Genomic DNA, 230,686 nt, shown 5'->3' with positions numbered 1-230,686 from the left:
CCTCAAGGACGACCGGGCGATTCCGGGGGCGGCCACCAAGGGCACCGCCACGGGCACCGCGAAGGGTGTCGTGAACGCCTCCTGAGCCCCGTACGCGGGCTCTGAGCGGCCCGTACAGATGCCCGGGAATAGATAATCCATCCCCCCGGTTTTGGGGGATGCGCCCAGTCCTGGCAGACTGGTACGTCGGCTCCGGTTCACGCTCCCGCATCCCGCGGCGGCGACCCGGCGCCCTCCCGAAACTAGGAGACACCTTGAAGCGCGAGATCCACCCCGAGTACGTCGAGACCCAGGTCAGCTGCACCTGCGGTGCGTCGTTCACCACCCGTAGCACGATCGACTCCGGCACCATCCGTGCCGAGGTCTGCTCCGAGTGCCACCCGTTCTACACGGGCAAGCAGAAGATCCTCGACACCGGTGGCCGCGTGGCCCGCTTCGAGGCCCGCTTCGGCAAGGCTGTCGCTGCCAAGAAGTAGCGAGCCCTCAGCGCCGGTCTCCGGCGTCCCCGGCACGGGGGCGCCGGGACCGGCGCTTTGCGGTGCAGCCCCTTCCCTCGGCGTCCAGACCTCGTCCGGACCGGGGGGACCCCCACGCCGTACCTACGTCCCCGAGCCCGTCACGGAGCGGGGGACAGCCCATTGGAGCCGGAGATGTTCGAGGCGGTCGAGGAACTCATCGGTGAACACGCCGATCTGGAGAAGAAGCTCGCTGACCCGTCGGTCCACGCCGACCAGGCCAACGCGCGCAAGCTGAACAAGCGCTACGCCGAGCTGACCCCGATCGTCGCGACGTACCGCTCCTGGAAGCAGACCGGGGACGACATCGGGACCGCGAAGGAGTTCGCGGCCGACGACCCCGACTTCGCCGCCGAGGTCAAGGAGCTGGAGAAGCAGCGCGGGGAGCTCACCGAGAAGCTCCGGCTGCTGCTGGTCCCGCGCGACCCCAGCGACGACAAGGACGTCATCCTGGAGATCAAGGCGGGCGCCGGCGGCGACGAGTCCGCCCTCTTCGCCGGCGACCTGCTGCGCATGTACCTGCGCTACGCGGAGCGCGTCGGCTGGAAGACCGAGATCATCGACGCCACCGAGTCCGAGCTCGGCGGCTACAAGGACGTCCAGGTCGCGGTGAAGACCAAGGGCGGCCAGGGCGCCACCGAGCCGGGACAGGGCGTCTGGGCGCGCCTGAAGTACGAGGGAGGCGTGCACCGCGTGCAGCGCGTGCCGTCCACCGAGTCGCAGGGCCGCATCCACACCTCCGCGGCCGGCGTGCTGGTCACGCCGGAGGCCGAGGAGGTCGACGTCGAGATCCACGCGAACGATCTGCGCATCGACGTCTACCGCTCCTCCGGGCCCGGCGGCCAGTCCGTGAACACGACCGACTCCGCGGTGCGCATCACGCACATTCCCACCGGAGTCGTCGCCTCCTGCCAGAACGAGAAGAGCCAGCTGCAGAACAAGGAGCAGGCGATGCGTATCCTGCGCTCCAGGCTCCTCGCGGCGGCGCAGGAGGAAGCGGAACGGGAGGCCGCGGACGCCCGCCGCAGCCAGGTTCGTACCGTCGACCGCTCCGAGAAGATCCGTACGTACAACTTCCCGGAGAACCGCATCTCGGACCACCGCGTCGGATTCAAGGCGTACAACTTGGACCAGGTCCTCGACGGCGACCTCGACGCGATGATCCAGGCCTGCGTCGACGCGGACTCGGCGGCCAAACTCGCCGCCGCGTAAGAAGCTCACGACAACAGCCCAGCCCCGGAGGACCAGCGTGCAGCAACATCTTGGGGGGCGACCCCCAAACCCCCGCGGCGTGCTGCTCGCGGAAGTGGCCCAGGCCACCCAGCGGCTGGCCGACGCCGGCGTGCCCTCACCGCGCAACGACGCGGAGGAGCTCGCCGCCTTCGTGCACGGCGTGAAACGGGGCGAGCTGCACACCGTCAAGGACGCGGACTTCGACGCCCGCTACTGGGAGGTGATCGCGCGCCGGGAGGCCCGCGAGCCGCTCCAGCACATCACCGGGCACGCCTATTTCCGCTATCTGGAGCTCCAGGTCGGCCCCGGCGTCTTCGTGCCCCGTCCGGAGACCGAGTCCGTGGTCGGCTGGGCGATAGACGCCGTCCGCGCGATGGACGTCGTCGAACCGCTGATCGTCGACCTGTGCACCGGCTCGGGCGCCATCGCGCTCGCCCTCGCGCAGGAGGTCCCGCGCTCGCGCGTGCACGCCGTGGAGCTGTCCGAGGACGCCCTGCGGTGGACGCGCAAGAACGTCGAGGGGTCCAGGGTCGACCTGCGCCAGGGAGACGCCCTGGAGGCCTTCCGCGACCTCGACGGGCAGGTGGACCTGGTGATCTCCAACCCGCCGTACATCCCCCTCACCGAGTGGGAGTACGTGGCGCCGGAGGCCCGGGACCACGATCCCGAGCTCGCCCTGTTCTCCGGTGAGGACGGACTCGACCTCATCCGCGGCATCGAACGCACCGCGCACCGGCTGCTGCGCCCCGGCGGCGTCGTCGTCGTCGAGCACGCCGACACCCAGGGCGGACAGGTGCCGTGGATCTTCACCGAGGAGCGGGGCTGGGCCGACGCGGCCGACCACCCGGACCTCAACAACCGGCCGCGGTTCGCGACCGCCCGCAAGGCGATGCCGTGATGACGCGCATCCCGTTCCCCAGCCAGCAGTACGTGTACGAGGAGGCCCGCTAAATGGCACGGCGATACGACACCAACGACGCGACCGACCGCACGACCGGTCTGCGTGAGGCCGCGTCCGCCGTCCGCCGTGGCGAGCTGGTGGTCCTCCCGACGGACACGGTGTACGGCATCGGTGCCGACGCGTTCACCTCGGAGGCCGTCGCCGATCTGCTCGACGCCAAGGGCCGTGGCCGCAACATGCCCACCCCTGTCCTCATCGGCTCCCCGAACACCCTGCACGGGCTCGTCACGGACTTCTCCGAGATGGCCTGGGAGCTCGTCGACGCGTTCTGGCCGGGCGCCCTGACGCTCGTCGCCAGGCACCAGCCGTCCCTGCAGTGGGACCTGGGGGACACCCGGGGCACGGTGGCCGTGCGCATGCCGCTGCACCCGGTCGCCATCGAACTGCTCACGGAGGTCGGCCCGATGGCCGTCTCCTCCGCGAACCTCACCGGCCACCCGGCGCCGGAGGACTGCGACGCCGCGCAGGAGATGCTCGGGGACTCCGTCTCCGTCTACCTGGACGGCGGTCCGACCCCCGGCAACGTGCCCTCCTCGATCGTGGACGTCACCGGCAAGGTGCCCGTGCTGCTGCGCGCCGGGGCGCTGTCGGCGGAGGAGCTGCGGAAGGTCGTACCCGACCTCGAGGTGGCGAATTGACAGCCCCTGACGCCTCCAGGCTCCCGGTCCCCCTCGACCAGGGGGCACCCCCATGCGTGGCATAGGCACGGGGAGCGCGGGGTCCAACGGTTCTCCCGGGGGGTCCTTCCGCATCCTCCACGTCAGCACCGGCAACGTGTGCCGCTCGCCGATCACCGAGCGGCTGACCCGTCATGCCCTCGCGGACCGGCTCCGCGACCCCCTGTGGGGCGGCCTGATCGTGGAGAGCGCGGGCACCTGGGGACACGAGGGCGCGCCCATGGAGGCCAACGCCGAGACCGTCCTCGCGGACTTCGGCGCGGACGCCACGGGCTTCGTCGGCCGCGAGCTCCTCGACGACCACGTCATCAGGGCCGACCTGGTCCTGACGGCCACCCGCGACCACCGCGCCCAGGTCATCTCCATGGGCCACTCGGCGGGTCTGCGCACCTTCACGCTGAAGGAGTTCACGCGCCTCGTACGGGCCATAGACACGGCGACGCTGCCGCCGCTGGAGGACGGCGTGGTCGAACGCGCCCGAGCCCTGGTGCGGGCCGCGGCGGCGCTGCGCGGGTGGCTGCTGGCCCCGACGGCCGAGGCGGACGAGGTGTACGACCCCTACGGTGCGCCGCTGCCGTTCTTCCGGTCCATCGGGGACGAGATCAACGAGGCGCTGGACCCGGTCGTGACGGCGCTGACGGGCGTGCGGGCGAGCGCCTGACACGGGCGCGGCCGTGTCAGGCGGGGGCCCGCGCACGGGCGTGGGACGAGGGCGCCGGGCCGGTCCGGGCGGCACCGACGGGGGCCGGGGCCGGGCGAGACCGGGCGCCCGCGGGGTCGCGGTTCTACATTGGACGTAGCGCATCTCGCCGCCCAGGACGTGGCGCACCCCCCGCCGAGGTCCGGAGACCACCATGCCGGTCACACACACGCTGGAAGCGGATGTCCTGCGCCGACAGGACCCGGAGCTCGCCGAGATCCTGCTCGGGGAGCTGGTGCGGCAGTCGACGACACTGCAGCTGATCGCGGCCGAGAACTTCACCTCGCCGGCCGTGCTGGCAGCCCTCGGATCGCCGCTCGCCAACAAGTACGCCGAGGGCTACCCCGGCGCCCGTCACCACGGCGGCTGCGAGATCGTCGACGTCGCCGAGCGGGTGGCCGTGGAACGTGCCAGGGCCCTTTTCGGCGCCGATCACGCGAATGTGCAGTCCCACTCCGGATCTTCGGCCGTGCTGGCCGCGTACGCCGCACTGCTGCGCCCCGGCGACACCGTGCTCGCCATGGGCCTGCCCTTCGGCGGTCACCTCACGCACGGGTCGCCGGCGAACTTCTCGGGCCGCTGGTTCGACTTCGTCGGCTACGGCGTGGAGCCGGAGACCGGGCGGATCGACTACGAGCAGGTGCGGGCGCTGGCCCGGACGCACCGACCGAAGGCCATCGTCTGCGGCTCCATCTCCTATCCCCGGCACATCGACTACGCGCTCTTCCGGGAGATCGCCGACGAGGCCGGCGCCTATCTCATCGCCGACGCCGCCCACCCCATCGGGCTGGTCGCGGGGGGAGCGGCGCCCAGCCCGGTGCCGTACGCGGACGTGGTCTGCGCGACGACCCACAAGGTGCTGCGCGGGCCACGCGGCGGCATGATCCTGTGCGGCGCGGAACTGGCCGAGCGCGTCGACCGCGCCGTCTTCCCGTTCACCCAGGGCGGTGCGCAGATGCACACGATCGCCGCCAAGGCCGTCGCGTTCGGTGAGGCGGAGACCCCCGCGTTCACGGCGTACGCGCATCAGGTGGTCGCCAACGCGCGGGCGCTGGGTGAGCGGCTGGCCGCGGAGGGGCTCGTCCTGACCACGGGCGGTACCGACACTCACATGCTGACCGCCGACCCGGCGCCGTTCGGCCTCGACGGAGGCACCGCGCGCGGCCGGCTCGCCGCCGCCGGAATGGTCCTCGACACCTGTGCGCTGCCGCACGGGGAGACGCGGGGCCTGCGGCTGGGCACCGCGGCGATGACCACCCAGCGCATGGGCGAGAGGGAGATGGTGCAGGTCGCGGCGGTGTTCGCGGCGGTGCTGCGAGGCGGGAAGGACAGCAGGACCGCACGTGAAGAAGTGCGGGAGCTCACTGGAAGATTTCCGCCCTATCCGGACCTCTGAGGGGTACACGCACTCGTGTGCACAGCCACTCGTGCAACCATCGTCGCTACCCGGAAGTCCTCAACCGTATGCGTGCATCGCTAGGGTGTGGGGCTCAGATGGCCAGCGAGACCTGTGGGGAAGCCCGTGCGTGAATATCTGCTGACGCTCTGTGTCACGGCCGCGGTGACGTATCTGCTCACCGGGCCGGTACGGAAGTTCGCGATCGTGGCCGGAGCCATGCCGCAGATCCGGGCACGGGACGTGCACCGGGAACCCACACCGCGCCTCGGCGGCATCGCGATGTTCTTCGGTCTGTGCGCCGGACTGCTGGTCGCCGACCATCTGACGAACCTCAACGCGGTCTTCTCCAACTCCAACGAGCCGCGCGCGCTGCTCTCCGGGGCGGCACTGATCTGGCTGATCGGCGTGCTGGACGACAAGTTCGAGATCGACGCCCTGATCAAGCTGGGCGGTCAGATGATCGCCGCGGGTGTGATGGTCATGCAGGGTCTGACGATCCTGTGGCTGCCGATCCCCGGTGTCGGCCTGGTGGCCCTCACCCAGTGGCAGGGCACGCTGCTGACGGTGGCGCTGGTGGTCATCACGATCAACGCCGTGAACTTCGTCGACGGGCTCGACGGGCTCGCCGCCGGCGTGGTGTGCATCGCCTCCGCCGCGTTCTTCCTGTACGCCTACCGCATCTGGTACAGCTACGGCATCGAGGCCGCCGCCCCGGCGACGCTGTTCGCGGCGATCCTGATGGGCATGTGCCTGGGCTTCCTGCCGCACAACATGCACCCGGCGCGGATCTTCATGGGGGACTCCGGCTCGATGCTGATCGGGCTGGTGCTGGCGGCCGGCGCGATCTCCATCACGGGGCAGATCGACCCCGACGTGATGAACCTGTTCACCGGTTCCCCGCGCAACACCGTGCACCAGACGGTGCCCGTGTTCATCCCGCTGCTGCTGCCGCTGACGATCATCGCCATCCCGGCCGCCGACCTCGTGCTCGCCATCGTGCGGCGCACCTGGCGCGGACAGTCGCCGTTCGCCGCCGACCGCGGGCATCTGCACCACCGTCTGCTGGAGGTCGGCCACTCGCACAGCAGGGCGGTGCTGATCATGTACTTCTGGTCGGCGCTCATCGCCTTCGGCGCCCTCGCCTACTCGGTGAACTCGGGAGCCATGTGGAGCGTGCTCGGTATCGCGGCGCTCAGCGCGGTCGGTCTCGTACTGCTCCTGCTGCCGCGCTTCACCCCGCGCGCTCCGCGCTGGGCCGAGCACCTCGTGCCGCCGCGCTACCGGCGTCGCCGCGCCGCCGCCCCGGCGCTCCCGGACGACGGCGGCGAACAGGCGTCCGCGCAGGGCGCCGAAGCCGCGCCGGAGCGGGAGGACATCGACGACGAACAGCGTGCCCCGGTGGTTGTCGGAGTCTCAGGAGTCAACGGGGCGACGGCAATCGGCACCCGTGCGCGCGTCCTGGACCGGCGCGGAGCCGAAAGTTCACGCTGACGCAAAGTAAGAATTTCGCAAGAGGCCCCAGTGGCAAACCGCTCCAATACCAGACAAGTTGCCCGCTGTTTTGCACAAACGCGCAGGTTCACTCTCATGTGTGACAGCGAGCACACCATCTAGGTAAAGACCGCATCAAATAGTTTGTGATACGGTTCACGAGAACCCGGGGTGGAGCCGAAGGACCGTCGTGAGACGGCCCCTTGGCGTGAGGATCTCTCTCGACCCGGGACTACGCTCGTCCATGACGACACCCTGCCCCCCTTAGCAAGCGGAGTTGCCGCCATGCCGTCCAATGACGCCCGGATTCTCCTTCAGGCCGCCGTGCCCACAGCTGCCGTCGGCGCGATCGCCGCCGTGGTCAGCGGTGTGGTCGCGGGTGGCAAGGGAGCGCTCGGGGCGGTCGTCGCGACGCTGGTCGTGATCCTGTTCATGGGCATCGGGCTCTACGTTCTGCAGCGCACCGCCGCATCGCTTCCGCACCTGTTCCAGGCGATGGGCCTCCTGCTCTACACGGCGCAGATTCTTCTGCTGTTCATCTTCGTCGCCGCGTTCAAGAACACGACGCTGTTCAACCCCAAAGCCTTCGCGATCACCCTGGTCGCCACCACGCTCGCGTGGATCGGCGCACAGGCGCGTGCCCACATGAACGCCAAAATCCTTTATGTCGAGCCCGACTCCGTGAAGGGCGACAAGCCCGAAAAAACGGGGCACTCGTCGTGAGGGGTAGGGCCGGGATAAGTGCCTGTAGGAGATCCTGCTATCGTCCGGTGCCAACTGCGGCATCGCGGGCGCGGGCATCTGAGCTGACGCCTGCTCAATCGCGAGGCTTGATGCCCCACAGCCGCCCTCCCATCCGTAACACCAGTCCAGTGCCGAACCGCGGCTGCGCGCCGCGCCGACACAACGAGGTTGCCGTACCTATGCGCCACGCTGAAGGAGCCCGCGGTGAGTGCTGACCCGACGCAGGTGCTCGCCTTCGAGACCGACTGCCACATCTTCGACGGCTGTGGCTTCCCGGCTCCCGGCCTGCACTCGTTCCTGTTCAAGCCCCTCTTGGGCGACGGGGACAGCAACTTGTACTTCAACAAGACGATGCTGCTGGCGTTGCTCGGCTCGATCATCATCGTCGGCTTCTTCTGGGCGGCCTTCCGCAAGCCGAAGGTCGTCCCGGGCAAGCTCCAGATGGTCGCCGAGACGGGTTACGACTTCGTCCGGCGCGGCATCGTCTACGAGACCATCGGCAAGAAGGAAGGCGAGAAGTACGTACCGCTCGTCGTCTCGCTCTTCTTCTTCGTCTGGATGATGAACCTCTGGTCGATCGTGCCGCTCGCCCAGTTCCCGGTCACGTCGATCATCTCGTACCCCTTGGTGCTCGCCCTGATCGTCTATGTCCTGTGGGTCTCGCTGACCTTCAAGCGTCATGGCTTCGTCGGCGCCCTCAAGAACTTCACGGGATACGACAAGTCGCTCGGCCCCGTGCTGCCGCTGGCCATGCTCATCGAGTTCTTCTCGAACCTGATCGTCAGGCCCTTCACGCACGCGGTGCGACTCTTCGCGAACATGTTCGCCGGCCACACCCTGCTGCTGCTCTTCACGATCGCCAGCTGGTACCTGCTGAACGGCATCGGGATCGCCTACGCGGGCGTCTCGTTCATCATGGTCCTCGTCATGACGGCCTTCGAGCTGTTCATCCAGGCCCTGCAGGCGTATGTGTTCGTGCTGCTGACCTGCTCCTTCATCCAGGGCGCGCTGGCCGAGCACCACTGAGCGCCCGCTTCTCGACCCCGCAGTCGTCCGGTGGCCAACCCCCACCGGTCCGTAAAGAAAAGGAAGAACTGGCATGTCCCAGACCCTTGCCGCTGTCTCCGGCTCGCTCGGCTCGATCGGTTACGGCCTCGCGGCCATCGGCCCCGGCGTCGGCGTCGGCATCATCTTCGGTAACGGCACCCAGGCGCTCGCCCGTCAGCCTGAGGCCGCCGGTCTGATCCGCGCCAACCAGATTCTCGGCTTCGCCTTCTGTGAGGCGCTCGCCCTCATCGGTCTGGTCATGCCGTTCGTCTACGGCGTGTGACGTCGGATCGACGACAGCCCCCTAGACGAAAGGCACTGATATGAGCCAGCTGCTCATTCTGGCGGCCGAGCAGGAGAACCCGCTCGTCCCGCCGATCCCTGAGCTCGTCATCGGCCTGATCGCCTTCGTCATCGTCTTCGGCTTCCTCGCCAAGAAGCTCCTCCCGAACATCAACAAGGTTCTGGACGAGCGTCGCGAGGCCATCGAGGGCGGTATCGAGAAGGCCGAGGCCGCTCAGACCGAGGCCCAGAGCGTGCTGGAGCAGTACAAGGCCCAGCTCGCCGAAGCCCGGCACGAGGCCGCGCGGCTGCGCCAGGAGGCGCAGGAGCAGGGCGCCACGCTCATCGCCGAGATGCGCGCGGAAGGCCAGCGGCAGCGTGAGGAGATCATCGCCGCCGGCCACTCGCAGATCGAGGCCGACCGCAAGGCCGCTTCGCAGGCACTGCGTCAGGACGTGGGCAAGCTCGCCACCGACCTGGCCGGCAAGCTCGTCGGTGAGTCCCTCGAGGACCACGCCCGGCAGAGCCGCGTCATCGACCGCTTCCTCGACGGACTCGACGAGGCCGCCACGAAGGCCGAGGCGACTCGATGACAGCGCACGGAGCGAGCCGCGAGGCCTTCGCTGCAGCCCGTGAGCGTCTCGACGCGCTGACGGACTCGACGTCCGTGGACGCGGCCCGGCTCGGCGACGAGCTGGCCGCCGTCACCGCGCTGCTCGACCGCGAGGTGTCCCTGCGTCGGGTCCTGACCGACCCGGCGCAGCCCGGTGAGGCCAAGGCCGAGCTGGCCCAGCGCCTGCTGGGCGGCCAGGTCGGCGGTCCGGCCGCGGACCTGGTGGCCGGTCTGGTGCGCTCGCGCTGGTCGCAGTCGCGCAACCTGGTGGACACGCTGGAGGAGCTGGCGAACATCGCCGACCTCACGGCCGCCCAGCGGGCGAACACGCTCGACGACGTCGAGGACGAGCTGTTCCGGTTCGGCCGGATCGTCTCCTCGAACACGGAGCTGCGTGCCGCGCTGACCGACCGCGCCGCCTCGAAGGCGGCCAAGAGCGAGCTGCTGCGCAGCCTGCTCGGCGGCCGTGCCAACGCGACCACCGAGCGTCTGGTGACGCGCCTGGTGACCGCGCCGCGTGGACGTAGCCTGGAGGCGGGACTCGAGTCCCTGTCCAAGCTCGCCGCCGAGCGCCGGGACCGCATGGTCGCCGTCGTCACCTCGGCGGTCCCGCTGAGCGACGGCCAGAAGCAGCGCCTCGGCGCCGCCCTGGCGAAGCTCTACGGCCGCTCGATGCACCTCAACCTCGACGTGGACCCCGAGGTCCTCGGCGGGATCCGGGTGCAGGTCGGTGACGAGGTCATCAACGGCGCCATCGCGGACCGGCTCGACGACGCCGGCCGCCGCATGGCCGCCTAGCAGCAACTCAATACGCGTAACACGTTGTACTTACGGCCCTCGTTGGGCCGTGCAGAGGATTCCTGGGGGCTGACCCCAGACCCCCAAGAACACTTCGGGCCCAACAAGGAGAGCAGGGAACCCAGATGGCGGAGCTCACGATCCGGCCGGAGGAGATCCGGGACGCGCTGGAGAACTTTGTCCAGTCGTACCAGCCGGACGCGGCCTCGCGCGAGGAGGTCGGTACGGTCACCGTCGCCGGCGACGGTATTGCCAAGATCGAGGGTCTTCCCTCGGCGATGGCGAACGAGCTGCTGAAGTTCGAGGACGGGACCCTCGGTCTCGCGCTGAACCTGGAAGAGCGCGAGATCGGTGCGGTCGTCCTCGGCGAATTCAGCGGCATCGAGGAGGGCCAGCCGGTGCACCGCACCGGTGAGGTGCTGTCCGTCGCCGTGGGCGAGGGCTACCTCGGCCGCGTCGTCGACCCGCTCGGCAACCCGATCGACGGCCTCGGCGAGATCGAGACGTCCGGCCGCCGCGCCCTCGAGCTGCAGGCCCCGGGCGTCATGGTCCGCAAGTCGGTGCACGAGCCGATGGAGACCGGTTACAAGGCCGTCGACGCGATGACCCCGGTCGGCCGTGGCCAGCGTCAGCTGATCATCGGTGACCGTCAGACCGGCAAGACCGCGCTGGCCGTCGACACGATCATCAACCAGCGCGACAACTGGCGCTCGGGCGACCCGAAGAAGCAGGTCCGCTGCATCTACGTCGCCATCGGTCAGAAGGGCTCCACCATCGCCTCCGTGCGAGGTGCCCTGGAAGAGGCCGGCGCGCTCGAGTACACGACCATCGTCGCCGCCCCGGCGTCCGACCCGGCCGGCTTCAAGTACCTGGCGCCGTACACCGGTTCGGCCATCGGCCAGCACTGGATGTACGACGGCAAGCACGTCCTCATCATCTTCGACGACCTCTCGAAGCAGGCCGACGCCTACCGCGCCGTGTCCCTGCTGCTGCGCCGTCCGCCGGGGCGCGAGGCCTACCCCGGTGACGTCTTCTACCTGCACTCCCGTCTGCTGGAGCGCTGCGCGAAGCTCTCCGACGACATGGGCGCGGGTTCGATGACGGGTCTGCCGATCGTCGAGACCAAGGCGAACGACGTGTCGGCGTTCATCCCGACCAACGTCATCTCCATCACCGACGGCCAGTGCTTCCTGGAGTCCGACCTGTTCAACGCCGGCCAGCGTCCGGCCCTGAACGTCGGTATCTCGGTCTCCCGCGTCGGTGGCTCCGCCCAGCACAAGGCGATGAAGCAGGTCTCCGGCCGGCTCCGTCTCGACCTCGCCCAGTACCGCGAGCTGGAGGCGTTCGCCGCCTTCGGTTCCGACCTGGACGCCGCGTCGAAGTCGCAGCTGGAGCGCGGTCAGCGACTGGTCGAGCTGCTCAAGCAGTCTCAGTACCAGCCGATGTCGACCGAGGACCAGGTCGTCTCCGTCTGGGCCGGTACCACCGGCAAGATGGACGACGTACCGGTCTCCGACGTCCGCCGCTTCGAGAAGGAGCTCCTGGAGTACCTGCACCGCAAGGAGCAGGGCCTCATGACCTCCATCAAGGAGGGCGGCAAGATGTCGGACGACACCCTCACCGCCGTCGCGGACTCCATCGCGGACTTCAAGAAGCAGTTCGAGACCTCGGACGGGAAGCTTCTCGGCGAGGACGCTCCGGCCGCCGCCAAGTGACGTAAGGAAGGGACCTGACTCATGGGAGCCCAGCTCCGGGTCTACAAGCGTCGCATCCGATCCGTCACCGCGACCAAGAAGATCACCAAGGCGATGGAGATGATCGCCGCCTCGCGTGTCGTCAAGGCGCAGCGCAAGGTGGCGGCCTCCGCGCCGTACGCGACCGAGCTCACCCGCGCGGTCACGGCGGTCGGTACCGGGTCGAACACCAAGCACCCGCTGACCACGGAGGCGGAGACGGCGACGCGTTCCGCGGTGCTGCTCCTCACGAGCGACCGCGGACTGGCCGGCGCCTTCAACTCCAACGCCATCAAGGCGGCGGAGCTGCTGACCGCCCGTCTCGCGGCCGAGGGCAAGGAGGTCGACACGTACGTCGTCGGCCGCCGCGGTCTGGCCCACTACAACTTCCGCGAGCGCAAGGTCGCGGAGTCGTGGTCGGGCTTCACCGACGAGCCCACCTACGCGGACGCGAAGATGGTCGCGGGTCCGCTCATCGAGGCCATCGAGAAGGAGACGGCGGACGGCGGCGTGGATGAACTCCACATCGTCTACACCGAGTTCGTCTCGATGATGACGCAGACGGCGATCGACAGCCGACTGCTTCCGCTGCGCCTCGAAGAGGTTGCGGAGGAGACGTCCAGCACGGGCGAGATCCTTCCGCTGTACGAGTTCGAGCCATCGGCGGAGGACGTCCTCGACGCCCTGCTGCCGCGCTACGTCGAGAGCCGTATCTACAACGCGCTGCTCCAGTCGGCTGCCTCCAAGCACGCCGCCACGCGCCGCGCGATGAAGTCGGCGACCGACAACGCGGGAGACCTGATCACCACGCTCTCCCGCCTTGCCAATGCGGCCCGCCAGGCCGAAATCACCCAGGAAATCAGCGAGATCGTCGGCGGCTCCGCAGCCCTTGCCGACGCGACCGCGGGGAGTGACAAGTAATGACGACGACTTCTGAGACGGCCGTTGCCACGGGCCGCGTCGCCCGGGTCATCGGCCCGGTCGTCGACGTGGAGTTCCCCGTCGACGCGATGCCGGACATCTACAACGCCCTTCACGTCGAGGTGGCCGACCCGGCCAACGCCGGCGAGAAGAAGACGCTGACCCTGGAGGTCGCCCAGCACCTGGGTGACGGCCTGGTCCGCACGATCTCCATGCAGCCCACCGACGGTCTGGTCCGCCAGGCCGCGGTCACCGACACGGGCGCGGGCATCACCGTCCCGGTCGGCGACTTCACCAAGGGCAAGGTGTTCAACACCCTCGGTGAGGTGCTGAACTCCGACGAGAAGTACTCGGGCGAGCGCTGGTCCATCCACCGCAAGGCCCCGCGCTTCGACGAGCTCGAGTCGAAGACCGAGATGTTCGAGACCGGCGTCAAGGTCATCGACCTTCTCACCCCGTACGTCAAGGGTGGAAAGATCGGTCTGTTCGGTGGTGCCGGTGTCGGCAAGACGGTGCTCATCCAGGAGATGATCTACCGCGTCGCCAACAACCACGACGGTGTCTCCGTGTTCGCCGGTGTCGGCGAGCGCACCCGTGAGGGCAACGACCTCATCGAGGAGATGTCGGACTCGGGCGTCATCGACAAGACCGCCCTTGTCTTCGGCCAGATGGACGAGCCCCCGGGCACCCGTCTGCGCGTGGCCCTCGCGGGTCTGACCATGGCGGAGTACTTCCGCGATGTGCAGAAGCAGGACGTGCTGTTCTTCATCGACAACATCTTCCGCTTCACGCAGGCCGGCTCCGAGGTCTCGACCCTGCTCGGCCGGATGCCCTCCGCGGTGGGCTACCAGCCGAACCTGGCCGACGAGATGGGTCTCCTCCAGGAGCGCATCACCTCGACCCGTGGTCACTCGATCACCTCGATGCAGGCGATCTACGTCCCCGCGGACGACCTGACCGACCCGGCCCCGGCCACCACGTTCGCCCACCTCGACGCGACGACGGTGCTCTCCCGTCCGATCTCCGAGAAGGGCATCTACCCGGCCGTGGACCCGCTGGACTCCACGTCCCGCATCCTGGACCCGCGGTACATCGCCGCGGAGCACTACGCGACCGCGATGCGCGTCAAGTCGGTTCTTCAGAAGTACAAGGACCTTCAGGACATCATCGCGATCCTCGGTATCGACGAGCTGGGCGAGGAGGACAAGCTCACCGTCCACCGTGCCCGTCGCGTGGAGCGCTTCCTGTCGCAGAACACCCACGTCGCCAAGCAGTTCACCGGCGTCGACGGGTCGGACGTCCCGCTGGACGAGTCGATCGTGGCCTTCAACGCGATCATCGACGGCGAGTACGACCACTTCCCGGAGCAGGCGTTCTTCCTGTGCGGTGGCATTGAGGACCTCAAGGCCAACGCCAAGGAGCTCGGCGTCTCCTGAACCTCGTGTTCATGAGTGAGGGGGGCGGGGCCGCACCTCGCGGGGTGCGTCCCGTCCCCCTCCTCACGCCCATTAGACTTTGACCCAACACCCGGCGGCAACGGCCGGGTGGTGACCCGAGGAGCCCACCTTGGCTGCTGAGCTGCATGTCGAGCTCGTCGCCGCGGACCGCAGTGTCTGGTCCGGCGAGGCCACCCTGGTCGTCGCGCGTACCACGTCCGGCGACATCGGCGTCATGCCCGGTCACCAGCCGCTTCTCGGTGTGCTGGAGTCGGGCCCGGTGACCATTCGTACGAGTGATGGTGGAACGGTCGTCGCCGCTGTGCACGGCGGTTTCATCTCGTTCGCGGACAACAAGCTGTCGCTGCTGGCCGAGATCGCCGAGCTGTCGGACGAGATCGACGTCCAGCGCGTGGAGCGGGAGCTCGAGCGCGCCAAGGCGGAGGGCGATGCCTCCGCCGAGCGTCGGGCGGATGTCCGACTCCGGGCGGTGTCGGCGCGCTGATCCGGGGGCACCTCCCAGACCCTTAGGGTACTGGGGGAGTGCCGAGTGATGCTTTGCCTCAGCCGCGGCTGGGACCGGATGATTCCGGCCCCGGCCGCGGCTGAGGCGAATGCGGAGGTTTTTTCTTTTCCGTTACCTAGGAGACGAGGAGGTCGGTGTCGATGGTCCTCGCTCTGACTGTGTGCGGATTGGTAGTGGCTCTCGTGGTGGTGGGGCTGTTCGTCTTCGGCCTCCGCCGCCGGCTCATCCAGCGTTCCGGCGGCACGTTCGACTGCAGCCTGCGCTGGGACGTGCCCGAGAAGAGCGACACCAGCGGCAAGGGCTGGGGCTACGGCGTCGCCCGCTACAACGGTGACCGCATCGAGTGGTACCGCGTCTTCTCGTACTCCCCCCGCCCGCGCCGTGTGCTGGAGCGCTCGGCGATCGAGGTGGCCGGCCGGCGCGCCCCGGACGGTGAGGAGGAGCTCGCGCTGCTCTCCGACGCGATCATCCTGACCTGTGTCCACCGGGGCACGCGGCTGGAGCTGGCGATGAGCGAGGACGCGCTGACCGGTTTCCTCGCGTGGCTGGAGGCGGCCCCGCCCGGACAGCGTGTGAACGTCGCCTGACCCTCGCCCGCCGGCGCCCGTGATCCGGGAAGACCGCCGCGGACGGACCCGGAGGTCCGCCCGCGGCGGCTGTGCGAGGTGGTGCCGGGTGGTGCGGGGTCAGCTCAGGCCGGTGTTGACGGCACTGACCAGTTCACCGTTGCTGGTGTCGCCGCTGAAGTCCCAGAAGAACGCGCCGCCCAGACCCTGGGTCCTGGCCCACGCCATCTTCGTGCCGATGGTGGCGGGGGTGTCGTAGCTCCACCAGTTGCTGCCGCAGTGCGCGTACGCGGTTCCGGCGACCGTGCCGGTGGCCGGGCAGGACGTCTTGAGGACCTTGTAGTCCTCGATGCCCTGCTCGTACGTGCCCGGCGCGGGTCCGGTCGCGGTGCCGCCCGGGGCGTCCTGGGTGACGCCCGTCCAGCCTCGGCCGTAGAAGCCGATGCCGATCAGCAGCTTGCTCGCGGGCACGCCCTTCGACTTGAACTTGGCGATCGCGTCGGCCGTGGTGAAGCCGGGCGTCGGGATGCCGTTGTACGAGGTGAGCGGGGAGTGCGGGGCGGTCGGGCCCTGTGCGGCGAACGCGCCGAAGAAGTCGTACGTCATCACGTTGTACCAGTCGACGTAACTCGAGGCGCCCGCGTAGTCGGCGGCGTCGATCTTGCCGCCGGAGGTGCCGTCGGCCGTGGTGGCCGCGGTGACCAGGTTGCCCGTGCCGAACTTGGCGCGCAGGGCCTGCATCAGGTTCTTGTAGGCCGCGGCGCCGCTGGTGTCACAGGACAGACCGCAGGCGTTCGGGTACTCCCAGTCGATGTCGATGCCGTCGAAGACGTCGGCCCAGCGCGGGTCCTCGACGAGGTTGTAGCAGGACTGCGCGAAGGCGGCCGGGTTGGCGGCGGCCTGGGCGAAGCCGCCGGACCAGGTCCAGCCGCCGAAGGACCAGAGGATCTTGATGTTCGGGTACTTGGCCTTCAGCTCGCGCAGCTGGTTGAAGTTGCCGCGCAGTGGCTGGTCCCAGGTGTCGGCGACGCCGCTGACCGACTGGTCGGCGGTGAAGGCCTTGTCGTAGTCGGCGTAGGAGTCGCCGATCGCGCACTGGCCGTTGGTGACGTTGCCGAAGGCGTAGTTGATGTGCGTGATCTTGGCGGCCGAGCCCGACGTCACCAGGTTCTTGACGTTGTAGTTGCGGCCGTAGATGCCCCACTCGGTGAAGTAGCCGAGCTTGACGGCCTTGCCGGTGGGCGGCGGGGTGGTGGTGCCGCCGGTGGTGTGCACCGAGACCGCGCCGCTGGCCGGACCGGTCTGGTCGGCGGTGTCACGGGCCTGGACGGTGTACGAGTAGTCGGTGCCGGCACTCAGGCCGGTGTCCGTGTAGGTCGTACCGGTCACGGTGGCGACCTTGGTGCCGCCGCGCAGGACGTCGTAGTTCTTGACGCCCTTGTCGTCGGTGGCCGCGCTCCAGGAGAGCTTCACCGAGGTGTCGGTGAGGGACGAGGAGGTGGGAGTGCCGGGCGCGGAGGGCGGGTTGTCACCGGGGACGGTGGTTCCGCCGTCGCAACTGCCGCCGTTCAGGAAGCAGTTGGAGGGGGAGCCGGAGCCGGCGCCGTTGAAGCCGAAGGAGACGGAGGCGCCCGCGGCGAGGGTGCCGTTGTAGGACTTGTTCTTGGCGGTCCAGTGGGTGCCGGAGTTGGTGACGTCCGCGTCCCAGGCCGAGGTGACGGAGGTGCCGGTGGGGAAGTCCCACTGGATCGTCCAGGAGCTGATGGCGGAGGTGCCGGTGTTCTTGACGGTCCACTGCCCGCCGAAGCCCGTACCCCAGTCCTGGGTCTTGGTGTAGGTGGCGGTGGCCGAGGCGGCCGCATGGGCGGGGCTCGCGAGGCCGACGAGGGCGGCGAGGGGGAGGAGCAGGGTGGTGAGACCTGCCACGGTTTTCTGTCGGGCTCTGTGCCGGAAGCGCATGATGCCTCTCCTCGGGGGTGTCGTGGGCATGACTGAGCGCAGTGCGGTGAGAATAGAAAGGTCTGGACCATAGGTCAATAGGTCTGGACCAGTGAACGCAGCACTGTTTCGAAGCCCCAACTCCCGCGCCGGAACGGCGGCTTGGGCCCGGCGATCAGCCGCCGGGCCCGTCCGCTCCCCGTCCGCTGCGGATCAGCGCTCCCCGCCGGGCACCCACAGGACGTCGCCGGTCGCCTTGTTCGCCGTCCGCGCCAGGATGAAGAGCAGGTCGGAGAGGCGGTTGAGGTAGGTGGCGGTCAGCGGGTTCATGAGGTCCCCGTGCGCCTCGAGAGCGGCCCACGTCGAGCGTTCGGCCCGCCGTACCACCGTGCACGCCTGGTGCAGCAGCGCCGCGCCGGGTGTGCCGCCGGGCAGGATGAAGGAGCGGAGCTTCTCCAGTTCGTCGTTGAAGCGGTCGCAGTCCGCCTCCAGCCGGTCGATGTAGAACTGCTCGACGCGCAGCGGCGGGTACGCGGGGTTCTCGGCCACGGGGGTCGACAGGTCGGCCCCCACGTCGAACAGGTCGTTCTGCACACGGGTGAGGACGGTGACGACGTCCTCGTCGAGCCCGCCCAGCGCGATCGCCGTACCGAGCACCGCGTTCGCCTCGTTGGCGTCCGCGTACGCCGAGATCCGCAGATCGGTCTTGGAGACCCGGCTCATGTCCCCGAGGGCGGTGCTGCCCTGGTCGCCGGTCCTGGTGTAGATGCGCGTCAGATTGACCATGGGGTCAGCGTAGTTACGCCCCGGCCTTCCGGCGCGCACGTGTGCCCACCGTCACGGCGGGCGCCGCGGGGCCGGCCGCAAACCGGACGAAGTGTCACGCGAGGTGCCTGTCCTCCTCGGCGGGGCACGGGACCTGTTGGGCAGGGAGGCGCTCAACTACGGGGTGCGCGACGCGGGGTGAGCCATCCGGTGTGATGTCCGTCAGATGAGACGTGACGCGCATTACTTACCGGTCACACGGGACCTCGCGAGCGCTAGTGTCCGCCCGAGAGGCAGACATATACAGCGCGTCAGGGGAGTCGCACAGTGGCACGGAAGCTCGCCGTCATCGGAGCCGGCCTGATGGGGTCCGGCATCGCCCAGGTGTCCGCGCAGGCGGGCTGGGACGTCGTCCTGCGCGACGTCACCGACGAGGCGCTGAAGCGTGGCACGGACGGTATCAAGGCCTCCTACGACAGGTTCGTGAGCAAGGGCAGGCTGGAGGCGCACGACGCCGACGCCGCGCTCGGCCGGATCACCGCGACCACCGACCTCGACGCCGCCGCGGACGCGGACGTCGTGGTCGAGGCGGTGTTCGAGAAGCTCGAGGTCAAGCACGAGATCTTCCGGACCCTGGACAGGATCGTCCGTCCCGACGCCGTACTCGCCTCCAACACCTCCGCGATCCCGATCACCAAGATCGCGGCGGCCACCGAGCACCCGGAGCGGGTCGTCGGTGTCCACTTCTTCTCGCCGGTGCCGATGATGCAGCTGTGCGAACTGGTGCGCGGATACAAGACGAGCGACGAGACCCTCGCCACCGCGAAGGAGTTCGCCGAGTCCGTCGGCAAGACCTGCATCGTCGTCAACCGTGACGTGGCCGGCTTCGTGACGACCCGTCTCATCTCGGCTCTCGTCGTCGAGGCCACCAAGCTGTACGAGTCCGGCGTGGCGAGCGCCGAGGACATCGACCTCGCCTGCAAGCTGGGCTTCGGACACGCCATGGGACCGCTCGCCACGGCCGACCTGACCGGCGTCGACATCCTGCTGCACGCCACCGGCAACATCTACACCGAGACCCAGGACGAGAAGTTCGCCCCGCCGGAACTGATGCGCCGGATGGTTGACGCCGGTGACATCGGGCGCAAGAGCGGGCAGGGCTTCTACAAGCACTGACATCGCGTGCGCCTCTGGAGCATCACCCCATGAGGTGAATTCGGTATCGGTTCGCTTACAGACGGCAACCTCTGGGCCCTCAGGGCAGTCAGACGGTGCACACGGAAGACGCAGGCTGACGCAGCGTACGAGACGCACTCCCGGGGAGCGCATATGTACATCAGGGGCGACCACGCCGAGGTGGTCGTCGGGGGCCGCCTCGACGTACGCAGCGCGGCGGACGCCCGTACGGTCCTGCACTCGGCCGTCGACGACGGAGCCGGCGACCTGGTGCTGGACCTGTCCGAGCTGGACTCCTGGGACGCCACCGGACTCGGTGTCATCATGGGCGCCCACCGACGGGCCGGGCGGTGCGGCCGGCGGCTCGTGCTGCGCGATGTGCCCCCGCAGATGCAGCGTCTGCTGGTGGCCACCCGGCTGCACCGGATCCTCGCGATCGAGGGCGGCATCGGGGTCGAGTCGCTGCCCCGTGTGTGACCCGGTCGCGGTCCCTCACGCGGAGCCGGCCGGGTGCGCCCCGGCGTACGCGCCCTGAGCGACGTACCACCTGAGCGGCGTACGAAACGTACGACGCGCACAATCCTCATGAAGCTGTGACGTCTCGGGCGGCGCGGTACCCCGGCTGTTCCTAGATACTGTGCGAAGGTTTAGGGTTCGGCTGCCCGCCGCCCGAAACCCTGAGAGCGGGCACCGGACCAGAAGCGACAGCGCGGTGTGCAGCCAGGCCGGGAGGGGCTCGGCACACGACGCTTTTGGGGGGCTTGGAACATGGACCCGAACAACCGGGGACCGGAAGAGTACGTCCATGACGACGACGGTCAGGCGCCTCGCCCGCGCCCGCCACGCGATCCGCTCACCGCGGACCTGGGGCAGCACACGCCCGCACTGGCCCGTACGGTCCAGCTGGTCTCGGGCGACTTCCTGCTCACCGTCAATCCCGTCGACGGCAGCGAGATAAAGACCTGCCCGCCGGACGAGCGTCCGCAGCGGCCGGTGAAGTTCACCGCCCTGGAGCGCGCCGAACTGAACCGCGCCTCCCAGCCGCCCGTACCGGCGGGACCGGCCCAGCCCAGGCTGCCGCTCCTTGAGCGCCAGGAGGAGCGCGAGAAGCTGGTCCGCCTGCTGGCGCGCGGGCGCTCCGTACGCCTCACCGGCCCGGCCGGCTCCGGCCGCACCAGCCTGCTCGAGGCCGTCGCCGAGGACTGCGCGGACCTCGCGCCCGACGGCGTCGTCCGTCTCTCCGGCTACCGGCGCGGCGCGAACGACCTCCTGCACGACCTCTTCGCCGCGGTGTACCGCGCGCCCCTGCACCGGCCGGAACGGGACGAGCTGAGCGACCTCGTCCACGCGATCGGCGCGGTCGTCGTCCTCGACGACGCGGAGATCGGGGGCGCCGCGCTGGACGAGCTCCTCGAGGCAACCCCCGAGTGCGCCTTCCTCGTCGCCGCGACCCCCGACGTCCCCGCGCCCTCCGCGGGCTCCCTCCTCGAAGACGTGCACCTCGGCGGCCTCGGGCGGGCCGGCGGCCTCGAACTGCTGGAGCGGGCCGTCGGACGCGAGCTGACCGAGGAGGAGTCGAACTGGGCGGGCGACCTCTGGTTCGAGTCCGAGGGACTTCCCCTGCGCTTCATGCAGGCAGGCGCCCTGCTGCGGCAGCGCGACCGGCTGAGCGCCGACCCGAGCGCCTTCGACGCCTACGGCTACCTCGAGGACGCCCCGGTGGACGCGCCCCTGGACGACGGCGAGGGCACCGCGATACCGCTGCCCTCGCTCGCCGAGGGCGCCGCACCCGCCTCGCTGCTCGCGTCCCGGCTCAGCGAGTCGGCCCGCTCCACCCTGCGGTTCGCCGTCGCCCTGGGCGGCGAGGTGCCGCACCAGGCGCATCTGCCCGCCCTCATGGGCGACACCCACGCCGACGCGGCGCTCGCCGAACTGGCGAGCTGCTCGCTGGTCTCCCCGGTCGGCTCCCGCTACCGGCTGGCGGCCGGTGTGCAGGCCCAGCTGGAGACCGCCGGGTACGCCGACGACATCGAGGAGCAGGCCCGCGCCGCGGCCCAGCACTACACCTGGTGGGCCGGACATCCCTCGGTCACCCAGGAGCGGGTCTGCGCGGAGGCCGACGCGGTGCTCGCCGCGCTCGGGGTGCTGGTCCCGCTCAGCACGGCCCCGGCCGACGAGCAGGACGAGAACCCCGCCGTGCTGCTGGCGCGCACGGCCGCGCCCGCGTTCGCCGCCGGGCTGCACTGGAGCGCCTGGGAGCGGGCCCTGCGGGCCGGCGCCGAGGCCTCCCAACTCGCCGGAGAGGTCGCCGAACAGGCCTACTTCCACCATGAGTTGGGCATTCTCGCGCTCTGCGGCGGCCAGCTGGACCGGGCCCGCGCCGAGCTGGAGGCCTCCATCGGGCTGCGCGGCGCCCTCGCCGACAAGCGGGGCACCGTGGCGGGCCGCCGCGCCCTCGCGCTGGTCGCCGACCGTTCCGGCGAGGTCCTGCCCGGCGCTCTCGCGACGGCCGGCGAGGAGGTGCCCGACGCGCGGCACGAGGAGTCGGCCTCGCCGCCCGGTGGCGTACCGGCCGCGTTCCCCGCGGTGGCGCTGTCCGACCCGTACGGCGAGACCTCGACGCTGATCACCCATCGGTCGCAGCCGGGTCCGGACAAGCGCGTCGGGGTCGCCGGGCGCCTGGTCAGCGGTACCCGGCGCAATCTGGTCGCGGCGGGCGCGGGCGCGCTCCTGGTGGCCGTGCTGGGCACCGTGGTGACGCTCGGCGCGACCTCGAACAACAGCGGCGACACCCCGTCCGAGCGGGTCGGCGTCAACCCGTCGGCGAGCCAGGGCTCCGACGACGACAGTCTCGGCGCGGACAAGCCGAAGAAGGGCGGGGACGACGGAGGGAGCGGCGGGGGCGTGGTGAGCACGCCGACCGATCCCGGCCCCGACGGCACGTACGGGACCTCGGACGACCCGACGCCGCCGGCCGACGGGAAGCCGTCGGACGATCCGAGCGGTACGCACGGGTCGGGCGCCGGGCCGTCGAAGTCGCCGTCCAAGCCGACCTCGAAGCCGCCGACCACCAAGCCGTCGTCGTCCCCGTCGAGGCCGTCGACGAGCCCTTCCTCGCCGAAGCCGTCGACGAGTTCCTCAGCGTCGCCGTCGCCGTCCGACTCCCCCAGTCCGTCGACGGAGCCGTCCACCACCGACACCGCGAGCGGCCCCGGCGCACCGGCGAGCAGCGCCACCCTCGGCGCTCCGGAGAGCAGTGCCGCGGGCGTTCCGGCGAGCGGCGGCGCCGGGTCCCCGAGCGGCGCGGTGATCTGAGACCGGGCACGGCGAAGAGGGCCGGTTCCGTCCGCGGAACCGGCCCTCTTCTGTGCGTTCGTGCGCGTCGGCGCTGTCGGAGGTCTCGGCGGTGTGCGTCAGAACAGGCGCAGTTTGTCGTCCTCGATGCCGCGCAGCGCGTTGTAGTCCAGGACCGTGCAGCCGATGCCGCGGTCGGTGGCGAGGACGCGGGCCTGGGGCTTGATCTCCTGGGCGGCGAAGATGCCGCGGACCGGCGCCAGGTGCGGGTCGCGGTTGAGGAGTTCGAGGTAGCGGGTGAGCTGCTCCACACCGTCGATCTCGCCGCGCCGCTTGATCTCGATGGCGACGGTCCCGCCCTCGGCGTCGCGGCACAGGATGTCGACGGGCCCGATGGCCGTCATGTACTCGCGGCGGATGAGCGTGTAGCCCGCGCCGAGCGTGTCGATGCGGTCCGCGAGGAGCTCCTGGAGGTGCGCTTCCACGCCGTCCTTGATCAGGCCGGGATCCACGCCGAGTTCGTGCGAGGAGTCGTGCAGGATCTCCTCCATCGTGATGATGAGTTTCTCGCCCGCCTTGTTGATGACGGTCCAGACGCCCTCCTCCTCGCCCGCGCCCTCCTTCAGGGTGCACGGCGGCGACATCCAGTTGAGGGGCTTGTAGGCGCGGTCGTCCGCGTGGATCGAGACGCTGCCGTCCGCCTTCACCAGGATGAGGCGGGGGGCCGACGGGAGATGGGCGGTGAGCCGGCCCGCGTAGTCAACGGAGCAGCGGGCAATGACGAGACGCATGGTCGGCAACGCTACTCGACGGGCGCAGGTCGACGCGATTCGCCCTGGAAGACGCCTGTTCGGTGGTGGCTGATTGTGTGCCTAGTGGGAGTTCACTATGTGCGCATTCTCCTGGTGCCGTCACGGTCCGTTGCTTACCGTATAAACGGGAGGTCGCGATGCGTGTACTCAGCGTGTTGGAGATCGCGAGTTCCCTCATCTGTCCGGCAACCCCCGCGCTCTGGGGGTGCGAGAGGAGAACCCATGTCGCTCGACGTCTCACCGGCCCTACTCGAAAAGGCCGAGCGAGGCGAGGTCGACGAAGCTGAATTCGTCGACTGCGTCCGGACCTCCCTGCCCTACGCATGGGAGATGATCAGCTCCCTGGTGGCTCAGCTGAAGGTGGACGGCGGCAACTTCGCCGACAACCAGACGCCTCCGCCGGACGAGCAGGCACGTGGCCAGCTGCTGCGTGCGCTCGCGAGTGACGCGATACGCGGCGCGCTGCAGCGGCACTTCGGTGTGCGGCTGGCTTTCCAGAACTGCCACCGGGTGGCGGTGTTCCCACTGGACGCATCGGTGGACGACACGCTGGCACGCTTCACCTCGGTGCGCAGTCAGTTGCTGAACCAGTCGCCGGAGTTCCGCGACTGCTGACGCCTTGATGCCGCACTGCTTGCCGCTCCGTACGCGGGAGGTGCATCTGTACCGGGGCGGCAAGCTTCCCGCGTGCGGGGTTCAGCCGAGGTGGGGGAGCACCTCGGCGCCGAGCCTGCGCACGTTCTCCTCCGTCGCCGCCAGATCGCCCGAGCCCTCGACGAGCAGGGCGAAGCGGGAGATGCCGGTCCGCTCCGAGGTCGCCGCGAGCCGGTCCGCGCACAGCCGGGGGGTGCCCACCGGGTGCAGTCCGCAGAGCAGTTCGGTGTACGCGTGCGGGTCCCGCATCGAGCGCGCGCGGCCGTCGACCGTGACATGCGCGTCCAGCCCCTGCCTCAACCAGCCGGGCATCGCCTTGAGGAGCGTCTCCACGGCGTCGGTACGGCGGTCCGCGATCTGGCAGACGCCGGCGGACACATGGGCCGCGGCGCGGATCTCGTCCGCGGGGCGGCCCGCCACCCGCGCGTACTGCCGCCACAGGGCCACCATTTCGGCCTTCTCCTCGTCACCGACGTGCATGCCGAGGAGCATCGGCAGTCCGCGCTCGGCGGCCAGCCGCACACTCGCCGGCGAGGTGCAGGCGACCACGACCTCGGGACCGGGGGAGCCGCTCAGTGACTCCGAGGGCCTGGGGACGACGGGGACCTCGCGGAAGGTGAACCGCTCGCCGCGGGCCTCCACGGACGGTTCGCGCAGCCAGCGCATCAGCAGGTCGAGTGATTCGGGGAACCCCTTCTCGTACGCCTCCAGGCCCGAGCCGAAGACCTCCAGGTCGACCCAGGGGCCGCCGCGCCCCACGCCCAGCGAGAAGCGGCCGCCGGAGGTCACGTGCAGCAGCGCGGCCTGCTCTCCGAGTGCCACCGGGTGGACGGTGGGCAGTACGCTCACGGCGGTGCCGACGCGGATGCGGCTGGTGCGGCCGAGCAGCAGGGCGGCGAGGGTCACGGCCGACGGGCACGTCCCGTACGGCACGAAGTGGTGCTCCGCCAGCCATACCGCGTCCAGCCCGGCCGCCTCGGCGACCTCGGCCGTCCGTACCGCCCGGTGCAGCGCCTCTCCCTGGCCCTGTCCGGGGAACTGGGCCGCCAGTACAAAACTTCCCACGTGCATGGTGCTTCCTGCTTCCTCGGCTCCGACGCGGAGCTCCCCCGACCGGCATAACCGTCCGACACGTGCCGAAGACACGGGTTGTCGGAGGGATTTCCGGATTGTCTGCAGAATGCGCCGACAGGAGGGCGATCCGAGCGGGTCGCGAGGTACGCCTACCCCTGTGGGTGCCGCGTAGGCTGGACGAGGCCCCTGCCCCCTGTACAGCTCCGTGAGGTGTCCTGTGTCCCCGCGTCGCAACCGTTCCAAGGGTTCCGACTCCTCCGGCCGGAGCGCGGAGGACGACCGCTCCGGGCGGTACGGCGGCTGGCAGTCCACGGAGGACTGGCAGGGCGAGGAGTGGAGTGTGCGTCATGTGGCGGGAGCCGGCGCGCAGGGCAAGACCTACCGCTGCCCGGGGTGCGACCAGATGATCCCCGCCGGTCTCCCGCACGTGGTGGCCTGGCCGGAGCACTCGGGCGTCGACGAGCGCCGTCACTGGCACAAGGCCTGCTGGAACGCGAAGGACCGCCGCACCACGCGGGTGCAGCGGTCCCGTAACGGGCCCAGGTTCTAGGGCACTTCACACGTCACGGCGCTCCAGCAGGACGAAGGCGCCGACGATCGCCGCCGCCGTCACCCCGACGAGCAGGCCGAGCTGCGCGCCGCCGGTGCCGTTCTCGCTGTCCAGCGCGAAGATCTTGGCGAGGGCGTTGGGAGCGTTGTACTCCTGCATCTTCTCGCCGATCGTGCGCATGCTCTGGGACATCATCAGGAACGCGGGCATGATCGCGGGGACCAGGACGACGCCGAGCATCGTGGTGATCGCGCCCGCCGAGTGCCGCAGCATCGAGCCCACCGCGAGCGCGAGGACGCCGAGCAGCGAGACGTAGAGCGCGCCCTTGAGGACCGAACCGCCCCAGGAGACGTGCGAGGCGCCACTGTGCATCCCCGAGGTGACCAGGCCGACCAGGCCGATCGCGAAGGCGGAGACGACGAACGCGACCACGAAGAAGATGATCAGCTTGGCGGCGAGCACCCGGTAGCGCTGCGGCGAGGCCGTGAAGGTGGTCCGGATCATCCCCGTGCCGTACTCGGAGGAGACGACCAGGACGCCGAGCGTGATCAGGCAGATCTGACCGAGGATCAGCCCGAAGAAGGCCGGGATCGTGTACGGCACGTCGCCGAAGTCGGTGTCCTGGGTCTGCGCGGCGACCAGGAACCCGATGCCGATCACCAGGAGCAGGAAGATGCCGAGCGTCCACAGCGTGGAGCGCACCGACCTGATCTTCGTCCACTCGGAGGTGAGCGCGTGCCCGAGGTGGGTGCGGGTGATCGGGATCGGCGAGGTGTACGACGTGCCGGGCGCCCCCTGCCAGTGGGGGGCAGCGGCGGTCGGCTGCGGCATCGGCGGCTGGGGCGTGCTCATCGGGCGTCCTCGGGCTTGGTGAGGTCGGGGGCGGCGGGCGCCGCGGGCGGCTGCGCGGCGGCCTGCGGCGCGGGCTGGGCGTACGGGTTGGCGTCAGCGGCGCCGGGAGCGGGCGGAGCGCCGTAGGGACCCTGCCCGGCGGCCGGGGCGCCCGGGGCGCCGTACGGGCCCGTCCGGGGCGCTCCCTGCGGCATCGCGAACGGCTGCCCGCCCTGCTGGGGCGGCGGCGGTGCGTACCAGCCGGACTGGCCCTGCCCCGGCACCGGTATCTGCGGCGGCGGCATCGCGCCGGGCGGCAGCTCCTGCTGGAGCCCGGCCCGCAGGTCGATCGTCGAGCGGTAGTCGACGGCGCCCTGCGTCATCCGCATGTACGCCTCCTCCAGCGAGGCCTGGTGCGGCGACAGCTCCCACAGGCGTACGTCGGCGCCGTGCGCGAGGTCGCTGATGCGGGACAGCGGCAGCCCGGTGACCCGGAGGCCGCCGTCCTGCTCGGGCAGTACCTGGCCGCCCGCCTCGGTCAGCGCGGCCGTCAGCTTCTCGCGCTGCTGGGGCTCCGTGTCCGGGGTACGGACCCGGGCGAAGTCGGCCGAGTTGTGCGAGATGAAGTCCTTGATGTTCTGGTCGGCGAGCAGCTGGCCGCGGCCGATCACGATCAGATGGTCGGCGGTCAGCGCCATCTCGCTCATCAGGTGCGAGGAGACGAAGACCGTACGGCCCTCCGCCGCGAGCGCCTTCATGAGGTTGCGGACCCAGAGGATGCCCTCGGGGTCGAGGCCGTTGACCGGCTCGTCGAAGAGCAGCACCTGCGGGTCGCCGAGCAGCGCGGCGGCGATGCCGAGCCGCTGGCCCATGCCGAGCGAGAAGCCCTTGGAGCGCTTCTTGGCCACGTCCTGCAGACCGACCACACCGAGCACCTCGTCCACCCGGCGGGCCGGGATGCCCGACAGCTGGGCGAGGCAGAGCAGGTGGTTGCGGGCGTGCCGGCCGCCGTGCACGGCCTTGGCGTCGAGGAGCGCGCCGACCTGGCGGGGCGCGTTGGGCAGCTTGCGGTACGGGAAGCCGCCGATCGTCACCTGGCCCGAGGAGGGGTTGTCGAGGCCGAGGATCATCCGCATCGTCGTCGACTTGCCGGAGCCGTTGGGCCCGAGGAAGCCGGTGACGGCGCCCGGCCGCACCTGGAAGGAAAGGTTGTACACGGCCGTCTTGGCGCCATAGCGCTTCGTCAGGCCGACTGCCTCGATCATGCTCCGCACCCATCGAAAGGTTCAGGACGTCGGGGCGCACGCCCCCGTAAGGCTTAGGAGGATATCGGGGCGCTGACGGTTCCGCTCAAGAGAAAGTAAAATCGTGCAGGTCACGTGGGGGGAGAGGCGTGGGAGGGATCGACGGCGAGGGCCCGTCCCGGGCTTCGGCCCTTGTCAGGTACCGGTCGTCCCAGGTCAGGCCGGAAGGGGAACCCGGGAGCCGGCCGCGCGCACCTCGGCTCCGCCGCGTTCTCAGCCCCGCCGCGTTCTCAGCCCCGCGGCGGCAGTGAGTCGTCCAGGGGCGGCAGGTCGTCGTACAGCCGCAGTTCGGCCGCGTCGTCGACGTACGGCAGGAAGTCCGTCTGCGGCAGCACCCAGCCCTCCTCACCGAAGAGGAGCGTGCCCCGCTCACGCAGCGCGCGGTCGGCCCCGGCCCGCCGCACCCAGGTCGCCGGATCGGGCCCGAGCAGCTCCCGCAGCCGATCGGAGCCGGCGAGCAGCGCGGCGAGCAGCTCCGCCTGGTCACCGCCGCCCGGCCGCGGCCGTCCGGTGGCCGGGTCCGCCAGCACCCCGTGCGCGCTGAAGTAGATGTACGCGCCGCCGAGCCGCTCCCCGGACGGCATCGTCATCTCGAAGGCGTCGCCGGGCAGTATCGCCCGCCGGTAGTCCGGGAACTCGGTGTCGTCGACGGCCTTCAGCTGCGTCGGGTCCAGCCAGGTGACGACCAGCGTGGTCGCGGCGCCCCGGTCGACGTACGGCGTCCCCGCCACGTAACCCGCCGGACTGATGTGCCCCGAGCACCCCACCCCGATGCCGTGCACCCGCACCGGCACCATCGGCACGGTCGCCGGGATGCCGAGCCGGGTGAGCTTGTGGGCGACCTGGCCCGGGGAGGCGTTCGAACCGACCGCGATCACCGGGTGGCGGTTGCCGGTGCCGGCCTGGCCGAGGTCGGCCAGCGCCTCGTCCAGCCGCTGCTGTGCCTGGCGCTCCTCCACGTACCACTCGCCGAGCCGCAGCGGCCGTACATCGAGCTGGAGCAGCTCGCCGCCGGTCAGCAGGGAGGGCTCGGGGGTGGGCCGGCCCGGATAGGTGAGCGGCTGCTTGGCGGGCACGTCGTCCAGGCCCAGCGCCTGGAGGCTTCGGTCCTTCGTCGTCACGGTGACGCCCTTCGGGGGTGGTCGCGCGATACGGGCACAGCCTTTCACGCGAGATGTACCCGGAGCGGGGCCCGCTCTCGCCCGCCGCGGCAGGGTTGGCCGGAACGGACACCGGGAATCATGCCGTCCCATTCTACGAGTGGGAGCGAAGTCGGTTACGGGGGAAGCAAGTTGAGACGCACGAGACATGGGACGGATGCCGGGGGAGCGGCGGGGCGGGGCCGGACGCATCCGCGCTTCCGTACGTCCGTTCGCTGGTGGATCGCCGGACGCACCGTCCACGCGTTGCTGCTGATGACGCTGGGCGCGCTGGCCGGGCTCTCCGTCGTCATCGCGACGGCCTGGACGCTGACCGAGCACTCCGCGCGGTCGATGGCGGAGCGGTTCTCGAACGGGGAGCGGCTGCTCGACCTCAGCCTCGCGGTGCTGCGGGCCAGCGTCGGCACGGACAGTCTGGCGCCCGAACCGGACAGCACCGCGCACCAGCTGCTCGCCACGGTCGCCTCCGTCACCGGCGCCCTGGTGCCCGCGGTGCTGCTGGGCATCGTGCTGATCAAGATGTTCGCGCTGCGGCCGTTCGTCTGGCGGCAGCGGGCCAGCATCTCGCACGCCTGGACCGCCGACTTCCCGGGGTACTCGCGGCAGCACGCGAACAGCGAGGACGCGATCATCGCCGTCCGCTTCTACAACCGCTTCGACAACCTGTCCGTCGTGGATCTGCGCGCCCGTGTCCATCTGCGCTATCTGGAGCGCTCCCCGCACGACGGCAGCCTGGTCATCTACAAGCAGTGGCTGAAGGTCCTGGACGCCCAGGGGGAGCCGGCCGACGAGCGGTACTGGCTCGCCGTCGAGCGCGGGGCGCCGTTCACGGTCTGGATACCGGTCCAGGCGCCGGTGGCCGAGCTGCCGTTCCGGCAGATCCAGGGCAAGGACCTCGCCGGTTCGTACGGGGTGAAGCTGCTGGTGCGGCTGACGGCGCGGACCGTGGGCCTGGGCACCGAGGTCGCGGACGAGCGCTGGTTCGACCTGGAGGCCGGCGACTTCGAACTCGGCCGTTTCGTGCCGCTGCAGCCCGACCTCCACCGGGACGTGTGGCGCTGGGAGGGCTGGACGGACTTCGACGGGCTGATCCAGGGGCCGCCGCCGTCCGACGACGGCGACGCCACGCGTCCCGTTCCCTGAGCCCGCGCACGCCTCTCGGCCGGCCGCCCCCGGCTCGCGCGTTCTCTAGGCGTCCCGCCTCTTGAGCAGCGCATAGCCGCCCAGGAGTGCCGCGACCACCCACAGCACCATGATCGCGAGGCCGCCCCAGGGTCCGTACGGCGTGTCGTCGCCGACCGGGGTCACCACCCGCATGATCTTGCTGCCGGCCTGGTCGGGCAGATAGCGGCCGATCTTCTTGGTCGCGGAGACCGCGCCGAGGATGTTGGAGATCAGGAAGAAGAACGGCATCAGGATGCCGAGCGAGAGCATCGGACTGCGCAGCATCGTCGCCACACCCATCGAGAACACCGCGATGAGCGTCATGTACAGGCCGCCGCCGATCACCGCGCGCAGCACCCCGTGGTCGCCGATCGACGCCCGGTGCGTGCCGAGCGTCGCCTGCCCCAGGAAGAACGCGACGAAGCTGGTGATGATGCCGACCACGAAGGCGAGCCCGGTCGCCACCGCGACCTTGCTGAAGAGGAACGTGGCACGCTGCGGGACCGCGGCGAGCGAGGTGCGGATCATGCCGGTGCTGTACTCGTTGCCGACCACGAGCACCCCGAACACGATCATCGCGAGCTGACCGAGACTCATTCCGGCGAAGCTGATGTACGTCGGGTCGAAGGAGAGCCGGTCCTTCGTGTCCAGCTTGTCGAACTCGTTCTTGGACAGCAGTGAGATCAGGATGCCGAGCGCGATCGTGACGACGGCGGCGAGGCCGAGTGTCCAGACCGTGGAGGCAACGGACCGGATCTTGGTCCACTCGGACCTGAGGACCTGGGAGGCCGCCATGCTCAGGAATCCTTCCGCCAGTCGCCGCCCCACTCGCGGGGCGGGGTGTCGGAGTGCGCGTGGTATTCCACCGACTCCGCGGTCAGCTGCATGAAGGCCTCCTCCAGGGAGGCCTGCTGGGGACTCAGCTCGTGCAGCACGAGCTGGTGACGCGCGGCCAGCTCACCGATCTGCTCGGACTTGCCGCCGTCCACCTCCAGGGCGCCGCTGCCGCTCTCGACGACGGTGATCCCGGCCTCGTGCAGCACGTCGAGGAGCCGTTCGCGCTGCGGGGTGCGGATACGGACGTACGACCGGGAGTTGCGCTCGATGAAGTCGGACATCGAGGTGTCGGCGAGCAGCCGGCCCTGTCCGATGACGACGAGGTGGTCGGCGGTCAGCGCCATCTCGCTCATGAGGTGACTGGACACGAACACGGTCCGCCCCTGCGAGGCCAGCGACTTCATCAGGTTGCGGATCCAGTGGATGCCCTCGGGGTCGAGCCCGTTGACCGGCTCGTCGAACATCAGGATCCGCGGGTCGCCGAGCAGCGCGCCCGCGATGCCGAGCCGTTGGCCCATGCCCAGCGAGAAGCCCTTGGCCTTCTTCCGCGCGACCGCGGTGAGTCCCACCGTGTCGAGGACCTCGTCCACCCTGGCCCTCGGGATGCCGTTGCTCTGGGCGAGGCAGAGAAGGTGGTTGAAGGCGCTGCGGCCACCGTGCATGGCCTTGGCGTCCAGCAGGGCGCCGATGTACTTCAGCGGGTCCTTGAGGTGGTCGTAGTGCTGTCCGTCGATCCGGACGTCGCCCGCGGTGGGCCGGTCGAGCCCGAGCATCATCCGCATGGTGGTGGACTTGCCGGCGCCGTTGGGCCCGAGGAACCCCGTCACGATTCCGGGTCTGACGGCGAAGGACAGCTGATCGACCGCCACCTTCTCGCCGTACCGCTTGGTCAGCCCCTCGAGCTCGATCATGCGGCCACGGTAGGGCGCACCCCAGGGCCGCGCTACTTGGGCGAACGGGTCTTTGCCGCTTGTTCACCGGGGTTCACGAGCGCGCCGCCGGGGCTTGTCGCGCGGTTCCCCGTGCCCCTCTCGCTGCCCACGGCTGCGGCCCGCACCCGAGGAGGGTGCGGGCCGCAGCCGAGGACAGGAAACGGTTACCGGGACTGCTGGGCCGGAACCCCACGCGAGATGGGCTCGTCCTCGGCCGGCGTGCTCGTGGCGGCCACCGCGGCACCCGTGAGCGTCGCGAGCATCTCGCGGACGTTCGTGAGCTGGGCGTTGATGGAGTCGCGACGGTTCGTCAGCGCCGCCAGCTCGCGCTCGGACTCCGAGCGGATGCGGTCGGCCTTGGCGTTCGCGTCGGCCACGATGTCCTCGGCCTGGCGCTGGGCCGTCTCCACCGTCTGGCGGGCGCGGCGCTCGGCGTCCGTGCGCAGCTTCTCGGCCTCCAGGCGGAGCTGCTCCGCGCGGTGCTCGATCTCCGCGAGGCGCTTCTCGGCCTTGGCCTGACGCGAAGCCAGGTCACGCTCGGACTGCTCGCGGCGCTTGGCGAGGTTCGTCTCGAAGTCGGCGGCGGCCTGCGCGGCCTTGGCGCGGGTCTCCTCGAAGAGGGCGTCCGCCTCCTCGCGCTTGGACTGGGCGTCCTTCTGTGCCTCCTGGCGCAGCTGGGAGGAGTCGCTCTTGGCCTTCTCGACGATCCGGACGCCCTCGTCCTCCGCCTTGGACTTGCGGTCGGACGCGAACGATTCTGCATCGTTGCGGACCTGCTGCGCGGCGGACTCGGCGAGCTCACGGTGCTGCTCGGACGCGCGACGGGCCTCGTCGCGCAGATCCTTCGCCTCCTCCTCGGCGAGGCGGAGGATCTTCTCGACCCGGGCGCCGAGACCCGCGTACGACGGTTCGGCATCGGAGACCTGGGCCTGGGCGTTCTGCGTTTCGAGGTGGAGCTCCTCGATGCGCTTCTCGAGAGCAGTGATACGGGCCAGAGCGCTGTCACGGTCGGAGACGAGCTTCGAAATGCGTTCGTCCACCTGAGCGCGGTCGTACCCACGCCGCACAAGCTCGAAGCCGTAGGGGGAAGTGTCGCTCATGGGGTTCCTGTCGAATGAGACCGGTGAGGTGATAGGGGGAATCCTAGGGGCCAAAGCGGTGTGTCATCGAGCGGATACGTGTTTGATCTGGAGAATGACACTCCTTTTGGGTGGCTGGCTGTCAGAGTGCTTGCCAGATTCCGCACCAAAGGTCCGGAAAGGGGCGGAACGGGAGCTTCTGGCTAGCCCTCTGACGACTTGCCCCCCGAACGGGTCGCGCCGGCGGCGGCGCCCGCCTTGACCCCACCGTCCTTGTTGCCCGACGGGGCCTCAAAGGATTCCAACGCCTCCAGGACGTCCTGGACACGGGAGATCTCGGCGTTGATGTCCTCGCGGCGGCGGACCAGCACCTCCAGCTCGTGCTTGCCCTCCTCGACCGCGCGCCGTGCCTCGCGGATCGCCTCGGCCTTGATCTCCGTCGCCTCGGCGACGAGCGAGGCCTTTTTCTGCTCGGCCTCCTTGAGGAGCCCCTCGGCCTTCTTGACCGCGGCGATGCGCACCTTGCTCGCCTCGGAGTTGGCCTCCGCGACCAGGTCCTTCGCCTTCGCCTCGGCCTCGGCGAGCTGGTCCTCGGCCGCCTTCACGAGCGCGTCGCAGCGCTCGCCGGCGTTCTTCATCGTCTCGGCCGACTCGCGGCGGGCCCGCTCGTGCAGCTCCTCGATCTCCGAGGTGACGCGGTCGCGCAGCTCCTCCGCCCGCTCCCTTATGGCGGTGGCGTCCCGGCGCGCGCCGACCAGCAGCTCGTCCGCGTCCGTACGGGACCGCTCCACCAGGGAGTTGCCCTCCACGGTCGCCTCGGAGACAAGACGCTCGGCCTCGTTGCGGGCCGCGCCCACCATCGTGTCGGCCTGGCCCTCGGCGTCCGCCGTGGTCTTCTGCGCGCTCTGCTGAGCCTCCGCCAGCAGCTTGTCGGCCTCCGACGCCGTCTCCGAGATGAGGGTGTCGACCTGCTCGGCCGCCTCGGAGCGCCGCTTGTTGGCCTCCTGGCGCGCCGCGTCCAGCGTCCGGTCGGCCTCCTCGCGCGCGGCCGAGGTGAGCCGCTCCGCCTCCGCCTCCGCCGCGGACTTGACCCGCGCGGCCTCGCTACGGATCCGCTCGGAGTGCTGCTGCGCGGAACCGACCGTGTCGGCGGCCTCGGCGCGCAGCCGTTCCGCGTCCCCGGTCGCCTGCGAGACCAGCTGATCGGCCTTGGCGGTGGATTCGGCGCGGACCCGCTCGGCCTCCGCGTTCGTCTCGTTCGTCAGCCGCTCCGCCTCGGAGCGTGCCTCGTTGATGAGGGTGTCCACCTGCGTGGCCGCGTCCGAACGGATCCGGTTCGCGTCCTCCCGGGCCTCCGCGCGGGTGCGCGACGCGTCCTGCTCGGCGCCCGCGATCGCGTCCGACACCTCGGTGCGTACCCGCTGGGCGTGCTCCGAGGCCTCCGAGCGCAGCCGCTCGGACTCGGCGATCGCCTCCGAGACCGTGCGCTCCGCGAGGGACTTGGCGGCGTCCGTCTCCTCGGCCGCCTCGCGCCGGACACGGCCGGCGTCCTCGGAGGCGCGCTCCCGCTCGGCGTACGCGTCGGCGCGGACACGGTCCGCCTCCTCCTGCGCCTCGGTGCGGGTACGGTCCGCCGCGTGCTCGGCGGCGGAGCGCAGGCCCGAGATCTCCTCCTGGGTCTGCTCGTGCAGCCCGGACACGGAGTCGCGCACCTGCTGTGCGGTCTGCTCGGCGTTCGAGACCATCTCGGTCGCGCGCCGGTCGGCCTCCTCGACCAGCCGTACGGCTTCGGCCTGGGCCTCCTCCACGCGGTTGCGCGCGGAGGCGAGGAGCTCCTCGCTCTGCTCGCGGGCCCGCTCGCGTTCCTGGTCGGCCTCCTGGCGTGCCGAACCGAGCAGCTCCTCGGCCTCGCGGCGACGCCGGACGGCCTCCTCCTGGGCGGCGGCCAGCGTCTCGGCGCCCTCCGTCGCCAGCCGCTCGGCCGCGGCCTGGGCCTCGGCCCGTACCCGGTCGGCGCTGTCCTGGGCCTCCGACTTCAGCCGCTCGGCCTCCGCCGCGGCCTCCGAACGCAGCCGCACGGCGATGTTCTCGCCCTCGGCACGCGACGTCGAGGCGTCCGCCGCGGCCTCGTTGCGCAGCCGGTCCGCCTCCGCCTCGGCCTGCGCCTGCAGCGTACGGATCCGCTCGGCGGCCTCGACGCGCAGCCGCTCCGTCTCCTCGGCGGCCTCGCGGCGGATCCGCTCGGCCTCCGCCCGTGCGTCGCTCAGCGACTGCTCGGCCGAGGCGAACCGCTGCTCGGCCTCGGTGTGCAGCCGGGTCAGCTCCTCGGCGGCCTCCGTCCGGCGGGCCGCTATGGCGCGCTCGGAGTCCTCGCGCACCGCCTCGGCGGCCCGCTCGGCCTCCGCCTTGATCGTCTCGGCCAGCTCGACGGCCTCGGCGCGGTTGTTCTCGGCCTCCTTGCGGGTGCGCTCCAGCGTCTCCTCGGCCTGCCGGCGCAGCGCCGTGGCGCGCTCGATGGCCTCGGTGCGCACGCGCTCGCTGTCGGTCGTCGCGGTCGCCCGGAACTCGTCCGCGTCCGCCTTGGCCTTCGCGAGCAGTTCCTCGGCGGTCTTGGCCGCCTCCTCGATCTGCTGGACGGCCTCGCGCCGGGCCTCGCTGCGGATGCGTTCGCCCTCGGCGTTCGCGTCGGCACGCAGCTGCTCGGCCTCGCCGCGCAGCCGGCGCGCCTCCTCCTGCAGCTCGACCGTCTTGGCGCGGTACTCCTTGGTGTCGTCCTTCGCCGTGCCCTTGAGCTGCTCGGCGATGTCGTGCGCCTCGCCGCGCAGCCGGTCCGCCTCGGACTCCGCCTCGGTGCGGATCCGCTCGGCCTCCTCGGCCGCCGCCCTCGTGGTCCTCCTGGCGTCCTCGGACGCCTTGTTGAGCACGTCCTCGGCGGTACGGGCCGCCTTGGACAGCTGGGAGGCGGTCTCCTCGGCGGTGAGACTGCGGGCGTTCTCCTCGGCCTCCGCGACGATCTTCTCGGCCTTGGTCCGGGCTTCCGCGACGACCTGCTCGGCCTCGGACCTGGTGGTCTCGGCCTCCTTGGTGGCCTCGCTGACCAGCCGGGCGACCTGCTCCTTCGCCGTGCGGGTGCGCTGTTCGTTCGCCGACTCGGCGCCGGCCAGGGTCTTGGCCGCGGAGTCCTTCGCCTCGGTGACGACCTTGTCCGCCTCGGCCCGTGCCTCGCGCAGCGCCGTCTCGGCGGCCGTCATCCGCTGCTCGGCGGCCCGGCTCAGCTCGGTGGCCTGGCGGCGGGCGCTGTCCGACTCGTTCGCCGTGGAACTGCGCAGCTGCTCGGCGTGCTCGGTGGCCTCGTGGGCCTGGGTGGACGCGGCGTTCAGCAGCCGCTCGGCGTCCGTACGGGCCCGGCGCAGCAGCGCCTCGGCCTCGCCGCGAGCCGACTCGGCGTCGTTCGTCAGCCGCTGGCGGGCCTCGGCCGCGACCCGCTCGGCCTCCGCGCGGGCGCTGCTCAGCGCCTGGTCCGCCTCGACCCGCGACTCGTCCAGGAGACGGCGGGCCTGCTGCTCGCTGCGGGAGCGCAGCTGCTCGGCCCAGGCCACGTTCTCGTTGACGTGCGACTCGACGGTCTGGCGGCGCTCGGACAGCTCCTGGTCGAGCTGCTGACGCCGCGCGACCGCCTCGGCGTGCAGCTCGGCCTGCAGGCGGGCGGCCTGCTCGGCGTGCTCCTGGAGGATGCGCTGCGTCTGCGCCCGGGCCTGGCTCATCTCGCGCTCGGCATCGGCGCGCAGCTGATCCGCCTGGATCTGGGCATTACGGAGCAACTGCTCGGCCTGGTAGCCGAGGTCGCCGCCGCTGTCGTAGGCAGGCCGGGTCGCCAGACTGCGGCGCGCCTCGTGCAGCTTGGCGCGCAGCACCTCGACCTGATAGCCGAGGTCCTCGGCGTGCTGGACGGCCTTCTCCCGCTCGGTCTTCAGCCGCTCCATCTCGGCCTCGAACCGAGAGAGGTGGTCGACGTCAGCCGCCGGCTCTCGCTCCTGGCGTTCGTAGCCCCGCACTGCGCGGTCCCATCCGTCCCCTGGTCGCAAGTCTCTCCAAACGAGCCCCGTCCATCCGCCGGACGGTGCCCCCGGGGAATGGTGTCAGATCAACAGCGGAGCACGGGCTGCTGCCCCGACGCTCGCCCCCCGAAAACCTGGACCCCGGCCCTCGGCCGTGCCGTCCTCACGGCGGCACGACCTCGGAGCCCGTCGCCGGACAGGCCCCGGGCCGCCCCGAAATGGCGACGGCCGCCCCCAACCCTACCGGCCCAGATATACGGGGGTCAGTGCTCAGGCGACTCAACAGCCGCCGAAGTGACCAGTTCTGTCAGCACACCGTGACAATCCTTGGGGTGAAGGAAGGTGATTCGTGACCCCATGGAGCCGCGTCGCGGCTCGTCGTAGAGGACGCGTACGCCTTTGTCCCTGATGTCGCCCGCGTCGGCGTCGACGTCCGCCGTGCCGAAAGCGATGTGATGGACACCCTCACCGTTCTTCGCCAGCCACTTCCCGACGGCCGAGTCCTCGCGGGTCGGCTCCAGGAGCTGGAGGTAGGAGGCGCCGCCGTCGGACGTCTCGTTGATCTTGAGCATGGCCTCGCGCACGCCCTGCTCGTCGTTGACCTCGGAGTGGAAGACTTCGAAGCCGTACGTGGCCCGGTAGAACTCGACGGTCTTGTCGAGGTCGAAGCAGGCGATCCCGATGTGGTCGATTCGCGTCAGCATGGTGCCAGTGCAGCGCTCCCGCGGCGGTTACGCAACGTGCGCGCGATCACACTGACAGCCGGATGACGGGTGGCCTACCGCTCAGTACATTCAAGTAAACCCTCGTTCACTCCTCAGCTGTGCAAGCTGGAAGGGGATCGCACCTCATGTCTGGAACGAACAGCACGACCTCCGTGATCGTCGCGGGTGCCCGCACCCCGATGGGACGGTTGCTCGGCTCGCTCAAGTCCTTCTCCGGAGCCGACCTCGGAGGATTCGCGATCAAAGCCGCCCTCGACCGCGCGGGCATCGGCGGCGACCAGGTGCAGTACGTGATCATGGGCCAGGTGCTGCAGGCCGGGGCCGGGCAGATCCCGGCGCGGCAGGCGGCCGTCAAGGCGGGCATCCCGATGAGCGTCCCGGCGCTCACGATCAACAAGGTGTGCCTGTCGGGCCTGGACGCCATCGCCCTCGCGGACCAGTTGATCCGGGCCGGTGAGTTCGACATCGTGGTCGCGGGCGGCCAGGAGTCGATGACCAACGCCCCGCACCTGCTCCCGAAGTCCCGTGAGGGCTTCAAGTACGGCGCCATCGAGATGCTCGACGCCATGGCGCACGACGGTCTGACCGACGCCTTCGAGAACATCGCCATGGGCGAGTCCACGGAGAAGCACAACACGCGTCTCGGCCTCGCCCGTCCGGAGCAGGACGAGGTCGCCGCCCTCTCGCACCAGCGCGCGGCGGCCGCCCAGAAGAACGGCGTCTTCGAGGCGGAGATCACGCCGGTGGAGATTCCGCAGCGCAAGGGCGAGCCCGTCGTCTTCAGCAAGGACGAGGGCATCCGCGCCGACACCACGGCGGAGTCGCTCGGCAAGCTGCGTCCCGCGTTCACCAGGGACGGGACGATCACCGCCGGCTCCTCCTCGCAGATCTCGGACGGCGCGGCGGCCGTCGTCGTGATGAGCAAGGCCAAGGCGCAGGAGCTCGGCCTGGAGTGGCTCGCCGAGATCGGCGCGCACGGGAACGTGGCCGGACCGGACAACTCTTTGCAGTCGCAGCCGTCGAACGCGATCCTGCACGCCCTGAAGAAGGAGGGCCTGGACGTCTCGGACCTCGACCTGATCGAGATCAACGAGGCGTTCGCGGCGGTCGCCGTGCAGTCGATGAAGGACCTCGGGGTGTCCACGGAAAAGGTGAACGTCAACGGCGGCGCGATCGCCCTGGGTCACCCGATCGGCATGTCCGGCGCCCGTCTCGTCCTGCACCTGGCGCTGGAGCTGAAGCGGCGTGGCGGCGGCGTGGGCGCGGCGGCGCTGTGCGGTGGCGGCGGTCAGGGTGACGCGCTGATCGTGCGGGTACCCACGGCGTAGGTCCCTCGCCGCGGCTGTGCCGCCGCGTTGTCTCGTACGACTCTGAACGGAGCTGTGATGCAGGACGTCTCCTCGCTGGTGGCCCAGGCCAGGGAAGGCAGGCCGCGGGCCGTGGCCCGGCTGATCTCCCTGGTGGAGGGGGCGTCCCCGCAACTGCGTGAGGTGATGGCGGCGCTGGCTCCGCTGGCCGGCGGGGCGTACGTGGTCGGGCTCACCGGGTCGCCGGGCGTCGGCAAGTCGACGTCGACCTCGGCGATGGTGACCGCCTACCGGCGGCAGGGCAGGCGGGTCGGCGTCCTGGCCGTCGACCCCTCGTCCCCGTTCTCCGGGGGCGCGCTGCTCGGCGACCGGGTCCGGATGTCCGAGCACGCTTCGGATCCCGGTGTGTACATCCGCTCGATGGCGACCCGCGGTCACCTCGGCGGACTGGCCTGGGCGGCCCCCCAGGCGATCCGCGTGCTGGACGCGGCGGGCTGCGACGTGATCCTGGTCGAGACCGTCGGGGTGGGGCAGTCGGAGGTCGAGATCGCGTCCCGGGCGGACACCTCGGTCGTCCTGCTCGCCCCCGGCATGGGTGACGGCATCCAGGCGGCGAAGGCCGGAATCCTGGAGATCGGCGACGTGTACGTGGTCAACAAGGCCGACCGGGACGGCGCCGACGCGACCGCGCGCGAGCTGAACCACATGCTCGGCCTCGGCGAGTCCCGCGGGCCGGGCGACTGGCGGCCGCCGATCGTCAAGACGGTCGCGGCGCGCGGCGAGGGCATCGACGAGGTCGTCGAGGCCCTGGAGAAGCACCGCGCCTGGATGGAGGAGCACGGCGTCCTCGCCGAGCGCCGCCTCGCCCGTGCCTCCCAGGAGGTCGAGACGATCGCCGTCACGGCCCTGCGCCGGCGCATCGGCGACCTGCACGGCGACCGCCGCCTGAGCGCGCTGGCGGAACGGATCGTCGCGGGCGAACTCGACCCCTACCGGGCCGCCGACACCCTGGTGGAGGGCCTGACCGAGACCTGACGGGGCCTGCCGGGCCGGTGGCGGGACGGTGGGGGCCCTGCCCCGCCGTCTCCGGGACGGCCCGTTCGGGTGCGGTCGTCCGGGTGAGGGTGATCGTCCGTCCGGGTGGGACCGGCCGTCCCCGTCCGGTCGTCCGTCCGGCCGTGGCCGTCGGACCCCGTCCGGTCGTCCGTCCGGGTGTCGTCGTCATGGCGTACGTGGTCCGCGCGGTCGTCGTCCGCCGTCCAGGACGACGACCCGGGGACCGCGGCCGTGCCGTCGTCCGTGACGGCCAGGGCCGTCGCCGTGCCGCCCCCGATCAGGGCCGCGGCCGCCACCGCGGCGATGACGATGTCGCGCTTCATGTCGGTTCCTCCCGATGTGCCGGACTCCGTGTGGTGGTCCGTGCGCGACCGGCCCCCACTCGTCCGGCGCGTTGCCGCGTTGCTGACGGGAACCAATGTCGGCGAGGGCCGCTGAACGCAGCCTGAAGCCGCCTGAAGACTTCTTCGGGTTCGGTTCGGGACGCTGGGCGCATGCGCCTGTTGACCGTGGAGGACGAGAAGCGGCCGGCCCTGTCGCTCGCCAGGGGACTGAGGGCCGAGGGGTACGCCGTGGACGTCGTCCACGACGGAGCCGAGGGACTGCACCGGGCGAGCGAGGGCGTCTACGACCTGCCCCATCGCCTCGCCGCGCGCCCAGCTCGAAGTGGGCGCCGCGCACCCGGAGCTGCTGGACGTGACCGGGGCCGTCGAGGACACCGTACGGCTGCAGCGGCTCGCCGCCGATCCTGCTGCTCGCCCGGCTGGACGCGGGGGAGCGGCCCCAGGGCACCCGGTTCGACCTGGCGGCGCTCGCCCGGGAGGAGGTGTCCAGGCGTCCGGGGACGACGGTGGAGGGCGCGAGCGCCGAAGTCGTCGGATCCCGGGGACAGGTGGCGCGGCTGCTCGGCAGGGGAGGCGGAGCGCTCTTCACGCTCCGGCTGCCCGGCCACACCTGACGCGGAGCGGAACAGGGAAGCGGGGGGAGGTGATCGTCCTGCCGCTGCCGCTGAGCTGACTCCGGGTTCGTGGCCCCGTGTCCCCGCTCACGCGCCGCGCGTTCCCGCGGCGCGTGTTCCCGCGTTCCCGCGGAGCGTCACGGCTTGCCGCGTTGCCCCCGCAGGTGTTCCGCGATCGGCTGCAGCGACTTGTGCAGCTCCTCCAGGGCCTCGGGGGACACCAGGTCCATGAAGTGCCTGCGGACGGACGCCACATGGTGCGGGGCGACCTTCTTCATCGTCTCCAGGCCGTGATCGGTGAGGACGGCGTACAGACCCCGGCGGTCGGACTCGCAGTTCTCCCGCCTGACCAGGTCCGCGTTCTCCATGCGGGTGATCTGGTGCGAGAGGCGGCTCTTCGACTGGAGGGTGGCGGCCGCGAGGTCACTCATCCGCAGCCGGACGCCCTCCGACTCGGAGAGGTTCACCAGGATCTCGTAGTCGTTCATCGTCAGCCCGAACGGCTGCAGGTCCCTCTCGAGCTGGTACGTCAACAGCCTGTTGACCTCCAGGTGGGTGCGCCAGGCGCACTGCTCCGCATCGGTCAGCCAGCGCGTGGCCGTCTCGGTCTCCATGAATGAAGTCTACCTAAAATGTTGAAAGGCGAACTAGTGAGGGTGGTGTGACGGTGCGCACGCGTTCGATGTCACACTCCGCAGACTACCGCTCACAGCCCGAAGCGACGCTGGAGGTCTCCGAGCTGTCCGGGAAGGCGCGGTGTCGCGGCCTGCTGACCGTACTGGCCCTGGTGACCGGGTGTCCCGCCGGCGCCGGGCACTCCCGGCTCGTGCGGAACGGCCCCGGTGGCCTGCTCGGCCATCAGGATCTCCGTGGACTGGAGCAGCACGGTGCCGGCTCCCACGAACTCGAACTGATGCTCCTCTCCGGAGGCCCCGCCCAGGCCTGTCAGTGCACGTAGACCGCCCATGACGCCCGTCATGTACCCGTGGTCGTAGTGATGACACGGGGACGGGCAGTCGGCCCAGCCCACCAGCGCCTGCGGGTCCACCCGGATCGGGGGTTCCATGAACACCACCGGACCGTTTGACGCCGCCACGAACTTGCCGGTTCCGATGAGTGTCAGAAAGCCCGGCACGATCGACTGCTTGAGAGCGAGACTTGGCTGAAAAGCGAGCAGGTTGCCCGAGCGAATGGTCAGGTTGCCGTCGTCCAGGTCGTACGAATTCACGTCGAAGGCCCGGTCGGCGAGGAGCATCTTGCCCGAACCGTCCGCCACCACCCAGTCGCTCGCGTGCAGAGGCGAATGGAACGACGTACGGACAAGTCGGTCGAGTCGGCCGTGTCCGACGCCGTTGAACTCCATCGACCCGTAGTAGGCGATCATCTTGCCCTTCTGCAGGAACCACTGGCTCCCCTTGAGCTCCACGCAGAAGGTGTACTTGTTGACGTTGTCGTCGACGGGCAACGTCATGGGGTCGTGGACCGTGGGGCCACCGGGAGTCCCGTACGCGCTCACAGCTTCTCCTCCGAGGCCTGGACGTACACCGCACCACTGCCGCTCAGCTCCAGCTGGAACGCCTCGCCCGAGCCGCGGCCCACCATGTCGCGCCAGCCGAGCGCCGTGGACAGTTTGTTGCGTACGTCGCCGTGGTGCGCCACGTACGCCTGCGGGTCGACGTGGACCGGGCGCTGCGGGGTGATCGGCACCTCGATGACCCCGCCGTGCGCCATCACGGCGACCGCGCCGTGCCCCTTGAGGGTCGTGGTGAACAGGCCCTGGCCCGTCACCTGGCCGCGGACCATGCCCATGATCCCGCCCTGCGAGCCCAGGAACATCGTGCCCTGCTGGAGCGTGCCGTCGAAGGCCAGCAGCCGGTCCGCCTCGACGTAGAGCGTGTCGCCCGTGAGGCTGATCACCTGGATGTGATGGCCGCCGTGCCCGAACAGGACCGTGCCGCTGCCCTCGACGGTCATCAGCGGGGTGGCCTCGCCCGCGACCCGGCGGCCGAGCATCGACATGACCCCGCCCTGGCCGCCCTGGATGTTGGGCGTGAAGGACACCTCGCCCTTGTAGGCGAGCATCGCGCCGCGCTGACTGAACAGGCGCTGGCCCGGCAGGACCGTCGCCTCGATCATCTTGGAGTTCACTTCGCGGAACGGCATGTCACAGGTCCCCCGCGATCGTGTTGCGCTCACTGGGCTGTACGTAGACCAGACCGTCGCCCTCGAAGCGGATCTGGAAGGCCTCGCCGCCGCCCTCACCCATGAACGTGCGGAACGTCACACCGGCCTGGAAGGACTGCCGGACGTTGCCCTGGTGCGCGATGTACGCCCCCGGGTCCACCGTCAGCGGGTACTGGGAACTGACGCGCAGCACCACGGCCGGCCCGTCGGACATGATCGCCGCCTGGCCGTGGCCCTCGACGGTGGTCGTGAACAGACCGTTGCCCTGGGAGGCGCCGCGCAGTCCCGTGAAGGACGTGCCCGTACGCAGCCCGGCGTCGGTCGCGAGGAGATTGCTGGACTCGACGTACAGCTTGTCGCCCTGAAGGCTCACCAGGTTGATCTCGCTCGCCCGGTCCGCGAACCAGCAGGTTCCGTGCCCCTTCACCTCCATCACCGTCATCTGCTCGCCGGTCAGGCGCCGCGTCACCATCCCGCGGACACCGTCACCGCCGCCGCTCAGTTTCTTGAAGGCCATCTGACCGTCGTACGCGACCATCGAGCCGTTCTTCGCCTTCACGGCGTCCCCGGTCATGTCGACGGCCAGCACCTTGCTGCCTTGAAGTCGGAACATCGCCACAGTTGTGACGGTAGCCGCCGGTCGCGGAGGGGGACAGGGGCCACGGGTGGATCTCACCCCTGAGCAGACCCCTGGGGGCGGACGGGGCGACCCGGAGGTGGCGAGCCGGCCGGGATGCGGGGGCCGCCCGGAGGCGCCCTGTCGGCCACCCCCGGCCCGGGGCGCCCTGTCCCGGGTGCCACAATGGCCGGGGCCTTGTGCTTGCGTTCACAAAGCTCGGAGCCCGGACGACCGACGACCCTCCCCCGAACCCACCGAAGGTGACCCGTGGACATAAAGACCGCCACCGCCCTCCGCCGCCTCCGCCTGGTCTCGGCCCCCGAGGCCGTCTCCTTCCTGCTGCTGCTCGTCTGCTCGGTGCTGAAGCGGACCACGGACTTCAACGCGGTGCCCGTCATGGGCGCGATCCACGGTGTGCTCTTCATCCTCTACGTGATCTTCTGGGCGGACGCCTGGAACCGCGCCCGGTGGAGCGCCGGGACCGGGATCCTCTACTTCGTCCTCTCCGTGCTGCCCACCGGCGGTTTCTTCGCCGAGCGCAAGCTGCGGCGCGAGAGCGAGGACGCGGTCATCGCCTCCCGCGCCCGCCGCGAGGGAGTCGTGAAGTCGTCGTGATCGTCGCCTTCTCCGTGACACCGCTCGGTGTCGGCGAGGACGTGGGGGAGTACGTCGCCGACGCCGTCCGGGTCGTCCGCGCGTCGGGACTGCCGAACCACACCGACGCCATGTTCACCTCTGTCGAGGGGGAGTGGGACGAGGTGATGGACGTGGTCAAGCGTGCCGTCGCCGCCGTCGAGGCCCGTGCGCCGCGCGTCTCCGTCGTCCTCAAGGCGGACATCCGCCCCGGGGTCACGGACGGTCTGACCTCGAAGGTCGAGACGGTCGAGCGGCACCTCTCCGCCTGACGTCCCGTCCCGAGAGGTACCGACACCCCGGAACCCCGGTCCAGTGGGCCGGGGTTCCGCGCGTCCGGCGGTCGCCGCCGCGCCCTCCCCGGTCCGCACCCCGCGTCGTACGGGAACGTGTGCGCGACCGAAAGGCGAGACGGGGCGGACCAGGATATGACCGGCGGGTAAGGTCTCATGCCGTGCCGAAGCCGCTCAGTCTTGCCTTCGATCCCATCGCCCGCGCCGACGAACTGTGGCAACAGCGCTGGGGAGCCGTGCCGTCCATGGCCGCGATCACCTCGATCATGCGTGCGCACCAGATCCTGCTCGCCGAGGTCGACGCGGTCGTCAAGCCGTACGGACTGACCTTCGCGCGCTACGAGGCCCTGGTGCTGCTCACCTTCTCCAAGGCCGGCGAGCTGCCGATGTCCAAGATCGGCGAGCGGCTGATGGTGCACCCCACCTCCGTCACGAACACCGTGGACCGCCTGGTGCGGTCCGGGCTCGTCGACAAGCGTCCCAACCCCAACGACGGGCGCGGCACGCTCGCCTCCATCACCGACAAGGGCCGCGAGGTCTGCGACGCGGCGACCCGCGACCTGATGGAGATGGACTTCGGGCTCGGGGTGTACGACTCCGAGGAGTGCGGGGAGATCTTCGCGATGCTGCGACCGCTGCGGGTCTCGGCGCACGACTTCGACGACGAGTAGACGAGGCGGGGGCGCGCGAAGATCGCGCAAAAGGGGCCGTTACGCTCGTGCGCATGAAGAAGAGCGTGCTGACCCGCTACCGCGTGATGGCCTACGTCACCGGTGTGCTGCTGGTCCTGCTGACCCTCGGTGTGATCGCCAAGTACGTGCTCGACATGAACGGTGCCGTGGACTTCACCCGCGTCGTCGCCATCGCGCACGGCTGGCTCTACGTCGTCTACCTCGTGTTCGCCTTCGACCTGGGCGCCAAGGCGAAGTGGCCGGTCGGCAAGCAGCTGTGGGTGCTGCTGGCCGGGACGATCCCGACGGCGGCGTTCTTCGTGGAGCGCAAGGTCAGCCGCGAGCTGGAGTCGAGGATCACAGACGACTCCCCCGTGGTCGCCAAGGCCTAGCCCGGCCCGTCCCACCAGCCGTAACGCCGCGGGACTCCTGCCGCCACCGGACCCTCCGTACCGCCGTCGGTGTGGTCCGTGGCGGTTTCCCATCGACATTTACTAGGACGTCCTAGTAAATTTGTGGGCATGGACGCTGACGCCATCGAAGAGGGCCGCCGACGCTGGCAGGCCCGGTACGACGCATCGCGCAAGCGCGACGCGGACTTCACCACGCTCTCCGGAGACCCCGTGGAGCCGGTGTACGGGCCCCGGCCCGGGGACACGTACGACGGCTTCGAGCGGATCGGATGGCCCGGCGAGTACCCCTTCACCCGCGGGCTCCACCCGACCGGCTACCGGGGGCGTACGTGGACGATCCGCCAGTTCGCCGGATTCGGGAACGCCGAGCAGACCAACGAGCGGTACAAGATGATCCTCGCCGCGGGCGGCGGCGGTCTCTCGGTCGCCTTCGACATGCCGACCCTCATGGGGCGCGACTCCGACGACTCCCGCGCGCTCGGCGAGGTCGGGCACTGCGGGGTCGCGATCGACTCGGCCGCCGACATGGAGGTCCTCTTCAAGGACATCCCGCTCGGCGACGTCACCACGTCGATGACGATCAGCGGGCCGGCCGTGCCGGTCTTCTGCATGTACCTGGTCGCCGCCGAGCGCCAGGGCGTGGACCCCGCCGTCCTGAACGGCACGCTCCAGACCGACATCTTCAAGGAGTACATCGCCCAGAAGGAGTGGCTCTTCGAGCCCGAGCCGCACCTGCGCCTCATCGGTGACCTGATGGAGCACTGCGCCGCGAAGATCCCCGCCTACAAGCCGCTCTCCGTCTCCGGGTACCACATCCGGGAGGCGGGCTCGACGGCCGCGCAGGAGCTGGCGTACACGCTGGCGGACGGCTTCGGGTACGTGGAACTGGGCCTCTCGCGCGGCCTGGACGTGGACGTCTTCGCCTCCGGCCTCTCCTTCTTCTTCGACGCGCATCTCGATTTCTTCGAGGAGATCGCCAAGTTCCGGGCGGCCCGGCGGATCTGGGCGCGCTGGATGCGGGACGTGTACGGCGCGAAGTCCGACAAGGCGCAGTGGCTGCGCTTCCACACGCAGACGGCCGGTGTCTCCCTGACGGCCCAGCAGCCGTACAACAACGTCGTCCGTACGGCGGTGGAGGCGCTCGCCGCGGTGCTGGGCGGCACGAACTCGCTCCACACCAACGCCCTGGACGAGACGCTCGCGCTGCCGTCCGAGCAGGCCGCCGAGATCGCCCTGCGCACCCAGCAGGTGCTGATGGAGGAGACCGGCGTCGCCAACGTGGCCGACCCGCTGGGCGGTTCCTGGTACGTCGAGCAGCTCACCGACCGGATCGAGGCCGACGCGGAGAAGATCTTCGAGCAGATCAGGGAGCGGGGGCTGCGGGCGCATCCCGACGGGCAGCACCCGATCGGGCCGATCACCTCCGGCATCCTGCGGGGCATCGAGGACGGCTGGTTCACCGGGGAGATCGCCGAGTCCGCGTTCCAGTACCAGCGGGCGCTGGAGAAGGGCGACAAGCGGGTGGTCGGGGTGAACGTCCACCACGGCTCCGTGACCGGCGACCTGGAGATCCTCCGGGTCAGCCACGAGGTCGAGCGGGATCAGGTGCGCGAGCTGGGGGCGCGGCGTGGTGCGCGGGACGACGCGCGTGTGCGCGACGCGCTGGGCGCGATGCTCGCCGCCGCGCGGGACGGGTCCAACATGATCGTGCCGATGCTGGAGGCGGTGCGGGCCGAGGCGACCCTCGGCGAGATCTGCGACGTCCTCCGGGAGGAGTGGGGGGTGTACACGGAGCCGGCGGGCTTCTGAACCGGTTTCCTCCGCCCCCGCTGTCGGCCTGAACGGCCTCGTCCTCGAACGCCGGACGGGATGAAACACATCGCCCCGGCCCGCATCTCCGGCCTGTCCGGCGTTCGAGGACGAGCCCTTCGGGCGATGGCGGGGGGCTGGGGGCGCAGCCCCCAGGGTGAGGACGGGTCGGGTAGGGGCGGCGGGGGGGCGAGTCCCCTCGGGTCAGGACGTGTCCGTGGCGCCCGCCAGGCCCAGCAGGAGGACCCGGGTGAACGCCCGCACCCACTCCTCGTCCGCCGCCTCCGCGCTGACGAGTGTGCGATGCACCACGGCCCCGGCGACGACGTCGAAGATGAGATCCGCCGTACGCGCGGACGCCTCGGGATCGGACTCCGGCGGCAGCTCCCCCCGGGCGGTGGCCCGCGCCCTCCCCTCCACCACGAGCCGCTTCTGCCGGTCGACGATGGACGTCCGGATCCGCTCCCGCAGGGGCTCGTCACGGGTGGACTCCGCCACCACCGCCATCAGGGCGGTCTTCGTCTCGGGCCGGTCCAGGATCGCCGCGAACTGCAGCACCACACCCTCGATGTCCGCCGCCAGACTGCCGCGGTCGGGCAGCTCCAGTTCGTCGAAGAGCACGGCGACCGCGTCGACCACGAGCTCGTTCTTGCCGGCCCAGCGCCGGTAGAGGGTCGTCTTGGCGACCCCGGCCCGGGTCGCCACATCCCCCAACGTCAGCTTGGACCAGCCCAGTTCGACCAGCGCCGCCCGCGTCGCCTCCAGGATCGCGGCGTCCGCGGCAGCGCTGCGCGGGCGCCCCGTACGCGGGACGGAAGAGCGACTCTGCATGTCAGGACCATATCCGCCGTTGTGGGCGGGCAAATCCGGCGGTTGTGTGAATCCGTGAGGGAGATCACCGGGGGAAGGCGGACGAAGACGCCCCCGTACAGTTACGCTACGACCCGTAGCGAAAGCTGCGGACGACGCTCGTACACCCTGACCCGTGCGCGAGCGGCAACCACAGGCGCCAGGTGGGGACCCGGCGCGAGCATCACACATCAGGACCCGGGCGCCGCGGACCAGGACGTCGCGGGCCCGGCTTTCACGGCGTTTTCACACGTGCGCGAGGAAGGGGGAGGATGTACTCATGCAGCCACGGAACATGTCCATGAGCGGAGTCGTCGACCTCGCCGCGGTGAAGGCGGCCCAGGAGGCCAAGGCGAAGGCGGAGCAGGCGCGCGCCGAAGCGGCCAGGCAGGGCGGCGGAGGCGGGGCCGTGTCTCCCGCCAGTCTCGTCATCGATGTCGACGAGGCCGGATTCGAGCGTGATGTCCTTCAGCGGTCCACCGAGGTCCCGGTCGTCATCGACTTCTGGGCCGAGTGGTGCGAGCCCTGCAAGCAGTTGAGCCCGGTGCTCGAGCGGCTGGCCGTCGAGTACGGCGGCCGGTTCGTCCTCGCCAAGATCGACGTCGACGCCAACCAGATGCTGATGCAGCAGTTCGGGATCCAGGGGATCCCGGCCGTCTTCGCCGTGGTCGCGGGACAGGCGCTGCCACTCTTCCAGGGAGCCGCCGCCGAGACGCAGATCCGGGGGACCCTGGACCAGCTCGTGCAGGTCGCCGAGGAGCGTTTCGGCCTCACCGGTCTGACCGTCGACCAGGATGCCGAGCCCGGCGCCGCCCCGGTGGAGCACGAGATGCCGGCCGGACCGCACGACGCGCTCCTCGAAGCGGCCGTGCAGGCCCTGGACGCGGGTGACTTCGGCGGTGCCGTGCAGGCGTACCGGAACGTGCTGAGCGACGACCCGGGCAACATGGAGGCCAAGCTGGGCCTCGCCCAGGCCGAGTTGCTCCAGCGCGTGCAGGGCGCCGATCCGGGCAAGGTGCGCGAGGACGCCGCGGGGAACCCGAAGGACGTGCGGGCGCAGATCGCCGCCGCCGACCTGGACCTCGTGGGCGGCCATGTCGAGGACGCGTTCGGGCGCCTCATCGACACGGTGCAGCGCACGGCGGGCGACGACCGTGACGCCGTACGAGTGCGGTTGCTCGAACTCTTCGAGGTGGTGGGCGCCGACGACCCGCGCGTGATCGCGGCGCGCCGGGCGCTGGCCAGGGCCCTGTTCTGACCTGTTCCTAAACGCCGGGCCTTGTGACGCCCAGGTGAAAGATTCGTCAGGAGGGCCACAAGCGGCCGCGTTTTACCAAAACTTGGTAAACGCGGCCGCTGTTACTTGGAGTAAGTCGGAGGCGTTGATCTGTCGGAGTCCGTCCGGGGATCAACCTTTTTGTCATCCACCCCAGGGCCACCCTGTGTCGTCAACCGATACCGGCGGGTCGTTGTTCGGTTATCCGGCCGTTACTAGCCAGTAACGAACCCCCTTGTGCGGGCGGCCAGAATGCACCACGATCGGCGACGCTCGGTCCATTACCCCTCCTCCGACAACCAATCGGGTCAAGGGGTTTTCTGGGTCCCCACCGGGTAGGGGCGGCGGCAGTGGCGCCGCCTCTTGGGCAGGGGGGTCTTCGTCGTTCGGCGGAGCCTGTCCAGCAGGTTGTGCGTGATGTGTGTCAGGCGCGACCAGTGGTTGTCGCTCGGGGGTGATCGCCGGTGTGGTCGGGCGCCATTGGCGTCCGGGGAATACGGCGCTCTCCTTCCCGAGGACGTAGCACTTCTCCCATCCCTGCCCGGCTGAGCCGCCGACAAGTGGCAGTCAGGGCCAGGAGATGTACGTCCGAGAAGGAGGAAATATGCAGTCCCAGGTGCGTGGCGGGACCAGATGGAAGCGGTTCGCCGTCGTGATGGTGCCCAGCGTGGCCGCCACGGCAGCGATAGGTGTGGCCCTCGCGCAGGGCGCTCTCGCCGCGTCGTTCAGCGTCTCCGGCCAGTCGTTCAAGGTCTCGGCCGACTCGCTCAACGGCAAGGGCTTCTCGCAGTACGGAGCCATTGACGCGGGGTACACCCTCGACGGCAAGAAGACGGCTCACCCCGTCGCCGTGTCCGCGTTCAAGTCCGCGTCGATCACGAACATGTGTCAGTCCGTGGTCACCCCGAACATCCCGTTGCTCGGGTCGGTCAGCCTGATCCTCAGGGCGGGCGGCGCGGGTCACGACGCGGTACAGGCCGAGAACCTGTACATCGACGTCGAGGACCTCCAGGCCGATGCCACCTTCCACAACATCGACATCGGCGTCGCCGCCGGTGACACGGGTGTTGACAAGGGCGGCAAGGGCCCGGGCATGAAGGGTGGCGGCGAGCAGGCCAACCCCTACGGCTTCGCCCAGCAGGCGGAGTCCGCGGAGCTCACCGACGTGAAGCAGACGGCGTGGGCGACCACCGCCGGCACGTTCAAGCTCAGTGGCCTGAAGATGTCGGTGTCGACGGGTACCAAGGAGTGCTACTAGGCACTCAGGGGGCGGGCGGGGGAGCCGGCAGCTGCCCCGCCCGCCCCACCCCTTTCCGCAGTATGTGAATTTCTCACAGTAAGCCGTTCCAGGGAGCCGTTTCCATGAGCGCCGAGTCACCCGGGCAGAGCGAGCACTATCTCCAAGTCTTCCGGCGGAACTTCCGGTCCTGGAGGGGCGAACGCCCGTTCTGGGCCGGCCTGTTCGTCCTGCTCGGCGGTTTCCCCATCGCCTACTTCCCGTACGCGCACCTCCAGATCGGTCATCTGACGCTGGCGATGTCCACCACGGCCGGCGCCGGATCCCTGATCATCGGCGTGCTGCTCGGCGTACTGGGCATCAGTCTCTGGTTCCAGCGGCACGTACGGACCTTCGCCGGAGTCGCGGCGATCCTGCTGGCCCTGGTGTCCATCCCGGTGGCCAACCTCGGCGGCTTCCTCATCGGCTTCCTGTTCGCGATGATCGGCGGGGCGCTGGCGGTCTCCTGGGCTCCGGGCGAAACCGGCGAGGAAAAGCGCAGGACGACGTATAGGAACCAGGGTGGCGCCCCGAGCGCCTCCGACACCCCGAACACCCCGGACGCGCCGCAGGCCCCGGAATCCACCGACACCCCGGACGGCGTGGACGGCGCGGGTCACGCGGGCGAGACGGGCCGCGAGCCGAGGGACCTGTCAGGAATGAGCTCCGCCAACGGGGCGAACGGGAGGCACAGTGTCGGCTGACGAGGCGACCCGCGGGACGGAAGTCGACGAGTCCCGGGTGAGAACCGGACCGCGCCACGCGGCCCCCAGGAAGCCCCTGTTCACCAGATTCCATGTTCCCGCGGGCAAAGCCGTGGCCATCGCGGCGATGCCGACGGCCGTCCTCATGGGCATGGGCTTCACCCCTACGCTCGCGCAGGCGGACGACCACTCGTCGTCCAAGAGCTTGACGATCGACGAATACAAGAAGTGCGTCGAGGCCATGACCGGCTCCAAGGACGGCAAGGACGCCTCGGCCACGCCGACGCCCTCCGCCTCCGCCTCGACGAGCTCCACCGCGTCACCCGGCACGGCGAAGCCGACCCCCTCGGCCAGCGCGTCCCCGGACACGACCTCTTCGCCGGATTCAGGTTCCGACGACAAGGCCGGGTCCGACCCGACGCCGTCCGCGAGCAAGTCGGCCCAGAGCGGCAGTGGCACCGGTGGTGACGAGAAGCCGGCGGCGGCCCCGGCGGCCTCCGCGGGCGGCGGCGGACTGCTCGGCGCCGTCGGCGACGCCATCACGGACGTCCTCACCGGCGGCAGCGGTTCCACCGCGAGCTCCACCCCCACGCCGTCCGCCACCCCCTCCGCGTCCGCCTCGGCGAGCGCCGGGGACACCCAGGACAAGGGGGCGTCCGGCACCGTCAAGGACGCCGCCGGCAAGGTCACCGACACGGTCAAGAAGGTCGTGAAGGACACGACCGACACGGCGACCAAGGCGGCCGAGGACACCACGAAGGCGGTCAAGGACGCCACCGACGCGGCCACCTCGTCCCCGAGCCCGTCCGCGAGTGCCACCACGGACCTGTCGGACTGCCCGGTCGCCACGGACGCCGAGGGCGGTGTCGACAACCGGGTACTGCTGCCCGACAACCCGTGGTACCTGAACGCCAGCTCGCTGCTGCTCAAAGGCGCCGACTACCAGGGCGTAGTGAAGGTGAAGACCGCCAGCGGCAAGATCAAGAGGGTCCTGAAGTACGTGATCTCCGACGGCACGGACATCGGCGACCTGCACCAGACGGTCAACGACGAGCAGTCGGGCAAGACGTACCACGTGCAGGCGGGCAAGGGGACGACGTCCACCATCCGCGACGGTAAGACGGTCATGTACACGGAGAGCATCTCCGGGAACCTGCTCGGCCTGATACCGATCACGTTCGACCCGGACAACCCGCCGCCGCTGAACATCCCGCTGATCTACTTCACCAAGGTGAAGGTCGTGCAGGCCGGACAGTTCGGCGGGACGCTGACCGTACCCGGGCTGCACCAGTACACCAGCTGACCGCCCCCGGCCCGCGGGTCCTCGGACCCGCCCACGGACCTTTCCGGGAGCCGCAACACCCTGCGGGCGCCCCCTGTTGATCCAGGGGGCGCCCGCAGGCATTCCTGCCGTCCGGTACGAGCGGAAGGAAAAGATGATGACCTGTGCGGACTTCTCCCTGAGCTTTTTCGGGCAGACGTCCGGCTCGTCGCCCTCACAACGAACTGCGCACCGCGTGCGGTGGAGCTGACGGCGGAAGACCGAGGGTGGAAGACCGAGGGCGCCCCCTGTTCCAGGAGGCGCCCTCGGCGGCGTACGGGGACCGCGGGTCAGGCGGTGCGGCCGCTCTCGCCCAGGTGGTGCACCCGGACCATGTTGGTGGTGCCGGGGACGCCGGGGGGCGAGCCCGCGGTCATGACGACGACGTCGCCGTCGTTGAACCGCTTGAGCTTCTGCAGCTCCTGGTCGACCAGGTCGACCATCTCGTCGGTGCTGTTGACGAACGGCACCACGTGGGACTCGACGCCCCAGCTCAGCGTCAGCTGGTTGCGGGTGCCCTCGTCCGTGGTGAAGGCCAGGATCGGCTGGGACGCGCGGTAGCGCGACAGCCGGCGCGCGGTGTCACCGGACTTGGTGAAGGCGACCAGACCCTTGCCGCCGAGGAAGTCGGCGATCTCGCAGGCGGCGCGGGCGACCGAACCGCCCTGCGTGCGCGGCTTCTTGCCGGGGACCAGGGGCTGCAGTCCCTTGGAGAGCAGCTCCTCCTCCGCCGCCACGACGATCTTCGACATCGTCTTGACCGTCTCGATGGGGTACGCGCCCACGGACGACTCGGCGGACAGCATGACCGCGTCGGCGCCGTCGAGGATCGCGTTGGCCACGTCGGAGGCCTCGGCGCGGGTCGGGCGCGAGTTGGTGATCATCGACTCCATCATCTGGGTCGCGACGATCACCGGCTTGGCGTTGCGGCGGCAGAGTTCCACGAGGCGCTTCTGCACCATCGGGACCTTCTCCAGCGGGTACTCGACGGCCAGGTCGCCACGGGCCACCATGACGGCGTCGAACGCCGCGACGACGGCGTCCATGTTGGCGACCGCCTGCGGCTTCTCGACCTTGGCGATGACGGGGACGCGGCGGCCCTCCTCGTCCATCACCTTGTGGACGTCGTTCACGTCGTCGGCGTCGCGCACGAAGGAGAGGGCGACCATGTCGCAGCCCATCCGCAGGGCGAAGCGCAGGTCCTCGACGTCCTTCTCGGACAGCGCCGGCACGTTCACGGCGGTGCCGGGCAGGTTGATGCCCTTGTGGTCCGAGATCACGCCGCCCTCGATGACGACCGTCTTGACCTGGGGGCCCACGACCTCGACGACCTTCAGCTCGACGTTGCCGTCGTTGATGAGGACCTGGTCGCCCTTGGAGACGTCGCCCGGCAGGCCCTTGTAGGTCGTACCGCAGATCTGCTTGTCGCCCGGCACGTCCTCGGTGGTGATGGTGAACTCGTCACCGCGCACCAGCTCGACGGGTCCCTCGGCGAAGGTCTCCAGACGGATCTTCGGGCCCTGCAGGTCGGCGAGGACACCGATCGCCCTGCCGGTCTCGGCCGAGGCGGACCGGACGCGGTCGTAGCGCCCCTGGTGCTCGGCGTGCGAGCCGTGGCTGAAGTTGAAGCGGGCCACGTTCATGCCGGCTTCGATCAGCGCGACGAGCTGCTCGTGGGAGTCGACCGCGGGGCCGAGAGTACAGACGATTTTCGAACGGCGCATGGGGCGATCCTATCGGTTTGTTTCGCTACGGAATATTCCGTCTGGCGGAAGATACAAAGGGGCGGGATGCCGCTCAGGTGAGGTCGTGGGACGCGCTCACGAGTGCGTAGGTCTGCGTGGCGATCTCCAGTTCCTCGTCGGTCGGCACCACGGCGACCGCGACCCGTGCGCCCTCGGGGGAGACGATTCTGGCCCCGTCCCCTCGAGCCGCGTTCAGGCCGGCGTCGACCGCCAGGCCGAGCCCCTCCAGACCGGCGACCGCGGCCTCGCGCACGGCGGCGGCGTTCTCGCCGACCCCCGCGGTGAAGGCGATCGCGTCCACCCGGCCCAGTACCGCGTAATAGGCGCCGATGTACTTCTTCAGGCGGTGGATGTAGATGTCGAAGGCGAGCCGCGCCTGCTCGTCACCCTCGTCGACACGGCTTCGGATCTCCCGCATGTCGTTGTCTCCGCACAGACCGATCAGGCCGCTCTTCTTGTTGAGCAAAGTGTCGATCTCGTCCGTGGACATCCCGCCAACGCGCGTCAAATGGAAGATGACCGCGGGATCCACGTCACCGGACCGCGTTCCCATGACGAGCCCCTCCAGTGGCGTGAGCCCCATGGAGGTGTCCACGCAACGGCCCCCGCACACGGCGGACGCGGAGGCGCCGTTGCCGAGGTGCAGCACGATGACGTTCACGTCCTCGGGCGCCCTGCCGAGGAGCTTCGCGGTCTCCCGGGACACGTAGGCGTGCGAGGTGCCGTGGAAGCCGTAGCGCCGGATGCGGTACTCGTCGGCGATGCTCGCGTCGATCGCGTAGCGCGCGGCCGACTCCGGCATGGTCGCGTGGAAGGCGGTGTCGAAGACGGCGACCTGGGGAAGGTCGGGACGCAGCGACCGGGCCGTACGGATACCCGTCAGGTTCGCCGGGTTGTGCAGCGGGGCGAGCGGGACCAGCCGCTCGATCTCCGCGAGCACCGCGTCGTCGACGATCTCCGGTGCGGTGAAGGAACTCCCGCCGTGCACGACGCGGTGGCCGATCGCGGCCAGCTCGGGGGAGTCCAGACCGAGCCCGTCGCGGCCGAGCTCCTCGGCGACGGCCTTGAGGGCGGCGGCGTGGTCGGCGACGGGGCCGGCCGTCTCCCGGGTCTCGCCCGTGGTGAGCGCCGTGTGCTTCAGCCGGGAGGTCCGCTCGCCGATGCGTTCGACGAGGCCCGTGGCGAGGCGGCTGGTGTCGCGCATGTCGAGGAGCTGGTACTTCAGCGACGAGGAGCCGGAGTTGAGGACGAGGACTCGGGTGGCGGTCACTGCGGGGATGCCTTCTGGGTCGGGTGCGTGGTCGTTGCCGGGGCCGGCCGGTGCGGCGGTCATCCGAGGCCCGATGTCTGGGCCTGGATCGCCGTGATGGCGACCGTGTTGACGATGTCCTGCACGAGCGCGCCGCGGGAGAGGTCGTTGACGGGCTTGCGCAGGCCCTGGAGGACCGGGCCGACCGCGATCGCGCCGGCCGAGCGCTGCACGGCCTTGTAGGTGTTGTTGCCGGTGTTGAGGTCCGGGAAGATCAGCACGGACGCCTGCCCGGCGACGTCGGAGTCCGGCAGTTTGGTCGCCGCGACAGAGGGTTCGACGGCGGCGTCGTACTGGATCGGCCCCTCGATCTTCAGGTCGTCGCGCCGCAGCCGTACGAGGTCCGTGGCCTCGCGCACCTTGTCCACGTCGGCGCCCGAACCGGACGTGCCCGTCGAGTACGACAGCATCGCGATCCGCGGCTCGACACCGAACTGCTCGGCGGTGGCCGCCGACTGGATGGCGATGTCGCACAGCTGCTCGGCGTTCGGGTCGGGGTTCACCGCGCAGTCGCCGTAGACGAGGACCTTGTCGGCGAGGCACATGAAGAAGACCGACGACACGATCTTCGTGTCCGCCTTGGTCCTGATGATCTCGAAGGCGGGCCGGATGGTGGCGGCGGTGGAGTGCACGGAGCCGGACACCATGCCGTCGGCCAGCCCCTCCTCCACCATCAGCGTCCCGAAGTAGTTCACGTCGGCGACGACGTCATGGGCCAGCTCGACCGTGACGCCCCGGTGGGCGCGCAGCGCGGCGTACCTCTCGGCGAAGCGTCCGCGCAGCTCGGAGGTCACCGGGTCGACGAGTTGGCAGCCGGCCAGGTCGATGCCGAGATCGGCGGCCTTCTTGCGGATCTGGTCCACCGGCCCGAGCAGCGTCAGGTCGCACACGCGCCGGCGCAGCAGCACCTCCGCCGCGTGCAGGACGCGGGTCTCGGTCCCCTCGGGAAGCACCACCCGCCGTCTGTCGGAGCGGGCCTGTTCGAGGAGCTTGTGCTCGAACATCATGGGGGTCACGCGGTCGCTGCTCGGCGCGGAGACGCGCCTGAGCAGGTCCGCGGTGTCCACGTACCGCTCGAAGAGGCCGAGCGCGGTCTCCGCCTTGCGGGGTGTGGCGGCGTTCAGCTTCCCCTCCAGGGAGAAGAGCTCGGCCGCGGTGGGGAAGGAGGTCCCGGCGACCGAGATCACCGGCGTGCCGGGGGCGAGACGGGCGGCGAGCGTGAGGACCGCGTCGCTGGGCCGCTCGTTCAGGGTGAGCAGGACTCCGGCTATGGGCGGGGTGCCGGCGCTGTGCGCGGCGAGCGCGCCGACGACCAGGTCGGCACGGTCGCCGGGGGTGACCACGAGGCAGCCCGGGGTCAGTGCGTTGAGGAAGTTCGGCAGCATGGCGCCGCCGAAGACGAAGTCGAGCGCGTCACGGGAGAGTCCCGCGTCGTCGCCGAGGAGCACCGTGCCGCCGAGGGCGTGGGTGATCTGGGCGAGGGTGGGCGCCGAGAGCGCGGGCTCGTCCGGGAGGACGTAGCACGGCACCGGGAGACGGGAGTCGAGCCGCTCGCCGAGTCCGGCGCGGTCGGCGGGGGCGACGCGGTTCACGATCATGGCGAGCACGTCGCAGCCGAGGCCGTCGTAGGCGCGGTACGCGTTGCGGGTCTCGGCGCGCACGGACTCGGCGGTCTGCCCGCGGCCGCCGACCACGGGGATCACGGAGGCGCCGAACTCGTTCGCCAGCCGGGCGTTCAGCGACAGCTCGTCCGGGAACTGGGTGTCGGCGTAGTCGGTGCCCAGGACCAGGACGACGTCGTAGTCGCGCGCGACCAGGTGGAAGCGGTCGACGAGGGTGGAGACCAGTTCGTCCGTGCCCTGCTCGGCCTGGAGCGCGGACGCCTCGTGGTAGTCCATGCCGTAGACGGTCGCCGGGTCCTGGGCGAGCCGGTAGCGGCTCCGCAGCAGTTCGAAGAGCCGGTCGGGGCCGTCGTGGACGAGTGGGCGGAAGACACCCACCCGGTCGACCTGGCGGGTCAGGAGCTCCATGACGCCCAGCTCGACCACCTGGCGGCCGTCGCCGCGATCGATCCCGGTCACGTAGACACTGCGGGTCACGCGTGCTCTCCATCCTTGGCGTGGGGTGTTCTGGTGACGTGAGGTGTTCTGTCGGGGTCACGTGCGCGGTCCCGTGACTCGTGTGCCGTTTTCGGGCTCGGCAAATGGCCCACCGTGGTGAGCGGAACCCTCTTGACAATACCCCCGCGGGTGGATAAGGCGCCCGTCAGGGCGGACTTCCTGGCGAGGTCTGACGGAGGTCTGACAGACGTCTGACGGAGGTCTGACAGGGGTCTGACCGAGCCTGACCGGGGTCTGACCGGGAGCGGGTCGAGAATTCACCCGGGGCGTCGCGACGGAGGGCTTCGGGCGGAATCGGCGACGGTCCTGAGGTCATGAAACAATCGGACCGGCTCACACGAACCAGCAGCGAGCAGGAGACACAGCACGATGCGTATCGGAGTTCTCACCGCAGGCGGCGACTGCCCGGGCCTCAACGCAGTGATCCGGTCGGTCGTGCACCGAGCGGTCACCACCTTCGGGGACGAGGTCATCGGATTCGAGGACGGGTACGCGGGCCTGCTCGACGGCCGCTACCGCACCCTCGACCTGAACGACGTCGGTGGCATCCTCGCCCTCGGCGGCACCATCCTCGGCTCCTCGCGGCTGCAGCGCGACCGGCTCCGCGAGGCCAGCGAGAACGCGCAGGACATGGCGCGCGAGTTCGGTATCGACGTCCTGATCCCGATCGGCGGCGAGGGCACGCTGACGGCGGCGCGGATGCTGTCGGACGCGGGCCTGCCGGTGGTCGGCGTCCCGAAGACGATCGACAACGACATCTCGTCGACGGACCGCACCTTCGGCTTCGACACCGCGGTGGGCGTGGCCACGGAGGCCATGGACCGTCTGAAGACGACCGCCGAGTCGCACCAGCGTGTGATGGTCGTCGAGGTCATGGGCCGGCACGCGGGCTGGATCGCCCTGGAGTCCGGCATGGCGGCCGGTGCCCACGGCATCTGCCTGCCCGAGCGCCCCTTCGACCCGGCCGACGTCGTCGCGATGGTCGAGGAGCGCTTCGCCCGCGGCAAGAAGTTCGCGGTCATCTGTGTCGCCGAGGGCGCCCACCCCGTCGAAGGCAGCATGGACTACGGACACGGCGCGATCGACCAGTTCGGCCACGAGCGCTTCCAGGGCATCGGTACGGCGCTGGCGTACGAGCTGGAGCGGCGCCTCGGCAAGGAGGCCAAGCCGGTCATCCTCGGTCATGTGCAGCGGGGCGGCACCCCGACCGCGTACGACCGGGTCCTGGCGACGCGGTTCGGGTGGCACGCGGTGGAGGCCGCCCACCGGGGTGACTTCGGCCGGATGACGGCGCTGCGCGGCACCGATGTGCTCATGGTGCCGCTCGCGCAGGCCGTGACGGAGCTGAAGACGGTCCCGAAGGACCGGATGGACGAGGCGGAGTCGGTCTTCTAGCAGGCGCCTTCCGGCCGGGTGACGCCGGCGTCACCCGGGTCCGGCGTCTTCCGTGTCCGGCGTCGTCGGGCGCCGCGTGCCCGGCAGGGCACGCTCCGGTGCGCCGCGGCGGCCCGGCCGAACGGTGACCGGCAGGTCGGTGACCGGCCGAGCCGTGGCGCGGTCGAGTGACGGACCGGCCGAGTGGTGGTCCGAGGGTCCGGTGGTCCCGCCGAGGGTCCGGGGCTCCCGGCCGCGGGGCCGGGAATCCTGTCGGGCGGTCGGTCCTCAGTACGTGCTTCTCTGGACCGTCGACCAGAAGTGGTCGACGATCCGGTCGAGGAAGTCCTGGCCCGAATCGTCGGCCTCGGCGGCGGCCGGCCCGCCCGCCCAGCTCAGCGTGGCGGCCATCTGGCCCTGGTACTCCTGGTACAGCTCCTGGAGGACGTCCTCCAGGAGGCGCCGGTCCAGCGGGATCATCTTCCCCACCGGGCGGGAGTAGGCCTGCCAGCGTGTCGTCACCGCGCTCCGCAGCAGCTCGGCCAGCCTGCCGTCGCGCCCCGTGACGGTGACGAAGTCCCGCAGGGACAGTTCGAGCACGTCGGCGAGGGCGGTGGACTGCCGCTCGGTGCCGCGCCACTCGTCGGCCTCCTCCATCCCCTGGTAGGCGGGAAGTTCGAGTCCGACGGCGCGGGCTATGTCCTCCTGCGCGAGGCCGCGCGCGACGCGGTGTTCGCGCAGGGTCCGCGGCGCGCCGATGATCTCCCCCGGTGAGCACCACAACACCCCCGCGAGCGCGGTGAGTTCGGGTCCGCTCGGTGCGGTGGTCCCGGTTTCCCAGGCGGCGACGAGATCGGGGGTGACGTACGGCATCCCGTACGAGGCTCTCATTCCGTAGGCGACGTGCTCGGGCCTCATACCGAGTGCCGTCCTCAGTCTGCGGGCGGCCTGAGCGTTGAAGGGCGGTGTGGGCTGTTGGGCCTGCGGTCGCTGCACGCGCACAAAATATGGGGTCGGGACAGCGCTGACTACATTCTGTTCGGCCACAATCACAGCTTGTAGGAACATACGGTGCCGGTCGGCGCGTCCCGCGTGGGGCCGGCGCGCCCCGTTCCTCGGGTGCTCCGGTCAGCCCTTGACCGCTCCGCCCAGCGCGAACCCGCCTCCCAGCCGCCGCGCCACCAGCACGTACAGCAGGATCACCGGCGTCGAGTAGATGACCGAGAACGCCGCCAGCTGTCCGTAGACCACCGTCCCCCGGTTCCCGAAGAAGTCGTTGATGCTCACCGACGCGGGCATCTGGTCCGGCGTCAGCAGCAGCATGAACGGGACGAAGAAGTTCCCCCACATCATCACGAACGAGAAGACCGTCACCACCGCCACCCCGGGGCCCATCAGCGGCAGCACGATCCGCACCAGGGACTGCAGCGACGACGCGCCGTCCGTCCACGCCGCCTCCTCCAGCTCCCGCGGCACCCCGTCCATGAAGTTCTTCATCAGCCAGATGGCGAACGGGAGTTGGGAGGCCGCGAAGAAGAAGACGGTGCCCTGCACGGTGTCGATGAGGTTCACCCGCACGAACAGCGCGTACACCGGGACCATGATCGCCGTGATCGGCAGGCAGGTCGCGAAGAGGATGGTCAGCAGGAAGGGGCGGTTGAGCCGCGAGCGGAACCGTGAGAGCGGATACGCCGCCAGGGCCGCGCACACCACCGTCAGCGCGGTCCCCCCGCCGCACAGGACCAGGCTGTTCAGCAGCGGTGTGAAGGTGATGTCCGGCTTCAGCACCGCGTCGAAGTTGTCCAGCGTGAGGCCGTCCGGGACCCGCACCCGCAGATCCGCGTGCGCGTCCAGCGACGACAGCACCACCCAGGCCAGCGGCAGCACGAACGCCGCGGCCACGAAGAGGAGCCCCGCGTCCGCCGCCAGACGCCTTCCCGCCCGGCGGGACCTGAGCGTGGCCCCCGTCGGCAGAGCCATCTCAGACCTCCGTCCGCAGGAGCCGCATGTAGACCACGGAGAACAGCGCCCCGACCACCAGCAGCAGCAACGCGACCGCCGTCCCGTACCCGATCATGCTCTTCTGGAACGCCTGCTCGTACATGAACAGGGGAAGCGTCTGGCTCCTGTTGCCGGGGCCGCCCCGCGTCATCACCCAGATCAGCCCGAACACCGAGAGCGTCTGCAGGGTGTTGAGCATCAGGTTCGTGCCGATCGACCGGCGGATCATCGGCAGCGTGATGTGCCACATCCGGCGCCAGCCGCCCGCGCCGTCCACCTCCGCCGCCTCCGTGATCTCCTTCGGGATCTCGTTCAGCGCCGCCGAGTAGACCAGCATCGAGAAAGCCGTGCCCCGCCACACGTTGGCGAACGACACCGCCAGGATCGGGAGGGTGAACAGCCAGTTCTGGGTGGGGAGACGGAGCCAGTCCAGGATCGCGTTCAGAGTGCCCTCCCGCCGGAAGAACGCGTACAGCAGGAAGCCCGCCACCACCTCCGGCAGCACCCACGCCGTGATCACGATCCCGCCCACCAGCGTCCGTACCGGCTTGGAGGCCCGCTGCATCAGCGCGGCCAGCGCCAGCCCGAGCGTGTTCTGGCCCACGAGTGACGACAGGACCGTGAACACCAGTGTCAGCCATACCGCGTTGAGGAACGCCTCGTCCTTGAACGCCGCCCGGAAGTTCTCGAAGCCGACGAATGAGGAGTGCGCCTGACCCGTCAACTGGAGGTCGGTGAAGGCGATGTACGCGCAGTAGACGATCGGCCCGGCGAGGAAGAGGAGCAGCAGGATCACGGCCGGCGTGAGCGGCAGCGCGCGGGCCAGGACCCGGGGGCGCCCCGGTCGGCGCGGCGACACGGTCTTCGCGGCGGCCGGGGCGGCGGGTGCCGCCCGTGTGCCCACGCTCACTTGCGCACCACCTGGCCGTCGGTGGCCGTCTTCAGCTCCTCGTCGTAGCCGCTCGCCGCCTTGTCCACCGAACTGTCCCCGGTCGTCACGCCCTCCATGGCCTCCTGGACGGCGGTCGAGACCCTGGGGTAGGCGGGGTACGCCGGGCGGTAGTGCGTGCTCGCGACCAGGTCCGTGAAGAACTTGATGCCGGGCTGCGCCTGTACGTACGCCGGGTCGGACGCCACGTCCTTGCGCACCGCGATACCGGAGTTGGCGATGTACCACTTCTGCGCGTTCGCCTTCGTCTGCATCGTCTCGACGAACTTGAAGGCGAGGTCGGGGTTGCCGGCCTTGGAGGGGATCGCCCAGGTCCAGCCGCCGGACATGCTCACCTTGCCGGGTGCCTGGCCGTGCTGGGTCGGCATGTACGCGAGGCCGAGCTCGCGCGACCACTCGGGCCACTCGTGCCCGGCGCCCTTCTGCCAGTCCTGCGGGAGCCAGCTGCCGTCGAGGTCGATGCCGAGCTTGCCCTGGGGCATCAGCTCACCGCGGATGGTGGTGCTGAAGTTCGGGTCCAGGGCGTCCGAGACGTCGGGGCCCAGCTTCTCCTTGTAGACCGTCTCCACGAAGGTGAGCGCGTCCTTGAAGGCCTGGCTGCCCGCGATCCACTTCTTGGCCGCCGTGTCGTACAGGGGGTCGCTCTTCCCGTCGCCCGTGCCGTAGAGCAGCATCTCGAAGCCCTGCATGGTGGCGCCCTCGCCGGCCGGCTTGCCGGTGTAGACGTTGAGCGGGGTGACGCCCGGGACCTTCCGCTTGATCGTGCGGGCGGCGCTGAGCACGTCGTCCCAGCTCCTCGGCTGCCAGTCGGCCGGCAGCCCCGCCTTCTGGAAGACGCCCTTGTCGAACCAGAGTCCGCGGGTGTCCGTGCCGTCCGGAACGCCGTACGTCTTCCCGTCCTGCGCCTTGGCCGCGGACTTCGCCGTGTCGATGAACTGGTTCCAGTCCGGCCACTTGTCCAGGTAGGTGTCGAGAGGCTTCAAGTACCCGCTGGTGATGTCGGAGTTGATGAGGAAGGTGTCCTCGTAGACCAGGTCGGGGGCCGTCTTGGGCGATCTCAGCATCTGCTGGAGCTTGGTGTAGTACTCGGAGTCGGGCGCCTTGATCGGGACGAGTTCCACCTTCTTGCCGGGGTTCGCCTTCTCGAACTCCTTCTTCATCCGGCCCAGATAGGTGTCCATGACCCGGATCGAGTTGTCCGTGGACTGCTTGAAGGAGATCTTCACGGTGTCCGGACTGCTGCCGGAGCCCGATCCGCAGGCGCTGAGCGCCGTCGCGGCGAGCAGAGTGGCGAGGAGAAGTGGGGCGGCGGTGGGGCGCACGGGCACGACCTCCTACTGGCCGACGTCGTCGATGGCCGGGTTGTCTGCCCGGTGAACCTAAGAGCGTGGACTAGTCCAGGTCAATGACCTTGCACCGCCTTGCGACCGAACACGGTGCAGAAAAGCCCCTGTTGGGGGCCTGATACGGAACTAGGCCTTCACCCAGCGGTACTGCAGCTCGGGCCGCCCGACCTGCCCGTACTGCGGCGCGCGTGCGGCGCGCCCCGCGTCCACCAGGTGCTCCAGGTACCGCCGGGCCGTGATGCGCGAGATGCCCACCACCTCGGCGACCCCGGCCGCCGTGAGGCCGTCCGCGCGGTCCCGCAGGGCGCGGGTGACGCGCTCCAGGGTCGGTCCGCTCAGCCCCTTGGGCAGCGCCGCCGGACCCGGGGCGCGCAGGGTGGCCAGGGCGCGGTCCACCTCGTCCTGGCCGCTCGCCTCGCCCGCCGCCGCGCGGAACTCGGCGTACCGGACGAGCCGGTCGCGCAGGGTGGCGAAGGTGAAGGGCTTCAGGACGTACTGGACGACCCCGAGTGAGACTCCCTCCCGGACGACCGTGAGGTCCCGCGCGGAGGTCACCGCGATCACGTCCGCGTGGTGGCCGGCGGCGCGCAGCGAGCGGGCGAGCTGCAGACCGTGCACGTCGGGCAGGTGCAGATCGAGGAGGAGCAGGTCCACGGGGGTGCGGTCCAGGGCACGGCGCGCTTCGGCGCCGGTGTGGGCCTTGCCCACCGCCGTGAAGCCGGGGACCCGCCCGACGTACATGACGTGCGCGTCGGCGGCCACCGGGTCGTCCTCGACGACGAGGACACGGATCGGCTGGGGGTCGGTCATACGTCGCCTCCGGGCAGGGCGGGCTGGACGGGTACGGGGGCGAGGTCCTTCGGGGCGGCGGCCCCGGACCCGGCCGCCGCGTCGGCGGCTTCCGCGGCCGTCGTGGGCAACGGCAGCCGCACCTCGAACTCCGCCCCGCCGCCCGCCGCTTCGGCCACCGTCAGGGTGCCGTCGTGGCGGTTCACCGCCTGGCGTACGAGGGCGAGGCCCAGCCCGCGGCCGGCGGGCCCCGCCGGTTTCGTCGACCAGCCGCGCCGGAAGACGGCCTCCGCGTGGGCCGGATCCACTCCGGCGCCGGTGTCGGCGACCCGCAGCACCAGGCCGGAGCCGTCCGTGAAGGCCGTGACGGTCACCCGGGCCCGTACCGTGCCCTGGGCCGCGTCCATCGCGTTGTCGATCAGGTTGCCGAGGACCGTCACCAGGTCCCGGGCCGGCAGGCCGGCCGGCAGCAGACCGTCGTCGATGCCGCTCTGCTCCGAGATCACCAGCTCCACGCCCCGCTCGTTGGCCTGGGCCGCCTTGCCCAGCAGCAGGGCGGCGAGGACCGGTTCGCTGACCGCCGAGATCACCTCGTCGGTGAGTGTCTGGGCCAGTTCCAGTTCGGCGGTGGCGAAGTCGACGGCCTCCTCGGCGCGGCCGAGCTCGATCAGCGAGACCACCGTGTGGAGACGGTTCGCGGCCTCGTGGGCCTGCGAGCGCAGGGCCTGGGTGAAACCGCGCTCGGAGTCGAGCTCGCCGGTCAGCGCCTGGAGTTCGGTGACATCGCGCAGGGTGACGACCGTGCCGCGGCGCTCACCGCCGGTGACCGGGGAGGTGTTGACGACCAGTACGCGGGACGCCGTCAGGTGCACCTCGTCCACCCGGGGCTCCGCCGAGAGGAGCGCGCCGGTCAGGGGCGCGGGCAGGCCGAGTTCGGCCACGGAGCGGCCGACCGCCTCGTCGCCCACGCCCAGCAGCTCCCGCCCGCCGTCGTTCATCAGCGCCACCCGGTACTGCGCGTCCAGCATCAGCAGCCCCTCGCGCACGGCGTGCAGCGCGGCCTGGTGGTAGTCGTGCATGCGGCTCAGCTCGGCCGCGTTCAAGCCGTGCGTGGAGCGGCGCAGACGGGCGTTGATGACGTAGGTGCCGATGCCTCCGAGGACGAGGGCGCCGCCCGCGACGCCGATCAGCGCGGTCACCTGGTCCTGGACGCGCTTGGTGATCGCCTCCACCCTGATGCCGGCGCTGACCAGGCCGACGAGGTGGCCGTTGTCCAGGACCGGGGCGACGGCGCGTACGGACGGGCCGAGGGTGCCCGTGTAGGTCTCGGTGAAGGAATTGCCGCGCAGGGCGGGGCCGATGTGACCGAGGAAGTGCCGCCCTATCAGCGTCTCGTCGGGGTGGGTCCAGCGGATGCCCCGCGGGTTCATGATCGTCACGAAGTCCACGTCGGTGTCCCGCTGCACCTGGAGGGCGTACGGCTGCAGGGGCTTCGTCGGGTCCGTGGTGCGGATCGCGTCGCGGACGGAGGGGGCGTCGGCGACCGAACGGGCCACGGCCATCGCCTGGCGGCCCGCCGCCTCCTCGGCCTGGCTGCGGTCACTGACGTACGTGAACAGCGCGTATCCGGCGACGAGCACCGCGATGAGCACGGCCTGCATGGCGAAGAGCTGGCCGGCCAGGCTGCGGGGTCTCGGGACGCGGGGGAGGCGCATGGCGTCAGTCTGCCTCCCCTGGTAAGCGTGAACTAAATGAACGGAAGGGTGACCGCCCTCACACGCCGGGAGATAGTCACCGCATCCCCCGGGCGCACGCCCCCCGGGTTCTCCCGGAGGCGTGTGGCCCGATTCCCCGGACGTGAGCCGCACGCCGGATGATGCCGACGACGTCGTCAAGGAGGGCAGCCGTGGCCAGCACCCCAACGGCACCTGCCGCACCCGCCGCCAAGCGGGACCGCACCCACTATCTCTACCTCGCGGTGATCATCGCGGTCGCCCTCGGAATCGGGGTCGGCTTCGCCGCGCCCGACTTCGCCAAGGAGCTCAAGCCGATCGGTACGGGCTTCGTCGCCCTGATCAAGATGATGATCTCGCCGATCATCTTCTGCACGATCGTGCTCGGCGTCGGCTCGGTGCGGAAGGCCGCCAAGGTCGGCAAGGTCGGCGGTCTCGCGCTCGGCTACTTCATCTGCATGTCGTTCGTCGCCCTGGCCATCGGCCTGGTGGTCGGCAACATCATCCACCCGGGCAGCGGAATGCACCTGACCGAGGCGGTGAAGGGCGTCGGGCACACGCAGGCCGAGGCCGCCGCCGAGGGGCCGGTCGACTTCCTCCTCGGGATCATCCCGACCACCTTCGTCTCGGCCTTCACCGAGGGCCAGGTCCTCCAGACGCTGCTGATCGCGCTGCTCGTGGGCTTCGCGCTGCAGGCCATGGGCCGGGCCGGCCGGCCGGTGCTGCGCGGCGTCGAGCACATCCAGAAGCTGGTCTTCCGCATCCTCGGCATGATCATGTGGGCGGCGCCCGTCGGTGCCTTCGGTGCCATGGCGGCCGTCATCGGCGAGACCGGCATGGACGCGCTGAAGGCGCTGGGCACGATCATGCTCGGCTTCTACATCACCTGCGCCCTGTTCGTCGTGATCGTGCTCGGCACGCTGACGAAGCTGGTCGCCGGGATCAACGTCTTCCAGCTGCTCAAGTACCTGGGCCGGGAGTTCCTGCTGATCGTCTCCACCTCGTCCTCCGAGTCCGCGCTGCCGCGGCTGATCGCGAAGATGGAGCATCTGGGCGTCAGCCGGCCGGTCGTCGGCATCACCGTGCCGACCGGCTACTCCTTCAACCTCGACGGCACGATGATCTACCTGACCATGGCCTCGCTGTTCATCGCCGACGCGATGGACCAGCCGATGAGCATCGGCCAGCAGATCGGGCTGCTGCTCTTCATGATGGTCGCCTCGAAGGGCGCGGCGGGTGTCTCCGGTTCCGGTATCGCCGTACTGGCCAGCGGTCTGCAGTCGCACAAGCCGGCGCTGGTGGACGGCGTCGGACTGATCATCGGCATCGACCGCTTCATGAGCGAGGCGCGCGCCGTCACCAACTTCGCGGGCAACGCGGTGGCGACCCTGCTCATCGGCACCTGGACCGGCGAGGTCGACAAGGAGCGGGTGGACCGGGTGCTCGCCGGTGAACTGCCCTTCGACGAGCGGACGCTGCTGGACGACGCCGGCGAGGACGCGGACGCCTCCGCCGAACTGCCCGAGCAGGGCGGCGACAAGGAGCTGGCCAAGGCCTGACGCCCCCGCCCGCTCCACGCGCCGGCGCCGCTTCCCCCGGACGGGGCGCCCCTCCCCACGGGACGCTCCTCCTGACAGGGCGTTCCCCTGGACGAGGCCGGCGCCTTCGGACCGCCGAGCGGCCGGGTCCTTCCCCCGGCGAACCGGCCGCTCGGCGGGTCGGCGGGTCAGCGAGGCAGCCCGACGGCTGCCTCGCTCCCGTTCACTCCTCCTCGCTCAGCTTCGCCACCAGAGCGGTGGCGCGGGAGGCGGGTACGCCCGCCGTGGTCAGCATGGTGACCGCGGCGGAGCGGCCCGCCTCCTCCGCCGCGAGCAGGCCGTCGTTCACCGCCTCCATCAGCGCGAACAGCATCTGCTCGTGCACGTAGGCCAGAGCCGGGGCCGGCAGCGGGGACTCGAACACGCCTTGCCGCAGGCCGCGTCGGAGCACCTCCGCGCAGGCCTCGCGCACCGGGGTGAGCCGCTCGCGGATGCCCTGCACCGTGACGCTGCGCTGGGCCAGCGCGACCAGCAGCCGGTAGCGGTCGGCGATCTCCCAGACCGCGAGCGTCGAGCGGATCAGTGATTCCGCCGGGTCCTCGACGCCCTCCCGGCCCGCCGCGTGCGCGGCGGCCACCGCCTCCACGGCGCCGTCGGTCAGCGTGCTGACGAGCACCTCGCGGCTCGGGAAGTGTCCGTACACGGTGCGCCGTACGACGCCCGCGGCCCGTGCGATCTGGTCCATGGAGGCGTCGGGGTCGCGCAGCAGCTCCGCGAGCGCGACGTCGAGGATGCGGCGGCGGTTCGCGTCCGCGCGGCTGGCACTACCCGTGGTCATGACGGTCATTCTGCACGCCCCGCGCGGCGCCGGGCCGCTGCTGCGCCCAGGGCACCGCCCCATCAACTTGCACAGTGCTGTGCATCGCCGTAGATTGCACACTGCCGTGCAAGTGCATGGTGGTGTGCACATCGAGTGAGGAGAGGGCGGCCGTACCCATGGTTCTCGTCATCAACGAACCGGTCGAGCGGATGGACCGGCCCTACGCCCGGCGCTGGTGGGCGCTGCTGGTGCTCTGCCTGAGCCTGCTGATCATCGTGATGGCGAACACCGCCCTCACCGTGGCGGCCCCCGACATGACCCGGGACCTGGGCCTGTCCAGCGCCGACCTGCAATGGGTCATCGACGGCTACACCGTCCCGTACGCCGCGCTGATGCTGCTGCTCGGTGCGATCGGCGACAAGTACAGCCGGCGCGGCGCGCTCGTGCTGGGGCTGGTGGTCTTCGGCGGCGGCGCGGTGGCGGGCTCGCTCGTGGACAGTTCCGCCGGGGTCATCGCGGCTCGCGCCGTGATGGGGGTCGGCGCCGCGCTGATCATGCCCGCGACGCTCTCCCTGCTCGCCGCGACCTTCCCGCGCGCGGAACGCGCGAAGGCGATCACCCTGTGGACCGCCACGGCCGGACTCGCCATCGCGGCGGGCCCCCTGGTCGCGGGCGCGCTGCTGCAGCACCACGGCTGGTCCTCCACCTTCCTGATCAACGTGCCGATCGCCGCCGTCGCGATCGTCGGCACCCTCGTCCTCGTACCGCCCTCCAGGGCCGCGCACCGGCATCGCGTCGACCACGTCGGCGGCCTGCTGTCGGTCGTCTGGATCGGCTCGCTGGTCTACATGATCATCGAGGGACCGCACTTCGGATGGGGCGTCCGGGCCGTCACGGCCGCGGTCGTCGCGGGGCTCGGACTGGTGGCCTTCGTGGTGTGGGAGCTGCGCCACCCGCGCCCGGTCGTCGACGTACGCCGCTTCGCCCAGCGCCGGTTCGCCGGCTCGAACCTCGCCGTCGCGCTCTTCTTCCTGGCCGTCTTCGGCGCCTTCTACTACCTCACCCAGCACCTGCAGTTCGTGCTCGGCTACGACGCGCTGGACACCGGCGTGCGGATGCTGCCGCTCGCCGGGGCCGTCTTCGCCGGCTCGGCGCTCACCGGCTACCTCACCCCGCGCGTCGGCATGAGGATCACGGTCACCGCGGGCATGGTCGGCGGTACGGCGGCGCTCGCGCTGCTCACCCGGGTGGACGCGGCATCGTCGTACGGCGACTTCGTCCTTCCCCTCGTCATCCTCGGTCTCGCCATCGGGCTCGCGCTCTCGCCCTGCACGGACGCCATCATGGGCGCGTTCCCGGAGTCCGAACTCGGTGTCGGCGGCGCGGTCAACGACACCTCGCTGGAGCTCGGCGGTTCGCTCGGCATCGCCCTCCTCGGCTCGGTGCTGGCGAGTTCGTACTCCTCACACCTCTCGGACGCGACCAGGGGCGGCAAGCTCCCGGCGGACGCGCTGGCCACGGCCCAGGACTCGGTCGGCGCGGGATACGTGGTCGCCCAGGGCATCGGTGACAAGGCCCGGCAGCTCGGCGAGCAGGCCGCACGGGCCGGGCACGCCGGGCATACCGAGAAGGCCGCGCAACTGAAGGCACAGTCCGACCAACTCACCCACGGGGCACGGCAGATGGCGGACGCCGTCGGCTCGTCCTTCGCGGACGCGGTGGCGCACACCAGCCTGATCGGCGCGGTGATCCTGGGCGTGGGGACGGTACTGGTGGCGGTACTGCTGCCGTGGAAGGAGCGCGCGGCGGGGGTACGGGCGGCCGAGGGGGACGCGGGCGCCGCCGGGGACGCGGGGGACGCGGGTGCCGCCGAGGTGGGGACCGGGACCGGGACCGAGTCCGCGTCCGAGGCGGAGGCGGAGACCGAGAAGAGTGAGGCAGAGAAGAGTGCCGCGGCGCGCTGACCGTGCCCCACGACGGTGCTCCCGGAACCGTGGCCCCCGGGCCTCCGTCTCGTAGAACATGCACTACCGTGCCGTGCCGGACCTACCGGCACGGCACGTGATGTTCTGCATGTCCTGCATGTTCTGCGGAGGGCACGGAGTATGAAGATCGACTGGGACCGGCGGACGTGCGCGCGTCGCGGCCACGCGACCTACGCGCCGGACGAACCGGGGCTGCGCGACCGTCTGCGCGCCGCGACCAGCCTCGGCGAGGCCTGGCGCTGTCTGCGCTGCGGCGACTTCGTGCTCGGCGAGCCGCACGGCGCGGGGCCCGCGGAGGAGGCGCCGCTCGTGCCGCGCGGCAAGGTGCTGCGGGATCTGTTCATCCTGCGCTTCCTGGCGGTCGAGCGGGCCGTGCGCGGGGTGTTCATCGTGCTGGTCGCGGCCGCGGTGTGGAGGTTCAGCAACAGCCAGGACTCCGTGCGCCGCCTCTTCGACGACTACCTGAACGTCTTCCGGCCGGTCTTCAGGCACTTCCACTACGACCTCGACCACTCGCCGGTCGTCGGCACCATCCAGAAGTCCTTCGGTTACAAGCACTCCACGCTGGTCCTGGTGGCCGCGCTGCTGCTGGTGTACGCGCTGGTCGAACTCGTCGAGGCGGGCGGCCTCTGGTTCGCGAAACGCTGGGCGGAGTACCTGACGGTGGTCGCCACCGCCGCCTTCCTGCCCCTGGAGATCTACGAGCTGACCGAGCACGTCAGCTGGCTGAAGATCGCCACCCTGGTCCTGAACATCCTCGCCGTCCTCTACATCGCCCTCGCCAAACGGCTCTTCGGGCTGCGCGGCGGACGCGCGGCCTTCGACGAGGAGCGGCACAGCGCGTCGCTGCTGGAGGTCGAGGAGTCGGCGGGCGTGGCGGCCCACGCCTGATCGCGCCTCCGCCACCGTCCTTGCCATGACGCCGACGTCAAGGATTACGTTCGGGGCATGCGAATCGGCGAGCTGGCGACGAGGGCCGGGACCACCACGCGCACTCTGCGTTACTACGAGTCGCGGGGGCTGCTGCCCGCGCGGCGCACCGGCAACGGCTACCGCACCTACGACGAGCACGACCTGAGGCTGCTGCGGCAGATCAGGACGCTGCAGGACTTCGGGTTCGACCTGGAGGAGACGCGGCCGTTCGTGGAGTGCCTGCGGGCCGGGCATCCCGAGGGGGACTCGTGCCCCGCCTCGCTCGCGGTCTACCGCCGCAAGCTGGGTGAACTCGACGCGCTGATAGGTGAGTTGCGGGCGGTACGGAGCGAGGTCGACGCGCAGTTGGCGCGGGCCGAGCGGGCGCGCGACGAGCTGGCCACCGACGCGGCGGTTCCGGGGGGTCCGGAGCCGGTGTGCGAACTGGGAGGGCGGACACGGTGATCGATCCGACCGGCGTGGTTTCGGTGACGGACGCGGACTTCGAGGCGGAGGTGATCGGCGCGGAGCTGCCCGTGCTCGTGGAGTTCACCGCCGGGTGGTGTCCGCCGTGCCGGCAGATGGGGCCGGTGCTGAGCGCTCTCGCGGCCGAGGAGGAGGGGCGGCTCAAGGTCGTCCAGCTGGACGTCGACACGAATCCCGAGACGACCAACGCCTACGGGGTGCTGTCGATGCCGACGTTCATGGTGTTCCGCGACGGTGAGCCGGTGAAGTCGATGGTGGGTGCCCGGCCAAGGCGGCGGCTGCTGGAGGAGCTGTCCGACGTGCTCTGAGCGGGCGCCTCGGATGCGGCCGGCACAAGAAAAACCCCCGGGGAAATTGCACCCGGGGGTTATTCCTGCGTATATTGAATGGTTCGCGACTTGAATTCATCAAGTCGTGGAGAAGTTCACTGGCCACAGTATATCCGGGCGGGAGCGGAATTGTCAAACAGGGGCTCAAACGCAGAATTTCCCGATGGTGAATTGCAGCAGGAGCAGGAATTCATCGACGGGCTGTACGCGCGCGTCGACGTGCTGCGGGGCGACACCGAGGCCTCCGTCGGCGACGCGCTCGCGCAGGGCAACACGCCCATGCAGGCCAGGCTCGAACGCGATGTGCTCGTCGCCGAGCGTTCGGGGCTGCTGGCCGCGCTGAACGCCGTGGACGGCTCGCTCTGCTTCGGCCGGATCGACCTCACCTCCGGCGTCAGTCACCACATCGGCCGTATCGGTGTCCGCGCCGGCGACACCGAGCACACCCCCATCCTCATCGACTGGCGGGCCCCGGTCGCCCGCCCCTTCTACCTCGCCACCGGGCACACCCCGATGGACCTGCGCCGCCGCCGGCACATCAGTACCGAGGGCCGCCGGGTGACCGACGTGCACGACGAGATCCTCGACCTCGGCGACCAGCGGCGCACCGGCCACGAGGACCCGACCGGCGACGCGGTCCTGCTCGCCGCGCTCAACTCGGCGCGCACCGGACGCATGAGCGACATCGTGCAGACGATCCAGGCCGAGCAGGACCGCATCATCCGCGCCCCGCACCGGGGCGTCCTGGTGGTGGAGGGCGGCCCCGGCACCGGCAAGACGGCCGTCGCGCTGCACCGGGCCGCGTTCCTGCTGTACGAGTACCGCGAGCTGCTGGCCAAGCGCGCCGTCCTGATCGTCGGCCCGAACCCGGCGTTCCTCGGCTACATCGGCGAGGTGCTGCCCTCGCTCGGCGAGACGGGCGTCCTGCTCGCGACCGTCGGCGAGCTGTTCCCCGGGGTGAAGGCCAAGGCCGCCGACACCCCGCGGGCCGCGGCGGTCAAGGGCCGCGCCGACATGGCCGAGGTGCTGGTCTCGGTGGTCCGCGACCGGCAGGCGCTGCCCGACCCGGTGATCGCGGTCGAGCACGACCGCGACATCCTGATGCTCGACGCCGGACTCGTGCGGGTCGCCCGCGAACGCACCCGTGAGACCGGTCTGCCGCACAACGCGGCCCGCGAGTACTTCGAGGGCCACATCCTCAACACGCTCACCGACATGCTCGCCGAGCGCATCGGCACCGACCCCTTCGACGGGTCCAACCTGCTCGACCCGAGCGACATCACCCAGATCCGTGACGACCTCGCCGAGAATCCCGAGGTCTGGTCGGCCATCGACCAGCTGTGGCCGCGGCTGACCCCGCAGCAACTGGTCGCCGACTTCCTCGCGGACCCGGAGGGCCACGTCGGCGAGGAGGACGCCGAGGCGATCCGCCGTCCGGTCACCGGTGAGTGGACCGTCGCCGACGTCCCCCTCCTCGACGAGGCCGCCGAACTGCTGGGCGAGGACGACCGGGTCGCGCGGGCCCTGGCCGACCAGGAGCGCCGCGCGCAGGTCGCCTACGCGCAGGGCGTGCTCGACGTGTCCTACGCCTCCCGTACGTACGAGTTCGAGGACAAGGACGAGGAGGACTCCGAGGTCCTGTCCGCCCACAACATCATCGACGCCGAGCGGATGGCCGAGCGGCACGAGGAGGACGACCACCGCAGCGCCGCCGAGCGGGCGGCGGCCGACCGGACCTGGGCGTTCGGCCACATCATCGTCGACGAGGCGCAGGAGCTCTCGCCGATGGCCTGGCGGCTGCTGATGCGCCGCAGCCCGACCCGGTCGATGACGCTGGTCGGCGACCCGGCGCAGACCGCCGAGGCGGCCGGGGTCGGGTCGTGGGAGCGGATTCTCGCCCCCTATGTCGAGGACCGCTGGGAGCACACCCGGCTCGCGGTCAACTACCGCACCCCGTCCGAGATCATGGAGGTGGCGGCGGCGGTGGTCCGCGCGGAAGACCCCGGCTTCGAACCGCCGAGTTCGGTGCGGACGACGGGCGTACGCCCGTGGGCCCGCGCGACCGACGACCTGCCCGGCGCGGTGGCGAAGGCGGTGGCGGAACTGACCCCGGCGGAGGGCCGCCTCGCGGTCGTCGCTCCGCGCGATCTGCACCCGGAGCTGGCCGCCCGGCTCGACGGGGTGACTGAGGGCGGCGAGCCCGACCTGACCCGGACGGTCGTTCTGCTCGACCCCCGCCAGTCCAAGGGCCTGGAGTTCGACTCCGTGCTGGTGGTGGAGCCGGGACGGTACGGCACGAGCGACCTGTATGTGGCGCTGACCCGGGCCACCCAGCGGCTGGGTGTCCTGTACACCGGGGAGCTGCCGGAGACCCTGGCCGGGGCGTTCGGGTAGGAGCGGGTGCGGGCATGACGACGCACCGGAGCCGTCACTACGGGCGGCGCCGACAGCGGGGCGAGGAGCTCTGCCGTCGGCGCCGCGGAGGCCGCTGTCCCGCGGAGGCCGGGTCTCAGGCCGGCCGGAGCCAGATGGTCGACAGCGGGGGCAGTGCGAGGCGGATGCTGGCCGGGCGGCCGTGCCAGGCCTGGAGTTCCGGCTTGACGACGTCCGGGTTGGTGACGTCGCTTCCGCCGTACCGGGCGCTGTCGGTGTTGAGGGTCTCCTGCCAGGCGGGGACGGAGTCGGGGACGCCGAGGCGGTAGGCGTGGCGGACGACCGGGGAGAGGTTGGAGACCGAGAGCAGCGGGACGCCCTCGGCGTCGAGACGCAGGAACGCGAAGACGTTGTCCTCCGCCGCGTCGCCGACCACCCACTGGAAGCCGGACGGGTCGGTGTCCTGTTGCCAGAGCGCGGGCGTGTGACGGTAGACGGTGTTGAGGTCGCGGACCAGGTCACGGACGCCCCGGTGGTCGGCTTCGGCGGGGTAGGCGGGATCGAGGAGCCACCAGTCGGGTCCGTGGGTCTCGGACCATTCGGCGCCCTGGGCGAACTCCTGTCCCATGAAGAGGAGTTGTTTGCCGGGGTGGGCCCACATATAGCCGAGGTAGGCGCGGGTGGTGGCGCGTTGCTGCCACCAGTCGCCCGGCATCTTGGAGACGAGTGACCTCTTGCCGTGGACGACCTCGTCGTGGGAGATGGGCAGGACGTAGTTCTCGCTGTAGGCGTAGACCATGGAGAACGTCATCTCGTGGTGGTGGTACTTGCGGTGGACCGGCTCGTGCTGGACGTAGTCCAGTGAGTCGTGCATCCATCCCATGTTCCATTTCAGCCCGAATCCGAGTCCGCCGAAGCCGCCGGGGCCGGAGTGGTGGGTGGCGCGGGTGACGCCGTCCCAGGCGGTGGATTCCTCGGCGATGGTGACGACGCCGGGGTTGCGGCGGTAGACGGTGGCGTTCATCTCCTGGAGGAAGGCGACGGCGTCGAGGTTCTCGCGGCCGCCGTGTTCGTTGGGTGTCCACTGGCCGGGTTCGCGGGAGTAGTCGAGGTAGAGCATGGAGGCGACGGCGTCGACGCGGAGTCCGTCGATGTGGAATTCCTGGCACCAGTAGACGGCGTTGGAGACGAGGAAGTTGCGGACCTCGCGGCGTCCGAAGTCGAATTCGAGGGTGCCCCAGTCGGGGTGGGCGGCGCGTTGGGGGTCGGCGTGTTCGTAGAGGGGGCGTCCGTCGAATGCGGCGAGGGCCCATTCGTCGCGGGGGAAGTGGGCGGGGACCCAGTCCATGAGGACGCCGATGCCGGCTTGGTGGAGGGCGTCGACGAGGTGTTTGAAGTCGTCGGGGGTGCCGAGGCGGGCGGTGGGGGCGTAGAAGCCGGTGACCTGGTATCCCCAGGAGCCGCCGAAGGGGTGTTCGGCGACGGGCATGAGTTCGACGTGGGTGAAGCCGAGGTCGGAGACGTAGGCGGGGAGTTGCTGAGCGAGTTGACGGTAGGTCAGGCCCGGTCGCCAGGACGCCAGATGCACCTCGTAGACGGAGAACGGCGCCTCGTGCACCGGACGTTCCCCGCGGCTCGCCATCCACGCGTCGTCGTGCCAGGTGTGGTGCGAGGTGTGGATGATCGACGACGTGTGCGGCGGGACCTCGGTGCGGCGGGCCATCGGGTCGGCGCGCAGGGTGCGGGAGCCGTCGGGGCGGGTGATCTCGAACTTGTAGAGTTCGCCCTCGCCGATGCCGGGCACGAACAGCTCCCAGACGCCCGTGGAACCGAGCGAGCGCATCGGATACCCCGTGCCGTCCCAGAAGTTGAAGGTGCCCGAGAGCCGGACCCCGCGCGCGTTCGGGGCCCACACCGTGAAGCGGGTGCCGGTCACACCCTGATGCGTCATCGGCTCGGCGCCCAGGGCCTGCCAGAGCTGTTCGTGGCGGCCCTCGCCCAGCAGATGGAGATCGAGTTCGCCGAGCGCGGGCAGGAAACGGTACGCGTCCTCGGTGTCCTGGACCGTCTCCTCGTACGCCACGAGCAGCCGGTACGCGTCCGGGACCGCGCGCAGCGGCAGCAGGGCCGAGAAGAAGCCGTCCCCGTCGTCGTGCAGCTCGGCCCGCAGGTCGTCCGTCACGACGGTCACGCCCAGGGCGTACGGCCGGAAGGCCAGGAACGCCACTCCGCCCGGTGCCGGATGGGAGCCCAGGACGCCGTGCGGATCATGGTGCGTACCGGAGAGCAGCCGCTCCCGGTCGTCCGGGCCGAGACCGGTGAAGGCGGCCACGCTGTCGGCGAGATCCTGTGAACTTCCGCGCAGGGAAGCGGAGTTGTCCGGGATGCCGGCGGTGGCGCCGAGGGCGGCGGGAGAGTTGTCGGCGGGGGCCGGAGCGACGACGGCGGGTACCGGGGGACCGCCGGAGGCAGCCGGTTCGGGAGTCTTCTCGGAGGACTTCGCGCCCTTGCTCCCGGCGCCCTTGCTCCCGGCGGGCTTCTTGCCGGCGGACCTCTCGGGGGACTTGGCCGCCTGCTTCCCCTCGGCCGCCTTCCCGGCCGCCGTCTGCTGGACCGTCGCCTTCTTGCCGGTGGCCGGCTTCTTGGCACCGTTCTTCTTCGGACTGTCGTCGGACGGGGGGCGGGGCGTCACGGGCAGGGCCTCCTCGGCGGGGTGAGCGGGAAACGTCAGGGGGATGCGGCGAGCCGGCCCACCGCCGCCAAGGGCACCGGCAGCCAGTCGGGCCGGTGCCGGGCCTCGTAGAGGACTTCGTAGACCGCCTTGTCCGTCTCGTAGGCGCGCAGCAGGACGGGATCGGTGCGCGGGTCGCGGCCGGCGACCTCCGCGTAACCGGAGCAGTACGCGGCCCGGCAGGTGTCGGCCCACTCGGACACGGCAGGGGCGGGGGCCGGAGCGGGGCCGGTGGCCCGGGGGTTCGAGCGGGCCGCGTAGTCGAAGGAGCGGAGCATCCCGGCCACGTCCCGCAGCGGCGGCTGCGGCATACGGCGCTCGGCCAGCGGCTTCGACGGCTCGCCCTCGAAGTCTATGAGCGACCACTCTCCGGTGGGCGAACGCAGGCACTGGCCGAGGTGCAGATCCCCGTGGACGCGCTGGGCGGTCCAGGTCCGTCCCTCGGCGGCCAGGTCCGCGAGCGCCTCGAAGGCGGTCCGCAGACCGGGAGCGTACGGGCGCAGCGCGGGCACCGCCTGGGCCGCCGCGGCCAGCCGCTCGGTCATGCCCTCGACCAGCAGCTCCATCTGTACGTGCCCCAGTGTGGTCGTGGGCAGTGCGAGGGCGAGCGCCGTGTGCACCTCGGCGGTGGCCCGGCCCAGTGCCCGCGCCTCGCCGCCGAAGTCCTCGCCCTTGGCCAGTCCGTGCAGCGCCAGCTCCCAGCCGTCCGTCGCGCCCCGGACGAAGGGCTGCAGCACCCCGAGGACGTAGGTCTCGCCGGCTGCCGGATCCTGGGCGTCCCCGATGTCCGCCGTCATCCAGCCCGCGGGCGCCGGAACCCGCGGACAGCCCTCCCGCGCGAGCATGCGCGGCAGCTCCAGGTCGGGGTTGACACCGGGTACGACGCGGCGCAACAGCTTGAGGATGAACGTATCTCCATAGACGAGGGAGGAGTTGGACTGCTCGGACGTCACCAGCCGGGGCGCCAGTCCGCCCCGGATCTGCTGACGGTGGTCGCGCTCGAAGCGCAGCTCGCCGATCCGGGCCCGGGCGCGCAGCGCTTCGAGGAGCACGTCGGCGGGGCGTGGGTCGTGCAGCGCCTCGTAGACGGTGTGCCCGGCCAGCGGCCCTTCCTCCACATGCCCGATCAGCGCGGGCGCGAGCCACGGCGGCAGTGCCTCGCGTACGCCGATCAGCAACTGGTAGCAGTCGCCCCGCTGGGCGGTGGCCCCCTGCGCCGGGGTGGCCGGCTGGTGCGCCCGTACCAGGAGGTGGAGCAGGCCCAGCTGACCGGACGCCGGCAGTAACTCGTTCGCCGTCACCAGGGAGAACCCGGTGACCGGACGTCCCTTGCCCGCGAACCAGCGCTGGCGTGGCAGCCACTCCCGCAGCAGCGGGTCGAGCGAAGCGAGCAGCTCGGGGCGTGCGACGGGTTCCGTGACAGGGTGCGTGGCGGCTTCCGACATGGCGTCGCGTCCTTTCCCCAGGGACCGGGGGACCGGAGACCCAAGGACCCAGGGACCCGGAGTCCGGGCGAGTCGGGGGTGTTACTGATGGGTGCCCAGGGCGGGACGGGGGAAACCGCCCCGCCTCGGTTCTACACGGCGTCCTCGCGGAGCCGGAACCAGTAGAAGCCGTGGCCTGCGAGGGTGAGCAGGTAGGGGAGTTCACCGATGGCGGGGAAGCGGACTCCGCCGATGAGTTCGACGGGGTGCCGGCCGTTGAAGGCGCGCAGGTCGAGTTCGGTGGGCTGGGCGAAACGGGAGAAGTTGTGCACGCACAGCACCAGGTCGTCCCCTTCGTCCTCTTCGTTCTCGGTCGAGGGGGCTTCGCGCAGGAAGGCGAGGACGGCGGGGTTGGAGGAGGGGAGTTCGGTGTAGGTGCCGAGGCCGAAGGCCTTGTTCTGTTTGCGGATCTCGATCATGCGGCGGGTCCAGTGCAGGAGCGACGAGGGTGAGGACATCGACGCTTCGACGTTGGTGACCTGGTAGCCGTAGACGGGGTCCATGATCGTGGGGAGGAAGAGGCGGCCGGGGTCGCTGGAGGAGAATCCGGCGTTGCGGTCGGGGGTCCACTGCATGGGGGTGCGGACGGCGTCGCGGTCGCCGAGCCAGATGTTGTCGCCCATGCCGATCTCGTCGCCGTAGTAGAGGATCGGGCTGCCGGGGAGGGACAGGAGCAGGGCGGTGAAGAGTTCGATCTGGTTGCGGTCGTTGTCGAGCAGGGGGGCCAGGCGTCGGCGGATGCCGATGTTGGCGCGCATGCGCGGGTCCTTGGCGTATTCCGCGTACATGTAGTCGCGTTCTTCGTCGGTGACCATTTCGAGGGTGAGCTCGTCGTGGTTGCGCAGGAAGATGCCCCACTGGCAGTTGTGGGGGATCGCGGGGGTCTTGGCGAGGATCTCCGAGACGGGGTAGCGCGATTCGCGGCGGACGGCCATGAAGATGCGGGGCATGACGGGGAAGTGGAAGGCCATGTGGCACTCGTCGCCGCCGGAGGGGAAGTCGCCGAAGTAGTCGACGACGTCCTCGGGCCACTGGTTGGCCTCGGCCAGCAGCACCGTGTCCGGGTAGTGGGTGTCGATCTCCTTGCGTACCCGTTTCAGGAACTCGTGCGTTGCCGGGAGGTTTTCGCAGTTGGTTCCCTCGACCTGGTACAGGTAGGGGACCGCGTCCAGCCGGAAGCCGTCGATCCCCAGGTCGAGCCAGAACCGCAGGGCGGAGACGATCTCCTCCTGGACGGCCGGGTTCTCGTAGTTGAGGTCGGGCTGGTGGGAGAAGAAGCGGTGCCAGTAGTACTGCTTGCGGACCGGGTCGAAGGTCCAGTTGGAGGCCTCGGTGTCGACGAAGATGATCCGGGCGTCCTGGTACTGCTTGTCGTCGTCGGCCCAGACGTAGTAGTCGCCGTAGGGTCCGTCGGGGTTGGTGCGGGACTCCTGGAACCACGGGTGCTGGTCGCTGGTGTGGTTCATGACGAAGTCGATGACGACGCGCATGCCGCGTTGGTGGGCGGCGTCGACGAACTCGACGAAGTCGGCGAGGTCGCCGAACTCGGGCAGGACGGCGGTGTAGTCGGAGACGTCGTAGCCGCCGTCGCGCAGGGGGGACTTGAAGAACGGGGGCAGCCAGAGGCAGTCGACGCCGAGCCATTGGAGGTAGTCGAGTTTCGCGGTGAGGCCCTTGAGGTCACCGACGCCGTCGCCGTTGCTGTCCTGGAAGGAGCGGACCAGGACCTCGTAGAAGACGGCGCGTTTGAACCATTCGGGGTCGCGGTTCTTCGCCGGAGTGTCCTCGAAGGTGTCCGGTACGGGCTCGTTGATGATCATGTGGTGGGTGACCCTCCGATGTGCGGTGAGGACGGTCGCAGGACGGTGAGAATGTGCGCGGGCCTGTGCCCAGGCGCCAGACGCACATAGTTCGTCCTGCCCCAGTGGTAGGTCTCGCCGGTGAGCTCGTCGCGCACCGGCACGGACTCGTGCCAGTCCAGGCCGAGTTGCGGCATGTCCAACGAGACCGTGGCCTCCTGGGTGTGGTGGGGGTCGAGGTTGACCACCATCACAACCGTGTTCGATCCGCGGGCGTCCGTGACGGACTTCGAGTAGGCGATCACCGCCTCCTTGTCCGTGTGGTGGAAGTGCAGGTCGCGCAGTTGCCGCAGAGCCGGGCTACGCCGTCTGATCGCGTTGAGCTCACCCAGCAACGGCGCGATGCTATGTCCGTCACACTCCGCCGACTCCCAGTCACGCGGACGCAGTTGGTACTTCTCGGAGTTCAGGTATTCTTCGCTCCCCTTCCGCAGCGGGGTGCCCTCGCACAGCTCGAATCCGCTGTAGACGCCCCAGGTCGGTGACAGCGTCGCGGCGAGCACCGCCCGCAGCTCGAAGGCCGGGCGGCCGCCGAGCTGGAGGAACTCGTGCAGGATGTCCGGGGTGTTGACGAAGAAGTTGGGCCGCATGAAGGCGGCCGTCTCGCCCGACAGCTCGGTGAGGTAGTCGGTCAGCTCCTCCTTGGTGTTGCGCCAGGTGAAGTACGTGTACGACTGCTGGAAGCCGATCGCCCCGAGCGTGCGCATCATCGCGGGCCGGGTGAACGCCTCGGCCAGGAAGATCACGTCAGGGTCGGTGCGGTTGACGTCCGCGATGACCTGCTCCCAGAAGACCACCGGCTTGGTGTGCGGGTTGTCCACGCGGAAGATCCGGACCCCGTGGTCCATCCAGTGCCGCAGCACCCGCAGCGTCTCCCGGACCAGCCCCGGCATGTCCTCGTCGAAGGCGATCGGGTAAATGTCCTGGTACTTCTTCGGCGGGTTCTCCGCGTACGCGATCGTGCCGTCGGCGCGGTGGTGGAACCACTCCGGGTGCTTCTCCACCCACGGGTGGTCGGGGGAGCACTGGAGCGCGAAGTCGAGGGCGACCTCGAGACGCAGATCCGCCGCCCGGCGCACGAACGCGTCGAAGTCGTCGAGGGTGCCGAGATCCGGGTGGATCGCGTCGTGGCCGCCCTCCGGGGAGCCGATCGCCCACGGCACACCCACGTCGGTCGGACCGGCGGAAAGGGTGTTGTCGGGGCCCTTGCGGTACGTGGTGCCGATGGGATGGATCGGCGGCAGATAGACGACGTCGAAGCCCATCTCCGCGATGGCGGGCAGGCGTTCGGCCGCGGTACGGAACGTGCCGTGCACCGGCGGGTCCAGCTGTCCGCTCTCCGAACGCGGGAAGAACTCGTACCAGGAGCCGAACAGTGCCCGCTCGCGCTCCACGAGCAGGGGCAACGGCTCCGAGGACGTGACGAGTTCGCGCAGCGGGTGGCGGGCGAGCAGCCGGTCCACCTCGGGGGTCCGGGCGGCGGCGAGACGGGCCGCGGCCGGCCGGCCGGCGTCACGCAGCGCGTCCACGGCGGCGAGCACGACGGCTCTTCCGCCCTGGCCCACGGGCACACCGACGGCCGCCCGTTCGTACAGCCGTGCGCCCTCCTCCAGGACCAGTTCCGTGTCGAGGCCGGCCGGGATCTTGATCCCCGCGTGGTGGCGCCAGGTGGAGACCGGATCGCTCCACGCCTCCACGGTGTACGTCCAGCGGCCCGTCCCGCCCGCGGCGACCGTGGCGCCCCAGCGGTCCGTGCCGGGGGCGAGTTCGCGCATCGGGGTCCAGGGGCCGGTGCGGCCCCGCGGGTCCGTCAGGACGACGTTCGCGGCGACCGCGTCGTGGCCCTCGCGGAAGACCGTGGCGGAGATCTCGAAGGCCTCGCCGACCACCGCCTTCGCCGGACGGCGGCCCTGGAGGACGAGGGGACGTACGTCGAGGACGGGGATGCGTCCGACGCCGCCGCACGGGTCGGCGGAGGATTTCTCCGGGGCGCCGGGAGCGGCGTCGACCGCGGGTGGGGGGGATGTGTCGGAGGTGGTCGTCGGGGGTGGCGACGTGTGGTGCGTGGCGGGCATGACCGCTCCTGTCCGCGTCAACGTGGGTGGGCGGATGAGGGTGTGGGGAGGTGGGGCCTGCGGGCTGTACCGCAGGAGCCTTCCCACCCTATTCGGGTGGGCAATCCGGCGCTTTGTTAACTCCTTGGGCAGATGTCTGCGTACAGGACCGGCCGCGTCCGGCGCGGACGGGACCGGTTCCCGTCTCCCCGGACGAGTCTCTAGGGACCGCCTACCCGCAACAGCCTGTCGGGCGATCCCGGTCCCGCGCCGGCGACCCTTCCGGACACCGCACGCCGTACGAGTGCCCTGGCCACCTGGGCCGGTGTGGCCCGGCGGTGGCCGGCCAGATAGAGCGCCGCCGCGCCCGCGACGTGCGGACTCGCCATCGACGTACCGGAGAGGGTCGCGCTCGCGGTGTCGCTCCGGTACGACGCGGAGGTGATCGCCACGCCGGGTGCGAAGAGGTCCAGCGAGGCGCCGTAGTCGGAGAATCGCGCCCGGGTGTCGGTCCGGTCGACGGCGCCGACGGTGAGCGCCTGCGCGACGCGGGCGGGGGAGTACCGATTGGCCGGTTGTCCGCCATTGCCCGCGGCGACCGCGTAGGTCACGCCGGAGGCGATGGAGTTGCGTACGGCCGCGTCCAGTTGGGCGTTCGCCTTCCCGCCCAGGCTCAGATTGGCGACCGCGGGCCGGTGCGCGTGCCGCGTGACCCAGTCGATGCCCGCGATGACCTGCGCGGTGGTCCCCGAGCCGTCGTCGCCGAGCACGCGGACGGAGACGATCCGGGCCTTCTTGGCGACGCCGTACGCCGTCCCCGCGACGGTGGCCGCGACATGGGTGCCGTGCCCGTTGCCGTCGCCCGCGGCCCCGTCGTTCCCGACGAAGTCCCAGCCGTACCGGGCCCGCCCGCCGAAGTCCCGGTGCGTGATCCGGACGCCGGTGTCGATGACGTACACCGTCACGCCCGCGCCGGCCGTCGCCGGCGCCGCGTAACTCCTGTCGAGCGGCAGACCGGGCTGGTCGATCCGGTCCAGGCCCCAGGACGGCGGGTTCTTCTCGGCCCGGTCGAGCCGCACCCGGGTGTCCTGGACGACCGAGGCCACCCGGGGGTCGGCCGCGAGCCGGCGGGCCTGCCGTTCACCGGCCCGCACGGCGTATCCGTTGAGCGCGGTGCCGTACGTATGGCTGATTCTCGCCCCGTACTTCCAGGCGATGCCCTTTCCTTCGGGGGACGGAGCCCGGGTGCCCCCCTTGAGCGTCACGATGTAGCTTCCGCCGACGGAACCGGGGGCGCCCGCGCCGTCCGGCCCGCCCTCCGACGTGGCGTGCGCGGGCAGCGTGACGGCCGAGAGCGCCGCGGCCGTCACGACCGCGAGCAGGCCCCCCGCCCCGTGCGGACGCCACTGTCTCGTCCGTGCCATGACGTGAATTCCCCTCCTCGACTCGGCGTGCGCGGACCGGGCCGACCGGTGCGGTCCGCGGTCCGCCGCACACCACCTGGCAGCTTCTCGTGCGGTGTGAAGTGCCACAAGGCCGCCCATGAGTGCGGAATCGGCCATATCAGTCGTGGGGTGCGGGTGAAGAACGCGGAGAGTTCACGCCGGAGCCACCGTGATGGCCGAGGCCCTGTCAAGGGGACGTCCGGGGCCGGGCACCTCCCGCCCGGCACACCGGAGTTCCCCCCGTGCGCCGTAGTTGCGGAGGCACTCTCGCCGCTAACGTCGTGGATGACGAAGGGCGCACAAGGACGTGCGTCCCTCAGCCGCGTACGTCCTGCCGCTTACGTCCTTCGTGAAGGTGGAACTCGTGAAGGCAATCCGCAGATTCACCGTCCGGCCCGTACTGCCCGAAACCCTCCACCCGCTCAGCGACCTGGCGCGCAATCTGCGCTGGTCCTGGCATGCCGAGACCCGCGACCTCTTCCAGTCCGTCGACCCCGAGCGCTGGGCCGCCTCGGACGGCGACCCCGTAAGGCTGCTGGGGAGCGTGCCGCCCCGGCGGCTGGCGGAACTCGCGGAGGACCGCCGCTTCCTGCGCCGGCTCGCCGCGGTCGCCGACGACCTGCGCGACTACCTGACCGGCGAGCGCTGGTACCAGACCCAGTCGTCCGAACTCCCCGCCGCCATCGCCTACTTCTCACCCGAGTTCGGCATCACGGCCGCGCTCCCGCAGTACTCCGGGGGTCTCGGCATCCTCGCCGGCGACCACCTGAAGGCCGCCAGCGACCTCGGCGTACCCCTGATCGGGGTCGGCCTCCTGTACCGGCACGGCTACTTCCGGCAGACCCTGTCCCGGGACGGCTGGCAGCAGGAGCACTATCCGCTCCTCGACCCGAACGAACTCCCGCTGGTACCGCTGCGCGAGATCGACGGCACCCCCGCCCAGGTGGCGCTGGCGCTCCCCGGCGGACGGGCCCTGCGCGCGCGGATCTGGCTGGCCCAGGTCGGCCGGGTGCCGCTGTTGATGCTGGACTCCGACGTGGAGGAGAACGACCTCGGCGAGCGCGGGGTCACCGACCGGCTGTACGGCGGCGGCAGTGAACACCGGCTGCTCCAGGAGATGCTGCTGGGCATAGGCGGGGTGCGCGCGGTACGCACGTACTGTCGCCTCACCGGCCACGCGCAGCCCGAGGTGTTCCACACCAACGAGGGGCACGCGGGCTTCCTCGGACTGGAGCGGATCGCCGAACTCGCCGAGACCGGGCTCGACTTCGAGGCCTCGCTGGAGGCGGTACGGGCCGGAACGGTCTTCACCACCCACACCCCCGTCCCGGCCGGCATCGACCGTTTCGACCGTGAGCTGGTGGCCCACCACTTCGGCCCCGACGCCGAACTCCCGGGCATCGACGTCGAGCGGATCCTCGGCCTCGGCATGGAGACCTACCCGGGTGGCGAGCCGAACCTCTTCAACATGGCGGTGATGGGACTCAGGCTGGGACAGCGCGCGAACGGCGTCTCCCTGCTGCACGGACACGTCAGCCGGGAGATGTTCTCCGGTCTGTGGCCGGGATTCGACCCGGACGAGGTCCCGATCACCTCGGTGACCAACGGTGTCCACGCCCCGACCTGGGTGGCGCCGGAGGTCTTCAGGCTCGGCGCCCGCCAGATCGGCGCGCAGCGCACCGAGGACGCGCTCACGGTCGGCGGTTCGGACCGCTGGGACGCGGTGGCGGACATCGCCGACCAGGAGATCTGGGATCTGCGCCGGGTACTGCGGGAGCAGCTGGTGGTGGAGGTGCGCGAGCGGCTGTACGCCTCCTGGCGCCAGCGCGGCGCGGGGACCGCCGAACTGGGCTGGATCGACGGGGTGCTCGACCCCGACGTACTGACCATCGGCTTCGCGCGCCGTGTCCCCTCGTACAAACGGCTGACGCTGATGCTGCGCGACCGGGACCGGCTGATGGACCTGCTGCTGCACGGCGAGCGGCCGGTGCAGATCGTGGTGGCGGGCAAGGCGCACCCCGCGGACGACGGCGGCAAGCGCCTGGTGCAGGAACTGGTCCGGTTCGCGGACGACCCGCGGGTACGCCACCGGATCGTGTTCCTGCCCGACTACGGCATGGCGATGGCGCAGAAGCTCTACCCGGGCTGCGACATCTGGCTCAACAACCCGCTGCGCCCGCTGGAGGCGTGCGGGACGAGCGGGATGAAGGCGGCTCTCAACGGCTGCCTCAACCTCTCGGTGCTGGACGGCTGGTGGGACGAGTGGTTCCGGCCGGACTTCGGCTGGGCGATCCCGACCGCGGACGGCACGGCGACCGACGACGACCGGCGCGACGACCTGGAGGCGGCCGCGCTGTACGACCTGCTCGAGCAGCGTGTCGCCCCCCGCTTCTACGAGCGCGGGCAGGGCGGTCTGCCGGACCGCTGGATCGAGATGGTCCGCCAGACGCTGACCCATCTCGGTCCGAAGGTCCTGGCGGGGCGGATGGTGCGCGAGTACGTGGAGCGGCTGTACACCCCCGCGGCCCGCTCGCACCGCGCGCTCTCCCCGGACACGGCCCGCGAGCTGGCATCCTGGAAGTCCCGCGTCCGGGCCGCCTGGCCCCGGGTCGCCGTCGACCACGTGGAGGCCTCCGCCGCCACGACCACGGCCGAACTCGGGACCACCCTCAACCTGCGCGTCCGGGTCGCGCTGGCCGACCTCGCCCCCGACGACGTCGAGGTGCAGGCCGTCTCCGGGCGCGTCGACTCCCAGGACCGCATCGCGGACGCGACCTGTGTCCCGCTGAAGCCGGCGGGCGGCCCCGACCCGGAGGGACGGTGGGTGTACGAGGGCCCGCTCTCGCTCGACCGCACGGGACCCTTCGGCTACACGGTCCGCATCCTGCCCACGCACCGGCTGCTCGCGTCGAGCGCCGAGGTGGGCGTCGTGGCGGTGCCCGCGGAGGGAGTGGGGGAGGCGGCCGGGGTCCTGATGCGCTGAGGACGGACGCACCGGGGCCCGGGGGCCCGCGCCGCCGTCAGACCGGGTCGAGGCCCGCGCACAGGCGGCGCAGGGCCTGACCGCAGCGGCGCGCGTACGCGTGCTGGAGGCCGCGGGCCGCCGGGCCGGCGGCGCGGCTGTACCACTTGGCCGCGCGGCTGAAGGCGGTCACGGTCAGCCACACCGTGCCGTCGCCGGTGCGGTCGACCACGAAGGCCTCCTCGCCGCACTCGGGGTGGCCCGGCAGCGTGCCGTACGCCCAGCCCGTGCGGCGGTACTCCTCGACCGTCCAGACCACCCGGCAGGGTGCCTTGATCGGACCGAGGCCGACGGTGACGTCGGTGCCGGCCGCCGCCCGGTCGGCGCCGGCGGATATCGCCACGCCCATCGCCCGGTGCATCGCCCAGGTCATGACGGCTTCGGAGGCGGTGCGGAAGACCGCCTCGCCCTCGCCGATCCGGGTGCGGAGGTGGAGGGGCCGGAACCCCGGCGGGCAGCGGCCGTCGCGCGTCGCGCCCACGTCCTCGTAGGTGAAGGGAGTGTCCGGGGAGACCATGGGGACAGCGTAGGGCGGTACCCGGAGCCGTCTGCTCTCCGGGTACCGCCCAAGGGTCCGGTGGATCCCTAGCTCACGTTGACCGCGGACCATGCCGCCGCGACCGTCGCGTACTCCGTGCTGCCGGAGCCGTACAGCGAGGACGCCGCGGAGAGCGTCGCCGTGCGGGCGGCCTTGTAGTTCGTCGTCGAGGTCATGTACGTGGTCAGCGCCTTGTACCAGATCTGCAGGGCCTTGGCGCGGCCGATGCCGGTGACCGTGGAGCCGTTGGACGTCGGCGAGTTGTACGAGACGCCGTTGATGGTCTTCGCGCCGCTGCCCTCCGCGAGGAGGTAGAAGAAGTGGTTCGCGACGCCGGACGAGTAGTGCACGTCCTTGTTGCCGACCGTGGAGGACCAGGAGTCCGCCGAGCCGCCGTCCTTGCTGGGCTTGTCCATGTAGCGCAGCGGGGTGCCGTCGCCGTTGATGTTGATCTTCTCGCCGATGAGGTAGTCACCGGGGTCGGAGGCGTTGGCCGCGTAGAACTCGACGCCGGTGCCGAAGATGTCGGAGGTCGCCTCGTTCAGACCGCCGGACTCACCGGAGTAGTTGAGACCCGCGGTGTTGGAGGTGACACCGTGGCTCATCTCGTGACCCGCCACGTCCAGCGAGGTCAGCGGGTGGGTGTTCCCGGAGCCGTCGCCGTACGTCATGCAGAAGCAGCTGTCGTCCCAGAACGCGTTGACGTAGGAACTTCCGTAGTGGACCCGGGAGTAGGCGCCGACACCGTTGTTCTTGATGCCGCTGCGGTTGAACGTGTTCTTGTAGAAGTCCCAGGTCTCCTGGGCCCCGTAGGCGGCGTCCGCGGCGGCCGTCTGGTCCGTGGTGGAGCTGGAGGCGGTACCGGTGCCCCACACGTCGTCGGCGTCGGTGAACAGCGTGCCGGTGCCCGACGTGCCGTGCTTGAGGTTGTACGTCTTGTGGCCGCCGCGCGTGCCGTCCGTCAGGTTGTAGGTCGTGCCCGACTTGGTGGTGCTGAGCGTGACCGTGCCCGAGTAGAGGCTCTTGCCGGTACCGGTCTCGATGCCCTGGTACTCGTAGAGCTTCTTGCCGGTGGCCGCGTCGGTGATGACGTGCAGCTCGTTCGGGGTGCCGTCGTCCTGGAGGCCGCCGACGACGGTCTCGTAGGCGAGGGTGGGCTTGCCGGTGGCGGCCCAGATCACCTTGCGGGGGGCACGGTCGGCCGTGGTCTGCGCGGAGCCGGCCGACTTCGCGGCGGTCAGCGCCTGCTTCTCGGCCTTCGCGGTGGTGACCTGCGGCTTCAGCGAGGCGACCTTGATGGCCGCGGACACGGCCTTGGTGACGCCCTCGGTCCGGCCGGCCTTGGACTCGTGGACGACCAGGTCGCCGCCGAGGACCGGGAGGCCGTTGTACGTGCGTTCGTAGCGGGTGTGCACCGTGCCGTCCGCGTCCTTGACGACGTCTCTGACGACCAGCTTCTCCTTGGCGCCGAGACCTATCTGCTGGGCGGTCTCCGGCGCGGCCGCGTCGGCCTGCTTGATCAGGCTGGTGCGCGCGGCGGCGGACAGCTGCGCCGTGGCACCGGGGAGCTTCGCGCCGCCGGCTGCGGCGAGGGGCTCGGTCTGGGCGGAGGCACCGGTGGTCAGACCGGTGGTGAGCAGGGCTCCGGCGGCGACAGCGGTGGCGATGGCCAGAGTGGTGCGCTGGTGACGCGCGTAGAGGGGAGTCACGCAAGCTCCTTCTGTGGGGCGTCCGGGCGCCGTGGGGTGGTCGTCCGGACGGGGTGAAGTTGCGGTGCGGGTGAGCCGTGCGGTGGAAGAGTGACATCCAGGGCGCGTACATGTCAGGAGTGCGAGCACATGTTGGCCGAAAAGCGTCCGTTGGATGAAGATCGCTGTACGTAATACGGACCCGATCACGGGTAAAGGGCGGGGCGACGCAAACTCCGGGTGACGCAAAGGGGGCGCCGCCCCGGGGAGTTGAACCACCGGGGCGGCGCCCTGTCCGAGGTGTGCGTCCACCCGCGGCCTACGGGAAGGTCAGCTTCCAGCTGTTGATGTAGCCGGTGTCCTGTGCCGCCTGGTCCTGGACCTTCAACTTCCAGGTGCCGTTCGCGACTTCGGAGGAGGCGTTGACCGTGTATGTCTCCTGGACGTTGTCCGCCGAGTCCGACGAGCTGAAGTTCTTCAGCCGGTACGTCGAGCCGTCCGGGGCCACCAGATCGATGACCAGGTCACCGCGCCAGGTGTGCACGATGTTCACGTCGACCAGAAGGTTCGACGGGGCGTTGCCGGTGCGGCCGGTGACGGCGACCGAGGACGTGACCGCCGCTCCGTTGTCCGGAATCGATACGTCGGCCGTGTTCTCGAACGACGTACCGCCACCGCCGCCACCGGGGCGCGTGCCGACCTTCACGGCCGCCCAGGCGTTCGCGACCGCCGTGTACTCGGCGCTCGTGGTGCCGTACAGCTCACCCGCCGCGGCGAGCGTGCCGGTGCGGGCCGCCGCGTAGTTGGTGGTCGAGGTGAACTTGGTGGTGAGCGCCCGGTACCAGATCTGCAAGGCCTTGTCGCGGCCGATGCCGGTGACGGGGAGGCCGTCGCCGGTCGGCGAGTTGTAGCTGACGCCGTTGATGACCTTCGCGCCGCTGCCCTCGGACAGCAGGTAGAAGAAGTGGTTGGCGACGCCCGAGGAGTAGTGGACGTCCAGACCGCCGACGCTGGAGGACCAGTTGTCCGCCGAGCCGCCGTCCTTGCTGGGCTTGTCCATGTAGCGCAGCGGGGTGCCGTCGCCGTTGATGTCGATCTTCTCGCCGATGAGGTAGTCACCGGGGTCGGACGTGTTGTTGGCGTAGAACTCGACGCCGGTGCCGAAGATGTCGGAGGTCGCCTCGTTCAGACCGCCGGACTCGCCGGTGTAGTTGAGGCCCGCGGTGTTGGAGGTGACGCCGTGGCTCATCTCGTGGCCGGCCACGTCCAGCGCGGTCAGCGGGTCCGCGTTGCCCGAGCCGTCGCCGTACGTCATGCAGAAGCAGCTGTCGTCCCAGAACGCGTTGACGTACGCGTTGCCGTAGTGGACCCGGGAGTAGGCGCCGACACCGTTGTTCTTGATGCCGCTGCGGTTGAACGTGTTCTTGTAGAAGTCCCACGTCTCCGCGGCACCGTAGTGCGCGTCGGCGCCGGCCGTCGCGGCGTTGGAGATGGTGCCGTTGCCCCAGGTGTCGCTGGTCTGTGAGAAGAGCGTGCCGGTGCCGGACGTCCCCCGGTTCAGGTTGTACGTCTTGTGGCCGCCGCGGGCGCCGTCGGTCAGCGTGAAGTTGGAGCCCGACTGCGTCGTCGTCAGGGTCACCTGGCCGCTGTACTGCGTGTTGCCGACGCCGGTCTCGATGCCCTGGTACTCGTAGAGCTTCTTGCCGGTGGCCGCGTCGGTGATGACGTGCAGCTGGTTCGGGGTGCCGTCGTCCTGGAAGCCGCCGACGACCGTCTCGTAGGCGAGGGTCGGCCTGCCGTCGGCCGCCCAGATCACCTTGCGCGGCGCGCGGTCGGCGCCGGTCTTCTTCGACCCGTCGGCCTTGGCGGCGGAGAGGGCCTGCCGCTCCGCGGTGCCGGCCGCGACCGCGGGCGTGAGGGAGGCGACCTTGATCGCGGCCCCCGTCGCCTTGATGACCCGCTCCGTCCGGCCGGACTTGGCGGTGTCGACGACCAGGTCGCCGCCGAGGACCGGGAGTCCGCCGTAGGTGCGCTCGTAGCGGGTGTGCACCGTGCCGTCCGCGTCCTTGATGACGTCACGGGCGACCAGCGACTCCTTGGCGCCGAGGCCGAGGTCCTTGGCGGTGGTCGCCTTGGCGGCGTCGGCGTCGCGTATCAGCTCGGCGCGCTGCGAAGGGGTGAGCTTCACGGCGACGGCGCCCGGGTCGACCCTGCCGGGGGTCGGCTTCTGGGGGGCGGCGCTCGCGGCGCCCGACTGGACCGCGGCGGCCAGCAGGGCGGAGACGCCGACGAGGGCGACGGCGGCGACACGGCGACGGGCGGTGTGGGAGGTGCGTCTGTGCGAGGACATGCTGCTCAACACTGACTCCTTCTGCGTGGCCACGGCTCGCGCGGCCAGTGGGGATCCGGGCGGTGGGTAGCCGTCCGGGCAGAACAGGACAGAACAGGGCAGAAAGCAGAACCAGTTGCACGAAGGTCTTCGGTCGCGGCACTGCGGAGGTGCTGTGAGGTTGCTGTGGAGCGACCGTGGGAAGAGTGGCAGGAGATCTCCTCTCCTGTCAGGAGCGCATCAAGAACTTGGCCGGAATCATTTCGTTCTCCGGTTGGTCATGTTCGGTATACGAACCCGTCCCTCTCCGTGCATCCGGACCGGACCGGGCCGCACCGACGCGGTGCGCGGCATGATCGTGCACGACGCCGTGACGAACGTGACGAACGATCCCGTCCTGAGAGGAATTGGCTCGTTCGTGAAGGCGTGTCCGTGAAGGCGTGTCCGTGAGGCCGGGTCCGTGAAGCCGCGCCGACGGAGCCGGGGTCGGCCGGGCCCGGGGTGCCGGCCCGTGTCGTCCGTGCCGTTGGTGGAGGCGTGCTCCCGTCACACCGTGACGACGACCTTCGCGCGGGCGTGTTCCCCCTCCACGTACCGGATGGCCTCGGGCACCTCGCTGAGCGACCGGTACGTCCGGTCGACGACCGGGGTGACCTTCCCGGACTCGACGAACTCCCTCAGCACGGCCAGGTTCGCCGCGCTCGGTGCCGCGAAGAACGTGAGCAGTCGCTGGCCGACGAGGCGTGACAGCGCCCGCCCCTTGAGGATGAGACGCATCGGCCCGAGGAGGCTGCGCCCCCCGGACACGCCCCCGCCCGACAGCAGGAGCGTTCCCGTGGGCGTGAGCGCGCGCCGCAGGTCCGCCAGCGAGCGGTTGGCCACGAGGTCGAACACGACGTCGTGGCGCGTCCCCGCACGGGTGAAGTCGTGCCGGGTGTAGTCGATGACGTGGTCCGCGCCGAGCGAGCGGACCAGGTCCACGTTCCGCGTGCTGCACACGGCGGTCACCTCCGCGCCGTACGCCTTGGCGATCTGCACGGCGAAGGTCCCGACCCCGCCCGACGCGCCGTTGACCAGGACCCGCTGCCCCGCCGTCACACGGCCCAGGTCACGCAGGCCGATGAGCGCGGTGTTCCCCGCGAGCGGCAGCGCGGCGGCCCGCTCGAAGCTCAGCCCGGCCGGTTTCACGGCCACCATGTCCTGCGATGCCGCCACGTACTGTGCGAACGCGCCGTCGGTCTCACCGAACACCTCGTCCCCGGGACGCAGCCGCTTCACGTCCGCGCCGACCGCCTCCACCCGGTCGGCGAAGTCCCGGCCGCGGACCGGTGTCCTCGGGCGGCGCACACCGAAGGACAGCCGCGCCAGATACGGGTCGCCGCGCATGAGGTGCCAGTCGTAGGCGTTGACGGACACCGCGCGCACCCGCACGAGAACCTCACCGGCGCCGGGCACCGGTCTGTCGACCTCTTTCAGCTCCAGCACATCGGGCGAGCCGTACCGGTCCTGGACGATCGCCTTCATCGGGCCTCCGTGACACACGGGAACGCGAGGGGTCGGTGCGCAGGGTGCATCGGGCGGCCGGGCGCCCGTGCTCACGACGGTAGCCGAGAGGGCGGGGTACGGGAATCGGGGGCGACGCCCGGGGATGTCCGCTGGACGAGGCTGTCCCGCCACGCCCGGTGCAGGTCCGCGAACCGGCCGGTGGAGGCCACGAGTCCGGCCGGAGCGCCGTCCTCGACGATCCGGCCGTCCTCCATCACCAGCACCCGGTCGGCGATCTCCACCGTCGACAGACGGTGCGCGATCACCACCGCCGTCCGGCCGCGCAGGACCGTCAGCATGGCGCGCTGCACGGCCCGCTCACCGGGGACGTCCAGTGAACTGGTCGCCTCGTCGAGGATGAGGACGGCCGGATCCGCGAGCAACGCCCGCGCGAAAGCGACCAGTTGCCGCTGGCCGGCGGAGATACGGCCGCCGCGCTTGCGGACGTCCGTGTCGTAGCCCTCGGGCAGCGCGCTGATGAAGTCGTGGGCGCCGATCGCCTTCGCGGCCCGCTCGATCTCCTCACGGCTCGCGTCGGAGCGTCCGATGGCGATGTTCTCGGCGACCGTGCCCGAGAACAGGAAGGCCTCCTGGGTCACCATCACCACCCCGCGCCGCAACTCCGGCACGGACAGCTCGCGCAGGTCCACGCCGTCGAGCAGCACCCGGCCGTCCGAGGGATCGTAGAAGCGGGCCAGCAGTTTGGCGAGCGTCGACTTGCCCGCTCCCGTCGAGCCGACGACGGCCACCGTCTGTCCCGCCGGGAGCGTGAGCGAGAAGGCGGGCAGCACCTCACCGCCGGTGCGGTACGCGAAGCGGACGTCCTCGAAGACCACCGCGCGGCCCGGCTGTTCGGAGGCGAGGGCGGGCAGGTGCCGCGGAGCGGCGGGCTCCGGCACGGACGGCGTCTGTGCCAGCAGACCCGCGATCTTCTCCAGCGAGGCCGCCGCGGACTGGTACGAGTTGAGGAACATGCCCAGCCGGTCGATCGGGTCGTAGAGGCGGCGCAGATACAGGACCGCCGCGGCCAGCACCCCCAGCGCCAGTGACCCCGAGGCCACCCGGTACGCGCCCCACAGCACGATCGCCGCGACCGCCGCGTTGGCGACCAGCCGCGAGCCGACGACATAGCGGGCCATCTCCAGCAGGGCGTCGCCGTTCGTGAGCTCGTGGCGCTTGTTCAGGGCCCGGAACTCCGCGTCGTTGACCTCCTCGCGGCGGAACGCCCGCACCGGCCTGATGCCGTTCATCGTCTCCGCGAACTTCACGATGACGGCGGCGATCGCGGTCGAGCGGAGGCGGTAGATACGGCCCGCCCGGCGCCGGTAGACCCGTACGAGGAGATGGAGCGGCACGAAGGAGGCCACCGCGACCGCGCCGAGGCCCAGGTCCAGCCAGAGCAGCATCGCCGAGATGTAGACGAAGGACAGGATGACCGTGATCAGTTCCTGCAGGCCCTCGCTGAGCAGTTCACGCAGCGACTCGACGTCCGTCGTGGAGCGGGAGATCAGCCGGCCCGAGGTGTAGCGCTCGTGGAAGTCGATGCTGAGCGCCTGCGCGTGCCGGAAGATCCGGCCGCGCAGATCCAGCAGCACGTCCTGGTTGACGCGGGCGGACGCGCCGATGAAGGCGTACTGGAGGCCGCCGGCGACCAGCGCGCACAGCAGGTAGACGACCCCCACCGCGACCAGCGGACCGTGGTCGCCCCGGCGCAGCGCCGGTACGGCCCGGTCGATGGCGTACGCGACGAGCAGTGGTCCGGCCTGCACGGCGGCCTGCTGGAACAGGAGCAGGACGGTCGTCACCACGACGCGGGCCCGCAACGGGGCGAGCAGCGAGCGCAGCAGGGTGGCAGTGGCGCCCGGGGGAGTGGGCAGGGTGTCCCGGTCGAAGGGGTCCTGGTACCGCTCCGCCTTCCGCGCCGGGCCCCTCCGGCCGGACTCCGTGCCCGAAGGGGACTCCGTGCCGGGCTCCCCGCGGGCCTCGCCGCCGGGTTCCCGGTCCGGAGCGGTGGTCGTGGGCACCGTCATCGCTCGGTCTCCTCGTCGCCGGACATCAGATGGGCGTACTCGGCGTTCGTACGCAGCAGTTCGTGGTGGGTGCCGACCGCGGTGATGCGGCCCCCGGAGAGCAGCGCGACGCGGTCGGCGAGCAGCACCGTGGACGGGCGGTGCGCCACGATCAGGGCGGTCGTCTCGGCCAGGACGCGACGGAGCGCGGCCTCCACCGCGGCCTCGGTGTGGACGTCCAGCGCCGACAGGGGGTCGTCGAGGACGAGGAACCGGGGGCGTCCGACCACCGCTCTCGCGAGGGCGAGGCGCTGGCGCTGTCCGCCGGACAGGCTCAGGCCCTGCTCGCCGACCTGGGTCGCGGTGCCCTGCGGGAGGGCGTGCGCGAAGTCGGCCTGTGCGACGGCCAGGGCCCGGTCCAGCTCGGCCTCCCCGGCGGTGTCGCCCGCGCCCATCAGCACGTTCTCCCCGACGCTCGCCGAGAAGAGGGTGGGCTCCTCGAAGGCCACCGCCACCCGCGCGCGAAGCTCCTCGCGCGGCATCGCGGTGATGTCCTCGCCGTCCAGCGTGATCCGCCCGGAGGTCACCTCGTGAAGGCGGGGGACGAGGGCGGTGAGGGTGGTCTTGCCGGTACCGGTCGCGCCGACCAGGGCCATGGACTCGCCCGACCGGATGTGCAGGTCGATGCGTTCGAGCACGGGGGGCGCGTCGGCGGGAGAGTCCGGGTAGCGGAACCGGACGCCGTGGAACCGGAGCCCGCCGTCGCCCGAACCCGTGGCCGCGCTCGCGACGGCATCCGCACCGGTGCTCGCGTCGGCGGCCGTGGAGGTGTCCGAGGACTCCGGCTTCGCGTCCATCACCTCGAAGTAACGCTCCGTGGCCGTCGCCGCCTCCTGGCTCATCGCGATGAGGAAGCCGATGGAGTCGACGGGCCAGCGCAGTGCGAGGGCCGTGGAGAGGAAGGCCACCAGCGTGCCCGCGGAGAGGCGGTCGTCGGCGACCTGCGTCGTGCCGAGGACGAGGGCGGCACCGATGGCGAGTTCGGGCAGGGTGACGATGACGGCCCAGATGGAGGCCAGCAGCCGGGCCTTGGCCAGCTCCGTGCCGCGCAGGGTGCGGGACAGCTCACGGAAGGCGCTGGCCTGGCTGCGATGACGTCCGAAGCCCTTGATGATGCGGATGCCGAGCACGCTCTCCTCGACGACCGTCGTCAGGTCGCCCACCTGGTCCTGGGCCCGTCGCGCCACCTGGGAGTAGCGGCGCTCGAAGATCCAGCAGACGACCATGATGGGCAGTGCGGGAGCCAGCAGCACCAGCCCGAGCGTCCACTCCTGGTCGAGCATGATGAGGACGCCGACGAGGATCGTCACTCCGTTGACCAGCAGGAACGTCAGGGGGAAGGCGAGGAACTGACGCAGCAGCATCAGATCGGTGGTGCCCCGGGACAGCAGCTGGCCGGAGGCCCAGCGGTCGTGGAAGGCGACCGGGAGACGCTGCAGATGCCGGTACAGATCCGCCCGCATGTCCGCCTCGACCCCCGCCAGCGGCCGCGCCACCAGCCACCGCCGCAGCCCGAACAGGACGGCCTCGGCGATCCCGAGCAGCAGCAGGTACAGCGCGCCGAGCCAGATGCCCGCCGGGTCGTGGTCGGTCACGGGACCGTCCACCATCCACTTCAGGACGAGCGGTATCACCAGCCCCGTACAGGACGCCACGACCGCGACGACGGCCGCGCCGAACAGCCGCCCCCGCACCGGCCGTACGTAAGGCCACAGGCGCAGCAGGCTGCCGGCGGTCGAATGGTCCCTGGTTCCGGCACGGTCCGTGGTCACTGCATCTGAAGTGGACATCAGAAGCGAGCCTACGGACCGGCACTGACAGTGCCCACCGAGTTTTGGCCGGACCTGAATCGTTCCACGGGGCGCACGGGGGTCGTAGCGCCGCGTCGACCGATCGGCTGATGAGCTCACCCGCCGCGGTGCCCGCGCCAGGGTCCGCGTGCTGACCACCTCTGTACGCCAGGCTGGGCGTCGACGACCGGGCGGCCGCGGTGGCGGTGGGCTACGACCGGGGCGTCCTCGGCTGACGGCCGTCCCATGGTCCCCGGCGGGCGCCCCGCCCGCTCACGCCGCCCGCGTCACGCCACCACCCGCAGCAGCAGTACCGACCGGGCCGGCACCGTGACCGTCGCCCCCGCCCGGTGGACCACTCCCGGCGACGCGCCCTGCTCCTCCGCCGAGGTGTCGACGACGACCTCGTAGCGCTGGGCCCACGGCGGCCCCGGCAGCACGAAGCCCGCCGGCCGGTCCCCGGCGTGCAGCACCGCGAGGAAGCTGTCGTCCACCACCGGCACCCCCCGCGCGTCCCGCCCGGGAATGTCCCGTCCCGACAGGTACATACCCAGCGTCCCGGCGGGCGCGTACCAGTCGCGTTCCGTCATCTCCGCCCCGCGCGCGGTGAACCACGCCAGGTCCCGCAGCCCGTCCACGGAGTGCGCCCGGCCCGAGAAGAACGCCCGCCGCCGCAGCACCGGATGTTGGTGCCGCAGCGCGATCAGCCGGGACGTCAGATCGAACAGGGCCCGCCAGCCCGGCTCCTCCAGCAGGCTCCAGTCGACCCAGCTGATCTCGTTGTCCTGGCAGTACGCGTTGTTGCTGCCGCGCTGCGTCCGCCCGAACTCGTCCCCGGCGACCAGCATCGGTACTCCGGTGGACAGCAGCAGCGTGGTCAGCAGGTTCCGCAACTGCCGCCGTCGCAGGGCCCGTACGCGTTCCTCGTCCGTCTCCCCCTCCACCCCGCAGTTCCAGGCCCGGTTGTCGTCCGTGCCGTCCCGGTTCCCCTCCCCGTTGGCCTCGTTGTGCTTGCGCTCGTAGGAGACGAGGTCCCGCAGGGTGAAACCGTCGTGCGCGGTCACGAAGTTCACGGACGCGTACGGCCGGCGCCCGCCCCACGCGTACAGGTCGCTGGACCCCGACAGTCGGTACCCCAGATCCCGTACGTCGGGCAGCGCCCCCCGCCAGAAGTCCCGCACCGCGTTGCGGTACCGGTCGTTCCACTCCGTCCACAGCGGCGGGAAGGCCCCCACCTGGTAGCCGCCGGATCCCACGTCCCACGGCTCCGCGATCAGCTTCACCCGCCGCAGCACCGGATCCTGCGCGATGACGGCCAGGAACGGCGACAGCATGTCCACGTCGTGCATGGAGCGGGCCAGTGCCGCCGCCAGATCGAAACGGAAGCCGTCCACCCCCATCTCCGTCACCCAGTACCGCAGTGAGTCGGTGATCAGCCGCAGCACATGGGGCTGCACCACGTGCAGCGTGTTCCCGCACCCGGTGTAGTCCGCGTACCGCCGGGCGTCCGACTGGAGCCGGTAGTAGCCCCGGTTGTCGATACCGCGCAGGGACAGCATCGGCCCCAGTTCGCCCGCCTCGGCGGTGTGGTTGTAGACCACGTCGAGGATCACCTCGATGCCGGCGGCGTGCAGCGCCCGCACCATCCGCTTGAACTCGCCGACCTGCCCGCCCGTCGTCCCGGCGGCGGCGTACCCCGCGTGCGGCGCGAAGTAGCCGATCGAGTTGTAGCCCCAGTAGTTCTTCAGCCCCCGCCGCAGCAGATGGTCCTCGTGCGCGAACTGGTGCACCGGCAGCAGCTCCACGGCCGTGACGCCGAGCGCGACCAGGTGGTCGATCGCCGCGGGGTGCGCGAGCCCCGCGTAGGTCCCGCGCAGCTCCTCCGGAATCCCCGGGTGCAGACGGGTGAACCCCCGCACGTGCAGTTCGTAGATGACCGAGTCCGCCCACGGGGTCTTCGGACGGTGGTCGTCCGACCAGTCGTCGTCGTCCTGGACGACGACGCCCTTGGGGACGTACGGCGCCGAGTCCCGGTCGTCCCGCACGGTGTCCGCGACCTGCTGCTGAGGCCAGTCGCGCACATGCCCGTACACCTCCGGCGGCAGGCTGAAGTCGCCGTCCACGGCACGGGCGTACGGGTCCAGGAGCAGCTTCGCCGGGTTCCAGCGGGCGCCGGTCCACGGGTCCCAGCGGCCGTGCACGCGGTAGCCGTAGCGGCGGCCCGGGAGCACGCCGGGGACGAAGCCGTGCCAGATCTCGTGGGTCAGCTCGGTGAGCGGGACCCGCGTCTCGTGGGCCGTGCCGTCCCGTTCGTCGAAGAGACAGAGGTCGACGGCCTCCGCCCCGCCCGCCCACAGCGCGAAGTTGGTGCCCGCGACGCCGTCGGGACCGACCCGGAAGCGGGCTCCGAGCGGGGTCGGCGCGCCGGGCCACACGGCCACGGCGGGAGCCGGGCGCCGGGACCCGTTCACCAGGGGCGCGGGCAGCACGCCGTCGGGCAGGCGTTTCTCGCGCACACCGCTCTCGGGCGCGTGTCCGTCCCGTACACCGCTCTCGGGCGCGCGTCCTTCCCGCGCTTCGCCGTCGGGGGCGCGCCCCTCCTGCACTGCCTCCTGCTCGGCTGCGCTCGACACCGTTCAGCCTCCCGCGGCTCGGTGGGCGGCCCGAAGAGGAGCGCACGGCGTCCCGGCCGCGGCTCCTCGTCGCGTCGTCCTCCCCACTGTTCTGCCCAGAGCTTGGCTCGCACTCACGTTTCCCCGGAGGTGCGCGGTCGTTGGGCCCCCTGTACCGCACTTTCCGAGGGCGATCCCTGCCCCCGGCCGGAAGGACACGAGGTTCGCGTGAGGCATACGACATTGGGCCCCCGGCGCGCGGGGGCCGCGCTGACCGCCGCACTGACCTGGGCCGCACTGCTGGCCGGAGCCGCCGGCTGCACCTCGGGCACGATGGACGAGGTGCTCGGCAAGCCCCCCGCCGCCGAGGACGTCATCCAGGTGTCCCCGGCCGACAACAGCAAGAACGTACGAGCGCGGCAGGAGCTGCGGGTACGGGTGGCCGACGGCAGGCTGGAGTCCGTACAGGTCGTCAAGGACCAGGACGCGCAGGAGTCCGCGGTGCCCGGACACGTCTCCGCCGACGGCCTGGCCTGGCGGCCCGACTCCCCCCGGCTCGCCCTGGGCGCCAAGTACACCGTCGACGTGCTGGCCCTCGACGGGCACGGGCGGCGCACCGCGCGGCACACGACGTTCACGACGTACGTCCCCGATGAGCGCTTCATCGGCTACGTGACGCCGGAGAACCGGTCCACCGTCGGCACCGGCATGATCGTCTCGCTGGAGTTCAACCGGGAGATCCGCGACCGGGCCGCCGTCGAGCGCGCGATCCATGTGGAGGCCAGCCCCGCGGTCGAGATCCGTCCGCACTGGTTCGGCAAGGACCGCCTCGACTTCCGGCCCGAGAGGTACTGGAAAGCGGGGACCGAGGTGACGGTCGACCTGCGACTGCGCGACGTGGAAGGAGCGCCGGGCGTGTACGGACTCCAGTCCAGGACCACCACCTTCACCGTCGGCCGCAGCCAGGTCTCCCTCGTCGACGCCGCCGACCACACCATGGAGGTCCGCCGCGACGGCGACCTCCTCACCACGGTGCCGATCACCGCGGGCTCTCCCGAGACCACGACCTACAACGGGAAGATGGTCGTCATGGAGATGCTGGAGGTGACACGGATGAACAGCCGCACGGTCGGGTTCGGCGGCGAGTACGACATCCCCGACGTCCCGCACGCGATGCGGCTCACCGACTCCGGGACCTTCCTGCACGGCAACTACTGGTCGGGCGACGTCTTCGGCTCCACCAACGTCAGCCACGGCTGCGTCGGTCTGCGGGACGTGAAGGGCGGCGGCTCCGACACCCCCGCGGGCTGGTTCTTCGACCGCAGTCTGATCGGCGACGTCGTCGAGGTCGTGCACAGCAAGGACAAGAAGGTCGCCCCCGACAACGGGCTCGGAGGATGGAACATGGGCTGGACGAAGTGGAAGGCGGGCGGCGCGGCGAAGTAGCCGCGGCGGGCGGCGGGCACCGGGGCGCGAGCGGGTGGGGCCGGACAGGAACCCAGCCCGCCCCCACACGGCCGAAGTTGGGACTGAACAGTGACAATCTCGGGGATCCATGGCTTCTGACCGTGTGATTAATTAGCGCGATACGCGCGGGGACGCGCTGGGGTGCGGGCCTGATCAGGCCGTGCGAGGGGAGAACGAACGTGAACGGGCGACCGATATCGGGGGCATCGGTTGGTGCGCGGACCCGGGGGAGCAAGGGAGTCCTGGCGCTGCTGCTGGGGGTGCTGCTGCTCGCCGTGACCGCCTGCGGCGGGGGAGGGAGTTCGGACTCCGGCGAGGGCAAGGGCAAGAGCACCGGCAGCGCCGGGAAGGCGGACACCAAGGCCTCGCAGGCCGTGGTGACCATCGCCCCGAAGGACGGCAGCGCCGGTGTGGCCACCAGCGGTGCCCTCAAGGTGACCGCGGCCAAGGGCAAGCTGACCGAGGTGAAGGTCGAGGACACCAAGGGCAAGGCGGTGGACGGGGCGATAACGGGCGGGGGAACCACCTGGACGCCCGCCACCCACCTCGCCGCCGCCACCAAGTACAAGGTGCACGCGGTGGCCAAGGACACCGAGGGCCGTGAGGCGGCCGAGGAGTCCGCGTTCACCACGCTGACCCCGAAGAACACCTTCGTCGGTCTCTTCACGCCCGAGGACGGTTCCACGGTCGGCGTCGGAATGCCCTTCTCGGTCCGTTTCACACGGGGCATCACGCACCCCGAGGACGTCGAGAAGGCGATCACGGTCAAGACCGAGCCGGCCGTGGACGTGCAGGGTCACTGGTTCGGCAACGACCGCCTCGACTTCCGGCCCGAGCAGTACTGGAAGGCCGGCACGAAGGTCACCGTCACGCTCGACCTGGACGGTGTCCAGGGCCGGCCCGGTGTCTACGGCAAGCAGGTCAAGACGGTGGCGTTCACCATCGGCCGCAGCCAGGTCTCCACCGTCGACGCGAAGACCCACAAGATGGTCGTCAAGCGCGACGGCAAGGTCATCAAGACCATCCCGATCACCACGGGCAAGCCGGGCTACGACACCTGGAACGGCCAGATGGTGATCAGCGAGCAGCTCCGGGTGACCCGGATGAACGGCGAGACGGTCGGTTACGGCGGCGAGTACGACATCAAGGACGTGCCGGACGCCCAGCGCCTGACCGACTCCGGCACCTTCATCCACGGCAACTACTGGGGCGGCGACGCCTTCGGCAACTACAACGCCAGCCACGGCTGTGTGGGCCTGCGCGACGTCCGCGGAGGCGGCGACCGCAGCGCTCCCGCCGCCTGGTTCTTCGACCACTCGATCACCGGTGACGTGGTGGTCGTCAAGCGCTCCAACGACCGTACGGTCGCCCCGGACAACGGCCTCAACGGCTGGAACATGTCCTGGGAGAAGTGGACCGCCTGACCGTCCCTCCCGTCGTCGACACGGGCCCGGTGCGCTGTGATCCAGCACACCGGGCCCGTTGTCGTTAGCGCGCGTTAACCTGCCTGCATGACTGTGCATCTCGAAGTGGCCGAAGGCGTCGGCACGATCCGCCTGGACCGCCCTCCCATGAACGCGCTGGACATCGCCACGCAGGACCGTCTCAAGGAACTCGCCGAGGAGGTCACACGGCGTACGGACGTACGCGCGGTGGTCATCCACGGCGGGGAGAAGGTGTTCGCGGCGGGCGCGGACATCAAGGAGATGCAGGCCATGGACCACGCGGCGATGATCGTCAGGTCCCGGGCCCTGCAGGACTCCTTCAGCGCCGTGGCCCGCATCCCCAAGCCCGTCGTCGCGGCCGTCACCGGGTACGCGCTCGGCGGCGGCTGCGAGTTGGCGCTCTGCGCGGACTTCCGCATCGCCGCGGACGACGCGAAGCTCGGGCAGCCGGAGATCCTGCTCGGTCTGATCCCGGGCGCCGGCGGCACCCAGCGCCTCTCCCGGCTGATCGGACCCTCCAAGGCGAAGGACCTCATCTTCACGGGCCGGATGGTGAAGGCCGACGAGGCGCTCTCGCTCGGGCTGGTGGACCGGATCGTCCCCGCCGCCGAGGTGTACACCGCGGCGCACACCTGGGCCGCGAAGCTGGCGCAGGGACCCGCGATCGCGCTGCGCGCGGCCAAGGAGTCGATCGACACGGGCCTGGAGACGGACCTGGAGACCGGACTCGCGGTGGAACGGAACTGGTTCGCCGGCCTGTTCGCGACGGAGGACCGTGAGCGCGGGATGCGCAGCTTCGTCGAGGAGGGGCCGGGCAAGGCGAAGTTCCTCTGACGGGCCCCTCCGGCCGCGCGGAGATTCACCCGTCAAGTTCGGCTGATCCACTTGCAGTTGACTCGGTGTCTTACCCGGGGTCCCCCGAAGGGCTGGATTATGCGGTCCTTAAGACAGCCTTAAGGCTGTCTTGCGGGGGACCTTGGGTGATTGCCCTCCAGGGGTGAGTCGTCGCAGGTCGGACAGGGCGTGGCCGGCTCCGAACTGCCGTTGGCATATGCCGATCGGATCGTGCGGAACGAATGCTTCCGGGGGGCGTATTCCTCCGGAACGGCCCCCAGGGGCGGCCTGGGCGGCCATGATGGAGGCATGGCGGGGCTGGAGGGTAGGGAACAGCCGCGGCGGCACGTGAGTGCGACCGCGGCGCGCTGGTCGCCTGCGGTCGAGGACGAACGGGCGCTGAAGGCGTTCGAGTTGTTCGGCAACCCGACGGAGGCGGAGGTGCCGCTGCCGTCCCGCCCCGAATCCGCGGCCACCGCCCGTCGGCTCACCCAGGTCGTCGTCCTGCGCCAGTGGGGGCTCTCCCCGAAGATGACCGAGGACGCAGTGTTGCTCGTGTCCGAGCTCGTCGGCAACGCCGTACGGCACACGGGCGCCCGTGTCTTCGGGCTGCGGATGCGGCGGCGCCGGGGCTGGATCCGCGTCGAGGTCCGCGACCCCTCCCGGGGGCTGCCCTGTCTGATGCCGGTCCAGGAGATGGACCTGAGCGGCCGTGGCCTCTTCCTCGTCGACAAGCTCTCCGACCGCTGGGGCGTCGACCTCCTGCCCCGGGGTAAGACGACCTGGTTCGAGATGCGCGTCACCGACCGCTGACCGTGACCCGTGCGCCGCCCCTTTGCGCCGCGCCCCGTTTCCGTCGCTCGTTGGTGGTTGCCCGTCGCCCGCTTCCCCGGTCCGTGTGGCGGTCGGCGTCCCCGCCCGCTCTCCCGTCCCCGTCCGGCGCCCGTGTCCGCGCCCGTGTCCGCGTTGCGTGCGCGGGTCCGGGGCCCGCGCCGCGACCCGCACCCCGCCCACCGGTCCAATCGCCCGTTTTCTTACCCATACGCCCTTAAATGGTGCGGGTGACCACGCCCGCCCGTCCCCCTCAGCACTCCACCGGAGAGAGCGACACGCGTGCCGCGCCGGACCGGCGTACGGCGCTGCGTTCGGGTGCCGCACTCGCCGCCGGGACCTTCGCCGCCGGGACGCTCACCGCCGGCTGCGCCACCCCCGGCGCCGTCGCCCAGCCGCCCGCCGCGTCCCGCGCGTCCGGCACACCGCCGGCCACGCCCCCGGCCGCGCGGCGCGCCGCACCCGCGCCCCGGCGGTTCCCGCAACAGCCCGCCGAGATCACCCACGGCCCCCGTGACCGCCCCCAGGTCGCCCTCACCTTCCACGGGCAGGGCGATCCGGCCGTCGCCAGGACGCTCCTGGGCGAGGCCGAGAAGAGCGGGGCCCGGGTCACGGTGCTCGCGGTGGGGACCTGGCTGGACGAACACCCGGACCTGGCCCGGCGCATCCTCGACGGCGGCCACGACCTCGGCAACCACACCCTGCGTCATCTCGACATCAACGCGATGTCCGAGGCGGACGCGGACGCGGAGATCCGGGGCTGCGCGGAGCGCCTGCGCCGGCTGACCGGGTCCATCGGCACCTGGTTCCGGCCGTCCCGCACCCCCCGGGCCTCCCAGGCCGTCGAACGGCTCGCCCGCGGCGCGGGCTACCCGCACGTTCTCTCGTACGACCTCGACTCGCTCGACTACACCTCCCCGGGCGCCCCCGCCGTCACCCGCCAGGTTCTCGGCGGGATCCGCAACGGATCCGTGGTGAGCATGCACTTCGGGTACGCGGACACGGTCGTCGCGCTTCCCGCCGTCCTGGAAGAACTCGGCCGTCGCGGACTGCGCGCGGTCACCACCACGGAGCTGCTGAGCTGATGCACCGCAACCGCAACCACCTCCGGAGCGCCCTGGTCGCGGGCGCCGTGCTCGCCGCCCTCGCGGGCTGCAGCGGCGGGTCGAAGGACCACGCGAACCAGGCCGCCGGTACCCAGGCCGCCGTCCGGCCGGCCCAGCCGAAGATGCCCGACGGCCTGCCCGGCATGCCCCCCGTGCTCGACGCGAAGGACGTCTACGCCGCCGACCGCGCGAACCAAATGTCCCCGGTGGTCAAGGACTTCCCGTCCCGCGTCTACGTGCCCAACACCAACTCCAACACGGTCTCCGTCATCGACCCGGCGACCTACAAGGTCATCAAGACGATCCGGGTCGGCGTGCAGCCCCAGCACGTCGTGCCCTCCTGGGACATGAAGACGCTCTGGGTCAACAACGACCGGGGCAACTCCCTCACCCCCATCGACCCGAGGACCGGCGAGGCCGGCAAGTCCATCGACGTCCACGACCCCTACAACCTGTACTTCACGCCGAACGGCAAGTACGCGATCGTCATGGCCTCCCTCGACCGCGAGCTGGTCTTCAGAGACGCGCACACCATGGCGCGCAGGAAGACCGAACCGGTCAGCTGCTACGGCGTCAACCACGCCGACTTCTCGCCCGACGGCCGCTCCTTCGTCGTGTCGTGCGAGTTCAGCGGTGAGCTGCTCAAGGTCGACACCGAGAAGATGAAGGTCGTCGCGCAGCAGAAACTCCCCTTCCGGGGCGCCATGCCGCAGGACGTGAAGATCTCCCCGGACGGCAAGAAGTACTACGTCGCCGACATGATGGCCGACGGAGTGTGGGTCCTGGACGCGGCCGGCTTCGGCAAGCCGACGCTGCTGCACACCGGCAAGGGCTGCCACGGCCTGTACGTCAGCCGCGACTCGCGCGAGATGTACATCTCCAACCGGGGCGAGGGCACGATCTCCGTCTTCGACTTCGCCCAGGACAAGCTGACCAAGAAGTGGCGCCTGCCGAACGGCGGCAGCCCCGACATGGGCGGTGTCTCGGCCGACGGCAAGGTCCTGTGGCTGTCCGGACGCTACAACTCCGAGGTGTACGCCATCGACACGCGCTCCGGGAAGCAACTGGCCCGCATCCGGGTCGGCAGCGGCCCGCACGGCCTGGCCGTCTACCCGCAGCCGGGCCGCTACTCGCTCGGCCACACCGGCATCTTCCGCTGACCCGGGCACAGCGGGACCGGACCCCCTCGGCCGCCGGTCAGGGACCCGGGGGAGGAACGCGCGCGAGAGCGTCCCGCACCACGATCCCCGGCACCGGGCCTCAGTCCGCGGTGAGCAGCGCCTCAGCGCCCACCGGACGGTAGCCCGCCGCCGGCCCGATCGACGACGGCAGTGGGGAGCGTCTCGCCGAGTCCGTCCCGGCCGACCGCGGCCGGGAGTCTCCCGCCGGGGCCTCTGTGTGGTTCGGCCGCCGTACGATCCAGCCGGCGGCACAGACCCGCGAAGGGAACCCTGCCCGCGCACCGAGGAGGCCGCGTGGGTGGTCGCCGCACTGCGCGGCCTGCCCGCCCGTTAATCTGACCTCCGTACACACGGCAGTAATGCACTACGAAGGGGCGGATCGGTGGCGGACATCGAGGAAGCACGCAAGCAGTTCGAGCGGATCGATACGGATGGTGACGGTTTCATCACCGCGGCCGAGTTCAAGAGCGCCCTCGCCCAGGGCGGCGACTGGAACGTCACCGAATCGGTGGCGGAGGCCGTCATCGCCACCCGCGACCTCAACGGCGACAAGGTCCTCTCGTTCGACGAGTTCTGGACCCACCTGAACAAGTGACGCACGCAAAGGGGCGCCCACCGGTGATCCGGTGGGCGCCCTTTTGCCGTACCCCGGACGATGCGCACGCTTCATCGTCCGTCCGTCCGTCCGTTCGTCGCGTCGCGTCGCGTCGCCACAGCGTCAGCGGCGGGCCGGAGCACGGGTGTGAAGGCGTGGGGGGAAGACCGCGGGGTTCACCCGATCGCCGTACGCTTTCGGAATAGCCTTCCCCGCCCCGGGGTTGATGCTCGCCATCAGGAGCATCACCCACTGAAGGGCCTGGCACTCATGAAGATCGGCATCATCGGCGCGGGCAACATCGGCGGCAACCTCACCCGGCGGCTGACCGCCCTCGGACACGACGTCTCCGTCGCGAACTCCCGCGGTCCCGAGACCCTGACCGCGCTGACCGAGGAGACCGGGGCGACGCCCGTCCCGGTCGGGGAGGCGGCGCGCGGTGCCGAGGTGGTCGTGGTCACCGTCCCGCTGAAGGCGGTGCCCGACCTCCCGTCCGGCGTGCTCGACGGGATGGCGGACGGAGCCGCCGTCATCGACACCGGCAACTACTACCCGCAGCAGCGGGACGGCAGGATCGCCGCGATCGAGGACGGCGGCCTCACCGAGAGCCGCTGGACGTCCCAGCAGATCGGCCACCCCGTCGTGAAGGCGTTCAACGGCACGTACGCGCAGGACATCCTGGACCGGCACCGTCCGGCGGGCGACCCCGACCGCATGGCCCTGCCGGTGGCCGGCGACGACGACGCCGCCAAGCGGACCGTACGTGACCTCATCGACGAACTCGGCTTCGACACCGTCGACGCGGGTGGCATCGACGACTCCTGGCGTCAGCAGCCCGGCACCCCGGTGTACGGGCTCCAGAAGGGCCTCGAAGCGGTGACGAAGGCACTGGCGGAGGCGTCCGCGGAGCGCCCGGCGGACTTCCGCGGCTGACGCTCCACGTCTCCTCGACCCGTCCGGTGCCGGGCACCCGGTGCCGGACGGCGACCCGCGTCCGGACCGCTGCCGGACTCCCGCCGCACCACGCCGGTCAGTCGACCGCGGCCCACTCGCGCAGCGCGGCCTTGCTGGAGAACTGCGCGACGTCCTTGTCCAGGGGGTCGTCGGTGTACTGATGGAAGCGCCACTTGGCCTTGATACGGGGCTCGCCCGCGGTCACGTAGTCGGCGATCCACAGACCGTCTCCCGCGTACGAGGTCGTGTCGACGTTGAGCCAGAAGTTGCGGTTGGTGTAGAGCAGGACCCGGTGGTCCGGCCTCAGTTCCTTCACCTTGCGCACGAAGCGGTCCTTCTCGGCGTTGCTGGCGCGGGTGCCGTCACCGGTGGTCTCCCAGTCGACGGCGAGCAGGTCACCGGGCCTCTCCGGGGCCTTGCCGACGAAGTACTCGGCCTGGGCGGTGAGGTCGCCCGGCCACAGGAAGTGGTAGAAACCGACGACGCAGCCGCCGTCGCGGGCCGTCTTCACCTGGGCCGTGAGCTTCGGATTGACGTACGAACGGCCCTCGGTCGCCTTGATGAAGACGAAGGAGAGCCCGTCGGTCGAGTAGGCGGACGACTGGTAGGCGCTGACGTCGATGCCGCGGAGCATGGGGACTCCTCCGTGGGTGGGGGACGGGTGCGAGCGATTCTGCCCCTGTGCGGGGGGTCCGTTCCGGGTTTCACAGGTCTTGCGACCTCTCCGAGTGACGTTCCCCCACATCGCCCGCCCCACCCTCGAACGACCGGCCGACGACCGGCCGGCGCACGAGGTTCCGGCCGCGGATTCCGAACCGGCCTACGGCGCGAGCGGTTCGGACGTGCCGATGTGAGATCGGTGCAAGTCAGGTTGGATCGGTACTTATGGCCCCGCAGCTTGTTGCGTCGCGCAGAGCCTGATCTGGCCGAAGTGACACCTGGTTTGGCATATTTGCATGCCGGGTGAGGCTCGGCTGGTTCCGGGGCACGGGCGCCCACGCAAAGGTTCGCGGGGAGCACAGTGCGTACAGGCAGCGCCAGGGAGATGCGGCACCTGATCCGCCGGTTGGCGATCCTGTGCCACGAGATCCGGCACCTGACCGAGGGTGACCGCGGTCACCACACCGCGGGTGTCCGAGTCGCCGCACGCGTGCTGAGCGACCGGGCCGATCCACGGCAGGCGGTGGGGGTCCTGGCCGCGCGTACCGAGTTCGACGAGCGTTCGGAGCGGGACGCCGAGACCTTCGCCCTCCGGGCGGTGACGCGGCTGCGGGTCCGGCTCGAGGGGGAGGCCGACGGCGCCTCCACGGACCGGACCGGGATCGCCGGCCGGATCACCGCGTCACCGGGACAACGCCGGTCCAGGGTCTGAGCCGTGGGCGCCTCGACCTACTACATACCGGCGCTGGCCCTGTGGGCCGGCCTCGCCTCGAAGCTGCCCGACCTGGTGAGGTCCTGGCGCGATCCGCTGGTTCGATGGGTCTGCTGGGTGATCTTCCTGGGGGGCGCCGGGTTCGCCTTCGCCGCCCCGCCCACCGTCGCCGCCGTGAACAGGACCAGCGGCATCCCGAATCTCGCCGCCCTCCTGGTCTACGCCGTCGTCAGCGCCTACAGCGCCTCCTGCCTGGTGCTGATCCTGCACTGGCGCGGCGGTCCGGCCGGCCATGTGCGCCGTCTCGCCCGGCGCTGGCAGACCGGCTACGCCGTCGTGATCGCCTTGTTGATCCTCCTGTTCGTACTGGGGGACGCCCCGGTCGAGCGGCGGACGGACCTCGACACCCATTACGCCACCTCGCCCTGGATCGGGCAGATGATCGTGCTGTATCTGCTCGGCCACATGACCGCCGCGATCGCCACCACGGTCCTGTGCTGGCGCTGGGCGATCCAGGTGCGCGGATGGCTGCGGGCCGGCTTGTGGCTGCTCGTGGCCGGCTGGCTGCTCAACCTGTCCTTCAGCACGCTGAAACTGACCGCGGTGATGGCACGGTGGGCCGGCCGGGACTGGGACGTGCTGAGTACCGTCCTGGCGCCCGGCCTCGTGGGCCTGGCCGCCACCGTCGCCACCGTCGGCTTCACGCTGCCGCTGTACGGCCCGCGGCTGGTCGCGCTCTGGCGTGCGGTGGTGAGCTGGAGACGGCTCGGCCCCCTGTGGCGTGAACTCGCCGGCGCCTCCCCCGGCACGCCGCTCGTCGCACCGATCCCCTGGTACTCGTCCTGCGCCGTGCGTCTCACCCGGCGTGACGCCGGCATCCAGGACGGTCTGAACCTCGTCCGCCCACACCTCGACGACCAGGTCCGTTCCCACGCGCAGACCCTGGCCCGAGCCGCGGGCCACGCCGAGGAGGACGCCTTCCGCATCGGCCTCGCGGCGATGATCGCCGCCGCGGTGCGCTCCCACCGCGCCGACGCGCCCGCTGCCCGGGTGGCCGTCGCGCAGAACACCGCGAGCTTCGCGTCGCGGGCCACCCTGGTGGGTGTGGCGCGTGCGTTGCGTACGTCCCCCATCGTCGTGGCGGCCCGTGCCGCGGTCGTAGTCCCCACGGCGGCCTACGACGAAAGAACCCCCCTGTGAACCCCGGCCTCTCCAGCCCTCCGCGCGAGGTGTCGTCACCTCCGCCTCCGCCGTCGCCTTCGTCGCCTTCGCCGAGTGAACGTCGGGACGCCGGCTCCGCCGTGCACAGCGTGCGGTGGTGACCGGCCGTGTGACCGGCGCGATGCCGGGCCGGCTCCCGACCCGGTGAAGCCCGGCAGGCAGATGTCCCGGGCCGTCGGACGGTGACGCACGGCAACGACGCCCGCGGGAGATCGAACCGCCCCCCGGGTGGGAAGTCTTCGGCCGGACATGTTCGTCGCACCACCGTCGCCGTGTCCCGCAACAACCCGGTGGCCAGCCGGTCTTGGACCACTTCGCTCGCAGCCGCGACACGACGTCGCGCATGATGCGGTGTGGTGCGCGGCCGGCGAGGTCCGCCGTCCGCTCCGTCCCTGCGACAGAAGAGAGTTCCGTACATGCCCGACAGATCCGCTCCCCGCCGCACCGCCGTGGTCATCGGCGGGGGCATGACGGGCATGCTCGCGGCAGCCGTGCTCGCCGACCACGCCGACGTCACGATCATCGAGCGCGACCTCCTGCCGGACGGCCCGCGACCCCGCAAGGGGCTGCCGCAGGCCCGGCACGCCCACGTGTTGTGGTCCGGCGGGGTCAAAGCCGTCGAGGAACTCCTGCCGGGTGTCGTCGACCGGCTCGTCGGCCAGGGCGCACGGCGAAGCCGCATCATGACCGACCTGGTGTCCAAAGCTCCGTCGGGCCAGTGGTTCCGCCGTTTCGACCACGCCCGCCACATCAACCTTCTGTGCAGCCGCGACCTGCTCGACGCCGTGATCCGCGCCAGGGTGCTCGAAGACCCGCGCATCTCCCTGCGACAGCAGACGGAACTGCTGTCTCTGGAAGGCGACGCCGGACGCGTGTCCGGTGTCCGCATACGCGCCGCGGACACCCACAGTGTCCTCGCCGCCGATCTGGTCATCGACGCCGGCGGGCGGGGCAGCCGTGCCCCCGGCTGGCTGCGGGACCTGGGCCTTCCCCCCGTGGCCGAGCGCACGGTCGACGCGGGCGTCGGCTACGCCAGCCGGATCTACCGCGCTCCCGGCACCGCCGCCGACGGTTTCCCGATCGTCAACGTCCAGGCGGACCCCCGCCAGAACCCGGGCAGGGGCGGCATCATCACCCCCATCGAAGGCGGCCGCTGGCTGGTCACGCTCGCCGGAACCCGTGGGGGCCAACCCAGCGCCGACAACGAGGACTTCGTTCCCTTCGCGCTCAAGCTGCCGCACCCCGTCATCGGTGAACTCCTCGCCGACGCCGAGCCCGAGACGGACGTCGTCACCACCCGTAGCACGGCCAACAAGCGGCGCTACTACGAAAAGGCCGCCCGCTGGCCCGACGGCTTCGCCGTTCTCGGCGAGGCCGTCGCCGGCTACAACCCCGTCTACGGTCACGGACTGAGCGCCGCCGCGCAGAGCGTCGTCGCCCTGCGCGCCGTCCTGCGACGGCATGACCTTCGCGCCCCCGGCACGTCCCGGCGCATCCAGAGGGCCGCGGCCCGCCCGGTCGAGAACGCGTGGAGCCTGGCCGTGGGCCAGGACGTGTTCTACCCGGGCGCCAGTGAACAGCCCCCCACCCGGCTCGAAAGAAACCTCGCCGCCTTCGTCGACAAGGCCGTCGACGCCGGCTCGCGCAACCCCCACGCCCTCCGCATCCTGCTGGACGTCATGAGCATGGAGAAACCGCCTGCCCGGCTGCTCATGCCCGACATGCTCGCCCTGGTCTACCTCGGCCGGAAGAAGCCCCTTCTGGAAGGGCCGCCCCTGACGGAGCACGAGCGCGCGGCCGTCACCGGCTGAAGCCGTTCCCGTCGAGTGGCCGACGGGTGTCCCGTGCCCCGGACGACCCGACGCCCACGTCCGGAACGCGCCCGCTGAAATCCACCACAGAAACACGGAATATCACATGACTTCCGCGTCCTATCTGGACCTCCATCAGAAATTCTCCTCGGAAATAGAGGAGGAAATAGAGTCCGTCCTTGAAAGGCTCGGCCCGTCGGCGGATTCCGTCAGGAGCGTCGTCACGGAACTCCTGCGTCACCAGAAGATGAAATACCCTCTGTCGGTGCTGCCGCTGGTCGTGCACGGCGCCGAGACGGGCAGCCCCGGACCCGCCGTCCCGCTGTCCGCCGTGCACGTGCTGTGGTGGTCCTCGGCCTGCTATCTCGACGATCTGGCGGACGGGCACGGCGCGCACACGCCCGCCGGACTCACCCTGCACGAAGCGCTCCTGGCAGCCGTGGTCACGGGACACGTGCTCTCGCTGAAGGCGATCGGCTCGCGGCGGATCCCGGAGCCGGTACGCGGCGCCCTGACGGCCGAGGTCCTCGACTGCGGGATCACCGCCGCCCAGGGGCAGCTGGGCGACATGCGCGCGGATGTGGGCAACGCGTCCCGGAACTCGGTCGTCACGGCGTACCGGGAAAAATCCGGCGCCCCCTTCGGCATGATCACCGCGATGGCGGCGATACTCGCGGGCGCGGAGGCCGAGCGGATTGATCTGTGGCGGGAATTCGGCTCCGTATTCGGAATTCTGTGGCAGATGTTCAATGACCAGGAGGACATCGCCTCCGGACGGAACGAAGATCTGCTGAACGGCACCGTGACCTATCTTTTCGCATGCGCTCTGGAAGACGCGGCGCCCGATCTCAGGCACCGCATCCTCGACCTGCACGCCGGTGCGAGAACATCCGCCCCGTCACGATCGGCCCTGACCGGCCTGCTCCTCACCCCCGCCGTCCTCGACCGCTACGAGGACGACATCCACAAGTTCCGTGACGAGGCGCACCGCATCCTCGGCGACCTCGGAGGCGACGAGAGCTACCTGCCCGTTCTCCGGCAGCTCGTGGACCAGACGTCCCGACTGCTGCTGCGCCCGGGGGACGCCGCCGGATGAGCCCGACCGCAGAGGTGCGGGAGACGGCGTGACCGAAGCAGACCTGGCCGGTCCCAGAGAGGGCGGCCCCGACAGCGCGGAGGGAAACGAACGCGCTGGTCAGGGCCGGTTCCCTGGTGCCCGCCGCGGCACTAGCACTCGATGATGTTCACCGCAAGACCGCCCCGCGCCGTCTCCTTGTACTTGACGCTCATGTCCGCGCCGGTCTCCTTCATGGTCTTGATGACCTTGTCGAGGGACACCTTGTGGGAGCCGTCGCCGCGCATCGCCATCTTCGCGGCGGTGACGGCCTTGACCGCGGCCATGCCGTTGCGCTCGATGCAGGGGATCTGGACCAGGCCGCCGACCGGGTCGCAGGTGAGGCCGAGGTTGTGTTCCATGCCGATCTCCGCGGCGTTCTCGACCTGTTCGGGGGAGCCGCCCAGTACCTCGGCGAGGGCGCCCGCCGCCATCGAGCAGGCGGAGCCGACCTCGCCCTGGCAGCCGACCTCGGCGCCCGAGATGGAGGCGTTCTCCTTGAAGAGCATGCCGATCGCGCCCGCGGCCAGCAGGAAGCGGACCACACCGTCCTCGTCCGCGCCGGGGACGAAGTTCATGTAGTAGTGCAGCACCGCGGGGATGATGCCCGCGGCCCCGTTGGTGGGGGCGGTGACGACCCGGCCGCCCGCCGCGTTCTCCTCGTTGACCGCCATCGCGTAGAGGGTGATCCACTCCATCGCGTGGGCCAGCGGGTCGCCCTCGGCGCGCAGCTGGCGGGCCGAGACGGCGGCCCGGCGGCGCACCCGCAGACCGCCGGGCAGGATGCCCTCGCGGGACATGCCGCGCGAGACGCACGCCTGCATCACGCCCCAGATGGCGAGAAGGCCCTCACGGATCTCCTCCTCGGTGCGCCAGGCCCGCTCGTTCTCCAGCATCAGCGCGGAGATCGACAGTCCGGTCTCCTTGGTCAGCCGCAGCAGCTCGTCGCCCGTGCGGAAGGGGTATTTCAGGACGGTGTCGTCCAGCTTGATGCGATCCTCGCCCACCGCGTCCTCGTCGACCACGAAGCCGCCGCCGACGGAGTAGTACGTCTTCTCCAGTACGAGTTCGCCGGAGGCGCCGTACGCGAAGATCGTCATGCCGTTCGCGTGGTAGGGCAGCGCCTTGCGCCGGTGCAGGACCAGGTCGTCGTCGAAGGAGAAGGGGATCTCCCGCTCGCCGAGCAGGCTGAGGCGGCCCGAGGCCTTGATCTCCTCGACGTGGTCGTCGGCCCCCTCCACGTCCACCGTCCGCGGCGAGGCGCCCTCCAGGCCGAGCAGCACCGCCTTCGGGGTGCCGTGTCCATGGCCGGTCGCGCCCAGTGAGCCGTACAGCTCGGCCCGGACGGAGGCCACGGAGGGCAGCAGGTCCTCGTTGCGCAGCCGGTGGGCGAACATCCGGGCCGCGCGCATCGGGCCGACCGTGTGGGAGCTGGACGGGCCTATGCCGATCGAGAACAGGTCGAAGACCGAGATGGCCACGGGAACTCCTCGCAAGCGGGGTGGTGCAGGGGGTGGGCGCCGCACACGGCTGTGCTTCCAGTGTGCGCGGCGCCCCGAAGAATCGTACGTTCCGTGCGAACTACTTCAGGCCGGGGTACAGCGGGTGCTTGTCGGCCAGAGCGGACACCCGGGCCTTGAGGGCGTCCGCGTCGTAGGACGGCTTCAGCGTCTCGGCGATGATGTCCGCGACCTCGGTGAAGTCCTCGGCCTGGAAGCCGCGGGTGGCGAGGGCGGGCGTGCCGATGCGCAGGCCCGAGGTCACCATCGGGGGTCGCGGGTCATTCGGGATCGCGTTCCGGTTGACCGTGATGCCGACCTCGTGGAGCCGGTCCTCGGCCTGCTGTCCGTCCAGCTCGGAGTTGCGCAGGTCGACCAGGACCAGGTGCACCTCCGTGCCGCCCGACAGGACCGAGACGCCGTGCTCGGTGACGTCGGCCGTCACCAGGCGCTCGGCGAGAATCCGCGCGCCGTCGAGCGTGCGCTGCTGGCGCTCCTTGAAGTCGTCGGTGGCGGCGATCTTGAAGGAGACGGCCTTCGCGGCGATCACGTGCTCGAGCGGGCCGCCCTGCTGGCCCGGGAAGACCGCGGAGTTGATCTTCTTGGCCAGTTCGGCGGTGGACAGGATCACGCCACCGCGCGGGCCGCCCAGCGTCTTGTGGGTGGTCGTGGTGACGACGTGGGCGTGCGGCACCGGGTTCGGGTGCAGCCCCGCCGCCACCAGGCCGGCGAAGTGCGCCATGTCGACCATCAGGTACGCGCCGACCTCGTCGGCGATACGGCGGAACTCGGCGAAGTCCAGCTGCCGCGGGTACGCGGACCAGCCGGCCACGATCAGCTTCGGCCTGGACTCCTTGGCGAGGCGCTCGACCTCGGCCATGTCGACCCGGCCCGACTCCTCGTCCACGTGGTACGCGACCACGTCGTAGAGCTTGCCGGAGAAGTTGATCTTCATGCCGTGGGTCAGGTGCCCGCCGTGCGCGAGGTTCAGGCCCATGATCGTGTCGCCCGGCTTGAGCAGCGCGAACATCGCGGCCGCGTTGGCCTGGGCGCCCGAGTGCGGCTGCACGTTCGCGTGCTCGGCGCCGAACAGCGCCTTGACGCGGTCGATGGCGATCTGCTCGACGACGTCGACGTGTTCGCAGCCACCGTAGTAACGGCGGCCCGGGTAGCCCTCGGCGTACTTGTTGGTCAGGACCGAGCCCTGGGCCTCCATGACCGCGACCGGAGCGAAGTTCTCCGAGGCGATCATCTCCAGGGTGGACTGCTGGCGGTGCAGCTCGGCGTCGACGGCGGCCGCGACGTCCGGGTCCAGCTCGTGTAGGGGCGTGTTCAGAAGCGACATGCGGTGACTCCTCAGCCGGCGGTGAAGGCGGTGTACTCGTCGGCGGACATCAGGTCGTCCGGCTCGTCCGTGACCCGAACCTTGAACAGCCAGCCGCCCTCGAAGGGCGCGGAGTTCACGAGGGACGGGTCGTCCACCACGTCCTGGTTGGCCTCCACGATCTCGCCGGTGACCGGCGCGTACAGGTCGCTGACCGACTTGGTCGACTCCAGCTCACCGCAGGACTCGCCCGCGGTCACCGTGTCACCGACCTCCGGAAGCTGGGCGTAGACGACATCGCCGAGCGCGTTGGCCGCGAACTCGGTGATGCCGACCGTCGAGACGCCGTCCTCGGCGACCGACAGCCACTCGTGCTCCTTGCTGTAGCGCAGCTGCTGGGGGTTGCTCATGGCCTGAATTCTCCTGTACGCGGGGGAGTGCTGATGAACGGGTACGGACGGGGTGTCCGGATGCCGGGGTGTCGTGAGACAGGGGACAGGGCGCGACGAGGCAGGTCACGTCGACGCGCCCGGGCGGACCTACTTCTGGCGCTTGTAGAACGGCAGCGCCACGACCTCGTACGGTTCGTGACTGCCCCGGATGTCCACGCCGACGCCGGCGGTGCCCGGTGCGGCGTGCGCGGCGTCGACGTAGGCCATGGCGATCGGCCGGCCCAGCGTCGGGGAGGGGGCGCCGGAGGTGACCTCACCGACGACCGCGCCGCCCGCGACGACGGCGAACCCGGCGCGCGGGACGCGCCGGCCCTCGGCGACGAGCCCGACGAGCACCCGCGGCGGGTTCGCGGCGGCGCGTTCGGCGGCTGCCTCCAGGGCCTCGCGGCCCACGAAGTCGCCCTCCTTCTCGAACTTCACGACCCGCCCGAGCCCCGCGTCGAACGGGGTGAGCGAGGTGGTCAGCTCGTGGCCGTACAGCGGCATGCCCGCCTCCAGGCGCAGCGTGTCGCGGCAGGACAGACCGCACGGGGCCAGCCCGGCCGGCGCACCCGCCTCGGTCAGCGCCTGCCACAGCTTCTCGGCGTCGGACGGGGCCACGAAGAGCTCGAAGCCGTCCTCGCCCGTGTAGCCGGTGCGCGCGATCAGCGCCGGGACGCCCGCGACCGTGCCCGGCAGACCCGCGTAGTACTTCAGGCCGTCGAGGTCGGCGTCGGTGAGCGACTTGAGGATCCCGGCGGACTCCGGGCCCTGGATGGCGAGCAGCGCGTACGCGTCCCGGTCGTCACGGACCCCGGCGTCGAAACCGGCGGCGCGCCCGGTCAGCGCGTCGAGGACGATCTGGGCGTTGGAGGCGTTGGCGACGACCATGTACTCGGTCTCGGCCAGCCGGTACACGATCAGGTCGTCGAGGATGCCGCCGTCGGCCCGGCAGATCATGGTGTAGCGGGCGCGGCCCACGCCGACGGAGGCGATGTTGCCGACCAGCGCGTGGTTCAGCAGCGCGGCGGCCTGCGGGCCGGTGACCGTGATCTCGCCCATGTGCGAGAGGTCGAAGAGACCGGCCCGGGTGCGGACGGCGACGTGCTCGTCGCGCTCGGAGCCGTACCGCAGGGGCATGTCCCAGCCCGCGAAGTCGGTCATCGTCGCGCCCAGCGAGCGATGCAGGGCATCGAGCGCGGTACGACGGGGTGCGTTACTGCTCATCGGTGGGGCTCCCAAGGCATGACGGCGAGGTCGTTCCTCCCCATCTGTCATCGGAACCTGAGAGGTTCATCACGACCCCGCGAACGGAGGTCACGACTTGCACCTTGGGTGGAGCCACCGGTCAGCGGCCCGCTTTTCAGATGTGCCTCGCCCGCGCGGTAACGGTGCCTGAGAGATTCAAGGGAGGGACTTGCTCCTTCGGCGTCCCAGCCGGACGTGCGTCACACGGATGTGTGCACGTCACTGGGAACTCTCCCGCGCGGATTCAAGCGGCCGGTATGCAGTTGGCGGGCACATCATTGCACGCGCCGTCCGAAGACGGCAGTCCGCATCTGTAACCGGGCTGTGGCAGTCCGAACACGGAAACGGCAAGCACCGCGCATTACCTTCTCTTTACACTCGACGGGGATGGGACTCCAGACCCAAGGGGAGGACGATCACGGTGAACAGGACCAGGGCGTACGCCACGACCTCGGCCCTCGCGCTGCCGCGGCAGCCGGGTACCGCGGCCCAGGAGGTGTGCGGCACGCTTCCGGCGGCCGTCGTGCGCGACCTCAGGGAGCGCGCCGGACACAGCCCGCACGGCCTGTACTTCGGCACGGCGGACCTCGTGGTGGTCACCGGGCTGCCGGGCAGCGGCAAGTCGACCCTGATGCGCCGCGCGGTCGCGGGCCGGCGGGTGGACTCCCAGGACACCCGCGACCGCTGGGACGGCCGGCTGGCCCGCCGGCTCCCGTACGCGGTCTACCGCCCCCTCGTCCGCCTCGCGCACTACGCGGGCCTGCGCCGCACGCTGCGTTCCGGCACCGGCGTCGTCGTGCACGACTGCGGTACCCAGGCCTGGGTGCGCCGCTGGCTCGCCCGCGAGGCCCGCCGCCGGGGCGGCACCCTCCACCTCCTGCTCCTCGACGTCACACCGGGCACGGCGCTGGAGGGCCAGCGTGAACGCGGCCGGGGCGTCTCGCGGTACGCGTTCGCGCGTCACCGTGGCGCGCTCGGCAGGCTGGTGCGCTCCGTCGAGCGGGGTGAACTGCCGGAGGGCTGCGGCTCGGCGGTGCTCCTCGACCGCGAAGCGGCGGACGTGCTGCGCCGGATCGACTTCGACGGTTGACGGGCGTGCGGAGCCGGTCGGGCGGAGGGGCGGACGGAAGCCCGCACGGGAGAACGGGACATCGTCGTACGAGAGGGTCGTAGACGCCCACTAACCTTTCCAGCCGGAACACCACAGCAGAGCAGCAGCAGAGCAGCAGAGCAGCACACCAGGACACCGGAACACCGGATCAGCGGTTCACAGCAGGCGGTAGACAGATGGACTTCCCCGACTTCCCGGCACCAGCGCACCCGCACCCCCACCCGCACGGCGGGTGGCCCGGCAACGAACTGGAGGAGGTGCTCTCCGCGTCCCTCGGGGTGCCCTCGGCGGGCGGCCGCATCGTCGAGGTCCTCGGCCGCAGCTTCGTCTGGGTGCCGCTGCCCAACGGCGGCGGTCCGCACGCGGGCCCCCTCGACCTGCCCACGCTGGAGATCGAGGGCCAGGCGTACGTGCCGGTGTTCAGCTCCGAGGAGCAGTTCCGCCAGGTCGTCGGCAGCCACCTGTCGTTCACGATCGCGCCCGCCGTCGAGTTCGCCCGCGGGCTGCCCCCGCAGGTCGGCGTCGCGATCAACCCCGGAGGTGTGGTGGGCGTACCACTGCCGCCCCTCGCGGTCGCCGAGCTGTGCCGTGCCGGGCGTACTCCGCTGGACGGTCCCGCGAGCGGCGGCCGGGTGAAACTCTCCGAACCCGACTGGCAGGACGACCCGGTGGACTTCCTGGCCGCGGCCTCGGCCGAGTTCGCGGCGACAGGGGTGGTGCTGTCCGCGCGTCGCTGCCTGGCCAGCGTCGAGGGCGACGACCCCCTGATGTTCATCGGGGTCGAACTGGCGGGATGGGAGGGCGACGCCCGGACGCTCCCGCTGGACGCGCTCGGCCGGGCCCTCGGCCGGGTGCCGGTGGACCGGCTGGTGAACATGGTGTTCCTCGACGTCGCGCAGGACCCGGTGGGGGAGTGGATGCGCGTGAACGTGCGCCCGTTCTACCAGCAGGGCTACTGACGCGGCGGAGAGCTCCCGGGCCGTGCGTCAAGTCGCTGTCAGGATCGCCGCTTAAGCTGGTTTCATGGCTCGGTCGGGGTGTGGTCGAGGTGTCGACACACCTCGGCCACCGGTGTCGCTGGCGTAATGGGTGAGTTCATCGTGATTTCTTCGCGAAGGGGCGATTGAGGGTGAGTGCGTCGGGCACGGCCGCGGCCGGGCAGGTCGAGCACATGCTGCGCCAGGTGACGCCCGGGCGTTACGACGCCTACGAGGCGCTCCTTCGGGCGCTCGCGACCCCGTCGTCCGGCCAGGTGTGGATGCTGCTCTGGCACGGCCAGGGCGGTTCCCCGGACGCCCAGTACGGGAACATGGAGGTGAACGGCTTCGGTTACGCGCCCTGTGTCACCTCCGCCCAGGAGCTCTCGGCCAGTGGCTGGAACCGGTCGTACGAGGTCGTCGACGGCCTCGACGTGGCCCGCACCCTCTACCCCGACCACTTCGGACTCTGGCTCAATCCGCACTCCCCGGGCGGCGGGCTCGGCGTCCCGTGGCTGGATCTGCGCCGGATCACCGCGGGCCTGGAGCGCCAGCCCGCCGGCCCGCTGCGGCTGTCCGAACCCGGCATCGAGATCCCGCAGTTCTACGCCCTGCTCACGCAGAACGCGCATCGCACGCCCGCCGTCCGCTCGTTGCGGCGGACCTGGGTGCAGCCCGCGCTGGGGGCGTCGTATCTGGCCATCGGGCTCGACGTCTACGACACCTCGCCGCCCGCCGTCGACTCGGTACGGGCGATGATGCAGCAGTCGATCGGCGCGGTGCCGGACGGGCTGCCCGTGTCGACCGTCGCGATGTCCGACGAGTACGACCCGGTGGCGATGTGGCTGCGCGCCAACGCGCGCCCGTTCTACGACCGCGAGGCCCACGCGGCCCCGGCGCAGGCCCCGGTGGCGGGCGGGTACGGCTACCCGCCGGCGCGCGGACTGTACTGATCCGCGCCGGACGGCTCCGGCCATTCCGTCACCACGGCGCGGGCCTGTTCGTGCCGGATCCCATCGCACCCGCGGCAGGGGTCATGGTGGCCACGTCCGCCCCGAGGGCGGCCGAAGGGATCACCGCGTACGTGCTCGCGCGTTCGCGGGACGACCTCTGCTTTCGGGGCTCTCGCGCCGGTCGAAATCCCTCTTCGGAATCCGCTTTCGCGAGGCGTGGACCCTTCTCGTGATCGCGTGGAATGTCCGGCCTGCGGTGGTAGGTGGAGCCCGCCGGAAGTCATGGACCAGGCGCGTCCCGCGGTCGTTGTGATCCATGTCACTCCTGTCGAAGTGGAGGGTCTCGGCGGGGAGTTGGGGCGTCCGGTCGGCTGGGTCGCCGGGGAGGTAGAGGCTGGTCCCTGGGGGAACGAGGGGTTCCATCGGTGCCCCGGGGAGGCTGCCGGCGGCCAGGTTTGAACCGGCGGTGAGTGGTCACGGCTTGTCGCGGCCTCGCGCATACTGGTTGCCCCTTCACCTTCCTCACCGCGCTGACCTGCGCGCGAGAAGACGAAAGGGCCGGTTGTCCGCTTTGGGGGCGACAAGCGGTGAAAGGGTCCCTTGTGGACCCTTCCGTACCAACTGACCACTGTCCGACCCCCGTTACCCACTGTTCGGATAACGGAATCCCCCTAAGAGCATCACGGTTGCGCATACTTTCCCCGTCAGCTCTGGCACGTGATCGTGGAGTCGCTGAAGACTCCCGTGTCAGACATGGGGTCATCGATCCTGTGGGCGAGACAAGTCGTAGTTCAAGAGCGCAGCGGCGCCGCATCATCTGCGGCAACTGCGCACGTCGTAGGCGAGGCAAGCCGTGGACCGCGGCATGCAGAGGCCGGTGACCACCGGCGAGAAGGGTCAGGGCACTGTGACCGCACCGATCGAGACCACCGGGGCGGCTGCCGAGGCGCAGCCGGAGGCAGTCCTCGCCGGGGCCAAACAGAGCCAGATCCAAGGTCGTTCCCTCGGGCGTATCGCCTGGAACCGTTTCAAGCGGGACAAGGTCGCGGTGGCCGGCGGAATCGTCGTCATCCTCCTGATCCTGATGGCGGTCCTGGCGAAGCCCATCGAGTCGATCTTCGGTCTGGACCCCAACGAGTTCCACCAGGACCTCATCGACCCGGCCCTCCTGTCGCCCAGGGGCAGCTGGGGCGGCATCAGCCTGCACCACCCGCTGGGTATCGACCCGCAGTTCGGGCGCGACGTGCTGACCCGCATCATCGAGGGCTCCTGGGTCTCCCTGCTGGTCGCCGGCGGTGCCACGATGCTGTCCGTGGTGATCGGCGTCGTCTTCGGCGTCGTGTCCGGCTTCTACGGCGGCTGGGTCGACACGATCATCAGCCGGGCGATGGACACCTTCCTCGCTTTCCCGCTGCTGCTCTTCGCGATCTCGATCTCGGCCTCGCTGCAGGACGGGGCGTTCGGACTGACCGGACTTCCGCTGCGGATCGCCGTACTCATCTTCGTGATCGGTTTCTTCAACTGGCCGTACATGGCACGCATCGTGCGTGCGCAGACGCTGAGTCTGCGCGAGCGCGAGTTCGTCGAGGCCGCACGCAGCCTCGGTGCCCGTGGGCCGTTCATCCTCTTCCGAGAGCTGCTGCCCAACCTCGTCGCGCCGATCCTGGTCTACGCGACGCTGCTGATCCCGACGAACATCCTGTTCGAGGCGGGCCTCAGCTTCCTCGGCGTGGGCATCGCGCCGCCGCAGGCATCCTGGGGCGGCATGCTCACCAGCGCGGCCGGCCTCTACGAGACCGATCCGATGTTCATGATCGTGCCGGGCCTGGCCATCTTCATCACGGTCCTGGCATTCAACCTGCTGGGCGACGGGCTGCGTGACGCACTCGATCCCCGCAGCAAGTAACGCGCGGCAACACCCAGTTCGTCCGCCGCAACCATCAATTGAGGGGGCTTTCCTCAGGTGAAGACCAAGAAAGTGACAGCTGCAGTCGCCACTGCAGTGGCGCTGACGCTGGGGGCGTCTGCGTGCAGCAGCTCCGACAGCGGAAACGGTGGAGGCAGCAAGGGGGGCTCCTCCGCCAAGGCTGACGCCGCGCTCACGTCCGTCGTCAACGCGAGCACCAAGAAGGGCGGCACGGAGAACTTCGAGATCTCCGACGTCCCGGACTCGCTTGACCCGGGCAACACGTACTACGGCTGGGTGCAGAACTTCTCCCGCCTCTACGCGCGTTCTCTGACCACCTTCAAGCCCGCGGCGGGCAAGGCCGGCCTGGAGGTCGTCCCGGACCTCGCCGAGGGTCTCGGTGTGCCCACCGACGGTGCCAAGACCTGGACGTACAAGCTCCGCAAGGGTCTGAAGTACGACGACGGCACCCCGATCACCTCGAAGGACGTCAAGTACGCCGTCGAGCGCTCCAACTTCGCTCCCGAGGCGCTGTCCAACGGTCCGACGTACTTCAAGGCGCACCTCCTCGGTGGCGACAAGTACAAGGGTCCCTACAAGGACAAGTCGAAGGACGGCATCGCGTCCATCGAGACGCCGGACGACACGACGATCGTCTTCAAGCTGAAGGACGCCTTCGCGGACTTCGACTACCTGGCGACGTTCAACCAGACGGCTCCGGTGCCGCAGGCGAAGGACACGGGCGCCTCGTACGTCCAGCACATCGTCTCCTCGGGCCCGTACAAGTTCCAGTCGTACGAGGAGGGCAAGAGCGCCACTCTCGTCCGCAACACCAACTGGGACCCGGCGACGGACCCGATTCGCAAGGCCCTGCCGGACAAGGTCAACATCCGGTTCAAGGTCAACCAGACAACCATCGACAACAACCTGATGTCGGACAACATCACGGCTGACGGTGCTGGTACCGGTGTGGCTCCGGAGACCCAGCCCAAGGTTCTGACGAACGCCAAGTACAAGGCGCAGCTCGACAGCTCCTACGCCGGTGCGACCGGGTACGCGGGTCTCAACCTGCACGTGAAGCCCTTCGACAACATCGACTGCCGCAAGGCCGTCCAGTGGGGTCTCGACAAGGCGTCGGTCCAGGCCGCGGCCGGCGGTGACCCGAAGGGTGACGTCGCCACCACGCTGCTTCCCCCGACCGTCAACGGCTACACCAAGTTCGACCTGTACCCGTCCGCGGGCAACAAGGGCGACGTGGCGAAGGCCAAGGACTCGCTGAAGGCGTGTGGCAAGCCGAACGGCTTCACCACCAACCTGTCGGCCCGTTCGGACCGTCCGGCTGAGATGGCCATGGCGACCGCCATCCAGGCGTCGCTGAAGAAGATCGGCATCACGGTCAACATCAAGGCGTACCCGAGCGGCAAGTACTTCTCGAACTTCGCGGGTGTCCCGAGCTACGTGCACGAGCACAACCTCGGCATCATCATGACCGCGTGGGGCGCTGACTGGCCGACCGGCTTCGGCTTCCTGGACCAGATCATCAACGGCTCGGCCATCAAGCCGTCCGGTGGTAACAACGTCTCGGAGCTGAACGACCCGGCGATCAACAAGGCCCTGAACGAGGGCATCGCCAACACCGACGCCACCGCCCGTACCAAGGCGTGGGGTGAGGTCGACAAGCTGGTGATGGAGAACGCCTCGGTCGTCCCGCTGGTCTACCGCAAGAACCTGCTGATGCGGCCCACCTCCGCGACGAACGTCACGGTCACCCAGGCCTACCTCGGCATGTACGACTACCTGCTGATGGGTTCCGCGAAGTAATCGCGGGCCCCTTGGGCTAAGAGACTGAAAGGCAGGTGAAGGCGCCGGTGTCCGCCGGCCGGGTGACCCCCGGCCGGCGGGCATCGATGCCGGACAGCTGTGGCTGCGTACATCATCCGACGCGTGTTTGGCGCTGTGGTGCTGCTGCTGATCGTCAGCGCCGTCACCTTTGCGATTTTCTTCCTCGTCCCCCGGCTCGCCGGGCAGTCGATGGACCAACTGGCTGCCCAGTACGTGGGCAAGGACGCCAACAAGGCGTCCATCGCCGCGGTGAAACAGAACCTCGGGTTCGACAAGCCGCTCTACGAGCAGTACTGGCACTTCATCAAGCAGATCTTCGTGGGAGCGGACTACAAGTTCGGTCCCGACGCCTCGCACTGCTCCGCGCCGTGCTTCGGCTACTCGTTCAAGTCCCACATCGAGGTCTGGCCGCAGATCACCGACCGTATTCCGGTGACCTTCTCGCTGGCCATCGGCGCGGCGGTCATCTGGGTGACCACCGGTGTCGCGACCGGCGTCGTGTCGGCCCTCAAGCGGGGTTCGTTCCTCGACCGCATTTTCATGGGTATCGCCCTCGCCGGCGTCTCCCTCCCCATCTTCTTCACCGGCATGCTGGCGCTGGGCCTCTTCACCGTCCAGTGGCCGATCTGGGACACGGGCGTCAACTACGTCAACTTCACCGACAACCCCGGTGAATGGGCGTGGAACCTGCTCATCCCGTGGTGCAGCCTCGCGTTCCTCTACTCGGCGCTCTATGCCCGGCTCACCCGAGCCGGAATGCTGGAGACCATGAACGAGGACTACATCCGCACCGCCCGGGCGAAGGGCCTGCGGGAGTCCAAGGTGATCGCCAAGCACGGTCTCCGGGCCGCGCTGACCCCCATCGTCACGATCTTCGGTATGGACTTCGGCCTGCTCGTCGGCGGCGCCGTCATCACCGAGAACGTCTTCTCCTTCCAGGGCCTCGGCTTCTACGCCGTGAAGGGCGTGTCGGACAACGACCTGCCGATCGTCATGGGCGTCACCCTGGTCGCCGCCTTCTTCATCGTCGTCTGCAATCTGCTGGTGGACCTGGTGTACGCCGCCATTGATCCCCGGGTGAGGCTCGCATGACTGAACTCAGCAAGACCGGAGCGGCAGTCGGTGAGCCCGTGGAGAGCGCGCCGACGGACGTCGAGGGGGCCTTCCTCTCGGTCCGCGACCTGCGTATCCACTTCGACACGGACGACGGCCTGGTCAAGTCCGTGGACGGCGTCAGCTTCGATGTGAAGCCCGGCCAGACCCTCGGCATCGTGGGCGAGTCCGGCTCCGGCAAGTCGGTCACCTCGCTCGGCATCATGGGGCTCCACCGCACCGCCAAGGCGAAGATCTCGGGCGAGGTGTGGCTGGACGGCGAGGAACTCATCGGCGCCGACCCCGACCACGTACGCCGGCTGCGCGGCCAGAAGATGGCGATGATCTTCCAGGATCCGCTGTCCGCGATGCACCCGTACTACACGGTCGGCGCGCAGATCATCGAGGCCTACCGCACCCACAACAAGGTCAGCAAGAAGGTGGCGCGGGCCCGTGCCATCGAGATGCTCGACCGGGTGGGCATCCCGGAGCCGGGCAAGCGGATCGACAGCTACTCGCACGAGTTCTCCGGCGGTATGCGCCAGCGCGCGATGATCGCGATGGCGCTGGTCAACAACCCCGAGCTGCTCATCGCGGACGAGCCGACCACGGCCCTGGACGTGACCGTCCAGGCCCAGATCCTCGACCTGATCCGGGATCTGCAGAAGGAGTTCGGCTCCGCGGTCATCATGATCACCCATGACCTGGGCGTCGTCGCCGAGATGGCGGACGACATCCTGGTCATGTACGGCGGCCGCTGCATCGAGCGCGGTTCGGCCGAGAAGGTGTTCTACGAGCCCCGGCACCCCTACACCTGGGGTCTGCTCGGCTCGATGCCGCGCCTGGACCGTGCCCAGACCGAGCGCCTCATCCCGGTCAAGGGCTCCCCGCCCTCGCTGATCAACATCCCGTCCGGCTGTGCCTTCAACCCGCGCTGCCCGTACGCGGACGTGCCCAAGGACAACCTCACCCGCACGGTCCGCCCCGAGCTGGCAGAGGTGGGCAGCGATCACTGGGCCGCCTGCCACATGTCGCAGGAGCAGCGCGAGAAGATCTGGATCGAAGAGATTGCGCCCAAGCTGTGAGTGAGAACGCAGAGGACAAAGCAGTGACCATCCCTGCACAGAGCGACGGCGCGGAAACGGCGAAGTCCCCGGCGGCGACCCTCACCAAGGGCGCGGCCAAGGGCGAGACGCTGCTCAAGGTGACCGGGCTGCAGAAGCACTTCCCCATCCGCAAGGGCCTGCTGTCGCGGCAGGTCGGCGCGGTGCGGGCCGTCGACGGCATCGACTTCGAGGTGCGCGCGGGGGAGACCCTGGGCGTCGTGGGCGAGTCCGGCTGCGGCAAGTCGACGATGGGCCGGCTGATCACCCGGCTGCTCGAACCGACCGGTGGCAAGGTCGAGTTCCAGGGCAAGGACATCACGCACCTCAGCACCGGCGGCATGCGTCCGATGCGCCGTGACGTCCAGATGATCTTCCAGGACCCGTACTCGTCACTCAACCCCCGCCACACGGTCGGCACGATCATCAGTGCCCCGTTCAAGCTGCAGGGCGTGACCCCCGAGGGCGGTGTCAGGAAGGAGGTCCAGCGGCTGCTGTCGGTCGTCGGCCTCAACCCCGAGCACTACAACCGCTACCCGCACGAGTTCTCCGGCGGCCAGCGCCAGCGCATCGGCATCGCCCGCGCGCTCGCGCTGAACCCGAAGCTGGTCGTCGCGGACGAGCCGGTGTCCGCGCTGGACGTGTCCATCCAGGCGCAGGTCGTCAACCTCCTCGACGACCTGCAGCAGGAGCTCGGCCTCACGTACGTGATCATCGCGCACGACCTGTCGGTCGTCCGGCACGTCTCGGACCGGATCGCGGTGATGTACCTCGGCAAGATCGTCGAGCTCGCCGACCGCGACTCGCTCTACTCGGCGCCGATGCACCCGTACACCAAGGCCCTGATGTCCGCGGTGCCGATCCCGGACCCGAAGCGCCGGAACGTGAAGAGCGAGCGGATCCTGCTCACGGGCGACGTGCCCTCGCCGATCGCGCCGCCGAGCGGCTGCCGCTTCCACACGCGGTGCTGGAAGGCGACGGAGATCTGCAAGACGACCGAGCCGCCGCTCCTCGAGCTGAAGCCCGGCCAGCAGGTCGCCTGCCACCACCCGGAGAACTTCGAGGACCAGGCACCGCAGGACACGGTGTTGCTGTCCGTGGCGAAGCGGGCGGCAGAGTTCGTGGCCGACGAGGTCCTGGCGGAGTCGGCGGAGACGTCCGCGGCGGTGGCCGCGGAACTGCACATCGCCGAGACCCCGGCGGAGGAGATTCCGGCGGAGGAGACCACGCAGACCGCTGCCGAGGAGTCCCCGGTGGCCGCTGCCGAGGAGTCCACCGCGGTGGACTCCGAGGAGCCCTCCGAAGCGGTCGCCGCCGATGAGCCGGCCGCCTCGAAGGAATCGGGAACCGACACCCCGAAGGAACCGGGTACCGACACCCCGAAGTAGTCGGGCGCAGTACCGAAGACGGCGCGGCTTGGCCGTCGATCATGCCCCGGTAGCCAGATGGCTGGCTACCGGGGCATGGGTTTTGGCCAGAACGGGAGGGCGCGAGGCCGGGAGGTCACGAGGCCCCCGCCGAACCGGAAGCCGGTCGTCAGGAGTCAACCGACAAGTAGGCCGTGACGATTAGGCAAAGTCATGAACATGCCCGAACGGGAGAGTGCAGAGTCTCGCGTGTCCATCTGATCAGGAGCGATCAGAACACGTACGAAAGGGACGCTCATGGCACTCTCCCGTTCGGCACGTTTAGGGGCCCTCGCTACCGCGGCGGCCTCCTTCCTCGTCATCGCCGCCTCCTCCGCCCCGAAACCGGGCGCCGACGGCATCGGCGACCCCTACTTCCCCCAGCTCGGCAACGGTGGCTTCGACGCCCGCCACTACGACCTCGACGTGGCGTACAACCCGGACACCGACCGCCTCGACGGGCGTACGACGCTCACGGCCCGCGCCACCCAGAACCTCTCCTCGTTCGACCTGGACCTCCAGAAACTCGAGGTCACGAAGGTCGAGGTGAACGGCAGACGGGCGGGCTTCACGCGTACGGGCGACGAGATCCGCATCACCCCGCGCGGCACGCTGTCGAAGGGCAGGACCTTCACGGTGACCGTCACCTACGGCGGTGTCCCCGAAGCCCTCAACGGCCCCATCGTCTTCGGTTCCGACTACGGATGGATGAAGACCGCGGACGGGGTCTTCGTCGCCTGTGAGCCGAACGCCGCCTCCACCTGGTTCCCGTCGAGCGACCACCCGTCCGACAAGGCCACGTACGACATCCGTATCAAGGCTCCGAAGGGCCTCACCGGTGTCTCCAACGGCCGCCTGGTCTCGACGCGCGACCAGGGCGCCAGCACCGTCACACACTGGCGCGAGAACCGGCCCATGGCGACGTACCTGGCCACCGCGACCATCGGCAAGTTCGACGTGAAGTCGGGGCGGACCCCGGGCGGCACGCCGATCTACGTCGCCATCGACCCGGTGCTCGCCAACAGCAACAGCGTCGACGTGTACGCCGTGACGGCCGCGGCCACCGACTACTGGTCGCAGATCTTCGGTCCGTATCCCTTCGAGGAGACCGGCGCGATCGTCGACGACATGCCGGAGGCGGGGTTCTCGCTGGAGGTGCAGTCCAAGCCCGCGTACTCCGCCGTGCGCTCCGAGTCGACCATCGTGCACGAGCTGGCGCACCAGTGGTTCGGCGACTCGGTCTCGGTGGAGCGCTGGAAGGACATCTGGCTCAACGAGGGCTTCGCGACCTACGCCCAGTGGCTGTGGTCCGAACACCAGGGCGTCCGCTCGGCGCACGACTCGTTCCTCGCCGGGTACGGCACACGGCCCGCGGACTCGTCCTTCTGGCAGACGGTGGTGGCCGATCCGCAGCGGGACACCATGTTCGTCTCGGCGGTCTACCAGCGCGGCGCGATGACGCTCCAGATGCTGCGCGAGCGCATCGGCGACACCGCGTTCTTCAAGCTGCTGCCCGCCTGGACCAAGCTGCACCGCTACGGGAACGCGAACACGGCCGACTTCATCCGGCTCGCGGAGAAGGTCTCGGGGCAGCAGCTCGACGATCTCTTCCAGACCTGGCTCTACAGCCCGGGAAAACCTTCCCTCTAGGCCCTCGTTTGCCCTCTAGGCCTTCTTTTGTAAGGTGCAGTCTCTGCGGCGGGTGAGAATGTAGGGGTGCTTCAGCAACTTTTCAGTCCCTCCGTCCAGCACACGCTCGACCTGATCGGGATCTTCGTCTTCGCGATCTCGGGTGCCCTGCTGGCCGTACGCAAGAACTTCGACGTCTTCGGCATCGCCGTCCTCGCCGAGGTCACCGCGCTGGGCGGGGGGCTGTTGCGTGACGTGGTCATCGGGGCCGTGCCGCCGGCCGCGTTCACCGATCTCGGCTACTTCCTCACGCCGTTGCTCGCGGCGCTCCTGGTCTTCTTCCTGCACCCCGAGGTGGAGCGCATCCAGGTCGCGGTGAACGTCTTCGACGCGGCCGGACTCGGTCTGTTCTGCGTCGCGGGCACCACGAAGGCGTACGAGTACGGTCTCGGTCTGACCGCGTCGGCGGCCCTCGGGCTCGCCACCGCCGTCGGCGGCGGTGTGCTGCGCGACGTGCTCGCCAACGAGGTGCCCTCGCTGCTGCGCTGGGACCGCGATCTCTACGCGGTCCCGGCCATCGTCGGCGCCACCATGGTCGCCCTGTGCATCCGCTACGACGCGCTGACCCCGTTCACCAGCGGGCTCGCCGTCGTCACGGCCTTCGTGCTGCGGCTTCTCGCGATGCGCTTCCACTGGCGAGCGCCGCGCGCCTGGAACCGGCGCTCGACAGCGACCGAGGCGGAGACTCCTTAGCCCGCGCGCCGGGGCCGATCTGCAGGGTCAGCCAGCGGAACACCTCGGTCACCTGCGGTCGCCACAGGGCCATGTTGTGACCGCCGGCGCTCCGCGGCAGCAGTACCACCTGCACGGTCGTCGGCGGTTTCGCGATCTGCTGGAGCGCGGTGCCCGCCTCGTAGCCGTCGTGCACCTCGCCGGAGTAGTAGAGCGCGACGCGGGGCGGGACGCGGTCGGCGCGCAGCAGCAGGAAGGGGTTGTTGTGGCGGCGCAGGTCGAGGTTGCGCGCGGGCAGTGAGTTGCGTTCGCCGATCGGGTCGTTGTAGCCGGACATGCTGACCGCGGCCCGGTAACGGTCGGGGTGGGCGACGGCGAGCTTGGTCGCGCAGTGCGCCCCCGCCGAGTAGCCGGCGACGCCCCAGCCGTCCGGCGCGGCCTTGGCGCGGAAGTTGTCCGTCACCATCTTCGGCACGTCGATACTGAGCCAGGTGTCGGCGTTCACCTTGCCGGGGACGTTCGCGCAGCCGGTGTCCACCTTGGCCAGCAGTGTCGTACGCGGTGCCACCAGGATGAACGGCGCGACCTGTCCGTCACGCATCAGCGGCAGCAGTTGTTCGTGCACCTTCAGGGAACCGAACCACGCCTTGGCCGAGCCCGGATAGCCGGGCAGCAGTTCGACCACGGGGAACTTCCGGTTGCGGTAGGCGGGCTCGTTGTACTGCGGCGGCAGCCAGACGTAGACCTCCGCGTTCACGCCCGAGACCTGGCCGTGCAGCTGGGTGACGCGCACCCCGCCGGCCTGGTGCATGGCGGGGCCGTCCGCCTCGGTGAACGTCTGGTGGATCCTGGGCAGGTCCCGTACCGGGACACCGCCGGTGCCGTCCGCGCCCAGGTCGGCGGCCGCCTGTACGTGGTTGCCCGTGCCGACGAGGTCGGACCAGTTGTCGTAGAGGCTGTTGGCGTTGTTCACGAGCACGAAGACGAGGGTGATCGCCGTGCCCTGGGCGAACAGCAGCATCAGCATCCGGGCCGTGCTGCGCAGGGCCGCGGGGCCGGGGACGCGCGACCACAGGACGAGAGGGAGGACGAGGGCGACCACGACCAGGGCGATCGCGGTGAGGAGGAACGGCGTTCCGGTGAGGCTCACGGTCTGTTGCGGCTCTTCCTGTGACGGGCTGGATCAGGCTCGGCGGCTGCATCGGGTTCTATGTCCCTGAAGAGGGGGTTCTGAAGCCGTTGGTCACGGACGAGTGGCGGACACTTACCAAGAAATTGCCGAAATCTCACCTTGGGCTTCGGCGTGTGAGGGGTGCGAAACAGCAAAAGCTACCGCTTAGTAATGACCTGTTGTACCGTTCAGGCATGTCAGAAGCAGCTTCGGCCCAGGCCGTGCGAGCCACGATCGGCGACAGCGAGTTCGACCGCGACACCGCGGTCACCCGGCGTGCACCCGGCGTCTACGACGTCGACCTGTCCCCGGGATGGACGATCATCAGCGCGGTCAACGGCGGATATCTGCTGGCCGTCCTGGGCCGCGCACTCGCGGACGCCCTGCCGCACGACGACCCGTTCACCATCTCGGCGCACTACCTCACCGCCTCCCAGCCGGGACCCGCGGTCGTCCGCACGGACGTCGTCCGCACCGGCCGCACCCTGTCCACCGGCCAGGCCTCGCTCTTCCAGTACGACGACGAGGGCCGCGAGGTCGAACGGATCCGCGTGCTCGCCTCGTACGGCGACCTGGGCGCCCTGCCCGACGACGTCCGCACCACGGCCACGCCGCTCGCGATCCCGCCGATGGAGCACTGCTTCGGGCCCGAGGACGGACCGGCCCCCATCGACGGCAGCTCCGCCATCACCGAGCGGCTGATGCTCAAGCTCGACCCCTCGACGCTGGGCTGGGCCCTCGGGGCGCCGTCCGGCAAGGGCGAGATGAGGGCCTGGTTCGGGCTCGCCGACGGCCGCGACGCCGACCCGATCTCGCTGCTCCTCGCGGTCGACGCGCTGCCGCCGACCGCCTTCGAGATCGGACTGTCGGGCTGGGTGCCGACGGTCGAGCTCACGGTGCACGTGCGCTGCCGTCCCGCGCCCGGCCCGCTGCGGGTCTCCATCACCACCCGCAACCTGGCCGGCGGCTTCCTGGAGGAGGACGCCGAGGTGTGGGACAGCGCGGACCGGCTGGTCGCGCAGTCCCGACAGCTCGCCCGGGTCAGGCTCGGTTAGTCGGCTAACCGACTGCCGGTCCGGCCCGGGGCCGCCGTCCGCCCGGGGTCGGGGGTGCCGAGTCGAACGGCGTTCCCGGGCCGGCGCGATCCTGTGTCCCGGGATCCACGGTCCGCCCGGGGGTGGGTGCCCGGGGTGACGCGTTCGGTGAACGGGCGCGTCGACCGGGCCCGTTGCCGGGGCGGCTTTCTCACCCCAGCCAGTTGCGGCGGCCGATGGCGATCAGCCGCATCTGGCGACCTGCCACCCGGGCCACCCGCTCCCGTTCCTCCTCGGACGCCTCCAGTGCCTCCAGGTAGAGCGAGGCCGTCATCAGCATCTGGTCGACGTACAGGCCCGCGAGCATCAGCAGATCGTCGTCGCTCCACCCCTCCGACTCGGGGTGTTTGGCCAGCTCGACCCGCACCTCCTGGGCGAACCGGGCCAGTTGGTCACTGATCGCCTGCCGTACCGGCTGGACGCCGCCGTGTCGCTCGCGGGCGATGAAGCGGACGTGTGCGGGGTGGGTCTCGACATGGTGGGCGATCAGATCGACCGCGCGCTCGATGCGTTCGCCGCTGTCTCCGGCCGCGGACACCGTGTCCCCGATCATCGGGTGCAGGCTGCCCAGGGCCTCCTCGACCAGCGCCACACCGAGGTCCGCCGTCGAGCGGAAGTGCCGGTAGAAGGCGGTCGGGGCCACGCCCACGGCGCGGGTGACCTCGCGCAGTCCCAGGCTGCTCAGACTCTGCTCCTCCAGCAGTTCCAACGCCGAGTCCAGGAGCGCCTGTCGCGTCTTCTGCTTCTGCGCCTGCCGGATGCCGAGAGTGTGACTCATACCATGCAGTTAACAACTGTTCTCTGTAATTGAAAAGCCGGGCGACGCGCTAGACTCTAGAGTCAGTGAACAAGTGTTACTACAACCGTTCACTGAATCGTCAGGTCCCCGAAACGATCGGCGCCTCACCGCTGAGGCGCCGACCACGGGGGCCGGACCCAGAGACTCACGAGAGGCACTCACATGCTGTTCCTCGTCGCCGCCCTCCTGCTGATGGGTGTCGTCATGGGCTCGGTGGCCCATGCCCCGCTGCCCGTCTCCCTCGTCGCCGCCGCCGTCATCGGTATCTGGCTGACCGTCTTCGCGGTCCGCGAGCGCGCCGGCCGCCGACGCCACACCTCCGCCCACTGAGCCGCAGGGAGCTGACTCACCCCATGGAACTCACCGCCACGCCCACCCACCGCACCGGCACCCGGGACGCCGACGGCATGGCCGTCGCCTCCTTCATCCTCGGGCTGCTCGGGCTGCTGGTGCTGAACATCTTCCTGGGCCCGATCGCCATCGTCCTCGCCTCCGTCGCCCTCTGGCGTGGCACCGCCCGTCGCGGCCGCGCCTTCCTCGGCCTCGGCCTGGGCATCGCCGACCTCGTGGTGCTGGTGGCGTTCATGCACTTCGACAGCACGATGTCCTGGAACTTCTGACCCGCGATGTCCTGGACCACCTGACAACCCCCGATCGCGCACCGGACGAGGATCGGACAAGGGCCGGACAAGGGCCGGACAAGGGCCGGACAAGGGTCGGAGAAGGGCCGGACGAGGACAGCGGGACGGTCCCGGCCGACGGGGGCCGAAAGCAGGGGGGCGGCGGCCCGTAGAATCAGGGCCACCATGGCTTACCTCGACCACGCCGCGACCACCCCGATGCTCCCGGAGGCGGTAGAGGCACTGACCGCCCGGCTGAGCGTCACGGGCAACGCCTCCTCCCTCCACGCCGCCGGCCGCAGGGCCCGCCGTACCGTCGAGGAGGCCCGCGAGAGCCTCGCGGAGGACCTCGGCGCCCGCCCCAGCGAGGTGGTCCTCACCTCCGGTGGCACCGAGGCCGACAACCTCGCCGTGAAGGGTCTGTACTGGGCCCGCCGCGACGCCGACCCGGCCCGCACCCGGGTGCTCGCGAGCCCCGTGGAGCACCACGCCGTCCTCGACGCCGTCGACTGGCTCGGCGAACACGAGGGCGCGACGGTCGAGTACCTGCCCGTCGACCCCTACGGCCGCGTCCACCCGGACACCCTGCGCGAGGCCATCGCCCGCAACCCCGACGACGTCGCCCTCGCCACCGTGATGTGGGCCAACAACGAGATCGGCACCGTACTGCCGGTCCGTGAACTGGCCGACGTCGCCGCCGAGTTCGGCGTCCCGCTGCACGCCGACGCCGTCCAGGCCTTCGGACAGCTCCCCGTCGACTTCGCGGCCTCCGGCCTCGCCGCGATGACCGTCTCGGCCCACAAGATCGGCGGCCCGTACGGCATCGGCGCGCTGCTGCTCGGCCGCGAGTACACCCCCGTACCGGTCCTGCACGGAGGCGGTCAGGAACGCCATGTGCGCTCCGGCACCCTGGACGTGCCCGCCGTCGCGTCCTTCGCCGTCGCCGGCCGGCTCGCCACCGAGCGGCGCGCGTGGTTCGCCCGGGAGATCGGCGCGCTCCGCGACGACCTGGTCGACGCCGTACGGGCCGCCGTGCCCGACGCCCTCCTCGGCGGCGACCCCGACCCCGCGGGCCGGCTGCCCGCCAACGCGCACTTCACGTTCCCGGGCTGCGAGGGCGACTCCCTGCTGCTGCTCCTGGACGCGCAGGGCATCGAGTGCTCCACGGGCTCCGCGTGCACGGCGGGCGTCGCCCAGCCCAGCCACGTCCTGCTGGCCACCGGCACCGATCCGGACCTGGCCCGCGGCACCCTGCGCTTCTCCCTCGGCCACACCTCCACGGCCGCGGACGTCGAGGCGGTCGCGAAGGCCATCGGTCCGGCCGTGGAACGGGCGCGGACGGCGGGCCTGACCTGACCGCCACCGCGCGCCGACGGCAGCACGCCGGCGGTTACGCCCCGGCGGTGCGCGTCGGCCCGGCGGAGGCTCCGGCCGGCGGCGCCGCGGTGAGCGCCCGGCGCACCAGCGGCAGATACCGGTCCCAGTCCCAGTAGCGCCCGGGGTCGGTGTGGTCGGTGCCCGGCACCTCCACGTGCCCGATGATGTGCTCGCGGTCGACGGGGATGCCGTAGCGGGCGCAGATCACGGCCGTCAGCCGCGCCGACTCCCGGTACATGGCGTCGGTGAACGACGAGGCGTGCTCGACGAAGCCCTCGTGCTCGATGCCGACACTCCGCTCGTTGTACCCGCGGTTGCCCGCGTGGAACGCCACGTCCAGCTCGCGGATCATCTGGGTGACGCGGCCGTCCCTGCGGACGATGTAGTGCGCGGCCGCGCCGTGGCCCGGGTCCTGGAAGGCCTTGACCGCGCTGCGGTAACTGCCCTGGGTGACATGGATGACCACCCGGTCCACGGTGTAGTCGTCGGGCCGGTCCGCCCGCCGCCAGTTCGCGCTCGACGCCGCCACCCACAGGGCGCCCCGGAAGTCGACCACGCCCTCCTCGCGGGGCTTCTCCACACCCGGCGTGCGCCACCACAGGTGCCGCAGCTCACCCCGCGCGAGCACCGCCGTACCCGCGGCGGCCGTCAGACCGCCGATGAGCAGCGTCCGCCGCCCGACCCGCCGGTCGGCGTCCCCGCCCGCGGGCTTCTTCGGCCCCGGCGTCCCGGTGTCCCGGCCGGGCGCCTTCCGGCCGGGCGGGACGGAGCCCGGCGTCGGCCGGTCCGGCGGCTCCCCGTCCGGCGACTCCCGTGTCTCCGGCGCCTCCTGGGCGGCTCCGCTCATCGTGTTGGTCCCCTATCGCTCCTCGTCGCGATCCTCAACGCATACGCGCGGGAATCCGTTCCCGGCGCCCCGTACTCTGGAGGGGCTATGACTGAGACCTCGCCGCGCCCCCGCCCCCTCCGCGTCCTCGCCGCCATGTCCGGCGGCGTGGACTCCGCCGTCGCCGCCGCCCGCGCGGCCGAGGCGGGACACGACGTGACGGGCGTGCACCTCGCGCTCTCCGCCAACCCCCAGTCGTTCCGCACCGGCGCGCGCGGCTGTTGCACCATCGAGGACTCCCGGGACGCCCGCCGCGCCGCCGACGTCATCGGCATCCCGTTCTACGTGTGGGACCTCGCCGAGCGGTTCCGCGAGGACGTCGTCGACGACTTCGTCGCCGAGTACGAGGCGGGGCGCACCCCGAACCCGTGCCTGCGCTGCAACGAGAAGATCAAGTTCGCCGCCCTGCTCGACAAGGCGCTCGCGCTCGGCTTCGACGCGGTGTGCACGGGCCACTACGCGAAGGTGCTCGTGAGCGAGGACGGCACCCGCGAGCTGCACCGCGCCTCCGACATGGCCAAGGACCAGTCGTACGTCCTCGGTGTCCTCGACGACCGCCAGCTCGCGCACGCGCTGTTCCCGCTCGGCGACACCCTCACCACGAAGGACGAGATCCGTGCCGAGGCGGAGCGGCGCGGCCTCGCGGTCGCCAAGAAGCCCGACTCGCACGACATCTGCTTCATCGCGGACGGCGACACCCGGGGCTTCCTCGCGAACCGTCTGGGCAGGGCCGAGGGCGACATCGTGGACGAGTCCGGCGCGGTCGTCGGCTCCCACGAGGGCGCGTTCGGCTTCACCATCGGCCAGCGCAAGGGCCTGCGCATCGGCACCCCGGCCGCCGACGGCAAGCCGCGCTACGTCCTGGACATCTCGCCGGTGGACAACAGGGTGACGGTCGGCCCGGCGGCGTCCCTGGACGTCGCCGCGCTGACGGCGGTCAAGCCCCGCTGGTGCGGCGCCGCCCCGGCCGGCCCCGGCACGTACACCGCCCAGCTCCGCGCCCACGGCGGCGAGACGACGGTCACCGCCGAACTCGTCGACGGCGGCCTGGAGGTCGCGTTCACCGAGCCGGTCCGCGGGGTCGCCCCCGGCCAGGCGATCGTCCTGTACGACGGCACGCGCGTGGTGGGCTCGGCGACGATCGCGACGACCACGCGGGCGACGGCGTCCGTCTAGCCGGTCCCGCCGCCGCTCCTGGAGAGCTTCTCCGGGAGCGGCGCGAGGGCCGCGGTGTCCACGACGGCCCGCGCGGCCTCGCGGGGGCGAGCACCGGCACGGGCCGGCGGACAGGGACTACAGGACCTCCACCTCGTAGAAGCACAGGTGGTCCTTGATCTGCGCGACGTCCGGCTTCGGCTCGGGGTAGAACCAGACGAGGTCGGGGGCGTCCGGCAGGGACCAGTAGGACGCGTCGCCCTTGAAGGGGCAGTGCGTGTGGGTGCCGGAGGCCGTCAGCAGGTCCAGGCGGACGTCCTGCGGGGGGATGTAGTAGCGCACCGGACAGCCCGTCTCGCGCAGCAGCAGCGGCCGGTCGCTCTCCGCCAGGACCTGGCCGCCGTGCACGACGCGTACGCGCTGGGTGCCCTGCTCGATGGTGATCGTGTGTCCTTGGGTCATAACGGGAAAGCACCGGCGGGGCCCGGGTTCTTCCCGCGTACCGTGATCGCATGAACATCTGTGTCTTCCTCTCCGCCGCCGACCTCGACGACCGCTACACGGGCCCCGCGCGCGAGTTCGCGGAACTCCTCGGCAAGGGCGGCCACACCCTGGTGTGGGGCGGTTCCGACGTCGGCCTCATGAAGGTGGTCGCCGACGGCGTCCAGGCGGCGGGCGGACGGCTGGTGGGCGTCTCCGTGGACTTCCTGGCGGCCAGGGCGCGGGCGGGTGCCGACGAGATGGTGATCGCCCGGGACCTCGCCGAGCGCAAGGCGCTGCTCCTGGAGAAGGCCGACGCGGTGGTGGTGATGGTCGGCGGTACGGGGACGCTCGACGAGGCGACCGAGATCCTGGAACTGAAGAAGCACGGGCGGACGGACAAGCCGGTGGTCCTGCTGAACACGGCGGGCTTCTACGACGGCCTGAAGGAACAGTTCCGGCGCATGGAGGCCGAGGGATTCCTGCCGAGGCCGCTCATCGACCTGGTGTTCTTCGCCGAGGAGCCGGTGGGCGCGCTGGCCTACCTGGAGGAGAGCGCGGGCACCCGGTGATGCGAGCATGGCGTCCATGGCTACACATCTGATCACCGGGGCCGGTTCCGGCATCGGCGCGGCCGTCGCCCGCCGGCTGCACGCGCGCGGGGACGAACTCGTGCTGCACGCGCGCGACGCGGGTCGCGCGAAGGAGCTCGGCGCGGCGTACCCGGGGGCGAAGACCCTGGTCGGCGACCTCGCGGACCCGGACAAGCTCTCCTGGGCGTTCTCGCACCAGTCCCTGCCCGACCGCGTCGACTCGCTCCTGCACATCGCGGGCGTGGTGGACCTCGGCCCGGTCGGCGAGCTGACCCCCAAGTCCTGGCGCCACCAGCTCAACGTCAACCTGATCGCCCCCGCCGAGCTCACCCGTCACTTCCTGCCCCAACTCCGCCTCGCCCAGGGGCACGTGCTCTTCGTGAACTCCGGCGCCGGCCTCAGCGCGGGCGCCGACTGGTCCGCGTACGCCGCCTCCAAGCACGGTCTGAAGGCCCTCGCGGACTCGCTGCGGCAGGAGGAGCACGGCAACGGGGTCCGGGTCACCTCGGTCTACCCCGGCCGTACCGCGAGCCCCATGCAGGCCAAGGTCCACCAGCAGGAGGGCAAGCCGTACGACGCCTCGAAGTGGATCGACCCGGAGTCCGTCGCGACGACGATCCTGACGGCCCTGGACCTGCCGCGCGACGCGGAGGTCAACGACCTGACGGTGCGACCGGGTCGCTGACGCGGGCCCGCAACGCGGTGCGCGGGGCTGTCGAGCGACGCGTGGGGAGCACCGGTGAGCGACGCGTGGCGCACCGGTGAGCGACGCGTGGGGCACCTGGGAGCGGCGCGTGGGACGCCGCGGACGCACGGTGCGCACCGGCTCGCTCGCGTCGCACCCCGCAGGGTTACGTACGCTTCGCGGGTGAGCGAAAAAAGCGAGTTCGGGTTCGGTGCCGCCACCGGTGTCGGGTCCATGCCGGGCGGTGACGCGCGGGAGACCGCCAGGACCGTCACCGGGTCCTTCGACGACTTCCCCCATCTGCCGGAACTGCCCGCGCGCGGCCCCGGCGCCGACATGATCGGGCGGACGGCCGGCATGCTGGTCGACCTGTACGCGCGCGTGGAGCCCAGCGGCTGGCGGATCGGGGACCGGCCGGGGCGGGACACCCGGCGCGCCCGGTCGTGGCTGGGCGAGGACCTCGACGCGCTGGAGGAGTGCACGCAGGGGTACGAGGGGCCGCTGAAGGTGCAGGCCGTGGGCCCCTGGACCCTGGCGGCCGCGCTGGAGCTGAGGAACGGCGAGGCGGTCCTGTCCGACCCCGGAGCCTGCCGCGATCTCACCGGCTCGCTCGCCGAGGGCCTGCGCACGCATCTCGACGAGGTACGGCGCCGGGTGCCGGGAGCCCAGGTCGTGCTGCAGCTCGACGAACCCTCGCTCATCGCCGTCCTGCGCGGGCACGTGAAGTCCGCGAGCGGGTACCGCACCCACCGCGCCGTCGACCGGCAACTGGTCGAGTCGACGCTGCGGGACGTCGTGGGGGTTCACGCCGGCGGCCCGGTCGTGGTGCACTCGTGCGCGCCCGACGTGCCGTTCGAACTGCTGCGCAGGGCGGGCGTCGCGGGCATCTCCTTCGACCTCTCCCTGCTCACCGAACGTGACGACGACGCGATCGGCGAGGCGGTGGAGGGCGGCACCCGGCTCCTCGCCGGTGTCGTGCCCGGTACGGACGGCCCGTTGTCGGACCCTGCCGGTAGCGTCATGGGCGTCAGGACGTTGTGGCGCAGGCTGGGGCTGCAACCGGGGCTTCTCGCGCAGGCCGTCACGGTCACTCCGTCGTGCGGACTCGCGGGCGCTTCCCCCGAGTACGCGCGCCGGGCGCTCGCCCACTGCGTCCGGGCGGCGAGATCCCTCGCCGACAACCCAGAGTAACGGGAGGACGACACGGTGGCCGGCGACAAGGACGCACAGCCCAACCCCCTGCCCGCCGAGGCGCGCGAGCAGCACGCGCGGCTGGCCGAGCAGATCGAGGAGCACCGCTTCCGCTACTACGTGAAGGACCAGCCGGTCGTCAGCGACACGGAGTTCGACAAGCTGCTGCGTTCCCTGGAGGCGCTGGAGGAGCGGTATCCCGAGCTGCGCACCCCCGACTCCCCGACCCAGAAGGTCGCGGGCGCGTACGAGACCGAGTTCACGTCCGTGCGGCACCGCGAGCGCATGCTGTCGCTGGACAACGCCTTCAGCGACCTGGAGCTCGCCGCCTGGGCGGAGCGGGTCGCGAAGGACGTCGGCGCCTCCGCGCACCACTTCCTGTGCGAGCTGAAGGTCGACGGCCTCGCGGTCAACCTCACCTACGAGCACGGCCGTCTGACCCGCGCGGCCACCCGGGGCGACGGCCGTACGGGCGAGGACATCACGTCCAACGCGCGGACCATCGCGGAGATCCCGGACCGCCTCCGGGGCGACCACTTCCCGGACCTGGTGGAGATCCGCGGCGAGGTCTATTTCCCGATGGACAAGTTCGCGGAACTCAACGCCCGTCTGCTGGAGGCCGGCGACAAGCCGTTCGCCAACCCCCGCAACGCGGCGGCGGGTTCGCTGCGCCAGAAGGACCCCCGCGTCACCGCGAGCCGGCCGCTGCACATGGTGGTCCACGGAATCGGCGCCCTGGAGGGCTTCGAGGGACTGACCCGCCTCTCCGAGGCGTACGACCTGCTGCACTCCTGGGGCCTGCCGACCACCCGGTACGCCAAGGTGGTCGACGACCTCGACGGCGTACGGGAGTTCGTCGCCCACTACGGGGAGAACCGGCACTCCGTGGAGCACGAGATCGACGGGGTGGTCGTCAAGCTCGACGAGATCCGTCTCCAGGGCCGCCTCGGTTCCACGGCCCGCGCCCCACGCTGGGCCATCGCCTGGAAGTACGCGCCGGAAGAGGTCAACACCAAGCTGGTCGACATCAAGGTCGGCGTCGGCAGGACAGGGCGCGTCACCCCGTACGCGCAGGTCGAGCCGGTGACCGTGGCGGGCTCGGAGGTCGAGTTCGCGACCCTGCACAACCAGGAGGTCGTGAAGGCCAAGGGCGTCCTCATCGGGGACACGGTCGTGCTGCGCAAGGCCGGCGACGTCATCCCGGAGATCCTCGGACCGGTCGTGGACCTCCGCGACGGCACCGAGCGGGAGTTCGTGATGCCCGCCGAGTGCCCCGAGTGCGGGACGCCGCTGCGCGCCATGAAGGAAGGCGACATCGACCTGCGCTGCCCGAACGGCCGCGGCTGCCCGGCCCAGTTGAGAGAGCGGGTCTCCTACCTCGCGGGCCGGGAGTGCCTCGACATCGAGCACTTCGGCAACGTGGCCGCCGCGGCGCTGACCCGGCCGCTGGAGCCCGCCACCCCGCCGCTCGTCGACGAGGGCGACCTCTTCGGTCTCACGGCCGAGCAACTGCTCCCCATCAAGGCGTACGTCCTCGACCAGGACAGCGGACTGCCCAAGCGGGACCCGAAGACCGGTGAGGAGAAGGTCGTCACGGTCTTCGCCAACCAGAAGGGTGAGCCGAAGAAGAACACGCTCGCCCTGCTGGACAACATCGCCGAGGCGAGGAACCGCCCGCTCGCCCGCTTCATCAACGGCCTCTCCATCAGGCACGTCGGCCCGGTGGCCGCCGAGGCGCTGGCCCGCGAGTTCCGTTCCATCGACCGCGTCGAGCAGGCCACCGAGGCGGAACTCGCCGCGGTCGACGGGGTAGGCGGGATCATCGCGACCTCGGTCAAGGAGTGGTTCGCCGAGGACTGGCACCGCGAGATCATCCGCAAGTGGCGGGCGGCGGGCGTCCGTATGGAGGACGAGGGTTCCGGCGAGGACGAGGGCCCCCGCCCGCTCGAGGGACTCACCGTCGTCGTCACCGGCACGCTCGAACACCACACGCGTGACGGCGCGAAGGACGCCCTGCAGAGCCAGGGAGCGAAAGTGACCGGTTCTGTTTCGAAGAAGACATCCTTTGTCGTAGTGGGCGAGAATCCTGGATCGAAGTACGACAAGGCCATGCAGCTCAAAGTTCCCGTTCTGAACGAGGACGGCTTCGCCGTGCTGCTCGAACAGGGACCGGAGGCGGCCGCGGAAGCCGCGCTTCCGACCGAGGAGTAGGTGGGGAGCAGGGGTTGAAGGCCACCCGTTCGGCGCATATCAGATGCATACGGGTGGCCGGGTCGCATTCGGGCAACCGTCGTCGACCGCTGCCCGTGGAAGCCTTCTGCGGCCTACTGTTGAGGTATGCGCCTGCCGTGCCCGGCCGCGGTTGGGGCATCCTCTGCTCCTGACGAGTCGGGGGACGAGTTCTTGAGACGCGGTGCCGTTGGCGGTTGTCGCCGGCAACGGGTCGCGTGGCGTGGGCACCGCCGGCTGTGAGAGGGACGGGAATGGAACCGACCGAGAGCGCCGCCCCGGACGTACGGCTGCGCCTGCGCCGGACGACCGGCGCGTGGATGGCGGGCCTCCGGACGGGACGGTCGTCGACGCGCCCCGGCGCGGGGGAGCGGGACCGCATACCCTTCACCGCCGCCAACGGGGGCCGGTACACCGCCGGCCGCGGCTCGGGCCTGCCCGGCCACGATCCCGAACGGCCCACCTTCCGGCCCACACTGCCCGCCGCGGTCGTCGCCCTGGCCGCGCTCGCCCTCGGCGGCGGTTTCTACCGGGCGTTCAGCGACCACCACGCGCTCTTCCCGTCCGGATCGGTCGGCTGGTCGCTGGCCGTACTGACCGGCGTCATCGTCGGTCATCTGGTCGCCCTCGGCCGAGGCCGCTGGTGGGGCGGCACCGGCTCCGGCGCCGCCCTGACCCTCGCGGTCCTGCTGCTGTACGGCTGGGTGGCCGCCGGGATGGTCAGCCTGACCGTCGTCGTCCTGGTCGGCGCCGCGCGCCGGGGCCGCTGGCGCCAGGGGGTGCTGCACGGCGCGGCCGACATCCTCGGCATCGGCGCCGGAGCGCTGGTCCTCGCCGTGTTCGGGCGGGTGCCGTCGGTCGAGGCCCCCTGGAACCCGCAGAGCTGGGACTTCTACGCCGCGCCCCAGGTGGTGCTGGTCGCCGCCGCGTATCTCGCCGTCACCCGCGTCCTGCTCTGGCACCTGCACGCACCGGGAACCGGCGGTCTGCCGACCGCCGCCCGTACGGCCCTCGTCCGGCAGGGTCTCGTCGCGGTCGCCCTGCTCGGCATCGCGCCGCTGATCTGTGTGGTCGCCGTCGCGCAGCCCATGCTGCTGCCGCTGTTCTCGATCCCCCTGATCGCGCTCGACTCCACGCTGTGGATCGCTCGCATACGGGCCGAGGAGCAACTGCGCGATCCGCTGACCGGGCTGCCCAACCGGCAGTGGCTGCTCGAACGCACCTGGGCGGCCCTGGACGATGCCGAACGCATAGGAGCGCGTTCGGCGTTGATGCTGATCGACCTCGACCGCTTCCGCTCCGTGAACGACACGTTGGGGCACCTCGCCGGGGACCGGCTGCTGCTCCAGATAGCCGAACGGCTGCGGCTGGCGCTGCCGCGCGGGGCGGAGGCGGCGCGGCTCGGCGGTGACGAGTTCGCCGTGTTACTGCCCGTCGCCGACTCCACGACCTCGGCCACCCGGGTGGCCCGCGGTCTCGTCGCCGCGCTCGGATCGCCGCTCGACCTCGACGGGCTCACCCTCGTCCTGGAGGCCAGCGCCGGACTCGCCGTCTTCCCCGACCACGCGCTCGACGCGGAGGGACTGCTGCGGCGGGCGGACGTGGCGATGTACCAGGCGAAGCGGGACCGCACGGGGGTGGAGGTCTACGAGTCCAAGCGGGACTCGAACACACCGGACCGGCTCGGCCTGCTGGGGGACCTGCGGCGGGCCCTGGACGCCGGTGACGTCGAACTGCACTACCAGCCGAAGGTCCGCTTCGACGGACAGGTGGCCGGCCTCGAGGCACTCGTCCGCTGGGTCCATCCCGAGCGGGGCAAGGTCCCGCCCGACGAGTTCATCGCGATCGCCGAGTCGTCCGGGCTGATGCCCCACCTCACCGAGTACGTGCTGGAGACGGCCCTCGCGCAGGTCGCCCGGTGGCGGGCACAGGGGCTGCGGGTGCCGGTCGCGGTGAACGTCTCGCCGCGCGACGTGCACACCCCCGGCTTCGCCGGCGCGGTCGCCGCCCGGCTCGCCCGGCACGGGGTTCCCGCGGCGGCCCTCCAGCTGGAGATAACGGAACACGTACTGCTGGAGGACCCGCAGCGCGCCGCGGACACCCTGGCCGGGCTGACCGGGCACGGGGTCAAGATGTCGCTGGACGACTTCGGCACGGGGTACTCCTCACTGGTCCATCTGCGCCGGCTGCCCGTCAGCGAACTGAAGATCGACCGGTCCTTCGTCGCGCGGCTCGCCACCGACAACGAGGACGCGGAGATCGTGCGCTGCACGGTGGACCTCGCGCACTCGCTGGGGCTGCTGGTCGTCGCGGAGGGCGTCGAGGACGACGAGACGTGGGAGCGGCTGCGGGACCTCGGGTGCGACGCGGTGCAGGGGTGGCTGGTCGCCGCCGCGATGCCGCCGGACGAGGCCACGGCGTGGTTGCTGGCGCGCGGGTCGCGGGGCTGGCAGCGGCCGCGGGCCGCGTTGCCGGCCGCGGAGTAGTCTCCGACGGTTCCGCGGCGCGCTCCCGCCCGCGCACCACCCGCACAGGTCACTCGAAAGTGGACCTCTCCCGCGTCCCCTCCTCACCCGGCGTCCGCCCCCCGCCAGGGGCGCGGGAACCGCGCGCCCAGCCACGGCCGGCCCGACACACCCCCCAGCACCCCCGCAACACCCGACACCCCCACACCCCCCGGCGCCCCCACCCCGGCACGCACTCCCGCCCTCCTGAAGGGCTCCCGGGCAAACCCGGGCGCGGGCATCGGCCCCGGCCCCATAGGATTGGGCCAAACCACACACTCTCACCCAGAGGATCGCTGCATGCCTGGCATCACGCGCGAGGAGGTCGCCCACCTCGCACGGCTGGCGCGTCTGGAGCTGAAGGCGGAAGAGCTCGACCACTTCGCCGGCCAGCTCGACGACATCATCGGCGCGGTCGCCCGCGTCAGCGAGGTCGCCGACCAAGACGTACCGCCGACCTCCCACCCGCTGCCGCTGACGAACGTCATGCGCGCGGACGAGGTCCGCCCGTCGCTCACCCCCGAGCAGGCGCTCTCCGGCGCCCCGGCCCAGGAGCAGCAGCGTTTCAAGGTGCCGCAGATCCTGGGGGAGGACTAATCACCATGACGGACACCAACGTCAACATCATCAGGCTGACGGCGGCCGAGATCGCCGCGCGGATCGCCGCGGGCGACCTCACGGCCGTCGAGGTCACCGAGGCCCACCTCGCCCGTATCGAGGCCGTCGACGAGAAGGTGCACGCCTTCCTGCACGTCGACCGCGAGGGTGCCCTCGCGCAGGCCCGTGCCGTCGACGCGAAGCGGGAACGCGGCGAGAAGCTCGGCCCGCTCGCCGGCGTGCCCCTCGCCCTCAAGGACATCTTCACCACCGAGGGCATCCCGACCACCGTCGGTTCCAAGATCCTCGAAGGCTGGATCCCGCCCTACGACGCGACGGTCACCAAGCGGCTCAAGGCCGCCGACGTCGTCATCCTCGGCAAGACCAACATGGACGAGTTCGCCATGGGGTCCTCCACCGAGAACAGCGCGTACGGACCCACGGGCAACCCCTGGGACCTCAGCCGCGTCCCCGGCGGCTCGGGCGGCGGCTCGTCCGCCGCGCTCGCCTCCTTCGAGGCGCCGCTCGCCATCGGCACGGACACGGGCGGCTCCATCCGCCAGCCCGCGGCCGTCACCGGCACGGTCGGCGTCAAGCCCACGTACGGCGGCGTCTCCCGCTACGGCATGGTGGCCTTCTCCTCCTCCCTCGACCAGGGCGGCCCCTGTGCCCGTACGGTCCTGGACGCGGCGCTGCTGCACGAGGTCATCGCCGGGCACGACCCGCTCGACTCGACCTCCATCGACGCGCCGGTCCCCCCGGTCGTCGAGGCCGCCCGCAACGGCTCGGTCACGGGCATGCGCGTCGGTGTCGTCAAGCAGTTCCGCGGCGAGGGCTACCAGGCCGGTGTCGTGCAGCGCTTCGACGAGGCCGTCGCCCTGCTCAAGGACCTCGGCGCCGAGATCGTCGAACTGGACTGCCCGTCCTTCGACCTGGCGCTCTCCGCGTACTACCTGATCGCGCCGTCCGAGTGCTCGTCCAACCTCGCCCGCTTCGACGCCATGCGCTACGGCCTGCGGGTCGGGGACGACGGCACGCGCTCCGCCGAGGAGGTCACCTCCCTCACCCGCGAGGCCGGCTTCGGGGACGAGGTCAAGCGCCGCATCATGCTCGGCACGTACGCGCTCAGCTCCGGCTACTACGACGCGTACTACGGCTCGGCGCAGAAGGTCCGTACGCTCATCACCCGCGACTTCGACAGGTCGTTCGAGCAGGTGGATGTGATCGTCTCGCCGACCACGCCCACCACCGCCTTCCCGATCGGCGAGCGCGCCGACGACCCGATGGCGATGTACCTCGCGGACCTGTGCACCATCCCGACCAACATGGCGGGCAACGCGGCCATGTCGCTGCCCTGCGGTCTCGCGCCGGAGGACAACCTCCCGGTCGGTCTGCAGATCATCGCCCCCGCGATGAAGGACGACCGGCTCTACAAGGTCGGCGCCGCCGTCGAGGCCGCCTTCGTGGAAAGGTGGGGGCACCCGCTGATCGAGGAGGCTCCGTCGTTGTGAGTAAGGCTCTGACCAAGGCCAAGGGCTTCAAGAAGTCCAAGTCCGGCACGTACCTGTCCATCGCGACCACCGCGTTCGGGGCCCTCGGCGTCGCCAAGCAGGCCAAGAAGGCCCGCACGGAGCACGACACGCTGCGCCTGATCGACGCGGCCGTGTCCGCCGCCGCCATCGTCACCGGCCTCGCCATCCTCTACCGGGAGCTCAAGCGCCTGGGCGACGACGACGTCCTGCTGGGCTGAGAGGGAAGTTTTCACCGTGACCACCACGACCGACGAGCTGGTGTCGTACGAGGACGCCCTGGCGACGTACGACCCCGTCATGGGCCTCGAGGTCCATGTCGAGCTCGGCACCAAGACCAAGATGTTCTGCGGGTGCTCCACCGAGCTGGGCGCCGAGCCCAACTCGCAGACCTGCCCCACCTGCCTCGGCATGCCCGGCTCGCTGCCCGTCGTCAACGCGACCGGCGTCGAGTCCGCCATCAAGATCGGTCTCGCGCTGCACTGCGAGATCGCCGAGTGGTGCCGCTTCGCCCGGAAGAACTACTTCTATCCGGACATGCCGAAGAACTTCCAGACCTCCCAGTACGACGAGCCGATCGCCTTCAACGGCTACCTCGACGTACAGATGGAGGACGGCGAGGTCTTCCGCGTGGAGATCGAGCGCGCCCACATGGAAGAGGACACCGGCAAGTCCACGCACGTCGGTGGCGCGACCGGCCGTATCCACGGCGCCTCGCACTCCCTGCTCGACTACAACCGCGCGGGCATCCCCCTCATCGAGATCGTCACCAAGCCGATCGAGGGCGCCGGCGAGCGTGCTCCCGAGGTCGCCAAGGCGTACGTCGCCGAGCTGCGCGAGCTCATCAAGGCGCTCGACGTCTCGGAAGCCCGCATGGAGATGGGGCAGATGCGCTGCGACGTGAACCTGTCGCTGCGCCCGCACGGCCGCGAGAAGTTCGGCACGCGCTCCGAGACGAAGAACGTCAACTCGCTGCGTTCGGTGGAACGCGCCGCCCGCTTCGAGATCCAGCGCCACGCCGCGGTGCTGAACTCCGGCGGCACGATCATCCAGGAGACGCGCCACTTCCACGAGGACACCGGGTCCACGACCTCGGGCCGCGTGAAGGAGGAGGCCGAGGACTACCGGTACTTCCCGGAGCCCGACCTCGTCCCCGTCGCCCCGTCCCGCGACTGGGTCGAGGAGCTGCGCGGGGGTCTGCCCGAGCAGCCGCTGGCCCGCCGCAACCGGCTGCGCGAGGAGTGGGGCGTCGGCGCCCACGACATGCAGTCGATCCTCAACGCCGGTGCCATCGACGCGATCGTCGCCACGATCGAGGCCGGCGCGGACGCCGCGTCCGCCCGTAAGTGGTGGATGGGCGAACTGGCCCGCAGCGCCAACGAGTCGGGCAAGGCCCTGGAGGACCTGCCCATCACCCCGGCGCAGGTCGCCCGGGTGACGCAGCTCGTGGCCTCCGGAGACCTGAACGACAAGCTCGCCCGTCAGGTCATCGAGGGCGTGCTCGCGGGCGAGGGGACCCCGGACGAGGTCGTCGACAAGCGCGGTCTCAAGGTCGTCTCGGACGAGGGCGCGCTGACCGCCGCCGTCGACGAGGCCATCGCCGGCAACCCGGGTGTCGCGGACAAGATCCGCGGCGGCAAGGTGGCCGCGGCCGGCGCCCTGGTCGGCGCGGTCATGAAGGCCACCCGGGGTCAGGCAGACGCGGCCCGCGTCAAGGAGCTCATCCTCGAGAAGCTGGGCGTCAGCGAAGGCTGACCGTCCGCACACCACCCACCTGGGGGGACGCACCGGGCCCGGTGCGTCCCCCCAGGCCTGTCGTGGGACCCCGGCGGGGCGGATCCACCGGCTCGACCGGCGTCGGCGGCCCGGTTCCGGCGACCCGGCGCCGGAGTGCCGTACCCCCCATGAGGGACCGGCCGCCGCGACGGACACGGAACCGGCGGACACAACGGACAAGGAACAGCAGCAGGATGTACGCGATATCCCTGGGTGACGACGGCGCGGAGCTGCGCCCCCTGGAGCCCTGGCACGCCGAGGAGTTCCTCGCTCATCTGGACCCTGAACTTCGACGCGGCCCAGGGCAACTGCGAGGTCGGCTGCTGGCTGGAACCCGCCGGTAGCGGACGGGGCCTGGTCACACGCGCGATGCGACTGCTCATCGACTGGGCCGTCGAGGAACGCGGGATCCACCGGGTGGAGTGGATCGCCGCCTCGGCGAACGAGCCGAGTGTGAACGGCGCCCGGCGGCTGGGGATGACCCGGGACGCGGTGCTGCGGGAGCGCTTCCCCTACCGGGGCGTACGCCACGACATGGAGGTCTGGTCGGTGCTCGCGCTCGACTGGCGGGCGACGCGCGCGCGGACGAGCGACTGAGCGTTGCCTGACGGTCACGTACGTGTACGCCGATCGTTACCGGCGGGCACAGGGATCATTAAGAGACTTCTCAGACTTCGTCCGTACCGTGCGGGACATGGGAACCAAGACAGTTGACGAAGCCGTGGACGCGAACGGCACCGAGGCGAAGAGCGACAAGGAGACCGTGGACGGCACCGGCACCGGCACGGAGGAGACGCCCGACAGCGCGGCCGTGACGGGAGCCGAAGCCGAGGCCGAGGAGCTGGACGACACCGAGGCCGACGCTCCGGCGGACGAGGACCTCCCCGCGGCCGGGGAGAAGGACGCCCCCGGCGTCGGCCTGGGCGCCGCCGCCGTCGTCTCCGCCGGACTCGGCATCGTGTCCCTCACCGGCAGCTGGGTCGCCACCGTGGCCGCCGCCCGCGAGACCCTGGTCGGACAGCTGCAGACCTCGTCGTCCGCGACCGTCGCCACGCAGGTCAAGGAGGTCTACGGCGACGCCTGGGCGACCACCGCGCTCGTCGGCGGCCTCTTCGCGCTGGCCGCGCTGATCGTCGGCGTCGTGGTCCTGGCCCGGCCCGCCTTCGGGGCGCCCGGCAAGCCGCAGGCCGCCTGGATCAAGTCCGTCGCCTGGGCGGGTGTCTCGCTCGGCGTCGTCGGCCTCGTGCTCGCGGTCGCCAAGTACTCCGACATCATCCTCGGACTGCCCTCCACCAAGTGAACCTCCGTACCTCTGAGGGGCCTTAGGGCCGGCGCGGGTGACCTGCCGCCGCTCTAAGGCCCTTCGCGTGCGCAAGATGCGGCACTCTCCCGATGTGACGCACCCCCCTGGGAGACGAAGGTTGAGGCATCGCACAGAGCGAGGCCGAAACCGGCTCTTCACGAGGGGTACGACATGTTCGAGTTCGAGCTCCACCAGATCCGATCCGCCGAGCTGATCCGCGAGGCGCAGAACCACCGACTGGCGCAGGAGGCCCTCCGCGCCCGCCGTGCCGACCGCCGTCGCACCGCCGCGCGCGAGTCCGGCCGGAACGACACGGAGGAGCAGGCGCACAGCCCGCGCCCCCGCCGGCACCGGTTCACCCGCGCCGCGTGAACGCCGGGCCGAAGGAGGCCGCCCGCGCCGGCGGCCCCCCTCGGACTCCGGGGGAGGCCGGCCGTACGGGGGTCCGCCGGCCTCCCGGGAGCGCGCTCGCCACTCTCACCGCACCCGGCCCGGCACCGATGGCCGGCCGCCCGATAACCAGTGCCGCTGCCGCGGACCGTTGTGCGATGCTCGGGCCCGTGGAGACCAGATCCGTCAGCCCCGTGTTCGTCGGCCGCGCGGACGAACTGGGCGTCCTGCGCGAGGCGCTCGCCCGCGCCGCCGGCGGCAGCGGCTCCCGGGCGTCGCGCACCGGAGGCGAACCGCAGGCGCTGCTCCTCGGCGGCGAGGCCGGGGTCGGAAAGACCCGCCTGATCGAGGAGTTCGCCACCGTGGCCGCCCGCGAGGGCGCCGTCGTCGTATGCGGCGGCTGTGTCGAGATCGGCGCCGACGGACTGCCCTTCGCCCCCTTCTCCACCGCTCTGCGCGCCCTGCGCCGCCTGCTCCCGGACGAGCTCGCCGCGGCCGCCGCCGGCCAGGAGGACGAGCTGGCACGGCTGCTCCCCGAGCTGGCGGAGACCGACCGCGGCCGACGGCCCGACGAGGAGGGCATGGCCCGCCTCTTCGAACTCACCGCCCGCCTCCTGGAACGCCTAGCCGCCGACCGCACGGTCGTCGTCGCCCTGGAGGACCTGCACTGGGCCGACGCCTCCACCCGCCACCTGCTGGCCTACCTCTTCCGCACGCTGCGCAGCGGACGCCTCGTCGTCGTCGCCACGTACCGCGCCGACGACATCCACCGCCGCCACCCCCTGCGCCCGCTTCTGGCCGAACTGGACCGTCTGCGCACCGTCCGCCGTATCGAACTCGGCCGCTTCACCCGCGCCGAGGTCGGCCGCCAGATCGCCGGAATCCTCGCCCACGAACCCGACCCGGCCCAGGTCGACGACATCTTCGAACGCTCCGACGGCAACGCGTTCTTCGTCGAGGAACTCGCCGTCGCCGCCCACCAGGGCTGTCCCACCGGCCTCACGGACTCGCTGCGCGACCTCCTCCTCGTACGCGTCGAAGCGCTGCCCGAGAGCGCCCAGCGCGTCGCCCGGATCGTCGCCGAGGGCGGCTCCACCGTCGAGTACCGGCTGCTCGCCGCCGTGGCCCGGCTCGCCGAGGACGACCTCATCGAGGCGCTGCGCGCCGCCGTCGGCGCCAACATCCTGCTCGCCTCACCCGGTGGCGACGGCTACCGCTTCCGTCACTCCCTGGTCCGCGAGGCCGTCAGCGACGACCTGCTGCCCGGCGAGCGCTCCCGCTACAGCCGGCGCTACGCCGAAGCCCTGGAGGCCGACCCCGCGCTCGTACCGGCCGACGAGCGCGCCACCCGCCTGGCCAGCTACTGGTACCACGCGCACGACGCGGCCAAGGCCCTGCCCGCCGTCCTCGACGCCTCCGTCGACGCCCGGTGCCGGCATGCCCACTCCGAACAGCTCCGGCTCCTGGAACGGGCCATGGAACTGTGGGAGGTCGCCCCGGAAGCCGTACGGGCCGCCCTGCGCCCCGTCGACTACGTGGAGGTGTTCCCGCCCTGCGGCCAGGACCCGGCCGCCCAGGGGCATCCGACGTCCCCGCAGGTCCCGGCACCTCTGCGCTATCTCGACCTGATGGCCGAGGCCGCCGTCGCCGGCCGGCTGTCGGGGGAGCGCGAACGCGCCCTGAAGATCACCAAACGGGCGCTGCGCGTCCTGGAGGACGAGAGCGATCCACTGCGCGCCGCCTGGTTCTGGGTCCAGCGCTCCCGGCTGATCACGGCGCAGGCCCGCGGCGACGGGTGGCACGAACTCGCCACCGCCCGGGACCTGGTACGCGGCCTGCCCCCGTCGGAGGTGCACGCCGAGGTGCTGTCCCTGGTCGCCGCCTGGTGCATGCTGCACGAACCGGGCCCCGGCGCCCTCTTCGCCGCCGAGCGCGCCGTGGAGTACGCGCGTATGGTCGGCGCCCGGGACATCGAGCTGAACGCCCGGCTCACCCTCGGCGGTCTCATGGTCGACGCGGGGGACATCGAGGCGGGCATCACGGAGATGTACGAGGTCAAGGAGCAGGTTCCGCCGCACGGCGGGTCCGTCGTCGCGGGACGCCTCCACATCAATCTGCCGTCCCACCTGGAGTCGGTCGGCCGCTCCCGCGAGGCCGTCCCGATCCTGCGGCAGGGCACCGAACTCGCCCGGAAGAACGGCCTGCTGGACACCGAGGCCTGGGTGTGGGGCAACCTCGCGGAGTCGCTCTGCTCACTCGGCCGGTGGGACGAAGCCGTCGAGGCGGCACGCAACGCCCTGGGCGTGGGAGCCAGCGGCAAACCGTCCGGCAGCGGCGCCACCCGCTTGGCGGACCTCGTCCTCGACCGCGGCGACGTCGCCGAGGCGGCACGTCAACTGGACGTCGCCCGCGCCCACTTCGGCACCCATGACCCCATGCCGCAGCACGCCCTGCCGCTGGTGCGCAGCACGATCCGTATCGCCGCGGGCGAGGGCCGCCTCCTCGACGCCCGCACCGCGCTGGATCAGGCGCTGGAGGCGGGTTTCCCACCCGGCACCCAGCGTTACGGCTGGCCCCTGCTGCTCGCCGCCGCCACCGCGGAGGCCGACGCCCGCGGACTGCCCGCCGCGGAGGCGGGGCGCGACAGGACCGTGCGGGCCCTCCGGGAGGCCGCCAGGACGCTGGCCACCGGAGTGCCTCTCTGGCACGCGTACGAGCGGTGGGTGCGCGCCGAACTCCGGCGCGCCGAGGGCGTGTCCGACCCGCACGAGTGGGCCGAGGTGGTCGCGGCCTTCGAATGCCTGGAACGCCCCTACGACCTCGCCCGCGTCCGTCACCGCCTGGCCGACTCCCTGCTGGCCGCGGGCGCCGACGAGGACGAGCGGGCACGCGCCACCGAGCTCCTGCGGCTGGCCGGGGCGGCGGCCGACCACCTCGGTGCCCGCCCCCTCGCCGACGCCGTGGCGCTGCTCGCCCAGCGGGCCCGCCTCGCCCTGGGCAGGGCCCCCGGGCCGCACGCTCCGACTCCCGGCGATCCGGCCCAGGCCCTCGGCCTCACCAGCCGTGAGCGCGACGTGCTGCGCCTGGTCGCGGCCGGCCGCACCAACCGCCAGATCGCCGAGGAACTCTTCATCTCCCCGAAGACCGCCAGCGTCCATGTGTCGAACATCCTCGCCAAGCTCGACGTCTCGGGGCGGGGAGAGGCGGCGGCACTGGCCCATCGGCTCCGGCTGTTCCCCCAGGAGACCCCCACTGCCCCGACGGCGGGCTGAGGCATACGCTGGCAGGGACCCGGGCCGAGGGAGGCGCCGTGTTCAACATGTTCGAGGAGATCTTCGCACCAGGCCGCAAGCACACCGACGACGAACGCAAACGGCTCGAACTGACCCGCGTGGACCTGAACGACGGTGATCCGGGCCGCGGCCCCATAGACCTGTCCTCGGGCAAGGTGGTCGTACGGCCGCCGGAGCGGGAACGCGGGGCGGCGGACCCGGCGGAGGAGCCCGTGTCCGAGCCGGACGAACCCTGAGGCCGCGGACCTACTTCACCTCCAGCTCCAGGATCCGGTCGTCCCCCTTCCCGGGGCTGCCTCGTCCGTCCGTCTCACTGGTGACCAGCCAGAGCTTGTCACCACCCGCCGAGACCACCGTGCGCAGCCGCCCGTACCTGCCGTTCAGGAAGGACTGCGGTGCGGCGGCGGCCCGCGTGCCCTCCAGGGGGACCCGCCACAGACGCTCGCCCTTCAGCCCCGCCATCCAGAGGGAACCCTCGGCATAGGCGATGCCGCTGGGTGAGGCGTCGGCGGTGTGCCACTGGGCGACCGGGTTGTGGTACTTCGGGTCGTCGCTCCTGCCCTCGACCACCGGCCAGCCGTAGTTGTCGCCCGGCTTGATCTGGTTCAGCTCGTCCCAGGTGTCCTGCCCGAACTCGGAGGCCCACAGGCGCTGTCTGTCGTCCCAGGCGAGACCCTGTACGTTGCGGTGCCCGTACGAGTACACGACCGAGCCGGCGAAGGGGTTGCCCGGCGCCGGATCCCCGTCCGGCGTCATCCGCAGGATCTTGCCGCCCAGCGCCTTCTTGTCCTGGGCCAGACCCCGGGAGCCCGTCTCGCCCGCTCCCGCGTACAGCATCCCGTCCGGTCCGAAGGCGATCCGGCCGCCGTTGTGGATCACTCCCTTGGGGATGCCCTTGAAGATCGTGTCCGGCGCGCCCAGTTGCTCGCCGGGCGGCTTCTTCGCGTCGTACAACATGCGGACGATCCGGTTGTCCGACGCCGTCGTGAAGTACGCGTAGACCATGTGGTCCGAGGCGTAGGCGGGGGAGAGCGCGATACCGAGCAGGCCGCCCTCCCCGGCGGGGGCCACTCCCGGTACCTGGCCCAGCTCCGTCGTCCTTCCGGTCTTCTCGTCCACCCGGGTGATCGTCCCCTCGTCCCGTGAGGACACCAGCAGGCCACCCTCCGGCAGCGGCGCAAGGCCCCAGGGCGACTTCAGGCCTTCGGTGACGGTACGCACCACCTTCACCGAGCCCTTGGCGGGCGCGGCCGTCTCGGTCGACGGCCCCGACGGCCCCGACGGCCCCGATCCCGTCACCCGGCCGTCCGACGACGGGTCCAGGCCGCCGACCGGCGATCCGCTCCCCGAGCCGCCGGAGGAACAGCCGGCCGTCACCACCAGCGCTGCCGCGGCCAACGCGGCCTTCACCACTCGACGTTGCACGATCAGAGGTCCCTTCGACGTGGCGGTCCTACTGTTCATACACCGCTCGCGTCCCGCGGGTTCCCGATCAGGGACACCCGATGCGCGAGCGCCGGCCGTGGGAGGTGTCAGTCCCACGACCCCTGCGCCCCGGGCAGCCCCGCGACCTCCGCCAGATCCTCCGCCGTCAGCGGCAGCCCGGCCGCCCCCGCGTTCTCCGCCGCCCACCGCGCCCGCTTGGCCCCCGGCACCGGAACCACGTGCCGGCCCTGGGACAGCACCCAGGCCAGCGCCACCTGCGCGGGAGTGACCCCGTCGCCGTGCCGCCGGGCCACCCGCCGCAGCCCGGCGACGATCGGCTGGTTGGCGGCCATCATCTCGGCCGTGAAACGGGGATGGCGGGCGCGCACGTCGTCGGGCTCGAAGCCCCCGCCGGGCGTCAGCGTGCCGGTCAGGAAACCGTTGCCGAGCGGCATCGCCGCCAGGAACCCCACGCCGCGCGCGGCGCACCAGGGCAGCAGCGCGTCCAGCGCCTCCGTCGACCACACCGACAGCTCGGCCTCCACCGCGCTCACCGGGAAGACCTGCTGCACCCGCTCCAGCTGCCGGATCGTTCCGTCGTGCAGCCGCCCGTCGTACGGTCGCGCCCCCGGGCGGCGGGCGGAACGGGCGCCGACCGCGCACAGCCCGAGCGAACGCACCTTTCCGGCCGCCACCAGATCGGCCATCGCGCCCCAGGTCTCCTCGACCGGAATCTCGGGGTCCGCGCGGTGCAGCTGGTAGAGGTCGATCACGTCGGTCTGCAGCCGGCGCAACGACGCGTCGCAGGCCCGCCGCACATAACCGGGACGCCCGTTGGCCACGATGTGCTGCTCGCCCGCCAGCAACCCCACCTTCGTCGACACGAAGGCCTCCGGACGTCGTTCCCGCAGCACCCGGCCCACCAGCAGCTCGTTGGTGAAGGGCCCGTACATGTCCGCCGTGTCGAGCAGTGTCGACCCCAGGTCGAGGGCCGTGTGCACCGTGCGCAGCGACTCCTCACCGCGCTGCCGCGAACCGGTGTACGCCCAGCTCATCGGCATGCACCCGAGCCCGACCGCCCCCACATCGAGCGTCGCCGCGCCGATCGTCCTGCGCTCCACCTGGCCGTAACCCTCCCTCTCCTGCCACCCCAACCTAACCTCTGTACGTCCCGCTGCCTGACATAGCCTCCTGAGCATGACTTCCGATGTGTGGCTCCCCTTTCACGCCGACGAGATCAAGGGCCTGCCCGAGGGCCTCAACTACCGCTTCTGGGACGGTGGCCAGGAGTTTCCCGCGGACCCGGCCGACTGCGTCTTCTATGTCGTGCCGTACATGAAGCCGCCCGCCGTCGGCCGGCGGCCGATGGCCGAAATGACCTCCCTGCAGGCCGTGCAGACCCTCTCGGCCGGAGTCGACCACGTCCAGCCGAGCCTGAAGTCCCTGCGTCCCGGGGTGCAGTTGTGCAACGCCCGCGGGGTGCACGAGGCGAGCACCAGCGAACTCGCCCTCGCCCTGATCCTCGCCTCGCTGCGGGGCATCCCCGACTTCGTACGTGCCCAGGACAAGGGGGAGTGGCGCTCCGGGTTCCGTCCGGCGCTGGCCGACAAGTCCGTCCTGATCGTGGGGTACGGGTCTATCGGGTCCGCGATCGAGGACCGGCTCGTGGCCTTCGAGGTGGCGCGGGTGGCGCGCGTCGCGCGCTCTGAGCGCACCACGGCGCGCGGTCCGGTGCACCCACTCACGGAACTGCCCGCGCTGCTCCCCGAAGCCGATGTCGTGGTGCTGTCCACGCCCCTCACCGACAGCACGCGCGGCCTGGTGGACGCCGACTTCCTGGCCCGTATGAAGGACGGCGCGCTCCTGGTCAACGTCGCCCGCGGCCCCGTCGTCGACACCAAGGCCCTGCTCGCCGAGCTGGACAGCGGACGGCTCACCGCGGCCCTGGACGTCACCGATCCCGAGCCGCTGCCCCTGGGGCACCCCCTGTGGCAGGCGCCCGGCGTGCTCATCAGCCCCCACGTCGGCGGCCCGACGTCCGCGTTCCTGCCGCGCGCCGAGCGGCTGCTGGTCACGCAGTTGAATCGTTTCGTGAACCGGGAGCCGCTCGGCAACGTGGTCCTCACCACGGGCACGTAACGCGCCGCCGTCCGCGGCTGCGCCCGGACGGGTGACACTCTCCGCATTCCCCCGAATGCGGGTCGTGTCCGCATCTCCGCTGGTCGTTACGGAGCGTAGAGGAACTATGTCCCTGAGTGACGAGACTGGTGTATCGTCCCGACAGGGGCTGCGCCGCGCACCGTTCGGCGCCGGGGATGGACATTCGGACTGCGAGGGGGGCGACGGGCGATGCACGGCCTATGGACGAACGATCCGACGCGGCGGGGCCGTCGGCGACCCTGGCGCTCGGCCACGCGCGGCCGAGCCCACGGTGGTCACGGCGGCCATGGCGGACATCATCACCGCAGGCACGGCGCGCGCAGGAGGCATGCGCACCCGGCGTGCCCGGAGCAGCGGGATCCCGCTGTGCGGACCGGGTGGGACCGGTGAGCTCCCCCGGAGCGCTGTTGACCCGCCGTCCGGTACTCGGCGGTGGGACGGGTATGGTCTCGCAGCTCGCGCTGGCCATGGTGTGCGCGGGATACGCCGTCGGTTCCGCCCTAGGCTGGGGCTCGGCGAACCTGGCACTGATCATGGGCGACTTCGGGCTCTGCGCCGCCGCGGGCACCGCGGCCGTCTCCTGCTTCCTCTACGCCCACCACCGGTGCAGCCGCTTTCGACCCGCGTGGATGCTCTTCGCGGTCTCCTCGGCCATGGCCTCGCTGGGCAACGGTGTCTGGGGGTGGTACGAGATCGTCCTGGAGCGTCAGGTCCCGAGCCCCAGCTTCGCCGACATCTTCTTCCTGTGCTTCGCGCCGCCGGCCATCGTGGGACTGCTGGTGCTCGCCAAGAGGCCGGTGACCAAGGCCGGTTGGATCTGCCTGGCGCTCGACTCCTGGCTGATCGGCGGTTCCCTGCTCACGCTGTCCTGGAGTCTCGCGCTCGCCCAGGCGGCGAAGTTCGACGGCCCGAGCGTCGCGCACACCGCGCTCTCCCTGGCGTACCCCCTGCTGGACATCGCCCTGGTCAGCATGGTGCTGGCGCTGCACTTCAGGCGCTCCTCCCTGAACCGCTCGGCGGTGAACACCGCGATCGGCGCACTCGCCCTGACCGTGATGTGCGACGCCCTGTTCACCTCGCCCCTCCTGCACAACAACTACCACTCCGGGCAGCTTCTCGACGCGGGCTGGTTCGCCGGCTCACTGCTCCTCGCGTACGCCCCCTGGGCAGGCACCCGGCACGGACAGCCGGACGCCTGCGAACACGGCGGGACCGGACCGCGCGGGTACGGGCACGAACGGAGCGGGCGTGAACGGAGCGGGCACGGAAGGGACGGCTACGGCGAGGACGGGCACGCCCGCGTGGTGCACGAACACATCCCGGACCGGCGGCCGGACGGCGGACATCCCGTGGGGCACCCCGTCCCGCAGGGTGCGGGCCACCACCGGTACGCGGCCCCCCGCCCGATCGCCGGATCGCTGGGCGCGCTCACGCCCTACCTGGCCGCCGCGGTCTGCACGCTGGGGATTCTCTACAACGTGCTCAACGGCCGCAGCGTCGACCGCGTGGTGCTCCTCACCGCGGGGCTGGTCGTGCTCGCCCTGGTGGTGCGCCAGGGCATCATGCTGCTCGACAACATCACCCTGACCCAGGAGCTGGCCCAGAAGGAGAACCACTTCCGCTCCCTGGTGCAGGGCTCCAGCGACGTCATCATGATCGCGGCGCCGAACGGCATCCTGAAGTACGTCAGCCCGGCAGCCGCCGGCGTCTACGGCCGCAGGGCGGAGGACCTCGTCGGCTCCGAGCTCGCCTCGCTCATCCACCCCGAGGACCTCGGCTGCGTGGTGCACGAGGTGCGCCGCTTCCTGGCCGCCAGCCATCCGCAGGAGCCCACCACGCGCATCGAGTGCCGCTTCAAGTCCGGCGAGGGCGGCTGGCTCAACGTGGAGTCCACCGTCAACCGGCACCACGGCGGCCTCATCTTCAACAGCCGTGACGTGACGGAGCGGGTGCGTCTGCAGGCACAACTGCAGCACAACGCCGAGCACGACCCGCTCACCGACCTGCCCAACCGCGCCCTGTTCACGCGGCGCGTCCAGCAGGCCCTGTCCGGCCGCCGCTCCACCGACCGCGGGACGGCCGTTCTCTTCATCGACCTGGACGGCTTCAAGGCGGTCAACGACACGATCGGGCACCAGGCCGGCGACGAGCTCCTCGTCCAGGCCGCCCGCAGACTCCAGGACTCGGTGCGGCACGGCGACACCGCCGCCCGGCTCGGCGGCGACGAGTTCGCGGCCCTGATCGTCGGCGACGGCAACCGCGACCGTGCCGCGCGTGAGCAACAGATCATGGAACTCGCCGACCGGCTGCGGATCAAGCTCTCGCAGCCCTACGCCATCGACGGCAACGATGTCCGGGTGGCCGCGTCCATCGGCGTCGGCTTCGCCGAACCGGGCCTTGGGGCGGGCGAGTTGCTGCGCAACGCCGACCTGGCCATGTACCGCGCCAAGGCGGCGGGCAAGGGGCGGGTCGAGCTGTACGCACCCCAGATGCAGCAGGATGTCGTACGCAAGGCGGAGCTGGCGACGCGACTGCGCTCGGCTCTCCAGGACGGCGAGTTCGCGCTGCTGCACCAGCCCGTGGTCTGCCTGGAGAACGGCCGGATCGCGACGGTCACCGCCCAGGCCCGCTGGCGTTCCTCCCAGGGGGTGCTCTTCACACCCGCCGAGTTCCTGCGCGTCGCCGAGGACAGCGACCGGACCGCCGAGCTGGGCCGCTGGATCCTGGAGGAGGCGGTCGAACAGGCCGCCGAGCGGGCCGCCGCGGGGGTCACGGTGCCCGTGGCCGTCCGGATGAGCGCCCGGCGTCTGCTGGACCGCTCGGCGCCCCTCGGCTCCGTGGAGGCCCTGCTGACCCGGCACGGGCTCTCCTCGGGTGCCCTGATCGTCGAGCTGTCCGACGCCGATCCGCGGGTCGCCCTGGACGAGCTGGAGCGCCGGCTGAACGCGCTGCGCAGGGTCGGGGTCCGGATCGCCCTGGACGGCTTCGGGGGCGGCTGCGCCGCCATCACGGCGCTCAGAAGGCTCCCCGTCGACGTCCTGCGGCTCGACCGGGGCCTGGTCGAGGGTGTCGTCGAGTCCGCCCGGCTGCACAAGATCACCAGTGGGCTGCTGAGGATCGCCACCGACCTCGGGCTGCAGTCCGTGGCCGACGGCGTGGACCTTCCCGAGCAGGTCGTGGCCCTGCGCGCGATGGGCTGTACGCACGGCCAGGGGATGGCCTTCTCCGGGCCCCTCGACGAGTACCGGCTGCGCAGGGCGCTGTCTTCCGGCCACTACCCGGTCCCGCACGGGCCGGCCGAGCCGGCGTTCGCGGGCGGCGGCGGGGTGTATACGAGTGGTGTGCCCGCTGTCCTCGGGAGCGGAACCGCCCTCCGCTCACATAATGAGACTCCCGTCCCACCTACTTGACAGTCGATGCGTGCCGGGGGGAGGGTCAATGCCATGCGCACCCGAATTCTCGTACTTGGAAAGCGCGTCGGCTGAAGCTGGTGATCACCGGACGGACCCGGAAGATCCAGCGACCGCACCCGGCGCGCTCCCCTCGCTTGCCTCACGGCACGAGGGGTTTTTTGTTGTACAGATGACTGTCGACCAACAACCGCACATCGTACAAACCTCGCAAAAACCCTCAGCATCGAGAAGAGAATGACGATGACCGAGCAGGCCACCGGGGCCCATCATCCGCAGCCGCGGCCCCGTTCCGGAGGACAGCAGTCCGCGCCCGAACAGGTGACGGGTGCCAAGTCCCTCATCCGTTCTCTCGAGGAGGTCGGGGCCGACACGGTATTCGGCATTCCCGGCGGCGCGATCCTTCCGGCCTACGACCCGCTGATGGACTCCCAGCGCGTGCGGCACGTGCTCGTCCGGCACGAGCAGGGCGCGGGTCACGCGGCCACCGGTTACGCGCAGGCCACCGGCCGGGTCGGCGTCTGCATGGCGACCAGCGGCCCGGGTGCCACCAACCTGGTGACGCCGATCGCCGACGCGCACATGGACTCGGTGCCGCTCGTGGCGATCACCGGGCAGGTCGCGTCCAAGGCGATCGGCACCGACGCCTTCCAGGAGGCGGACATCGTCGGCATCACCATGCCGGTCACCAAGCACAACTTCCTGGTCACCAAGGCCGAGGACATCCCGAAGACGATCGCGGAGGCCTTCCACATCGCCTCGACCGGCCGTCCTGGCCCGGTCCTCGTCGACATCGCCAAGGACGCCCTCCAGGCGCAGACCACCTTCCAGTGGCCGCCCGTCATGGACCTGCCCGGCTACCGGCCGGTGACCAAGCCGCACGCCAAGCAGATCCGCGAGGCCGCCAAGCTGATCACGCAGGCGAAGCGGCCCGTCCTCTACGTCGGCGGCGGTGTCCTCAAGGCCGGTGCCACCGCCGAGCTGAAGGTCCTCGCCGAACTCACCGGAGCGCCCGTCACCACCACCCTGATGGCGCTCGGCGCATTCCCCGACAGTCACGAACTGCACGTGGGAATGCCGGGCATGCACGGTGCGGTCACCGCCGTCACCGCGCTGCAGAAGGCCGACCTGATCGTCGCCCTCGGAGCCCGCTTCGACGACCGCGTCACCGGCAAGCTGGACAGCTTCGCCCCGTACGCCAAGATCGTCCACGCCGACATCGACCCCGCCGAGATCGGCAAGAACCGCGCGGCCGACGTGCCGATCGTCGGGGACGCCCGCGAGGTCATCGCCGACATGGTCCAGGCCGTGCAGAGGGAGCACAGCGAGGGACACCGCGGCGACTACAGCGCCTGGTGGAAGGACCTCAACCGCTGGCGCGAGACGTACCCGCTGGGGTACGAGCAGCCCGACAACGGCTCGCTGTCGCCGCAGCAGGTCATCGAGCGCATCGGACAGCTCGCGCCGGAGGGCACGATCTTCGCCGCGGGCGTCGGCCAGCACCAGATGTGGGCCGCGCACTACATCCAGTACGAGAACCCCGCGACCTGGCTGAACTCCGGCGGTGCCGGGACGATGGGCTACGCGGTGCCGGCCGCGATGGGCGCCAAGGCGGGGCGGCCGGACCGCACGGTCTGGGCGGTCGACGGCGACGGCTGCTTCCAGATGACCAACCAGGAACTCACCACCTGCGCCCTGAACAACATCCCGATCAAGGTCGCCATCATCAACAACGGCGCCCTCGGGATGGTCCGCCAGTGGCAGACCCTCTTCTACAACCAGCGCTACTCCAACACCGTGCTGCACAGCGGTCCGGGCGCGGACGGCAAGCAGCCGAGCGCGGGAACCCGCGTCCCGGACTTCGTGAAGCTGTCGGAGGCGATGGGCTGCTACGCCATCCGGTGCGAGTCCCCGGACGACCTCGACAAGGTCATCGAAGAGGCGAACTCGATCAACGACCGCCCCGTCGTGGTCGACTTCATCGTCCACGAGGACGCCATGGTGTGGCCGATGGTCGCCGCCGGCACCTCGAACGACGAGATCATGGCAGCCCGGGACGTCCGCCCCGACTTCGGCGACAACGAAGACGACTGAGAGAGAGCCGAGTCCGAACCATGAGCACCAAGCACACCCTCTCCGTCCTCGTGGAGAACAAGCCCGGTGTCCTCGCCCGGATCACCGCCCTGTTCTCGCGCCGCGGGTTCAACATCGACTCGCTCGCCGTGGGTATCACCGAGCACCCCGACATCTCCCGCATCACCATCGTGGTGAACGTGATCGAGGCACTGCCGCTCGAACAGGTCACCAAGCAGCTCAACAAGCTCGTCAACGTCCTGAAGATCGTCGAACTGGAGCCGGGCGCGGCGGTGCAGCGCGAACTCGTTCTGGTGAAGGTGCGGGCGGACAACGAGACGCGCTCCCAGATCGTCGAGATCGTCCAGCTGTTCCGGGCCAAGACCGTGGACGTCTCCCCGGAGGCCGTCACCATCGAGGCCACCGGCGGCAGCGACAAGCTGGAGGCCATGCTCAAGATGCTGGAGCCGTTCGGCATCAAGGAGCTCGTCCAGTCCGGCACGATCGCGATCGGACGTGGGGCGCGTTCGATCACGGACCGGTCGCTGCGCGCCCTCGACCGATCAGCCTGAGTCCTGGAACGGGCGGCCGGTGACCGCCGACCGCCCGTATGCCGAGACCCCGAAACTTTCCCTCCCCCGCCCGCCGTACGGTGGGACGCGACACCGCACACCAAGGAGAACCCCAGTGGCCGAGCTGTTCTACGACGACGACGCCGACCTGTCCATCATCCAGGGCCGCAAGGTCGCGGTCATCGGCTACGGCAGCCAGGGCCACGCCCACGCGCTGTCGCTGCGCGACTCGGGTGTGGACGTCCGTGTCGGTCTGCACGAGGGCTCCAAGTCCAAGGCGAAGGCCGAGGAGCAGGGGCTTCGCGTGGTGACGCCGTCGGAGGCCGCCGCCGAGGCCGACGTCATCATGATCCTGGTGCCGGACCCGATCCAGGCCCAGGTCTACGAGGAGTCCATCAAGGACAACCTCAAGGACGGCGACGCGCTGTTCTTCGGCCACGGCCTGAACATCCGCTTCGACTTCATCAAGCCGCCGGCCGGGGTCGACGTCTGCATGGTCGCCCCGAAGGGTCCGGGCCACCTGGTCCGCCGCCAGTACGAGGAGGGCCGCGGCGTGCCCTGCATCGCGGCCGTCGAGCAGGACGCGACCGGCAACGGCTTCGCGCTGGCGCTGTCGTACGCGAAGGGCATCGGCGGCACCCGCGCCGGCGTCATCAGGACGACCTTCACCGAGGAGACCGAGACCGACCTGTTCGGTGAGCAGGCCGTCCTCTGCGGTGGTACCGCGGCGCTGGTCAAGGCGGGCTTCGAGACCCTGACCGAGGCGGGCTACCAGCCGGAGATCGCGTACTTCGAGTGCCTCCACGAGCTGAAGCTCATCGTCGACCTCATGTACGAGGGCGGTCTGGAGAAGATGCGCTGGTCGATCTCCGAGACCGCCGAGTGGGGCGACTACGTCACCGGCCCGCGCATCATCACCGACGCCACCAAGGCCGAGATGAAGCAGATCCTCGCCGAGATCCAGGACGGCACGTTCGCCAGGAACTGGATGGAGGAGTACCACTCCGGTCTGAAGAAGTACAACGAGTACAAGACCCAGGACGAGAACCACCTCCTGGAGACCACCGGCAAGGAGCTCCGCAAGCTCATGTCGTGGGTCGACGACGACGAGGCGTAAGCCGAACGGCCGAAGGACCGGGGCGGACCGCTCCGGCCCTTCGGTCTGACCCTGGGTAATGCCCGTGACCGCGACGTTGTACACCCCGTCCAGCCACGGACGAGTGATCCTTCCACACAGGCGCAAGAAGGCCCCTGCTGCGGCACTACACTGCTGCACAACATACGCGTCAGGCCCACAGCGTCGTGCGTCTTCCACGCGGCTCGAGCGACCCCGAAGATCTGCAGGCACGCCCCCGCGCCGCCCGGCACGCACTCTCGCCGCACCGGTCACGGGCCCGAGTAGCCTCCGCTACGAGAGCCCCGTCCGGCAGACCGAGAGCACGCACCGGACGACGCGAGAACGCACCCGCACCTCGCCGAGGCCGCTACATCCCTCCACTCGCCCGCGGCCGTCGGGACGGCCGTCCGCATTGGACTTGTGAGGACTCACGTGAGCTCGAAACCTGTCGTACTCATCGCTGAAGAGCTGTCGCCCGCGACCGTTGACGCCCTGGGCCCGGACTTCGAGATCCGGCACTGCAACGGCGCGGACCGTGCCGAACTGCTGCCCGCGATCGCCGACGTCGACGCGATCCTGATCCGTTCGGCCACCAAGGTCGACGCCGAGGCGGTCGCCGCCGCGAAGAAACTGAAGGTCGTCGCACGAGCCGGCGTCGGCCTGGACAACGTCGACGTCTCCGCCGCCACCAAGGCCGGCGTGATGGTCGTCAACGCCCCCACCTCCAACATCGTGACCGCCGCCGAGCTGGCCTGCGGTCTGCTGCTGGCCACCGCGCGGCACATCCCGCAGGCCAACTCGGCGCTGAAGAACGGCGAGTGGAAGCGCTCGAAGTACACCGGCGTCGAGCTGGCCGAGAAGACCCTCGGTGTCGTCGGTCTCGGCCGCATCGGCGCGCTGGTCGCCCAGCGCATGTCGGCGTTCGGCATGAAGGTCGTCGCCTACGACCCCTATGTCCAGCCTGCCCGGGCCGCGCAGATGGGCGTCAAGGTCCTGTCGCTGGACGAGCTGCTCGAGGTCGCGGACTTCATCACCGTGCACCTGCCGAAGACCCCCGAGACGGTCGGTCTCATCGGCGACGAGGCGCTGCACAAGGTCAAGCCGTCGGTGCGGATCGTCAACGCCGCGCGCGGCGGGATCGTCGACGAGGAGGCGCTGTACTCGGCGCTCAAGGAGGGCCGCGTCGCGGGCGCGGGCCTGGACGTGTACGCGAAGGAGCCCTGCACGGACTCCCCCCTCTTCGAGCTCGACGAGGTCGTCTGCACCCCGCACCTCGGTGCCTCCACGGACGAGGCGCAGGAGAAGGCGGGTGTCTCCGTCGCCCGTTCGGTGCGTCTGGCGCTCGCCGGTGAGCTGGTCCCGGACGCGGTGAACGTGCAGGGCGGTGTCATCGCCGAGGACGTCAAGCCGGGCCTGCCGCTCGCCGAGAAGCTCGGCCGCATCTTCACCGCGCTGGCGGGCGAGGTCGCGGTCCGCCTCGACGTCGAGGTGTACGGCGAGATCACCCAGCACGACGTGAAGGTGCTCGAACTCTCCGCGCTCAAGGGCGTGTTCGAGGACGTCGTCGCGGAGACGGTGTCGTACGTCAACGCTCCTCTCTTCGCGCAGGAGCGCGGTGTGGAGGTGCGTCTGACGACCAGCTCGGAGTCCCCGGACCACCGCAACGTCGTCACCGTGCGCGGCACGCTCGGCGACGGCCAGGAGGTCGCGGTCTCCGGCACGCTGGCCGGCCCCAAGCACCTGCAGAAGATCGTCGCCGTCGGCGAGTACGACGTGGACCTCGCCCTCGCCGACCACATGGTCGTGCTGCGCTACGAGGACCGTCCCGGTGTCGTCGGCACCGTCGGCCGTGTCTTCGGTGAGGCGGGCATCAACATCGCGGGCATGCAGGTGGCCCGCGCGGCCGCCGGCGGCGAGGCCCTCGCGGTCCTCACCGTCGACGACACGGTCCCGCAGGGCGTCCTCAACGAGGTCGCGGACGAGATCGGTGCCACGTCGGCCCGGTCGGTGAACCTCGTCTGACGTTCGCTTTCGAGGGCCGGGTCATCTTCGGGTGCCCGGCCCTCGGTCGTGCCCGGCCCTCGGTCGTGCGCGCACACGGGAACGTGTCCGCCGGGACCCACGGGCAGACGGCGTACGCGGCCCGGCGGCAGCGGGGGACCGACGGTGGTGGACAGGGGCGGCGGATCGGTGCCGGCCGTGCGTCAACGGGGGACCGGCGGGTGCGGATCGGCGGCGGCCGACCCGTGGGCGCGAACGGTCGTTCGGGCGGACGCGGTGGACTCCGGCTCGATCAGGCCCTGGCGGTACGCGATGGCCACCGCCTCGGTGCGGCCCGCGGCGCCCAACTTGGCGAGGATGTTGGAGACATGGACGCTCGCCGTCTTGCCGCTGATGAACAGCTCCTCGCCGATCTGGCGGTTGGTGCGGCCACGGGCGAGCAGTCGCAGGACGTCGCTCTCGCGGGCGGTCAGATCCGCGACGCGGTCCGCGGCGGACGGTGATCCGGCGAGACGGCCGCGCCGGATCAGGGCGTCCACCTCGTCGCGCAACGGCACGGCACCGAGCCGGTCGGCGGTGTCACGGGCGGCGGCGGCCTGCCCGGCGGCCTCCTCGCGCCGGTCCGCGGCGAGCAACGCCTCGGCGAACCGTCTTCTGGAGCGCGCCAGTTCGTACGGATCTCCGTAGTCGAACGCGCTGACGGCCGTCTCCCACGCGGTGACGGCCCGCTCCCGCGCGTCGTCGTCGGTCCGCGGGCGGGCGCGCAGCCATTCCGCCTCGGCGCGGGCCAGCCAGGCGAGGCCTTCCGGACCCTGCCGCGTCCCGTCCTCGCCCTTGGCGGCGGTGCTCCGGGCGATCTCCACCAGTTCGGAGGCGGTGGCGGCCCAGCGGAGGGCCCCGGCCTCGTCGCCGCTCAGACGCAGCCGTACGGCCGCGTCGGCGACCGCGGAGAGCGCGAGCGCGGCGAGCCGCACACCGATGTCGGGCCGCTCGTTGCCGGAGCCGTCGCTGAGTGCCGCGAGACTCTCGCGCAGGGCCGCGACGGCGCCCTCCGCGTCCCCGCGCAGCGCCGCGTCGTCGGTCAGCACGATGCCCGCGACGAGTGAGGCCATCCAGTCGAACGGCCCTGCGAGCAGGGCGCGGGCCCGCTCGACCGCCCCCCGTTCGCCGCGCGCCAGGGCGACGTACAGCGCGGGACCGGTGGCGAACCCGCCCGCCGGCGGCAGCCGTTCGGCGTCGGCGGCGGCCGCCCGGGCGCACTCGTCCCAGCGGCCCAGGGTGTAGAGGATCAGGGACTGGAGGTAGCGCAGCTCCAACGCGTACGGCGAGGACAGGAGTCCGGAGCGGCCCGCTCGCTCCAGTCCCTCGGAGAGCCAGGTCAGGCACTCGTCCAGCGCCCCGGACTCGTAGCACCCGATGGCCAGGTTGAAGAGCGCGCGCATCTCGACGGAGACGTTGCCCGCCTGCCGGGCCAGATCGCGGGCGTGCCGCAGCCGCTCCCGGCCCAGCGGGGTCCGCCGGCTGCCGCCGTCCAGACCGACCAGGGAGATGATCAGGTCGGCCTGGGCGTCGGGCAGCCGGAGTTCCTCGGCGGTGCGCAGGGCCTGTCGGGCCACACGCTGGGCGTCCTCGTCGTGGCCCATGTACCGCGCGGCCATGACATGGGTGGCCGCGGCCCACACCCAGGTGTGCGAGGGGGGCTCGGCCGGGATCATGGCCAGCGCCTCGCTGCTGTACGTGTAGGCGGCCTTCGTGCTGTCGACGCGTATCAGATTGCCCGCGAGGGTGTACCGGACGCGGGCGGCGAGTTCCGAGTCCGCGTCCGAACCCGCCCGGGCGAGCGCGGCGCGGGTGAGGGAGACCGCCCGGTGGGCGTCGCCGGCGTGCGCGGCGGCCGCGGAGGCACGCAGCGTGAGCGTCACCGGCCCGCACGCCGGCGGTCGGGCGGCGGGGTCCACCGCGGACCACAGTTCGAGTACGGCCTCCAGGTGGCGCAGCTCCTCGGCGGGCGCGCCGAGGACCTGGGCGTGGTCGGCGGCTTCCAGGGAGGCGGTGAGCGCGTCCGCCAGGTCGTGGCTCTCGCGCGAGTGGTGGGCGCGCTCGGCCGAACGGGCCCGCCCGGTGAGGAGCCCGGCGAACGTGCCGTGCAGCCGGACCCGCTCGCCCGGCAGCAGATCGGCGTAGACGGCCTCGCGGGTCAGGGCGTGCCGGAAGGAGTACGTACCGTCCTCGCCGGGGACCAGCAGCTGTCGTCCGACGGCCTCGCGCAGCGCCGACTCCAGGGCGTCCTGCGGCAGTCGTACCGCGTCGCGCAGCAGGCCGTGCTCGACGCGCCGCCCGGCGACCGAGGCGGTGCGCAGCACCTGCTGGGCGGTGTCGGACAGTTGCTCGATCCGGATGAGGAGTACGTCGGCGAGGCCGCTCGGCATGGCGGGGGCGGCCGGGTCGACGTCGCCGGGCAGCGCGGCGAGCAGCTCCTCCGCGTAGAAGGCGTTGCCCTCCGCGCGTTCGACGATCCGGCGGACGGTGGTTTCGGAGAGGACCTCCGCCCGCAGGGCGCGCACCAGGCGGGCCACCTCGGCGTCGGCCATCGGGCGCAGTTCGAGGCGGTCCACGGAGGGCAGCCGGACCAGCTCGGCGAGCAGGGGGCGCAGGGGGTGGCGGCGGTGCAGGTCGTCCGCGCGGTAGGAGGCGAAGACGGCCAGACGGTGGGCCGGGGCGCCGGGCGCCGCGTTCTGCAGGAGCCCGCGGCTGAGGAGGAAGCGGAGGAGGTCGCGGGAGGACTGGTCGGCCCAGTGGAGGTCTTCGAGGACCAGGAGGAGGGGGGTGATGTCGGCGACGGCGGCCAGCAGGGCGGCCACCCCGTCGAAGAGACGCAGGCGGCTGCCGGTGTCCGTGGTGCCGTCGGGGGTGCCGGTCCCGGTACCTGCTCCGGTGCCGGTGCCGAGCAGGCGGCCGACCGCCGGGTGGGCGGCGAACGCGGCCGCGAACCGCTCGTCCGCGGCGAGCATGCCGAGGATCTCCGTGAACGGGAGGTAGGGCAGGCCCACGTCACCGAGGTCGACGCAGTGGCCTGTCAGTACCGTCATGTCCGTGCGGGTGGCGTGGGCGGCGGCCTCCGTCAGGACGCGGGTCTTGCCGACGCCGGCGTCTCCGGAGACGAGTACCGCGCGGGGGGTGCCGTTCCTGGCTCGGTCCAGCACGTCGGTGAGCCGGGCGAGTTCGCTGCCGCGGCCGATGAACGGCGTACCGAATGTCTGTGCCACGACCACCATCCTGGCACGCCGTACGCGTGCGAAGGTGTCCTCGCCCTCGCCCCCGCCCCCGCCGCCCCTAACCGTCCCATCCGTCCCTGGGGGCGTGCCCCCAGGGACGGGACGGGCAGAGCGCGGCCGTCCGGCGGATGTCAGGCCGGCGCCTGCTCGCCCTGCGGGACCGCACCCGCACCCCCACCCTCCCGCACCCGCACCCTGCGCAGCGTCACCGACGCCAGCGCCGCCGCGCCCAGCAACAGCACCGCGCCCGTGACGGCCGCCGCGTGCATCCCGTCGGTGAAGGCCTCGCGGGCCGCCCGGACCAGGGCCCCGCCGGTGTCGCCGGGCAGTTGGCGGGCCACCGCCAGCGCGCCGCCCAGGGTCTCGCGGGCCGCGTCCGGGGCGTCGGACGGAATTCCGTGGCGATAGACCGCCGTGCCGATCGAGCCCAGGACGGCCATGCCCAGCGCACCCCCGAACTCCGCGCCGGTCTCCAGCAGGGAGGAGGCGACGCCCGCGTTAGCGACGGGGACCGCGCTCAGCGCCAGGTCCATCATCTGGGACATGACGACGACGATGCCGGCGGCGAGGACCCCGGCTCCGGCGAGTGCCCACCACAGCGCGTCCCTGCCGGTGAGCGCCAGCAGTCCGTATCCGCACGCGCCGAGGACGAATCCGCCGGAGACGACATGGGCGCGGTGCACGCCCTTCTGCACCAACTGCGCGGCCACCGGCGCGGCGACGCCGACCAGGACCGTCGGGAGCAGCGCCCACAGGGCGGCCGCCATGGAGCTCTTGCCGAGCACGGACTGCAGGTACTGGGTGGTGAAGTACGCCGAGCCCATCATCCCGAACGAGGAGACGAGGTTGAGGACGACGGCGGGCGCGAAGCCGCGGCCGCGGAACAACTCGGGGGAGATCAGCGGGGATTCGGCGGTGCGCTGACGCCGGACGAAGAGGGCGGTGAAGAGGAGGCCGACGAGGACCGAGAGGACGTACTCGAACTTCCAGCCCTCGGAGGGGATCTCCTTCACGCCGTAGACGACGGGCAGCACGGCCGCCATCGACAGCGGGACGCTCGGCAGGTCGAAGCGGCCCGGCCGCGGGTTCCTGGACTCGGGGAGCAGGACCGGGCCGAGGACCAGCAGCAGTGCCATGGCGGGCAGGTTGACCAGGAAGACGGAGCCCCACCAGAAGTACTGCACCAGGATCCCGCTCATCACCGAGCCGAGCGCGACGCCGCCGGTCATGACGCCGGACCACAGACCGATGGCCTTCGCGCGCTGGCCGGGGTCCGTGAACATCGTGCGGATGATCGCCATCGTCGACGGCATCAGGGTCGCGCCGCCGACGCCGAGGAGCGCGCGGGCCGCGATCAGTGTCCCCGCGCTGTCGGCGTAGGCGGCGAGGGCGGACGCCGCGCCGAACGCGCCGGCGCCGAACAGGAGGAGCCGGCGGCGGCCGATGCGGTCGCCGAGCGATCCCATCGTCATCAGCAGGCCGGCGAGCACGAACGCGTAGATGTCGAAGATCCACAGCTGCTGGGTGCCGCTCGGCTCGAGGTCGGCGCTGATCGCGGGGATCGCGAAGTAGAGGACCGACACGTCCATGGAGACCAGGAGCAGCGGAAGCATCAGGACACCGAGGGCGGTCCATTCGCGGCGCCCGGCACGGGTGCCGGGCGCGGGAGTCGTGCGCGTCGGGTTCGTCATGGCAGGGACTGTACGTATGTATTAAACGCGTGTCTAGTACGCTCGTTTAAGACGAGCGTGTGTGACGCACGTATGGGACGTTTGTATGGATCGGGGGTAGGGTGACCCGCATGGGACACCGTGACGATCTGCTCGAAGGCGCCAAGCGCTGCCTGCTGGAGAAGGGGTTCGTGCGCACGACCGCGCGCGACATCGTGAAGGAGTCGGGGACGAACCTGGCGTCCATCGGCTACCACTACGGGTCGAAGGACGCGTTGCTCACCCAGGCGTTCGTGGAGCTCGTGCAGGAGTGGGGCGAGAAGTCCGGCCATCATCCGGAGCGGGAGGACACGCCCGGGGGCTCCGTGGAGCGCTTCCACAGCGTGTGGGCGCGGATGCTGGATTCCTTCGAGGAGTACCGGCCCGTGTGGGCGGCCAGCATGGAGGTCGTGACACAGGGGGAGCGGGTGCCGGAACTGCGCGGCCTGATGGCGCAGGCGCAGACCGAGGGCCGGGCCGGGCTCACCGCCATGCTGCTGGGCCTGGACGAGGAGACCCTCGACGAGCGGACCGTGAAGTCCGTCGGAGGCTTCTACCAGGCGCTCCTCAACGGGGTGATGGTGCAGTGGCTCTTCGACCCGGCGAGCGCCTCGACCGCGGACGACCTCACGGAGGGGCTGCGCCGCGTGATCGAGGCGGCGGGCACCGCGCGACGGGACGGCGCGGTGTCTCCGTGACCGTCCCCGGCGGCCCGTTCGCCCGTCCCGGCGACGTCGGCCGGACGCCGGAGCGAGCGCTCCGCGCTCCTCACAGCCGCGCCGCCTTGAGCGCCATGTGCAGCAGCAGACGGTCCTCGCCGTCGTCCAGGTCGAGTCCCGTCAGCTGTTCGACGCGGGAGAGGCGGTAGTAGAGCGTCTGCCGGTGGATGCCCAGCTCGGCCGCGGTGCGCCCGGCCTGGCCCGCGCAGTCGAGGAACACCTCCGCGGTGCGGGCGAGTTCGTGGTGGGCGGGGGAGAGGAGGGTGTGGACGGCGGGGTCCCTGGCGGCCTCGGGAGGGAGAGTGGTGAGGAGGCGGTACGGACCGATCGACGACCACTCGGCGACCGGGCCGAGGCGGGGCTCGGCGAGGACCGCGCGGGCGGCGGCGGACGCCTCCTGCCAGCCGGCCCCCAGCTCCGCGAGCCCCACCCGCGCCCCGGCGACCCCGGCCGCCGCCCGTGCTCCCGAGACCCCGGCGCCTCCCGCGCGCTCCCCCTCCGCCTCCCGTACGAACCGGACGGCCGCCGTCAGCGCCGGCGTCAGCACCTCGGGCGAGCGCAGCCGGACCAGCAGCGCGAGGCTCCAGCCGGGCTCCGCCCCTTCGGAGACGGCAGCGGTGGAGGCGGTGGCGGAGGCGCGGCCGCTCCACGGCACCGTGCACAGGGCGGTCGCACCCGGCACCGTACGGGCCGACGGCGCGTCGTCCGGGTCGGCCGAGGGCCAGGGCGCGACGCACACCAGCGTGTGCAGGCCTTCACCGCGCGGGCCGAGAGCCGCGCGCAGCTCGGCCACGGCCATGTCCCGCTGCCAGCCCCGTTCGGCGGTGAGCACGGCCCGCAGTTCGCGGGTCAGGTCCGCGCCAGCCTGCGCCTCGTCCGCGAGCAGCGCGCCGATACGGGAGGCGACCCCCATGGCGGCGTCCAGCCGCTCCTGCGCCGGTCCCGGGTCGTCGTCCAGGAGCCACACGTATCCCAGCACGACACCCCGATGGCGTACGGGCAGGCAGACGCGTCCCCGGTAGACCCCCGCCTCCGGGGTCGGCGGAATACGGACCGGGTCCGTGGCCCGGGCGATGCCGAAGCCCTCGAACCAGGCGCGGACCGCCGGAGTGGAGCGGCGGGTGAGGATCGAGCGGGTGCGGACGGGGTCGAGGGCGGCCGCGTCGAAGTCGTCGTCGCCGTCACTCCCGTACGCGGCGAAGGCGATCAGCTCGAAGTCCCGGTTCTCCAGGGTCGCGGGAGCGTCGAGCAGTGCCGAGATCTCGTCGACGAGCTCCTGGTACTCGCCGCCGCCGGCCGTTCTGCCCGCCTTGAAATCACCCGTCACACGGGCATTCTCCTCCATCACCCGGGAACCTTCATACAGATGTCTGAGATCCAGGGCACGGATGCGTGACAGCTGTCGATGGCCGAGGATCGGGGGGATCCCTAGGTTTCACGGTGGTTCCCCGTGCCGTCCCCGCCTGTTGTGCGAGGGTTCGCGGCCGTCCGTACTTTCCGTGGAGGTGCCCGTGCTGGGTCCCGTGATTCTCGCCGCGTCGCGCAGCGACCGCATGCGCCGTCTCGTGTCGGCGGCCCCCGGCACCAAGCAGGTGGTCGCCCGCTTCATCGCCGGTGAGAGCGTCGACCAGGTCGTCCCGGTCGTCCAGGACGCCGTCGCCAAGGGGCTCGCGGTCACCCTGGACGTCGTCGGCGAGGACATCACCACGCGCGAACAGGCCTTCGCCGCCCGCGACGCCTACCTGGACCTCATCGAGCACCTCAGGGAGCTGGACCTCGGCACCAAGGCCGAGATGTCCGTCAAGCTCTCGATGTTCGGCCAGGCGCTGGAGGGCGGCCACGAACTGGCGCTCGCCAACGTCCGCCCGGTGGTCGAGGCCGCGGCCGCCATCGGCACCACGGTCACGCTGGACGCCGAGGACCACACCACCCTCGACTCGATGTTCGCCATCCACGAGGAGCTGCGGAAGGACTTCCCCGCGACCGGCTGCGTCATCCAGGCCTACCTGTTCCGCACCGAGGCCGACGCCCGGCGCCTCGCCGCGAACGGCAGCCGCGTACGGCTCGTGAAGGGCGCCTACAAGGAGCCCGCCGAGGTCGCGTACCAGGACAAGGCCGAGACCGACAAGGCGTACGTCCGCATTCTGCGCATCCTCATGGAGGGCGAGGGCTACCCGATGATCGGGTCCCACGACCCGCGCCTGATCTCCATCGCCCAGGAGCTGGCGCGCAAGGCCGGCCGCAAGCTCGACGAGTACGAGTTCCAGATGCTCTACGGCATCCGCGGCGAGGAGCACCTGCGGCTCGCCGCCGAGGGCCACCGCATGCGGGTCTACACCGCGTACGGCACCGACTGGTACGGCTACTTCATGCGCCGCCTCGCGGAGAAGCCCGCCAACCTGCTCTTCTTCGCGCGCTCGATCCTGACCAAGGGCTGAGACCGAAACCCGCTCGACTCAAGGAGTTACGGAACTTATGGACGCTGTGACCCAGGTCCCCACCCCCGTCAACGAGCCGGTGCACGGCTACGCCCCGGGCTCGCCGGAGCGCGCCCGGCTGGAGGCCAGGCTCAAGGAGCTGGCCGAGAACCCGATCGAGCTGTCGATGACCATCGGCGGCGAGAAGCGGCTCGGTGGCGGTGAGCGCTTCGAGGTCGTGCAGCCGCACAACCACAAGGCCGTCATCGGCACCGGCGCCCACGCCACCCGGGCCGACGCCCAGGACGCCGTCGACGCGGCCCTCGCGGCGGCGCCCGCCTGGCGCGCGATGTCCTTCGACGACCGCGCCGCGATCATCCTGCGCGCGGCCGAACTGCTGGCCGGTCCCTGGCGCGAGACCCTCGCGGCCTCCACGATGCTCGGCCAGTCGAAGACCGCCCAGCAGGCCGAGATCGACTGCCCCTGCGAACTGGTCGACTTCTGGCGCTTCAACGTCGCCTACGCCCGGCAGATCCTCGCCGAGCAGCCCCCGGCCAACTCGCCGGGCGTCTGGAACCGCCTCGACCACCGCCCGCTCGAGGGCTTCGTCTACGCGATCACGCCCTTCAACTTCACGGCGATCGCGGGCAACCTGCCGACGGCCCCCGCGCTGATGGGCAACGTCGTCGTCTGGAAGCCGTCCCCGACCCAGACCCACTCCGCCGTGCTGCTGATGCGGCTCCTGGAGGAGGCGGGCCTGCCCAAGGGCGTCATCAACCTCGTCACCGGTGACGGCATCGAGGTCTCCGAGGTGGCGCTGGAGCACCGCGACCTCGCGGGCATCCACTTCACCGGTTCGACCAAGACCTTCCAGTACCTGTGGAAGACGGTCGGCGGCAACATCGAGAAGTACCGCTCGTACCCGCGCCTGGTGGGCGAGACCGGCGGCAAGGACTTCGTGGTCGCCCACCCTTCGGCCGACCGCGCGATCCTCAAGACGGCCCTGACCCGCGGTGCCTTCGAGTACCAGGGCCAGAAGTGCTCCGCGACCTCCCGCGCCTACATCCCGGCGTCGATCTGGAACTCCGGTTTCAAGGAGGAGTTCGCGGCCGAGATCGACGGCCTGACCATGGGCGACGTCACCGACCTGTCGCACTTCATCGGCGCGGTCATCGACGAGCGGTCGTTCGCCAAGAACAAGGCGGCGATCGACCGGGCGAAGTCCGACCCGGCCTGCACGATCGTCGCGGGCGGCTCGTACGACGACTCGGTCGGCTACTTCGTGCGCCCCACGGTCGTCGAGTGCTCGGACCCGGAGAACGAGGTCTTCAAGACGGAGTACTTCGGCCCGTTCCTCGCCGTGCACGTCTACGAGGACGACGCGTACGACGCGATGCTGACCCAGATGGAGTCGGCCTCCGACTACGCGCTGACCGGCTCGGTCGTCTCGGGCGACCGCGCGGCCGCCGCGTACACGATGGAGAAGCTCCGCTACGCCGCGGGCAACTTCTACATCAACGACAAGTCGACCGGCGCCGTCGTCGGCCAGCAGCCCTTCGGCGGCGGCCGCGCCTCCGGCACCAACGACAAGGCGGGCGCCCCGCAGAACCTGATGCGCTGGACGCTGACCCGCGCCATCAAGGAGACGCTGGTCCCGCCGACCGACTACACGTACCCCCACATGGGCTGACACCCACGGGCAGTCCGACGCGGGCCGGGCGGTCGCCGATCAGGGCGGCCGCCCGGCCCGCGCGCGTCCTCGCGGCCGGCGCCGTAGCGGCCGCCCCGCGGCTCCCGCACCGGCCGGCGGCCCGGCGCGCGAGGAGATCGACGGCCACGGAGGGTGCCGGGATACTGGGCGGATGGCCACCCGACTGCGGACCGCCCACACCGCGGACCTCGCGCCCGCCGAACTCCACGCGGTCCGCGCCTTCCTGGACGACGCCTTCGGCGGGGACTTCGCAGACGAGGACTGGGACCACGGCCTCGGGGGCATCCACGCCCTCGTGCACGACGACAAGGGCCTCGCGGGCCACGGCTCCGTGATCCAGCGCCGGGTGCTGCACCGCGGCCGCTCGCTGCGGGTCGGCTACGTGGAGGCCGTGGGCGTCCGGGCCGACGTACGCAGGCAGGGTCATGGCGGCCGGGTCATGGCGGCCCTGGAGCGGGTGATCGAGGGCTCGTACACGCTGGGCGCGCTCTCCGCGAGCGAGGAGGGCGGCCCCCTGTACGCCGCCCGCGGCTGGCAGCGCTGGCCGGGCCGGATCTGCGCCCTGGGGCCGGGAGGTGTGGTGCGCCTGCCGGAGGAGGAGGGCAGCACCTTCGTACGGCCCGTCGTCACCGCGGTCACCCCCGGCCGCCCTCTGCGCGGCGCCCTCGACCCGGCCCACGAGCTGGTCTTCGACTGGCGGGAGGGGGACGTGCTGTGACCGCGGTCCGGGCGCGTCCCCCGACGTCCTCCCCGCGGCGGGTGATGCCGAGCGGACCGTCGGCGCTGGTCAGGCCCGGGTGGCCGGATCCGCCGTCTCAGATAGTAGGAAGTCCGAGTAATTGTGGAGACAGATGCTCCGTCCTCGCTTACGTTTGTAGGAGCCGAACGTCTCGCTAGACCAAGCGAATGGCGGTCCTGAGCCGGCGCCCCTGGCAGGCAACCCCTGCGGCACCGCTCCCCGCCCCTTCCGGCGTCTCGTAATCCCTCACCGCACTTCCGGCCGCCCGTCCCGGGTCCTCCGGAGGCTAAGGAGTCGATTCATCATGGCCGAGACGACCGTCCGCCGAGTCCGTCACGTTTCCCGTTCGAGTGAGTCCGACCGCAAGAACGCGGCAGCCGCCCTCCAGCGAGCCCTGGACCGCAGGGACAACGGCGGTGAGACGGGCCACTGAGGCCCGCCCCCGTCCGTTTCCGTCGATCCGTCCCCTTCGGGCCGCGCCCGGACCCGCCACCTGGTCCCGCGCGGCCCTGTGAGCAGTCCGTCCCCTGAGCCGGGAGCCGCACCCGGACGAGGTGCGGCGCGGGGTCACGCTCCGCGCCGCACCTCGAAGTAGTCGATCCGTTCGCCGTTCTGGGCGAGCGCCGACACCTTGAGCTTCGGCGTCGCGCCGGTCTCCGCCTCCACCGAGAGGAAGGAGTACCCGGTGTAGCGCACGCGCGACCACTCCACGGTGTCGTGCCGCTGCTGCCGCGACTCCGTCCAGTGGAAGGTCTGGACGGGCTCGTGGCGTGCGGCCTTCCCCTCGTAGCTGTCCTTCACCCCCGCGGGGAAGCGGTACAGACTCTTGCCCGCCCCGCCCGCCGTGACGTACACGATCCCGTCCCGGGTCGGATCGGTCGACGCGCCGACCGGCACCGGCCTGCCCACCCCGCCGTCCTTGATCGCGTCGGTGCGCTCGTACACGTGGTTGTGCCCGTTGATCACCAGGTCCACCTGGTGTTCGGCGAACAGCGGGAGCCAGGCGTCCCGCACGCCGCCGTCGGAGGCGTGCGTCGAGGTCGAGTAGGCGCAGTGGTGGAAGAAGACCACCACGAAGTCGACGCTCCCGCGCAGTTCACCGAGCCGCTTGTCGAGCCAGGCCGTCTGCCGGCCGTCCGAGTAGCCCTTGTTGGCGGGGATCTCGTACGACACGTCGTTCGCGTCCAGCGCCACGATCCCGACGTTGCCGTACGTGAAGGAGTACACGCCCGGCGCACGGCGGGCGTCGAAGCCGTTGTCCGGGAGGGACCAGCGTGCCGACTGGCCGCCGTACCCGTTCGACGAGTACCAGGCCTCCATGTCGTGGTTGCCGGTCGTCACCATCCACGGCACCGACTTCGCCACCGACTCGGTCTGCCTGAGGAACAGGTCCCAGGCGCTGGGTTCGTAGACGTCGGACTTCGCGCCGAGGCCCACCGAATCCGCGTAGCAGATGTCGCCCGCGTGCAGATGGAAGGCCGGATGCCGGCCGAGCAGCACCTTGTCGTTGGCGAGCGCGTCGGGGGTGACGCCCTGATCGCCGAAGGCGGTGAAGACGAACTTCTCCGGACGCGCGGGCGCGGTACGGAAGGAGCCGACCGTGGAGTGCCGCTCCCGTGACGCGGGGTCGAACCCCTCGTGGCCGACTCCGTAGTAGTACGTCGTGCCGGGCCGCAGGTTGTCCAGCGCCGCGTGCAGGTAGTACTGGTCCAGTGCGAACCGCTGCCCGGTGAGGCCCGGCGTGTGCAGGTCACGGACCTCCGCCTCGATCCTCCGGCTCAGCCCCCCGGGCGTCAGCCCCACCCGCACGTACGGCTTCCGGACCGCCAGGGGCACCTGCCAGGAGATCCGCATCTGGGTCTTCGGGTCCGCGCCGAAGGCGAGATGACGGCCGAAGGGAGCGACGGCGGAACCGTGCACCTGCCCGGTGGCGGAGCCCGTCCTCGGGACCGACGCCCGCGGCGGGCTCGTCGGACCGGACGCGCAGCCGGCCAGCAGCCCACCCCCTGCGAAGGCGCTCGCCGCGGTCAGCGCGCGGCGCCGGGTGAGCTTCGTCCGCAGGTACTCGTGCTGCTCGGCCATGCTCATACCGCGCGCGAGCTGCTCGGGGATACCGACGTCGGGAGTGTCCATGTTTGAGAACTTCCCAGCGAGTCCCAACGGGCGTCACACATACGGGTGAACACAGGGTGACGGGTTGGCGTGCGGGGACACCGGCTCGTCCGTATGGCGGACACACCGTGTCATCCCATGGGACAGGGGGGTACGGTTCCCTCATGTCTCGCAGCATCAATCTCGCAGTGATCCCCGGTGACGGCATCGGCCAGGAGGTCGTGGCCCAGGGGCTGAAGGTGCTCTCCGCCGTCCTTCCGCAGGATGTGAAGCTGGAGACCAAGGACTTCGACTTCGGCGCCCGGAGGTACCACGCCACCGGTGAGACCCTCACCGAGGCCGACCTCGACGCCCTGAAGCAGCACGACGCGATCCTGCTCGGCGCGATCGGTGACCCCTCGGTCCCGTCCGGCGTCCTGGAGCGGGGCTTCCTGCTCAAGCTGCGCTTCGCCTTCGACCACCACGTCAACCTGCGCCCCTCGAAGCTGCTCCCCGGGGTCGCCACCCCGCTGGCCGGCCAGCCCGAGATCGACTTCGTGGTGGTCCGCGAGGGCACCGAGGGCCCGTACACGGGCAACGGCGGCACCATCCGCAAGGGCACCGAGCACGAGGTCGCCACCGAGGTCTCCGTCAACACGGCCTTCGGCGTCGAGCGCGTCGTCCGCGACGCCTTCGCCCGCGCCCAGGCCCGTCCGCGCAAGAAGCTGGCGCTCATCCACAAGAACAACGTGCTGACCTTCGCCGGTCACCTGTGGACGAACGTCTTCAACAAGGTGGCCGAGGAGTTCCCCGAGGTCACCACCGAGTACATGCACGTGGACGCGGCGACGATCTACCTCGTCACGCAGCCCGAGCGCTTCGACGTGATCGTCACCGACAACCTCTTCGGCGACATCATCACCGACCTCGCGGCGGCCGTCTCCGGCGGCATCGGCGTCGCCGCCTCCGGCAACATCAACCCGAGCGGCGAGTTCCCCTCGATGTTCGAGCCCGTGCACGGCTCGGCGCCCGACATCGCGGGCCAGGGCAAGGCCGACCCCAGCGCCACCGTCCTGTCCGTCGCCCTCCTGCTGCGCCATCTCGGCTACGAGCCCGAGGCCGCCCGCATCGAGGACGCCGTCGCCGCCGACCTCGCCGAGCGCGTCGGGCGGCCCGCCCGGAGCACCGAGGAGATCGGCGACGCGCTCGCCGTACGAGTAGCCGGCTGACCCCGCGCGCTCACCCCAACGAAGCAGCCGCCGGGTCGCCACCGCGCCCGGCGGCTTTTCTTATGCCCTCGCCGGGTGCCACCATCAACCCCTGGGCAACCCCATGGGCCGCATTCACCCCGTTTTCGTCCACGGCCCCGAGCGCGCGATACTCGCGCGATAATCGAACGCGGAGCCGCTGAATGAGGGAATGCTCGGACGTCCTAGCACTGGCCACGGGCAGTACAGGCGTGAGCGCGGCCCGTCACACACAACCGGTGAAGGACAACCACTCATGACGACGCCCACGATCGAGCTCAAGCCCTCCTCGCAGCCCCGCTCGGATGCGGAGCGCGAGGCGCTTCTCACCAGCCCCGGGTTCGGCCGCCACTTCACCGACCACATGGTGACGATCAAGTGGACCGAGGGCCGCGGCTGGCACGACGGTCAGCTCGTCCCGTACGGCCCGCTCTCCCTCGACCCGGCGAACATGACCCTGCACTACGCGCAGGAGATCTTCGAGGGTCTCAAGGCCTACCGTCAGCCCGACGGCTCCGTCGCCACCTTCCGCCCGGACAAGAACGCCCGCCGCTTCCAGGCCTCCGCCCGTCGCCTCGGCATGCCGGAACTCCCCGTGGAGACGTTCATCGAGGCCTGCGACGTGCTGGTCCAGCAGGACAGGGCCTGGGTGCCGCGGCACGGCGGCGAGGAGTCCCTCTACCTCCGCCCGTTCATGATCGCGACCGAGGTCGGCCTCGGAGTGAAGCCCGCCAACGAGTACCTGTTCCTGGTCATCGCCTCCCCGGCCGGCGCCTACTTCCCCGGTGGCGTGAAGCCCGTGTCCATCTGGCTCTCCGAGGACCGCGTGCGCGCCGTCCCCGGCGGCATGGGCGACGCCAAGACCGGCGGCAACTACGCCGCCTCGCTGCTCGCGCAGGCCGAGGCCGCCGCCAAGGGCTGCGACCAGGTCTGCTACCTCGACGCGGTCGAGCACCAGTGGATCGAGGAGCTCGGCGGCATGAACCTGTACTTCGTGTACGGCGGCGCGTCCGGTGAGAAGCCGGTGATCGTCACCCCCTCGCTGACCGGTTCCATCCTGGAGGGCGTCACCCGCGACTCCCTGCTCACCGTGGCCCGCGACCTCGGCTACGAGTCCCGTGAGGGCCGCGTCTCCATCGACCAGTGGCAGCGTGACGCCGAGAACGGCACGCTGACCGAGGTCTTCGCCTGCGGCACCGCGGCGGTCATCACCCCCGTCGGCACGGTCAAGCGCACCGGCGCGGAGTGGAAGCAGTCCGGCGGCGAGCCCGGCGAGGTCACCATGAAACTGCGCGAGGCGCTCCTCGACATCCAGCGCGGCATCAGCGAGGACCGGCACGGCTGGATGCACCCGCTGGGCTAGACCCGGCGCCCGGAGTGCGCCCGTCGTGCTCACGGGTCCCGGACCCCCGGACCGCCGGTCCCGGCGCTCCTTCCGGGGCGTCAGGACCGGCGGTCCGGGGGTCCGGCCGGGGCCGGGGCGCGCGTGGCGGACGTCGCGAGCAGGCGGACGCGGCCCGCGGCGGGGTCTAGAGCCCGCTCTCGGCACGCACCGGTTCCGGTCCGGCCCCGACCGGGTCCGACACCCGCCCGGCCGGAAGGCTCAGGTACGCGACACCCCCCACCAGCCCCGACAGCACGAAGCTGCAGTCCACCCCGCCGGTGAGCGACAGCAGTGGTCCCTCGTAGGAGGGGAGGGACACGGCGAGCAGGCCGACGGAGGCGCCGAGGACCCAGGAGACCGTCGCCCGGACGTTCCAGCCGGCGCGGTACCAGTAGATCCCGCCCCGGGAGCGGCGGTTGAAGACCTGGAGGGCGTCCGGGTCGTAGATTCCGCGGCTCCGGGCGAAGCCGATGAGGGTGATGACCGCCCACGGGGTGCCGATGGCCGTCAGGAGAAGGACGAAGGACGTCATCGCGGACTGCGCGTTCCAGGCGTAGTGGCCGACGAAGACACAGACGGTGGCGACGACGGCGACCGTGAGGGTGGCCCGGGCGCGTGAGGCCCGCGGCAGGATCGCGTCCAGGTCCAGGCCCATCGAGTAGAGCATCAGTCCCGCGTTGCCGACCGAGCCCGCGGAGGCGGTGAGCAGGAGCGGGACCAGGTACCAGGCGGGGGAGGCGGAGACCAGCGGTCCCGCGTAGTCGAGGGCGGCACGGGCCGCGTACGCCGTGAAGGTCCCGAAGAGCTGGGGGACGAGCAGCCCGGCGATCAGCCCCAGCCAGGTGGCGTGCAGGACCCTGCGCGAGGAGTGCCGGGACGGGGAGATGTACCGGGTGTAGTCGCCGAGCAGGGTGATGAACGCGATGGGCCCGGACAGGCCCGCCGCGACCGCCGCGAGCAGCCAGGTCGGCCAGAACGAGCCGAGCAGGTAGCCGCCCGCCTCCGGGAGCGCGGCGGTGGTGAAGTGCGGCGCGTACGCGAGGACGCCGAGGGCGAGCAGCGCGGTCATGCCCACCGCGAGGACACGGGACATGGCGAGCAGCACCCGGTAGCCGTAGACCGCGCCCGCGACGGTGGCGGCGGCCAGGAGCGCGTAGACGACGGCGTAGGCGAGGCCGTCCACCGGCAGTCCGAACAGCCGGTGCAGGACGCCGATCATCACATCGCCGCCGATCCACACGGTCAGCGCGGTGTAGCCGAGGGCGAGCAGCAGTCCGACGACCGAGCCGACCAGCCGCCCGCGGACCCCGAACTGGGCGCCGGAGGAGGTGGAGAGGTTGGTCGCGGTGCGCAGCGAGACCAGCGCCAGGGGAGCGGTGAGCGCCGTGCCGATCACCGTGCCGGCCACGATCGAGCTCACCGAGGACCACCAGTCGAGCCCGAAGGACGGCGGCAGCCAGCCGAAGATGATCACGCCGAGACAGAGGTTGGAGCCGAGCAGGATCGAGACGAGGTCGCGCGGACCGCTGGTCCGCTCCTCGTCGGGGATGGTGTCGACTCCGCGCTGTTCTATCGGCATGGCTGGTCTCCTTCGATCCGCCGCCCGGTTATTTAGAGCGACGTTCAATGTGTCGCTTCCCAGGTGTGCCCGTCAATGCCCCTCTGCCTGTCAATGTTTCCCTCTTGCCTCTCAGTTGTTTAGAGTGATGTTCTAACCAGTGGAAGGCAAGGAGGTGCCGCGTCGTGAGACTGACCCCCACGGAACGTGACCGGCTGCTGCTCTTCGGCGCGGCCGAGCTGGCCCGGGCCCGCCGGGCCCGCGGTCTTCGGCTCAACGTCCCCGAGGCGACCGCGCTCATCGCGGACACCGTGTGCGAGGCGGCCCGGGACGGGCGCCGGCTCGCCGAGGCCATCGAGGCGGCCCGGTCCGTGCTCGGCCCGGACGACGTGCTGCCGGGTGTCGCCGACATCGTCACCGAGGTGCACGTCGAGGCCGTCTTCGACGACGGGTCCCGGCTCGCCGTGGTGAGCGACCCCCTCGGCCCGGGACTGGGGGAGGAGGGGCCGGGCGCCCTGCTGCCGGGTCCCGCGCACACCGAGCCCGAGGCCGACGTGCGGCTGACGGTCACCAACACCGCCACCGTGCCCGTCTCCGTCACCTCGCACTTCCACTTCTTCGAGGCGAACCCCCGGCTCGACTTCCCCCGGGCGACGGCCTACGGGATGCGGCTCGCCGTCCCCGCCGGTTCGTCGGTCCGCTTCGGCCCCGGGGAGAGTGCCGAGGTCGGCCTGCGCCCGATCGGCGGAGCGCGGGTCGCGATCGGGTTCGCCGGGCTCGTGGACGGTCCGCTGGACGCGCCCGGAGCCCGGGAGGAAGCCCTGCGCCGGGCAGCCGCCTGCGGATACCTCGGCGCCGACGAAGCGGAAGGGGACGAACGATGAATCCGTACGAGTACGCCGCCACCCACGGCCCCCGCGCGGGCGACCGCGTCCGCCTCGGCGACTCGGGGCTGACCATCCGCGTCGAGTCGGACTCCCAGCGGCACGGCGACGAGTTCCTCGCCGGTTTCGGCAAGACCGCCCGCGACGGACTGCACCTCAAGGCCGCCGCCGTCCGTGACACCTGCGACGTCGTGATCAGCAACGTGGTGGTGATCGACGCGGCGCAGGGGATCCGGAAGGTCTCCATCGGCATCCGTGAGGGGCGGATCTGCTCGATCGGCCGGGCCGGGAACCCGGACACCCTCGACGGGGTCGACGTCGTGGTGGGCACGGGCACGTCCATCGTGTCCGGCGAGGGGCTGATCGCCACCGCCGGAGCCGTCGACACCCACGTCCACCTGCTGTCGCCGCGCATCATGGAGGCCTCGCTCGCCTCCGGCGTCACCACCGTCATCGGCCAGGAGTTCGGGCCGGTGTGGGGAGTCGGCGTCAACTCGCCCTGGGCGCTGCGGCACGCCTTCTCCGCGTTCGACGCCTGGCCGGTCAACATCGGCTTCCTGGGCCGGGGTTCGTCCTCGTCCGACGCGCCCCTGGTCGAGGCCCTCGCCGAGGGCGGCGCGAGCGGCTTCAAGGTCCACGAGGACATGGGCGCCCACACCCGCGCCCTCGACACCGCGCTGCGCGTCGCCGAGGAGCACGACGTCCAGGTCGCGCTGCACAGCGACGGGCTGAACGAATGCCTCTCGGTCGAGGACACCCTGCGGGTGCTGGACGGCCGGACGATCCACGCCTTCCACATCGAGGGCTGCGGCGGCGGTCACGTGCCGAACGTCCTGAAGATGGCGGGTGTCGCGAACGTCATCGGCTCCTCCACCAACCCCACCCTGCCCTTCGGCCGGGACGCGGTCGCCGAGCACTACGGCATGATCGTCTCCGTCCACGACCTCAAGACCGACCTGCCCGGCGACGCCGCCATGGCGCGCGACCGGATCCGCGCCGGGACCATGGGCGCCGAGGACGTGCTGCACGACCTGGGCGCGATCGGCATCACGTCGTCGGACGCGCAGGGCATGGGCCGTGCGGGCGAGACCGTGCGCCGGACCTTCGCGATGGCCGGAAAGATGAAGACCGAGTTCGGCGCCCCGGAGGACCACGACAACGCACGCGTCCTGCGGTACATGGCCAAGCTCACCATCAACCCGGCCATCGCCCACGGGCTCGCGCACGAGGTCGGCTCCATCGAGGTCGGCAAGCTCGCCGACATCGTGCTGTGGCGCCCCGAGTTCTTCGGCGCCAAGCCGCAACTGGTCCTGAAGTCCGGGTTCCCGGCGTACGGCGTCGTCGGCGACCCGAACGCCGCCACCGACACCTGCGAACCCCTCGTCCTGGGACCGCAGTTCGGCGCGCACGGTGCGACGCCCGCCGAGATCTCGGTGGCCTTCGTCGCACAGGCGGCCCTCGACCAGGGCAACGACCGGATGCCGACGCGCCGGCGCAGGGTCGCCGTGCGCGGCACGCGCGGGATCGGCCCCGCCGACCTGCGCCTCAACTCCCGTACCGGAGCCGTCGACGTCGACCAGCGCACCGGCCTGGTCACCCTGGACGGCGAGCCGCTGCGCTCCGAGGCCGCCGACTCCGTATCCCTCAACCGCCTCTACTTCCTGTGAAGGTGCCCGTCATGACCCCTGCCTCCGACGGCTTCCGGATGCCCGCCGAGTGGGACGCGCACGAGCGCACCTGGATGGCGTGGCCGGGCCCGAACCCCACCTTCGACGACCCCGACGGCCTCGCGCGGGCGCGGGCCGCCTGGGCGTCCGTGGCGCGCGCGGTCCGCCGCTTCGAACCGGTCACCGTCGTCTGCGGGCCGGGGCAGTCACGGGAGGCCGCCGAGCTTCTCGGCCCCGGCGTCGACACCGTCGAACGGGAACTCGACGACGCCTGGATGCGTGACATCGGCCCCACCTTCCTCACCGACGGGAAGGGCGGACTGGCCGCCGTCGACTGGACGTTCAACGGCTGGGGTGCCCAGGAGTGGGCGCGCTGGGAGCACGACGCCAAGATCGGCGCGTACGTCTCGGACCTCGCCGGCGCGCGGACGTACGCCTCGCGGCTGGTCAACGAGGGCGGCGCGATCCACGTGGACGGCGAGGGGACCGTGCTGCTCACCGAGACCGTGCACCTGGGCGCGGAGCGCAACCCGGACTGGACGCGCGAGCGGGTCGAGGCGGAGATCCACGCCCACCTCGGCACCCGCAAGGCGATCTGGCTGCCGCGCGGACTGACCGGCGACTACCCCCCGTACGGCTTCGGCACGCTCGGACACGTCGACATCGTGGCCGCCTTCGCCCGCCCCGGAGTCGTCGTCGCGCACCACCAGCCGGATCCCGCGCACCCCGACCACGAGGTGACGAAGGAGGTCATCGGGCTGCTGAGGGCGCAGACCGACGCGCGCGGCCGCCCCCTGGAGGTCGTCGAGGTCCCGGCCCCGACCGTCCTGGAGGCCGACGGACACTGGGCGGACTACTCCTACATCAACCACTACCTCTGCAACGGCGGTGTCGTGCTGTGCGGCTTCGACGACCCGCGTGACGAGACCGCGGCCGGGATCTTCCGCGAACTGTTCCCCGAGCGGACGGTGACCCTGGTGGACGCCCGTACGATCTTCGCAGGTGGGGGCGGTATCCACTGCATCACACAGCAGCAGCCGAGGGCCTGAGAACTCGCGCGAGCGAGGGTCGGGTAGAACGTACGGGTGAATGTACTGCTCTGTGCCGTGTGCCGGCGCCGCCCTCGCCAGGCCGAGGTGACCACCGGGGCCGGCCGGGCCCCGGACGGTACGGAGATCGTGGAGGCCGCCCCGTGACCCGTCGCCGCAACACCGCACCGCCCCGTGAGGAGGTCCTCGGGGCGGCGATGGGCATGATCGCCGAGCGCGGCCTGGAGAAGCTCACCATGGCGGCGCTCGGCCGCGAGGTCGGGATGAGCAGCGGCCACCTCCTCTACTACTTCCGCTCCAAGGACGAACTGCTGCTGCAGACGCTGGAGTGGAGCGAGGGCCGGCTCGGTGCCGAGCGCGGCCGGCTGCTCGCCGCGCGGGGCACCGCCCGCGGCCGCCTGGACGCGTACGTCGGTCTGTACGTCCCCGACGGCCACCGCGACCCCCACTGGACGCTCTGGCTGGAGGTCTGGAACCACTCGCAGAACGCCGGCGAGGACGCGCGTGAGCGGCAGGTCGCGATCGAGGGGGCCTGGCACCGGGACCTGGTGGCCCTGATCGCCGAGGGCGTCTCGCGCGGCGAGTTCCGCCAGGTCGACCCGGACCGCTTCGCCGCCCGGCTGCGGGCCCTGCTCGACGGCTTCTCCATCCACGTGGCGATCGGCCTGCGCGGCACCGACCGGGAGCGGACCCTCGGCCACGTGAGGGAGTTCCTGGACGAATCGCTCGGCTGAGCACGGGCCGGGACAGGCCGGGCCCGTGCGGCCCCGGACGGCCATGGCCGGAAGCCGCCCTCGAAAACGGACGAACCGCTCGCATCCTGAGACGATCTGGGCCCGTGAGCGGCGCTGTGCCAGACTGCCCCCGTGCTCTCGTTCGCCATGATTATGGGCAGCAGGCGCGCCGGTCCGCAGTGACCGCCACGTACCACCACGTACGGGCGGGCACCGTCGTCCTCGACCCGCGCGCAGACCTCTCGCACCCGCGAGAGGTTTTTCGTTTTCCTGGCCCACCACAAGCCGGGAAGGGAGCGCGAGGGATCATTGGGGGACGGTGGAGCCGGTCATTCCGGTACAGACCGAGATCCAACACAGGAGCCAGACACCATGACCGACACCAGTGAGCTCGACGATTCGTTCCACGTCTTCGACACGACCCTGCGCGACGGCGCGCAGCGTGAGGGCATCAACCTCACCGTGGCGGACAAGCTGGCCATCGCACGGCACCTGGACGACTTCGGGGTGGGCTTCATCGAGGGCGGCTGGCCCGGCGCCAACCCGCGGGACACCGAGTTCTTCGCCCGCGCCCGGCAGGAGATCGACTTCAAGCACGCCCAGCTCGTGGCCTTCGGCGCCACCCGCCGGGCGGGAGCGAAGGCGAGCGAGGACCAGCAGGTCAAGGCGCTGCTGGACTCCGGCGCCCCGGTGATCACGCTGGTGGCCAAGTCCCACGACCGCCATGTCGAGCTCGCGCTGCGCACGACCCTGGACGAGAACCTGGAGATGGTCCGCGACACCGTCTCCTACCTGCGCTCGCAGGGCCGGCGCGTCTTCGTCGACTGCGAGCACTTCTTCGACGGCTACCGCGCGAACCCCGCGTACGCGAAGGCGGTCGTCCGGGCCGCCACCGAGGCGGGCGCCGACGTGGTCGTGCTCTGCGACACCAACGGCGGCATGCTCCCGGCCCAGGTCCAGGCGGTCGTCGCCACCGTCCTCGCCGACACCGGGGCCCGGCTCGGCATGCACGCCCAGGACGACACGGGCTGCGCGGTCGCCAACACGCTGGCCGCCGTCGACGCGGGCGCGACGCACGTGCAGTGCACGGCGAACGGCTACGGCGAGCGGGTCGGCAACTCGAACCTGTTCCCGGTGGTGGCGGCCCTGGAGCTGAAGTACGGCAAGCAGGTGCTGCCCGAGGGCGCGCTGCGGGAGATGACGAGGATCTCGCACGCGATCGCGGAGGTGGTCAATCTGACGCCTTCGACGCACCAGCCCTATGTGGGTGTTTCCGCGTTCGCGCACAAGGCCGGTCTGCACGCTTCCGCGATCAAGGTCGACCCGGACCTCTACCAGCACATCGACCCCGAGCAGGTCGGCAACACCATGCGGATGCTGGTCTCCGACATGGCGGGCCGCGCCTCCATCGAGCTCAAGGGCAAGGAACTCGGCATCGACCTCGGCGGCGACCGCGAACTGGTCGGCCGGGTCGTCCAGCGGGTCAAGGAACGCGAGCTCAGGGGTTACACGTACGAGGCGGCCGACGCGTCCTTCGAGCTCCTGCTGCGCGCGGAGGCCGAGGGCAGGGCCCGCACGTACTTCGAGGTCGAGTCCTGGCGGGCCATCGTCGAGGACCGCCCCGACGGCACCCACGCCAACGAGGCCACGGTCAAACTCTTCGCCAAGGGCGAGCGCATCGTCGCCACCGCCGAGGGCAACGGTCCCGTCAACGCCCTCGACCGCGCGCTGCGGGTCGCGCTCGAGAAGATCTACCCCCAGCTCGCCACGCTGCAACTCGTCGACTACAAGGTGCGCATCCTGGAGGGCAAGCACGGAACGTCCTCCACCACCCGCGTGCTCATCTCCACCTCCGACGGTGCGGGCGAGTGGTCCACGGTCGGCGTCGGGGAGAACGTCATCGCCGCCTCCTGGCAGGCACTGGAGGACGCGTGCACCTACGGGCTGCTGCGGGCGGGAGTGGAACCGGCCGCGTAGCGCGAGCGGCCGGGCACGGCCCCCCGGCGAGGTGTGAAGACCTCGCCGGGGACCCGTGCCGGACCTCCGCGGGCTACTGCAGATGCCACTTCTGGTTGGCCGCTCCCGTGCACGTCCAGATCTGCGCACGCGCCCCGTTCGCCGAGGAGTTGTCGGTCACGTCGAGGCACTTGTTCGCCGCGGTGTTGACCACGTCACCCGTCGAGGCGTTGTACGACCACCGCTGGGCGCCGCTCCCGTTGCAGTCGTACAGCTGGACCTTGGCGCCGTTGGCGGTCGAGGCCGAAGTCACGTCCAGGCACTTGCCGAGCGTCTGCACCGAGCCGTCCGCCTGCACCGCCCACTTCTGGGCCGTGCTGCCGTTGCAGTCGTAGAGCTGCACCGCCGCGCCGTTGGCGCTCGAACCGCCCGCCACGTCCAGGCACTTGCCCGCGAGCCCGACGAAGGAGCCCGACTGGCCGTCGCCCCCGCCCGACTGCGTGCCGGACCAGGTGAAGGTGGCCGAGGTCTTGCCCGGCAATGAGTAAGTGGCGTGCTGCGAGCCCCAGTTGACGGTGATCGTCTTCGCTGCGGACGCGTCGTTGTACGCGATCAGCGCCTTCGACCCGTCGGGGTTGCGCCACGCCACGTTCGGCACCGCGGTGGACGCCGTCGACGCGATCCGCTGGGCACCGGGCCGGACGAACTTCGTCAGGTGGCCCATCGTGTAGTACTCGACCGTGTAGTCGACGCTCCCGCTCGCGCCGTCGCCGTTGTGCACGGTGATCAGCCCACTGCACGTGCTGCAACCGCCGTTGTGCGGACCCCGGTTCTGGTCCACGGCCAGCGACCACTTCGTCACCGACTTCGCCCAGTTGCGGGTGTAGTCGACGATGTTGAGCATGTCCTCGCGCTGCTGGTTGGCGATCCAGGTGCCGCCGGAGTGCTCGGTCCCGAAGGCGTCCAGGCCCGGGTACTGGTTGTGCACGCTCGTCTGCTTGTTGATGTCCCCGCCGTACCCGTGCCAGGCGATCCCGCCGAAGTTCGGGTGGGACCGCACCGCCGCGTCGTCGACGGTCGGGGCGGCGTACGAGTCGTAGACGTCCCAGTTCCAGTCGTGGGCGAGGACCTTGGTGGACAGGCCCGCCGCCTGCAGCTTCGGCAGCAGCTCGCTCTTGGTGAAGTAGGCGAGCCCGGAGCCGTTCCAGCTCATCGACGGGTACCCCGAGCAGCAGGTCGGCTCGTTCTGGGCGGTGACGTACGAGACCGGTACGCCCTGGTCCCGGTAGGCCTGGAGGTACTTCACGAAGTACGAGGCGTACGCCCCGTAGTCCTCGGACTTCAGCCAGCCGCCGTTGAGCTGCCCGCTGTCCTTCATCCAGGCCGGAGCCGTCCACGGCGAGGCCATCACCGTCAGCGACGGGTTCAGCTGGAGCGCCTGCTTCGTCAGCGGCACCACGTCCGCCAGGTCGTGCGCGATCGAGAACTGCGTCAGATTCGGGTCGCTCTGCCCGGCCGGCACGTCGTCATAGGTGTAGCCGAACCGCGCGAGGTCCGACGCGCCCATCGGATTGCGCAGGAAGGACAGCCCGATGCCGTCCGTCGGCGAGAACAGCTTGCGCATCGTGGCGTCCCGCGTCGACTGCGAGAGCGCGCCACTGCTGTTCATCAGCCAGGCGGCGGTGTCGGTGAAGGAGGCTCCGCCGCCGGTGAAGGTCTGGTAGCGGGTGTTCTCGTCGACGGTGATGTTCTCGCCGCTTCCGCCGCTGCCGGACTGGAAGGCGAACGGCGCCTGGGCCTGGAGCCCTCGTACGACATGACGGCCGCCGGTGTCGTCGGTCGTGGTCAGCCAGGCGGTGACCTGTTCGCCCGCGGCGTGCGCGGGTGCGGCCGCCGTGAACCCGGCAGTGGTGAGCAGACCGGCGAGAAGCAGCCGGACCGCTCGAGTGGATCCCCTCATGGGGCGCCGCCCTTCTGGAGGTGGGGGTGGGGAGGCGTGCGAGGCGTGAGTAAATGACGGCTTTCGGGGCGCGTCAAGAGGGTGCGCGTTCACACTTTGAAGGAACAACAGCCCTGATCCGGCCGGGGGTTGAGTCTGTACCGGTTCTGACGTGAAGCCTTGACGGTCCCCCGTGGCATCAGTTAACTCACGCCGTGATCTAAGTCATAAGTGAACTAAGAGAGCCGAGGGAAGGCACATGCGAAGAACCGCCCTGCTCGCCTCCGCCGCCCTGCTTGTCGGGCTGCTGCCCCTGGCCGCGGCCGGCACGGTCGCCGCGGCCGACGACCCCGCGCCCGTCCCGGTCGACCGCTTCGAGGGGGAAGTGCCCTTCGCGAACCCGCCCGCCGAAGGCGTCTTCACCTGGGGCGGCGACGCCGACGACCCGCCCGCGCTCGCGCTCACCGCACGGTCCGACGCCCCGGAGGGCGGGAAGGTCCTCAGCGGCGACTACGACATCAGCGGCTACGGCGGCTTCACCCATGACTTCGCCTTCGACCAGCCGGCCCACGACTGGTCCGCCCGCAAGGGCATCCGTTTCTGGTGGGACGGTCAGAACAACGCCAAGAAGGTCAGCTTCGAGATCAAGGACGGCGGCGCCAACGGCGAGGCCTCCGAGCTGTGGACGACGTCCTTCACCGACGACTTCACCGGCTGGAAACAGATCGAGATCCCCTTCACCGACTTCATCTACCGCACGGACTACCAGCCCGTCGGCGGCATCGACCAGGTCCTCGGCCTCACGCAGATGTGGGGGTACGCCGTCACACTCCCGGTCGGCGTGAAGGGCCGGTTCGCGATGGACGACGTCGAGCTGTACGGCAAGGCGGACCAGTCCCTGCGAGCCTCCGTGAGCGCCGACTCGGCCGTCTACCCGGTGAAGGAGGGCGGGGCGGCGACGGTGAAGCTCTCCGTCGCCACCACCGGATCCGCCCCGCTCGACGAACCCGTGACGGTCGCGTACGAGAGCGCGGGCGGCACCGCCGAGTCCGGCAAGGACTACACCCCGGTCAAGGGCGAGATCACCTTCCCGGCGGGCACCGCCTCCGGGAGCTCCCGCACCGTCCGGGTGTCCACCCTGAAGGACAGGTCGGCCGAAGCCGCGGAGACGATCCCCCTCAAGCTGACGGTCACCGGTGCGAAGGCCCCCGCCGAGACCCCGCAGGTGGTCATCGACGCCCACGGGCTGCCCTACCTGGACCCGAAGCTGCCCGTGCGCAAGCGGGTCGCCGACCTCGTCTCCCGGATGTCCCTGGAGGAGAAGGCCGGGCAGATGACCCAGGCCGAGCGCGGCGCGATCGGCGCGGGCGGCGACATCGCCTCGTACGACCTCGGGTCGCTGCTCTCCGGCGGCGGCTCCACGCCGACGCCCAACACCCCCGCGGCCTGGGCGAAGATGATCGACGGCTACCAGCTCCGGACGCAGGCCACGCGGTTCCAGATCCCGCTGATCTACGGCGTGGACGCGGTGCACGGCCACAACAACCTCACCGGCGCGACGATCATGCCGCACAACATCGGCATCGGCGCGACCCGTGACCCGGGCCTGGCGGAGCAGGCGGGCTCGGTGACGGCCGCCGAGGTCCGCGCCACCGGCATCCCGTGGGACTTCGCCCCCTGCCTGTGCGTGACCCGGGACGAACGCTGGGGCCGCTCGTACGAGTCCTTCGGTGAGGACCCGGCCCTCGTGAAGTCCATGGAGACGGTCATCCAGGGCCTCCAGGGCGCCCGCGACGGCAGGGACCTCAAGGACGACGACAAGGTGCTGGCGACCGCGAAGCACTTCGTGGGCGACGGCGGCACGGAGTACGGCTCCTCGACGACCGGCTCCTACACCATCGACCAGGGCGTCACGAAGGTCACCCGGCAGCAGCTGGAGGCCGTGCACCTGGCCCCGTACCAGACGGCCGTCGACCGCGGCATCGGCTCGGTCATGCCCTCGTACTCCTCGCTCGACATCCTGGGCGACGGCCAGGGCCCGGTGAAGATGCACGCACGGGCGGACATGATCAACGGCGTGCTCAAGGGCCGGATGGGCTTCGACGGCTTCGTGATCAGTGACTGGAACGCCATCGACCAGCTCCCCGGCGACTACGCCTCCCACGTCCGCACCTCGGTCAACGCGGGCGTCGACATGATGATGGTGCCGTACTCGTACAAGGACTTCCGCACGACGCTCATCGCCGAGACCACCGCGGGCCGCGTCAGCGCGAAGCGGATCGACGACGCCGTGTCGCGCATCCTGACGCAGAAGTTCAAGCTAGGCCTCTTCGAGAAGCCGTACGCCGACACGAGCGGCGCGTCGCGGATCGGCTCGCCGGCGCACCGGGCGGTGGCCCGTGAGGCGGCGGCCGAGTCGCAGGTCCTGCTGAAGAACTCGGCGGGCGTGCTGCCCCTGAAGAAGTCCCAGAAGGTCTACGTCGCCGGTTCGAACGCCGACGACCTCGGCAACCAGACCGGTGGCTGGACCATCACCTGGCAGGGCTCCTCCGGAAAGAACACGGACGGCACCACGATCCTGGAGGGGATGAAGCGCGCGGGCGGTGACGTCACCTACTCGAAGGACGCCTCCGCGCCCACCGGGGGATACGACGTGGGGGTGGTCGTCGTCGGCGAGACCCCGTACGCCGAGGGCGTCGGCGATGTGGGCAACGGCAACGACCTGGAACTGACGGCCGCCGACAAGGCCGCCGTGGACAAGGTGTGCGCCGCGATGAAGTGCGCGGTCCTGATCGTCTCCGGCCGCCCGCAGCTCATCGGCGACCGCCTCGGTGACATCGACGCGCTCGTCGCCTCCTGGCTGCCCGGCACCGAGGGCGACGGTGTCGCGGACGTCCTCTACGGCAGGCGGCCCTTCACCGGACAGCTCCCCGTCACCTGGCCGAAGTCGGAGGCCCAGCTGCCGATCAACGTCGGTGACACGGCCTACGATCCCCAGTTCCCCTACGGCTGGGGGCTGACCACGCTCGGCAAGGTCCCCGAGGGCGGATCCGCGACCCTCAGGGCCCTCGCCCTGGTGGCCGCGGGCGCGGACCGGGCGGGCGCCGACGCGCTGGGCCGCGCCGCCGTCTCCAAGGCCCGCCTGCTGGTCCAGCAGAGACTGTCCTCGGCCCTCACGCCGGCGACCAGCAAACCCTTCGCGGACGCCGACCACCTCCTCCTGACGGGCCACTACGCCGAGGCGGTGAGCAAGCTGACGGAGGCGTACCGCGCCGCGTGACGTCCCCTCGTAGCCCGCGAGCACGGGGCGGGTGGGAGTGAGCCGGAGCGGGTGGGACGAGTGGGGCGGGGGTTACCCCTGGCCACCTCCGTCCCACCCGCTCCCGATGTTCCGTCGATCGCACGTTCGCGCAGGTTTCGGGTAGCTTCGGAGATATGAAGGCCGCACCGATCCGGGGGCTCCCCGGACTGCTGATCGCACTGATCCTCGCCGCCTTCGCGGCCCTCTCTCCCGGCGTGTACCCGGCGCACGCGGCCACCGCCACGGACGTCGGCACGGTGGCGGCGGCCCTCCGCAGGAGCCCGGTCTACGTCGACCCCGCGGCCTCCGCCCAGCTCTCCACGGCGGACGCCCAGGCCTTGGCCGCGAAGATCAGGAAGGCGGACAAGCCCGTCTTCGTGGCGGTCCTGCCCGACGGCTTCCCCACCCAGAACCTCTTCCAGAACCTCCGCACGGACACCGGCGTCACCGGCCTGTACGCCGTCAGGCTCGGCACCCGGTTCGACGCCCGCGCGGACTCCGCCGTGCTGGCCCGCACCGGCGTGCAGAACCTCGTCACCAGCGTCCAGGGCGAACCCGCCAAGACCCAGCTGAACGACTTCACGGACCGCGCGCTCGTCAGCGTCAAGGGCTCGGCCCCCGGCAGCTGGGGGTCCCCCGCGGGAAGCGCGGACAGCGGGGTCTCCACGACCGCGCTGATCGCCGTCGGCGCTGTGGTCGTGGCCGGCGGCGCGGGCGCGTACACACTCGTACGCCGCAACCGGCGCCGCAGGTCGCAGGAGCAGCGGGCCGCGCTGGACAAGCTCCGCGTCGTCGTGGACGAGGACATCACCGCCTTCGGCGAGGAACTCGACCGGCTGGACTTCCACCCCGCGGAGGTCGGCGCGGACGACGCGATGCGCGCCGACTACGAACGCGCGCTCGACGCGTACGAACAGGCGAAGTCGTCCATGGCGGCCGCGCGCCGTCCTGAGGACGTACGCGCCGTCACCGAGGCGCTGGAGGACGGCCGCTTCTCCCTCGCGGTGCTGGCCGCCCGCCGGGAGGGCCGCCCGCTGCCCGAGCGCCGCGCGCCCTGCTTCTTCGACCCGCGGCACGGTCCCTCGGTCGCGGACGCGACCTGGACGCCGGCCGGCGGCGCGGCCCGCGAGGTCCCCGTCTGCGCGGCGGACCGGGCCCGGCTGGCCGACGGCGACGACCCGGCGGTCCGCGAGGTCGACACCGAGTACGGCCGCCGCCCGTACTGGGACGCGGGACCGGCCTACGGCCCCTGGGCGGGCGGCTACTTCGGCGGCGGCCTGCTCCCCGGTCTCCTCGTCGGCACCCTGCTCGGCGGCGCGATGGCCACCCCCTCCTACGCGGCCGACTACGGCAGCGGTTACGGGGACTTCGGCGGCTACGACGGCGGCGACGTCTCGGGTGCCTCCTTCGACCCCGGGGACTTCGGCGGCGGCTTCGGGGACGGCGGGGGCGGCGGGGACGGCGGCGGCGACTTCGGCGGCGGAGGAGATTTCGGCGGCGGCTTCTGAGCCCCGGCGACGCGAGCCCCGGCGACGGTACGGGCGAGCCGGTCCGGCACGGCCGCCGCCGGACGCGGTACCCCGCACTCGGTCCCGCTCGGCGTCCCGCGTGCCTCCGCCGGCCGGACACCGGGCCCGGCCGTGCCCCTCAGGCGTCGGCGGCGGGGTCGCCGTCCGCGTCGGGCAGGGCGAGCCACTCCCGCCACGACAGATCACGGCCGATGAACCGAGGCCGTTCGAAGGGCCAGTCCTCGGCGATCCACCGGGGCACCAGCGAGTCCAGCTCACGCTCCAGTCCGGTGCCGGCCCTGTCGTCCGTCACCCACCAGGAGATCTCGGCGTCGGCCCCGGCCTTCTCCGGCGGGTCGATGTAGACACATCCGGACTCGACGGTCCCGGTCCCGTCGAGCAGGACGTAGTTGAACGACTCGTGGGCGGCGATCTCGGCCTCGTGCCGCTCCAGATCCTTCTGGTTCGCCTCGTACGTCATGCTCTCGGCGGGCCAGCCCCAGGCCTCCCCGAAGAGGGACCAGAGGCGCTCGCGCGAGCCCATGACCACGGGATGGTCCATGGCCGCGTCGGACGCCGTGATGGGCCTGAGGTGATGCCCCCCGGACAGTTCGACACGGAGGGGGTGTGCGAAGTCGGCAGGCAACCAGGTCATGCCCGGAGGCTAGCCGCGGGACGACGGCCACCGCACCGGGATATCGCCCGGCCCGGGGCGCACGCCCGTCACGGCCGCACCGGCGCGTGGGGTGACCGGTGTGCGGAGTGACCGGTGCGGACACGCCGGAGCGCCCGCCCTCCTGGTACGGGGGAGTGGAGGACGGGCGCGCTCAGGGTGCCGTGAGGCGGCAGGTCAGGCGTTCTTGATCGCCGAAATGTCGAAGTTCAGCTTGATCTTGTCGGAGACGAGGACGCCACCGGTCTCCAGGGCCGCGTTCCAGGTGAGGCCCCACTCGGAGCGCAGGATCTCCGCCTTGCCCTCGAAGCCGGCGCGCTCGTTGCCGAACGGGTCCTTCGCCGAGCCGTTGTACTCCAGGTCGATGGTGAGGGGCTTGGTGGTGCCGAGGATCGACAGCTCACCGGTGATCCGGTAGTCGTCTCCGCCCAGGGCCTCCGCCTTGGTGGAACGGAAGGTCATCGCCGGGAACTCGTCGGTCTTGAAGAAGTCCGAGCTCTTGAGGTGGGTGTCGCGGTCCGCGGAGCCCGTTTCGATGCTGTCCATCTTGACGTCGATCGTGGCGGTGGACCGCGACGGGTCGGCGCCGTCCAGGTGCAGCGCGCCCTCGAAGTCCTTGAAGGAGCCCTTGACGTTCGTGACCATGGCGTGGCGGGCGACGAAGCCGATCGTCGAGTGCGCCGGGTCGATCGTGTACTCGCCGGTGAGCGCCGCGAGGTCGGGGTTCACGGCGGCGGCTGCCGCGCCGGTGGCGGGGGTGTCGGTGGTCTTGCGGCCGAAGATGCCCATGACGTGCTCCTAAGGGGACGGGGTCGCGGATCGGGGAAGCGGAACCGCGAGGATCGTTTTGTTAAACATTCAACGAGGCGAACAGGACCGACGGTAGACCTATTCCATTCAAGTTTCAACATCATCCGCTGTGTGTTGCCGACGTTACTGTGCGTTCCGGTGCGGCGCTTCCCGGTGTGCACTCCCGGCCGGCCGAACCGGCGCGCGTCATCGCTGGTGGGGGCGCTGTCGGCGGTGGTCGCCACGACGTGGGCGTGTCCCCGGCGCGGGGCGCTCCGTTAACCTGTTCGCGCGGAGGCCGTGCTCGGGGGAGTCCTCGGGCGAGCGTCCGGGACCGGCCGGTGCGGCAGGTGCGTTCGGATGGACGCGGCGGCCGGAGTGCTCGGCACAGGCCGCCGTTCGAGGGGCCGTGTCACTCCGCGGATGGTATGCGTCACCCGTGAATGTGAGGTGACTCTCAGTCGACGGCTTTGTGTGACCTCTACAAGCCGCATGCCCCCTGAGCAGTCAGATCGCCTGCATGCGGTCGAGGTTCTGTTCAGGGGTACCAGGAAAACAGGCCGGAGACTGTACGGAGTCGACGGCTCGCTTTTCTTGTTCGACTTCGTAAGGTCGCTACATGACCGTTTTGGACGAGGCCGCACCCTCAGGCGAACCCACGGACGCACGCGGGCGCGTGGCCGAACTGCACGCGATTCGTGCGGAGGCGCTGCGCGGCCCCAGCGAGAAGGCGACCGAGGCCCAGCACGCCAAGGGCAAGCTGACCGCCCGGGAGCGGATCGAGCTGCTCCTCGACCCCGGGTCCTTCCAGGAGGTCGAGCAGCTGCGCCGGCACCGGGCGACCGGGTTCGGCCTGGAGGCCAAGAAGCCGTACACGGACGGTGTGATCACCGGCTGGGGCACGGTCGAGGGCCGTACCGTCTTCGTCTACGCGCACGACTTCCGTATCTTCGGCGGCGCGCTCGGCGAGGCGCACGCCACGAAGATCCACAAGATCATGGACATGGCCATCGCGGCCGGTGCGCCGCTGGTCTCCCTCAACGACGGTGCGGGCGCCCGTATCCAGGAGGGTGTCTCCGCGCTGGCCGGCTACGGCGGCATCTTCCAGCGCAACACCAAGGCCTCCGGTGTCATCCCGCAGATCTCGGTGATGCTCGGCCCGTGCGCGGGCGGCGCGGCCTACAGCCCGGCGCTGACGGACTTCGTGTTCATGGTCCGTGAGACCTCGCAGATGTTCATCACCGGCCCGGACGTGGTCAAGGCCGTCACCGGCGAGGAGATCAGCCAGAACGGGCTGGGCGGCGCCGACGTGCACGCCGAGACCAGCGGGGTCTGTCACTTCGCCTACGACGACGAGGAGACCTGCATCGCGGAGGTCCGCTACCTCCTGTCGATGCTCCCGCAGAACAACCGAGAGAACCCCCCGCGTGTGGCCTCGGAGGACCCGGCGGACCGGCGCGGCGAGATCCTCCTCGACCTGGTGCCCGCGGACGGCAACCGGCCCTACGACATGACGAAGGTCATCGAGGAACTCGTCGACGACGGCGACTATCTCGAGGTCCACGAGCGCTGGGCCCGCAACATCATCTGCGCGCTGGCCCGCCTGGACGGCCAGGTGGTGGGCATCGTCGCCAACCAGCCGCAGACCCTCGCCGGTGTCCTGGACATCGAGGCCTCCGAAAAAGCTGCGCGCTTTGTCCAGATGTGTGACGCTTTTAACGTTCCGATCATCACCCTCCTGGACGTTCCGGGGTTCCTGCCCGGTGTGGACCAGGAACACGGCGGGATCATCCGGCACGGCGCGAAGCTCCTGTACGCGTACTGCAACGCGACGGTGCCGAGGATCTCGCTGATCCTGCGCAAGGCGTACGGCGGTGCGTACATCGTGATGGACTCCCAGTCCATCGGCGCCGACCTCACGTACGCGTGGCCCACGAACGAGATCGCCGTGATGGGCGCCGAGGGCGCCGCCAACGTCATTTTCCGCCGTCAGATCGCCGACGCCGCCGATCCTGAGGGCATGCGTGTGCGCATGGTCAAGGAGTACAAGGCCGAGCTCATGCACCCCTACTACGCGGCTGAGCGCGGCCTGGTCGACGACGTCATCGACCCCGCCGAGACCCGCGAGATCCTCATCCGCTCGCTGGCGATGCTGCACACGAAGCACGCGGACCTGCCCTCCCGCAAGCACGGCAACCCCCCGCAGTAACCCTGCGGCTCCTCCGCGGCAGCGCCGCGGAAACCTCTCTCACGGAGACTGACACCTATGAACGACCCCGAGATCCGCGTCGAGAAGGGCCACGCCGAGCCCGAGGAAGTCGCCGCCATCACGGCCATCCTCCTGGCCCGGGCCGCCGCCCAGCCGGACACCACTCCCACCCACCGAGGCCGTGCGAAGGCCGGCTGGCGCCGTCTGGAGCGCGAGCCCGGCTTCCGTGCCCCGCACAGCTGGCACGGCTAGCCTGCGGCGCTTGTGCGTGACGAAGGGGCCCGCTCCGGATCCGGAGCGGGCCCCTTCGTCGTGCCCACGGCGACCCCGGGGGCCGGGCCCCTCGGTACGGCGGCACCGCCGGAGCGGGCCCCCGGCGGGGCGTGAGCGTCGCGCAGCGCGGCAGAGGGCGTCTTCCCCACTCGGGTGGGGAAGACGCCCTCTGCCGGCGTTCGTCGAGCGGAGCGGCTACCGCAGGCGGGCCATGAGCGCGTGCTCGACCAGCGTGATGAGCGCGCTCTTCGCGTCCGCGCGGTGCCGGGCGTCCGTCGTGATGATCGGAGCGTCCGGGCCGATCTGCAGCGCCTCGCGGACCTCGTCCGGGTTGTACGGCTGGTTGCCGTCGAAGCCGTTGAGGGCGATGACGAAGGGCAGGCCGGAGTTCTCGAAGTAGTCGACCGCGGGAAAGCAGTCGGCGAGGCGCCGGGTGTCGACCAGGACGATCGCGCCGATGGCGCCGCGGACCAGGTCGTCCCACATGAACCAGAAGCGGTCCTGACCGGGGGTGCCGAAGAGGTACAGGATCAGGTCCTGGTCCAGGGTGATGCGGCCGAAGTCCATGGCGACGGTGGTGGTCGTCTTGTCTCCGGTGTGCGTGAGGTCGTCGATGCCCGCGGACGCGGACGTCATGACGGCCTCGGTGCGCAGCGGGTTGATCTCCGAGACGGCGCCGACGAACGTGGTCTTGCCCACGCCGAAGCCGCCCGCCACCACGATCTTCGCGGACGTGGTGGAGCGGGAAGGCCCTCCGCTAGAGCTTGCGAAGTCCACTGAGCACCCTTTCGAGCAATGTCACGGCTGGCTGGCCGCCGGCGCTCTCGTCGCCGCCCGGCTGATGAATGGCGACCAGGCCCGCCTCCGCCAAGTCGGCGACGAGAATCCTGGCCACGCCGAGAGGGATGGTCAGCAGGGCCGAGATCTCGGCCACCGACTTGATCTCCCGGCAGAGATTGCAGATCCGCTGATGCTCGGGCAACTGGCCCTGCATCTGGTGCGGTTGTGCGGTGGTGTGCACCAGCGCCTCGATGGCGAGCTGGTAACGGGGCCTGGTGCGGCCGCCCGTCATGGCGTACGGGCGCACCAGAGGGTTGTTCGACGAACCCGCGGGCGCCGCCTCCGGTGTACGTCGTTGCGGCTGTACCGGCTGGATGCGCGGCGCCGGAGGCTGGTCGTACGGCGAGGGGCCGGGGCCCTGCGGCGTGTACGGCTGCTGGCGTCGGTGGCTTGGCGCGGAGGGGAAGTTGTAACGGTTCGGGTTCTGAGAACCGTCACCCTGGCCCTGCCCCTGGCCGGGGCCGTACGACCAGTTGCCCGAAGACGAACCGCCTGGGGGTGTTGCCACTTTTCTCCTCCTCCGACTGTGCCGGGCACCCATCAGTGTGGGACCGCGTCCCGAAACCTTACGGCCCCGGGACGCCAAAACGCACGGTCTGACTGTTAGTTGAGAAGGCTCCCTTGGAGCTCTGCTCGAAGATCCGGTGTCAGGACCGTACCCGCACGGTCCACCAGAAGGGCCATCTCGTACCCGATGAGACCGATGTCCGCTTCGGGATGTGCAAGGACCGCGAGCGAGGAACCATCGGAAACGGACATGAGGAAGAGGAATCCTCGCTCCATCTCCACAACTGTCTGGTTCACGCTGCCGCCCTCGAAGATGCGGGACGCGCCCGCGGTCAGCGAGGTCAGACCGGACGCGACGGCCGCGAGCTGGTCGGCGCGGTCACGGGGAAAGCCGTCGGACATCGCCAGAAGGAGTCCGTCGGCGGAGACCACCACGGTGTGGGACACCCCAGGGGTGTTGTCCACGAAGTTGGTGATCAACCAGTTCAGGTTCTGCGCCGCCTGGCTCATCGGGCTCACACTAACGCTCCTGGTTGTAGGTGCTGTCAGAACCGAAGCCCTGACCGTTCGTGTCACTACTGGCATTGCGCCCCTGCTGCACGCCGCGGCGCAGGTTGCTGAGCCTGCCCCGGATGTCCTCGGGAGCACGGGAGACCTGAGGGCCGCCCTGCGGGGTCGATTCCGCGGTTCCCTCGACCAGGTTGGCCTTGGGGACCCGACGCGGCAGCCCGGACGAGGTGACCCCGCCCGCCTTGGGCTTCTTGAGCTGCTCGGCACGCTGCCAGCGGTCGTCGTTGTTCGAACGCCAGTCGTCGGTGCCGTTGCCCTCGTCGTTGCTCGCGGTGGCCGCGGGCGGTGTCTGGACCCCCGGGGCACCCGAGTCGACAGGGCGCCGGCCGTTCGCCCCGCTCGCGGCGGATCCGCGGCGCGGCAGCCCGGCGTCGGTCATCTGGTGAGTGGACGACGGGGCAGGTCCCGGACGGCCGAAGCCTACGCGGTCCTGCTCACCCGCGTCAGCGACCTGCGCGGATTGCCCCTTCGGAGGATACCCGGACCGGACGTCGTTCTGATACGCGTCCTGCTGCGGCCAGTCGTCCTGGTAGGACGGCTCCTCGAACGCGGGGAAGGTCTCCGGGGCGGCGCCGCGGGCCTCCACGGGCTCTTCCTGGGACTGCTCAGGGTACCCGGGTTCCGGGTAGCCGCCGTTCGTCGGGAAGTACGTCTCGTCGTACGTCGGCTGCTGCGGTGCCTCGTACGCCGACTGCTGGTCGTACGCCGCCGGCTGCTCCTCGTACGCGCTCTGTCCGTCGCCGTACGCGGGCTGTGCGCCCTCGAAGGACGGCTGAGCGCCGTCGTAGCCGGGCTGGGGCGCGTTGAAGTCCTCCGGGTACTGCCCGGCCTCCAGAGCGTCCGGCTGGCCCGTCGTCTGGGCCTCCAGGGCCGCGCGGCGCTCCTCGCGGATCAGGGAGCGGCCGACCGGGTCCAACTCGCGGATGTCATCGGGGACTTCGGTGTAGCGGCTGTCGTCGAAGCCGAGTTCCGCGGCGGTGCGTGTCGACTCCGCCTGGAAGGACTCGGCCCGGAAGGACTGCTGCTCCGGCATGATCTGCGAGACGGTGAACTCGTCGCGCTGCACCTGCAGTTCACCTCCGCCACCGTGGGTGATCGCGTCGGGGAGCATGACCAGCGAGGTCGTTCCGGCCTGCTCGCCCGAGGGACGCAACTGGACGCGGATGCCGTGCCGGTCGGACAGCCGGCCGACCACGAACAGGCCCATGCGCTGGGAGATCGCGGCGTCGACGGTCGGCGGGTTGGCCAGCTTGTGGTTGATGTCCGCGAAGTCCTCGGCGGTGAGGCCGATGCCCTTGTCGTGGATCTCGACCATGATGCGGCCGTCCGGGAGCCGGGTCGCGGTGACGCGGACCTTGGTCTGCGGGGAGGAGAACGTGGTGGCGTTCTCCAGCAGCTCGGCGAGCAGGTGCACGAGGTCGGTCACGGCGCGGCCGTGGATCTCGGCCTCCGGGACGCCGGAGAGCTCGACGCGCTCGTACTGCTCCACCTCGGAGGAGGCGGCGCGCAGGACGTCCACGAGGGGCACCGGCTGGTCCCAGCGGCGGCCGGGCTCCTCGCCCGCGAGGACGAGGAGGTTCTCGCCGTTGCGGCGCATACGGGTCGCGAGGTGGTCCAGGCGGAAGAGGTTCTCCAGCTGGTCCGGGTCGGCCTCGTTGTTCTCCAGGTCGGTGATCAGGGTCAGCTGGCCCTCGATCAGCGACTGGTTGCGGCGCGACAGGTTGGTGAAGATCGCGTTGATGTTGCCTCGCAGGAGGGCCTGCTCGGCGGCCAGCCGGACGGCCTCGCGGTGGACCTGGTCGAAGGCGCGGGCGACCTCGCCGATCTCGTCCGTGGTGGTGATCGGGATGGGCTGGACGCGGGTGTCGACGCGGCCGGGGTCGGTGCGCGAGAGCTGGTCGACCAGCATCGGCAGACGCTGTTCGGCGACACTGAAGGCCGCGTTGCGCAGCTGGCGCATCGCGCGGCTCATCTGGCGGGCGACCATGCCGGCCAGGATGAACGCGGCGAGCAGGGCGAGCACGACGGCGCCACCGGTGATGAAGGCGTCGGTCTTGGCGTTGTCCGCGATGTTGGCGGCCTCGGCCACCGCCTTGTCGGCGAGGTCCGACTCGATCTGCCGGTAGCCGTTGTACTTGGCGGTGTTGACCGCCCACCAGTTCTGCGGGGTGACGCCGGCCGCGGCCAGGCCGGCGCGGTCGGAGTCGAGCGTCGACTTCAGGCTGACGACCTGCGTGAGCATGTCGACCGGCGGGGGGACGTACTTCTCGCCCTTGGCCGCGGCGGCGGTCGCGGCCTGGGTGGCCTGGCTCTTCAGCTCGACCGGGATCTGCTCCTTCAGCGCGTTCAGCTTGGCGGCGTCGGCCTCGGTGCCACCGCCGAGGTACTCCTCGACGGCGATGCCCTCCAGGTAGGCGAACGAGGAGAGAGCGGTGCGCTGGGTGCTGAGAAGCCTCGGGTCCGGGCCCGGCTTGATCAGGAGGTGCATGCCGATGGACCGCTCGAGGGACAGGGCGGCCTTGGAGAGCGAGATCGCGTAGACCGTACGGCCGTAACTGGTGATGTTTCCGGTGCCCAGACCGAGTTCGTTGGCGAACTCCATCAGCGGGTGCTGGATATTGAGGTAACCCTGCTCGGTCTGCACCCCCGGGGTCTCTCCGGCCTCGGCCTTGGCCGTGTAGGCGACCTTGCGCAGGACGGCCAGTCCGGGCTCCACCTTGCGGAAGTTGGCGAGCCGGCGCTCCAGTCCCGGCGTCTTCGGCATGTTCAGGGCGGCCTGGTTGAAGACGATCGCGGCCTGGTCCGTCTCCTTGTAGGCCTTGACGACCGTGGGGTCCTGAGCGCCCTTGTTCAGCAGCAGCGGCTCGGCGGTGACGTCACGCTCGACGAAGAGCTTGTCGCCGTACGCCAGCGCGGCCTGCACCAGGCGGGCCGTCTTCTCCGCGTCCTGGGCCTGCTGCCAGGTGTTGATCGAGCTCTTCACCTGGAAGCCGCCCATGACGAGGCCGACGATCACGGGTATGAGCAGGATCGCGTTCAGCCTGGTGGGTACGCGCCAGTTGCGGGGGGACAGACGACCGCCGCTCGGCGCGGGCGCCGGCACGGGCTCCGGAACGGACATCTGTGCGGGCGCCGCTCCGCGCGGCGGCGGGGTGAAGTTGCCCCGTGCCGACGGCTCGGGACCGTTCTTGCTTCGCCTCACTCGACCAACAACCTCTCGGCGTCGGCACCTACGTTGTGCCGCGGTGTCTCCAGCGCCCTTGACTACTGGGCAGTTCAGCGCATTCCAGCACGTCAGGCAGCGCCCTTCCAAACACTCGGAACCGACGGTTCCGAGTGATGCATCCCCCAGATAAAACGGTCATAAAGAGCGAGCCCCGTCAAAAGACGGGGCTTTTATGAGCGCAGTGGCACCGGGTGACCGCGATGCGTGTTGGTGCCTATCGAATTCCATGTCGAAACGTTATGAACACTGTGGCCGACCGTGTCAAACGACACAGCCGGCTTCAATGTGCCTACGGCAACTTCCCTATGGATCTGTCGACTTGGGTGCTACCGCAGGCGGGCCATGAGCGCGTGCTCGACCAGCGTGATGAGCGCGCTCTTCGCGTCCGAGCGGTGCCGGGCGTCCGTCGTGATGATCGGAGCGTCCGGGCCGATCTGCAGCGCCTCACGCACTTCTTCGGGGTTGTAGGGCTGGTGTCCGTCGAAGCCGTTGAGGGCGATGACGAAGGGCAGGCCGGAGTTCTCGAAGTAGTCGACCGCGGGGAAGCAGTCGGCGAGGCGCCGGGTGTCCACCAGGACCACGGCACCGATGGCGCCGCGGACCAGGTCGTCCCACATGAACCAGAAGCGGTCCTGACCCGGTGTACCGAAGAGGTACAGGATCAGGTCCTGGTCCAGGGTGATGCGGCCGAAGTCCATGGCGACGGTGGTGGTCGTCTTGTCTCCGGTGTGCGTGAGGTCGTCGATGCCCGCGGACGCGGACGTCATGACGGCCTCGGTGCGCAGCGGGTTGATCTCCGAGACGGCGCCGACGAACGTGGTCTTGCCCACGCCGAAGCCGCCCGCCACCACGATCTTCGCGGAGGTGGTCGCCCGACCTCCGTCAGAGCTTGCGAAGTCCACTGAGCACCCTTTCGAGCAAAGTCACGGCCGGCACGCCGCCGTTGTTCTCATCGCCGCCAGGCTGGTGGATGGCGACGAGTCCGGCTTCCGCGAGGTCCGCGACGAGGATCCTGGCCACGCCGAGCGGCATGGACAGGAGGGCCGACACCTCGGCCACCGACTTGACCTCACGGCACAGGTGGCAGATCCGCTGGTGCTCCGGGAGCAGCCCCATCAACTGCGTGGGGTCGGCCGTGGTGCTGATCAGCGCTTCGATGGCGAGTTGGTACCGCGGCCGGGTCCGGCCGCCGGTCATCGCGTACGGACGTACCAGCGGCTGGTCGCCCTCGTCCCCGTACGGCTCAGCGTACGGATCATGAGAGGCGGTGGGCGGGGTCATGAATCCTCCGGGCGGGACAGCATGTCGGTCAGTCGTGCCGTCTGTTGGGGCCGGTGGGGGGATTGTGGCGGCCGGACGGTGATTTCGTGCAGTCTGTAGAACCAGGAGCCGTCAGTGGAGCAGACTTCCCTGTAGTTCGGCGCGCAGGTCCGGAGTGAGTACAGCGCCCGCCCGGTCGACGAGCAGTGCCATCTCGTAGCCGACAAGGCCGATGTCGCACTCCGGGTGGGAGAGGACCGCCAGGGACGATCCGTCCGAGACGGACATGAGGAAGAGGAAGCCGCGCTCCATCTCGACGACCGTCTGGGCCACCGTGCCGCCCTCGAAGATCCGGGATGCCCCGGCGGTCAATGAGGTCAGACCGGAGGCGACGGCCGCGAGCTGGTCGGCGCGATCGCGCGGGAATCCTTCGGACATTGCCAGAAGGAGCCCGTCGGCGGACACGACGACGGTGTGGGACACCCCGGGGGTGTTGTCCACGAAGTTGGTGATCAACCAGTTCAGATTCTGTGCGGCCTGGCTCATCGGGCTCAACTAACGCTCCTGCTGGTGAGTGGGGCTGGGGAAGCTGCCGGTCTGGCCGGTACCGGCCTGGCGACCCTGCTGAATGCCCCGACGGAGATTGGTCAGCCGGCCGCGTACGTCATCGGGCGCACGGGATACCTGCGGACCTGTTTGGTGCTGTTGCTGCTGTGCCGTGCCCGCGACGAGGTTGGCGCGCGGGACTCGGCGCGGCAGGCCGGAGGTGGTGACCCCGCCTGCCGACGGTTGACGGACGCGCTCGGCCTGACGGCCGAGGTCGTCGTTCGGGGACGTCCGCCAGGAGGCGGAGGCCTGAGGAGTGGCGGCCCGCTGGGGGGCGACGGGAGCCGGGGGCTGCTGCTGGGGAGGCTGCGAGCCATTGGTGTGGGCACCGTTCTGAACGCCGCTCTGGGCGCCGTTCTGAGCGCTGTTGTGCGCTCCGTTCTGGGAGCCGTTCGCCTGACCGTGGAACCAGTTGGTCTCCAGCGTGTCGTACAGCGGCGTACGTCCGTCACCGGGGCCGGTGGCCGGCGGCAGCGCCTCCGGCTCCTGGGCACGCGCGGGCCGCTGCTGCGGCCGCTCGTACTGACCGGTGGACGAGGGATCCTGGCCGTTGCCGTAGCCCGGGTTGGCGAACTGGCCGGTGGACGAAGGGTCCTGGCCGTTTCCGTACCCGGGCCGCGCGAACTGGCCGGTGGACGAGGGGTCCTGCGGGTTGCCGTAGCCCGGGTTGGCGAACTGGCCGGTGGACGAAGGGCCCTGGCCGTTGCCGTACCCCGGGTTCGCGAACTGGCCCGTGGAGGACGGATTCGTGGTCGCGGTGCCGAAGACGTCCGGGCGCACGAACTGGCCGGTGTTCTGGCCGTTGTTCTGCGGCGCGCCCATACCGGGGCGGGGGCCGTCGAAGTCGGGGCGGGCGAACTCGGAGGTGACGGCGGGACCGTGACGGTCGTCGATGCGCGGCATCTCCGAGGTCGAGGCCGGTCCCTGCCGGTCGTCGACGCGCGGCATGCGCGAGGTGGTGTCGGGGTCCTCGTGACCGCGCGGGGAGTCCATCGAGGCGCGCGGCACGGGCGGCTGGGCGTTCTCGTCGCTCCAGCTCGGCCGGGACTGCTGCGGGCTGCCACCGGGCAGCTCGGCACGCGGACCGCCGCGTCCCGGCAGCTGCGGCCGGCGACGGCCGCCGCCCTTGTTGCCCGAGGGCTGCTGCTGCGGGGGCGTCGCCGCGGGGGCGCTGTCACCGAAGTTGAAGCCCTGGCGGGTGCCGGGTCCGTCACCGAAGCCCTGGGGCGTGCCGGCTCCGTTGGCCTGCAGGCCCTGCGAGGCACCCGGCGCGTTCTGCCCGAAGACACCCGCGCCGGCACCGGCCGGGGCCGGCCTGCCCTGCTGCGGGTTGCCCGGACCCTGCGGTCCGTGCGCGCCACCAGGGGCACCCGGGTGACCGCCCTGGCCGCTGCCGGGAAGTGCGGCCCGCGGACCCTGTCCCGCGCCGACCTGTCCACGCTGCGGCGCACCGCCGAGGAGACCGCCGCCGGCGGCGGGCGCGCCCGCTCCGAGGGACGGACCGCCCTGGCCGCCTCCGCGGCGGGCCGCGGCCACACCGGCCGAGGCCTGCGCGGCGGCGGGGCCGCCGGTGGAGGGAGCGCCCTGGCCCGGCTTGCCCGGAGCCTTCTTGCCGCCCTGGGCGACATCGACGGGGAGCATGACGAGCGCGGTGGTGCCGCCGGAGTCCGACGGACGGAGCTGGATACGGATGCCGTGACGCTGCGACAGACGACCGACCACGAAGAGGCCCATGCGCCGGGAGACGGAGACGTCCACGGTGGGCGGTGCGGCGAGCCGCTCGTTGATCGCGGCGAGGTCCTCGGGGGACAGGCCGATACCGGTGTCGTGGATCTCGATCAGCACCCGGCCGTCGGGCAGCGCGTGACCGGTGACCTTGACCTTGGTCTGCGGAGAGGAGAACGAGGTGGCGTTCTCGAGGAGCTCGGCGAGCAGGTGCACGAGGTCGTTGACGACCCGGCCGGCGACCTGCGTCGTCGGGACCGAGGACAGCTCGATGCGCTCGTACTGCTCCACCTCGGAGGCCGCGGCGCGCAGCACGTCGACCAGCGGGACCGGACGGGTCCAGCGGCGGCCGGGCTCTTCACCGGCGAGAACGAGGAGGTTCTCACCGTTACGGCGCATGCGGGTCGCGAGGTGGTCGAGCTTGAACAGGGAGGACAGCTGGTCCGGGTCGGCCTCGCGGGACTCCAGTTCGGAGATGAGCGAGAGCTGACGCTGGATGAGGCCCTGGGAACGGCGCGAGAGGTTGGTGAACATCGCGTTGACGTTGCCTCGCAGGAGGGCCTGCTCGGCGGCGAGGCGGACGGCCTCGCGGTGCACGTCGTCGAAGGCCGCGGCCACCTTGCCGATCTCGTCCCGGGAGTGGACACCGACCGACTCGACGGAGGTGTCGACGTCCTGCGGGTCCGACTCCGAGAGCTGCTTGACCAGCTCGGGCAGGCGGTCCTGGGCGACCCTGGTCGCGGTGTCCTGCAGCCGGCGCAGCGAGCGGATCATGGACCGGGCCACGACGAAGGCGCCGACGAGGGAGACGCCGAGGACGAGGAGGATCAGCGCACCGGAGAGGATCGCTTCCTGCTGGGAAGTGTTCTTCAGCTCACGGGACTTCTGCGTCATCTCACCGAGCAGCGAGATCTCGATCTTCGACATCGTGTCGATCTTGGTGGTGTCATCGTCGTACCAGTCCGAGGACGACGTCTTGTCCTGGGTGGTCAGACCGCCCGCGGTGTCCAGCACGCGCTTGGCGTACTGGTCGGATGCCTGGATGGTCTGGTTGCCCTGGTCGATCGATTTGGTGAGGAGCTCGGCGCCGGTGCCGTAGATGCTCGCGAAGCTGGTGCGCTCGGAGGCCTCGCTGTCCTGGGCCGATTTCGCGTACAGCCGGTCGTTGTCGGAGAGCTTGCCGAAGGTGTTGTCCTTCGCGGGCAGTGCGGCGGCGATGATCGCGCGCTGGATGGAGGCGTACTCCTTGGCGGAGGAGAACGCCGACAGGGCGCGGGTGCGCTGGATCATCTCCGGGTTGCTGGTCGCCTCCGCCATGTCCTGCGAAAGGTTGATCAGCTCGGTGACGAGGCGGTGATACCCGTCGACCGTCTGCGAGGCGTTCCGCGAGTCGCTGTAGGCCGTGCTGCGGATGGTGCCGAGCTTGTTCAGCTCTGCCGCGATGGCGACGAGGCTGTCACGGACACCGGAGAGCTGCCCGCTCGTGCTGGCGTCGTCGATCTCCTGGGTGCCCGAGAGGAACCGCGTCTTGGCGCGGTCCGTCAAGTCGCGGACCGACTTGACCGAGTAGTCGTTGGCCGGTGTGCCCTGCGACAGGGGACCCGCGGACTTGTCGCGCTCCTGCTGGAGCGCCACGGCGAGCTGGGTCGCCTGCTGGGTCATGTCGGTCAGCAGCTTCATGTTGTCGAGCTGCTGGATGTCGTCCATGGACTGGTTGATGCGCAGCGCGCCCAGCGTGGTCGCGGCGACCACGGGGAGCGCTAGCAGCGACACCAGTCGCGTGGAGATGCGCCAGTTGCGCAGGGCCACGCGGGAGCCGGGACCCGGAGGGGCCTTCGGCTTCACGGGCGGCGAGTCGGGAGCCGTAGCGCCGGGGCGCGCCGAGCGCTCACCACCGCCGAGCTCTGATTGTCCCGGGTTCTGGGCGTGCTGGGGCGAGGAACCGCGGTCGGTCCCGCCGTGCGGCTCCGGCTCCGCCGAAGCGCTGCCATCCCTCTTGAAACGTCCCTGCACTAGCGTCGCAACCTCTGGACCAGGCGCCCCTCCGCGCAAACGGCGGGACGGTGTCGGCGTCGTTCAGGGGCGCAGACGCGCCCCCTGGTGTGGTCGTGAGTGACCGGCGCTGCTCCCCCTCCCCGCCGCCACTCGGCGCTGAGTCGCGCCTCCTGCGCGCCGGTTCGATCCCGCGGCGGTTCGTGGAATTCCAGCACAGTGCAGGATCTCCAACAAGGCCCATGTACCAGGCTGTGACCACCGTGACAGCTTGTGAGGGCAAGGTCACGACACGTAGAAAGTGATCTCGTACATTCCGGTCTTTTCCCTACGATCCAGCGGGGTGCGGGGGGTGTCCCAGTCGCCATGATCAGGAGCGGAATGATGGGTTCAGTGAAGCAATGTCCGTTTCGCCGGGAGGGGTTGGCGGCCTGAATTGACCGGTTTGCCAACCCCCTAGTGAGCAAACTCACACGCCGATCATGAGGTCTTCACGGCTTCCACCGGGAATCGCATGTTTAGCCTGGCGCTTTACAGGGATGGCAAATCCGACAACCTGCGCCGACACGGGGGTTCTTGAAACCACCCGGCGCCCGCTCTGACGAGGTCGAACACCACAGTGAAGACGACGATGATGTTCCGCAACATAGCCAACCCGCGACGCACCACGCTGGCGCACCTCGAGGACGCCGACGCGATGCAGGCGCAGGAGCAGCCGGAGCACTCGGTCGACCTCCCCGCCCAGACCGCCAACCCGCGGCGCACCATTCTCATGGAAGTCCCGGTCGCCGCCTCCGTCGCCGAGTAGTACGCGGCCAGGGCCCCGTACCACTCACCGCGCCGACGGATATGCGCGGGGCCCGGACCCCTCTCCGCGTTAGCCTGGAGCGTCAGACTCCAGCCAGCTCAGTGAGGGGCGCAAGGATCCCGTGCGCATCGCCAGGTTCTCCATCGACGGCAACGTCGCGTTCGGCGCGGTCGAGGGCGACAAGCCGGACGAGCTCGTCCTCGACATCATCAAGGGCATCCCGTTCGCGGACTTCGAGCTCTCCGGTACGAAGGTCCCCCTCAACAAGGTCCGGCTCCTGCCGCCGGTGCTCCCGAACAAGGTCGTGGCCTTCGGCCGCAACTACGCGGAGCACGCGAAGGAGCTGGGCAACGAGGTACCCGACACCCCGTTCGCCTTCTTCAAGCCGTCGACCTCGGTGATCGGCCCCGGTGACGACATCCGGTACCCCTCCTTCTCGAACGAGCTGCACCACGAGGCCGAACTCGCCGTGGTGATCGGCCGGATGTGCCGCGAAGTCCCCCGTGAGCGTGTGAAGGACGTCATCCTCGGCTACACCTGCGCCAACGACGTCACCGCGCGCGACGTCCAGAAGCGCGAGAAGCAGTGGGCGCGGGCCAAGGGCTTCGACAGCTCCTGCCCGCTCGGCCCCTGGGTGGAGACGGACCTGGACCTCGCCACGGTCTCCGAGGGCATCACCATCCAGTGCACGGTCAACGGGCAGCAGCGCCAGCTCGGCCGCACCAGCGAGATGACCCACTCCGTCGAGGACCTGATCGTCAACATCACCGAGGCCATGACGCTGCTCCCCGGCGACGTGATCCTCACCGGCACCCCCGCTGGGGTCGGCCCCCTGAACGTCGGCGACGAGGTCGCCGTCACCATCGAAGGCATCGGCACTCTCACCAACAAGGTGATCAAGCGTGGCTAACGCGACCGTCCGCGTACGTTTCTGTCCGTCCCCGACCGGCAACCCCCACGTGGGCCTGGTCCGCACGGCCCTGTTCAACTGGGCGTTCGCCCGGCACAACGAAGGCACCCTGGTCTTCCGCATCGAGGACACCGACGCGGCCCGCGACTCCGAGGAGTCGTACGGCCAGCTGCTCGACGCGATGCGCTGGCTGGGCTTCGACTGGGACGAGGGCCCCGAGGTCGGCGGCCCGCACGAGCCCTACCGCCAGTCGCAGCGGATGGACCTCTACAAGGACGTCGCCCAGAAGCTGCTGGACGCCGGCCGCGCGTACCCCTGCTACTGCTCCACCGAGGAGCTGGACGCCCGCCGCGACGCGGCCCGCGCCGCCGGCAAGCCCTCCGGCTACGACGGCCACTGCCGCGACCTCTCCGCCGAGCGGAAGACCGCCTACGAGGCGGAGGGCCGCACGCCGATCGTCCGCTTCCGGATGCCCGACGAGACGATCACCTTCACCGACCTGGTTCGCGGCGAGATCACGTACCTCCCGGAGAACGTGCCCGACTACGGGATCGTACGAGCCAACGGCGCGCCCCTGTACACGCTGGTCAACCCGGTCGACGACGCCCTGATGGAGATCACCCACGTCCTGCGCGGCGAGGACCTGCTCTCCTCCACCCCGCGGCAGATCGCCCTCTACAAGGCGCTGACCGAGCTGGGCATCGCCAAGGAGACCCCGGCCTTCGGCCACCTCCCGTACGTCATGGGCGAGGGCAACAAGAAGCTCTCCAAGCGCGACCCGGAGTCCTCGCTCAACCTCTACAGGGAGCGCGGTTTCCTCCCCGAGGGGCTGCTGAACTACCTCTCCCTGCTCGGCTGGTCGCTCTCGGCGGACCGCGACATCTTCGGCATCGACGAGATGGTGGCCGCCTTCGACGTCACGGACGTGAACCCGAACCCGGCCCGCTTCGACCTCAAGAAGGCCGAGGCGATCAACGCCGACCACATCCGGCTGCTCGACGTGAAGGACTTCACCGAGCGCTGCGCCCCCTGGCTGAAGGCCCCCTTCGCCCCCTGGGCGCCGGAGGACTTCGACGAGGCGAAGTGGCAGGCGATGGCCCCGCACGCCCAGTCCCGGCTGAAGGTCCTCTCCGAGATCACGGACAACGTCGACTTCCTGTTCCTGCCGGAGCCGGCCCACGACGAGGCCTCCTGGACGAAGGCGATGAAGGAGGGCTCGGACGCGCTCCTGCGGACGGCCCGCGAGAAGCTGGACACGGCCGACTGGTCCTCCGCCGAATCCCTCAAGGACGCCGTCCTGGCCGCCGGTGAGGAGCACGGCCTCAAGCTCGGCAAGGCCCAGGCCCCCGTCCGCGTCGCCGTCACCGGCCGCACGATCGGCCTGCCGCTCTTCGAGTCCCTGCAGGTCCTGGGCAAGGACACGACGCTGGCGCGCGTCGACGCGGCGCTGGCGAGGCTCGCGGCGCGGTAACCGTCCGCCGCGGCCACCGCGGCGGACCCACGGCACAGTGACAGCGGGGCGGCGTCCGGTTCGGGCGCCGCCCCGCCGCTGTACACCCAGTGGTCGCCGGGAGTTCACCCTTCCTGTCAACTCCCGCTCCCCGAAACCCCTTTGGATGTTCGAGCGGGCGTGTGACGCGCCTGATCACCATGTTCCAGGGGAGGCGAACGTGACCCGTTCACGAAGACTTGTCGGGCTGGCGCTCAGCGGAGCCGTGGCTCTGACCTGCGCGGTGCAGACCATGCCCGCCCAGGCCGCGCCGGCCGCCGACACTCCGGTCGCCACGGTTCAGCTCAACCAGACCACGCCTCCCGAGGTGCTCCTCGGCTGGGCGGGAGCCTCCGGATTCCGCTACACGCTGCCCGGCACCGGATCGCCGACGGCGCACTGGGCGGACTACCCGGGCTACACGCCGCCCGCGCACGCCGGCCCGGACGACCTTTCCACCGGTACCGACGTGATCACCACCGCGGGCGTCGGCACCGTCACCCAGAAGCACCAGTCCACCGGGGTGAGTGTCACGCTCACCGTGCCCCAGGGGCAGACCTACAAGGCCGCCGTCGGCTGGAGCGTGCTCACCCAGGACGCGGACGGCGCCCTGCACGTCCTGCGCGCGGCCGGCGACGGCACGACCACCGACCTCCCGGTCACCGGCCTGCCGACCGGGGCGACGCCGGACGGCGTGTTCCGCACGGGCGGCTCGGTACGCAGGCTCGCCGTCGGATACACCCTCGACGGCGTCGACTCGCTCGGGCTGCTCGACCTCGCCGACGGCACCTTCCGCTCGTACGTCACCGGCGTCACCACCACGGGACTGGTCAGGTTCAACGACCGCTGGCTCGTCGCCGGGAACAAGGTGGCCCGGGTGGACGCGGCACCGGGCACCGACCCCGTACCCGCCCCCACCTACGGCGACTACAGGATCCAGGGCGTCGTCGGCGACCAGCTGATGCTCGCCAACCCGTCCGTGGTCTTCAGCCCCGACACCTACCGGCTGGTGGGCATCTCCCTCGCCGACGGCACGCGGACCACGGTCATCGACCGCTCCAGCGGCAGCTACACCCCCACCCTCGACGGCGGCCTGCTCGCCACGGCGGGTCCGTCCAGCGCCGACTGGCACGTCTACCGCGTCACGCCCACCGAGACCGGCGCCACCGCCGCGCAGGTGCTCGACGTCGAGGCGAACCGGTCGACGATCGAGGGCATGATGCTCTCCGGCGGCGAGCTGCTGATGTACGGCAACGTCACCGATCAGGGCGGCTACGACTCCGTCCACGGCGTCCAGCTCGACACCGCCGGCCGCCCGGCCGGTCCCCAGACCTACCGCGCCTCGATGCTTAACCTCTCGCCGTGCCTGGCCGGGGACGTGGCCTGCCCCCAGTTCGAGGCGCTCGGCGACGGCGGCTTCGCCTACCTGTCCACGGGGGCGGACGGCAAGGAGTCCGTCCACGTCACCGGACGCGAGCCGAACTTGTACGCGGCCGAGTCCACCGGCGCCTCCGGCGGACGCATCGGCACCGGCACCGGCCGCTACGTCCTCTACAACGGGGGGACGCCGGGCGTGCAGAAGGTCGCCGACTTCCCGCGCGGCGCCGACGGCCGGACCGCGCTCGACCGCACCCGCACCGCCGCCGCGGTCTGGGGCCAGCGACTGTGGACGCCGGGCACCTCCCAGGGCAGCGTCGTGGCGTACGACCTGAAGTCGGGGAAGAACGTGGCCACCGTCGCCACCGGCGCCCCGTGCACGCCCAGCGAGATCCAGGCCGTGAACGCGTGGCTGTACTGGAGCTGCGGCGCGTCCGGCCCCGCCGGTGTCTACGACCGCGCGACCAACCGCGCCGTCACCGTGCCGGCCGGCCAGGCCCGGCTCGCCGACGGCTACCTGCTCCGCGAGAACCGCACCACGCACGAACTGCTGCTCACGGACTTCCACGCGGGCTCGGCCGTCACCCGCACGGCGGCCGTGCTGCCGACGACCGACCGGGACACGGGCGGCAACACCGGCCGCTGGACCGTCGACCGCTTCGGCGGCAACGTCGCCTACCTGACCGACCGCGGCCAGGTGGCGATCGTCACCGCGGACGTGCCCACCTCGCCGCTCGCGCAGATGGAGGCCCAGACCGACGCCGCGCCCGGCCCGACGGCCGCCGAGCCGTGGCTGCCCGTGTGGCAGTTGAGCAAGCCCTCGACGTGGACCCTCCAGCTGGTCAGCACCACCGGCACGGTCGTCCGCACCCTCACCGGCACCTCCACCGCCGCCGCGGTGCGCGCCTCCTGGGACGGCGCGACCACGGCGGGGGGCAGGGCGCCCCGGGGGTCGTACACCTGGAAGCTGACCGCCGAGCCCCGTGACCAGGAGGGTCCCGACCTCCTCCTGACCGGCACGACCACCGTCAACTGACGGACGGCCCGGCGCGCCCGGGGCTACCGTCGGACCATGAGGACTGTGCGGGCCGTGGTGTGGGACGTCGACGACACGCTCTTCGACTACACGACCGCGGACCGGGCCGGGATGCGCGCGCACCTCGCGGCCGAGGGCCTGCTCGACGGGTACGAGTCCGTCGAGCAGGCCCTCGCGCGCTGGCGCGAGGTCACCGACGCGCAGTGGGCGCGGTTCTCGGCGGGCGAGACGGACTGGCAGGGCCAGCGCCGGGATCGGGTCCGGGTGTTCCTGGGGGAGTCGCTGGGCGACACCGACGCCGACGCCTGGTTCGACCGCTACGTCACGCACTACGAGTCCGCCTGGACCCTCTTCCCGGACGTCCTGCCCGTCCTGGACGACCTCGTCGCCAGCCACCGGCACGCGGTCCTGTCCAACTCCAGCCTTCTCGTACAGGACCGCAAGCTGCGCGTCCTCGGTGTGCACGACCGCTTCGAGGCGATCCTGTGCGCCGCCGAACTCGGCGTCGCCAAGCCCGCCGCGGCCGCCTTCCACGCGGCCTGCGAGGTCTTGGGCCTGCCGCCGCACCGGGTCGCTTACGTCGGTGACCACCCGGAGATCGACGGACGGGGCGCCGCCGAGGCGGGACTGCTCTCCGTCTGGATCGACCGTGAGGGCACTCACACCGCCGTCGGCGGCCCGCCGACGGGTCCGCACCGGATCGTCTCGCTGGCCGAACTCCCCGCGGTCCTCCGCGCCGATACCCGTTTTGGAGCGCCGTCCACCTTCAGGTAATGTTCTTCCTGCGCCGCCGAGAACGGGCCGTAAGGCCGGAGCTCGGAGGCGCAAGCTAAAACAAGATCCCTGCAGGGGATCGAGTTTCAGTGGCCTATGGTGTAATTGGCAGCACGACGGTTTCTGGTTCCGTTAGTCTAGGTTCGAGTCCTGGTAGGCCAGCTCGCAGAGCTCATCTGCAAACGCGGAGATCGATTCCGCAACGCCCCCGTTGTGTAGCGGCCTAGCACGCTGCCCTCTCACGGCAGTAGCGCCGGTTCGAATCCGGTCGGGGGTACAGATCCTTCCCAGGAAGGCAGTCCGGGTCGCACCCGCTGCCTCTCATGCAGGATCGCTAGGGCCCCCGTTGTGTAGCGGCCTAGCACGCTGCCCTCTCACGGCAGTAGCGCCGGTTCGAATCCGGTCGGGGGTACTGGTCTAAACCATATATGATGGTTTAAACCGCTTTGGGCTATGGTGTAATTGGCAACACTACGGTTTCTGGTACCGTCATTCTAGGTTCGAGTCCTGGTAGCCCAGCTTGGATCCGCGGAAACGCAAGATCTAGGCCCCCGTTGTGTAGCGGCCTAGCACGCTGCCCTCTCACGGCAGTAGCGCCGGTTCGAATCCGGTCGGGGGTACAGAGTCCTACGGGCCTCCACTTCGGTGGGGGCCCGTAGGCGTTTCCGGGCGGCCCCGGCCCCCGTCGTACGGTCCGACGCGCCCCGCGCCGCCCCGCCGTAGGGTCGGTCACTCGATGCCGTACCGCCGCGCCGACTCCTGCTCCTGCGCCAGCCGGTGCAGCGCCCGCAGCACGGGCTCGAAGAGCACGGCCGAAGCGACCGCGGTCTCCACCCGCTCCGCGTCGGACGTGTGCGTCTCCAGGTAGTCCAGGTCCCGCTCGGCCACCTGGTGCATCAACTCCGCGTACGGCGCGAGGAGTTCGGCGTTCCAGGAATAGCCGAGCCGGATCAGCGTGGCCACCGCCGCCACCAGAGAACGGTGCACGGGGGAGAGCGGGGCGAGCTCCCGCGCGGTCTCCCAGCCCAGGTCCGCCAGCAACTGGTCGACCTCGCGGCGCGCGGACCGGACGGCCGGGTCCTGGTCGTCCGGTTCCGGCTCCTGCGGCAGCGCCCACAGAGCCGCCCCCAGCCGGATCGTCCGGCCCAGTGACTCGTCGTCGACGTGTCCGAGGACTTCCCTGGCCGTGGCCACCGGCACCCGGCCCACCTGGATCAGTGCCCGCACCAGCCGCAGCCGGCGCAGATGACTCTCGTCGTAGTCCGCCGTCGTGGCGTTGACCTGGCGTCCCGAAGCCAACAGCCCTTCCCGCAGGTAGTACTTGATCGTCGCGGTGGACACTCCGCTCCGCTCGCTCAACTCCGCAAGCCGCATCTCTTGCGCCCTTCGTTGGGTGGCGCCACTATCCAAGCACGGCGCCATCGGATAGCGCCGCTCGCCAACGGAGGGGACGAGATGTCCGGCACCCGCGTGACCGCAGGCCGTACCACCGCAGCAGCCGAGGGGGACGTGGTCGTCCTGCTGATCGGTATGCGCGTCAACCACTTCTGGGCGGTGCACCAGTGGGTACCGGTGTTCTTCGCCATGCTGCGCATGGTGCGGGACCTGGAGAAGGAACCCGGCCGGGGCCTGCTCGGCCGCATCCTGCTGACGGCGTCGCCCCGCACGTACTACGTCGTCCAGTACTGGGAGTCCAAGGAGCAGCTCTACGCGTACGCGTCGGCGCCCGACATGTTCCACCACAAGGCGTGGGGGATCATCAACCGCAAGGAGCGGGCGGGCAAGCTCCGGCAGCACGTGGGGATCTGGCACGAGACGTACGTCGTGCCGGAGGGGTCGTACGAGTCGATCTACGCGGACATGCCGCCCTTCGGCCTGGCCGCCGCCCATGGGGCCCTGCCGGTGGAGAAGCGGGGGAGGCGGGCGGCGGACCGGTTCGCACACCGGTCGCCTCGGCCGGGAGCGGAGGCCGAGGCGGAGGGCGAGGTCGAGGTCGAGATGGAGACTGAGGCCGGGGGAGGCGCGGGCTGACCGGCCTGTGCGGGTGGTGTGCGGCTGAGCGCGCGGTTGCCGGCGCCCCCTTGCGGGCGCCGGGAGGGGTCCGGGGGACGAGCCTGCCGCGGCGTTGAGGCCGGCCCGTTCCCGTGACGTGTCCGTAGGGGCGGTCAGCCGGTGCGGCGCAGGGCCTCGGAGAGGCGGCCGGCGGCGTCGATGACCGCCTGGGCGTGCATCCGGCCCGGGTGCCTGGTCAGACGCTCGATCGGTCCGGAGACCGAGACGGCGGCCACCACGCGGTTCGACGGCCCGCGCACCGGCGCGGAGACGGAGGCGACGCCCGGCTCGCGCTCGCCGATCGACTGGGCCCAGCCCCGGCGCCGTACGCCCGACAGCGCCGTCGCCGTGAAGCGGGCGCCCTGCAGTCCCCGGTGCAGCCGCTCCGGCTCCTCCCAGGCCATCAGGATCTGGGCCGAGGACCCGGCCTTCATGGTGAGCGTGGAGCCGACCGGGACCGTGTCCCGAAGGCCGGACAGACGCTCGGCCGCGGCGACACAGATACGCATGTCGCCCTGGCGGCGGTAGAGCTGGGCGCTCTCGCCCGTGATGTCGCGCAGGTGTGTGAGCACCGGCCCCGCCGTGGCGAGCAGGCGGTCCTCCCCCGCGGCCGCGGCCAGCTCGGAGAGGCGGGGTCCGAGAATGAAACGCCCCTGCATGTCGCGCGCCACCATGCGGTGGTGTTCCAGCGCCACGGCGAGACGATGTGCCGTGGGTCGTGCCAGTCCGGTCGCCGCGACCAGGCCCGCGAGGGTGGCCGGACCGGACTCCAGAGCGCTCAGGACAAGGGCTGCCTTGTCCAGAACGCCGACGCCGCTACTGTTGTCCATGAAACGATACTTGCGTCTCACTCTGTGAAACGCAAGTTCAATTTCCGGTGGAAAGCGCCACCCTTGTAGACACAGCGGCCCGCGGACCGACGGGCCTGGCGGACGACGTCCGGACGAGGGGGACGGACGTCTGCCGCCCCGGAAATCTCTAGTTGGGCCGGCGCCACACAGGCCGGCCGGAGGGAAAGCGATGGGTAGGACACTCGCGGAGAAGGTCTGGGACGACCATGTCGTCCGGCGCGCCGAGGGCGAGCCCGACCTCCTCTTCATCGATCTGCACCTGCTGCACGAGGTGACCAGCCCCCAGGCCTTCGACGGCCTGCGTCAGGCGGGCCGCCCGGTGCGCCGTCTCGACCTCACCATCGCGACCGAGGATCACAACACCCCGACCCTCGACATCGACAAGCCCATCGCGGACCCGGTCTCCCGGATCCAGCTGGAGACGCTGCGCAAGAACGCGGCCGAGTTCGGCGTGCGCCTGCACTCCCTGGGCGACGTCGAGCAGGGTGTCGTCCACGTCGTGGGGCCGCAGCTGGGCCTGACCCAGCCGGGCACCACCGTGGTCTGCGGTGACTCGCACACCTCCACGCACGGCGCCTTCGGCGCGCTGGCGTTCGGTATCGGCACCTCGCAGGTCGAGCACGTGCTGGCCACCCAGACGCTGCCGCTGGCCCGCCCCAGGACCATGGCCATCACGGTCGACGGCGAACTGCCCGAGGGCGTCACCGCCAAGGACCTGATCCTGGCGATCATCGCCCGGATCGGCACCGGCGGCGGCCAGGGCTACATCCTGGAATACCGCGGCTCCGCCATCGAGAAGCTCTCGATGGAGGCCCGCATGACCATCTGCAACATGTCGATCGAGGCCGGCGCCCGCGCGGGCATGATCGCCCCCGACGAGACGACCTTCGCCTACCTCCGGGGACGTGCCCACGCCCCCGAGGGCGAGGACTGGGACGCGGCGGTCGCGTACTGGAAGACGCTGAGGACGGACGAGGACGCGGTCTTCGACGCCGAGGTCGTCATCGACGGTCCCTCGCTGGCTCCCTTCGTCACCTGGGGTACCAACCCCGGTCAGGGCGCGCCGCTTTCGGCGTCCGTCCCCGACCCGGCTTCGTACGAAGACGCTTCGGAGCGCCTGGCCGCCGAAAAGGCCCTGGAATACATGGGGTTGACCGCCGGACAGCCGCTGCGCGACATCGAGGTCGACACCGTCTTCGTAGGTTCGTGCACCAACGGTCGCATCGAGGACCTGCGGGCCGCCGCCGCGATCGTCGAGGGCCGCAAAGTCGCCGAGGGCGTACGGATGCTGGTGGTCCCCGGCTCCGCGCGGGTCGGCCTGCAGGCCGTCTCCGAGGGCCTGGACGTGGTCTTCAAGGAGGCCGGCGCCGAATGGCGGCACGCGGGCTGCTCGATGTGTCTGGGCATGAATCCCGACCAGCTGGCTCCCGGTGAGCGCTCCGCGTCCACCTCCAACCGCAACTTCGAGGGCAGGCAGGGCAAGGGCGGCCGTACGCACCTGGTCTCCCCGCAGGTCGCCGCCGCCACCGCCGTGCTGGGCCATCTGGCCTCGCCGGCCGACCTGTCCGACGCGCCCGCCGCCCGTACGCCCGCTGGAGTCCGATAAGCCATGGAAGCCTTCACCACGCACACCGGCCGGGCCGTACCGCTGCGCCGCGGCAACGTCGACACCGACCAGATCATCCCCGCTCACTGGCTCAAGAAGGTGACCAGGGACGGTTTCGAGGACGGGCTCTTCGAGGCCTGGCGCAAGGACCCCTCGTTCATCCTCAACCAGCCCGAGCGCGAGGGCGCCACGGTCCTGGTCGCCGGCCCGGACTTCGGTACGGGCTCCTCGCGCGAGCACGCCGTCTGGGCGCTGCAGAACTACGGTTTCAAGGCCGTCGTCTCGTCCCGCTTCGCGGACATCTTCCGGGGCAACTCGCTCAAGAACGGCCTGCTCACAGTGGTTCTGGAGCAGAAGACGGTGGAGGCGCTGCAGGAACTCACCGAGAACGACCCGCAGGCCGAGATCACGGTCGACCTGGAGACCCGCGAGGTGCGCGCCGAGGGCATCACCGCCGCCTTCGAGCTCGACGAGAACGCCCGCTGGCGGCTGCTGAACGGCCTGGACGACATCTCCATCACCCTCCAGAACGAGGGCGACATCGCGGAGTACGAGGCCAAGCGGCCGTCGTACAAGCCGAAGACGCTCCAGGTCTGACGCCCGGCGCGCGGCGCGACCCGCCGCGCGGCCGTCGCACAGCGGATTTCAGCCACCGCAACACCCCTCTGTACCCCCAATCGTGGACGGTTGGGGGTACAGCTGTGTCTGCCCCCGGAGGGCCTCCGCGCGCCCCTTCGAAGGGCTCCAACTGCCGCATTCGCAAAGGGAATTGCCTGGACAGGCGGGTCTTGCGCCGGTGGCGTCCGGAGGCGTCCAGGACCCCCTGGGGGCGCGGCAGTTACCCCCTGGGCAGGCGACAACTCGCCCCAGATGGCACAATCTGTGCATGGAACACGACGGCCAACTCGAGCTCTATGCGGCAGTCGCGGTCCAACTCAAGGAAGCGCACACAAGAGTGCGTGCACTGCAAGTCCCGGAGGGCGTACGGATGGCGCTGACCCGGAAGCTGCTGGTCATTACGGCCGTGGCCAAGCACGATCTCGCCGATGCGGCAAGGCGGCTGGAGCGGTTCACCACCGACCTCGACGAGGGCCGATTCCTCGAAGGGGAACGCTGAGGAACCGTGCTGCAGCCCGAGTTCGTTGCGGCACAAGGGTGATTAGCCCGTTTCGTGTTTGATTTGCGGTATATATCTGCCTAACGTGCGAAAAAGCTTGAACGCATTCGTTCGGGCAATGTCTCCGAAGGGGAAGACGTGAACAAGGCGCAGCTCGTAGAAGCGATTGCCGACAAGGTCGGCGGGCGTCAGCAGGCCGCCGACGCGGTCGACGCCGTACTGGACGCCATCGTCCGTGCAGTTGTCGGCGGGGACCGGGTCTCGGTCACCGGCTTCGGTTCCTTCGAGAAGGTCGACCGTCCGGCTCGTTACGCCCGCAACCCGCAGACCGGTGAGCGCGTTCGGGTCAAGAAGACCTCTGTGCCGCGCTTCCGCGCCGGTCAGGGCTTCAAGGACCTGGTGAGCGGCTCGAAGAAGCTCCCGAAGAACGACGTGGCGGTCAAGAAGGCCCCGAAGGGCAGTCTCTCCGGCGGCGCCTCGGCCACCGTCAAGAAGGCCGCGGCCAAGAAGGCCACCACCGCCAAGAAGGCGACGGCCAGGAAGACCACCGCCGCCGTGAAGAAGACGGCCGCGAAGAAGACCACCACCGCCGCCGCGAAGAAGACGGCGACGACGGCCAAGAAGGCCACCGCCAAGAAGACCACGGCGACGGCCAAGAAGGTCGCGGCGAAGAAGACGACGGCCAAGAAGGCCACCGCCAAGAAGGCCCCGGCGAAGAAGGCCACCGCCAAGAAGGCCCCCGCCAAGAAGTCGACGGCTCGCAAGATCACCGCCAAGAAGACCACCGCCCGCTGAGAAGCAGGGGCGCAGGGCACCTCACGCGCCGGGCCGGGCTCCCACGGGGAGCCCGGCCCGCGGCGTGTCCGGGGACGGTCCGAAGGTCCCGGTCAGAACGTCTGGAGCGTCACGAGGGTGATCCGCCGTGCCGCGCCGTCGCCCTCGGTCTCGATGCGCACGCGCTGCCCCGGGCGCAGCAGCCGCAGGCCGCCGGCGTCGAACGCCGCGCCGTCGAAGGGCACGGGGGTGCCGTCGTCGAGCAGCACCTGCCCGCTACGGGTGTCGGGGTCGTACGTGTACGCGGTCGCCTGCATGCCGGGAGTTTATCCAGCGTCGGTCCCGCCGGGGGTGCGTACCGGGGGACTGGGAGGAGGCGCGGCCCCTCGTCGGTCCTGACTCCCGGCCCGGGTTCCCGCCCCGGTGCGCGGGCCTCCCGTGTCCTGGTGTGCCGGTCGCTGTGTCCGGGTGGACCGGTGTGCTGGTGCGGGGGCATCCGGCGTCCGACGATCACTCCAGCAGGCCCGGCATCAGGCCCGGGGGCCAGGGCGGCCCGGTGCGAGGCCCGAAGCCCGCCCTGGCACCCGTGCTGCCCGGTGCGGGTGCGAGGCGTGTTCGCGACGTGACCTGCGGGTCCGGCGTCGCGGTGGGACCGGGGGCCTCGCGGAGCCGCCGCGTGGACGCCGTGCCCCCGGTGCGGGGCCCCGCGGGCCTGACAGCGCCCCGTGGCCCCGATGCCGGGCCGCGCGGGCCTGGTGCCGGACGGTGACCGGCGGTGTGCCCGAGGCCGCTCGGTGCCGTGCGGCGCCCCGCCACGCACTCCGTCACGGCGGCCCCTGCCGCGGCCCCCGTCGCGGCGCGCGTCAGGTGCCGGGCCGGCCCGGGATGAGGAGTTTGGCCGCCACCGTGGCCGTGCGCGGGCCCACGCCCAGGGCGAGCGCCGCGCGCAGGTCGTCGCCGGTGTCCACGTCCCGACGTACGGAATCCACCGCCGCGAGGAGGAGTTCCACGGCGCCCGAGGCGCGGTGCCGGGCACGGGAATCGGTGCCGAAAGCGGGGCGCAATTCACGGCCCGGTGAGGCGGCCAGCAGTGTGGTCCCGATTGCCGCCGCGTCGGAGAGAAATGCACGCGGGAATTCAGCCGCGGCATCGAGTACCCGGGCCAATTCCAGGGGGCGCAGCGCCGGCAGATCGGCGTTCAGGGCCGCCACGGCGCATTCGGGGCTGCGGGAACGTACGACGGCCGCCGCGTGCGCCAGCGCGGCGTTCAGGCCGCCACCTGGCTCGTCCGGGACGATCCGCGCCCCCAGCGCCGCCAGCTCCCGCCCGGCCAGCGCGTCGTCCGTGACTACCGCCACATCACGGACCGCCGCGCAGGCCAGCGCGGCCGCCACGGTGTCCTGCGCGAACGCGAGGGCGAGCCCCGGGCGCACTCCGTCGGCCGCGGTGTCCGACAGCCTGCTCTTGGCCCGCGCCAGGGGTTTGAGGGGTACGACCAACGTCCACTGCACGGGCGCTCCGTTCCTGCCTTTGTCGCACCCATTGTGACCCGGTGACCCTGGCGGTCCGGACGTCGGGGCGTACGGTGTTCTCGACAGACTGGCGGCCTGGGGCGACACTTGTGCGGCCCCCCAGGCTCTAAGAGGAAGGTGCCCGCGTGCCCCGCCGCAGAATCGGCTTCTGGTACCGCTTCGCAGCGGTTCTCTGCAAACCGCCGCTCGTGGTTCTGATCAAGCGGGACTGGCGCGGAATGGAGAACATTCCGGCCGAGGGCGGATTTATCACCGCGGTGAACCACAATTCGCATGTGGACCCGTTCGCGTATGCCCACTACCAGTACAACACCGGGCGTGTTCCGCGTTTCCTGGCCAAGGCCGGGCTTTTCAGGAAGGGATTCGTGGGGGCCGCGATGCGCGGCACCGGACAGATCCCCGTCTACCGCGAGAGCACCGACGCGCTGAGCGCCTTCCGGGCCGCGATCGACGCCGTGGAGCGCGGCGAATGCGTCGCGTTCTACCCCGAGGGCACCCTCACACGCGACCCCGACGGCTGGCCGATGACCGGCAAGACCGGCGCCGCGCGGGTCGCCCTCCAGACCAAGTGCCCGGTGATCCCGGTCGCCCAGTGGGGCGCCAACGAACTGCTGCCGCCGTACGCCAAGAAGCCCAACCTCCTTCCGCGCAAGACCCACCAGGTACTCGCGGGTCCCCCCGTGGATCTCTCGCGCTTCTACGACAGGGAGATGAGCCCGGACCTCCTCAAGGAGGCCACCGAGGTCATCATGGCCGCCGTCACCGCGCTGCTGGAGGAGATCCGCGGCGAGAAGGCGCCCGAGACGCCCTACGACCCGCGTCAGGTGCGGATCGAGCAGCGCCGCCGCACCGCGGCCCAGGAGACGGCCCAGGAGAAGGCCGAGGCGCAGGCACAGGCCCATGCCCAGGCCCGGACCCACGCCCAGGGCACGGCGCAGGTACAGGCACAGCGGGAAGAGGGGCAGAGCACGTGAGCAAGCCCGTCAAGGCGGCCGTCTTCGGGTCCGGGTCGTGGGGTACGGCCTTCGGCATGGTGCTCGCCGACGCGGGGTGCGAGGTCACCCTGTGGGGGCGGCGCGCGGAACTCGCCGAAGCGGTCAACTCCACGCACACGAACCCCGACTACCTGCCGGACGTCGAACTCCCCGGGAACCTGCGGGCCACCACCGACGCCGCCGAGGCCGCGCGCGGCGCCGACTTCACCGTGCTCGCGGTGCCCTCGCAGACCCTGCGCGCCAACCTCGCCGACTGGGTACCGCTGCTCGAGCCGGACACGGTGCTCGTCTCCCTCATGAAGGGCGTCGAACTCGGCTCCGCCATGCGGATGAGCGAAGTGATCGAGGACGTCGCCAAGGTCGGCGCCGACCGCGTCGCCGTGGTCACCGGGCCCAACCTCGCGCGGGAGATCGCCGCCCGGATGCCGGCCGCCGCGGTCGTCGCCTGCACCTCCGAAGCGGTCGCCCAGCGCCTCCAGGCCGCCTGCCACACCCCGTACTTCCGCCCGTACACCAACACCGACGTGGTGGGCTGCGAACTCGGCGGCGCGGTCAAGAACGTCATCGGTCTCGCCGTCGGCATCGCGGACGGGATGGGCCTCGGGGACAACGCCAAGGGCTCGCTCATCACGCGCGGGCTGGCCGAGACCACCCGGCTCGGGCTCGTCATGGGCGCCGACCCGCTGACCTTCTCCGGACTGGCGGGCCTCGGTGACCTGGTGGCCACCTGCTCGTCGCCCCTCTCGCGCAACCACACCTTCGGCACCAACCTCGGCAGGGGCATGACCCTGCAGGAGACCATCGCCGTCACCAAGCAGACCGCCGAGGGCGTCAAGTCCTGTGAGTCCGTGCTGGATCTGGCCCGCCGGCACGGCGTCGACATGCCCATCACCGAGACGGTCGTCGGCATCGTCCACGAGGGCAAGCCGCCGGTCGTCGCGCTCAAGGAACTGATGTCGCGCAGCGCGAAGCCCGAACGCCGCTGAGCCGTCGCAGTGCCGCCGCGGCACCGGCCGGAGCGGGCTTCACGGCGGCTCCCGCGACACCGGGGATCAACGCTGTGCGACCACTCGCGCGACGCTGAGCAACGGCCGCAGCGGGGCGCTGACTCAGCGCCGTACCACCGGGTACTCTCAACGCGATATGAGCACCGAGAACCTCCCCCAGAGCCCTGAGCAGGCGCCTCGCAAGCCGCGCGTGGCCGTCGTCTTCGGCGGGCGCAGCTCCGAACACGGGATCTCCGTGGTCACGGCCGGCGCCGTCCTGCGCGCCATCGACCGTACGAAGTACGACGTCCTGCCGATCGGCATCACCCTGGACGGCCGTTGGGCGCTCACCGCCGACGAGCCGGAACGGATGGCCATCGTCGACCGGCGGCAGCCGAGCGTGGACCTCCTCGCGGAGTCGGACGAGGGCACCGTGATCCTGCCCGTCGACCCGTCCAACCGCGAAGTCGTCTACAGCGAGCCCGGATCCGTCCCCAAGGCCCTGGGTGAGGTCGACGTCGTCTTCCCCGTGCTGCACGGCCCGTACGGCGAGGACGGCACGCTCCAGGGTCTCCTGGAGCTCTCGGGGGTCCCGTACGTCGGCTCGGGCGTGCTCGCCTCGGCCGTCGGCCAGGACAAGGAGTACATGAAGCGGGTGTTCACCTCCTTCGGGCTGAAGGTGGGCCCGTACACGGTGATCCGTCCCCGCGAGTGGGAGCTCGACCCGGCCGGCGCCCGCAAGCGGATCGCGGAGTTCGCGGGGGAGCACGGCTGGCCGCTGTTCATCAAGCCCGCCCGCGCCGGCTCCTCGTTCGGCATCACGAAGGTCGACTCCTTCGAGGGTCTCGACGAGGCCTTCGAGGAGGCCCGGCGCCACGACCCGAAGATCATCGTGGAGGCGCTGCTGCGCGGCCGCGAGATCGAGTGCGGGGTCCTGGAGTTCGAGGACGGCCCGCGCGCCAGCGTGCCGGCCGAGATCCCGCCGGTGCAGTCCCACGACTTCTACGACTTCGAGGCGAAGTACATCGACTCGGCCCCGGGCATCGTGCCCGCGCCGCTCACCGAGGAGCAGACCGCCGAGGTGCGGCGCCTGGCGGTCGAGGCCTTCGACGCGGCGTCGTGCGAGGGTCTCGTCCGCGCGGACTTCTTCCTCACCGAGGACGGCGAGTTCGTGATCAACGAGATCAACACGATGCCGGGCTTCACACCGATCTCCATGTACCCGCGGATGTGGGAGGAGACCGGGGTCGGCTACCCGGAGCTGGTCGACCTCCTGGTGCAGGCGGCGCTGCGGCGCTCCACGGGCCTGCGCTAGTCACTGGAACCGGGCCTTTCCGGTCCGGTCCGGTCACTCCGGCGGGTCCGGTCGGGTCCGGTCCGGTCACTGCGGTCGGGTCCGGCCACTCCGTACCGGCCCGTTCCGGCCGGTTCCGTCAGGTTCCGTCCGTTCGTCTCAGTCGGCGATCCCCGCGGGGATCGCCTTCTTGATGGGCGCTGCCAGATCGACGAGCGCGGCCGAACCGTCCCGCTCGGCCCACTTCTTCGGCACGCTGACCTCGACGTACGCTCGGCGCAGGCTGCTGGTGAAGCGGAACGCCCCGTCGCTCCGCTTCTCCATCAGCCAGCCGACGCCGTTCACCTCGCCGCTGAGCGCGTCCTCGTCGCTCATCTTCGAGGGTCGTTCGACACCGCAGCGCAGTATGATCGCCGGGCTTCCCCAGCCCGCGGTCAGCGCGGACCGGGGCTCGGGATCGTTCCGGTCGAGGCCGTCCACCTTCCTCGGCAGCACCTTGTCCAGGTTCTGGCACAACGCGGAGACCTTCGCGTCAGGACCGGGAACCACGGCCGAGGCGCCGCCGTCTGCTGAG

191 protein-coding genes, 5 tRNA genes, 3 pseudogenes and 1 riboswitch (2 of these 200 only partly in view) are annotated in these 230,686 nt (G+C 70.8%); of the genes and pseudogenes, 127 read left to right on the top strand and 72 right to left on the bottom strand.

The annotated features are described in order from the left end of the window. From ABZV34_RS01255 to ABZV34_RS01170, 18 genes are all read left to right on the top strand, one after another. Window positions 1-85 carry the 3' end of an LCP family protein gene (locus ABZV34_RS01255; RefSeq protein WP_356270263.1) on the top strand. It extends 1,055 nt beyond the left edge of the window, so 85 of the gene's 1,140 nt are visible here — the last part of the coding sequence; its start codon lies off the left edge, out of view; its stop codon occupies window positions 83-85. Between the two features lie 169 nt (window positions 86-254). Then, the gene (gene rpmE / locus ABZV34_RS01250) at window positions 255-476 is read left to right on the top strand and encodes a 50S ribosomal protein L31 (protein ID WP_356270261.1); all 222 of its coding nucleotides are present in this window, start codon (window positions 255-257) and stop codon (window positions 474-476) included. A 174-nt stretch (window positions 477-650) separates the two neighbouring features. Continuing rightward, window positions 651-1,727, top strand: coding sequence for a peptide chain release factor 1 (gene prfA, locus ABZV34_RS01245; RefSeq protein ID WP_356270259.1), 1,077 nt, complete (start codon window positions 651-653; stop codon window positions 1,725-1,727). Window positions 1,728-1,806: 79 nt separating this feature from the next. Next, window positions 1,807-2,646: a peptide chain release factor N(5)-glutamine methyltransferase gene (prmC, locus tag ABZV34_RS01240; RefSeq protein WP_148010474.1), complete on the top strand. Its 840-nt coding sequence runs from the start codon at window positions 1,807-1,809 to the stop codon at window positions 2,644-2,646. 53 nt (window positions 2,647-2,699) lie between these two features. Continuing rightward, a complete protein-coding gene (locus tag ABZV34_RS01235; protein ID WP_168530259.1) occupies window positions 2,700-3,347 on the top strand; it encodes an L-threonylcarbamoyladenylate synthase in 648 nt (215 codons plus the stop codon). Window positions 3,348-3,399: 52 nt separating this feature from the next. Further along, window positions 3,400-4,047, top strand: coding sequence for a protein-tyrosine-phosphatase (locus ABZV34_RS01230; protein WP_356270257.1), 648 nt, complete (start codon window positions 3,400-3,402; stop codon window positions 4,045-4,047). A 193-nt stretch (window positions 4,048-4,240) separates the two neighbouring features. Next, entirely contained in the window at window positions 4,241-5,482 is a 1,242-nt protein-coding gene (gene glyA, locus ABZV34_RS01225) for a serine hydroxymethyltransferase (RefSeq protein WP_356270256.1), read from the top strand. 126 nt (window positions 5,483-5,608) lie between these two features. After that, the gene (locus tag ABZV34_RS01220) at window positions 5,609-6,976 is read left to right on the top strand and encodes an MraY family glycosyltransferase (protein WP_356270254.1); all 1,368 of its coding nucleotides are present in this window, start codon (window positions 5,609-5,611) and stop codon (window positions 6,974-6,976) included. A gap of 285 nt (window positions 6,977-7,261) precedes the next feature. Beyond that, window positions 7,262-7,699 (top strand): hypothetical protein, encoded by a 438-nt coding sequence (locus ABZV34_RS01215; protein WP_356270252.1) that lies wholly within the window; start codon window positions 7,262-7,264, stop codon window positions 7,697-7,699. 225 nt (window positions 7,700-7,924) lie between these two features. Beyond that, window positions 7,925-8,746, top strand: a complete 822-nt coding sequence (atpB, locus tag ABZV34_RS01210) for a F0F1 ATP synthase subunit A (protein ID WP_356270251.1) — start codon at window positions 7,925-7,927, stop codon at window positions 8,744-8,746. A gap of 73 nt (window positions 8,747-8,819) precedes the next feature. Continuing rightward, window positions 8,820-9,050 (top strand): ATP synthase F0 subunit C, encoded by a 231-nt coding sequence (gene atpE, locus ABZV34_RS01205; protein WP_031039373.1) that lies wholly within the window; start codon window positions 8,820-8,822, stop codon window positions 9,048-9,050. A 40-nt stretch (window positions 9,051-9,090) separates the two neighbouring features. Beyond that, window positions 9,091-9,642 (top strand): F0F1 ATP synthase subunit B, encoded by a 552-nt coding sequence (locus ABZV34_RS01200; RefSeq protein ID WP_168530265.1) that lies wholly within the window; start codon window positions 9,091-9,093, stop codon window positions 9,640-9,642. Next, the gene (locus ABZV34_RS01195; RefSeq protein ID WP_356270249.1) at window positions 9,639-10,460 is read left to right on the top strand and encodes a F0F1 ATP synthase subunit delta; all 822 of its coding nucleotides are present in this window, start codon (window positions 9,639-9,641) and stop codon (window positions 10,458-10,460) included. The genes ABZV34_RS01200 and ABZV34_RS01195 overlap by 4 nt, the downstream gene beginning before the upstream one ends. A 125-nt stretch (window positions 10,461-10,585) precedes the next feature. Further along, the gene (atpA, locus tag ABZV34_RS01190; protein ID WP_356270247.1) at window positions 10,586-12,175 is read left to right on the top strand and encodes a F0F1 ATP synthase subunit alpha; all 1,590 of its coding nucleotides are present in this window, start codon (window positions 10,586-10,588) and stop codon (window positions 12,173-12,175) included. Window positions 12,176-12,196: 21 nt separating this feature from the next. After that, window positions 12,197-13,114, top strand: coding sequence for a F0F1 ATP synthase subunit gamma (locus tag ABZV34_RS01185; RefSeq protein WP_356270245.1), 918 nt, complete (start codon window positions 12,197-12,199; stop codon window positions 13,112-13,114). Next, window positions 13,114-14,550, top strand: coding sequence for a F0F1 ATP synthase subunit beta (atpD, locus tag ABZV34_RS01180; protein ID WP_356270243.1), 1,437 nt, complete (start codon window positions 13,114-13,116; stop codon window positions 14,548-14,550). The genes ABZV34_RS01185 and atpD overlap by 1 nt, the downstream gene beginning before the upstream one ends. A 130-nt stretch (window positions 14,551-14,680) precedes the next feature. Further along, a complete protein-coding gene (locus tag ABZV34_RS01175) occupies window positions 14,681-15,055 on the top strand; it encodes a F0F1 ATP synthase subunit epsilon (protein WP_168530269.1) in 375 nt (124 codons plus the stop codon). Window positions 15,056-15,216: 161 nt separating this feature from the next. Beyond that, window positions 15,217-15,663, top strand: coding sequence for a DUF2550 domain-containing protein (locus tag ABZV34_RS01170; protein ID WP_356270241.1), 447 nt, complete (start codon window positions 15,217-15,219; stop codon window positions 15,661-15,663). A gap of 99 nt (window positions 15,664-15,762) precedes the next feature. Here ABZV34_RS01170 and ABZV34_RS01165 read toward each other — a convergent pair whose 3' ends face one another. Both ABZV34_RS01165 and ABZV34_RS01160 read right to left on the bottom strand, forming a co-directional pair. Next, window positions 15,763-17,601 (bottom strand): glycoside hydrolase family 18 chitinase, encoded by a 1,839-nt coding sequence (locus tag ABZV34_RS01165; RefSeq protein WP_356270239.1) that lies wholly within the window; start codon window positions 17,599-17,601, stop codon window positions 15,763-15,765. A gap of 192 nt (window positions 17,602-17,793) precedes the next feature. Beyond that, on the bottom strand, window positions 17,794-18,366 hold the full coding sequence (locus tag ABZV34_RS01160) for a cob(I)yrinic acid a,c-diamide adenosyltransferase (RefSeq protein ID WP_153288571.1): 573 nt from the start codon (window positions 18,364-18,366) through the stop codon (window positions 17,794-17,796). Window positions 18,367-18,672: 306 nt separating this feature from the next. Here ABZV34_RS01160 and ABZV34_RS01155 point away from each other — a divergent pair, with 306 nt between their 5' ends. The 3 genes from ABZV34_RS01155 (at window position 18,673) to ABZV34_RS01145 (ending at window position 22,836) form a co-directional block, all read left to right on the top strand. Continuing rightward, window positions 18,673-19,521, top strand: coding sequence for a 3-hydroxyacyl-CoA dehydrogenase family protein (locus tag ABZV34_RS01155; protein ID WP_168530272.1), 849 nt, complete (start codon window positions 18,673-18,675; stop codon window positions 19,519-19,521). A 153-nt stretch (window positions 19,522-19,674) separates the two neighbouring features. After that, the gene (locus tag ABZV34_RS01150) at window positions 19,675-19,998 is read left to right on the top strand and encodes an STAS domain-containing protein (protein WP_356270237.1); all 324 of its coding nucleotides are present in this window, start codon (window positions 19,675-19,677) and stop codon (window positions 19,996-19,998) included. Window positions 19,999-20,289: 291 nt separating this feature from the next. Then, window positions 20,290-22,836 carry an ATP-binding protein gene (locus tag ABZV34_RS01145; protein ID WP_356270235.1) on the top strand — a complete coding sequence of 849 codons (2,547 nt, stop codon included), beginning with the start codon at window positions 20,290-20,292 and terminating at the stop codon, window positions 22,834-22,836. Window positions 22,837-22,934: 98 nt separating this feature from the next. Here ABZV34_RS01145 and nucS read toward each other — a convergent pair whose 3' ends face one another. Beyond that, window positions 22,935-23,606 (bottom strand): endonuclease NucS, encoded by a 672-nt coding sequence (gene nucS / locus ABZV34_RS01140; RefSeq protein WP_356270233.1) that lies wholly within the window; start codon window positions 23,604-23,606, stop codon window positions 22,935-22,937. Between the two features lie 243 nt (window positions 23,607-23,849). Here nucS and ABZV34_RS01135 point away from each other — a divergent pair, with 243 nt between their 5' ends. Next, a complete protein-coding gene (locus ABZV34_RS01135; protein WP_101400700.1) occupies window positions 23,850-24,242 on the top strand; it encodes an SCO5389 family protein in 393 nt (130 codons plus the stop codon). Window positions 24,243-24,323: 81 nt separating this feature from the next. Here the strand turns inward: ABZV34_RS01135 and ABZV34_RS01130 are convergent, their stop codons facing one another. Further along, window positions 24,324-25,352, bottom strand: coding sequence for an LLM class flavin-dependent oxidoreductase (locus tag ABZV34_RS01130; RefSeq protein ID WP_356270231.1), 1,029 nt, complete (start codon window positions 25,350-25,352; stop codon window positions 24,324-24,326). Between the two features lie 220 nt (window positions 25,353-25,572). Here ABZV34_RS01130 and ABZV34_RS01125 point away from each other — a divergent pair, with 220 nt between their 5' ends. Next, complete coding sequence (locus ABZV34_RS01125) at window positions 25,573-25,905, top strand: ATP/GTP-binding protein (RefSeq protein WP_356270229.1); 333 nt, start codon at window positions 25,573-25,575, stop codon at window positions 25,903-25,905. A 6-nt stretch (window positions 25,906-25,911) separates the two neighbouring features. Here the strand turns inward: ABZV34_RS01125 and ABZV34_RS01120 are convergent, their stop codons facing one another. The 3 genes from ABZV34_RS01120 to ABZV34_RS01110 all read right to left on the bottom strand — a co-directional run bounded on the left by ABZV34_RS01120 (window position 25,912) and on the right by ABZV34_RS01110 (window position 29,161). Then, complete coding sequence (locus tag ABZV34_RS01120) at window positions 25,912-26,736, bottom strand: ABC transporter permease (RefSeq protein ID WP_356270700.1); 825 nt, start codon at window positions 26,734-26,736, stop codon at window positions 25,912-25,914. Window positions 26,737-26,753: 17 nt separating this feature from the next. Then, the gene (locus ABZV34_RS01115; protein WP_356270227.1) at window positions 26,754-28,001 is read right to left on the bottom strand and encodes an ABC transporter ATP-binding protein; all 1,248 of its coding nucleotides are present in this window, start codon (window positions 27,999-28,001) and stop codon (window positions 26,754-26,756) included. A gap of 269 nt (window positions 28,002-28,270) precedes the next feature. Beyond that, window positions 28,271-29,161 carry a hypothetical protein gene (locus ABZV34_RS01110; RefSeq protein ID WP_356270225.1) on the bottom strand — a complete coding sequence of 297 codons (891 nt, stop codon included), beginning with the start codon at window positions 29,159-29,161 and terminating at the stop codon, window positions 28,271-28,273. A gap of 171 nt (window positions 29,162-29,332) precedes the next feature. On the opposite strand from ABZV34_RS01110, the gene ABZV34_RS01105 reads away from it, so the two are divergent. Then, window positions 29,333-30,343, top strand: coding sequence for a hypothetical protein (locus tag ABZV34_RS01105; RefSeq protein WP_356270223.1), 1,011 nt, complete (start codon window positions 29,333-29,335; stop codon window positions 30,341-30,343). Window positions 30,344-30,388: 45 nt separating this feature from the next. Here ABZV34_RS01105 and ABZV34_RS01100 read toward each other — a convergent pair whose 3' ends face one another. The 5 genes from ABZV34_RS01100 to mce form a co-directional block, all read right to left on the bottom strand. Then, window positions 30,389-31,159, bottom strand: a complete 771-nt coding sequence (locus ABZV34_RS01100; protein WP_356270221.1) for an ABC transporter permease — start codon at window positions 31,157-31,159, stop codon at window positions 30,389-30,391. 2 nt (window positions 31,160-31,161) lie between these two features. Then, window positions 31,162-32,112 (bottom strand): ABC transporter ATP-binding protein, encoded by a 951-nt coding sequence (locus tag ABZV34_RS01095; RefSeq protein ID WP_356270219.1) that lies wholly within the window; start codon window positions 32,110-32,112, stop codon window positions 31,162-31,164. Between the two features lie 185 nt (window positions 32,113-32,297). Further along, complete coding sequence (locus ABZV34_RS01090) at window positions 32,298-33,233, bottom strand: cellulose-binding protein (RefSeq protein WP_356270217.1); 936 nt, start codon at window positions 33,231-33,233, stop codon at window positions 32,298-32,300. Window positions 33,234-33,415: 182 nt separating this feature from the next. Next, entirely contained in the window at window positions 33,416-37,267 is a 3,852-nt protein-coding gene (gene scy, locus ABZV34_RS01085) for a polarized growth protein Scy (RefSeq protein ID WP_356270215.1), read from the bottom strand. 266 nt (window positions 37,268-37,533) lie between these two features. Next, on the bottom strand, window positions 37,534-37,974 hold the full coding sequence (mce, locus tag ABZV34_RS01080; protein WP_168530283.1) for a methylmalonyl-CoA epimerase: 441 nt from the start codon (window positions 37,972-37,974) through the stop codon (window positions 37,534-37,536). Window positions 37,975-38,120: 146 nt separating this feature from the next. On the opposite strand from mce, the gene ABZV34_RS01075 reads away from it, so the two are divergent. Both ABZV34_RS01075 and meaB read left to right on the top strand, forming a co-directional pair. After that, window positions 38,121-39,323, top strand: a complete 1,203-nt coding sequence (locus ABZV34_RS01075) for an acetyl-CoA C-acetyltransferase (RefSeq protein WP_356270213.1) — start codon at window positions 38,121-38,123, stop codon at window positions 39,321-39,323. Between the two features lie 57 nt (window positions 39,324-39,380). Continuing rightward, entirely contained in the window at window positions 39,381-40,337 is a 957-nt protein-coding gene (gene meaB, locus ABZV34_RS01070) for a methylmalonyl Co-A mutase-associated GTPase MeaB (protein ID WP_356270211.1), read from the top strand. On the opposite strand, the gene ABZV34_RS01065 is transcribed toward meaB, so the two are convergent. Then, window positions 40,292-40,681: a hypothetical protein gene (locus ABZV34_RS01065; RefSeq protein ID WP_356270209.1), complete on the bottom strand. Its 390-nt coding sequence runs from the start codon at window positions 40,679-40,681 to the stop codon at window positions 40,292-40,294. The genes meaB and ABZV34_RS01065 overlap by 46 nt on opposite strands. Before the next feature lie 171 nt (window positions 40,682-40,852). Here ABZV34_RS01065 and ABZV34_RS01060 point away from each other — a divergent pair. Beyond that, window positions 40,853-40,993: pseudogene (locus ABZV34_RS01060) on the top strand (response regulator transcription factor); the annotation flags it as partial. 1 nt (window position 40,994) lies between these two features. Further along, window positions 40,995-41,268: pseudogene (locus tag ABZV34_RS01055) on the top strand (two-component sensor histidine kinase); the annotation flags it as partial. Between the two features lie 185 nt (window positions 41,269-41,453). Here the strand turns inward: ABZV34_RS01055 and ABZV34_RS01050 are convergent. The 4 genes from ABZV34_RS01050 to ABZV34_RS01035 all read right to left on the bottom strand — a co-directional run bounded on the left by ABZV34_RS01050 (window position 41,454) and on the right by ABZV34_RS01035 (window position 44,113). Beyond that, a complete protein-coding gene (locus ABZV34_RS01050) occupies window positions 41,454-41,930 on the bottom strand; it encodes a MarR family transcriptional regulator (protein WP_356270207.1) in 477 nt (158 codons plus the stop codon). A 92-nt stretch (window positions 41,931-42,022) separates the two neighbouring features. Continuing rightward, window positions 42,023-42,832 (bottom strand): AIM24 family protein, encoded by an 810-nt coding sequence (locus tag ABZV34_RS01045; RefSeq protein ID WP_356270205.1) that lies wholly within the window; start codon window positions 42,830-42,832, stop codon window positions 42,023-42,025. Then, a complete protein-coding gene (locus tag ABZV34_RS01040) occupies window positions 42,829-43,479 on the bottom strand; it encodes an AIM24 family protein (protein ID WP_356270203.1) in 651 nt (216 codons plus the stop codon). The genes ABZV34_RS01045 and ABZV34_RS01040 overlap by 4 nt, the downstream gene beginning before the upstream one ends. 1 nt (window position 43,480) lies before the next feature. After that, window positions 43,481-44,113: an AIM24 family protein gene (locus tag ABZV34_RS01035; protein ID WP_356270201.1), complete on the bottom strand. Its 633-nt coding sequence runs from the start codon at window positions 44,111-44,113 to the stop codon at window positions 43,481-43,483. Between the two features lie 273 nt (window positions 44,114-44,386). Here ABZV34_RS01035 and ABZV34_RS01030 point away from each other — a divergent pair, with 273 nt between their 5' ends. From ABZV34_RS01030 to ABZV34_RS01010, 5 genes are all read left to right on the top strand, one after another. Then, a complete protein-coding gene (locus ABZV34_RS01030; RefSeq protein ID WP_356270199.1) occupies window positions 44,387-44,734 on the top strand; it encodes a DUF3817 domain-containing protein in 348 nt (115 codons plus the stop codon). Next, on the top strand, window positions 44,731-45,024 hold the full coding sequence (locus tag ABZV34_RS01025; RefSeq protein ID WP_356270197.1) for an MTH1187 family thiamine-binding protein: 294 nt from the start codon (window positions 44,731-44,733) through the stop codon (window positions 45,022-45,024). The genes ABZV34_RS01030 and ABZV34_RS01025 overlap by 4 nt, the downstream gene beginning before the upstream one ends. Before the next feature lie 182 nt (window positions 45,025-45,206). Then, window positions 45,207-45,716, top strand: coding sequence for a MarR family transcriptional regulator (locus ABZV34_RS01020; RefSeq protein ID WP_168530293.1), 510 nt, complete (start codon window positions 45,207-45,209; stop codon window positions 45,714-45,716). Between the two features lie 53 nt (window positions 45,717-45,769). After that, entirely contained in the window at window positions 45,770-46,108 is a 339-nt protein-coding gene (locus ABZV34_RS01015; protein WP_168530294.1) for a DUF3817 domain-containing protein, read from the top strand. A gap of 129 nt (window positions 46,109-46,237) precedes the next feature. Then, window positions 46,238-47,938 carry a methylmalonyl-CoA mutase family protein gene (locus ABZV34_RS01010; RefSeq protein ID WP_356270195.1) on the top strand — a complete coding sequence of 567 codons (1,701 nt, stop codon included), beginning with the start codon at window positions 46,238-46,240 and terminating at the stop codon, window positions 47,936-47,938. A 204-nt stretch (window positions 47,939-48,142) separates the two neighbouring features. Here the strand turns inward: ABZV34_RS01010 and ABZV34_RS01005 are convergent, their stop codons facing one another. Beyond that, window positions 48,143-48,769 (bottom strand): TetR/AcrR family transcriptional regulator, encoded by a 627-nt coding sequence (locus ABZV34_RS01005; protein WP_356270193.1) that lies wholly within the window; start codon window positions 48,767-48,769, stop codon window positions 48,143-48,145. 298 nt (window positions 48,770-49,067) lie between these two features. Here ABZV34_RS01005 and ABZV34_RS01000 point away from each other — a divergent pair, with 298 nt between their 5' ends. From ABZV34_RS01000 to ABZV34_RS00985, 4 genes are all read left to right on the top strand, one after another. After that, the gene (locus ABZV34_RS01000) at window positions 49,068-50,045 is read left to right on the top strand and encodes a tetratricopeptide repeat protein (protein WP_356270191.1); all 978 of its coding nucleotides are present in this window, start codon (window positions 49,068-49,070) and stop codon (window positions 50,043-50,045) included. A gap of 622 nt (window positions 50,046-50,667) precedes the next feature. Continuing rightward, entirely contained in the window at window positions 50,668-51,321 is a 654-nt protein-coding gene (locus tag ABZV34_RS00995; protein ID WP_356270189.1) for a DUF6230 family protein, read from the top strand. A 104-nt stretch (window positions 51,322-51,425) separates the two neighbouring features. Further along, the gene (locus tag ABZV34_RS00990) at window positions 51,426-52,043 is read left to right on the top strand and encodes a DUF6114 domain-containing protein (RefSeq protein WP_356270187.1); all 618 of its coding nucleotides are present in this window, start codon (window positions 51,426-51,428) and stop codon (window positions 52,041-52,043) included. Then, window positions 52,033-53,346 carry a hypothetical protein gene (locus ABZV34_RS00985; protein WP_356270185.1) on the top strand — a complete coding sequence of 438 codons (1,314 nt, stop codon included), beginning with the start codon at window positions 52,033-52,035 and terminating at the stop codon, window positions 53,344-53,346. Before ABZV34_RS00990 ends, ABZV34_RS00985 begins: the two co-directional genes overlap by 11 nt. A 308-nt stretch (window positions 53,347-53,654) precedes the next feature. On the opposite strand, the gene pyk is transcribed toward ABZV34_RS00985, so the two are convergent. The 3 genes from pyk to pta all read right to left on the bottom strand — a co-directional run bounded on the left by pyk (window position 53,655) and on the right by pta (window position 58,517). Continuing rightward, window positions 53,655-55,088, bottom strand: a complete 1,434-nt coding sequence (gene pyk / locus ABZV34_RS00980; RefSeq protein WP_356270184.1) for a pyruvate kinase — start codon at window positions 55,086-55,088, stop codon at window positions 53,655-53,657. A gap of 73 nt (window positions 55,089-55,161) precedes the next feature. Then, a complete protein-coding gene (locus ABZV34_RS00975; RefSeq protein WP_356270698.1) occupies window positions 55,162-56,379 on the bottom strand; it encodes an acetate kinase in 1,218 nt (405 codons plus the stop codon). Between the two features lie 59 nt (window positions 56,380-56,438). Beyond that, window positions 56,439-58,517, bottom strand: a complete 2,079-nt coding sequence (gene pta / locus ABZV34_RS00970) for a phosphate acetyltransferase (RefSeq protein ID WP_356270182.1) — start codon at window positions 58,515-58,517, stop codon at window positions 56,439-56,441. Between the two features lie 390 nt (window positions 58,518-58,907). On the opposite strand from pta, the gene ABZV34_RS00965 reads away from it, so the two are divergent. Next, on the top strand, window positions 58,908-59,933 hold the full coding sequence (locus ABZV34_RS00965) for an ATP-dependent 6-phosphofructokinase (protein ID WP_356270180.1): 1,026 nt from the start codon (window positions 58,908-58,910) through the stop codon (window positions 59,931-59,933). 267 nt (window positions 59,934-60,200) lie between these two features. On the opposite strand, the gene ABZV34_RS00960 is transcribed toward ABZV34_RS00965, so the two are convergent. From ABZV34_RS00960 to ABZV34_RS00935, 6 genes are all read right to left on the bottom strand, one after another. Further along, window positions 60,201-60,830 carry an XRE family transcriptional regulator gene (locus tag ABZV34_RS00960; RefSeq protein ID WP_356270696.1) on the bottom strand — a complete coding sequence of 210 codons (630 nt, stop codon included), beginning with the start codon at window positions 60,828-60,830 and terminating at the stop codon, window positions 60,201-60,203. Window positions 60,831-61,040: 210 nt separating this feature from the next. After that, window positions 61,041-61,892: a carbohydrate ABC transporter permease gene (locus ABZV34_RS00955; RefSeq protein WP_356270178.1), complete on the bottom strand. Its 852-nt coding sequence runs from the start codon at window positions 61,890-61,892 to the stop codon at window positions 61,041-61,043. Between the two features lies 1 nt (window position 61,893). Next, a complete protein-coding gene (locus ABZV34_RS00950; protein ID WP_356270694.1) occupies window positions 61,894-62,772 on the bottom strand; it encodes a sugar ABC transporter permease in 879 nt (292 codons plus the stop codon). Window positions 62,773-62,819: 47 nt separating this feature from the next. Then, window positions 62,820-64,190: an extracellular solute-binding protein gene (locus ABZV34_RS00945; protein WP_356270176.1), complete on the bottom strand. Its 1,371-nt coding sequence runs from the start codon at window positions 64,188-64,190 to the stop codon at window positions 62,820-62,822. 144 nt (window positions 64,191-64,334) lie between these two features. Continuing rightward, window positions 64,335-65,018 carry a response regulator gene (locus ABZV34_RS00940; protein ID WP_356270174.1) on the bottom strand — a complete coding sequence of 228 codons (684 nt, stop codon included), beginning with the start codon at window positions 65,016-65,018 and terminating at the stop codon, window positions 64,335-64,337. Beyond that, the gene (locus ABZV34_RS00935; RefSeq protein ID WP_356270172.1) at window positions 65,015-66,712 is read right to left on the bottom strand and encodes a sensor histidine kinase; all 1,698 of its coding nucleotides are present in this window, start codon (window positions 66,710-66,712) and stop codon (window positions 65,015-65,017) included. Before ABZV34_RS00935 ends, ABZV34_RS00940 begins: the two co-directional genes overlap by 4 nt. 158 nt (window positions 66,713-66,870) lie before the next feature. Here ABZV34_RS00935 and ABZV34_RS00930 point away from each other — a divergent pair, with 158 nt between their 5' ends. Then, the gene (locus tag ABZV34_RS00930; RefSeq protein WP_356270170.1) at window positions 66,871-68,289 is read left to right on the top strand and encodes a cation:dicarboxylase symporter family transporter; all 1,419 of its coding nucleotides are present in this window, start codon (window positions 66,871-66,873) and stop codon (window positions 68,287-68,289) included. 202 nt (window positions 68,290-68,491) lie between these two features. Here ABZV34_RS00930 and ABZV34_RS00925 read toward each other — a convergent pair whose 3' ends face one another. Beyond that, window positions 68,492-69,115: a TetR/AcrR family transcriptional regulator gene (locus ABZV34_RS00925; protein WP_356270168.1), complete on the bottom strand. Its 624-nt coding sequence runs from the start codon at window positions 69,113-69,115 to the stop codon at window positions 68,492-68,494. A 149-nt stretch (window positions 69,116-69,264) separates the two neighbouring features. Between ABZV34_RS00925 and ABZV34_RS00920 the strand changes: the two genes are divergently transcribed. The 5 genes from ABZV34_RS00920 (at window position 69,265) to ABZV34_RS00900 (ending at window position 75,194) form a co-directional block, all read left to right on the top strand. Beyond that, window positions 69,265-71,052, top strand: coding sequence for an MFS transporter (locus ABZV34_RS00920; protein WP_356270166.1), 1,788 nt, complete (start codon window positions 69,265-69,267; stop codon window positions 71,050-71,052). A 141-nt stretch (window positions 71,053-71,193) separates the two neighbouring features. Further along, window positions 71,194-71,964 carry a DUF2127 domain-containing protein gene (locus ABZV34_RS00915; protein WP_356270164.1) on the top strand — a complete coding sequence of 257 codons (771 nt, stop codon included), beginning with the start codon at window positions 71,194-71,196 and terminating at the stop codon, window positions 71,962-71,964. A gap of 57 nt (window positions 71,965-72,021) precedes the next feature. Continuing rightward, a complete protein-coding gene (locus tag ABZV34_RS00910; protein WP_356270162.1) occupies window positions 72,022-72,450 on the top strand; it encodes a MerR family transcriptional regulator in 429 nt (142 codons plus the stop codon). A gap of 14 nt (window positions 72,451-72,464) precedes the next feature. Then, a complete protein-coding gene (locus tag ABZV34_RS00905; RefSeq protein WP_356270693.1) occupies window positions 72,465-72,779 on the top strand; it encodes a thioredoxin domain-containing protein in 315 nt (104 codons plus the stop codon). Window positions 72,780-72,971: 192 nt separating this feature from the next. Further along, window positions 72,972-75,194, top strand: a complete 2,223-nt coding sequence (locus tag ABZV34_RS00900; protein WP_356270160.1) for an ATP-dependent DNA helicase — start codon at window positions 72,972-72,974, stop codon at window positions 75,192-75,194. Between the two features lie 115 nt (window positions 75,195-75,309). Here ABZV34_RS00900 and glgB read toward each other — a convergent pair whose 3' ends face one another. The 5 genes from glgB to ABZV34_RS00875 form a co-directional block, all read right to left on the bottom strand. Then, complete coding sequence (gene glgB / locus ABZV34_RS00895) at window positions 75,310-77,865, bottom strand: 1,4-alpha-glucan branching enzyme (protein ID WP_356270158.1); 2,556 nt, start codon at window positions 77,863-77,865, stop codon at window positions 75,310-75,312. 35 nt (window positions 77,866-77,900) lie between these two features. After that, the gene (locus tag ABZV34_RS00890; RefSeq protein ID WP_356270156.1) at window positions 77,901-79,349 is read right to left on the bottom strand and encodes a maltokinase; all 1,449 of its coding nucleotides are present in this window, start codon (window positions 79,347-79,349) and stop codon (window positions 77,901-77,903) included. 131 nt (window positions 79,350-79,480) lie between these two features. Beyond that, window positions 79,481-81,208, bottom strand: a complete 1,728-nt coding sequence (treS, locus tag ABZV34_RS00885; RefSeq protein ID WP_356270154.1) for a maltose alpha-D-glucosyltransferase — start codon at window positions 81,206-81,208, stop codon at window positions 79,481-79,483. Beyond that, window positions 81,205-83,322 carry an alpha-1,4-glucan--maltose-1-phosphate maltosyltransferase gene (locus ABZV34_RS00880; protein WP_356270152.1) on the bottom strand — a complete coding sequence of 706 codons (2,118 nt, stop codon included), beginning with the start codon at window positions 83,320-83,322 and terminating at the stop codon, window positions 81,205-81,207. The genes treS and ABZV34_RS00880 overlap by 4 nt, the downstream gene beginning before the upstream one ends. 200 nt (window positions 83,323-83,522) lie before the next feature. After that, window positions 83,523-84,725 (bottom strand): S8 family peptidase, encoded by a 1,203-nt coding sequence (locus ABZV34_RS00875; RefSeq protein WP_356270150.1) that lies wholly within the window; start codon window positions 84,723-84,725, stop codon window positions 83,523-83,525. Window positions 84,726-85,110: 385 nt separating this feature from the next. Between ABZV34_RS00875 and ABZV34_RS00870 the strand changes: the two genes are divergently transcribed. After that, window positions 85,111-87,729 carry a glycosyltransferase family 1 protein gene (locus ABZV34_RS00870; protein WP_356270691.1) on the top strand — a complete coding sequence of 873 codons (2,619 nt, stop codon included), beginning with the start codon at window positions 85,111-85,113 and terminating at the stop codon, window positions 87,727-87,729. A gap of 37 nt (window positions 87,730-87,766) precedes the next feature. On the opposite strand, the gene ABZV34_RS00865 is transcribed toward ABZV34_RS00870, so the two are convergent. The 7 genes from ABZV34_RS00865 to glgX form a co-directional block, all read right to left on the bottom strand. Beyond that, on the bottom strand, window positions 87,767-88,285 hold the full coding sequence (locus ABZV34_RS00865) for a DUF1990 domain-containing protein (RefSeq protein ID WP_356270148.1): 519 nt from the start codon (window positions 88,283-88,285) through the stop codon (window positions 87,767-87,769). Between the two features lie 68 nt (window positions 88,286-88,353). After that, entirely contained in the window at window positions 88,354-90,015 is a 1,662-nt protein-coding gene (locus ABZV34_RS00860) for a M4 family metallopeptidase (protein ID WP_356270147.1), read from the bottom strand. A gap of 298 nt (window positions 90,016-90,313) precedes the next feature. Next, a complete protein-coding gene (locus ABZV34_RS00855; protein ID WP_356270689.1) occupies window positions 90,314-92,344 on the bottom strand; it encodes a M4 family metallopeptidase in 2,031 nt (676 codons plus the stop codon). A 525-nt stretch (window positions 92,345-92,869) separates the two neighbouring features. Next, entirely contained in the window at window positions 92,870-93,847 is a 978-nt protein-coding gene (locus tag ABZV34_RS00850; RefSeq protein ID WP_356270145.1) for an NAD(P)-dependent alcohol dehydrogenase, read from the bottom strand. Between the two features lie 71 nt (window positions 93,848-93,918). Continuing rightward, entirely contained in the window at window positions 93,919-95,898 is a 1,980-nt protein-coding gene (locus ABZV34_RS00845) for an ABC transporter ATP-binding protein (protein WP_356270143.1), read from the bottom strand. Next, window positions 95,895-97,727 carry an ABC transporter ATP-binding protein gene (locus ABZV34_RS00840; RefSeq protein WP_356270142.1) on the bottom strand — a complete coding sequence of 611 codons (1,833 nt, stop codon included), beginning with the start codon at window positions 97,725-97,727 and terminating at the stop codon, window positions 95,895-95,897. The genes ABZV34_RS00845 and ABZV34_RS00840 overlap by 4 nt, the downstream gene beginning before the upstream one ends. A 287-nt stretch (window positions 97,728-98,014) precedes the next feature. Continuing rightward, window positions 98,015-100,216, bottom strand: coding sequence for a glycogen debranching protein GlgX (glgX, locus tag ABZV34_RS00835; RefSeq protein ID WP_356270687.1), 2,202 nt, complete (start codon window positions 100,214-100,216; stop codon window positions 98,015-98,017). Window positions 100,217-100,567: 351 nt separating this feature from the next. Between glgX and ABZV34_RS00830 the strand changes: the two genes are divergently transcribed. The 8 genes from ABZV34_RS00830 (at window position 100,568) to ABZV34_RS00795 (ending at window position 108,731) form a co-directional block, all read left to right on the top strand. Then, entirely contained in the window at window positions 100,568-101,785 is a 1,218-nt protein-coding gene (locus tag ABZV34_RS00830) for an Ig-like domain-containing protein (RefSeq protein WP_356270140.1), read from the top strand. Window positions 101,786-101,985: 200 nt separating this feature from the next. Further along, the gene (locus tag ABZV34_RS00825; protein ID WP_356270138.1) at window positions 101,986-103,230 is read left to right on the top strand and encodes an Ig-like domain-containing protein; all 1,245 of its coding nucleotides are present in this window, start codon (window positions 101,986-101,988) and stop codon (window positions 103,228-103,230) included. An 87-nt stretch (window positions 103,231-103,317) separates the two neighbouring features. After that, window positions 103,318-104,085, top strand: a complete 768-nt coding sequence (locus ABZV34_RS00820) for an enoyl-CoA hydratase-related protein (protein ID WP_356270136.1) — start codon at window positions 103,318-103,320, stop codon at window positions 104,083-104,085. Between the two features lie 309 nt (window positions 104,086-104,394). Beyond that, on the top strand, window positions 104,395-104,898 hold the full coding sequence (locus ABZV34_RS00815) for an ATP-binding protein (RefSeq protein WP_356270134.1): 504 nt from the start codon (window positions 104,395-104,397) through the stop codon (window positions 104,896-104,898). Window positions 104,899-105,137: 239 nt separating this feature from the next. Next, a complete protein-coding gene (locus ABZV34_RS00810) occupies window positions 105,138-106,001 on the top strand; it encodes a polysaccharide deacetylase family protein (RefSeq protein WP_356270132.1) in 864 nt (287 codons plus the stop codon). Beyond that, window positions 106,001-107,182: a YncE family protein gene (locus tag ABZV34_RS00805; RefSeq protein WP_356270130.1), complete on the top strand. Its 1,182-nt coding sequence runs from the start codon at window positions 106,001-106,003 to the stop codon at window positions 107,180-107,182. Before ABZV34_RS00810 ends, ABZV34_RS00805 begins: the two co-directional genes overlap by 1 nt. Window positions 107,183-107,585: 403 nt before the next feature. After that, complete coding sequence (locus ABZV34_RS00800; RefSeq protein WP_148010556.1) at window positions 107,586-107,798, top strand: EF-hand domain-containing protein; 213 nt, start codon at window positions 107,586-107,588, stop codon at window positions 107,796-107,798. Window positions 107,799-107,858: 60 nt separating this feature from the next. Further along, on the top strand, window positions 107,859-108,731 hold the full coding sequence (locus ABZV34_RS00795) for an NAD(P)-binding domain-containing protein (RefSeq protein ID WP_356270128.1): 873 nt from the start codon (window positions 107,859-107,861) through the stop codon (window positions 108,729-108,731). 97 nt (window positions 108,732-108,828) lie between these two features. Here the strand turns inward: ABZV34_RS00795 and ABZV34_RS00790 are convergent, their stop codons facing one another. After that, complete coding sequence (locus ABZV34_RS00790) at window positions 108,829-109,386, bottom strand: glycoside hydrolase family 25 protein (protein ID WP_356270127.1); 558 nt, start codon at window positions 109,384-109,386, stop codon at window positions 108,829-108,831. Window positions 109,387-109,480: 94 nt separating this feature from the next. Between ABZV34_RS00790 and ABZV34_RS00785 the strand changes: the two genes are divergently transcribed. The 5 genes from ABZV34_RS00785 to ABZV34_RS00765 all read left to right on the top strand — a co-directional run bounded on the left by ABZV34_RS00785 (window position 109,481) and on the right by ABZV34_RS00765 (window position 114,252). Beyond that, a complete protein-coding gene (locus ABZV34_RS00785; protein WP_356270125.1) occupies window positions 109,481-109,606 on the top strand; it encodes a hypothetical protein in 126 nt (41 codons plus the stop codon). Between the two features lie 167 nt (window positions 109,607-109,773). Beyond that, a complete protein-coding gene (locus tag ABZV34_RS00780) occupies window positions 109,774-110,124 on the top strand; it encodes a hypothetical protein (RefSeq protein WP_356270123.1) in 351 nt (116 codons plus the stop codon). 3 nt (window positions 110,125-110,127) lie between these two features. Continuing rightward, window positions 110,128-111,324: an MAB_1171c family putative transporter gene (locus ABZV34_RS00775; protein ID WP_356270121.1), complete on the top strand. Its 1,197-nt coding sequence runs from the start codon at window positions 110,128-110,130 to the stop codon at window positions 111,322-111,324. A gap of 437 nt (window positions 111,325-111,761) precedes the next feature. Beyond that, window positions 111,762-113,156: an FAD-dependent monooxygenase gene (locus tag ABZV34_RS00770; protein WP_356270119.1), complete on the top strand. Its 1,395-nt coding sequence runs from the start codon at window positions 111,762-111,764 to the stop codon at window positions 113,154-113,156. A gap of 106 nt (window positions 113,157-113,262) precedes the next feature. Further along, the gene (locus ABZV34_RS00765; RefSeq protein WP_356270118.1) at window positions 113,263-114,252 is read left to right on the top strand and encodes a polyprenyl synthetase family protein; all 990 of its coding nucleotides are present in this window, start codon (window positions 113,263-113,265) and stop codon (window positions 114,250-114,252) included. Window positions 114,253-114,383: 131 nt separating this feature from the next. Here the strand turns inward: ABZV34_RS00765 and ABZV34_RS00760 are convergent, their stop codons facing one another. The 4 genes from ABZV34_RS00760 to gcvT all read right to left on the bottom strand — a co-directional run bounded on the left by ABZV34_RS00760 (window position 114,384) and on the right by gcvT (window position 118,751). Next, the gene (locus ABZV34_RS00760) at window positions 114,384-115,751 is read right to left on the bottom strand and encodes an L-serine ammonia-lyase (RefSeq protein WP_356270116.1); all 1,368 of its coding nucleotides are present in this window, start codon (window positions 115,749-115,751) and stop codon (window positions 114,384-114,386) included. Between the two features lie 100 nt (window positions 115,752-115,851). Further along, window positions 115,852-117,114 carry a serine hydroxymethyltransferase gene (gene glyA / locus ABZV34_RS00755; protein ID WP_356270114.1) on the bottom strand — a complete coding sequence of 421 codons (1,263 nt, stop codon included), beginning with the start codon at window positions 117,112-117,114 and terminating at the stop codon, window positions 115,852-115,854. Window positions 117,115-117,125: 11 nt separating this feature from the next. Then, entirely contained in the window at window positions 117,126-117,503 is a 378-nt protein-coding gene (gcvH, locus tag ABZV34_RS00750) for a glycine cleavage system protein GcvH (protein WP_266701478.1), read from the bottom strand. Window positions 117,504-117,632: 129 nt separating this feature from the next. Next, window positions 117,633-118,751, bottom strand: coding sequence for a glycine cleavage system aminomethyltransferase GcvT (gene gcvT / locus ABZV34_RS00745; RefSeq protein ID WP_356270113.1), 1,119 nt, complete (start codon window positions 118,749-118,751; stop codon window positions 117,633-117,635). A gap of 146 nt (window positions 118,752-118,897) precedes the next feature. Further along, window positions 118,898-119,019: riboswitch (glycine riboswitch) on the bottom strand. A 168-nt stretch (window positions 119,020-119,187) separates the two neighbouring features. Between gcvT and ABZV34_RS00740 the strand changes: the two genes are divergently transcribed. The 10 genes from ABZV34_RS00740 to ABZV34_RS00695 all read left to right on the top strand — a co-directional run bounded on the left by ABZV34_RS00740 (window position 119,188) and on the right by ABZV34_RS00695 (window position 131,544). Further along, window positions 119,188-119,862: an AAA family ATPase gene (locus tag ABZV34_RS00740; protein WP_356270685.1), complete on the top strand. Its 675-nt coding sequence runs from the start codon at window positions 119,188-119,190 to the stop codon at window positions 119,860-119,862. A 197-nt stretch (window positions 119,863-120,059) separates the two neighbouring features. Further along, entirely contained in the window at window positions 120,060-120,842 is a 783-nt protein-coding gene (locus ABZV34_RS00735) for an enhanced serine sensitivity protein SseB (protein WP_356270111.1), read from the top strand. 170 nt (window positions 120,843-121,012) lie between these two features. Next, on the top strand, window positions 121,013-121,813 hold the full coding sequence (locus tag ABZV34_RS00730; protein ID WP_356270109.1) for an enhanced serine sensitivity protein SseB C-terminal domain-containing protein: 801 nt from the start codon (window positions 121,013-121,015) through the stop codon (window positions 121,811-121,813). A gap of 907 nt (window positions 121,814-122,720) precedes the next feature. Further along, entirely contained in the window at window positions 122,721-123,719 is a 999-nt protein-coding gene (locus tag ABZV34_RS00725; protein WP_356270683.1) for an ABC transporter permease, read from the top strand. Between the two features lie 57 nt (window positions 123,720-123,776). After that, window positions 123,777-125,540 carry an ABC transporter substrate-binding protein gene (locus ABZV34_RS00720; RefSeq protein ID WP_356270107.1) on the top strand — a complete coding sequence of 588 codons (1,764 nt, stop codon included), beginning with the start codon at window positions 123,777-123,779 and terminating at the stop codon, window positions 125,538-125,540. A gap of 99 nt (window positions 125,541-125,639) precedes the next feature. Beyond that, window positions 125,640-126,653: an ABC transporter permease gene (locus ABZV34_RS00715; RefSeq protein WP_356270105.1), complete on the top strand. Its 1,014-nt coding sequence runs from the start codon at window positions 125,640-125,642 to the stop codon at window positions 126,651-126,653. Next, window positions 126,650-127,738, top strand: coding sequence for an ABC transporter ATP-binding protein (locus tag ABZV34_RS00710; RefSeq protein WP_356270103.1), 1,089 nt, complete (start codon window positions 126,650-126,652; stop codon window positions 127,736-127,738). The genes ABZV34_RS00715 and ABZV34_RS00710 overlap by 4 nt, the downstream gene beginning before the upstream one ends. Window positions 127,739-127,761: 23 nt before the next feature. Continuing rightward, window positions 127,762-129,144: a dipeptide ABC transporter ATP-binding protein gene (locus ABZV34_RS00705; protein ID WP_356270101.1), complete on the top strand. Its 1,383-nt coding sequence runs from the start codon at window positions 127,762-127,764 to the stop codon at window positions 129,142-129,144. A gap of 276 nt (window positions 129,145-129,420) precedes the next feature. Next, a complete protein-coding gene (locus ABZV34_RS00700) occupies window positions 129,421-130,812 on the top strand; it encodes a M1 family metallopeptidase (RefSeq protein WP_356270099.1) in 1,392 nt (463 codons plus the stop codon). Between the two features lie 66 nt (window positions 130,813-130,878). Continuing rightward, window positions 130,879-131,544, top strand: a complete 666-nt coding sequence (locus ABZV34_RS00695) for a trimeric intracellular cation channel family protein (protein WP_266701486.1) — start codon at window positions 130,879-130,881, stop codon at window positions 131,542-131,544. On the opposite strand, the gene ABZV34_RS00690 is transcribed toward ABZV34_RS00695, so the two are convergent. Further along, window positions 131,444-132,673, bottom strand: a complete 1,230-nt coding sequence (locus tag ABZV34_RS00690; RefSeq protein ID WP_356270098.1) for an alpha/beta hydrolase-fold protein — start codon at window positions 132,671-132,673, stop codon at window positions 131,444-131,446. The two genes, ABZV34_RS00695 and ABZV34_RS00690, sit on opposite strands and share 101 nt — an antisense overlap. A 215-nt stretch (window positions 132,674-132,888) precedes the next feature. On the opposite strand from ABZV34_RS00690, the gene ABZV34_RS00685 reads away from it, so the two are divergent. Further along, entirely contained in the window at window positions 132,889-133,749 is an 861-nt protein-coding gene (locus ABZV34_RS00685) for a thioesterase family protein (protein ID WP_356270096.1), read from the top strand. Window positions 133,750-133,939: 190 nt separating this feature from the next. On the opposite strand, the gene ABZV34_RS00680 is transcribed toward ABZV34_RS00685, so the two are convergent. Further along, the gene (locus tag ABZV34_RS00680; protein WP_356270094.1) at window positions 133,940-134,566 is read right to left on the bottom strand and encodes a TetR family transcriptional regulator; all 627 of its coding nucleotides are present in this window, start codon (window positions 134,564-134,566) and stop codon (window positions 133,940-133,942) included. Window positions 134,567-134,749: 183 nt separating this feature from the next. On the opposite strand from ABZV34_RS00680, the gene ABZV34_RS00675 reads away from it, so the two are divergent. The 3 genes from ABZV34_RS00675 (at window position 134,750) to ABZV34_RS00665 (ending at window position 136,563) form a co-directional block, all read left to right on the top strand. Continuing rightward, a complete protein-coding gene (locus ABZV34_RS00675) occupies window positions 134,750-134,917 on the top strand; it encodes a hypothetical protein (protein ID WP_356270092.1) in 168 nt (55 codons plus the stop codon). A gap of 23 nt (window positions 134,918-134,940) precedes the next feature. Further along, window positions 134,941-135,207, top strand: coding sequence for a DUF4190 domain-containing protein (locus tag ABZV34_RS00670; protein WP_356270090.1), 267 nt, complete (start codon window positions 134,941-134,943; stop codon window positions 135,205-135,207). A gap of 186 nt (window positions 135,208-135,393) precedes the next feature. Continuing rightward, entirely contained in the window at window positions 135,394-136,563 is a 1,170-nt protein-coding gene (locus ABZV34_RS00665) for a cysteine desulfurase family protein (protein WP_356270088.1), read from the top strand. Between the two features lie 34 nt (window positions 136,564-136,597). On the opposite strand, the gene ABZV34_RS00660 is transcribed toward ABZV34_RS00665, so the two are convergent. Beyond that, the gene (locus tag ABZV34_RS00660) at window positions 136,598-137,431 is read right to left on the bottom strand and encodes an N-acetylmuramoyl-L-alanine amidase (RefSeq protein ID WP_356270086.1); all 834 of its coding nucleotides are present in this window, start codon (window positions 137,429-137,431) and stop codon (window positions 136,598-136,600) included. Window positions 137,432-137,518: 87 nt separating this feature from the next. On the opposite strand from ABZV34_RS00660, the gene mnmA reads away from it, so the two are divergent. After that, the gene (gene mnmA / locus ABZV34_RS00655) at window positions 137,519-138,646 is read left to right on the top strand and encodes a tRNA 2-thiouridine(34) synthase MnmA (protein WP_356270084.1); all 1,128 of its coding nucleotides are present in this window, start codon (window positions 137,519-137,521) and stop codon (window positions 138,644-138,646) included. Window positions 138,647-138,763: 117 nt separating this feature from the next. Here mnmA and ABZV34_RS00650 read toward each other — a convergent pair whose 3' ends face one another. Next, window positions 138,764-139,087, bottom strand: coding sequence for a DUF427 domain-containing protein (locus tag ABZV34_RS00650; RefSeq protein WP_356270082.1), 324 nt, complete (start codon window positions 139,085-139,087; stop codon window positions 138,764-138,766). 50 nt (window positions 139,088-139,137) lie between these two features. On the opposite strand from ABZV34_RS00650, the gene ABZV34_RS00645 reads away from it, so the two are divergent. From ABZV34_RS00645 to ABZV34_RS00580, 14 genes and pseudogenes are all read left to right on the top strand, one after another. Further along, complete coding sequence (locus ABZV34_RS00645; protein WP_356270080.1) at window positions 139,138-139,677, top strand: TIGR00730 family Rossman fold protein; 540 nt, start codon at window positions 139,138-139,140, stop codon at window positions 139,675-139,677. Window positions 139,678-139,684: 7 nt separating this feature from the next. Continuing rightward, window positions 139,685-140,383: an SDR family oxidoreductase gene (locus ABZV34_RS00640; RefSeq protein WP_356270078.1), complete on the top strand. Its 699-nt coding sequence runs from the start codon at window positions 139,685-139,687 to the stop codon at window positions 140,381-140,383. 183 nt (window positions 140,384-140,566) lie between these two features. Further along, a complete protein-coding gene (locus ABZV34_RS00635) occupies window positions 140,567-141,574 on the top strand; it encodes a methionine synthase (protein WP_356270076.1) in 1,008 nt (335 codons plus the stop codon). 15 nt (window positions 141,575-141,589) lie between these two features. After that, window positions 141,590-143,785 carry an NAD-dependent DNA ligase LigA gene (gene ligA, locus ABZV34_RS00630; RefSeq protein ID WP_356270074.1) on the top strand — a complete coding sequence of 732 codons (2,196 nt, stop codon included), beginning with the start codon at window positions 141,590-141,592 and terminating at the stop codon, window positions 143,783-143,785. A 272-nt stretch (window positions 143,786-144,057) separates the two neighbouring features. Next, window positions 144,058-146,289 carry a bifunctional diguanylate cyclase/phosphodiesterase gene (locus ABZV34_RS00625; protein WP_356270072.1) on the top strand — a complete coding sequence of 744 codons (2,232 nt, stop codon included), beginning with the start codon at window positions 144,058-144,060 and terminating at the stop codon, window positions 146,287-146,289. 318 nt (window positions 146,290-146,607) lie between these two features. Beyond that, complete coding sequence (gatC, locus tag ABZV34_RS00620) at window positions 146,608-146,904, top strand: Asp-tRNA(Asn)/Glu-tRNA(Gln) amidotransferase subunit GatC (RefSeq protein ID WP_010984178.1); 297 nt, start codon at window positions 146,608-146,610, stop codon at window positions 146,902-146,904. A 5-nt stretch (window positions 146,905-146,909) separates the two neighbouring features. Beyond that, complete coding sequence (gene gatA / locus ABZV34_RS00615; RefSeq protein WP_356270071.1) at window positions 146,910-148,415, top strand: Asp-tRNA(Asn)/Glu-tRNA(Gln) amidotransferase subunit GatA; 1,506 nt, start codon at window positions 146,910-146,912, stop codon at window positions 148,413-148,415. Then, entirely contained in the window at window positions 148,412-148,654 is a 243-nt protein-coding gene (locus ABZV34_RS00610) for a hypothetical protein (protein ID WP_153288465.1), read from the top strand. The genes gatA and ABZV34_RS00610 overlap by 4 nt, the downstream gene beginning before the upstream one ends. A gap of 16 nt (window positions 148,655-148,670) precedes the next feature. After that, window positions 148,671-150,188 carry an Asp-tRNA(Asn)/Glu-tRNA(Gln) amidotransferase subunit GatB gene (gene gatB, locus ABZV34_RS00605; protein ID WP_356270069.1) on the top strand — a complete coding sequence of 506 codons (1,518 nt, stop codon included), beginning with the start codon at window positions 148,671-148,673 and terminating at the stop codon, window positions 150,186-150,188. 215 nt (window positions 150,189-150,403) lie between these two features. Continuing rightward, a pseudogene (locus ABZV34_RS00600) lies at window positions 150,404-150,806 on the top strand (GNAT family protein). Window positions 150,807-150,903: 97 nt separating this feature from the next. Next, the gene (locus tag ABZV34_RS00595; protein WP_356270067.1) at window positions 150,904-151,509 is read left to right on the top strand and encodes a hypothetical protein; all 606 of its coding nucleotides are present in this window, start codon (window positions 150,904-150,906) and stop codon (window positions 151,507-151,509) included. Between the two features lie 174 nt (window positions 151,510-151,683). Continuing rightward, window positions 151,684-151,884 carry a hypothetical protein gene (locus tag ABZV34_RS00590; protein WP_356270065.1) on the top strand — a complete coding sequence of 67 codons (201 nt, stop codon included), beginning with the start codon at window positions 151,684-151,686 and terminating at the stop codon, window positions 151,882-151,884. 176 nt (window positions 151,885-152,060) lie between these two features. Beyond that, on the top strand, window positions 152,061-155,174 hold the full coding sequence (locus tag ABZV34_RS00585; protein ID WP_356270063.1) for an AAA family ATPase: 3,114 nt from the start codon (window positions 152,061-152,063) through the stop codon (window positions 155,172-155,174). A 38-nt stretch (window positions 155,175-155,212) separates the two neighbouring features. Continuing rightward, the gene (locus tag ABZV34_RS00580) at window positions 155,213-155,431 is read left to right on the top strand and encodes a DUF6191 domain-containing protein (protein WP_356270061.1); all 219 of its coding nucleotides are present in this window, start codon (window positions 155,213-155,215) and stop codon (window positions 155,429-155,431) included. 10 nt (window positions 155,432-155,441) lie between these two features. On the opposite strand, the gene ABZV34_RS00575 is transcribed toward ABZV34_RS00580, so the two are convergent. Further along, entirely contained in the window at window positions 155,442-156,659 is a 1,218-nt protein-coding gene (locus ABZV34_RS00575; protein ID WP_356270059.1) for a PQQ-dependent sugar dehydrogenase, read from the bottom strand. Between the two features lie 68 nt (window positions 156,660-156,727). Then, window positions 156,728-157,741 carry an aldo/keto reductase gene (locus tag ABZV34_RS00570; RefSeq protein WP_356270057.1) on the bottom strand — a complete coding sequence of 338 codons (1,014 nt, stop codon included), beginning with the start codon at window positions 157,739-157,741 and terminating at the stop codon, window positions 156,728-156,730. Window positions 157,742-157,817: 76 nt separating this feature from the next. On the opposite strand from ABZV34_RS00570, the gene ABZV34_RS00565 reads away from it, so the two are divergent. The 6 genes from ABZV34_RS00565 (at window position 157,818) to serA (ending at window position 167,974) form a co-directional block, all read left to right on the top strand. Then, window positions 157,818-158,759 carry a 2-hydroxyacid dehydrogenase gene (locus ABZV34_RS00565; RefSeq protein WP_356270055.1) on the top strand — a complete coding sequence of 314 codons (942 nt, stop codon included), beginning with the start codon at window positions 157,818-157,820 and terminating at the stop codon, window positions 158,757-158,759. Between the two features lie 464 nt (window positions 158,760-159,223). Continuing rightward, window positions 159,224-162,190, top strand: a complete 2,967-nt coding sequence (locus ABZV34_RS00560; protein WP_356270681.1) for an EAL domain-containing protein — start codon at window positions 159,224-159,226, stop codon at window positions 162,188-162,190. Window positions 162,191-162,427: 237 nt separating this feature from the next. Beyond that, the gene (locus ABZV34_RS00555) at window positions 162,428-164,284 is read left to right on the top strand and encodes an acetolactate synthase large subunit (protein ID WP_356270053.1); all 1,857 of its coding nucleotides are present in this window, start codon (window positions 162,428-162,430) and stop codon (window positions 164,282-164,284) included. Between the two features lie 20 nt (window positions 164,285-164,304). Continuing rightward, window positions 164,305-164,835: an acetolactate synthase small subunit gene (gene ilvN / locus ABZV34_RS00550; protein WP_148010603.1), complete on the top strand. Its 531-nt coding sequence runs from the start codon at window positions 164,305-164,307 to the stop codon at window positions 164,833-164,835. A gap of 115 nt (window positions 164,836-164,950) precedes the next feature. After that, window positions 164,951-165,952 carry a ketol-acid reductoisomerase gene (gene ilvC / locus ABZV34_RS00545; RefSeq protein ID WP_356270051.1) on the top strand — a complete coding sequence of 334 codons (1,002 nt, stop codon included), beginning with the start codon at window positions 164,951-164,953 and terminating at the stop codon, window positions 165,950-165,952. Window positions 165,953-166,384: 432 nt separating this feature from the next. After that, entirely contained in the window at window positions 166,385-167,974 is a 1,590-nt protein-coding gene (gene serA / locus ABZV34_RS00540; RefSeq protein ID WP_168530367.1) for a phosphoglycerate dehydrogenase, read from the top strand. A gap of 182 nt (window positions 167,975-168,156) precedes the next feature. On the opposite strand, the gene ABZV34_RS00535 is transcribed toward serA, so the two are convergent. Beyond that, the gene (locus ABZV34_RS00535) at window positions 168,157-171,219 is read right to left on the bottom strand and encodes an AAA family ATPase (RefSeq protein WP_356270049.1); all 3,063 of its coding nucleotides are present in this window, start codon (window positions 171,217-171,219) and stop codon (window positions 168,157-168,159) included. A gap of 140 nt (window positions 171,220-171,359) precedes the next feature. Continuing rightward, window positions 171,360-172,919, bottom strand: coding sequence for an MFS transporter (locus tag ABZV34_RS00530; RefSeq protein WP_356270047.1), 1,560 nt, complete (start codon window positions 172,917-172,919; stop codon window positions 171,360-171,362). A gap of 110 nt (window positions 172,920-173,029) precedes the next feature. On the opposite strand from ABZV34_RS00530, the gene ABZV34_RS00525 reads away from it, so the two are divergent. Beyond that, window positions 173,030-173,635, top strand: a complete 606-nt coding sequence (locus ABZV34_RS00525; protein WP_356270045.1) for a TetR/AcrR family transcriptional regulator — start codon at window positions 173,030-173,032, stop codon at window positions 173,633-173,635. 70 nt (window positions 173,636-173,705) lie between these two features. Here ABZV34_RS00525 and ABZV34_RS00520 read toward each other — a convergent pair whose 3' ends face one another. Next, window positions 173,706-175,001: a helix-turn-helix domain-containing protein gene (locus tag ABZV34_RS00520; protein WP_356270043.1), complete on the bottom strand. Its 1,296-nt coding sequence runs from the start codon at window positions 174,999-175,001 to the stop codon at window positions 173,706-173,708. Between the two features lie 166 nt (window positions 175,002-175,167). On the opposite strand from ABZV34_RS00520, the gene ABZV34_RS00515 reads away from it, so the two are divergent. The 4 genes from ABZV34_RS00515 to ABZV34_RS00500 all read left to right on the top strand — a co-directional run bounded on the left by ABZV34_RS00515 (window position 175,168) and on the right by ABZV34_RS00500 (window position 178,956). Further along, window positions 175,168-176,094: a proline dehydrogenase family protein gene (locus ABZV34_RS00515; protein WP_356270041.1), complete on the top strand. Its 927-nt coding sequence runs from the start codon at window positions 175,168-175,170 to the stop codon at window positions 176,092-176,094. Window positions 176,095-176,131: 37 nt separating this feature from the next. Beyond that, on the top strand, window positions 176,132-177,763 hold the full coding sequence (gene pruA / locus ABZV34_RS00510; RefSeq protein WP_356270039.1) for an L-glutamate gamma-semialdehyde dehydrogenase: 1,632 nt from the start codon (window positions 176,132-176,134) through the stop codon (window positions 177,761-177,763). Window positions 177,764-177,935: 172 nt separating this feature from the next. Next, window positions 177,936-178,502, top strand: coding sequence for a GNAT family N-acetyltransferase (locus tag ABZV34_RS00505; protein ID WP_356270037.1), 567 nt, complete (start codon window positions 177,936-177,938; stop codon window positions 178,500-178,502). Between the two features lie 325 nt (window positions 178,503-178,827). Then, on the top strand, window positions 178,828-178,956 hold the full coding sequence (locus ABZV34_RS00500) for a hypothetical protein (RefSeq protein ID WP_095852449.1): 129 nt from the start codon (window positions 178,828-178,830) through the stop codon (window positions 178,954-178,956). Between the two features lie 134 nt (window positions 178,957-179,090). Here ABZV34_RS00500 and ABZV34_RS00495 read toward each other — a convergent pair whose 3' ends face one another. Further along, window positions 179,091-180,656 (bottom strand): metallophosphoesterase family protein, encoded by a 1,566-nt coding sequence (locus tag ABZV34_RS00495; protein WP_356270035.1) that lies wholly within the window; start codon window positions 180,654-180,656, stop codon window positions 179,091-179,093. Between the two features lie 143 nt (window positions 180,657-180,799). Here ABZV34_RS00495 and ABZV34_RS00490 point away from each other — a divergent pair, with 143 nt between their 5' ends. Then, window positions 180,800-181,843: a 3-isopropylmalate dehydrogenase gene (locus ABZV34_RS00490; RefSeq protein WP_356270033.1), complete on the top strand. Its 1,044-nt coding sequence runs from the start codon at window positions 180,800-180,802 to the stop codon at window positions 181,841-181,843. Window positions 181,844-182,117: 274 nt separating this feature from the next. Next, a complete protein-coding gene (locus ABZV34_RS00485; protein ID WP_356270032.1) occupies window positions 182,118-183,224 on the top strand; it encodes a branched-chain amino acid aminotransferase in 1,107 nt (368 codons plus the stop codon). Window positions 183,225-183,390: 166 nt separating this feature from the next. Here ABZV34_RS00485 and ABZV34_RS00480 read toward each other — a convergent pair whose 3' ends face one another. Continuing rightward, on the bottom strand, window positions 183,391-184,824 hold the full coding sequence (locus tag ABZV34_RS00480; RefSeq protein ID WP_356270030.1) for a cytosine permease: 1,434 nt from the start codon (window positions 184,822-184,824) through the stop codon (window positions 183,391-183,393). A gap of 164 nt (window positions 184,825-184,988) precedes the next feature. Here ABZV34_RS00480 and ureA point away from each other — a divergent pair, with 164 nt between their 5' ends. The 5 genes from ureA (at window position 184,989) to cimA (ending at window position 191,114) form a co-directional block, all read left to right on the top strand. Further along, a complete protein-coding gene (gene ureA / locus ABZV34_RS00475; protein WP_356270028.1) occupies window positions 184,989-185,687 on the top strand; it encodes an urease subunit gamma in 699 nt (232 codons plus the stop codon). Continuing rightward, window positions 185,684-187,354: an urease subunit alpha gene (locus tag ABZV34_RS00470; RefSeq protein WP_356270026.1), complete on the top strand. Its 1,671-nt coding sequence runs from the start codon at window positions 185,684-185,686 to the stop codon at window positions 187,352-187,354. Before ureA ends, ABZV34_RS00470 begins: the two co-directional genes overlap by 4 nt. A gap of 11 nt (window positions 187,355-187,365) precedes the next feature. Continuing rightward, a complete protein-coding gene (locus ABZV34_RS00465) occupies window positions 187,366-188,403 on the top strand; it encodes an agmatine deiminase family protein (RefSeq protein ID WP_356270024.1) in 1,038 nt (345 codons plus the stop codon). 197 nt (window positions 188,404-188,600) lie between these two features. Further along, window positions 188,601-189,137 carry a TetR/AcrR family transcriptional regulator gene (locus ABZV34_RS00460; protein ID WP_356270679.1) on the top strand — a complete coding sequence of 179 codons (537 nt, stop codon included), beginning with the start codon at window positions 188,601-188,603 and terminating at the stop codon, window positions 189,135-189,137. 372 nt (window positions 189,138-189,509) lie between these two features. After that, window positions 189,510-191,114 (top strand): citramalate synthase, encoded by a 1,605-nt coding sequence (cimA, locus tag ABZV34_RS00455; RefSeq protein ID WP_356270022.1) that lies wholly within the window; start codon window positions 189,510-189,512, stop codon window positions 191,112-191,114. Between the two features lie 73 nt (window positions 191,115-191,187). On the opposite strand, the gene ABZV34_RS00450 is transcribed toward cimA, so the two are convergent. Next, window positions 191,188-193,053 carry a ricin-type beta-trefoil lectin domain protein gene (locus tag ABZV34_RS00450; RefSeq protein ID WP_356270020.1) on the bottom strand — a complete coding sequence of 622 codons (1,866 nt, stop codon included), beginning with the start codon at window positions 193,051-193,053 and terminating at the stop codon, window positions 191,188-191,190. Between the two features lie 238 nt (window positions 193,054-193,291). On the opposite strand from ABZV34_RS00450, the gene ABZV34_RS00445 reads away from it, so the two are divergent. Both ABZV34_RS00445 and ABZV34_RS00440 read left to right on the top strand, forming a co-directional pair. Continuing rightward, entirely contained in the window at window positions 193,292-196,312 is a 3,021-nt protein-coding gene (locus ABZV34_RS00445) for a glycoside hydrolase family 3 N-terminal domain-containing protein (protein ID WP_356270018.1), read from the top strand. Window positions 196,313-196,467: 155 nt separating this feature from the next. Next, complete coding sequence (locus ABZV34_RS00440; RefSeq protein WP_356270016.1) at window positions 196,468-197,841, top strand: hypothetical protein; 1,374 nt, start codon at window positions 196,468-196,470, stop codon at window positions 197,839-197,841. Between the two features lie 139 nt (window positions 197,842-197,980). On the opposite strand, the gene ABZV34_RS00435 is transcribed toward ABZV34_RS00440, so the two are convergent. Next, entirely contained in the window at window positions 197,981-198,496 is a 516-nt protein-coding gene (locus ABZV34_RS00435; RefSeq protein ID WP_356270014.1) for a GNAT family N-acetyltransferase, read from the bottom strand. Window positions 198,497-198,691: 195 nt separating this feature from the next. Further along, a complete protein-coding gene (locus ABZV34_RS00430) occupies window positions 198,692-199,303 on the bottom strand; it encodes a YceI family protein (RefSeq protein ID WP_356270012.1) in 612 nt (203 codons plus the stop codon). 619 nt (window positions 199,304-199,922) lie between these two features. Between ABZV34_RS00430 and ABZV34_RS00425 the strand changes: the two genes are divergently transcribed. Then, entirely contained in the window at window positions 199,923-201,512 is a 1,590-nt protein-coding gene (locus ABZV34_RS00425) for an acyl-CoA carboxylase subunit beta (protein WP_356270010.1), read from the top strand. 57 nt (window positions 201,513-201,569) lie between these two features. Further along, window positions 201,570-201,764: an acyl-CoA carboxylase subunit epsilon gene (locus ABZV34_RS00420; protein ID WP_148014275.1), complete on the top strand. Its 195-nt coding sequence runs from the start codon at window positions 201,570-201,572 to the stop codon at window positions 201,762-201,764. Between the two features lie 216 nt (window positions 201,765-201,980). Here the strand turns inward: ABZV34_RS00420 and ABZV34_RS00415 are convergent, their stop codons facing one another. From ABZV34_RS00415 to ABZV34_RS00380, 8 genes are all read right to left on the bottom strand, one after another. Next, window positions 201,981-202,562 carry an ATP/GTP-binding protein gene (locus ABZV34_RS00415; RefSeq protein ID WP_030793786.1) on the bottom strand — a complete coding sequence of 194 codons (582 nt, stop codon included), beginning with the start codon at window positions 202,560-202,562 and terminating at the stop codon, window positions 201,981-201,983. Further along, window positions 202,543-203,133 carry a DUF742 domain-containing protein gene (locus ABZV34_RS00410; protein WP_153288431.1) on the bottom strand — a complete coding sequence of 197 codons (591 nt, stop codon included), beginning with the start codon at window positions 203,131-203,133 and terminating at the stop codon, window positions 202,543-202,545. The genes ABZV34_RS00415 and ABZV34_RS00410 overlap by 20 nt, the downstream gene beginning before the upstream one ends. A 95-nt stretch (window positions 203,134-203,228) precedes the next feature. Next, a complete protein-coding gene (locus ABZV34_RS00405) occupies window positions 203,229-203,642 on the bottom strand; it encodes a roadblock/LC7 domain-containing protein (protein ID WP_330287552.1) in 414 nt (137 codons plus the stop codon). Window positions 203,643-203,652: 10 nt separating this feature from the next. Continuing rightward, window positions 203,653-206,904 (bottom strand): nitrate- and nitrite sensing domain-containing protein, encoded by a 3,252-nt coding sequence (locus ABZV34_RS00400; protein WP_356270008.1) that lies wholly within the window; start codon window positions 206,902-206,904, stop codon window positions 203,653-203,655. 350 nt (window positions 206,905-207,254) lie between these two features. Next, window positions 207,255-207,830 carry an ATP/GTP-binding protein gene (locus ABZV34_RS00395; protein WP_006375318.1) on the bottom strand — a complete coding sequence of 192 codons (576 nt, stop codon included), beginning with the start codon at window positions 207,828-207,830 and terminating at the stop codon, window positions 207,255-207,257. Continuing rightward, window positions 207,811-208,209, bottom strand: a complete 399-nt coding sequence (locus ABZV34_RS00390; protein WP_168530388.1) for a DUF742 domain-containing protein — start codon at window positions 208,207-208,209, stop codon at window positions 207,811-207,813. The genes ABZV34_RS00395 and ABZV34_RS00390 overlap by 20 nt, the downstream gene beginning before the upstream one ends. Window positions 208,210-208,320: 111 nt before the next feature. Beyond that, entirely contained in the window at window positions 208,321-208,734 is a 414-nt protein-coding gene (locus ABZV34_RS00385; protein ID WP_010984127.1) for a roadblock/LC7 domain-containing protein, read from the bottom strand. 9 nt (window positions 208,735-208,743) lie between these two features. Then, complete coding sequence (locus tag ABZV34_RS00380) at window positions 208,744-212,532, bottom strand: nitrate- and nitrite sensing domain-containing protein (protein ID WP_356270006.1); 3,789 nt, start codon at window positions 212,530-212,532, stop codon at window positions 208,744-208,746. A 598-nt stretch (window positions 212,533-213,130) separates the two neighbouring features. Here ABZV34_RS00380 and ABZV34_RS00375 point away from each other — a divergent pair. The 10 genes from ABZV34_RS00375 to ABZV34_RS00330 all read left to right on the top strand — a co-directional run bounded on the left by ABZV34_RS00375 (window position 213,131) and on the right by ABZV34_RS00330 (window position 219,525). After that, window positions 213,131-213,319 carry a hypothetical protein gene (locus ABZV34_RS00375; RefSeq protein WP_356270004.1) on the top strand — a complete coding sequence of 63 codons (189 nt, stop codon included), beginning with the start codon at window positions 213,131-213,133 and terminating at the stop codon, window positions 213,317-213,319. 121 nt (window positions 213,320-213,440) lie between these two features. Then, window positions 213,441-214,229 carry a fumarylacetoacetate hydrolase family protein gene (locus ABZV34_RS00370; protein WP_356270002.1) on the top strand — a complete coding sequence of 263 codons (789 nt, stop codon included), beginning with the start codon at window positions 213,441-213,443 and terminating at the stop codon, window positions 214,227-214,229. Continuing rightward, window positions 214,222-215,700 carry a glutamate--tRNA ligase gene (gene gltX, locus ABZV34_RS00365; RefSeq protein ID WP_356270000.1) on the top strand — a complete coding sequence of 493 codons (1,479 nt, stop codon included), beginning with the start codon at window positions 214,222-214,224 and terminating at the stop codon, window positions 215,698-215,700. The genes ABZV34_RS00370 and gltX overlap by 8 nt, the downstream gene beginning before the upstream one ends. Before the next feature lie 199 nt (window positions 215,701-215,899). Further along, window positions 215,900-218,131, top strand: a complete 2,232-nt coding sequence (locus ABZV34_RS00360; protein WP_356269998.1) for a FlgD immunoglobulin-like domain containing protein — start codon at window positions 215,900-215,902, stop codon at window positions 218,129-218,131. A gap of 36 nt (window positions 218,132-218,167) precedes the next feature. After that, the gene (locus tag ABZV34_RS00355; RefSeq protein ID WP_356269996.1) at window positions 218,168-218,905 is read left to right on the top strand and encodes an HAD family hydrolase; all 738 of its coding nucleotides are present in this window, start codon (window positions 218,168-218,170) and stop codon (window positions 218,903-218,905) included. Window positions 218,906-218,995: 90 nt separating this feature from the next. Then, window positions 218,996-219,067, top strand: a tRNA-Gln gene (locus ABZV34_RS00350). A gap of 42 nt (window positions 219,068-219,109) precedes the next feature. Next, window positions 219,110-219,182 (top strand) — tRNA-Glu (locus ABZV34_RS00345). 62 nt (window positions 219,183-219,244) lie between these two features. After that, window positions 219,245-219,317: transfer RNA gene (locus tag ABZV34_RS00340), tRNA-Glu, on the top strand. A 35-nt stretch (window positions 219,318-219,352) separates the two neighbouring features. Further along, a tRNA-Gln gene (locus tag ABZV34_RS00335) sits at window positions 219,353-219,424 on the top strand. Window positions 219,425-219,452: 28 nt separating this feature from the next. Next, window positions 219,453-219,525: transfer RNA gene (locus tag ABZV34_RS00330), tRNA-Glu, on the top strand. A gap of 109 nt (window positions 219,526-219,634) precedes the next feature. Here ABZV34_RS00330 and ABZV34_RS00325 read toward each other — a convergent pair. After that, window positions 219,635-220,279, bottom strand: a complete 645-nt coding sequence (locus ABZV34_RS00325; protein WP_356269994.1) for a MerR family transcriptional regulator — start codon at window positions 220,277-220,279, stop codon at window positions 219,635-219,637. A gap of 81 nt (window positions 220,280-220,360) precedes the next feature. Here ABZV34_RS00325 and ABZV34_RS00320 point away from each other — a divergent pair, with 81 nt between their 5' ends. Beyond that, a complete protein-coding gene (locus ABZV34_RS00320; protein ID WP_356269992.1) occupies window positions 220,361-220,936 on the top strand; it encodes a DUF4188 domain-containing protein in 576 nt (191 codons plus the stop codon). A 134-nt stretch (window positions 220,937-221,070) separates the two neighbouring features. Here ABZV34_RS00320 and ndgR read toward each other — a convergent pair whose 3' ends face one another. Further along, window positions 221,071-221,787: an IclR family transcriptional regulator NdgR gene (gene ndgR, locus ABZV34_RS00315; RefSeq protein ID WP_037625007.1), complete on the bottom strand. Its 717-nt coding sequence runs from the start codon at window positions 221,785-221,787 to the stop codon at window positions 221,071-221,073. Between the two features lie 190 nt (window positions 221,788-221,977). Here ndgR and leuC point away from each other — a divergent pair, with 190 nt between their 5' ends. The 4 genes from leuC (at window position 221,978) to ABZV34_RS00295 (ending at window position 225,326) form a co-directional block, all read left to right on the top strand. Next, entirely contained in the window at window positions 221,978-223,414 is a 1,437-nt protein-coding gene (gene leuC, locus ABZV34_RS00310) for a 3-isopropylmalate dehydratase large subunit (RefSeq protein ID WP_356269990.1), read from the top strand. Between the two features lie 3 nt (window positions 223,415-223,417). Continuing rightward, complete coding sequence (leuD, locus tag ABZV34_RS00305; RefSeq protein WP_356269988.1) at window positions 223,418-224,011, top strand: 3-isopropylmalate dehydratase small subunit; 594 nt, start codon at window positions 223,418-223,420, stop codon at window positions 224,009-224,011. Window positions 224,012-224,300: 289 nt separating this feature from the next. After that, window positions 224,301-224,531, top strand: coding sequence for a hypothetical protein (locus tag ABZV34_RS00300; RefSeq protein WP_356269986.1), 231 nt, complete (start codon window positions 224,301-224,303; stop codon window positions 224,529-224,531). A 138-nt stretch (window positions 224,532-224,669) separates the two neighbouring features. Further along, window positions 224,670-225,326 (top strand): HU family DNA-binding protein, encoded by a 657-nt coding sequence (locus ABZV34_RS00295; RefSeq protein WP_356269984.1) that lies wholly within the window; start codon window positions 224,670-224,672, stop codon window positions 225,324-225,326. Between the two features lie 92 nt (window positions 225,327-225,418). Here the strand turns inward: ABZV34_RS00295 and ABZV34_RS00290 are convergent, their stop codons facing one another. Continuing rightward, window positions 225,419-225,622 (bottom strand): hypothetical protein, encoded by a 204-nt coding sequence (locus tag ABZV34_RS00290; protein WP_099943501.1) that lies wholly within the window; start codon window positions 225,620-225,622, stop codon window positions 225,419-225,421. 546 nt (window positions 225,623-226,168) lie between these two features. After that, a complete protein-coding gene (gene cofC, locus ABZV34_RS00285; protein ID WP_356269982.1) occupies window positions 226,169-226,816 on the bottom strand; it encodes a 2-phospho-L-lactate guanylyltransferase in 648 nt (215 codons plus the stop codon). A 146-nt stretch (window positions 226,817-226,962) separates the two neighbouring features. Here cofC and ABZV34_RS00280 point away from each other — a divergent pair, with 146 nt between their 5' ends. From ABZV34_RS00280 to ABZV34_RS00270, 3 genes are all read left to right on the top strand, one after another. After that, window positions 226,963-227,811 (top strand): lysophospholipid acyltransferase family protein, encoded by an 849-nt coding sequence (locus tag ABZV34_RS00280; RefSeq protein ID WP_356269980.1) that lies wholly within the window; start codon window positions 226,963-226,965, stop codon window positions 227,809-227,811. Continuing rightward, complete coding sequence (locus ABZV34_RS00275) at window positions 227,808-228,818, top strand: NAD(P)H-dependent glycerol-3-phosphate dehydrogenase (protein WP_356269978.1); 1,011 nt, start codon at window positions 227,808-227,810, stop codon at window positions 228,816-228,818. Before ABZV34_RS00280 ends, ABZV34_RS00275 begins: the two co-directional genes overlap by 4 nt. A gap of 157 nt (window positions 228,819-228,975) precedes the next feature. Continuing rightward, window positions 228,976-230,133: a D-alanine--D-alanine ligase family protein gene (locus tag ABZV34_RS00270; RefSeq protein WP_356269976.1), complete on the top strand. Its 1,158-nt coding sequence runs from the start codon at window positions 228,976-228,978 to the stop codon at window positions 230,131-230,133. A 138-nt stretch (window positions 230,134-230,271) separates the two neighbouring features. Here the strand turns inward: ABZV34_RS00270 and ABZV34_RS00265 are convergent, their stop codons facing one another. Next, a protein-coding gene (locus tag ABZV34_RS00265) for a DUF3515 domain-containing protein (RefSeq protein ID WP_356269974.1) crosses the window boundary here: on the bottom strand, window positions 230,272-230,686 show its 3' portion. Its footprint extends 80 nt past the window's final position; the window shows 415 of its 495 coding nt (coding positions 81-495); its start codon lies off the right edge, out of view; its stop codon occupies window positions 230,272-230,274.

The sequence above is a fragment of the Streptomyces sp. NPDC005195 genome, from assembly GCF_040608315.1.
Classification (GTDB): domain Bacteria; phylum Actinomycetota; class Actinomycetes; order Streptomycetales; family Streptomycetaceae; genus Streptomyces; species Streptomyces kaempferi.
This window is presented reverse-complemented; position numbering and strand designations above follow the sequence as displayed.

Bases quoted from the DNA above. Each gene is read 5' to 3' on its own strand.
- ABZV34_RS00480 (WP_356270030.1), bottom strand. From the start codon at position 184,824: ATGCCGATAGAACAGCGCGGAGTCGACACCATCCCCGACGAGGAGCGG.
- ABZV34_RS00425 (WP_356270010.1), top strand. From the start codon at position 199,923: ATGACCGTTTTGGACGAGGCCGCACCCTCAGGCGAACCCACGGACGCA.
- ABZV34_RS00960 (WP_356270696.1), bottom strand. From the start codon at position 60,830: ATGAGGCCCGAGCACGTCGCCTACGGAATGAGAGCCTCGTACGGGATG.
- ABZV34_RS01215 (WP_356270252.1), top strand. From the start codon at position 7,262: ATGCCGTCCAATGACGCCCGGATTCTCCTTCAGGCCGCCGTGCCCACA.
- ABZV34_RS00965 (WP_356270180.1), top strand. From the start codon at position 58,908: ATGCGTATCGGAGTTCTCACCGCAGGCGGCGACTGCCCGGGCCTCAAC.
- ABZV34_RS01120 (WP_356270700.1), bottom strand. From the start codon at position 26,736: ATGCCGCAGCCGACCGCCGCTGCCCCCCACTGGCAGGGGGCGCCCGGC.
- treS (WP_356270154.1), bottom strand. From the start codon at position 81,208: ATGATCATCAACGAGCCCGTACCGGACACCTTCGAGGACACTCCGGCG.
- ABZV34_RS01195 (WP_356270249.1), top strand. From the start codon at position 9,639: ATGACAGCGCACGGAGCGAGCCGCGAGGCCTTCGCTGCAGCCCGTGAG.
- ABZV34_RS00875 (WP_356270150.1), bottom strand. From the start codon at position 84,725: ATGGCACGGACGAGACAGTGGCGTCCGCACGGGGCGGGGGGCCTGCTC.
- leuD (WP_356269988.1), top strand. From the start codon at position 223,418: ATGGAAGCCTTCACCACGCACACCGGCCGGGCCGTACCGCTGCGCCGC.
- ABZV34_RS00915 (WP_356270164.1), top strand. From the start codon at position 71,194: ATGAAGATCGACTGGGACCGGCGGACGTGCGCGCGTCGCGGCCACGCG.
- ABZV34_RS01135 (WP_101400700.1), top strand. From the start codon at position 23,850: ATGTCGCTCGACGTCTCACCGGCCCTACTCGAAAAGGCCGAGCGAGGC.
- ABZV34_RS01230 (WP_356270257.1), top strand. From the start codon at position 3,400: ATGCGTGGCATAGGCACGGGGAGCGCGGGGTCCAACGGTTCTCCCGGG.
- ABZV34_RS00555 (WP_356270053.1), top strand. From the start codon at position 162,428: ATGACGATGACCGAGCAGGCCACCGGGGCCCATCATCCGCAGCCGCGG.
- ABZV34_RS01040 (WP_356270203.1), bottom strand. From the start codon at position 43,479: ATGCCGTTCCGCGAAGTGAACTCCAAGATGATCGAGGCGACGGTCCTG.
- ABZV34_RS00495 (WP_356270035.1), bottom strand. From the start codon at position 180,656: ATGGACACTCCCGACGTCGGTATCCCCGAGCAGCTCGCGCGCGGTATG.
- ABZV34_RS00290 (WP_099943501.1), bottom strand. From the start codon at position 225,622: ATGCAGGCGACCGCGTACACGTACGACCCCGACACCCGTAGCGGGCAG.
- ABZV34_RS00585 (WP_356270063.1), top strand. From the start codon at position 152,061: ATGCTCGGGCCCGTGGAGACCAGATCCGTCAGCCCCGTGTTCGTCGGC.
- ABZV34_RS00650 (WP_356270082.1), bottom strand. From the start codon at position 139,087: ATGACCCAAGGACACACGATCACCATCGAGCAGGGCACCCAGCGCGTA.
- ABZV34_RS01015 (WP_168530294.1), top strand. From the start codon at position 45,770: ATGAAGAAGAGCGTGCTGACCCGCTACCGCGTGATGGCCTACGTCACC.
- ABZV34_RS01075 (WP_356270213.1), top strand. From the start codon at position 38,121: ATGTCTGGAACGAACAGCACGACCTCCGTGATCGTCGCGGGTGCCCGC.
- ABZV34_RS00865 (WP_356270148.1), bottom strand. From the start codon at position 88,285: ATGGTCTCCCCGGACACTCCCTTCACCTACGAGGACGTGGGCGCGACG.
- ABZV34_RS00500 (WP_095852449.1), top strand. From the start codon at position 178,828: ATGGCCGAGACGACCGTCCGCCGAGTCCGTCACGTTTCCCGTTCGAGT.
- leuC (WP_356269990.1), top strand. From the start codon at position 221,978: ATGGGTAGGACACTCGCGGAGAAGGTCTGGGACGACCATGTCGTCCGG.
- atpD (WP_356270243.1), top strand. From the start codon at position 13,114: ATGACGACGACTTCTGAGACGGCCGTTGCCACGGGCCGCGTCGCCCGG.
- ABZV34_RS01065 (WP_356270209.1), bottom strand. From the start codon at position 40,681: ATGAAGCGCGACATCGTCATCGCCGCGGTGGCGGCCGCGGCCCTGATC.
- ABZV34_RS00920 (WP_356270166.1), top strand. From the start codon at position 69,265: ATGGTTCTCGTCATCAACGAACCGGTCGAGCGGATGGACCGGCCCTAC.
- ABZV34_RS01100 (WP_356270221.1), bottom strand. From the start codon at position 31,159: ATGGCGGCCTCCCAGGTCCTCAGGTCCGAGTGGACCAAGATCCGGTCC.
- ABZV34_RS00700 (WP_356270099.1), top strand. From the start codon at position 129,421: ATGGCACTCTCCCGTTCGGCACGTTTAGGGGCCCTCGCTACCGCGGCG.
- ABZV34_RS00995 (WP_356270189.1), top strand. From the start codon at position 50,668: ATGCAGTCCCAGGTGCGTGGCGGGACCAGATGGAAGCGGTTCGCCGTC.
- ABZV34_RS01035 (WP_356270201.1), bottom strand. From the start codon at position 44,113: ATGTTCCGACTTCAAGGCAGCAAGGTGCTGGCCGTCGACATGACCGGG.
- ABZV34_RS01095 (WP_356270219.1), bottom strand. From the start codon at position 32,112: ATGATCGAGCTCGAGGGGCTGACCAAGCGGTACGGCGAGAAGGTGGCG.
- ABZV34_RS00390 (WP_168530388.1), bottom strand. From the start codon at position 208,209: ATGACCCCGCCCACCGCCTCTCATGATCCGTACGCTGAGCCGTACGGG.
- ABZV34_RS00565 (WP_356270055.1), top strand. From the start codon at position 157,818: ATGACTTCCGATGTGTGGCTCCCCTTTCACGCCGACGAGATCAAGGGC.
- ABZV34_RS01115 (WP_356270227.1), bottom strand. From the start codon at position 28,001: ATGATCGAGGCAGTCGGCCTGACGAAGCGCTATGGCGCCAAGACGGCC.
- ABZV34_RS01170 (WP_356270241.1), top strand. From the start codon at position 15,217: ATGGTCCTCGCTCTGACTGTGTGCGGATTGGTAGTGGCTCTCGTGGTG.
- ABZV34_RS00320 (WP_356269992.1), top strand. From the start codon at position 220,361: ATGTCCGGCACCCGCGTGACCGCAGGCCGTACCACCGCAGCAGCCGAG.
- ABZV34_RS01235 (WP_168530259.1), top strand. From the start codon at position 2,700: ATGGCACGGCGATACGACACCAACGACGCGACCGACCGCACGACCGGT.
- ABZV34_RS00765 (WP_356270118.1), top strand. From the start codon at position 113,263: ATGACTTCCGCGTCCTATCTGGACCTCCATCAGAAATTCTCCTCGGAA.
- ABZV34_RS00855 (WP_356270689.1), bottom strand. From the start codon at position 92,344: ATGTCCTCGCACAGACGCACCTCCCACACCGCCCGTCGCCGTGTCGCC.
- ABZV34_RS01200 (WP_168530265.1), top strand. From the start codon at position 9,091: ATGAGCCAGCTGCTCATTCTGGCGGCCGAGCAGGAGAACCCGCTCGTC.
- mce (WP_168530283.1), bottom strand. From the start codon at position 37,974: ATGCTGACGCGAATCGACCACATCGGGATCGCCTGCTTCGACCTCGAC.
- ABZV34_RS00640 (WP_356270078.1), top strand. From the start codon at position 139,685: ATGGCGTCCATGGCTACACATCTGATCACCGGGGCCGGTTCCGGCATC.
- ABZV34_RS00685 (WP_356270096.1), top strand. From the start codon at position 132,889: ATGTCAGAAGCAGCTTCGGCCCAGGCCGTGCGAGCCACGATCGGCGAC.
- ABZV34_RS00440 (WP_356270016.1), top strand. From the start codon at position 196,468: ATGAAGGCCGCACCGATCCGGGGGCTCCCCGGACTGCTGATCGCACTG.
- ABZV34_RS00840 (WP_356270142.1), bottom strand. From the start codon at position 97,727: ATGTCCACTTCAGATGCAGTGACCACGGACCGTGCCGGAACCAGGGAC.
- ABZV34_RS01050 (WP_356270207.1), bottom strand. From the start codon at position 41,930: ATGGAGACCGAGACGGCCACGCGCTGGCTGACCGATGCGGAGCAGTGC.
- ABZV34_RS00670 (WP_356270090.1), top strand. From the start codon at position 134,941: ATGGAACTCACCGCCACGCCCACCCACCGCACCGGCACCCGGGACGCC.
- ABZV34_RS00575 (WP_356270059.1), bottom strand. From the start codon at position 156,659: ATGAACAGTAGGACCGCCACGTCGAAGGGACCTCTGATCGTGCAACGT.
- ABZV34_RS00525 (WP_356270045.1), top strand. From the start codon at position 173,030: ATGGGACACCGTGACGATCTGCTCGAAGGCGCCAAGCGCTGCCTGCTG.
- ABZV34_RS01005 (WP_356270193.1), bottom strand. From the start codon at position 48,769: ATGCAGAGTCGCTCTTCCGTCCCGCGTACGGGGCGCCCGCGCAGCGCT.
- ABZV34_RS00735 (WP_356270111.1), top strand. From the start codon at position 120,060: ATGGACTTCCCCGACTTCCCGGCACCAGCGCACCCGCACCCCCACCCG.
- ABZV34_RS00770 (WP_356270119.1), top strand. From the start codon at position 111,762: ATGCCCGACAGATCCGCTCCCCGCCGCACCGCCGTGGTCATCGGCGGG.
- glyA (WP_356270114.1), bottom strand. From the start codon at position 117,114: ATGTCGCTTCTGAACACGCCCCTACACGAGCTGGACCCGGACGTCGCG.
- ABZV34_RS00665 (WP_356270088.1), top strand. From the start codon at position 135,394: ATGGCTTACCTCGACCACGCCGCGACCACCCCGATGCTCCCGGAGGCG.
- ABZV34_RS00560 (WP_356270681.1), top strand. From the start codon at position 159,224: ATGGTCTCGCAGCTCGCGCTGGCCATGGTGTGCGCGGGATACGCCGTC.
- ABZV34_RS01090 (WP_356270217.1), bottom strand. From the start codon at position 33,233: ATGAGCGACACTTCCCCCTACGGCTTCGAGCTTGTGCGGCGTGGGTAC.
- atpE (WP_031039373.1), top strand. From the start codon at position 8,820: ATGTCCCAGACCCTTGCCGCTGTCTCCGGCTCGCTCGGCTCGATCGGT.
- ABZV34_RS00850 (WP_356270145.1), bottom strand. From the start codon at position 93,847: ATGAAGGCGATCGTCCAGGACCGGTACGGCTCGCCCGATGTGCTGGAG.
- ABZV34_RS00880 (WP_356270152.1), bottom strand. From the start codon at position 83,322: ATGCCCGCCACGCACCACACGTCGCCACCCCCGACGACCACCTCCGAC.
- ABZV34_RS01000 (WP_356270191.1), top strand. From the start codon at position 49,068: ATGCAGCCACGGAACATGTCCATGAGCGGAGTCGTCGACCTCGCCGCG.
- ABZV34_RS00820 (WP_356270136.1), top strand. From the start codon at position 103,318: ATGACTGTGCATCTCGAAGTGGCCGAAGGCGTCGGCACGATCCGCCTG.
- ABZV34_RS00270 (WP_356269976.1), top strand. From the start codon at position 228,976: ATGAGCACCGAGAACCTCCCCCAGAGCCCTGAGCAGGCGCCTCGCAAG.
- gatC (WP_010984178.1), top strand. From the start codon at position 146,608: ATGCCTGGCATCACGCGCGAGGAGGTCGCCCACCTCGCACGGCTGGCG.
- ABZV34_RS00710 (WP_356270103.1), top strand. From the start codon at position 126,650: ATGACTGAACTCAGCAAGACCGGAGCGGCAGTCGGTGAGCCCGTGGAG.
- ABZV34_RS00520 (WP_356270043.1), bottom strand. From the start codon at position 175,001: ATGGAGGAGAATGCCCGTGTGACGGGTGATTTCAAGGCGGGCAGAACG.
- ABZV34_RS00680 (WP_356270094.1), bottom strand. From the start codon at position 134,566: ATGAGTCACACTCTCGGCATCCGGCAGGCGCAGAAGCAGAAGACGCGA.
- ABZV34_RS01160 (WP_153288571.1), bottom strand. From the start codon at position 18,366: ATGGTCAATCTGACGCGCATCTACACCAGGACCGGCGACCAGGGCAGC.
- ABZV34_RS00795 (WP_356270128.1), top strand. From the start codon at position 107,859: ATGCGCACGCTTCATCGTCCGTCCGTCCGTCCGTTCGTCGCGTCGCGT.
- ABZV34_RS01130 (WP_356270231.1), bottom strand. From the start codon at position 25,352: ATGCACGTGGGAAGTTTTGTACTGGCGGCCCAGTTCCCCGGACAGGGC.
- ABZV34_RS00530 (WP_356270047.1), bottom strand. From the start codon at position 172,919: ATGACGAACCCGACGCGCACGACTCCCGCGCCCGGCACCCGTGCCGGG.
- ABZV34_RS00660 (WP_356270086.1), bottom strand. From the start codon at position 137,431: ATGAGCGGAGCCGCCCAGGAGGCGCCGGAGACACGGGAGTCGCCGGAC.
- ABZV34_RS01185 (WP_356270245.1), top strand. From the start codon at position 12,197: ATGGGAGCCCAGCTCCGGGTCTACAAGCGTCGCATCCGATCCGTCACC.
- ABZV34_RS00590 (WP_356270065.1), top strand. From the start codon at position 151,684: ATGTTCGAGTTCGAGCTCCACCAGATCCGATCCGCCGAGCTGATCCGC.
- ABZV34_RS00990 (WP_356270187.1), top strand. From the start codon at position 51,426: ATGAGCGCCGAGTCACCCGGGCAGAGCGAGCACTATCTCCAAGTCTTC.
- ABZV34_RS01145 (WP_356270235.1), top strand. From the start codon at position 20,290: ATGGACCCGAACAACCGGGGACCGGAAGAGTACGTCCATGACGACGAC.
- ABZV34_RS00385 (WP_010984127.1), bottom strand. From the start codon at position 208,734: ATGAGCCAGGCCGCACAGAATCTGAACTGGTTGATCACCAACTTCGTG.
- ABZV34_RS01010 (WP_356270195.1), top strand. From the start codon at position 46,238: ATGGACGCTGACGCCATCGAAGAGGGCCGCCGACGCTGGCAGGCCCGG.
- ABZV34_RS00470 (WP_356270026.1), top strand. From the start codon at position 185,684: ATGAATCCGTACGAGTACGCCGCCACCCACGGCCCCCGCGCGGGCGAC.
- meaB (WP_356270211.1), top strand. From the start codon at position 39,381: ATGCAGGACGTCTCCTCGCTGGTGGCCCAGGCCAGGGAAGGCAGGCCG.
- gcvT (WP_356270113.1), bottom strand. From the start codon at position 118,751: ATGAGCAGTAACGCACCCCGTCGTACCGCGCTCGATGCCCTGCATCGC.
- ABZV34_RS00325 (WP_356269994.1), bottom strand. From the start codon at position 220,279: ATGCGGCTTGCGGAGTTGAGCGAGCGGAGCGGAGTGTCCACCGCGACG.
- ABZV34_RS00465 (WP_356270024.1), top strand. From the start codon at position 187,366: ATGACCCCTGCCTCCGACGGCTTCCGGATGCCCGCCGAGTGGGACGCG.
- prfA (WP_356270259.1), top strand. From the start codon at position 651: ATGTTCGAGGCGGTCGAGGAACTCATCGGTGAACACGCCGATCTGGAG.
- ABZV34_RS00405 (WP_330287552.1), bottom strand. From the start codon at position 203,642: ATGAGCCAGGCGGCGCAGAACCTGAACTGGTTGATCACCAACTTCGTG.
- ABZV34_RS00460 (WP_356270679.1), top strand. From the start codon at position 188,601: ATGGGCATGATCGCCGAGCGCGGCCTGGAGAAGCTCACCATGGCGGCG.
- ABZV34_RS00355 (WP_356269996.1), top strand. From the start codon at position 218,168: ATGAGGACTGTGCGGGCCGTGGTGTGGGACGTCGACGACACGCTCTTC.
- ABZV34_RS00845 (WP_356270143.1), bottom strand. From the start codon at position 95,898: ATGACGGTGCCCACGACCACCGCTCCGGACCGGGAACCCGGCGGCGAG.
- ABZV34_RS00445 (WP_356270018.1), top strand. From the start codon at position 193,292: ATGCGAAGAACCGCCCTGCTCGCCTCCGCCGCCCTGCTTGTCGGGCTG.
- ABZV34_RS00505 (WP_356270037.1), top strand. From the start codon at position 177,936: ATGGCCACCCGACTGCGGACCGCCCACACCGCGGACCTCGCGCCCGCC.
- ABZV34_RS00435 (WP_356270014.1), bottom strand. From the start codon at position 198,496: ATGACCTGGTTGCCTGCCGACTTCGCACACCCCCTCCGTGTCGAACTG.
- nucS (WP_356270233.1), bottom strand. From the start codon at position 23,606: ATGCGTCTCGTCATTGCCCGCTGCTCCGTTGACTACGCGGGCCGGCTC.
- ABZV34_RS00645 (WP_356270080.1), top strand. From the start codon at position 139,138: ATGAACATCTGTGTCTTCCTCTCCGCCGCCGACCTCGACGACCGCTAC.
- ABZV34_RS00625 (WP_356270072.1), top strand. From the start codon at position 144,058: ATGGAACCGACCGAGAGCGCCGCCCCGGACGTACGGCTGCGCCTGCGC.
- gatA (WP_356270071.1), top strand. From the start codon at position 146,910: ATGACGGACACCAACGTCAACATCATCAGGCTGACGGCGGCCGAGATC.
- ABZV34_RS01165 (WP_356270239.1), bottom strand. From the start codon at position 17,601: ATGCGCTTCCGGCACAGAGCCCGACAGAAAACCGTGGCAGGTCTCACC.
- ABZV34_RS00490 (WP_356270033.1), top strand. From the start codon at position 180,800: ATGTCTCGCAGCATCAATCTCGCAGTGATCCCCGGTGACGGCATCGGC.
- ABZV34_RS00940 (WP_356270174.1), bottom strand. From the start codon at position 65,018: ATGACCGACCCCCAGCCGATCCGTGTCCTCGTCGTCGAGGACGACCCG.
- gcvH (WP_266701478.1), bottom strand. From the start codon at position 117,503: ATGAGCAACCCCCAGCAGCTGCGCTACAGCAAGGAGCACGAGTGGCTG.
- ABZV34_RS00420 (WP_148014275.1), top strand. From the start codon at position 201,570: ATGAACGACCCCGAGATCCGCGTCGAGAAGGGCCACGCCGAGCCCGAG.
- ABZV34_RS00485 (WP_356270032.1), top strand. From the start codon at position 182,118: ATGACGACGCCCACGATCGAGCTCAAGCCCTCCTCGCAGCCCCGCTCG.
- ABZV34_RS00910 (WP_356270162.1), top strand. From the start codon at position 72,022: ATGCGAATCGGCGAGCTGGCGACGAGGGCCGGGACCACCACGCGCACT.
- ABZV34_RS00810 (WP_356270132.1), top strand. From the start codon at position 105,138: ATGGTGCGGGTGACCACGCCCGCCCGTCCCCCTCAGCACTCCACCGGA.
- ABZV34_RS00805 (WP_356270130.1), top strand. From the start codon at position 106,001: ATGCACCGCAACCGCAACCACCTCCGGAGCGCCCTGGTCGCGGGCGCC.
- ABZV34_RS00955 (WP_356270178.1), bottom strand. From the start codon at position 61,892: ATGGCTCTGCCGACGGGGGCCACGCTCAGGTCCCGCCGGGCGGGAAGG.
- ABZV34_RS01150 (WP_356270237.1), top strand. From the start codon at position 19,675: ATGTACATCAGGGGCGACCACGCCGAGGTGGTCGTCGGGGGCCGCCTC.
- ABZV34_RS00450 (WP_356270020.1), bottom strand. From the start codon at position 193,053: ATGAGGGGATCCACTCGAGCGGTCCGGCTGCTTCTCGCCGGTCTGCTC.
- ABZV34_RS00675 (WP_356270092.1), top strand. From the start codon at position 134,750: ATGCTGTTCCTCGTCGCCGCCCTCCTGCTGATGGGTGTCGTCATGGGC.
- ABZV34_RS00935 (WP_356270172.1), bottom strand. From the start codon at position 66,712: ATGCGCCTCCCCCGCGTCCCGAGACCCCGCAGCCTGGCCGGCCAGCTC.
- ABZV34_RS00790 (WP_356270127.1), bottom strand. From the start codon at position 109,386: ATGCTCCGCGGCATCGACGTCAGCGCCTACCAGTCGTCCGCCTACTCG.
- pyk (WP_356270184.1), bottom strand. From the start codon at position 55,088: ATGCGCCGTTCGAAAATCGTCTGTACTCTCGGCCCCGCGGTCGACTCC.
- ndgR (WP_037625007.1), bottom strand. From the start codon at position 221,787: ATGGACAACAGTAGCGGCGTCGGCGTTCTGGACAAGGCAGCCCTTGTC.
- ABZV34_RS00300 (WP_356269986.1), top strand. From the start codon at position 224,301: ATGGAACACGACGGCCAACTCGAGCTCTATGCGGCAGTCGCGGTCCAA.
- mnmA (WP_356270084.1), top strand. From the start codon at position 137,519: ATGACTGAGACCTCGCCGCGCCCCCGCCCCCTCCGCGTCCTCGCCGCC.
- ABZV34_RS00595 (WP_356270067.1), top strand. From the start codon at position 150,904: ATGGGAACCAAGACAGTTGACGAAGCCGTGGACGCGAACGGCACCGAG.
- atpA (WP_356270247.1), top strand. From the start codon at position 10,586: ATGGCGGAGCTCACGATCCGGCCGGAGGAGATCCGGGACGCGCTGGAG.
- ABZV34_RS00430 (WP_356270012.1), bottom strand. From the start codon at position 199,303: ATGGGCATCTTCGGCCGCAAGACCACCGACACCCCCGCCACCGGCGCG.
- glyA (WP_356270256.1), top strand. From the start codon at position 4,241: ATGCCGGTCACACACACGCTGGAAGCGGATGTCCTGCGCCGACAGGAC.
- cimA (WP_356270022.1), top strand. From the start codon at position 189,510: ATGACCGACACCAGTGAGCTCGACGATTCGTTCCACGTCTTCGACACG.
- ABZV34_RS00890 (WP_356270156.1), bottom strand. From the start codon at position 79,349: ATGTCGGAAGCCGCCACGCACCCTGTCACGGAACCCGTCGCACGCCCC.
- ABZV34_RS00925 (WP_356270168.1), bottom strand. From the start codon at position 69,115: ATGACCGTCATGACCACGGGTAGTGCCAGCCGCGCGGACGCGAACCGC.
- ABZV34_RS00930 (WP_356270170.1), top strand. From the start codon at position 66,871: ATGATGCCGACGACGTCGTCAAGGAGGGCAGCCGTGGCCAGCACCCCA.
- ilvN (WP_148010603.1), top strand. From the start codon at position 164,305: ATGAGCACCAAGCACACCCTCTCCGTCCTCGTGGAGAACAAGCCCGGT.
- ABZV34_RS00815 (WP_356270134.1), top strand. From the start codon at position 104,395: ATGGCGGGGCTGGAGGGTAGGGAACAGCCGCGGCGGCACGTGAGTGCG.
- pruA (WP_356270039.1), top strand. From the start codon at position 176,132: ATGGACGCTGTGACCCAGGTCCCCACCCCCGTCAACGAGCCGGTGCAC.